171 protein-coding genes, 4 tRNA genes, 1 other RNA gene and 3 pseudogenes (1 of these 179 only partly in view) are annotated in these 219106 nt (G+C 69.9%); 79 read left to right on the plus strand and 100 right to left on the minus strand.

Annotated features, from left to right (window positions below):
* The 10 genes from HCC61_RS23025 to HCC61_RS23070 form a co-directional block, all read right to left on the minus strand.
* A protein-coding gene (locus HCC61_RS23025) for a type ISP restriction/modification enzyme (RefSeq protein ID WP_169138365.1) crosses the window boundary here: on the minus strand, positions 1-1260 show its 5' portion. 2199 nt of this gene lie to the left of the window's left edge; only the first 1260 of its 3459 coding nucleotides appear in the window; its start codon is at positions 1258-1260; its stop codon lies off the left edge, out of view.
* Between the two features lie 719 nt (positions 1261-1979).
* Entirely contained in the window at positions 1980-2660 is a 681-nt protein-coding gene (locus tag HCC61_RS23030; RefSeq protein WP_169138367.1) for a hypothetical protein, read from the minus strand.
* Positions 2657-3217, minus strand: coding sequence for a hypothetical protein (locus tag HCC61_RS23035; protein ID WP_169138369.1), 561 nt, complete (start codon positions 3215-3217; stop codon positions 2657-2659). The genes HCC61_RS23030 and HCC61_RS23035 overlap by 4 nt, the downstream gene beginning before the upstream one ends.
* A gap of 325 nt (positions 3218-3542) precedes the next feature.
* Entirely contained in the window at positions 3543-5846 is a 2304-nt protein-coding gene (locus HCC61_RS23040; RefSeq protein ID WP_169138371.1) for a UvrD-helicase domain-containing protein, read from the minus strand.
* Positions 5843-12544 (minus strand): DEAD/DEAH box helicase, encoded by a 6702-nt coding sequence (locus HCC61_RS23045; protein WP_169138373.1) that lies wholly within the window; start codon positions 12542-12544, stop codon positions 5843-5845. The genes HCC61_RS23040 and HCC61_RS23045 overlap by 4 nt, the downstream gene beginning before the upstream one ends.
* Positions 12541-18042: a hypothetical protein gene (locus tag HCC61_RS23050; RefSeq protein WP_169138375.1), complete on the minus strand. Its 5502-nt coding sequence runs from the start codon at positions 18040-18042 to the stop codon at positions 12541-12543. Before HCC61_RS23050 ends, HCC61_RS23045 begins: the two co-directional genes overlap by 4 nt.
* A gap of 12 nt (positions 18043-18054) precedes the next feature.
* Positions 18055-21210 carry a DEAD/DEAH box helicase gene (locus HCC61_RS23055; protein WP_346777343.1) on the minus strand — a complete coding sequence of 1052 codons (3156 nt, stop codon included), beginning with the start codon at positions 21208-21210 and terminating at the stop codon, positions 18055-18057.
* Between the two features lie 110 nt (positions 21211-21320).
* Entirely contained in the window at positions 21321-22544 is a 1224-nt protein-coding gene (locus HCC61_RS23060; protein ID WP_169138377.1) for a protein kinase, read from the minus strand.
* 409 nt (positions 22545-22953) lie between these two features.
* Positions 22954-24126, minus strand: coding sequence for a serine hydrolase domain-containing protein (locus tag HCC61_RS23065; protein WP_169138379.1), 1173 nt, complete (start codon positions 24124-24126; stop codon positions 22954-22956).
* Between the two features lie 1168 nt (positions 24127-25294).
* On the minus strand, positions 25295-26617 hold the full coding sequence (locus tag HCC61_RS23070; RefSeq protein ID WP_206322904.1) for a transcriptional regulator: 1323 nt from the start codon (positions 26615-26617) through the stop codon (positions 25295-25297).
* A gap of 193 nt (positions 26618-26810) precedes the next feature.
* Between HCC61_RS23070 and HCC61_RS23075 the strand changes: the two genes are divergently transcribed.
* The 12 genes from HCC61_RS23075 (at position 26811) to HCC61_RS23125 (ending at position 41630) form a co-directional block, all read left to right on the plus strand.
* Positions 26811-28061, plus strand: a complete 1251-nt coding sequence (locus tag HCC61_RS23075) for a methionine adenosyltransferase (protein ID WP_169138383.1) — start codon at positions 26811-26813, stop codon at positions 28059-28061.
* Positions 28061-28978 (plus strand): aminoglycoside phosphotransferase family protein, encoded by a 918-nt coding sequence (locus HCC61_RS23080; RefSeq protein ID WP_169138385.1) that lies wholly within the window; start codon positions 28061-28063, stop codon positions 28976-28978. Before HCC61_RS23075 ends, HCC61_RS23080 begins: the two co-directional genes overlap by 1 nt.
* A 9-nt stretch (positions 28979-28987) precedes the next feature.
* Positions 28988-29698, plus strand: coding sequence for a histidine phosphatase family protein (locus HCC61_RS23085; protein WP_169138387.1), 711 nt, complete (start codon positions 28988-28990; stop codon positions 29696-29698).
* A complete protein-coding gene (serS, locus tag HCC61_RS23090; RefSeq protein ID WP_169138389.1) occupies positions 29691-30986 on the plus strand; it encodes a serine--tRNA ligase in 1296 nt (431 codons plus the stop codon). Before HCC61_RS23085 ends, serS begins: the two co-directional genes overlap by 8 nt.
* Before the next feature lie 165 nt (positions 30987-31151).
* Positions 31152-32003: a glycosyltransferase gene (locus HCC61_RS23095; protein WP_346777344.1), complete on the plus strand. Its 852-nt coding sequence runs from the start codon at positions 31152-31154 to the stop codon at positions 32001-32003.
* Positions 32003-33070, plus strand: a complete 1068-nt coding sequence (locus HCC61_RS23100) for a hypothetical protein (protein ID WP_169138393.1) — start codon at positions 32003-32005, stop codon at positions 33068-33070. The genes HCC61_RS23095 and HCC61_RS23100 overlap by 1 nt, the downstream gene beginning before the upstream one ends.
* Positions 33061-33252, plus strand: a complete 192-nt coding sequence (locus tag HCC61_RS23105; RefSeq protein WP_169138395.1) for a hypothetical protein — start codon at positions 33061-33063, stop codon at positions 33250-33252. The genes HCC61_RS23100 and HCC61_RS23105 overlap by 10 nt, the downstream gene beginning before the upstream one ends.
* 195 nt (positions 33253-33447) lie before the next feature.
* Complete coding sequence (locus tag HCC61_RS23110) at positions 33448-34998, plus strand: TIGR02677 family protein (RefSeq protein ID WP_169138397.1); 1551 nt, start codon at positions 33448-33450, stop codon at positions 34996-34998.
* Positions 34995-36287, plus strand: a complete 1293-nt coding sequence (locus HCC61_RS23115; RefSeq protein ID WP_169138399.1) for a TIGR02678 family protein — start codon at positions 34995-34997, stop codon at positions 36285-36287. The genes HCC61_RS23110 and HCC61_RS23115 overlap by 4 nt, the downstream gene beginning before the upstream one ends.
* A complete protein-coding gene (locus tag HCC61_RS30900; RefSeq protein WP_240969212.1) occupies positions 36284-36733 on the plus strand; it encodes a hypothetical protein in 450 nt (149 codons plus the stop codon). The genes HCC61_RS23115 and HCC61_RS30900 overlap by 4 nt, the downstream gene beginning before the upstream one ends.
* Before the next feature lie 410 nt (positions 36734-37143).
* On the plus strand, positions 37144-40386 hold the full coding sequence (locus HCC61_RS23120) for a TIGR02680 family protein (RefSeq protein ID WP_346777345.1): 3243 nt from the start codon (positions 37144-37146) through the stop codon (positions 40384-40386).
* The gene (locus HCC61_RS23125) at positions 40383-41630 is read left to right on the plus strand and encodes a TIGR02679 family protein (protein WP_169138401.1); all 1248 of its coding nucleotides are present in this window, start codon (positions 40383-40385) and stop codon (positions 41628-41630) included. Before HCC61_RS23120 ends, HCC61_RS23125 begins: the two co-directional genes overlap by 4 nt.
* Positions 41631-41834: 204 nt before the next feature.
* On the opposite strand, the gene HCC61_RS23130 is transcribed toward HCC61_RS23125, so the two are convergent.
* The 8 genes and pseudogenes from HCC61_RS23130 to HCC61_RS23165 all read right to left on the minus strand — a co-directional run bounded on the left by HCC61_RS23130 (position 41835) and on the right by HCC61_RS23165 (position 49358).
* Complete coding sequence (locus HCC61_RS23130) at positions 41835-42593, minus strand: HEPN domain-containing protein (protein ID WP_169138403.1); 759 nt, start codon at positions 42591-42593, stop codon at positions 41835-41837.
* A 149-nt stretch (positions 42594-42742) separates the two neighbouring features.
* Positions 42743-43168, minus strand: a complete 426-nt coding sequence (locus HCC61_RS23135) for a hypothetical protein (protein WP_169138405.1) — start codon at positions 43166-43168, stop codon at positions 42743-42745.
* 179 nt (positions 43169-43347) lie between these two features.
* Positions 43348-45012: a mobilization protein gene (locus HCC61_RS23140; RefSeq protein ID WP_169138407.1), complete on the minus strand. Its 1665-nt coding sequence runs from the start codon at positions 45010-45012 to the stop codon at positions 43348-43350.
* A complete protein-coding gene (gene mobC / locus HCC61_RS23145) occupies positions 45009-45551 on the minus strand; it encodes a plasmid mobilization relaxosome protein MobC (protein WP_346777346.1) in 543 nt (180 codons plus the stop codon). Before mobC ends, HCC61_RS23140 begins: the two co-directional genes overlap by 4 nt.
* Positions 45552-45974: 423 nt before the next feature.
* Entirely contained in the window at positions 45975-46550 is a 576-nt protein-coding gene (locus tag HCC61_RS23150) for a hypothetical protein (protein ID WP_169138412.1), read from the minus strand.
* A 389-nt stretch (positions 46551-46939) separates the two neighbouring features.
* Positions 46940-47377, minus strand: a pseudogene (locus tag HCC61_RS30905) (DUF2637 domain-containing protein); the annotation flags it as partial.
* A gap of 218 nt (positions 47378-47595) precedes the next feature.
* A pseudogene (locus HCC61_RS23160) lies at positions 47596-48851 on the minus strand (DUF3631 domain-containing protein).
* 270 nt (positions 48852-49121) lie between these two features.
* The gene (locus tag HCC61_RS23165) at positions 49122-49358 is read right to left on the minus strand and encodes a hypothetical protein (protein WP_240969213.1); all 237 of its coding nucleotides are present in this window, start codon (positions 49356-49358) and stop codon (positions 49122-49124) included.
* Positions 49359-49454: 96 nt separating this feature from the next.
* Here HCC61_RS23165 and HCC61_RS23170 point away from each other — a divergent pair, with 96 nt between their 5' ends.
* Both HCC61_RS23170 and HCC61_RS23175 read left to right on the plus strand, forming a co-directional pair.
* Entirely contained in the window at positions 49455-50126 is a 672-nt protein-coding gene (locus HCC61_RS23170; RefSeq protein WP_169138416.1) for a helix-turn-helix transcriptional regulator, read from the plus strand.
* Positions 50123-51748 (plus strand): site-specific integrase, encoded by a 1626-nt coding sequence (locus HCC61_RS23175; RefSeq protein ID WP_169138418.1) that lies wholly within the window; start codon positions 50123-50125, stop codon positions 51746-51748. Before HCC61_RS23170 ends, HCC61_RS23175 begins: the two co-directional genes overlap by 4 nt.
* An 82-nt stretch (positions 51749-51830) precedes the next feature.
* Here HCC61_RS23175 and HCC61_RS23180 read toward each other — a convergent pair.
* The 10 genes from HCC61_RS23180 to bldG all read right to left on the minus strand — a co-directional run bounded on the left by HCC61_RS23180 (position 51831) and on the right by bldG (position 68807).
* A tRNA-Thr gene (locus HCC61_RS23180) sits at positions 51831-51904 on the minus strand.
* Positions 51905-52048: 144 nt separating this feature from the next.
* Complete coding sequence (locus HCC61_RS23185) at positions 52049-53659, minus strand: alpha/beta hydrolase (RefSeq protein WP_169138420.1); 1611 nt, start codon at positions 53657-53659, stop codon at positions 52049-52051.
* 381 nt (positions 53660-54040) lie between these two features.
* Positions 54041-55258: a DNA polymerase III subunit delta' gene (locus tag HCC61_RS23190; protein WP_169138422.1), complete on the minus strand. Its 1218-nt coding sequence runs from the start codon at positions 55256-55258 to the stop codon at positions 54041-54043.
* Positions 55259-55671: 413 nt separating this feature from the next.
* The gene (gene tmk, locus HCC61_RS23195; protein ID WP_169138424.1) at positions 55672-58818 is read right to left on the minus strand and encodes a dTMP kinase; all 3147 of its coding nucleotides are present in this window, start codon (positions 58816-58818) and stop codon (positions 55672-55674) included.
* A 165-nt stretch (positions 58819-58983) separates the two neighbouring features.
* Positions 58984-61890, minus strand: a complete 2907-nt coding sequence (topA, locus tag HCC61_RS23200; protein WP_169138426.1) for a type I DNA topoisomerase — start codon at positions 61888-61890, stop codon at positions 58984-58986.
* Positions 61891-62299: 409 nt separating this feature from the next.
* The gene (locus HCC61_RS23205; protein WP_169138678.1) at positions 62300-63904 is read right to left on the minus strand and encodes a methyltransferase; all 1605 of its coding nucleotides are present in this window, start codon (positions 63902-63904) and stop codon (positions 62300-62302) included.
* A gap of 125 nt (positions 63905-64029) precedes the next feature.
* Positions 64030-64590: a small secreted protein gene (locus HCC61_RS23210; RefSeq protein ID WP_206322905.1), complete on the minus strand. Its 561-nt coding sequence runs from the start codon at positions 64588-64590 to the stop codon at positions 64030-64032.
* A 251-nt stretch (positions 64591-64841) separates the two neighbouring features.
* The gene (locus HCC61_RS23215; RefSeq protein ID WP_169138430.1) at positions 64842-67286 is read right to left on the minus strand and encodes a sodium-translocating pyrophosphatase; all 2445 of its coding nucleotides are present in this window, start codon (positions 67284-67286) and stop codon (positions 64842-64844) included.
* A gap of 620 nt (positions 67287-67906) precedes the next feature.
* Positions 67907-68362 (minus strand): ATP-binding protein, encoded by a 456-nt coding sequence (locus HCC61_RS23220; protein ID WP_169138432.1) that lies wholly within the window; start codon positions 68360-68362, stop codon positions 67907-67909.
* 103 nt (positions 68363-68465) lie between these two features.
* Positions 68466-68807, minus strand: coding sequence for an anti-sigma factor antagonist BldG (gene bldG, locus HCC61_RS23225; protein ID WP_019547857.1), 342 nt, complete (start codon positions 68805-68807; stop codon positions 68466-68468).
* Positions 68808-68936: 129 nt separating this feature from the next.
* On the opposite strand from bldG, the gene HCC61_RS23230 reads away from it, so the two are divergent.
* Complete coding sequence (locus tag HCC61_RS23230; RefSeq protein WP_169138434.1) at positions 68937-71447, plus strand: DEAD/DEAH box helicase; 2511 nt, start codon at positions 68937-68939, stop codon at positions 71445-71447.
* 288 nt (positions 71448-71735) lie between these two features.
* Here the strand turns inward: HCC61_RS23230 and HCC61_RS23235 are convergent.
* The 7 genes and pseudogenes from HCC61_RS23235 to ssd form a co-directional block, all read right to left on the minus strand.
* Positions 71736-71999, minus strand: a pseudogene (locus HCC61_RS23235) (Rv3654c family TadE-like protein); the annotation flags it as partial.
* Positions 71986-72351 carry a TadE family type IV pilus minor pilin gene (locus HCC61_RS23240; protein ID WP_169138436.1) on the minus strand — a complete coding sequence of 122 codons (366 nt, stop codon included), beginning with the start codon at positions 72349-72351 and terminating at the stop codon, positions 71986-71988. The gene HCC61_RS23240 and the pseudogene HCC61_RS23235, both read right to left, overlap by 14 nt.
* On the minus strand, positions 72338-72583 hold the full coding sequence (locus tag HCC61_RS23245) for a DUF4244 domain-containing protein (RefSeq protein ID WP_169138438.1): 246 nt from the start codon (positions 72581-72583) through the stop codon (positions 72338-72340). The genes HCC61_RS23240 and HCC61_RS23245 overlap by 14 nt, the downstream gene beginning before the upstream one ends.
* A 199-nt stretch (positions 72584-72782) precedes the next feature.
* Positions 72783-73709 (minus strand): type II secretion system F family protein, encoded by a 927-nt coding sequence (locus HCC61_RS23250; RefSeq protein ID WP_240969214.1) that lies wholly within the window; start codon positions 73707-73709, stop codon positions 72783-72785.
* The gene (locus HCC61_RS23255) at positions 73706-74653 is read right to left on the minus strand and encodes a type II secretion system F family protein (RefSeq protein WP_169138440.1); all 948 of its coding nucleotides are present in this window, start codon (positions 74651-74653) and stop codon (positions 73706-73708) included. Before HCC61_RS23255 ends, HCC61_RS23250 begins: the two co-directional genes overlap by 4 nt.
* Positions 74650-75996: a TadA family conjugal transfer-associated ATPase gene (locus HCC61_RS23260; RefSeq protein WP_240969215.1), complete on the minus strand. Its 1347-nt coding sequence runs from the start codon at positions 75994-75996 to the stop codon at positions 74650-74652. Before HCC61_RS23260 ends, HCC61_RS23255 begins: the two co-directional genes overlap by 4 nt.
* Before the next feature lie 95 nt (positions 75997-76091).
* Complete coding sequence (gene ssd / locus HCC61_RS23265; RefSeq protein WP_169138442.1) at positions 76092-77246, minus strand: septum site-determining protein Ssd; 1155 nt, start codon at positions 77244-77246, stop codon at positions 76092-76094.
* A 452-nt stretch (positions 77247-77698) separates the two neighbouring features.
* Here ssd and HCC61_RS23270 point away from each other — a divergent pair, with 452 nt between their 5' ends.
* Positions 77699-78541 (plus strand): HAD family hydrolase, encoded by an 843-nt coding sequence (locus HCC61_RS23270; RefSeq protein WP_169138444.1) that lies wholly within the window; start codon positions 77699-77701, stop codon positions 78539-78541.
* Between the two features lie 354 nt (positions 78542-78895).
* Here HCC61_RS23270 and HCC61_RS23275 read toward each other — a convergent pair whose 3' ends face one another.
* Positions 78896-79750: a Fic family protein gene (locus HCC61_RS23275; protein WP_169138446.1), complete on the minus strand. Its 855-nt coding sequence runs from the start codon at positions 79748-79750 to the stop codon at positions 78896-78898.
* Between the two features lie 108 nt (positions 79751-79858).
* On the opposite strand from HCC61_RS23275, the gene HCC61_RS23280 reads away from it, so the two are divergent.
* The gene (locus tag HCC61_RS23280) at positions 79859-80842 is read left to right on the plus strand and encodes an ATP-binding protein (RefSeq protein WP_169138448.1); all 984 of its coding nucleotides are present in this window, start codon (positions 79859-79861) and stop codon (positions 80840-80842) included.
* Between the two features lie 114 nt (positions 80843-80956).
* Here the strand turns inward: HCC61_RS23280 and HCC61_RS23285 are convergent, their stop codons facing one another.
* Positions 80957-82225, minus strand: a complete 1269-nt coding sequence (locus tag HCC61_RS23285) for a hypothetical protein (RefSeq protein WP_206322907.1) — start codon at positions 82223-82225, stop codon at positions 80957-80959.
* Between the two features lie 319 nt (positions 82226-82544).
* Between HCC61_RS23285 and acs the strand changes: the two genes are divergently transcribed.
* The 4 genes from acs (at position 82545) to HCC61_RS23305 (ending at position 86888) form a co-directional block, all read left to right on the plus strand.
* Positions 82545-84509 carry an acetate--CoA ligase gene (gene acs, locus HCC61_RS23290; protein WP_169138450.1) on the plus strand — a complete coding sequence of 655 codons (1965 nt, stop codon included), beginning with the start codon at positions 82545-82547 and terminating at the stop codon, positions 84507-84509.
* A 289-nt stretch (positions 84510-84798) separates the two neighbouring features.
* The gene (locus tag HCC61_RS23295) at positions 84799-85296 is read left to right on the plus strand and encodes a phage holin family protein (protein ID WP_169138452.1); all 498 of its coding nucleotides are present in this window, start codon (positions 84799-84801) and stop codon (positions 85294-85296) included.
* 220 nt (positions 85297-85516) lie between these two features.
* Positions 85517-86455 carry an alpha/beta hydrolase gene (locus HCC61_RS23300; RefSeq protein ID WP_169138454.1) on the plus strand — a complete coding sequence of 313 codons (939 nt, stop codon included), beginning with the start codon at positions 85517-85519 and terminating at the stop codon, positions 86453-86455.
* A gap of 244 nt (positions 86456-86699) precedes the next feature.
* Positions 86700-86888, plus strand: coding sequence for a hypothetical protein (locus HCC61_RS23305; protein WP_169138456.1), 189 nt, complete (start codon positions 86700-86702; stop codon positions 86886-86888).
* Between the two features lie 229 nt (positions 86889-87117).
* Here HCC61_RS23305 and HCC61_RS23310 read toward each other — a convergent pair whose 3' ends face one another.
* The 3 genes from HCC61_RS23310 to nth all read right to left on the minus strand — a co-directional run bounded on the left by HCC61_RS23310 (position 87118) and on the right by nth (position 90411).
* A complete protein-coding gene (locus tag HCC61_RS23310; RefSeq protein ID WP_169138465.1) occupies positions 87118-88317 on the minus strand; it encodes a MarP family serine protease in 1200 nt (399 codons plus the stop codon).
* A gap of 193 nt (positions 88318-88510) precedes the next feature.
* Positions 88511-89191, minus strand: a complete 681-nt coding sequence (locus HCC61_RS23315; protein WP_346777359.1) for a CoA pyrophosphatase — start codon at positions 89189-89191, stop codon at positions 88511-88513.
* A 128-nt stretch (positions 89192-89319) separates the two neighbouring features.
* Positions 89320-90411 (minus strand): endonuclease III, encoded by a 1092-nt coding sequence (gene nth / locus HCC61_RS23320; protein WP_346777347.1) that lies wholly within the window; start codon positions 90409-90411, stop codon positions 89320-89322.
* Positions 90412-90808: 397 nt separating this feature from the next.
* Between nth and HCC61_RS23325 the strand changes: the two genes are divergently transcribed.
* Entirely contained in the window at positions 90809-91483 is a 675-nt protein-coding gene (locus tag HCC61_RS23325) for a Crp/Fnr family transcriptional regulator (protein ID WP_028438501.1), read from the plus strand.
* Between the two features lie 137 nt (positions 91484-91620).
* On the opposite strand, the gene HCC61_RS23330 is transcribed toward HCC61_RS23325, so the two are convergent.
* The 4 genes from HCC61_RS23330 to HCC61_RS23345 all read right to left on the minus strand — a co-directional run bounded on the left by HCC61_RS23330 (position 91621) and on the right by HCC61_RS23345 (position 94353).
* Complete coding sequence (locus HCC61_RS23330) at positions 91621-92451, minus strand: MBL fold metallo-hydrolase (RefSeq protein ID WP_169138467.1); 831 nt, start codon at positions 92449-92451, stop codon at positions 91621-91623.
* A complete protein-coding gene (locus tag HCC61_RS23335; protein WP_240969216.1) occupies positions 92448-93497 on the minus strand; it encodes an NUDIX hydrolase in 1050 nt (349 codons plus the stop codon). The genes HCC61_RS23330 and HCC61_RS23335 overlap by 4 nt, the downstream gene beginning before the upstream one ends.
* 227 nt (positions 93498-93724) lie before the next feature.
* On the minus strand, positions 93725-94198 hold the full coding sequence (locus HCC61_RS23340) for a RidA family protein (RefSeq protein ID WP_169138469.1): 474 nt from the start codon (positions 94196-94198) through the stop codon (positions 93725-93727).
* Positions 94195-94353, minus strand: a complete 159-nt coding sequence (locus HCC61_RS23345; protein WP_107374329.1) for a DUF4177 domain-containing protein — start codon at positions 94351-94353, stop codon at positions 94195-94197. Before HCC61_RS23345 ends, HCC61_RS23340 begins: the two co-directional genes overlap by 4 nt.
* A 44-nt stretch (positions 94354-94397) precedes the next feature.
* On the opposite strand from HCC61_RS23345, the gene HCC61_RS23350 reads away from it, so the two are divergent.
* Positions 94398-95372, plus strand: a complete 975-nt coding sequence (locus HCC61_RS23350; protein WP_169138471.1) for an ArsA-related P-loop ATPase — start codon at positions 94398-94400, stop codon at positions 95370-95372.
* Positions 95369-96892, plus strand: coding sequence for an ArsA family ATPase (locus HCC61_RS23355; protein WP_169138473.1), 1524 nt, complete (start codon positions 95369-95371; stop codon positions 96890-96892). Before HCC61_RS23350 ends, HCC61_RS23355 begins: the two co-directional genes overlap by 4 nt.
* A 498-nt stretch (positions 96893-97390) precedes the next feature.
* On the opposite strand, the gene HCC61_RS23360 is transcribed toward HCC61_RS23355, so the two are convergent.
* Entirely contained in the window at positions 97391-97753 is a 363-nt protein-coding gene (locus tag HCC61_RS23360; RefSeq protein WP_169138475.1) for a WhiB family transcriptional regulator, read from the minus strand.
* A gap of 422 nt (positions 97754-98175) precedes the next feature.
* On the opposite strand from HCC61_RS23360, the gene HCC61_RS23370 reads away from it, so the two are divergent.
* Entirely contained in the window at positions 98176-100455 is a 2280-nt protein-coding gene (locus HCC61_RS23370; RefSeq protein ID WP_169138477.1) for a transglycosylase domain-containing protein, read from the plus strand.
* A 205-nt stretch (positions 100456-100660) separates the two neighbouring features.
* On the opposite strand, the gene HCC61_RS23375 is transcribed toward HCC61_RS23370, so the two are convergent.
* Positions 100661-101128 carry a GatB/YqeY domain-containing protein gene (locus HCC61_RS23375; RefSeq protein WP_169138479.1) on the minus strand — a complete coding sequence of 156 codons (468 nt, stop codon included), beginning with the start codon at positions 101126-101128 and terminating at the stop codon, positions 100661-100663.
* Positions 101129-101360: 232 nt separating this feature from the next.
* Between HCC61_RS23375 and HCC61_RS23380 the strand changes: the two genes are divergently transcribed.
* On the plus strand, positions 101361-102290 hold the full coding sequence (locus HCC61_RS23380) for a metallophosphoesterase (protein ID WP_169138481.1): 930 nt from the start codon (positions 101361-101363) through the stop codon (positions 102288-102290).
* Between the two features lie 206 nt (positions 102291-102496).
* Positions 102497-102570: transfer RNA gene (locus HCC61_RS23385), tRNA-Pro, on the plus strand.
* Positions 102571-102875: 305 nt separating this feature from the next.
* Here HCC61_RS23385 and HCC61_RS23390 read toward each other — a convergent pair.
* Both HCC61_RS23390 and HCC61_RS23395 read right to left on the minus strand, forming a co-directional pair.
* Complete coding sequence (locus HCC61_RS23390) at positions 102876-103694, minus strand: alpha/beta hydrolase (protein ID WP_169138483.1); 819 nt, start codon at positions 103692-103694, stop codon at positions 102876-102878.
* A gap of 292 nt (positions 103695-103986) precedes the next feature.
* Positions 103987-105060, minus strand: coding sequence for a zinc-binding dehydrogenase (locus tag HCC61_RS23395; RefSeq protein ID WP_169138485.1), 1074 nt, complete (start codon positions 105058-105060; stop codon positions 103987-103989).
* 292 nt (positions 105061-105352) lie between these two features.
* Here HCC61_RS23395 and HCC61_RS23400 point away from each other — a divergent pair, with 292 nt between their 5' ends.
* From HCC61_RS23400 to HCC61_RS23410, 3 genes are all read left to right on the plus strand, one after another.
* Complete coding sequence (locus tag HCC61_RS23400) at positions 105353-105754, plus strand: GNAT family protein (RefSeq protein ID WP_169138690.1); 402 nt, start codon at positions 105353-105355, stop codon at positions 105752-105754.
* Between the two features lie 73 nt (positions 105755-105827).
* On the plus strand, positions 105828-106388 hold the full coding sequence (locus HCC61_RS23405) for a GrpB family protein (RefSeq protein ID WP_169138487.1): 561 nt from the start codon (positions 105828-105830) through the stop codon (positions 106386-106388).
* Positions 106389-106698: 310 nt separating this feature from the next.
* Positions 106699-107514, plus strand: coding sequence for a hypothetical protein (locus tag HCC61_RS23410; RefSeq protein ID WP_169138489.1), 816 nt, complete (start codon positions 106699-106701; stop codon positions 107512-107514).
* Between the two features lie 314 nt (positions 107515-107828).
* Here the strand turns inward: HCC61_RS23410 and HCC61_RS23415 are convergent, their stop codons facing one another.
* Positions 107829-108467 carry a response regulator gene (locus tag HCC61_RS23415; RefSeq protein ID WP_169138491.1) on the minus strand — a complete coding sequence of 213 codons (639 nt, stop codon included), beginning with the start codon at positions 108465-108467 and terminating at the stop codon, positions 107829-107831.
* 136 nt (positions 108468-108603) lie between these two features.
* Between HCC61_RS23415 and HCC61_RS23420 the strand changes: the two genes are divergently transcribed.
* Positions 108604-108861, plus strand: a complete 258-nt coding sequence (locus tag HCC61_RS23420; RefSeq protein ID WP_169138692.1) for a GrpB family protein — start codon at positions 108604-108606, stop codon at positions 108859-108861.
* A 115-nt stretch (positions 108862-108976) separates the two neighbouring features.
* On the opposite strand, the gene HCC61_RS23425 is transcribed toward HCC61_RS23420, so the two are convergent.
* The 7 genes from HCC61_RS23425 to HCC61_RS23460 form a co-directional block, all read right to left on the minus strand.
* Positions 108977-109801, minus strand: a complete 825-nt coding sequence (locus HCC61_RS23425; protein ID WP_169138494.1) for a maleylpyruvate isomerase family mycothiol-dependent enzyme — start codon at positions 109799-109801, stop codon at positions 108977-108979.
* A 226-nt stretch (positions 109802-110027) separates the two neighbouring features.
* Positions 110028-111908, minus strand: a complete 1881-nt coding sequence (locus tag HCC61_RS31560; RefSeq protein WP_206322909.1) for an ABC transporter permease — start codon at positions 111906-111908, stop codon at positions 110028-110030.
* A 316-nt stretch (positions 111909-112224) separates the two neighbouring features.
* Positions 112225-112791, minus strand: coding sequence for a peroxiredoxin (locus HCC61_RS23440; RefSeq protein WP_169138496.1), 567 nt, complete (start codon positions 112789-112791; stop codon positions 112225-112227).
* Between the two features lie 339 nt (positions 112792-113130).
* On the minus strand, positions 113131-114729 hold the full coding sequence (locus tag HCC61_RS23445) for an MATE family efflux transporter (RefSeq protein ID WP_169138498.1): 1599 nt from the start codon (positions 114727-114729) through the stop codon (positions 113131-113133).
* Complete coding sequence (locus HCC61_RS23450; RefSeq protein ID WP_169138500.1) at positions 114726-115847, minus strand: cysteine synthase family protein; 1122 nt, start codon at positions 115845-115847, stop codon at positions 114726-114728. The genes HCC61_RS23445 and HCC61_RS23450 overlap by 4 nt, the downstream gene beginning before the upstream one ends.
* A gap of 53 nt (positions 115848-115900) precedes the next feature.
* Entirely contained in the window at positions 115901-117310 is a 1410-nt protein-coding gene (locus tag HCC61_RS23455) for an alanine racemase (protein WP_346777348.1), read from the minus strand.
* Positions 117301-118281 (minus strand): ornithine cyclodeaminase, encoded by a 981-nt coding sequence (locus HCC61_RS23460; RefSeq protein ID WP_169138502.1) that lies wholly within the window; start codon positions 118279-118281, stop codon positions 117301-117303. The genes HCC61_RS23455 and HCC61_RS23460 overlap by 10 nt, the downstream gene beginning before the upstream one ends.
* A gap of 502 nt (positions 118282-118783) precedes the next feature.
* On the opposite strand from HCC61_RS23460, the gene HCC61_RS23465 reads away from it, so the two are divergent.
* Genes HCC61_RS23465 through HCC61_RS23480 form a run of 4 tightly spaced genes read left to right on the plus strand, consistent with a single transcriptional unit; the run spans position 118784 to position 124021 of the window.
* Positions 118784-120316 carry an ABC transporter substrate-binding protein gene (locus HCC61_RS23465; protein ID WP_169138504.1) on the plus strand — a complete coding sequence of 511 codons (1533 nt, stop codon included), beginning with the start codon at positions 118784-118786 and terminating at the stop codon, positions 120314-120316.
* Positions 120298-121293 (plus strand): ABC transporter permease, encoded by a 996-nt coding sequence (locus HCC61_RS23470; protein ID WP_169138506.1) that lies wholly within the window; start codon positions 120298-120300, stop codon positions 121291-121293. The genes HCC61_RS23465 and HCC61_RS23470 overlap by 19 nt, the downstream gene beginning before the upstream one ends.
* Positions 121290-122213, plus strand: coding sequence for an ABC transporter permease subunit (locus HCC61_RS23475; RefSeq protein WP_169138508.1), 924 nt, complete (start codon positions 121290-121292; stop codon positions 122211-122213). Before HCC61_RS23470 ends, HCC61_RS23475 begins: the two co-directional genes overlap by 4 nt.
* A 26-nt stretch (positions 122214-122239) precedes the next feature.
* On the plus strand, positions 122240-124021 hold the full coding sequence (locus HCC61_RS23480) for an ATP-binding cassette domain-containing protein (RefSeq protein WP_169138510.1): 1782 nt from the start codon (positions 122240-122242) through the stop codon (positions 124019-124021).
* A 128-nt stretch (positions 124022-124149) separates the two neighbouring features.
* Here the strand turns inward: HCC61_RS23480 and HCC61_RS23485 are convergent, their stop codons facing one another.
* The 6 genes from HCC61_RS23485 to HCC61_RS23510 form a co-directional block, all read right to left on the minus strand.
* Positions 124150-125049 (minus strand): aldo/keto reductase, encoded by a 900-nt coding sequence (locus HCC61_RS23485; RefSeq protein WP_169138698.1) that lies wholly within the window; start codon positions 125047-125049, stop codon positions 124150-124152.
* 250 nt (positions 125050-125299) lie between these two features.
* On the minus strand, positions 125300-126091 hold the full coding sequence (locus HCC61_RS23490) for a class I SAM-dependent methyltransferase (protein WP_169138512.1): 792 nt from the start codon (positions 126089-126091) through the stop codon (positions 125300-125302).
* A gap of 180 nt (positions 126092-126271) precedes the next feature.
* A complete protein-coding gene (locus HCC61_RS23495) occupies positions 126272-127981 on the minus strand; it encodes an ATP-binding cassette domain-containing protein (RefSeq protein ID WP_169138514.1) in 1710 nt (569 codons plus the stop codon).
* Complete coding sequence (locus tag HCC61_RS23500) at positions 127978-128913, minus strand: ABC transporter permease subunit (protein ID WP_240969217.1); 936 nt, start codon at positions 128911-128913, stop codon at positions 127978-127980. The genes HCC61_RS23495 and HCC61_RS23500 overlap by 4 nt, the downstream gene beginning before the upstream one ends.
* The gene (locus HCC61_RS23505) at positions 128910-129857 is read right to left on the minus strand and encodes an ABC transporter permease (RefSeq protein ID WP_169138516.1); all 948 of its coding nucleotides are present in this window, start codon (positions 129855-129857) and stop codon (positions 128910-128912) included. The genes HCC61_RS23500 and HCC61_RS23505 overlap by 4 nt, the downstream gene beginning before the upstream one ends.
* A 1-nt stretch (position 129858) precedes the next feature.
* The gene (locus HCC61_RS23510; protein ID WP_346777349.1) at positions 129859-131373 is read right to left on the minus strand and encodes an ABC transporter substrate-binding protein; all 1515 of its coding nucleotides are present in this window, start codon (positions 131371-131373) and stop codon (positions 129859-129861) included.
* A 308-nt stretch (positions 131374-131681) separates the two neighbouring features.
* On the opposite strand from HCC61_RS23510, the gene HCC61_RS31565 reads away from it, so the two are divergent.
* Positions 131682-132662: a glycoside hydrolase family 64 protein gene (locus tag HCC61_RS31565; RefSeq protein WP_346777350.1), complete on the plus strand. Its 981-nt coding sequence runs from the start codon at positions 131682-131684 to the stop codon at positions 132660-132662.
* Between the two features lie 208 nt (positions 132663-132870).
* Here HCC61_RS31565 and HCC61_RS23520 read toward each other — a convergent pair whose 3' ends face one another.
* The 3 genes from HCC61_RS23520 to HCC61_RS23530 all read right to left on the minus strand — a co-directional run bounded on the left by HCC61_RS23520 (position 132871) and on the right by HCC61_RS23530 (position 136167).
* Complete coding sequence (locus tag HCC61_RS23520; RefSeq protein ID WP_169138520.1) at positions 132871-133995, minus strand: M20/M25/M40 family metallo-hydrolase; 1125 nt, start codon at positions 133993-133995, stop codon at positions 132871-132873.
* On the minus strand, positions 133992-135305 hold the full coding sequence (locus HCC61_RS23525) for an MFS transporter (RefSeq protein ID WP_169138522.1): 1314 nt from the start codon (positions 135303-135305) through the stop codon (positions 133992-133994). The genes HCC61_RS23520 and HCC61_RS23525 overlap by 4 nt, the downstream gene beginning before the upstream one ends.
* 157 nt (positions 135306-135462) lie before the next feature.
* Entirely contained in the window at positions 135463-136167 is a 705-nt protein-coding gene (locus HCC61_RS23530; protein WP_169138524.1) for a hypothetical protein, read from the minus strand.
* A 192-nt stretch (positions 136168-136359) separates the two neighbouring features.
* On the opposite strand from HCC61_RS23530, the gene HCC61_RS23535 reads away from it, so the two are divergent.
* From HCC61_RS23535 to HCC61_RS30290, 3 genes are all read left to right on the plus strand, one after another.
* A complete protein-coding gene (locus tag HCC61_RS23535; RefSeq protein ID WP_169138526.1) occupies positions 136360-136974 on the plus strand; it encodes a dihydrofolate reductase family protein in 615 nt (204 codons plus the stop codon).
* 165 nt (positions 136975-137139) lie between these two features.
* Positions 137140-137673, plus strand: coding sequence for a chloramphenicol phosphotransferase CPT (gene cpt, locus HCC61_RS23540; RefSeq protein ID WP_169138528.1), 534 nt, complete (start codon positions 137140-137142; stop codon positions 137671-137673).
* Between the two features lie 158 nt (positions 137674-137831).
* Positions 137832-139358 (plus strand): hypothetical protein, encoded by a 1527-nt coding sequence (locus HCC61_RS30290; RefSeq protein ID WP_206322910.1) that lies wholly within the window; start codon positions 137832-137834, stop codon positions 139356-139358.
* Positions 139359-139452: 94 nt separating this feature from the next.
* Here the strand turns inward: HCC61_RS30290 and HCC61_RS23550 are convergent, their stop codons facing one another.
* Positions 139453-140241, minus strand: coding sequence for a haloacid dehalogenase type II (locus HCC61_RS23550; protein WP_169138530.1), 789 nt, complete (start codon positions 140239-140241; stop codon positions 139453-139455).
* A 95-nt stretch (positions 140242-140336) separates the two neighbouring features.
* Between HCC61_RS23550 and HCC61_RS23555 the strand changes: the two genes are divergently transcribed.
* Entirely contained in the window at positions 140337-140876 is a 540-nt protein-coding gene (locus tag HCC61_RS23555) for an ABATE domain-containing protein (protein ID WP_169138532.1), read from the plus strand.
* Positions 140877-141084: 208 nt separating this feature from the next.
* On the opposite strand, the gene HCC61_RS23560 is transcribed toward HCC61_RS23555, so the two are convergent.
* On the minus strand, positions 141085-142638 hold the full coding sequence (locus HCC61_RS23560; RefSeq protein ID WP_169138534.1) for an FG-GAP repeat protein: 1554 nt from the start codon (positions 142636-142638) through the stop codon (positions 141085-141087).
* An 812-nt stretch (positions 142639-143450) separates the two neighbouring features.
* Between HCC61_RS23560 and HCC61_RS23565 the strand changes: the two genes are divergently transcribed.
* The 7 genes from HCC61_RS23565 to HCC61_RS23595 all read left to right on the plus strand — a co-directional run bounded on the left by HCC61_RS23565 (position 143451) and on the right by HCC61_RS23595 (position 151117).
* The gene (locus tag HCC61_RS23565; RefSeq protein ID WP_169138536.1) at positions 143451-145127 is read left to right on the plus strand and encodes an ATP-binding protein; all 1677 of its coding nucleotides are present in this window, start codon (positions 143451-143453) and stop codon (positions 145125-145127) included.
* 3 nt (positions 145128-145130) lie between these two features.
* Positions 145131-145535, plus strand: a complete 405-nt coding sequence (locus HCC61_RS23570; protein WP_169138538.1) for a roadblock/LC7 domain-containing protein — start codon at positions 145131-145133, stop codon at positions 145533-145535.
* Positions 145532-145885 (plus strand): DUF742 domain-containing protein, encoded by a 354-nt coding sequence (locus tag HCC61_RS23575; RefSeq protein WP_169138540.1) that lies wholly within the window; start codon positions 145532-145534, stop codon positions 145883-145885. Before HCC61_RS23570 ends, HCC61_RS23575 begins: the two co-directional genes overlap by 4 nt.
* The gene (locus tag HCC61_RS23580; RefSeq protein WP_169138542.1) at positions 145866-146486 is read left to right on the plus strand and encodes an ATP/GTP-binding protein; all 621 of its coding nucleotides are present in this window, start codon (positions 145866-145868) and stop codon (positions 146484-146486) included. The genes HCC61_RS23575 and HCC61_RS23580 overlap by 20 nt, the downstream gene beginning before the upstream one ends.
* Positions 146487-146608: 122 nt before the next feature.
* Positions 146609-147952: a cytochrome P450 gene (locus tag HCC61_RS23585; RefSeq protein WP_240969239.1), complete on the plus strand. Its 1344-nt coding sequence runs from the start codon at positions 146609-146611 to the stop codon at positions 147950-147952.
* Positions 147953-148387: 435 nt separating this feature from the next.
* Complete coding sequence (locus HCC61_RS23590) at positions 148388-149491, plus strand: selina-4(15),7(11)-diene synthase (protein ID WP_169138544.1); 1104 nt, start codon at positions 148388-148390, stop codon at positions 149489-149491.
* A gap of 273 nt (positions 149492-149764) precedes the next feature.
* On the plus strand, positions 149765-151117 hold the full coding sequence (locus HCC61_RS23595) for a cytochrome P450 (protein WP_346777351.1): 1353 nt from the start codon (positions 149765-149767) through the stop codon (positions 151115-151117).
* A gap of 146 nt (positions 151118-151263) precedes the next feature.
* Here HCC61_RS23595 and HCC61_RS23600 read toward each other — a convergent pair whose 3' ends face one another.
* A complete protein-coding gene (locus tag HCC61_RS23600; RefSeq protein ID WP_169138546.1) occupies positions 151264-151839 on the minus strand; it encodes a class I SAM-dependent methyltransferase in 576 nt (191 codons plus the stop codon).
* 99 nt (positions 151840-151938) lie between these two features.
* The gene (locus HCC61_RS23605) at positions 151939-153138 is read right to left on the minus strand and encodes a hypothetical protein (protein ID WP_346777352.1); all 1200 of its coding nucleotides are present in this window, start codon (positions 153136-153138) and stop codon (positions 151939-151941) included.
* A 231-nt stretch (positions 153139-153369) separates the two neighbouring features.
* Between HCC61_RS23605 and HCC61_RS23610 the strand changes: the two genes are divergently transcribed.
* Entirely contained in the window at positions 153370-155223 is a 1854-nt protein-coding gene (locus HCC61_RS23610) for a prolyl oligopeptidase family serine peptidase (protein WP_240969218.1), read from the plus strand.
* Here the strand turns inward: HCC61_RS23610 and HCC61_RS23615 are convergent.
* The 6 genes from HCC61_RS23615 to HCC61_RS23640 all read right to left on the minus strand — a co-directional run bounded on the left by HCC61_RS23615 (position 155156) and on the right by HCC61_RS23640 (position 165059).
* Positions 155156-156103: an SURF1 family protein gene (locus HCC61_RS23615; protein WP_169138548.1), complete on the minus strand. Its 948-nt coding sequence runs from the start codon at positions 156101-156103 to the stop codon at positions 155156-155158. The genes HCC61_RS23610 and HCC61_RS23615 overlap by 68 nt on opposite strands.
* Positions 156104-156255: 152 nt before the next feature.
* Positions 156256-158535, minus strand: coding sequence for a hypothetical protein (locus tag HCC61_RS23620; RefSeq protein WP_169138181.1), 2280 nt, complete (start codon positions 158533-158535; stop codon positions 156256-156258).
* Positions 158532-159107: a SigE family RNA polymerase sigma factor gene (locus tag HCC61_RS23625; protein ID WP_169138710.1), complete on the minus strand. Its 576-nt coding sequence runs from the start codon at positions 159105-159107 to the stop codon at positions 158532-158534. The genes HCC61_RS23620 and HCC61_RS23625 overlap by 4 nt, the downstream gene beginning before the upstream one ends.
* Positions 159108-159517: 410 nt before the next feature.
* Complete coding sequence (locus HCC61_RS23630) at positions 159518-160678, minus strand: aspartate-semialdehyde dehydrogenase (protein ID WP_169138557.1); 1161 nt, start codon at positions 160676-160678, stop codon at positions 159518-159520.
* Complete coding sequence (locus HCC61_RS23635) at positions 160675-162030, minus strand: aspartate kinase (RefSeq protein ID WP_169138559.1); 1356 nt, start codon at positions 162028-162030, stop codon at positions 160675-160677. The genes HCC61_RS23630 and HCC61_RS23635 overlap by 4 nt, the downstream gene beginning before the upstream one ends.
* A gap of 338 nt (positions 162031-162368) precedes the next feature.
* Positions 162369-165059: an NACHT domain-containing protein gene (locus HCC61_RS23640; RefSeq protein ID WP_169138561.1), complete on the minus strand. Its 2691-nt coding sequence runs from the start codon at positions 165057-165059 to the stop codon at positions 162369-162371.
* Between the two features lie 223 nt (positions 165060-165282).
* On the opposite strand from HCC61_RS23640, the gene HCC61_RS23645 reads away from it, so the two are divergent.
* From HCC61_RS23645 to HCC61_RS23660, 4 genes are all read left to right on the plus strand, one after another.
* A complete protein-coding gene (locus HCC61_RS23645) occupies positions 165283-165651 on the plus strand; it encodes a metalloregulator ArsR/SmtB family transcription factor (RefSeq protein WP_169138563.1) in 369 nt (122 codons plus the stop codon).
* Complete coding sequence (locus tag HCC61_RS23650; RefSeq protein WP_169138565.1) at positions 165651-166295, plus strand: SRPBCC family protein; 645 nt, start codon at positions 165651-165653, stop codon at positions 166293-166295. Before HCC61_RS23645 ends, HCC61_RS23650 begins: the two co-directional genes overlap by 1 nt.
* Positions 166296-166445: 150 nt before the next feature.
* Complete coding sequence (locus tag HCC61_RS23655; protein ID WP_169138567.1) at positions 166446-167132, plus strand: SRPBCC domain-containing protein; 687 nt, start codon at positions 166446-166448, stop codon at positions 167130-167132.
* A 400-nt stretch (positions 167133-167532) separates the two neighbouring features.
* The gene (locus tag HCC61_RS23660; RefSeq protein WP_169138569.1) at positions 167533-168000 is read left to right on the plus strand and encodes an SRPBCC family protein; all 468 of its coding nucleotides are present in this window, start codon (positions 167533-167535) and stop codon (positions 167998-168000) included.
* A gap of 143 nt (positions 168001-168143) precedes the next feature.
* Here HCC61_RS23660 and HCC61_RS23665 read toward each other — a convergent pair whose 3' ends face one another.
* From HCC61_RS23665 to ffs, 9 genes are all read right to left on the minus strand, one after another.
* Positions 168144-170489 carry a tetratricopeptide repeat protein gene (locus tag HCC61_RS23665; protein WP_346777353.1) on the minus strand — a complete coding sequence of 782 codons (2346 nt, stop codon included), beginning with the start codon at positions 170487-170489 and terminating at the stop codon, positions 168144-168146.
* Between the two features lie 67 nt (positions 170490-170556).
* On the minus strand, positions 170557-171201 hold the full coding sequence (locus HCC61_RS23670; protein ID WP_169138573.1) for a DUF6879 family protein: 645 nt from the start codon (positions 171199-171201) through the stop codon (positions 170557-170559).
* Positions 171194-171463, minus strand: a complete 270-nt coding sequence (locus HCC61_RS23675) for a hypothetical protein (RefSeq protein ID WP_169138575.1) — start codon at positions 171461-171463, stop codon at positions 171194-171196. The genes HCC61_RS23670 and HCC61_RS23675 overlap by 8 nt, the downstream gene beginning before the upstream one ends.
* 131 nt (positions 171464-171594) lie before the next feature.
* Positions 171595-171870, minus strand: a complete 276-nt coding sequence (locus tag HCC61_RS23680) for a DUF1905 domain-containing protein (RefSeq protein ID WP_169138577.1) — start codon at positions 171868-171870, stop codon at positions 171595-171597.
* A 236-nt stretch (positions 171871-172106) separates the two neighbouring features.
* Complete coding sequence (locus tag HCC61_RS23685; protein ID WP_169138579.1) at positions 172107-172781, minus strand: DUF5063 domain-containing protein; 675 nt, start codon at positions 172779-172781, stop codon at positions 172107-172109.
* On the minus strand, positions 172774-173373 hold the full coding sequence (gene recR / locus HCC61_RS23690) for a recombination mediator RecR (protein ID WP_169138581.1): 600 nt from the start codon (positions 173371-173373) through the stop codon (positions 172774-172776). Before recR ends, HCC61_RS23685 begins: the two co-directional genes overlap by 8 nt.
* A 418-nt stretch (positions 173374-173791) precedes the next feature.
* A complete protein-coding gene (locus tag HCC61_RS23695) occupies positions 173792-174142 on the minus strand; it encodes a YbaB/EbfC family nucleoid-associated protein (RefSeq protein ID WP_169138583.1) in 351 nt (116 codons plus the stop codon).
* A 193-nt stretch (positions 174143-174335) separates the two neighbouring features.
* Positions 174336-177035: a DNA polymerase III subunit gamma and tau gene (locus HCC61_RS23700; RefSeq protein WP_169138585.1), complete on the minus strand. Its 2700-nt coding sequence runs from the start codon at positions 177033-177035 to the stop codon at positions 174336-174338.
* 153 nt (positions 177036-177188) lie between these two features.
* Positions 177189-177287, minus strand: an RNA gene (gene ffs / locus HCC61_RS23705) — signal recognition particle sRNA small type.
* A gap of 72 nt (positions 177288-177359) precedes the next feature.
* On the opposite strand from ffs, the gene HCC61_RS23710 reads away from it, so the two are divergent.
* A tRNA-Ser gene (locus HCC61_RS23710) sits at positions 177360-177444 on the plus strand.
* A gap of 391 nt (positions 177445-177835) precedes the next feature.
* On the opposite strand, the gene HCC61_RS23715 is transcribed toward HCC61_RS23710, so the two are convergent.
* Complete coding sequence (locus HCC61_RS23715) at positions 177836-178492, minus strand: hypothetical protein (RefSeq protein WP_169138587.1); 657 nt, start codon at positions 178490-178492, stop codon at positions 177836-177838.
* Between the two features lie 446 nt (positions 178493-178938).
* Between HCC61_RS23715 and HCC61_RS23720 the strand changes: the two genes are divergently transcribed.
* From HCC61_RS23720 to HCC61_RS23730, 3 genes are all read left to right on the plus strand, one after another.
* Positions 178939-179730: a hypothetical protein gene (locus tag HCC61_RS23720; protein ID WP_169138589.1), complete on the plus strand. Its 792-nt coding sequence runs from the start codon at positions 178939-178941 to the stop codon at positions 179728-179730.
* Between the two features lie 11 nt (positions 179731-179741).
* Entirely contained in the window at positions 179742-180413 is a 672-nt protein-coding gene (locus HCC61_RS23725) for a class F sortase (RefSeq protein ID WP_169138591.1), read from the plus strand.
* Between the two features lie 197 nt (positions 180414-180610).
* On the plus strand, positions 180611-180997 hold the full coding sequence (locus HCC61_RS23730) for a hypothetical protein (protein WP_169138593.1): 387 nt from the start codon (positions 180611-180613) through the stop codon (positions 180995-180997).
* A 484-nt stretch (positions 180998-181481) separates the two neighbouring features.
* On the opposite strand, the gene HCC61_RS23735 is transcribed toward HCC61_RS23730, so the two are convergent.
* From HCC61_RS23735 to HCC61_RS23745, 3 genes are all read right to left on the minus strand, one after another.
* Positions 181482-182501, minus strand: a complete 1020-nt coding sequence (locus HCC61_RS23735; protein ID WP_169138595.1) for a DUF4331 family protein — start codon at positions 182499-182501, stop codon at positions 181482-181484.
* 238 nt (positions 182502-182739) lie between these two features.
* A complete protein-coding gene (locus HCC61_RS23740) occupies positions 182740-183561 on the minus strand; it encodes a peptidoglycan-binding protein (RefSeq protein ID WP_169138597.1) in 822 nt (273 codons plus the stop codon).
* Between the two features lie 190 nt (positions 183562-183751).
* Complete coding sequence (locus tag HCC61_RS23745; protein WP_169138599.1) at positions 183752-184483, minus strand: DinB family protein; 732 nt, start codon at positions 184481-184483, stop codon at positions 183752-183754.
* A gap of 525 nt (positions 184484-185008) precedes the next feature.
* Here HCC61_RS23745 and HCC61_RS23750 point away from each other — a divergent pair.
* The 7 genes from HCC61_RS23750 to HCC61_RS23780 all read left to right on the plus strand — a co-directional run bounded on the left by HCC61_RS23750 (position 185009) and on the right by HCC61_RS23780 (position 189758).
* The gene (locus HCC61_RS23750) at positions 185009-186034 is read left to right on the plus strand and encodes a permease (protein WP_169138601.1); all 1026 of its coding nucleotides are present in this window, start codon (positions 185009-185011) and stop codon (positions 186032-186034) included.
* Complete coding sequence (locus HCC61_RS23755) at positions 186031-186834, plus strand: TIGR03943 family protein (RefSeq protein ID WP_169138603.1); 804 nt, start codon at positions 186031-186033, stop codon at positions 186832-186834. Before HCC61_RS23750 ends, HCC61_RS23755 begins: the two co-directional genes overlap by 4 nt.
* A 280-nt stretch (positions 186835-187114) precedes the next feature.
* Complete coding sequence (locus HCC61_RS23760) at positions 187115-187444, plus strand: hypothetical protein (RefSeq protein ID WP_169138605.1); 330 nt, start codon at positions 187115-187117, stop codon at positions 187442-187444.
* Positions 187445-187725: 281 nt separating this feature from the next.
* The gene (locus tag HCC61_RS23765) at positions 187726-188040 is read left to right on the plus strand and encodes a hypothetical protein (protein ID WP_169138607.1); all 315 of its coding nucleotides are present in this window, start codon (positions 187726-187728) and stop codon (positions 188038-188040) included.
* 295 nt (positions 188041-188335) lie between these two features.
* Positions 188336-188689 carry a hypothetical protein gene (locus HCC61_RS23770; RefSeq protein WP_169138609.1) on the plus strand — a complete coding sequence of 118 codons (354 nt, stop codon included), beginning with the start codon at positions 188336-188338 and terminating at the stop codon, positions 188687-188689.
* 204 nt (positions 188690-188893) lie between these two features.
* On the plus strand, positions 188894-189220 hold the full coding sequence (locus tag HCC61_RS23775) for a hypothetical protein (protein ID WP_169138611.1): 327 nt from the start codon (positions 188894-188896) through the stop codon (positions 189218-189220).
* A gap of 214 nt (positions 189221-189434) precedes the next feature.
* Entirely contained in the window at positions 189435-189758 is a 324-nt protein-coding gene (locus HCC61_RS23780; RefSeq protein WP_169138613.1) for a hypothetical protein, read from the plus strand.
* 147 nt (positions 189759-189905) lie between these two features.
* Here the strand turns inward: HCC61_RS23780 and fdhA are convergent, their stop codons facing one another.
* From fdhA to glgC, 6 genes are all read right to left on the minus strand, one after another.
* On the minus strand, positions 189906-191135 hold the full coding sequence (gene fdhA / locus HCC61_RS23785; protein ID WP_169138614.1) for a formaldehyde dehydrogenase, glutathione-independent: 1230 nt from the start codon (positions 191133-191135) through the stop codon (positions 189906-189908).
* A 162-nt stretch (positions 191136-191297) separates the two neighbouring features.
* Positions 191298-192083 carry a DNA-formamidopyrimidine glycosylase family protein gene (locus tag HCC61_RS23790; protein ID WP_169138712.1) on the minus strand — a complete coding sequence of 262 codons (786 nt, stop codon included), beginning with the start codon at positions 192081-192083 and terminating at the stop codon, positions 191298-191300.
* 282 nt (positions 192084-192365) lie between these two features.
* The gene (locus tag HCC61_RS30295; protein ID WP_346777354.1) at positions 192366-193871 is read right to left on the minus strand and encodes an FAD-binding oxidoreductase; all 1506 of its coding nucleotides are present in this window, start codon (positions 193869-193871) and stop codon (positions 192366-192368) included.
* 212 nt (positions 193872-194083) lie between these two features.
* Positions 194084-195748: a cation acetate symporter gene (locus HCC61_RS23800; RefSeq protein WP_169138616.1), complete on the minus strand. Its 1665-nt coding sequence runs from the start codon at positions 195746-195748 to the stop codon at positions 194084-194086.
* Positions 195745-196278, minus strand: coding sequence for a DUF485 domain-containing protein (locus HCC61_RS23805; RefSeq protein ID WP_169138618.1), 534 nt, complete (start codon positions 196276-196278; stop codon positions 195745-195747). Before HCC61_RS23805 ends, HCC61_RS23800 begins: the two co-directional genes overlap by 4 nt.
* A gap of 403 nt (positions 196279-196681) precedes the next feature.
* Positions 196682-197902 carry a glucose-1-phosphate adenylyltransferase gene (gene glgC / locus HCC61_RS23810; RefSeq protein WP_169138620.1) on the minus strand — a complete coding sequence of 407 codons (1221 nt, stop codon included), beginning with the start codon at positions 197900-197902 and terminating at the stop codon, positions 196682-196684.
* A 594-nt stretch (positions 197903-198496) separates the two neighbouring features.
* Here glgC and HCC61_RS30300 point away from each other — a divergent pair.
* The 8 genes from HCC61_RS30300 to HCC61_RS23855 all read left to right on the plus strand — a co-directional run bounded on the left by HCC61_RS30300 (position 198497) and on the right by HCC61_RS23855 (position 208533).
* Positions 198497-199327, plus strand: a complete 831-nt coding sequence (locus HCC61_RS30300; protein ID WP_346777360.1) for a response regulator transcription factor — start codon at positions 198497-198499, stop codon at positions 199325-199327.
* 9 nt (positions 199328-199336) lie between these two features.
* On the plus strand, positions 199337-201232 hold the full coding sequence (locus tag HCC61_RS23825; RefSeq protein WP_169138714.1) for a HAMP domain-containing sensor histidine kinase: 1896 nt from the start codon (positions 199337-199339) through the stop codon (positions 201230-201232).
* Positions 201233-201290: 58 nt separating this feature from the next.
* Positions 201291-201890, plus strand: a complete 600-nt coding sequence (locus HCC61_RS23830; RefSeq protein ID WP_169138622.1) for a hypothetical protein — start codon at positions 201291-201293, stop codon at positions 201888-201890.
* A gap of 653 nt (positions 201891-202543) precedes the next feature.
* Positions 202544-203584 (plus strand): tetratricopeptide repeat protein, encoded by a 1041-nt coding sequence (locus tag HCC61_RS23835; RefSeq protein ID WP_169138624.1) that lies wholly within the window; start codon positions 202544-202546, stop codon positions 203582-203584.
* Positions 203585-203942: 358 nt separating this feature from the next.
* Positions 203943-205211, plus strand: a complete 1269-nt coding sequence (locus tag HCC61_RS23840; RefSeq protein ID WP_346777355.1) for an acyltransferase family protein — start codon at positions 203943-203945, stop codon at positions 205209-205211.
* Between the two features lie 295 nt (positions 205212-205506).
* Entirely contained in the window at positions 205507-207144 is a 1638-nt protein-coding gene (locus tag HCC61_RS23845) for a M28 family peptidase (protein WP_346777356.1), read from the plus strand.
* A gap of 316 nt (positions 207145-207460) precedes the next feature.
* Complete coding sequence (locus HCC61_RS23850) at positions 207461-207757, plus strand: type II toxin-antitoxin system VapB family antitoxin (RefSeq protein WP_031508611.1); 297 nt, start codon at positions 207461-207463, stop codon at positions 207755-207757.
* 95 nt (positions 207758-207852) lie between these two features.
* Entirely contained in the window at positions 207853-208533 is a 681-nt protein-coding gene (locus tag HCC61_RS23855) for a LytR C-terminal domain-containing protein (RefSeq protein ID WP_169138626.1), read from the plus strand.
* A gap of 103 nt (positions 208534-208636) precedes the next feature.
* Here the strand turns inward: HCC61_RS23855 and upp are convergent, their stop codons facing one another.
* On the minus strand, positions 208637-209272 hold the full coding sequence (upp, locus tag HCC61_RS23860; RefSeq protein ID WP_169138628.1) for a uracil phosphoribosyltransferase: 636 nt from the start codon (positions 209270-209272) through the stop codon (positions 208637-208639).
* 92 nt (positions 209273-209364) lie between these two features.
* Between upp and HCC61_RS23865 the strand changes: the two genes are divergently transcribed.
* The 7 genes from HCC61_RS23865 to HCC61_RS23900 all read left to right on the plus strand — a co-directional run bounded on the left by HCC61_RS23865 (position 209365) and on the right by HCC61_RS23900 (position 214826).
* Entirely contained in the window at positions 209365-209679 is a 315-nt protein-coding gene (locus HCC61_RS23865) for a hypothetical protein (RefSeq protein ID WP_169138190.1), read from the plus strand.
* Between the two features lie 247 nt (positions 209680-209926).
* A complete protein-coding gene (locus HCC61_RS23870; protein WP_169138630.1) occupies positions 209927-210475 on the plus strand; it encodes a hypothetical protein in 549 nt (182 codons plus the stop codon).
* Between the two features lie 231 nt (positions 210476-210706).
* Positions 210707-211150: a tRNA adenosine(34) deaminase TadA gene (gene tadA, locus HCC61_RS23875; protein WP_240969249.1), complete on the plus strand. Its 444-nt coding sequence runs from the start codon at positions 210707-210709 to the stop codon at positions 211148-211150.
* A gap of 142 nt (positions 211151-211292) precedes the next feature.
* Positions 211293-211377: transfer RNA gene (locus HCC61_RS23880), tRNA-Ser, on the plus strand.
* A gap of 468 nt (positions 211378-211845) precedes the next feature.
* Positions 211846-212565, plus strand: coding sequence for a glycosyltransferase (locus tag HCC61_RS23890; protein ID WP_169138722.1), 720 nt, complete (start codon positions 211846-211848; stop codon positions 212563-212565).
* A 633-nt stretch (positions 212566-213198) separates the two neighbouring features.
* Positions 213199-214020 (plus strand): WD40 repeat domain-containing protein, encoded by an 822-nt coding sequence (locus HCC61_RS23895; RefSeq protein ID WP_169138634.1) that lies wholly within the window; start codon positions 213199-213201, stop codon positions 214018-214020.
* Positions 214017-214826 carry a hypothetical protein gene (locus tag HCC61_RS23900; protein ID WP_169138636.1) on the plus strand — a complete coding sequence of 270 codons (810 nt, stop codon included), beginning with the start codon at positions 214017-214019 and terminating at the stop codon, positions 214824-214826. Before HCC61_RS23895 ends, HCC61_RS23900 begins: the two co-directional genes overlap by 4 nt.
* A gap of 254 nt (positions 214827-215080) precedes the next feature.
* On the opposite strand, the gene HCC61_RS23905 is transcribed toward HCC61_RS23900, so the two are convergent.
* The 3 genes from HCC61_RS23905 to HCC61_RS23915 all read right to left on the minus strand — a co-directional run bounded on the left by HCC61_RS23905 (position 215081) and on the right by HCC61_RS23915 (position 217105).
* On the minus strand, positions 215081-215425 hold the full coding sequence (locus HCC61_RS23905; protein ID WP_169138638.1) for a hypothetical protein: 345 nt from the start codon (positions 215423-215425) through the stop codon (positions 215081-215083).
* Positions 215422-215676: a hypothetical protein gene (locus HCC61_RS23910; protein ID WP_169138640.1), complete on the minus strand. Its 255-nt coding sequence runs from the start codon at positions 215674-215676 to the stop codon at positions 215422-215424. Before HCC61_RS23910 ends, HCC61_RS23905 begins: the two co-directional genes overlap by 4 nt.
* A 244-nt stretch (positions 215677-215920) precedes the next feature.
* Positions 215921-217105, minus strand: coding sequence for a helix-turn-helix transcriptional regulator (locus HCC61_RS23915; protein WP_169138642.1), 1185 nt, complete (start codon positions 217103-217105; stop codon positions 215921-215923).
* Positions 217106-217226: 121 nt separating this feature from the next.
* Here HCC61_RS23915 and HCC61_RS23920 point away from each other — a divergent pair, with 121 nt between their 5' ends.
* Entirely contained in the window at positions 217227-217766 is a 540-nt protein-coding gene (locus tag HCC61_RS23920; RefSeq protein WP_169138644.1) for a flavoprotein, read from the plus strand.
* Between the two features lie 212 nt (positions 217767-217978).
* Here the strand turns inward: HCC61_RS23920 and HCC61_RS23925 are convergent, their stop codons facing one another.
* Both HCC61_RS23925 and HCC61_RS23930 read right to left on the minus strand, forming a co-directional pair.
* The gene (locus HCC61_RS23925; RefSeq protein ID WP_169138646.1) at positions 217979-218434 is read right to left on the minus strand and encodes a hypothetical protein; all 456 of its coding nucleotides are present in this window, start codon (positions 218432-218434) and stop codon (positions 217979-217981) included.
* A gap of 63 nt (positions 218435-218497) precedes the next feature.
* Positions 218498-218737, minus strand: a complete 240-nt coding sequence (locus HCC61_RS23930) for a hypothetical protein (RefSeq protein WP_169138192.1) — start codon at positions 218735-218737, stop codon at positions 218498-218500.
* Between the last annotated feature and the right edge of the window lie 369 nt (positions 218738-219106).

Raw genomic sequence — 219106 nt, forward strand, 5'->3', positions numbered from 1 at the left:
TCGCCCAGCAAGTTCTTGAACAGACTCGGAACGGAAACCTTCGTTGCCACCCTCGGTTTGCTTGCGGGCAACGAGGTCGATGATGCCCGTGAGGAACGTGCCTGTGCCCATGGCCGGGTCGATGATGGAAACACCCGGATCGGCAAAGCCGTCAGGGCAGTCCAGCCTGGTAGTCAGCACCTCGTCGACAAGACGAATCATCTCGGTCATCAGTGGAGCAGGGGTGTAGTAGGTGCCGGAGTCCTTGCGTAGTTCGGCGTCGTACTCCTGCAGAAAGTGCTCGTAGAGATGGATGTGGAAGCCAGGTTCCCCGGCCAAGGCCTTCTTCCAGTCGATCGCGTCGATGACACGGGCCAGCATGTCGAGGCTGTCGCGGAATTCTCCCTCCACCTGGTCAGTGAGGATCTGCAACGCACGGCCCATGACGGAGTGCTCTGCCCCCAAACGCCGCCCTACCTCGTGCAGGCTCATCCCGGTCAAGGCGTTATCGCTGTCAGCACTGTTGGAGCCAGCGAGTAGGAGAGCAAACGTAACGGACTGGGCGTAGCGGTCAGCGAAGGCCGCTCGCTTGTCCCGGTCGTCCGTAGTCGGGAAAAGGTCGACCTCGAGCGTGGAAGCCAGGTCTGTGAAGGGGCGTTGGTGGCGAGGCAGGCCATCTTCGCCGTCTAGGCGGTCGTGGACTGCATCCCGCAGGAGAGTACACAAGGGAGCCACCTTGGCAACCACCTCGCGCATCGAGGTCAGTGGACGCGGTTGCCAACCGAAGAATGCGTCCAGCATCGCTGCGAAGGCGGCTTCACTGGCCACTGGCACCCGCAGGCGGGAGCCGGCCGTCCGCAGATCACCCTCGAGGTGGATCGTGTCGCCGTACTGCCGGCCCGAGCGATACATGATCCATGTCTGACCGTTGGTGTAGATGAGGTTCGGCAGCTTCGCCATGCCCTCCCATTGGCGGCGATCGCGCTGGTTCAGGCCGCCGGGATGGATCACACTCTTGTCTGGGCTTTTCAGCTCGACATAGCCGACGATGTTGCGGGGTAGCTTCCCGATCCGTACTGCCAGGTCGGGTCGTATCCGGTGGGCGGAGATGGCTACTTCGGCATGTAAGACGGCCTGTAGCCCAAACGCTGCTGCCGCATCGGCGAGAAGAGTTTCCACCGCCCGACGGATGGCAACCTCCTGCTGCCCGTGCTGCAACGCTTGCTTACAGGTCGCACCAAATTCACTGACGATGCGCCGGAACCTGTCCTTGCGTTGCATTCCCGCCCCCAAGGGTCAACACGCCCCGCATCCACCTAAAAACCTACGGTAAGCACAACATCACACTTCGTCGAGAGGACGTCACTCATCGGGCCCGCCCTCAACGCCCCGACTCGACGCGCTGCGGCCCATGTCGAAGCGATCGCCACCGACCTCATCAGCGCCCTCCACCGGCACCAGCCAGGGAAATGGCGGACCTGCGCGCCGAGTTCGCCTACCAGCTGCCGACCCGACTCACCTGCGACCTCTTCGGGGTCCCAGCCGATCAGCAGCCGGAGTTGCTCCGCATCATCGACGCCGTCCAGGACACCAACGCCACCCCAAACAGGCCGGTGCCACCGGCCGTGACCTGTACGCCGCGATGGCCCCGAACACTTCAACCTGGACCGGGCCGCCGAGCAGCGCCTGGCCTTCGACCACAGCATCCACGACTGCCTCGGCGCCGCCCGTGCCCGCTCAACGCCCGCATCGCCCTACCCGCGCTCTTCGACGCCTTCCCCTCGACGCGTGCCTCGTCGCGAAGCCGCGACCTTGCTCATCGCGCACGACGGGCCCGCACGATCCTGACGGGACGTGGACGGTGAGGAACAATGCTGTTTGTACTGCTCAGAGTTCTACAGGTGGGTATCGAGGGACAACCGTTCCAGATGGCGTCCGCACCGTTCGCTCAATCATTGCTCACACGGAATCCTGGGCAGCACCCTGCCTGATCAGTTTCCTCAGATCACGGTCGAGGGTGCGTGCTTGCTCAGGTAGCTCTTGAAGGTCTTCCTGATCTCAGCCTGGAGATAGCCCGCCTGAGGAGAATTGGGCACCACGTCCCGCTCGTAGCCTCGCTTCCGGGCATCGAGGTACCGAACGATGCTGGAGGACCCGGTGTTGGATACGAACAGCTCGTTCTGCGTGCGAATGTCGGCACGCAACCCTTCGAAGTTCCGAGCCAGCCCGATATCGAGATTAGTTACGTAGTACTTACACTCCACGATGAGTACGCACTGACTGCCGCGCGGCGCAATACCTTGGGCACGACTAAGGGCAGCTTCTTCAGCAGGAAGCACCAATACGTCGCACTCGTGCAAGACACCGGAAGCGCCCGTCACGAAGACACCGAGGTGGACTTCAAGGGCTGGAGCACCGTCGAACTCGATGACGGCATGGGTAAATGCTTGGCTATCACCGTACAGTTGGCCGGGCCCGGTCCGGAACACCAGGCTGCTTGCCTTTCCCCCGAAGACGTCCTCATAGGTGACAGTCGCACCATGCCGACTCGCCGTAGCCGCTATCAGCGCGAAGACAAATCCCTCGTAGACGTCCGAGGTCTTCGACGCTGAGTCGTACGAGACTGTTCCGGCCGCCAGAAGGCTCTTGATCTCACTGACCAGATCATTGACTGCGCTCAACTGCGTGCTTCCCTCTCCACCTCGGCCAGCAGGTCACTTACCCGGTCACGTCGCTCCGTTGACAGCCTGTCTGCCGAGAGTTCCGTTCGACTCCGCCGGGCACTGGTACTCTCGTCCGGTTCGAACATGACTCCCTCGGCCATACCTCGGGTGCCGAGATCTCCCTCAGGTTCGGTCTGAAGCATCTTCAGCGTCTCCAGCTCGATCTGCGGCAGCTCGACGAACACCCGCTGAACGGAGTCGAGGATGAGCTGGACGCGTTCGTGATCCGTCATGGCTCGAGTAGCGATCACCAGCGTCCCTCGCTTGCGTGACGCCTCGTACTCGACGAAGCCAAGCGCGCTCCGGTCTACGACCTCGTAGCGGGCCGCCGCAAGGGCTGGAGTGGCGTCGCGGAGGTCATCCCCGCGGCGCTGAGGGCGGCGCCGAAGGATCTTCTCCTCCGGTACTCCTGCTGCGATTGCAGCGTCCACATCATCGAGCACCCACGCCAGGACGGTGCCCTGCAACGCTTCTCGGAGTTCCTGCTCCACACGGCTCAGTTCGGCCTGGTCCATATCCCTCCCCCTGCAACGAGAACCGCCAGCATCTGTAGTGCCATGGTCATCGTGGCAGAACGCACTGACACTCGGGCCTAAGCCAAAGACTTCCCGGCCAGGGATGTGCCGCCTGCTGTGTGACGACGTCCAGCCCGTCCGGTCCCGACGCCGGCTGGGCACCATCACCGACGGCGCCCTCACTCAGCAATGCGACACCGCCGACTCCGGTCGGCATCCGTGGAATCCCTGCTCCTGCTCCAGATCCCCCGGTGAGGGGCACTTCTCCTCGGCCACGAGACGAACCTGTGGCGGTACCCTCAACCGTGACGGAGCCTTCCTGGGCCTACACAGGCAGGAACGGACTCGGACGACCGTGCCAGGAAATGCGCAGGGCATCCCGGGCACGAGTGGCCGCAACGAACAACTGGTTGCGGCTCTTCTTCAGTTCGCGTTCGTAGCGCTTGGGGTCGCTCGCCGCGTAACTCTCAATCAGGGCGGTGCGTGGGAGGACGCCTTCACTGGCGCCGACGACAGCGAGCTTCTGGTATTCGAGGCCCTTGAAGCGGTGCATAGTGCCGATGTGGACCTCGCCGCCGCCCTGCGGGCCGTCCTTGGTGAGAGTCGCTGTGGTGATGCCGTGCTTGCTCTCCAGGTCGGCGGCCACCCGGCTGGCCATGTCGCCGTCGGCGACGCATACGGCCATCGTGCCGCTAGGGTCGCGCACGGTGCCGTCCTCAGCGGGCTGCGTGATCTCGGCTCGCCACTGCTTCAGGACGTCGGCGAGCTGAATGATCTCATCGGTCCAGTCTGTGCAGGCGACAAGTTCAGGGGCGGGGCCGCGCAGGAGAGAGTGGTAGCCGTCGAGGGTGTCGGTGCCGTCGTCGAGATCGTCGTAGGTGGCCGAGCCGACGACCTTCGCAGCCTGGTCGAGGATCTCCTGGGTCGTGCGGTAGCTGAGGGTCAGTTTCGAGGAGCGGCCGCGAATACTGATGCCCACGGTGGAGAGGGTCACCTGACGGTCGTAGATCCGCTGGTGGGTATCGGCAGCGATGAACAGGTCCCCGGAGCCGGGCACGACCATGGCGCGCAGCATCTTCCAGTGGGCGGGGCTGAGGTCCTGCGCCTCGTCGACGACGATGTGCTGGTAGCGGTGGCGGAGATAGCGCTGGGCTGAGCTGTTGTCGTCGAGATGGATCAGGTCGCCGCCGCCGATGTCCTCCTTGTGCTCGGCCCGGTTCTGGATCTTGCGGGCACGGTCCATCTCGTAGCGGGCCGCACGTTCTGCCGCCTGTGCCCACGTTTCGCGTCCCAGACTGTTGAGGCGCAGAGTGAACTGCTCGAGCAGCTTCCAAATGACGGCGCGCTCGGGGCGGCTGAGGCCGCGGCCCATGCCAGCGCGGCGGGCCTTGAAGTAGTCCTGGCGCGTCGCGAGAGACTGGCCAAGGATGATCTGTTCCCATTCGTCGAACAGGAACTCAGCGTCCCAGCGCTGCTCGTCGTGTTCGAAGAGGACTTCGCGCAGGACGTCCAAGGCCTGCACCTCATCCATCAGACGGCGCCGCGAGCCGGGCGCAGAGTTTTCGTTGAGGACGCTTTGCGCGAGCTGATCGATGTGTTTGATGTCTATGCGGCTGAGCAGCGCCGGTTCCAGGAGTGAGGTGAGCCGGGAACGCAAATCGGAGGTCAGGTTCTTGGTGTACGTGGTCAGCAGGATCGGCTTGCCGTGGCCTGGGGGGAGTTCAGAGGCGAGGCGGGCGACGCGATGGAGCGCCACGATGGTCTTGCCGGTGCCGGGTCCGCCGCTGACGCGGGCGGGGCCGTTGAAGTTCCCTTCGACGATCTTGCGTTGGGTGGGATGCAGGTAGACCTTCCAGGCACGGAAGTCTCCCTCGGCAAGGACGTTGCGGATGTCGTCGTCGACGGTGGTGACCGCGGTACGGGTGAGAGCCGCTGCCAAGTCGTCCTCGAAGCCCGGTTCGAGTTCAGCGGAGGCGGGTTGGGTGATTTCGCGTTCGACCTCGTCGATGGGCATTCCGGAGCCGAGGCCGGTGAGGACCTCGGCGGTCAGACGCGGCGCGCCGGCGACGAGCTGGTCCAGCTCGTCATCAGTGGTGACGGTGAGGGCGAGATCGATAAGGGCGTCGGCCACGCCCAGCCGGCGCAGATCCTCGGACGTGCAGCCGGCGAGGAGGGGTTCGGCGGGCGCGGGTGGAGTCACGGCGGGGGCGGGAGTGGGCTCCGCTGGTGCGGCCTGCTCTTCGGGGGCGGGGGTGAGCTGGAGTCCTGCGCGCTGCAGGACGCTCTGTCCGACGACGCCGAGGTCAACGAACTCGATCTCGCCGGTGATCCGATTGATGGCGACGCTGAGCTCTTCGTATACGTCCTTGCGGTGCCGGACAGCGACGATGAGCCACTGCTGGACACCGTCGGCACCCACTCCGGCGCGGGCCAGGAGCGCCCGGTGCGAGCGGTCGATCTTGGCGCGGAAGATCCGGCCGTCGCCCTTGAGGGGCTTGAGGTCGAGGCTGGGGTGGTCCGGGTCGGCGCGGAAGTGGTGGCAGAAGTCGTAGAACTTCGTCTTGACTGACGAGTCCATCTTGTAGAGCTCGTTTTCGGCCTTCTGGTAAAGGCTGAGGCGTGCGGTCATCGTGCGGCACTCTGTTCTTCGGCGTCGGGGCGGGAGGCGGCGTCGGGCAGCGCGGCGAGGAGCGTGTCGAGGTCGGTGAGCCATTCGTCAGCGGAGCGGATGGTGAAGCCTGCGTCGCGGTAGGCGCGCCAGGTCTTGTCGCCTTCCTCATCGTCGTGGTCGTACGCCTCGGCCATGACGGCGATCCGCAGGCCGGGATCGGCCAGGTCCCAAGCGAAGTCGGCGAGCCAGCCGCGTTCGCCCAGCTCGTAGCCATAGGCCGGTGCCTTCTTGCCGTGGTCGGCGAGGGTGTGAGCGAGGCGGGTGAGGGGAGCGTCGGGTTCGTCCTCGTCGAGAATTTCGAGGATCTCCCGGTCCCAGAGCAGGTCCCGCAGCGCCGCTTCGACGAGTGTGTCGGCCCCGTCCTGGACGCTTCGTGGCCGAGGTACGGGTGCGTCCCTGCTGTGCTGGACGACGAGGGATTCCAGCTCGCCGATGCCGCCGAGAGCCTTGAGGACGGACAGGTCGAAGTCGGCCGCGGCCGACGTGGTCAGCTGTACGCCGTCACCCCCGTCGTGGGCGAGGAACTGGAGGACGTTGGACCACTGGAGCCAGGCGCGCCAGCGTGCCTTGTGTTCCGGTGTGCCGAGTTGGTCGGGGTCGGTGTCGTCGAGGCAGGCCAGTGCAGACCAGTGGCTGGTGGCGCTGTCGACGAGGAATGCGACAGGGAGGTCGGACTGGTCACAGGCCTGGAACAGGTTGAGCGCGCCGGAACCCTGGATGGGTGCGGGATCGATGCCGTCGGTGCGGCTCCAGGCGTCGAGGAGGCGGTCAAGCGTCTGGCGGACCTGGTCGGGGGTGCCATTGCCGACGAGGGTCTCCTGGCCGGTGCCGAGAAGTCCACCGACAACTGCCGATGCCCGCTTGCCCCAGGCCGCGTCATCGGGACTGCGCAGGTACGCGAGAAGCATGGTCATCGGATCGGTGAAGGCGGTGGCCGCGAGGTCGTCGCCCCCGCTCTCTGCGTAGAGCTGCTTGGCGATGTCCTGGGCGGTGTGCGGGTACGGGGGCCACACCGGCTCGGGGGCTTCCCGTCCTGCAAAGGTCTCTCCCGCCGTCCTTCTCTCGAAGGTGTCGAGGTCATCCCAGGTGAGCTGGAAGACGATACGTCCGTCGGCACGGAGGCGGTTGCGCTTGTCGGCGTCTCCGGCGAGGCGGTTGTGGTGGCGGGTGGCGTGGTAGCGGTGTCCATCGAGGTAGACGGTGATCTTCTGCTTGGGGCCGTCGGTGCGTTCGAAGGTGAAGTCCGTACGTGTGAAGCCCTCGTTGCGCTGGGCGGTCAGCCGCCAACCATGAACGGTGCCGGCCTCGTCGAGACGCAGGTAGCCGCTGTTATCACCGCTCTCTTCCAGGTCGGCGTCTCCTCGCTGTCCGGCCCAGCCACGCAAGGCCCTGAGAAAGCGGGTTTCCAGATCGGATTCGACCTGACCATCGAGGCCGATCTGATCGGTGTTGCCGACCGGCTTGGTGGACCAGGCGTCAGAGTCGGTGCCGAGGAGTTCGTCAAGGATCTCTAGTGCGGCCTGCCGGGAGACGCTCTCGATATGCCGTTCGTCGGTGTAGCGGTACAGGCAACGGTGGCAGGCCTGCACGCCCTCTTCGTTGCAGGGGCATTCCACGAGGAGTCGACGCCCGCCCTCAAGCACCTGTCGGAACGCGGCCGGGTCGGCGAGTCGGTCAAGGTAGCCGGTGCCGTGCGGCAGGCGGTCGTAGAGGACCAGGAACTGGCGCTTCTCCGCGGTATCGCGGTCGGGCATGGTGGCCAGCGTCGTGTCGAGGTGCTGAGGGTCGCCCCCGAAGGTCTCGTCGACGCCCAGGCGCAGTGCGGCCTGGAAGGAGTGGACCTTCTCCTCGACGAGGACCGTCGCGGCGGGCAGCAGGATCCGCAGGGCCTCGGTCTCCAGTTCGTGGGCGAGCAGCACGGGTTGCGGCTGAGGGGCATCCTTCTTGCCACGCCGCAGCGGGCACCAGGGGGTGTGGTGCTTGAGCGCGCGCTGACGGTTGGCGGAGTTGTCGAGGGAATCACGGTCGTCGTCGAAGACCGGCCGCCCATCGGCGCTCGCGGCCCCGCAAGCGGTGCACACGTAGAAGGGGGCGATACGGACGGACTGGCCCGCGAGTTGGTCGTTCTCTTGAGCGCCGATGCTCAGCGGTCCTGCGTTGATACGGCGGATGACGGCACGCCGGGTGTAGTCGACGCCGAAGATCTGGCTGTTGTGCCGCCATGACTTCCCCACTGCGAAGTCATCGGGACTGATGTCGACGATGTCGATGACCGTGTAGAAGCAGCGGTCCCGGTCGTCGCTCTCGTCACCGATCCTGGCGTCCTCGCGCTTGTCGCGGGAGGTGACCGCAGTGGGCTGGACAATCTGCCACAGGCTGCCGGAGTCGGCGATGCTTTCTTCTCCACAGCGCTGGCAGGGCCTGATGTCGGCCTCGGCATTCTCAGTGCGGACATAGCCGCAAGAGGGACAGAAGCGCCAGTGGCGCCAGTCCCGGTCCTTGCCGGTGACGATGTCGATGCCCGTGATGCGGTGCTTGTAGCCCTCAGCGTAAAAGGTGTTGCCAGGGGCGAGTTCGGACAGAGCGAAGCCGCGTGGCCGCTGATAGGTATACGACTTCGACTCGTAGTGGTCTCGACCTTCCGCTGTGGTGCCTTCAGGCCAGAAGACAGTGGCGTTGAGGGTTGTCGTGGCGTCGATGAGGGCGTAATTGGGCAGTAGACCGAGATCACACAGCACGGTCTGGGCAGGCTGGCGCTGACGCGCGGCGCCCTGCTTGGAGGTGACACGCAGTTCGGCCTCCAGCTCGGCCTTGATATCCGCCTGTTCCTCGTCCCCGTCCTTGAGCTCATCGATCGCAGACCGCATCGTGCGGACACGGGTGCGCAGCTTCTGGTTCTCGCGTTCCCACTCGCGCTCGGCCCTCTCCACCTTGCTGCGGATGCCCCGGACCGCGTACTGCTCCAGTTCCAGCTGGGCCGTCTCGCTCACTCCGGCTGGAAAGAGCGCGAGGAAGCCTGCGACGAGCTCCTCGCCGTGAGCGAGGGCGGCGTCTATGAAGTCGGCCAGATAGCCGGAGGGGCCGAAGAGTTCGTCCGCACGGCGGGACAGCGAGGCCAGCGGCTTGCCGTCCTCGCGCAGTAGCCGACCGCGCGCTGCCATGTCGAGGAGGTGGGCGGTGTACTGGCGTCGCAGGATCTCGACGGCCGACAGGTACGAGCCCGGCGGCACGATCCGTCCGTCGATCATGTCGCGTGGCCGGTCGAGAAAGTAGAGGTCACGACGCGAACGGTCGGGGATTGTCAGCAAGAAGGCGTTGCCCGTGCGGCGTCCGGCCCTGCCAGCCTGCTGCGCGTAGTTGGCCGGACGACGCGGTAGAGCGCCGAGGACAACAGCGGACAGGTCACCGATGTCGATGCCCATCTCCAGAGTGGGCGTGCAGGAGAGCACGTTGGGGTCGTTGAAGCCCTTGCCCTTGCGGAATGCCTCCTCGACGCGTTCACGCTTGGCGCGGGAAAGCAGTCCGGTGTGTTCAGCGGTGATGATCTGGTAGGTGCCGGCTCGCCGATAGAGGCTCCGGTAGTAGTCGTCGCGGTAGTCGCGGTTCCGGTCGTGCCTGTCCACGCTGTCCAGCCAGCGGTCGCCTGCGACCAGTCGCCCGTTCGTACAGCGATACGCCGGGCAGGGCTGTTCATGGTATTGCGCCAGCAGCGATGGGTGGACGGTCTGCTCCCAGAAGCATTTTGGACAGCGCACATACGCCTCGTTGACCCGTAGGTCCGTCAGCAACTGCAGTCGCACGGCTCCTGGTTGAAGACCATAAAGGCGTGCCGAAGTGTCCTGCGGAGTGCGCGCCGCGAGCAGTCCGGCATCGGCGAGGCGGGGCAGAAGCCGTACCCAGAAATCGTCGGCCTGCTCGCGAGTCATGTCGAGGCAGCGTTGGGCCCAGGTCTGATACCAGGACAGGCGGCCGGCGGCGAAGTCGAACTCGCTGCGCGGCTTGGGCCGCGCGAGCAGAAAGCTCGGCGCGGATACGCCTCTGGGGAAGGCCTTCATGCCGCGTGGGCGGCCGCCCCAGATGAAGTAGCGGCTGGTACCTGCCTCGTCGAGATACTTCTCCAGCCACCGGTGTCCGACCGCTCCACGCGTTCGCAACCGATCCAACGTGCCGCGCAGGAAGGCGAGATAGCGGGCGTCGTCGTGCTCGGTGAGCGGCAGCCCTCGTTGGACGGACTCCTCGTGCGCGGTACGTACTAGCGCCACAGCGGCCGGCTCGTCAGGGATGTCCACCCAGGCTGCCGTGGTGCGGGTCAGTTCGAGCGTGCGGCCGTTGCGTGAACGGCGCCCGAACTCCATCACGGCCTCGAAGGCGAACCGTTCACCGATCAGGTCCCAGGTCTTCTTGTCCCCGCCACGCCCCATGCCCGACAGCAGCCGCGCCACGCCCGCATCGTCATGCAGGTCCGGCGGGACGACGGCGGCGAGCGTCTCACGGTCGGTGGTGGCTTCGACGACATCGGCGACAAGGTCGTTGAGTGCGCTGGGTCGTTGCTCGCTCAGGTGCTTGGCGAACAGGGCCCGCAAGGAGAAGGTGTACGAGCGGGAGGCGACGAACCCGGCCCGGTGCGCGGCGTCCTGTACCGAGTCGTTGAACATCAACGTCTTCGTCTCACGCTGCTTCTTGTCCATCTCCCCGCCGGTGAACAGCTGAGTGACGGAGGCGGCTGCGAGCGCCGCAGAACCCGTACCGAGGAAGCGGATCGCGTTGTGGGTGCCGCAGGCCGGGCACCAGTCGTCCTTGGCGGCCCGTTCCGCGGTGTCGCCGAGCTGGACGAGGACGAAGGCCGAATCTGGGTCTGCGGGCTGCGGGTCGCATTCGTTGTCGTAGTCGTTCTGTGGGTCGGGCAGGCGCAGGCGGCAGGTCGACCCGTCAAGCACCATGAGGACCCCTGCGCCGCCGGTGGTCAGCGATCTCCGCGCCGCCGGGTTCATCGGGGTGCGGCCGTTGCCTTCGCGAGCCTCCTTGTCAGTGGCCGCGACCAGGGTGCGTACCTTGACCTTGTCGGCTGTGACACTGGCCCGGCGAATCTTGTGGGCCTCGAAACTAAGCTCTTCCAGGTCCGACTCTGGGGCGAGCACCGACCAGCCAGAGCGGCCGCACTCACGGCAGTACACCGCCGGTAGAAACAAATTGGTGTCACGCGAAGTCGTCGTGTCGGGCGTCGTACGCAGCTGATTCTGGGCCCCGACCGCGTCCCATGCGAACTCGGCCTTCGGCCAGGGCAGCACGCCTCGCAGCATGCGGGTGACGGACCTCGCCCACTGGTGCACCTCGACCTGGACCAGAGGGCGGCTCTTCCCTGCTGGCGCATCGGGGTCGCGGGCCACGGACAGCAGAGCGACGAAGCGGGCCAGCGCCAGCGCAGAGAGCTCGGGCCGGGTAGTGATCGCCTCGTCCCAGCTCTTGGCGCCGCTACGGCGCATCACGTCAAGGACCTCGTCATAGGTGCGCACCGTGCCGTCGAAAGCCTTCAGGACCGCACACGTGAGCCGGTTGCGCTTGAGCGCGGAGCCCAGCGCGACCGGATCGGTGGACCGGCTTCCTGTGACGACCTCGGCGAGGTCCGCGAGAGCCTGCTTGCCGGCAGCGGGGTCCGGCAGGACGGTGAGCGCCTCGGGTGCCGGGACCTGACCGGGCAGGAACTTCGCGTCCGGGATGAACTCATCGACCGTCAACCGGTCTTCGCCGACGATCGCGTCCTCGGTGAACTCGGCGCCGAAGACATTGGTCGCCACGGACAGGAGCTGGCGCACCCCGTCATCGTCCGTGCCCGAGGCGAGGGTTGCGGAGGTGGCGACAGGAGTGATCGTGCCAAGCGGCTTACCGGGCTGGGCAGCGCCGACGGCGGCGGCAAGGCGGCGCAGCAGCATCGCCACGTCCGTGCCCTGCGCGCCGTCGTAACTGTGGAACTCGTCGACGACCACGTAGCGAATGTCGCTGCCATCCCACAGCGGCGCGTCAGCAGCGCGCTGTAAAAGCAGGTCCAGCATCTTGTAGTTGGTGATCAGGATGTCCGGCGGAGACAGCTGCATGTCCTGGCGGCGGGTGTAGACCCTGTCATAGTGCGTGGCCGCCTTGTCCCCGATGTACAGTCCGGCGCGCACGCCATTCAGCGCGTCGTCGTAGTCAGTGAGCAGGTCGTTGATGCGGGCCGCCTGGTCGGTGGCCAAGGCGTTCATCGGGTAGAGGAAGACTGCCTTGACGCCGTTGTTTCCGGCGGCACGTTCGCGGGCGCAGTGATCGAGGATCGGGTAGAGGAACGACTCCGTCTTGCCGGAGCCCGTGCCCGTGGTGACCAGGGTCGGCTGAGGTTCGTGGCCGTCCTTCGTTGTGAGGCGTGCGAAGGCGCGTGCCTGGTGCGCGTACGGCGACCAGTCGTCGGTACGTCGCCAGTCCAGATGTTGCTGCCAGCCGTCCTCAGCGCTCGTGAACGGCATACGCAGACGCAGGAAAGGGCCTCGGAACATGCCGGTCGTCTCGTTCCCGAGGAAGGCATGCAAGGCCTTGCGGACCCCCTCGTCCGCGAGACCGTAGGTCGTGGACAGGTACTGGAGCAGGCTCTCCTTGAGCCCCTGGGCTTCGAGCGTCGGCCTCACTTGCCCGGCACCTCCATCTTCTCCGGATCCCACAGCCCATTGGCCACAGCCTCGTCGAGGCGCTTCTGGAAGACGGCGTGGGCGTCGCGCATCTCGCGCTCGCGGTCCGCCTTGTAGAAGGGGGCGGTGTAGCCGTCTGGAGCCGGAAAGTTCTCGGGGTCCCTTCTGTGGGCTTCGAACTGAGTCCAGTGCTCCTTGGTTTGGTCGAAGCCGTACGTGTACCGGTCCCCCGCGATCTTCCGCTCGTTGGCGTCGAACCAGGTCACCCGGTCGAAGTCCTGCATGATCGGAAAACGGGCCCGGTACATGGCGATGAGCGTGTCAGCGTCGATACCGAGCCATACGGCAACGAGCGCGTCGATCTCGACGAGCGCGGCGCGACGGGCGTACTCGGTACGGAGGGGGGTGTCACGCTGCCAGGTGGGGGTCACGTTGTGCAGCTTCGTCTTCAGGTTGGGCCAGTCGATCGCCCAGGGCTCGTAGCCTCGCCACTTGGGATCGAAGAGCTCCGCCCAGAGGTCGGCGTAAGCAGAAGTCAGTGCATTGAGGCGGAGAGTTCGGAGAAGGAGGGCGGAATCTAGAGGGTGATTGGACTGGGGGGCGGGGAACCTGGAGACCTGGGCAACGTCGAAGTTGGCGATTCCAACAGTTCGCAGCATGTAGTCGATCGGGAGTGCTGCAAAAAAACCGCTCAGCAATGCGGTGTCACGCGCACTCGTCAAAGCCGCTGAGCGCACGCTGTCTACGTGCGCAGGGCCTGCGGGCAACATAGCCGCGTAGAGCGCTCGTTCGGTGTCGGGGGCGATCATCTTTCGCCACGCGACCCGATAGCTCGCGCTAAATGGATAGCTGGCCTTGCCAAGCAGCACCTCCTCGATCTGCTCGTGCTTGACTTCCTCCGGCTGTACCGCGCTCTTCTCAGCGAGCCGCTGCCGAGCCTGCAAGCACTCGACTTCTGACGCTAGAAGTGCTTCGTACCCCTTCCAGTCGGGCCACATGGCCTGCTCGCCGAGGAACACCTCGTGCGGAGCCACGCACCGGTACTCCGACTCGGGCACTGCGTCGTCCGCGAGAGCCTTTGGGTCGAGACCGCGCGTCTCGCCGCTGCCCTGGCTGGGCTGTTTGAACAAGGGGTTAGCCACACCGATCTGCAGACCCTTGAGGATGACGTCGCTCCACGATGCCGCGTGGTAGTCGTCTTGACCTTCGACTCCGGTGTTGTAGTCGATGAGCTGCTGGTCCTTGCCGCCGCCGAACCGCGCCTTCTTGGAGGCGCTTTCGTGGTAACCGGACGTGATGGCCGGGTGCAACGCACCGAGACGCAGGGGATAGGTACCCAGCGCGTCGATCGCCGGGTCTTCCGCCGTGCTTACCGGGGTGAGCAGGCGGGTGTGCTGCAACGGCCCTTCACCACCCGCCAGTCGCCGCCACCGCTTGAGCGTGTCGGGAGTGACACGAACGACACGCTTCGGGTGCGGACGTTCGTCCCAACCGCCTTCATACCTGACGCCGGGATCAGCGTCAGTGTTCTCCGCGGAGGCAGACAGCCGAAGCGAGTCGACGGTGAAGAGCCACGACAGGGAGTCGAAGCAGATATCGCCGACTCCGCCGTAGATGTGCACGCCGAAGTGGCTGGATCGCCCCACTGGCGGCGGGAAGAAGCGGTTGCCCGCGTTGACGAAGTCACCGTGTATCCGTAGGCGTTGATATGCGGCCGACCGCAATGCCGCCTCCTTGTCCCCCGCAAAATGGGTGTCGGGGTGCACCATCCCGGCCGTCCCGTTGCGCCCAGAGTGGTCCCAGACCTCGCACATGAACGCCCGGTACAGATCCGGCTGACTCTTCGAGATCAACGGGTAGACAGGCACAGCCGACAGGTAGCTTGCCATCGTTGCTGTGTTCGTCACCTCGCCGAGCAGGTACTGTTGCACCTTCTCGCGGGCAAGTTCTGCCTCTCGCCGCTCGTGCTTCTCCTTCGCCTTGGGCTTCTCCGTGAGCATGAACCAGGGCTCGTACTCCGCGATGACCGGATCCTCCTTCCACTCCGGCCGCACCCACGGAGGATTGCCAACTTGAAGGTCGAAGCCTCCAGCCTCGCCGGCAAAGATGCCCGCGAAGTCCAACTCCCAGTGCCGGAAGCCCTGTTCCTCAGCGATGTCGCGGACGACTCGCATCCATGGGTAGCGGGTCTCGACTGCCTTGCGGGCGTCGTCCATGCCCATCTCGGCCTGGATGAGGCCTTCGAGCTTCTTCAGCTTCTCCAGGGAGTTGACGGTCGTGCCGAGGGTGTTCTCCGGTACCGGTCCCGTGCCGAGCATGGACTCCAAGAAAGAAAGCCAGTCGTCGAGGGAGGTGAGCGGGATGATGTCGCGGCGGCGTCCCGGGCGGCCGACTGCCTTCTTCCTTGAAGTGGAGGTGGAACGAGCCTTCTTGACCTTCTTCTGCTCTACCTTCTGCTCTTCCGACACGTTCTCGTCCTCGTCGTCACCGAAGGCCATCTGATCGCCTTCCATGGCAAACAGCGGCACGTTCTCGGCGACTTGAGGCGCGGGCGAAGGCATGCGTGCAGGCGGCTTGGCCGCCACGGCCTGACCGGCCACGGATGACAGCAGCCCGTCCAAGTCAGTACCCGTCGCCGCCGACACGACCGGGGCCGTCTGGTACTCCGCGTCCGTACCGTCCAGCAGCCCCACCTTGGTCAGCGGCCAGAACCACAGCGCGCACCATGCGTCCATAACCTGCTTGAGCCGCCAGTAGGGGGAGCCTTCTGCCTCGAAGAGGTCCTTGAAGACCTGTTCCTTGGTCATGGGGAGCGTCTGGTCGGCGTTCTCCTTGTCGCGGCGGAGAAAGGCGTACTCTGCGGCGTCGTCCTCCCGGTCGGTACCCCAGACGTCGATGGTGCGGGCGATCTCGCGCTCGCTGAGTTCCATGCGCTTGGCGACGAGCTCCCACAGGAACTCGACGCGGCGGGCGGCAGCTTGGAACCGGGCAAGCTGACTTCCCTTGCCGCCCGTCGCCTTCGGTTTCCGCTGGACACTTCCCTTCCATTTCCTCAGCTGCTCCGCCTGTGACCCAGCGAGCTGCTCAACGAGCTTCTGGGCGTCGCCACTCGCGCTGGCAACCGCACCCCAGCCGGGAGTGGGCAGGAGGAACTGGTGTACGGCCCCCTCTGGCAGCGGCTGCTTCGTCCCGCCCTCAGGTGCCCGGAACGGCAGCTTGCTCGGTGTCTGGGCGCCGATGGTCCGCTCGCTCTTGAGGCGGTCCGCTTCGTACACCCAACGCCGGGCTCCGATGAGCGAGTTGCCGCGGCGCAGATGCAAGCCGAACCATGGTGCGCGCATGCCGGGGTGCATGGTGTTAAGCCAGAGTGAGACCTCGGCGAGTTCAACGCCGGTGGAGTTGAGGTCGATGCCGTAGGCATTGTGGAGGGCGATGTACGCCTTGACCTTCTGCTTGGCCTCCAGGGCCTTCGACGTGTCGAGGTTGACGCCGAGTTCCTCCTGACGCCGCTTGAGGTACTCATCGGCGACCTGGTTAATGGCCTCGTTGAGGAACGCTCCGGAGCCGAGGGCGGGCTCGCAGATCGTGTAGCGCAGCAGCTCGCTCGCGCGGGTGCGGATCGGGTTGCCATCGGCGTCTCGCGCCTGGTCGAGACGGTGCTTGAGCGCGAGCTCGACCGTGACCTTGGTGAGGGATTCGGGGGTGTAGTACGAGGCGGATGTTTCCCGGTCGCGTCCGGCCAGGCGGTAGACGAAACTACCCGGGGCGTACTTCTTGGGGCCGCGCAGGCCGTGTTGTTCGGCCTCCTGGGAGGAGTAGACGACCCAGGTGTTCTCCGGGTAGTCGCCCAGCCGGTCTGCGGGAACCAGCCACGAGCCCTTCTCCGGATCGCCGTACTGCTTGCCGCCCCGCTTTTCGCCCGGCTTGGCGACCTCGGCGAACTCCTTGTCGGCGAGGATGCCGGTGTAGGACATCAGGCCCTCGTAGACGGCGCCGAGCTGGTTGATGCCGAGGTTGCGGTAGGAGATGAAACCGCCTTGCCGCCCCTTCTGGCCAGCTTCCTTCATGGTGAGCAGGCGCAGCACCTCATGCAGGGCTTCGTTGCGCAGGCGCAGGTCCAGCCACTTGGGAGGCTCCTCACCGACCTCGTCGTAGCGGGGGTCGGGGACGCGGCTGCCGATGAGGGTGATGGCTTTCGGATCGAACAGTTCGCTGCGCAGGGGCTCGAATCTCAGGCCACGCTTCTCACTGCGCTCGTCCGCGGGTTTGAGGTCCTCCGGTTCGGTGCCGTGCGGGCGGTGGCCGAAGTTGACCTTGTTGAAGAGGACATCGAGGGAGGCGTAGAGGTGGAAGCCGTTGCGGCTGTCTTCATCGACCAGCTTCCGCTCCCGTGCCACCAACTCGCGTAGCCGGGCGACCGAGTAGCCGGCCTCGTACGTTGAGTCGTCCGCGGGCAGGATGCCGAGCTCGGGGCGGGCCTCCGCATAGAGGAGGAAGAGGATTCTGTAAAGGTAGCGCAGGGATTCGCGGGTGAGCTGCTGGGCGAACGAGCCTTTCTTGGGGTCCTCGATCTCGCGCGGCTCCACCTCCGCGCAGCGCAGACGCGCGAGAACCTCGTTGGCGATGATCTCGACGGATCGCTGAAGTCCCTTGCGTAGTTCGGAGTTGACGCCGACGGCGTTGTCGCGGGAGTTCTTGATCAGGTCGTCGATGCGTCGGCCCTTGCCGTCCGGGCGGGGCGCGAGCATGTCGTGGGAGAAGAGGGCTGCGAGCAGGGCGAGTTCGCCGGTCTTCGTCGTGTCGTTGCGGGCGAGTGCCGCGTCCACGCTGGCAGCGAGGTATCGGCCTTCGGCCCAGGCGTTGCGGTCTGCGAGAACGATCACGCCGCCGCAGAGCAGCAAGATGAAGCGGGGCGCGTCGCCGTCGGGCTCGTGCAGTTCGCTCTGGAAGAGCCAGCGGGCCAGCTTTTCGGCGGATTCGAGGAGGCCCTCGGCGGTCTTCAGGGGGTGCAGGACGCGTCCGGCCTTTTCGGGGTCGAGTGCCTTGTCGAGGGTGTCGGTCCAGCCGCAATGGAGGGCGACGACGCCGTCGCCGTGCCAGGCGACCTGAAGTTCGTACTCCTTGCCGGCGTTGTGCACTGCAAGTGACGTGGACGCTTTGCCGTAGCCGAGGGCGGAGAGAACTGCGGCATGCCAAGCGGTGAGGCGCTCAGCCCACTCGCCGGTCGGGTCGTCGTACGTGCTGCCAAGCTCCTTCTGCTGTGCGCGTGAGGCGAGGAAGGGCCGGACGTTAGTTGTGTACTCGCCACGGAGCTGGGGGACACGTTCGCGCGCGGTGAGCTGCGGGTCGTGCGGGTCGGTCTCGCGGTTGGTCCACAGAGTGAACAGGCCCTCTTCGCCCGTCTTGTTCTTCTTGAGGGTGTTCTCCAGCTCCTCGCTGAAGTAGTGGGCAGAGAGATATTCGCCCCGGTTGGCGAAGGAGTCGAAGGTGTAGCTCATGTTGCGGACTCCTCAGCGTGCGCGGTGGGCGTGTGTGGCGGGGCGGAGCGGCTCGAGGACGGCGAGAATCCGCAACATGGGGTCGCCCGCTGTGCGCAGGCGGCGGACGAGTTTGCGGCAGTCGTCGGCGGTGTCGTGTACCTGCTGGCGGCGGCGCTGTTGGTTGCCGACGGTGCTGAGGGCGACCTGCTCCCAGACCTGCACCTTGTCCTCGTACGGGGTCAGATACACGTCGACTTCCTTGTCGTAGTCGACGCGGCGCTCACGCAGATGGTTCTCGGCCGCGTTGACGGCCATGGGGACGAGCCCCTGGAGAACATCAGGGGCGAGGGGCTGGCTGCGGCCGGGCATGTCGGGCCCTACTCCACAGGCGGCGAGGAAGGCCGAGTTCATGCGCCACACGCGGGCGTCAGCGTCGGCGAGACCAGTGACGGCCATCCATTCCACGACCGTCGGTTTGCCCTCCGCGTTGGAGTAGACGCCCTGGAGGAGGTAGACCGGTCCTGCGAGCGCTGCGGGCAGATCCGGGTCGATACGAGCGGCCTTGGCGCCATCGGGCTGGTAGGCGAGGACGAACGCTTCGTCGTGCTGGAGCTTGGCGAGGACCTTGTCCGTCACCCAGTCGAGCACAGGGTGAATGTCGGAGACGTAGGAAACGTTGGGCCACTGCGAAGTGAGCTGATCAGTCTTGCCCTGCCTGGCGTTGCGGGCTGCCTCAAGCCGTTCGGCGGCATACTGCTTGTCGAAGGTGATGCGTAGCGTGCCGTCGTACTTGGGCGTCGTAAGGATCTTCTCCTGCGCCAGGTACGACGTCGGCAATTGCCGGAAGCGGTACTGCAGGTCGTCCGGCGGCGTGAACTCGATGCGGCCGTTACTGGTTTCACTCCGCCAGTTGAGGGCGTCGCGGTCGGCCTGCGGATAGATGAGGTCCATCGCCGCGTGGAAGTAGGCCTTGGTGTCTGCGAACACAAGTGGTACGTCGGCCTCGGGCACCGGGGACGCGCCGAGGGTGACGGGGGCAGCCGTCGGATCGGCGAGCCGGGCGTTGGCACTGGCGAGAAGTCCGGCGAGGACACCGCCGGCTTCCTGCTGGGACTGCTTGATGGAGCGTTCGACGGTGCTGCCCTTGATGAGGTCGCGGGTAAGGCGATCCTCTTCCTTCTTGTCGCTGTAGAGACCAGTGATGGCGTCCGCGCTGCCCTCGCCTGACTCGATCTCGTGTGCCTGGGCCTCGCGACGCAGCAGGCGGGTGCCGACGAGCCGGTCGTCGAGAGTGAGCATCTCGCCGCTTTCCTCGTCGCGCCGCCAGGGCACATCGGCGGTGAGGGTTACCGCTCGGAACTCGGGGCTCACCGCCTGACCGTAGCGGTCGACGCGGCCGTTGCGTTGCTCGATCCGGATGAGCGACCAGGGCAGGTCGTAGTGGATGAGGTCGTGGCACTGGTGGTGCAGGTTGACCCCCTCGGAGGCCATGTCTCCGGTGAACAGCAGCCGTACCGGCTCATCCCGTCGGCCGAAGCGGTCGACGATCTCCTGCTGCTGCTGGTCGTTGGTGGTGTCACCGTGCATGACCTCGACGGCACCGGCGTACACGTCCCACGGGCGCGTCTCGTCGGTCTTGGCGGGCTTCGTTTTGAAGCCGAGCCGGGCCGGGACCACTTGGGCCAACCAGTTCAGGGTAGCCACCCGCTCCGAGAAGATCACGACGCGACGCTCAGAGCGCGGTCCGACCTCGAGGTCCTTCAGGGTGCGCACGAGTGCATCGAGTTTGGCGGAGTCCTGATCGGTGAAGTCCTCGAGCATCGCTTCGAGTTCGGCGAGTGCAGGTCCTTCGGCGGCCAGAGCAGCGCGCCGCTCGGGATCGTCAGGTGAGGACTTGGAGCTCTTCTTCGCCTTACGGCTTTGCGGGTTCTCCAGGTAACTGCGGCGACTCGCCAAGGACTTGTGCAGGGCGACGTGGGAGGAGAGAAACGCCTTGAGGAAGCTGTAGGCGACCAGAGGGTCGGCGCAGACCGACGAACGCCCCGGTTCACCCGGAACCCACTCGTTCGCGAGTTTCTCCAGTACGGCGATTTCCTTCGGTGTCGCTGGCGCTTCGACCGGTAGGGAAGGGCCGCGTTCGGCCCATGGCTTGCCCTTGAGACCGTCGCGCACCTCACGGTCGGTCTTGGTGCGCCGGATGTAGAGGTGATCGAGGTCGGCAACTTTGTAGTTCTTCGAGTCGGCGATGGCCGCAGGATCGAGCATCCGGATCAGCTCGGCGAAGGATTCGGCGTCGCCGTTGTGTGGAGTGGCAGAGGCCAGAAGCAGCGCGTCGGTGCTGTCGGCGAGACGGCGAGCAAGGCGGTTGTTGCGGGTGCCCTTGTTCACCAGGTTGTGGGACTCGTCGATGACCACGGCGTCCCAGGTGATGTTCTCCAAGTGGTGGGCGTACGTTGCCGACTTGAGCGTGTCGACGGACACGATGACGCGCTTGAAGTGGGCGAACGGATTCCGCCCCGCGGGGATCTCCTGCTGGATGCGCTGGATGCCGGACGAGTCCAGGCGCACCAGCGGCAAGGAGAAACGCGTCCACAGTTCACGCTGAAATTGCTCCAGTACGTGGGCGGGCGTGACCACGAGGATTCGTTCCCCGCGCCCGCGTCGGATCAGCTCGGCGAGGATAATGCCGATCTCCAACGTCTTACCCAGACCGACCACATCGGCGATCAGCAATCGCGGCTGCGGGTTACGCATGGACAGCGCCAACTCGGCTGGGCGCAACTGGTGTTCCTGCCGGTCCATGAGGAAGGAATCTGTGAGCGCGAGGCCGTGATCGGTCTGCGGCAGCGCTGTCTTGCGGATGACCGCTTCCAGGTAGAGACGGGCCTTGGCATGCTTGGATGTTTCATCGGGTACGAGCCGGGTCTTACGTGGATCGAGCACCTCGATCTGATCAAGCCCGGAGTAGAAGACCGCGTCCGTGCCGCGGACGAACGGCGACACCCCGCTGACCTCGGCCATGAGCCCATCACAAGTCTCCGCGACGGACTTCACGAGCCACTGCTCGTCGCGGACGCGCACCTGAGCGCCTGGGGCGAAGGTCGGCCTGCCACCGGCCGGGCGTGTCTGCTGTTCCGACTCGGCTTCCCGTGCCTCAGGCACCTCGGGCTGGATCGCCGCGGTCACGTGGTGCTCCTTCTCCGGACTGTGAACTATGGACTCATGATTACTCTGCGGAAGGGCGAGCCTGTGGCAGGCATGACCGGGAAGGCAACGCTACGGGAGACGGCAACACGTCAACGCTTCGACCAGGCGAGCTCCGGTCCCGTCGCGTAGCGAGTGCGCAGCTCCTCGGCGACCCGGCGGGAAGCGGGAGGGCGACCCGGTTTCGCCGGCTGAGCCTTCGAGGTATCTGCGGGCTTTTCCGATACCGGTGCTGCCTGCCCTCCACGTTCTGGCTTGGGAACGAGCGGGAGTGGGGTGTCAGCGTCTGTTTCGGGCGCCGGTTCCATTCCGGGTTGGCCATTCGCAGGCGGGGCAGAGGCATTCGACTCCGACAGCTCCTCCTCGCGCAGCACCCTCTCAAGCGAGTCGAGGCGGTCCAGCATCGGCGCGTCAGGCTGAGGAAACACCATCGTGGGATCGTCCTTCGACGTCGTCTCCTGGATCAGAGCGCGTCGTGCCCGGGCGGGACTTGTACCCAGCAACCGCATGAGATCGGCACACTGCCGGGTTACCTCGTCCAAGGAAGGGCGATCGTCGGCCTTGTGGGCCAACATTGACCCCAGGATGGGGGCGAGTTCGCTGGGCAGCCCGGAAAGGTCGGGGCCGACCTCGGAGTTGACCACCTGTGCAGCGACGGCCTCCCACCGGACACCGTCGTAGGGGTAATGCCCGGTGGCCGCGTACAGAAGCACCGTGCCCAGGCCGTACACATCGGCCGCGTACGTCACGTCCACATCGCCGAGGGCCTGCTCAGGGGGCATGCACCGCACCGTGCCGATGACGGTGCCAGCTTGGGTGAGCGAGCCCTTGGAGGCTCCGAGGAAGGCACCGAGACCGAAGTCGATAATCACTGGACCGAAGTCGCCCAGGATGACGTTCTGGGCTTTTAGGTCACGGTGCACCAAGCCCACTGCGTGCACGGCGGCCAGGCCCTCGGCCAGCAACGCGCCCAGGCTCGCCACGAGCGACGTGGCGAGCGGACCTTGACCCTGCACGACGTCGGAGAGCGGGCGGCCGGGAACGTAGTCCATGGCCAGCCAGGGCTGCTCTGCGAACGGGTCCCCGTCGATGAATCGGGCCACACGGCCGGTGCCCGAGATCGTGCGCGCGATAGCCGCCTCGCGTTCGAAGCGTGCCCGGCTGTGAGGGTCCGTGCGGTCGGGCCGGATGACCTTCACCGCGAGCGGTTCACCGGCAACGGAGTAGGCCAGGTACACCTCCCCCATACCGCCAGAACCGAGCTGCCGCTCGACGAGGTACGGACCGATACGCGGCGGCGGAGTTCTACTGCTCACCGCACCCCCCTGACTCCCCCAACGACAGCACGACGTCGCTGGCACGTGCGTCCATGGCACCGCAGAGAAACGCTAAGCGGCATGGGTACTGACGAATCACTGCCACAGCGTACTGATCGACATCCTGTGGCAGGAAGCGATCGCATCAGTTTGAACTCGCAAACGCCAAGTCCGGTGTCAGGTCGACCGATATGTTCGCTGAGGTTGGTCTGGTGGCGAGAAAGTCGGCCGCCCGCCGCATGGTCGAGTAGGGCGGCGCAGACGTGAACAAACGTGAAGGTGACCGCGGAGGACGGGGTCGGCCACAGCCGACGAGTTGCTGCACGGATGCGGGCCGGTACTGCGTAGAGGCAGAAGGAACCTGGCCTCGGTCGAGGTCGCCGTCGACGGCTTCGGCCGGGGAAGGTAGTTACGCCAGTGACTCTCGGACCGCGTTCACCAGCGCCGTTGCCCGCTCGTCGTCGGCGCCGCTGATGATGTGGTTCATCGCGTAGCCGAAGGCGATGCCGTGTTCTGGGTCGGCGAAGCCGAGTGAGCCGCCTCGGCCGGTGTGGCCGAAGGAGTTCGGGCCCATCATGGGATTGGCCTCGGTGGGCAGCATGTACCCGGAGCTGAACCGGCTCGGAATCACCATCACCTGATCCATCCCGGTGGCCTGCTCCTTGGTCGCCGCTGCCAGGGTGTCCGGCGCGAGGAGGCGTTTGCCGTCCACCTCGCCGACCAGAGCGGCGTACATGCGGGCCAGGCTGCGTGCGGTGCCGATGCCGTTGGAGGAAGGGAGTTCCGCAGCCTGTACTTCTGGTGAGTTGAAGTCCATCTCGGCCGGGTTCGTGACCTGGAATGCCCTGTTGCTGAAGGAGTTGGGGTCGCGCCAGGCAGCGACCTGTTCGCGGAGTTCAGTGGGTACCGACTCCGTGGGCACGGTGGTGAGGTCGACCTCGGGCGGCCGATACACCATGCGGCTGACCCGGTCGCGTTCGCGCCCCGGCAGACCGATGAAGAAGTCGAGCCCCAGTGGGGCGGCGATCTCGTCGGCGAAGAAGCGGCCCGGTGTGCGGCCGGACACCCGGCGGATGACCTCGCCGACCAACCAGCCCCAGGTCCGGCCGTGATACCCGTGGGCGGTGCCTGGGGCCCACAGGGGACGTTGAGCGGCCAGTGCGGCTGCCATCGGCTGCCAGGCAAGTGCCTCGTCCACCGGCACCGGTTGGTCGAGTGCGACCAAGCCGGCTTGGTGGGACAGCAGCCAGCGCACCGGGATTTCTGCCTTGCCGTTCGCGGCGAAATCCGGCCAGTACGTGGCCACTGGGGCGTCCAAGTCGAGGGCGCCTCGCTGGGCGAGCAAGTGCGCGGCGGTGGCCGTCGCTCCCTTGGTCGCCGAGTAGACCAGTTGCAGCGTGTCCCGCTCCCAGAGACGACCGGTGTCGGGGTCGGCTACTCCACCCCACAAGTCCACCACCTGGCGCCCGTGTTGGTACACGCACACTGCCGCGCCGATGTCCCCGTGCTGATCGAAGTTCGCTGCGAACGCCTCGCGTACGGGCTCGAATCCGGATGCAACCTCACCGTTGATCGTCGTCATGCCGCCATCCTGACACTTCGGCCGCTGACTCCCAGAAGCTATCTCGCAGCCGCGCAGTGCGGTGTGCTCGCTGCAAGAAGGTCCGGACGCACGACCGGATGCGGTGACAGCGTGCCCAACGAAGCCGTGATCCCGTATGCTATGGCCAGGTTCGATGTGGGTTTTGAATTAGGAGAGGGGCGGTGCGAGCGGTTATATGAATCGGCTGAGGGGCTTTATTAGCGTTCTTTTTGTTATTCACCTCGTGTAGAGGACCCTGCCCAAAAAGCCGAGAGAGACCTCTAGCACAAGGCCCAACAACCCCATCACGTGAACCAGGCTCTGGGACTGACGGAACCGCTCCCAGGCTGTATGGGAAGCATGCTCTAACACATCACCGACCCGCCGTTCGGCGGCGTCGGCCCTTGGCATGCCCAGACACCTCGGCACTCCAGTGCCGCCTCTTTACCGCTCAGCCGTCGGCTCTGGCCGACCTGTTCAGGCATGAGGCGGCGCAGCCGCTGGGTGCCGGAAGGGCATCCACTCGATGAACGCGACCTCCCTTGGCCCTGTGACCGGCGTGCTCGCTGCCTTCGGTGGTGCTCTCGGGGGTGCCCCTTGGTGGGCTGTCGCGGCGATTCTCGTCGGGGTTTCCCTGACTACCCCTCTCACTGGCCTGATCCTCGACCATATCCGAAAGCGAAGGGGAGACATTATCGACGAGAAATTTTCAGCAGCACTTGATTCGATAGACGACCCAGAAAAGAGAATCCGAGCAATCATCGATTACCGGCAAGCCACTCCGGTGCAGCCACCACCGGAACCGCCACCAGGACCCCCACCAGCAGACCCTGGGCAGGGTGCCAACGGGTCGGCGAGCGCATAGGACAAGCCGCGGTAACCAGATCTGTTGTCGCGATCGGTTCGGTGGGGCACGGCGCATGGTCGCCCTTGGGATTCAAACCATGGCCCGCTCATCGCGGACCTTGTGCGTTGGCCGTCCCTTGGTCGTCACGCATGTTGGCGGGTTTGTCGCAGTAGCGGCAGGGCGCCTGATGGGACGACCAGTGGCGAGGTGGTTCCAGTTGGGCCCGGCGCGGGAACAGTTTCCAACGGGCTCTGTCCGTGGTCATGTTGCGGTCGGCAGGTGGGGGTGTGGGTTGGCACCGGGCCCGCCACTCCGTATTGATCAGGCTGCGTCGGACAGTGCCTGGAGGCGCTCGCGGAACTCGCGGACAGCAGGGACTGCCTTGTGTGGGCGGAGTTGGTCGGAGAACTCCTTGAGGCGGTCCAGGGCCCGTACGGAGCTGACCTTGTCTTCGAGGAGCTCGGCGCCGTAGTTGGCGGCGTCGAGGGCTCCGTCCAGGTCGTTGCCGGCGAGGTGGGCCTCGGCCAGGCGGGCGGACCGTACGGCCTTGTCACGCGGCGTGGCCTTCTTGACGGAGGTCACCAGTGAGCTCGTCGCGCGCTCCAACTGGCCCGAGCGCAACAGGACTTTGCCCTCGGTCGACCTCAGTTGCGCCTCGCCGAACCAGTCGAGCCAGTCCGGGTTTTCCTCCACCGTGTGGCGCTCCCAGAGAGAAGCGGCACGGTTGAGCGCCGTGCCGCCGCTTTGGTGATCGCCGTCGCGGGAGAGGGCTTCGGCTTTGTGCAGGTAGAGGAAGGACTGCGTGTAGGGCGACAGGGTTCGAGGGGCGTTGTCGATGGCGGTCGAGATGAGGGCGACTCGCTCGGCGGTGCGTCCGGCTTCGGAGACGTGGACGCCCATCTCTGCCAGGACGAAGGCGCCGAAGGCGTCGTCGCCGGCGGTGCGGGCGCTGCGCAGGGCTCCGACGTAGTACCGCTGTCCCGCGGAGCGCAGTCCTGCGTCATAGGCCATCCAACCGGTCAGATGCGATACCCGGGCCGCCAGTGCATACAGGCGGATGCGGATCTTGTCTGTGTATCGGCCGGCGCTCAAGAGGTTGGTGATCAGGGCGAGATCGCCGCGTGCCTGCTCCAGGAGTCGGGCGCCCCCGAGTTGGTCGTCGAGCGTACGGAGCGTGCTGATGCGCTCCTCGATTGTCGAGACCATGGTGTCGGTGACTCGATCTCCGTTGAGGGCGGATGCGAATGCAGAGGGTGCGTCGGCCCAGCTCGCTGCAAGCCCCGTCAGGGCGACGCCGGTGATGGTGAGAAACCCCCGACGGTCCATGCGGCCGCTCCCCACCAGATCAGCCAGCGCCTCGACGGTGCCGGCCTCTGTCCAGGGGGCAGTGAGCCAAGTGACTTCCCATACCGGGAGCCACCGCGGCCATCCCTCCGCCTGAACCTGTTCGTACGGCACGCATAGCAGGTCGGCGAGGACGCGCTGCGCATCGGCGTCCGGCTCCTGGCCCTGCTCCCATTTCCACATGGTGGTGCGGTTGGTCGCCAGGGGGATGCCCATTTCCTTCCCACGTGCCTGCATGAGTCGGGCCAGCTCGGCCTTTCCCCATCCGCTCGACTGCCGGACGAAGGTCAGTGGATGCATTGCTAACGACTCACCAGTCACGTCGTCCCTCCTGTCAACGCCGTTCTGTGATGGGGAGGTTACCCACGCTGACGTGCATATGAGAGCCCTCGATGCAGAGAGGAACCCCCTAGAAACGTTCCCGACCGGTCGTCGGATGGCTTCACTGATCATCAGCCCCCCCAGCAGTCGACTTTGAGATGGGAGCACATCCATGCCCCGCACGAGCACGACTTTCGGGAACAGTCACTTGGTGATCGAGACCGGTGCGTCCCGGCCCGACGCGACCACGATCGTGGAGCGCAAGGGCCTCGGCCACCCGGACACCCTCGCCGACCACTTGGCCGAGCGGCTGTCCCGGGCCTACAGCCGGTACACCGTGCGGCACTTCGGCGCTGTCCTCCACCACAACTTCGACAAGCTCGCCCTGCTCGGCGGTGCCAGCGAGGTCCGGTACGGCGGCGGGACCATGACCGCCCCAGTGCGGGTCCTGGTCAACGGCAGAGCAGCGCACATGTGCGCCGGTGAGCGCATCCCGGTCGCCGAGATCGTTCAGGCTGAGATCCGCGCGTTCTTCGCCGAGCGGCTCCCCGAGATTTCGGACCACCTCGACATCGTCTTCAACATCACCCGGAACTCAAGTCCCGGAGCTGTGCTCACCGGTGACGGTGTTCCGGACCGTACGCGGTGGTTCAACCCGCGCTCGATCGAGGACCTGCGTGAGCGGCGGATTCGGCTGTCGAACGACACGTCGCTGGGCACGGGTTGGGCGCCGGAGAACGTCTTCGAGTCGTTCGTGCGGGAGCTCGTGGATCACTTCTCCGGCGACAGCGACTTCACCCGTGCCCATTCCTGGTGCGGCTCCGACGTCAAGCTCATGGGCTACTGGGACGGGGAGCAGGCCGACGTCGTGCTGTGCGTGCCCCAGAAGTCCCGGCACGTCGCGAGCCGGGCTGAGTACATCCGCAACACCGAGACCGTGCTCGCCGAGTGCCACCGCATGGCCGCGCTCCGAATTCCTGGTGCCACGGCCACCTTCCGGCTCAACGCCCGCGACGTCCCCGAGAAGGACGAGCTGTACCTCACCTACACCGGCAGCTCCATCGAGTCCGGGGACGAGGGCGTCGTCGGCCGGGGTAACCGCGTCAACGGGCTCATCACGCCGCTGCGGCCCATGAACCTGGAGGGTGCCAACGGCAAGAACCCCGTCTACCACGTCGGCAAGCTCTACAACATCGCGGCGCAGCGGCTGGCGCACCGCCTGCACGAAGCCACGGGCGAGCACGCCGAGGTCCATCTCGTGAGCACGACCGGGCAGCGACTCGACCAGCCCTGGCGCATTCTGGTGCGGCTTTCGTCCATAGACGTGGAGGTCGACAAGGTTCAGGCCCTCGTCGACGAGGCCATGGACGAGTTCCCGGCCCTGACGGACGAACTCGTCTCGGACGGGATGGTGTTGAGCTGATGACGGCGCGGTCGCTCGGTGGGGTCCTACCGGGTGCACGGGACCGGCTCCTCGTTCACTATGGACCTGCTGCCGGCAAATGGCTCGATGCCGCCCCGCAGCTCCTGGAGGAGGCTGCCGAGCGGTGGAAGCTGACTCTGCAGAGCTACCACGACGCAGGGCACTCATCCGTCGTCGCCGTCGCCAGGGACATCCATGGCGTCCCTCTCCTGCTCAAAGCCTGGTACGAACTCGCCCGCTATTGCGACGAGATCACAGCACTCCGGCTGTGGGCCCGTGGCCCGACGGTCGACGTCATCGAGACTGCGGACGATCTGTCAGTGGCGTCGCTGGAACTGGTGGGTGGCCGACCCGGAGGTCTGGCCAGGCCCGTGCAGGAAGTTCAGATGGTGGCTGCGGTGATCCAGAGTCTCCACGCGGTCGGTGCGCAGCGAGGCCGACCGGCGCTCCCGCGACTGGGAGATCATCTCCAGCACACGGTGCTGCCGCGCGTCGCACGACGGGCGACCGCTCTCGGCCTCGGGCGGCGTGCATGGCTCGTACGCGAGGCGATCCCGCATCTCCAGGCGCTGAGGGAGTCGCCCGCCCGTACGACGGTGCTCCACGCCGATCTCTACCGGGAGAACGTGATCTTCGACGGACGGGGAAACGCCAGGCTCATCGACCCGCATCCGATGGTCGGTGATGCAGCATACGACTGGGCGTTCTGGACCGTCCACTACGACCTCGGCCAAGCGACCTTCCAACGCATGGCCATCGCGTCACGAATATCGCAGATCCCGGTTCCAGAGATCTCCGCTTGGTGTCGAGCCATCGCCCTGGACTCACTCCTCTATTACACGGAGATCGGTGATCCGGCTGAGGACGCGGCCGCAGACGTCCTGGCCGCGCTCATGGCGTCGGGCTTGGAGGGGTGAGGGGGAGAAATGACGACACACATCCTGCGCCACGGGGAGACCGACCACAGCCGGCACTACCTCGTGAACGGAGACCCGAAGCGCCCGATCCACCTCAGCGAGGACGGCATCCAGTCCTGCGGTCTGCTCTGGCACACGCTGCCCTTGCGGCAGGTGTCCACATGGCTCTCCAGCGAATTTCCCCGAGCCCATCAGACGGCGTCGAGGCTGATGGGTGTGCCGGAACCAGGCCCGGTCGTCGACCCGCAGCTCAATGAGCTGGACTACGGCGACTTCGAAGGAGGCCCGTTTCTGGAGTACGCCGCCTGGTTGGACCGGAACGGCGGACTGCGTCGCCCTCCGGGAGCGCGCGAGTCCCAACGGGAGGGCATCAAGCGCATGTTCGAGGGACTCCAGGCGGCCTTGGAGCGCCCCAGCCCGCGGGTGGTCGTCTGCCACGGTCTCCTTGTCTCGGTGCTGCACTGGTGTCGGGAGCGATCCGACAGCGAGCTCATGCCGCTGTTCTTCCCGGAGGCGTCGTACGTCCAGCCGATCTCGTTCGACGACGAGGAATTGCGGAGCTGCGTGAAGAGCCTCTTCTCCGACCTTGCTGCCGAGTCGGAAACGGCTCCGGGACCACAGGGGGTTGCGCCGAATTCCCGGCCGGAGGCGGAAGTGGATGTTGCTACCTTCGACCGGGTAAACCAACCGCACGCACAGAGGGACCTTCCCGATGCATGATGCTCGCGTTCTGATCGACATGGGCGAGGACGCCGTCCGCCGCCTGGCCCGCCGCGGCTACACGCTGGACCTCTCCTCCCTGGAGAGTCTCCAGTCTCGTCGGAACAAGAGCATCCAGTCCGGCGACGAGCTGCGCTCGGAGTCGAAGCGCGTCGCGCAGGAGGTCCAGCGGACGGCGAAGTCGGGCGGCGACATCTCCGCTCTCAAGGAGACCGCGCGGAAGCTGAAGGAGCAGATCCGGGAGACCGAGGCGGAACAGGAGCGTGTCCAGCAGGAGTTGACGGAGCTGCTGCTCACCATCCCCAACCTGCCCGCCGACGAGGCACCTGACGGTGACTCTGAGGAGTTTGCGGTCGAGCAGCGCCGCGTCGGCACCCCGCCGGCCTTCTCCTTCGACACCAAGGACCACGTCGACCTCGGCGAGGCCATGGGCATCCTGGATTTCGGCCGGGCGACCAAGCTGTCCGGGCCGCGCTTCAGCGTCCTGCGAGGCGTCGGTGCGGCCTTGGAACGCGCGCTGGTGGCGCTCTTCCTGGACCTGCATACCCGCCGCCACGGCTACACCGAGCACTCGGTGCCGTTCCTGGTCAGTCGTCAAACGATGACCGGGACAGGGCAGTTGCCGAAGTTCGAGGAGGACCTGTTCAGGACGGGTGTCGCGGACCGGGACCTGTTCCTGATCCCCACGGCCGAGGTTCCGCTCACCAACCTGTATGCGGACGAGATCATCCCGCCGGCCGAGCTGCCGATCGCCTTGACCGCGCACACGCCGTGCTTCCGCTCGGAGGCCGGTTCGTACGGCAAGGACACCCGCGGCCTGATCCGCCAACACCAGTTCGCCAAGGTCGAGATGGTGCGCATCGCTACTGCGGAGCAGGCTCGTGGCGAGATGGAGAAGATGGTCGGCCACGCCGAGGCGTGTCTGAAGGAGCTGGACCTGGCCTATCGCGTCGTCACGCTCGCTGCTGGCGACACCGGTTTCTCCGCCCAGCTCACGTACGACCTGGAGGTCTGGTTGCCCAGCCAGTCCACCTACCGCGAGGTCTCCTCTGTCTCCGACTTCGGCACCTTCCAGGGCCGTCGCGCGGGCATCCGCACCCGCGACGAGAGGGGCAAGCCCACCCCGGCAGCCACAATCAACGGCTCCGGACTGCCGATCGGCCGCACCCTCGCAGCCCTCCTTGAGCAGCACCAGCAGGCTGACGGCTCGGTCCTGCTGCCTGAATCCCTTGTGAAGTACCTCGGCTTCCGCCGGATCAAGGCGGACGGAAACCCCTCGGAGGAATAGGTGCTTGTCGGCGTCTGCGACTTCCCTGGTAGTTACGCATTCCCCCCGGCCGGATACGGCGGGATCGAACGATGGCTCTGGGCAGTCGCCGTAGGAGCCCGCACCGCTGGCGCCGACGTCCACCTCATCGGGACGGGCTGGCTTGCGGACCTCGAAGACCAATGGGTGCGCAAGCCGGTCCGCCTTGAGGACGTCACCGCAGGCTCTCTCGCCGAGCGCGACTTGAAGTCCGCCGGCTACGACCTCCTCGTGGTCGGCCACGAATACCCGTCCCGGCCGTCCTGGGTCAGAACCTGGCGCGAACTGGACTGCGACGTCGCCACGTTCCAGCACTCGCCGACCTTCCAGCACGCGCCCACCGCCTTCGACGGCGAGCGATCGCGGCTTTACTGCTATTCGCCGGAGATGGTCCAGCGGTACGCCTCCCACACGCCGACAGTCGAACTCGCCGTCCACCTGGGCCTCGACGAAGAAGAGCCGCCAGCCGTGAAGGGCCGAGACCTTGTGTGGCTCGGACGAATCGACGAGGAGAAGGCACCCCATCTCGCCGTACGGGCTGCCCAGATCCTCGGACGCCGCATCCGCATCGTCGGCCCGGTTTTCGACAAGGACTACGTCCGCCGTTACGAGACGACCTTCGCCGCAGACCATGTCGAATGGGTCGGAGAACTGGGCGGAGCGGCCAAGACCGCTGCCATCGCAGAAGGCTCGGTCTTCGTCTACACCTACGCACGAACCTACGTGGAGGCCGGCGCAGCCGTCTTCGGGGAGTCGCTACGGGCCGGAACCCCCTTCGCCGCCTTGACCTGGCGAGACGGCACCTGCGCCCAAGCGGCGCTCTGCGACCGCACCGGGGCCACCGTCATCACCGACCCTGCCGCCGACGACGAGAGCGCAGCCCATGCGCTCGCCGAAGCCATCGAACGTGCCTCGGTGCTCGATCCGTCCGATGTCCAGGACACCGGATTGGCACGCTTCGATCCGGCGAGCCACTTCACGGCCCTGGCAGCGCGCTGATGGAGAGCCACTCGCGCGCCCATCAGGCAGTTGCCGCCTTGCGCCAAGTGCTCGGTCCTCAGTGGGAGTTCTCTTTCGCCGACCACGATGGCCACACATTCAAGATCCGTCACCGCGACCGCGGTACCCCGTACATCCCGCCGCGCTCAACTCCCTCGTGGACTGAGCTGCTGACCACCCTCTCCATGGCCTTCGCCGACCGAGGCGTCACACGGGACAAGTGCCTGCCTCTGCGCTGGGACCGCGAAACCGAGCTGACGATCTCCGCCGTGCAGGCCCTCGACCCCCTCCTCAAAGAAGGTCGTGCCCTGACGTACCGCAAGGGCTTCCTCCCCCAGCCCGTGGTCCGCTTCACCGGAGACCGCGACGAACACGGAGACCTGCTCGACGGATTCCTGACGGCCTTCGTCAACATCTCCCGAGTCCAGCCCATCGCCAGCATCGACGACTACGCCGAGGCACTCGACGACTCGCTCTTCGTCCTCTCCCAACTCGGCTTCCACGCACGGCACATGGAAATCCACGGACGCGTCGAGGTGTGGCGTCGCAGACAGGTCGCCGGGGTGACACTGATGTTCAACCATGTGGACCTCACGATCGGTGACCTCGTCCTCCTGTGGAACACGGAGCACCCGGCCCGCATGGCTCTGGACCTCGGCACGGGACTCGAACGCCTCACCTGGGCACTGACCCGTCACGACTGGAAGGAGCTGGTGTTCGGCCCGTTCGCCGACGCCGCGCCCGTCGCCGTCCTGGACGCCATCCGGACGGCGACACTGCTCCTGGGCAGCGGCATCACACCCTCAGCGAGGGGCGCCGGCGGTGTCGCCCGGCGAGTGATTGCCGCGGTCCCGCCCGGCCTTGTACGGCTGGGGACCAGCGCCATCGTCCGAGCGTTCCACCAGCAGTGGGCGGCCAGCACGGATCTTCAGGTCCCATGGCCTGGGATCTGCAGCGCGATGGAGGAGGAGGTCGCCGGCCGATCCGTCCGTACGCCACATCGGCGCTGGGCTGGCAGAGAGTGCGTGGCACCGGACAGGAAAGAAGCGAGCTGCCAATGGAGTTGAACATCTCCGCGGTGCTGCTGCTGGGAGTGGTCCTGGTCGTGATGATCCGAGGGAAGTCGCTGAAGCCCGGACCGGCAGTCGTAGCCGTGCTCTTCGGCTTCTTCTTGGCGGACACCGATACAGCACCCTCCATCAACCAGTTCATGACGAGCGTGGCAGACATGATCTCCGGGATCGAGTGACTTCAAGCTGGGCCTTCTCGTGGGTCACTCCTCGTGTGTCCCTGTGCCCGTTCGGCCCCGGAGTCGATGTCGACGTCGGTCAACGCGGTCGTGGCATCGGGGAGTCCGTTATTCCCAGCTTCGTTGTCGGTGGCCGCATCTACGGTTGTTTGAAGGCTTCGGAGCCGGCCGTGGCCGCGAGGGGGAGGGAGCTACATGCGCAGGGTTCCACCGGACATGTTCCGGTTCACCACAGGTGATCGAGCCGACCTGTACGGGGCGATCCTGCATGCCTTCGGTGCGGCCAACGAGCGTCTGGAGACGGCTCTCGGGCTGGATGAAGTCCGCGGGCGCTTACGTACGGTCGGCTGGCTCAATGCGATTGCTGACGACGATCTTCACGACGCGCTGAAGAAGCTCAAGAGCTGGGGTCTGCTGGATGTCATCCAGAACCACGCGGAGAACTATCGGACGGCGGAGGAATACGAGCGGCGCAACCTCCAGTACTCCCTGACGCGGCGCGGTGAAGCTGCATTCGCCGGTGTGCAGCACGCACTGTCGGTGCTCGCTACGACGGGAGCGTTGCAGACCGCGGTGCTGGAGGCGATCACGGACAGGCTGGACGAGTTGTACGTCCTGACCGGTGATCCTGCGTCTTCGGATCGCCGGATCTTCAGCACCTTGCAGGAGTTGGAAGGCCATCTTGAGGCTCTGCTGGACAACACCAAGGCGTTCAACGGGGAGCTTCAGCGGTTGTTGCGTGCCGAAGGAGCCGATCTGACCGTCTTCCGGGAGGTGAAGGCTGCGACGGTGGCCTACCTCCGGGAGTTCCTGGTCAACCTGGATCAGCGTGGGCACGGGGTGGCAGCAGCTGTGGCCCGTGTGGAGGAGCGAGGCGTCTCGGTCCTCCACGAACGGGCATTGCGCGGGGCGGAGTTGCCGCCGGTGGCCGGGGAGGATCCGGGCGCTGCCTGGCTGGAGCGTCGGCGGGCACGATGGGCGGGTCTGCAGGCATGGTTTCTCCCTCCTGACGGGGGCCGGCCGCGGGTTGACCAGTTGCACGACGTTGCTCGTCGGGCCATCGTCTCACTGCTTCAAGTCCTTGATCGGATCAACGAGTCACGTCGCCGGTCGTCGAGCGCGGTACAGGATTTCCGGGAGCTGGCCCGCTGGTTCGCGGCAGCCCCGGGGGACGAGGATCTCCACCGCCTGTGGACGGTGGCCTTCGGGCTGGGATCAGCCCGTCACGCCCATCTCGCCCACCCAGACCCGGAATTGGTCACGTCCTCGCAGGTGTGGGCGGAGGCGCCGCCGGTCGAGGTGTCTGCGCTGCTGCGCACGAGCGGTCGTACGGAGCGCTTCGCTCGAACCGGCAAAGTACGGGACGTCGCCGCCATCAAAGCGGCGCGGGCGGAACGGGCCCGTCAGGAACGTGCGCAGCTCCAAGAGGCGTGGCGTGCTCTGAGGACCGAGGGCCCACTGAGGCTTTCCGACTTCGGCGAGCTGGACGACGGAGCGTTCGACCGGCTGCTCGATCTGCTCGGCAGGGCACTCTCGACCCGACCGGACGGTTCGGGCGTCCGGCGGGCCACCACTGGCGACGGCAGGGTGGAGATCGCCTTGAGTCCAGCTGCCGACGGCAGGACCGCAGTCCTGCGAACGCCGAAAGGTGTCCTGAGAGGGCCGGACTTCATCGTGCATATCGAAACCGGGGCTGGGGCTGGACTGGCCGCGACGTGGGCGGGCCGGAAGGAGGTCGCGGGATGAGCAGCTTGGCCAATCAACTGGTCGCCGCGGAGCGGGAGGAAGTCGCTCGGGGAATCCGTCTTCTCCTCGCCCGGCCGCTGATCACCGAGCGGGCAGACCGCGTTGCTTTCGACGTCATTCGACGGCGGAAGGAATCCCTGACCAAGTGGTTCGACTACACCTGCGGCTGGAGCCTGGTGGTCGAGCCCAGGCGTGGGTACGCCCGGTTGTCGAAGGTTCGATCCACCACGGACGCCTCTCGACCGGCTCGCAGACTGCGCTCCGGCAAGGCTCCCTTCGACCGACGGCGCTACGTGCTGCTGTGCGTTGTGGCGGCCGAGTTGCTGTCCGTGCCGGTGACCACCGTTGGGTTGCTTGCCGAGCGCGCCGTACAGGCGACCGCCTCGGACCCGGCCCTGCCGTCGTTCGACACGATGAGCAGGCAGGAGCGCATGGCGTTCGTCGACGTGCTGAAGCTCCTGGAATCTTTCGGGGCGCTGCTGGCCGTGGACGGAACCACGGAGTCCTTCGTCGACTCGGCGGACGCGAAGGTGCTGTACCGGGTCGACGCCACACTGCTGATGCGACTGCCGGCAGCACCTATCGGAGCCTCCAGGCTGTCAGTGCCACCGGAAGAGGTCTCCCTGCGCTTCGAGGAATTGCTCACAGGGCTGGCCCGGGAACGGCGTTACGGCGGCATGGCCGACGACGCTGGGAGCAGCGATTCCGTCGCCGTGTCTGAGACTCAGCGGAACCTGTGGCTGCGCCACTCCGTGCTGCGGCGACTCTTCGACGATCCCGTCCTCTACCGCGAAGACCTCACCGAGGACGAGCTGGCGTATCTGACGTCCCCGACGGGCCGCCAGATTCTGCGCCGTTCCGTTGAACAAGCCGGCTTCGTATTGGAGGAACGCGCAGAGGGGTTCATGCTCATCGACCCGGACGCAGTCGCCACTGATGCCCGATTCCCCGACGAATCGTCCACCGCAAGGGTGGCCGCGCTGCTCTTGCTTGAGCGGATTCACGACGTGCCCGGCGGGGCGACTCCAGAACAACTCAGCGCGATCGGTTCCGAGTTGCTGCGGCAGTTTCCTCGGTGGGCCAAGGCGTACCAGTCGGCAGAGGGGGCTCAGAGGCTGGCCGACGATGCGGTGGCGGTCCTGTGCGACTTCGGGCTGGCCCAACGTATCGGTGACCGCACCATCGTGAGGCCGGCCGCCCATCGGTACCGCCTCGTGGAAGCCACGACAGCAGCCGCCGCGGACAGCACCGACGTTGAAGGTCAATCGATCGAAGGGGGCCTGTGGTGAGCGTTACGAACCTTCCGGTGAGCCGCGGGAACACACAGGACGAGCATGAAATTCCGCAGCAACGGCAGCGCTGGCAGCCCTGCCGGGCCGGCATCTTCAACGTCTGGCGGTACTACGACGAGACCTTCACCTTCCACGAGGGTTGCTTGTTGCTGCGTGGCCAGAACGGCACGGGCAAATCCAAGGCCTTGGAGCTGCTGCTGCCCTTCCTCTTCGACGCGAGTCTGAGGCCCAACAGACTGTCCACGTTCGGCGGTTCCGAACGGACGATGCACTGGAACCTGATGGGCGAGGGCACGTCTGGCAAGACACGCGTGGGCTACGTGTGGATGGAGTTCGGCCGCTCGTCGGAGAGCGGTGAAGAGGAGTGGTTCTCCTGCGGAGCAAGGCTGCAGGCCAGCGTCCACACCACCGCAGTACACGCTGACTACTTCACGACTACATAGCGAATCGCCCAGCCCGGCGGACTCTCCCTGGTCAACGACACAGACCAGCCGCTCACAAGGGCAGCACTCGCGGAAGCCTTGCAGGGGCACGGCGAGATCTATTCCTCAGCCACCGGCTACCGGACCACGGTCCGGCGCACCCTCTTCGCAGGAATGGGAGAGCAGCGCTACGAGGCATTGATCACGGCTCTACGCAGCTGCGCCAGCCGAAGCTCTCCGAACGTCTGGACCCGTCTCTGCTCTCCTCCCTGCTCTCTCGGGCTCTGCCACCGCTCGGTGAGGGAGAGATCACCGAACTCGCCGAGGGTTTCGAGCGGTTGGACCGGCAGCGTGAACAACTGCGGCAGTTGGACGAAGAGGTCTCAGCCGCCGAATCCGTCGCCTCTCGGCAACGCAGCTATGCCTAGCGGGTGCTTCGCTCCGGCGCCGCGAAGCTGATCTCGGCAACGACCGACATGGACAACCTCACCCGCGTGGCCCGGGAGAGCACGGAACAGCACGAACAGGCCCAGCGAGACCAACACGCAACGGAACTGCAGAGAGACGAGCTTCAGCAGCGCGCGGACGAACTGGAAGCCGGTATCGAGGGCCTCAAAGAGAGCGACATCTACAAGCAGGGTGAAGAACTGGACCAGCTTCGCCGAAGCTTCGAACATTCGGCACGGCGGGCGAAACGGCTTCGCGAAACAGCAGATGCCAAGCAGCTACAAGCAGGCGAGGACGAGCAGCACGCCGCGGAAGCCGCAGCACGCGCCCGGGAGTGTGCCGATCGCGCACGCGAGGCATCGGAAGACGCCCATCGAGCGGCACGCACAGCGGGTCTGGAGTCCATCTATCAAGAAGCGAAGACGATGATCGGCACACCGTCTGAGACCTCCGAGTCCGTCGGGGACGATCAGGTGGCACGGTCTCGCCATCTAGCGCGTGGCGCGGCCGAGGCACGGCGTGGCCAGATTGTCGAAGTAGGCACTGCCATCGGAGCGCACGACCGCGCGTTGAGCGACCGAGCAGCTGCCGAAGCGTCGCTGGATGAGGCTCGCGATCGGCTTGCGGATGCTGTACACCGACGGGACGAGGCAATCCGCGTATACGAAGAGGCGCTGACGAAGCAGGCGCAGTTGCTGCGCGAGTGGGCCGCAGGGTGTGTGGAGCTTCGCTTCGACGACGTCGAGGCGTTGGTCTCGCTCACGGCGGTCGAAGACGATGTCGCGTCACTGGTGGACTCGGCGATGCGGAGCGTGGTTGGGGAGATCGCCGACCGCGAGGCACGTACCGATACAGCCCGCGGTGCGGCATTGGACGAGCGAGGAACGCTCACCGAAACCATTGAAGCCCTGCGGCGGGAAGCCGACCTGCCCCCCGCTGCCCCGCCTACCCGTACCACGGACCGATCGACGATGGCAGGCGCTCCGCTTTGGCGGCTGGTGGCCTTCCACGACGACGTACCGGTCGACGTGCAAGCAGGCGTCGAAGCGGCATTGGAAGCATCAGGACTGCTGGATGCCTGGGTCAAACCGGACGACGAAGTGGTGCTCCCAGGGCATGACACCTGGGCCGAGGCCGCCTGGGCAGTTCCGGCTCCAGGAGCCTCCCTTCTGGACGTATTGCGTCCAGAGGCCGACATCCCCGTCGCCGCCGACTCGATCTCGCGGCTACTCGGCAGCATCTCCTACGGCCCGCGGCTACCAAACGAGCACCTGGCCGCAGTCGGCGCAGACGGCAGCTGGCGGCTTGCCTCCGCTACAGGCACCTGGGTCAAGGAGGAGCCGGCCCACATCGGCTCCCTCGCCCGAGAACGGACCAGGAGGCGCCGTATCGACCAACTCACCGAGCGTCTTACCGAGGTGAACAGCACCATCGCCACCTGCGACGCGCAGATGCGCGAATGCCGCGAGCGTCGCAACCGTCTGGACGCTGACCTCTCAGCGCGTCCCCGGTACCGGGACCTCAACGAGAAACGGCGGCTCTGGGACCGGGCAGAGGAAGGAATCGGCGTCCGGGACGACGCCCTGCGAGCCGCTGCGAAGCTCCTTGAGGAGCGGGAAGCTGACGTTACGAAGTCCCTCCGCCAGCTCAGCCGCTTGTCCACGGAGTATGGGCTGCCCACGGACCGCGGCCTTCTCAAGGACCTATCGTCCGCCGTCGATACGTTCCGCGACATGGCCGACGCTTGGGCAGACGCCTGCATGCGCTGGTCAGCCGCCATGGAGCGATCAACATCAGCCGGCAGCCAAGCTGCTCGCTCACTCGCCGCCGCACAGGAGCATACTGAGGAGGCTGAAACTGCCGATTCCGAGTCATCGGGGCTCAGGGCCAAGCTGGAAGCAGTAGAGAGCACCGTCGGCGAGGACTTCCGCCAAGTGGCCGCCCGCATCCATGAGATGAGGGAGGAGCACCACCGCAGCCGCGACAACATGCGGCTTAGGAACGAGGATCTCCGGGCACTGGATCAGCGCATCGGACAGCTGCAGGCCACGATGACCCAAGACGCCGAGGAGCGCGACAAGGCCGTCAGCGCCAGGGACGCGGCAGCGCAGAGGTTCCGGCACCTGTCCCTTCTTGGCCTCCCCGAAGACGCGGGTGTCTCAGGAGAACTCACCGCACAAGACGGCACACGAGCCACCCTTGCGTCCGCCCGCAGCGTCGCTGCGAAGTGGCCCAACATCCCTCACGAACCGCGCAACGTCAGCGACGCCGCCACCCGACTCCTCGAAACCGTCTACGAAGCTCGTCCCCTGCTCGGCCAACGCACCGACCTGGACCTGGAACCCGATGAGGACGTACAGGTCTTCGCCGCCACGATGGACGGCGTGCGGGTCGGGGCCACGGGACTCCTCCGAATCCTCACCGCCGAGCGCGACAGCAGCCGCGACGACATCACCACCGCCGAGCGCCGCCTCTTCGACCAAACCCTGACCGGAGACACCCGGCGCCACCTGGCGGCGCGCATCCGCCAGGCCAACGAACTCGTCGACCGGATGAACGGTCACCTGGAGCGTGTCCGCACAGCCTCGAACGTCGCGGTTCAGCTGGTGTGGCAGATCCATCCGGATCTGCCCCCAGGCACCCGCACCGCCCGTGAGTTGCTTCTCAAGGACCCCGGGCGAGTCACGGACGCTGACCGGGAAGCCCTGCACGCGTTCTTCCGCAGCCGCATCGAGGAGGCCAAGGCCAGGAACACAGCGGCCACTTGGGAAGAGCAACTGTCCGAGGTACTCGACTACACGGCTTGGCACCAGCTCGTTGTCAAGCTCGACCGGGCCAATGGCCATGGCTGGCAGCTGCTCACCAAGAAGATGCACGGCGCCTTGTCCGGAGGTGAGAAGGCGATCGCCCTGCACCTGCCGCTCTTCGCTGCTGTGGCCGCCCACTACGAGGCGGTGCCGGAGGCCCCCCGGCCGATCCTGCTGGACGAGGTCTTCGTCGGTGTCGACACCGTCAACCGCGGACAGGTCTTCGCTCTACTCAGCGCACTCGACCTCGACCTCATGCTCACCTCCGACCACGAGTGGGCCACGTACCGCGAACTCGCTGGCATCGCAGTCCACCAACTGATCACCGGTGCCGACCGCGACGACGCCGTCACCAGCGCACGCTTCATCTGGGACGGGAACGGACTGGAGCCGGACGAGACGGAGGAAGTCCCGGCATGAGCGACCGCTCTCTGCGACGACCCGAACTGCACCCCGTCTGGCTAGCGTTCCACGACCGCCTGTCATCCGGCCGGCCCGTCAGCCGAGTTCGCATCGGACCGTTGAACGACGCTGAACGAGAAGCCCTGGCCGACCTGCTGGGACTGGACCGGCTGCCGGACGCCAAACCCTTCATCGCACTCACCCGACTGGAAGCTGCCCTCGCCGAAACCGACGGCCGTACGGTTCGCGAGGTCGTCGCCGACATCGTCGGCCCCATCGACGACCGCGCAGCCGACCGACGCCGCACCAACGACGAGCGAGCCGCGCTGTGGGCCTGGCTGGAAAATCACAACACTGTGCGGTCCCAACCGGCGCTCGCCGACTGGGCAACGCACTGTCGCGGCGCAGGCCCCATCCACGGCTCGGTAACCCGAACCCGAGAGCTGCTCTCCGCGGCCCTGACCGTACTCGCCGCCCTGCCCGCCGGCGGGGAACCCCTGCCGGTGTTCGCAGCACACACGCTGGACGGGGACTCGCACGCGCTGGACGACGGAACTCGCCTGTCCTCCCTTGTTCTTCGAGCCCTCTCGACCGTCTACGGCGTTGAGCCACCAGACGGCGCACAGCAACGACGCGCACTATGGGCGCGGGCCGGCATCGCCGACGACGAACTCTCCACGACCGTCCTCACCGCAGGACTATGTCCTGATGGCCACGGCACGCTGAGCCGAGTAACAAACGCCTGCACCGAAGCCGGACAAGCCGCATCTCTCACCCTCGCCCAGCTCCGAACACCGGGCGAGTTCCGCTTCCCCGCAGTGCCCGTGCACATCACCGAGAATCCCAGCATCATGGCGCTCGCCCTTCGCCGCTTCGGCCCTTACTGCCCGCCCCTGGTCTGCACGTCAGGATGGCCAAACAGCGCGTCTATCCACCTCCTCCGCATGCTGGCCGCTGAGGGAGCCGAGCTGCGCTACCACGGCGACTTCGACGGGGAAGGCATACGCATCGCCGCCTACGTCCTGGACAAAACCTCCGCCGCCCCCTGGCGCATGACGGCCGCGGACTATCGCTACTCGGTCGCCGAACGCCCTCAGGGGCCTCCTGCGGGACGGCTCACGGAGGCGCCTTGGGACCAGGCTCTTACTCCGGCGATCGCAGAACACGGCGTAGCCGTGCTGGAGGAGATGGTGGCCGACTTACTCGTGTCTGATCTCACGTCCGGCAAGGGCAGCGGTTCAACTTCCGCCCACGGAGCTTGAGCCACGTATCGCGACGACCCGAGCAGTGGACCGGGTGTCTGGATCGCCCACCTGCAAAGATGAGCCTGAATATTTCTGGTCCCTTGCTATTGGTCAAGTCGAGAACGAACCGGCCGAGATTCTCCCAGACGGCATAGCGCGCCACTGCGCGGCGTGATCTCCAGGGAGACCCGGGGAGTTCACGCCGCGCGGGATTCGCCATTGTCAGCGTTCGGGCCTTGTCTCCTGATCTAGCGCATCGATGATCGACACGATGACCGCAAGATCATCCTCCACTTCGTCGACTGAAATCGTGGCTCTTCCCCTGCCGAGACGATCGCCGGTATGGGCGATCAAATTGCGTCGCATCACGATTCGATCAAGCTCTGTCGTCGAGTCGCCGACATTAACCTTGCGACGTCTGTCAACCCTACTCAGGAGCTTCTTCTCACCGACCAGGCTGAAGAGTTGTCCTATCTGCGCGGGGGCAGGGCTGGCGCGCTGCCGCAGTTCGAGTTCAACGACCTGTCGGAGCCCCCACCCCTTCTTTTGGTACTCCTCGATGGCGAGATAGTCCCCGACGGTCATAGAGAGTTCCAGCAAGCCGCCCGGAGGCGGGTTTGCGGCGATCGCCGCTGCGTAGCGTTCCATGACTCGGTCCGCGCAGAATGTCTCGACTGCAGCGCATGCGGCCACGAGGGCCTGCCTGAGAAGAGGCCGAAGATTGACCTCGTCTAACTTGGCGCGCAACGATGCGTGTCCTGGCTTGAAGGTCACGAACACTCGGTCATTTTCAAGGCATTCGAGCTCGGTCCAGTGCTTCCGCGCAAGCGAAAGCGCTTCGCCGAGCCTCTCCCGAAGTTCGCGCCGCATCCTGCGCTGACGCTGGTTGACCAGTAGCTTTGCAAGTTCAACAAGTATCTCGGCGTCCTCGATGTTGAGGTCGAACGCCTCTCGTGCGGTCATCTTGGGTGGTGCGCCCATGCACTCTCCTGATGTGTCGTCCCTATGGAAATCAAACTTCGTACCTGGATTACCGTCATCTACGTCATATGGATGCACGGTCATCTCGCTCGTAGCCATGCGTCCTGGCGGCGCCGACAGATTGGGCCCCCAGGCCCCCGGCGGTGATGTCAAATCCGCTTGAATGCATCCCGGAAGGCTGGCAGCAACTCCTCAGGCATCGTGAAACCCGCGGTCCGCTGGTAGGAGGGGTTGTTCGGGTCGTAGCTGGCGATCACTGGAGTCGGCAGCCCCTCGGGGAGTCGCCCTGTCTTGACACCCCGCTTGATGGCTTTGGTAATAGCTCCGGTTCGCCCCTTCAGCGAAGCACCGTCTTCGCCACGGAGGTTGCTGGCATCTCCCCAGCCGTTGCCATCCACCGTCACCCGAATGATTTCGAGCGCTGCGTCTGGGATGTCTCGCAGCAAGGATTCGGCACGCCCGGCCGTCCACTGGAGCGACTCGGGCTCAACGGCGACAACGAGTCCGTTGGTGGCTGCGAGTTCCACAAGCTGCCGAGCGAACGCCTCGGACACGTCTTCGATCACGATCTTCACAATGCAACCCCATAAGCCTAAGTAGTACCGATCTAAAGCCAAGGTAGAGACTAGAGGTTGCCGGTGCGGCATGTCCAGGCTTTATTGAGGTTCTATATCTGGTCAATCATCAGCGGAGTGTCGGTTCGACAGCCTGTGGAGTCTGGCGATGGACGCCGCCTCGGCGTGAGACTGGGAGGTCAGCGACGTCGCCTTGTTGTTGCTGTGCGGTCGCGCAGTGGCGATTGTTGTGCGGCTGCTGCCACGGGTCGGGCACTCGGCATGGGGCTCAGGGCAAGGCGGTGCACGCGCCATGTGAGGACCTGGGCGGGAGAGCGGGCATCACTGAGTGCCCGCTGGTCGGCGGCCTGCTGGATGAGCCGCTCGGGGTCGTGGCCAGACATCTCTGCATTCGTCAGGGCTGCGGCGAGTGCTTCCCATGCGGGGTCGCCGAGTATCCGTTCGGCGTAGTCGGGTAGGCAGGCGTGGATCTGCCGGATGTGCTGTCGCACTGCGCGTGCTGGAGGTTTCCTCTTCACGAGCGCTTCCAGTTGCACGGGGGCTGCGCGATCGTAAGCGGCCTGCAGGTGAACAACAGCTCTGCGCGCGGCAGTGACCTGTTGGTCGTGCTGGCGTAGTTGATGCCAGCGGGTGGCGGCAATGACGGCGAGGACTGCGGCGTCGAGGAGCATGGCGAGGCCGGTTCCGTCGCCCGCAGGGGCGGGATCACGTAGGACGGCCCGCATGGCACTGCGTAGTGCGCGTGCGTGGTGGTGTTCGGAGCGGATGCGGGAGCGGGTTGCCCGTTCGAACGCGGCAGCGGCTTGGCGGAGTTGGGCCCGGAGCGGTGTTGGGGCGACGAGAGGCAGGGCGTCGAGGGCTTCGCCGAGAGCGGCCAAGTGGGCTTGGGCCGCTGCGTCGTCGCCTTGGTCGAGACGCTCGGGGATCTCCTCGGTGGCTGCCGTGGCGTCGTGCCAGGGATTCCGGTTGCTTCGCCCCCTGTGGTCGTTGGTGCTCGTGTCGTTGCCGGCGGCGAGGCGTTCGTGAATCTTGGGGAGGGAGAGGTCGGGGGCGAGTTTGGAGCCGGAGAACCAGATGGGCTGTCCGGCGGCGTTGGTGTCGCCGTCGAGGGCGACTTTGTAGCCGCGGATGTCGCCGGAGGGGAAGTGCTGGATTTCGATCAGGATGCCGTCGGTGTCGGTGAGGATGCCGATGAACTTCTCGGTGCTGGTGGCGGCCGAGAGGGCTGTCCGGACGATGGTGCGGAGGCGTTCGCGGGCGGTGAGCTGATGGCCGCTGCGGAGGGATTTCTCTTTCTCGGCGCGGGTGGGGCGCTTCGCGGCGGTGCGGTCGCCGCGGGCGACCCGGCGCAGGCCGTAGTCGGCTTCGACGGCGGCGAGTTCGCGGTCGGCGGTGAGGTAGTCGTTCCAGTGACGGGCCGGTCGTAGGTCGCCTCGAACGGTGGTGGCGGCGATGTGGATGTGATCGTCGGCGTGGCGAACGGCGGCCCAACGGCACTCACCCGGATCGCCGTTGGGGGCGATACCTGTGGCGTGGACGATGCGGCGGGCGATGTCCGCCCAGTCTTCGTCGCTGAGGATGCGGTCTTCGGGTGCGGCCCGTATTGAGCAGTGCCACACATGCTGGTCGGGTGCGCGGTCGCCAGCCTGGTGCACGCGCAGGTTCAGGGCGTTGACGAGTTGCTTCTTGGTGGCGGTGAAGTCCGCACTGCGGCCGGGGTCGGGGGCGAAGCCGTCCCAGGAGGCGACCAGGTGGGGGTCGGTGTGTTCGTTGGCGCGGCCGGGGCCGTAGAGGTAGCCGAGCAGGGAGGCGGTGTTCTTGCCGCGTGTGATCTTGGCGATCACGCGGCGGTCTGCCGCATCTGCGTGGCTGCCCGGTGCGCGGCGTCGTCGATGCTCGTGGTCGCGCTGCCGACAGCGTTCAGGGTGCGCTCGGTCCGTTCGAGGACGGTGGCGTCCACAGGATGGGGATGGCCTCCGGAGTTGAGCCGTTTGGCGATCTGGTTGACGTTCCAGCCGATCCTCGCGACTTGTTTGCGCAGGGCGGCCAGTTCGTCGATGTAGTCGTCAACGGCGGTGCGCTGGCCGGGCAGTGTCAGGTCGCCGTCTATGTAGGCCATGACCGCGGCGCCGACGAGGTGCGCGCCGGTGATGCCCAATGCGCGGGCCTTGGCGAGGATCTTGGCTTTCTCGTCCGTGCTGTAGCGGGCATCGACGCGCTGGGTGCGCTGTCCCTTGCCGTACGGGCGGCGGCGCGCGACGCGGTAGAGGGCAGCCTCCTCGGCCGCACGCTGCACTGCGGCCGGTCCGGCGTCGACGAGCCGGTCCTTTTCGGGCACCCCCCGGTGCCCGCAGGTCTCCGCCACCCCCGGGGCGGAGACCATCCCGTTGGACCGGCCCTTGGACGGTCCAACGGGATACCTTGCTGCGCTTCGGCTGGGGTGGTCTGCCATCTGCTGCTGGTCGGGCGGGGTTTCGTGGTGTGTTTCGTGCATGTCGGCGTTCTCCGTGGCGTGTTGGGGGTAGCGAGGCGTTTCGGAGGTGGCTGGGTCTTGGCCAGCTGCGGACCGGTCCGGGCTGAGAGGAGCGGTCCGCTGGGGTGGCCCGATGCTCGACCGAACTGCCGTAGCTGTTGCGTGAGGCGGTCCGCTGGAGCTGCGGACCGTGGACCGTCCTCGGGCGTATCGGGTTTGGCCTGCGGGGAGTTCCGGTCAATGCACGGTCCGGCAAAGAAGATCGACGTCGATGCCTTGATCGAGTGCACGGGCCTTGTCGTGCGCGCTCAGTATTCCGAGCGCTCGGGCGTCTCATGCTTGCTGCTGATCTGTAGCGGCGCGTTTCGGCCGTCCGAGAGGCCATAGCCCCGCGAGGGGCCCGACAAGGAAAGCGATCATGATCGAGAGGGAGCCTCGCTTGAGAGCTTTGCGCCAACCCTTGTGGCGTATGAGGAGTGCGACGACGGCGGCAAAGGCGAAGTACATCAACGCCATGGCCAGGTATTTGGCTTCCATAGCGAGGGCAAAGCCGAGCACGGCGGTCGAAGCAGCTCGGCTCTCACCGAGGACCTCCTCCTGCAGCGCGCACGTCAACGTACCGACAAGGACGGTGAAGGCAGCTACCTTGCCGAGATCCTCTCTCCGCTGTGCTATCCAGTGCTGGGCAGCCTCAGCCCAGTTCGCTGGGGCTCCCAGCCATTGCGCAACATCATGTGCCAGCACGAGTGGCGAATGAGCATCAGTCATCAGGCAGAACAGCGCAAGGCAACCCGCGAGCGAAGCGCACCAGCGGTACAGGAGGTCGATGGGGGTCAGGTCCCGCAAGTCCTTGATCAGGCCGAGCTTGGCGCTCCTTGGAATCGAGTGGACTGGCTCGTTTGTCGGCAATGTGCCGCTCCGCGCTGACAAGCCAGACCTGGCCAGCGCTCCTTCCGTGCGCCGTCCTTGGGGCGGGCTCAGTCCCCGGTCTGGCCAGACGATGCGCTGCGGAGGGTGGTCATGATCTGGGTGAGGCGGTCTTCGCTGATGCTGTGTCCGGCGGTGCGGATGGTGTGGCGGACCGTCTCGCGGGTGGGGGTTTCGTGCGCTGCGAACAGCGGTCGTGCCAGGTCGAGGAGTTCGGGGAGTTCTGCGCCGGGTGGGCGGCCGATGCGCCGCATCCGCCGAGGCGTGTCCTCGGCCGTCTGCACGGAAGCGGGCGACTCTGCTTCTTCCGTGGCTTCGAGCGCCAGCGCGCGTTCGCTGCCGTCCCCTTGCCCAGCGCCGGTGTCGGTTTGGCGGGCGATGAGGATGTAGAGGTGGACGGCGCCTGCGAGGGCGAGGGGTGCGAGTGCGGAGAGCAGGCCGACGGTGATGTCTCCGAGCCGCAGGCCGCCTGATTCGGCGAGGTTGTTGAGGCGGATGGCGTGGAGGGCGTTGGCCCAGAGGCTTGCGGCGGTAGCGGTGCCGAAGAGCGTCCACACATACAGCCGTGCCCGGAAGGGCGCAGTGTTCAGGACGAGGAGTGCGCGGACGCCGTAGGCGATGAACCCGTCGATGACGAGGGGGAAGAGGTAGGTCAGCGGGCCGCGTATGTGGATGGCGATGGCCATCTGCTGCAGCGCGTCGTACGACAGTGCGCAGGCGGCGGCGCCGAGGGCGAGGATCGCGGCGCGGTCCCAGCCGCTCACCCGTCGGGCAAGCGGCGTCGTGGGGTCGTGCGTGGGGTTGGTCATGCGGCGGTGTCTCCAGGGGGTGGAGGGTGTCGGCAGGTGTGGCCGGAACGCTGCGCACGCCTGCTGCAGGGGCGGTTGGCGTTGCACTCGTCCCACTGGTTGCGTGGCTGGTCAGCACAGGGACGGGTGGAGGGGGTGTGACGGGTCGACTCGTTGCGGGCCCGGTACTCGTCCCGGCGGTGAGCTGCGCGGGGACGGGTGGGACCAGTCGAGGCGGGTCAGCCCCCAGGCGGCGCTGGGGCCTGGGTGGGGCAGTAGCGGGCCCAGGCGTCGAGGAACTTGTTGCGGGCGAAGCCCTTGGCCTGGATGCCGTCGGGGAAGCGGATGTTGGCCGAGGTGATGCCGTAGTCCCTCAGCAGTAGCTGCAGCCCGCGCGGGGTCAGTCCGCTGGTGCCGTACTCGGCCCAGGGGGCTTCCGCATCCTCCTTCAGAATCCCCAGCAGCCGTGTGGTGGCCAGCGCTTCGGGATCGCCGCAGGAGGCGAAGGCGGTGCGGATGTCGGCCAGGATGCGGATCCTCAGCCCGCCCTCCTCGTCCTGCCCGGCCTCGAAGGCGGACATCGCCGCACAGGCCGACCGCGCCAGGCCGGGCCAGGGCCCTCCAGCAAGGTCGGCGACCACTACGAGGGGTTCCCAGGTGTCGGCGGCGCGGTCCTCGACCGGCATTTGCGGCTCCCGCTCCACCGCAAGTTCGGCGACCTCACCGGCCCAGCCGGCGAGGCGGTCGCGCAGCAGATGCAGGTGCGGGATGTCGCGGCGGGAGCGGAAGGTGGCCACTCTCTCGCCCGGTGCGCGGCGGCGCATCCGCACCACCACCGCACGGTCCATGATCGTGTCGGGCAGGTCACCGATCCCCGCCAGCGCGGCCATGGCGAAGGTGGGGAAGGAGACCGGCTGGTGCTCGGGCCCGGCGATGCGCAGAGCGGGACGGTTGCGCTGGTGACCAGCGTTCAGCAGCCCGCGCAGGTCCTCGTTCTTCTCCGCCTCTTCGGGCTGCCGAAGAGGGTGTCGGCCTCATCCACCAGCAGCGTCGGCGGATTCGCGGTCACCGACCGGAAGATCGCCGCTGTGCTGGCGTTCACGGTGATCACCGGCTTGTGGACGGTCTCGGTGACCACATCCAGCAGCCTCGACTTGCCGCAACGCTTGGCCGGACCGACCACCGCCAGCCTCGGCGCATGCTGGAAGACCTGCTGCAGATGCGTCGCAGCCACCCACAACGTCACCGCATGCAACGCCTCCGTACTCGGCAGAATCACATACCGGCTCAGAGCTGAGCGGAGTTCGTCCAGCAACTCTGCGCCGGTGTCTTCACCACTGGCAGGGCAGTCCGGCGGCTCGAATTCGGCACCGGCCCCTGCCAGTTCGTCGCCGCGGGCGTCGGCGTTCCGGTCGTGCGCTTCCGGGTTGCCGGCTCCGCTCGCGGACGGGCCGCTCTCGGGCTGTGGCTGCTCCCCGTCGTGCGACGGCGGCATAGTTGTGGGGGGTGTGGCGGGATCGGGCTGGGTCGTAGGGTTGTCCATAGGCGTTCCTCACCCGGCGGTGCGGGGCCGGCAGGCCCCGCACCGCCGATTCGTCATCACACGCGATCAGTTGGGGCGTCCTCGGCCCTTGGGGTGGCAGCCCCGAGGGCCTTTCTCATGCACCGCCTCTCGGCAGGCGAGCAGCAACCTACGACCGGCCGCTGGCAACAGTCCAGCGATTCTGTGTCTCTGGGACATACAGTTGGTGTGTAGCATCCGGCGCTAGACGGCCAGGCCGAGCAGAGAGCGCAGGTCGGCGGTCACCACCCGGTAAGCGTTACCCAGCCGCAGAACCCGGCAGGGATAGTGGCCCCGGCGGGCGAGTTCGTAGCCCTTGCTCCGCCCCAACCCCAGGGCACGGTTGGCGGTCTCCAGGTCAACCGTGGCAGGAAGTTCCAGCACCTCGCCCTGGCTCATACCCCTCCGCCGACCGGCGGGCTTCTCGGGTTCGTCGTTCATGTGCAGTGCTCCCTCTCGTCGTTGCCTTCGGCGGACACGGTGGTCGCGACCGGCTCCCGGCGGTACAACAAGGCTAGACAGAGCTACTGTGTCTTCATGACACACGACGATGAGGATGATGTTCCGGAGTGGCCGGTGCAGGTCGCCGCCACCGTGGCCGCAGCAGTACGCCGCCGACGCAAGGAGCTGGGCATGAGCGCCGAACAACTGGCCAGAGCGTGCAGCGAGATCGGCCACCCCATCCCACGCAACGTCATCGCCAACATGGAGTCCGGACGCCGCAGCACACTTCCCCTGGTCGACGTCATCGTGCTGGCCAAAGCCCTGCGCGCCAGTCCGATCAGCCTCATCGTCCCGGTCGGGCACATCGACGCCTACCAGCAACTCCCCCTGCAATCAGCCAGGGACCCCTGGGATGCGCTGGCCTGGTTCACAGGCGAGGACAACAGCTTCCCCTCCGACTGGAGCCTGCGCCTGCACCGCTACCACCACGCCGCTCTGACCTCCGCGGAAGAAGCCAGGGCATACGCCAAGTCCCGGCGTCAGCAGGCCAGCATGGCGAACGACCCCGATACGCGCAGCAGCGCCCTCCGCAGCGCCGAGCACCACGAAGAGCGCCTCGCCGACGACTACACCGCGCTCCGCCGTGTTCGCGCCCAGATGCGCATTGCCGACCTCCGTCCCCCCACCCTCCCCCCATGGTTCGCCTTCCTCGACGAACACCCCCACGCCCCCGACCCCAACTCCCCCGAGGAGGACGACGCTTGAAAGGCTCCACCTACCGCCGCTGCTACTGCCGCGACCCCGAGACCGGCAAACCACTCGGCACGGCCTGTCCGAAACGCAGCAGGCGCAAGCACGGCACCTACTCCATCCGCCAGGAACTCCCATCCCGCCATGACGGCACCCGCCGCTCCTTCAACCGCGCCGGCTACGACACCCTCAAGGCCGCACAAGCCGACCTCGACCACATACGCGCCCTCCTCAACATCCCCGACAGCGACGACCCCGAAGGCACCGAGCTCATAAGCGAGATGCTGGAGGAGATAGCTGACTCCAAGGCCCCCCTGCCAGAGGTGGAAGAGACTCGCCGTCGGTTGGGCTCAGGTCAGGAGCTGATCGGACGCCTCACCGTCGGTGAATGGCTCGATCTGTGGCTGGAATCGAAGCGCATACGCAAGTCCGGCGTCACGCGGTACGAGACCGACATCCGCGTGCACCTGAAGCCGCACCTCGGTAGTCGTCGTCTCGACAGACTGCGGGTCAGCCACCTCGCGGAGATGTTCACCTCCATCTCGGAAGCCAACGCTGAGATTCTGGAACAGAACGCACAACGCCGCGCCGCCGTGGACGAGTTGGCGAAGGTCCCGTGGAAGGGCGCTAAAAATCGGGCCCGCCGCAAGGCCATGAGAGCAGCCATTGACGCCATGCCGCCCTTCCGTCGTACCACTGGAGCTGCCACCCGCCAGCGGATTCGCGGGACGCTCCGCGCAGCACTCAACGACGCGATGGCGCAGCAGATCATCACGTTCAACCCCGCCGCGCACGTCGAGATGGATCCCGTGCGCAAGCCAAAGGCCCTCGTGTGGACAGACGAGCGAGTGGCCAAGTGGGAAGCCACCGGCGAGAAACCCTCCCCCGTGATGGTGTGGACGCCGGAACAGCCGGGCGCCTTTCTCGATCATGTGGCAGAGGACCGTCTCTACGCCATGTGGCACCTCATCGCCCTTCGCGGGCTCCGTCGAGGCGAAGCGTGCGGGCAGATGTGGTCGGAAACCGACCTGGCACGTCACTCCCTGACGGTGACCGCACAACTCGTCCAGGACGGCTGGGACATCGAGGAATCCGACCCGAAGACCGACAGCGGCTTCCGCGTCGTCGCACTCGACGACGACACGATCCGCGTCCTCAAGCGGCACCGGAAGCGACAGCGAGCGGCCCGCGAGGCCTGGGCGTCGGGCTGGGTGGACACAGGGCTGGTCTTCACCCAGGAGGACGGCTCGTGGCTGCATCCCGGAAAGATCACAGACCGCTTCGAGCGACTCGTGGCCTCTTCCGGGCTCCCGCCTGTCCGACTACACGACCTGCGCCACGGTGCGGCCACACTGATGCTCGCTGCCGGAGTGGACGTGAAGGTCGTCTCCGAGACCTTGGGCCACAGCGACACCCGGATCACGCGCGACATCTACCAGAGCGTCTTCCCCGAGGTCGCGAAGGACGCAGCCGAAGCCGCCGCCGGCCTGGTCCCGCTCCAGCGGAAGACCAAGGCGAAAGAGGCCGAGAAGCGCCGCAAGAAGAAGGCGAAGAAGGCCAAGTCCCCGAACGCCAAGAAGACCAGAAGCAAGATCAAGAACGCCACCGCTCACGCATCGCTCACGCACGAGCCCTGATGGAGACGCACCCAAAACGGCTTGAGCGCCACGAGACAGAAGAAAGCCCAGGTCACTGGGTATGTGACCTGGGCTTCAGGTGAGCCGCCTGGGGGAGTCGAACCCCCGACCTACGCATTACGAGTGCGTCGCTCTGGCCGACTGAGCTAAGGCGGCAGGCTGCCCGCGCCGTACAGCGAGCGCAGCGCGGACAAGTCTACACAGTTCCCGGGGGTGCTCCGTACGGGGTAAACCGCCGGTCCCCGGGCCGGGGTGAGCCCTCTGTCCGGGGTGCGGCAGGCCGGCTGCCGGGCGGTCCGTCTACGGGCACTTCTTGTCGTTCTTCGGTGCCTCGCCCTTGAGCAGATACGTGTCGACGGTGTCGTTGATGCAGGCGCCGCCCCGCAGGTATGCGGTGTGCCCGTCGCCCTCGTACGTCAGCAGCCGGGCCGGTTCGAGCTGGCCCGCGAGGGCCTGCGCCCAGGCGTACGGGGTGGCCGGGTCCCTCGTCGTACCGACGACCAGGATGGGGTCGGCGCCCTTGGCGTCGATGCGGTGGGGGCGGCCCGTGGGCTTGTCGGGCCAGTAGCCGCAGTTGAGGGCGGCCCACGCGAAGCCGCGGCCGAAGACCGGGGAGGCCTTCTCGAAGGAGGGCAGGGCCTTCTTCACATCCTCGGGGGAGGAGAAGGCGGGCGGGAGATCGAGGCAGTTGACGGCCGGGTTGGCGTACATGATGTTGCCGTAGTGGCCGTCGGGGTCGCGCTCGTAGTACTCGTCGGCGAGGGTGAGCAGGTCGGCGCCGTCGCCGTCCATCGCGCTCGTCAGGGCGTCGCGCAGCTGCGGCCAGGAGCTCTCGTCGTACATGGCGCGGATGACGCCCGTCGTGGCCAGGGACTCGGTGAGCTTGCGCGGGTCGCCGGTGCGCAGGGGCTTCTTGTCGGTCTTCTCGAAGAAGGCGCTGAGCCGGCGGGCCGCGTCCTTGGTGCTCTTGCGCCCGAGCGGACAGTCGCTCCTGGATACGCAGTCCTTGGCGAACTCCCTGAACGCGGTGTCGAATCCGCCCGTCTGGTCGCGGTTGATGCGCAGCATCGACAGCGAGGGGTCCATCGCGCCGTCCAGCACGAGCCTGCCGGAGCGCTGCGGGAAGAGTCCGGCGTAGTACGCGCCGAGGTAGGTGCCGTACGAGGCGCCGACGTAGTTGAGCTTCTTGTCGCCGAGCAGGGCCCGAAGCATGTCCATGTCGCGGGCCGCGTCGACGGTCGAGAGGTGTCCGAGGACGTCGCCCGAGCGCTTGTCGCAGCCCGCCGCGAACTTCTTGTACGCGCTGACGAGCCGGTTCGTCTCCCGCGCGTTGTCGGGTGTCTGGTCGGTCTGCGTGAAGGTGTCCATCTGCTTGTCGGTCAGACAGCGCACCGGCTCGCTGCGTGCCACCCCGCGCGGGTCGAGCCCCACGAGGTCGTAACTGCGGCGCACCGGCGGCGGATAGCCGACGGCCGCCGCCTGCTGCACGTAGTCGACGGCGGAGCCGCCGGGGCCGCCCGGATTGACCAGCAGGGAGCCGAGGGTCTTGCCCTTACCGGAGGCCTTCTTGCGGGCGACGGCGAGGTGGAGGTCCTTGTCCGGGTCCGGGTGCTCGTAGTCGAGCGGCGTCTTCATCCGGGCGCACTGGAAACCGTCGTCGCCGCAGTCCCGCCAGGAGAGCTTCTGCTTGTAGTACGGCTTCAGGCCGGCCGGTACGGAGGCGGGCAGCGGCTTGAGCGGCTGGGCGTCGGTGTGGCCCGCCGCCCGGTCGCTGCTGGCGGAGGAAGGGGCGCCCTGGGGGGCGCCCGACTCCCCCGAACTGCCCGAACAGCCGCTGATCGTCAGCAGCACTGCCGTCGCGATGACGGCGAGCGCGGTGCGGGGCAGGCGGCTGGTGTGCCTCGTGTGCATGGACCATCCCTCGGTTCGCGTCGGACCGTCAGCCCTCGGGGGCGGCACGGCAATCGAGGTGGAGCGTATCCGCCCCGGATATCACAGAGGTCTCCCCGACGGGGGCGGCTCCTCATACGGGTGAGGGGGCGGGGCAGTCGGCCCACGGGGCGTGGGCCTCGGCCTTTGCGCCCCTCTCACCCCTCGCGTCCGGCCCGCGCTTCGCCCGGTCGTCCGGCCGGCCGCGCCCGGTGCCGGCGTCCCCGGATCCGGTCGGTCCCGACGAGCCGGCCGCTGCCGTCGGCCTGCCGTTCGGCTCTCAACAGACGTCCGCTGGGCCCTTGTTGAGCTCCCGTCGGACCCTCGGTCCGCCCCGTCGTGGGCGGGGCGCCCACGCCTCCGTCAGCCCGCCCGCAGAGTCATCGTCATCGCCTCGACCGCCAGCAGCGGCGCGACGTTGCGGTCGAGGGCCTCACGGCACGCCAGTACGGCCTCTATCCGGCGCAGCGTCTGCTCCGGGCCCGATGCGGCGGCGAGCCCGGCGACCGCGTCCGCGGACTCCTCGTTCGCCAGGGCCGCTCCGGAGCCCAACTGCCGTGCCAGCACGTCACGGTAGAGCCCGGTGAGATCGCTCAGCGCCAGGTCCAGGGAGTCGCGCTGGGTGCGTGTGGCGCGCCGCTTCTGCTTGTCCTGGAGCTCCTTCATCGCGCCGGCGGTGCCCCGCGGCAGCCGGCTGCCCTTGCCCTCGGAGGCGCCGAGCGCGGCCCGAAGCTCCTCGGTCTCCCGCTCGTCGTGCTCCTCGGCGACCTCCTTGGCGTCCTCGGCCGCCGCGTCGATCAACTCCTGTGCCGCGCGCAGCGCCCCGCCAACGTCCGAGACCCGCTGCGGCAGCGTGAGGACCGCGGCCCTGCGCCTGCGCGCCCGCTCGTCGGTGGCCAGCCGGCGGGCCCGTCCGATGTGGCCCTGGGTGGCGCGCGCCGCGTACGCGGCCATGTCCGGCTCGATGCCGTCGCGCCGCGTCAGCAGGTCCGCGACGGCGTCCACCGGAGGCGTGCGCAGCGCGAGATGGCGGCAGCGGGAGCGGATCGTGGGCAGCACGTCCTCCGTGGAGGGTGCGCAGAGCAGCCACACCGTGCGCGGGGCGGGTTCCTCGACGGCCTTGAGCAGTACGTTGCCCGCGCCCTCGGTCAGCCGGTCGGCGTCCTCCATGACGATCACCTGCCAGCGGCCGCCCGCCGGGGACATCTGCGCCCTGCGCACCTGCTCACGCGTCTCCTTGACGCCGATGGTCAGCAGGTCGGTACGGATCACCTCGACGTCCGCATGGGTGCCGACCATGGCCGTATGGCAGCCGTCGCAGAAGCCGCAGCCCGGCGCGCCGCCGAGCGCACGGTCCGGGCTGACGCACTGGAGGGCCGCGGCGAAGGCGCGCGCGGCGGTGGAGCGGCCGGAACCGGGCGGGCCGGTGAAGAGCCAGGCGTGGGTCATGGCCGAGCCGGACAGCGCGGCCGTACCCCGACCCTCGGCCTCCGCGGCGACATAGGCGTCGGCGTCACGGGCGGCAGCGCTCAGCTGGGCCGTCACCTTCTCCTGGCCGACCACGTCGTCCCATACCGCCATCGCTGCCCGCCCCCTTTCTCACCGCACGGGTTTCTCACCGCACGGGCGTCGGCCCGCACGCGCATGGATGCACTGCGGACGCACACGCCGACCCGACGCGAACGCTCACCGCCGGCTGCGCCACGCACAACCGCCGTACACCGCACCGCTCGTAATGCACCGCACGGAATGCACCGCACTGCACGGCACGCACCGCTCGCCGCGTACGCACGACGTCCGTTCACCGACCATTGTGGTCCACGGCACTGACAGTCAGCGCACGCGCGCTGCCTCACGCACGCGCACCGGCGCACCGGCCGGAACCACACCCCGCACCACGCCCGGCACCTCAGCCGGAGGGTCGTGCGGAGCGCCCGGAAGGCAGTGCGGAAGGCAGTGCGGAAGGCAGTGCGGAAGTCGGGCGCGTACCGCGTTCACTTGCCGCGGCGGCGTCTGCGTCCGCCCTGCTCCTCCGCGTCGTCCTCGCCGCCTCCCAGCAACTCGTCCGCGAGGGAGGGCACGTCGTCCAGCGGCGTCTCCTCAGCCCAGTCGGGACGGGGCCGTTCGCCGCGGCCGCTGCCGGGGTCGACCTGCGGCATCTCGCGCGTACGGTCCTGCTGCCGGTCCTGCCCACGGCCCTGGTCCCGGCCCTGTTCGCGACCCTGCCCACGGCCCTGTTCCCGGCGCTGCTCGCGGTCCTGTTCCCGGCCCTGCTCCTCCGCGGGTACGCGCGGCAGCAGCGTCGTGTCCTCGTCCTGCTGCGCCTGCGGCATGACGTGCGTCCGCTCCGCGTCGTACTCGCCGTATCCACCGGAGGCGCCGGAGCCACCGGAGCCGCGGTCGCCGCCTTGCTCGTCTTCCGGCTGCGGCAGCTTGGCGGTGTCGCCGTCGGAGCCGTCCGGGTTGACGCCCCTGGGACCGTCCTCGCCGTTCCCGCGGTTACGTGCCTGCTCGGCCCGCTGAAGCGCCTCCTCGGCACGGCGCTGCTTCTCCAGCCGCCGCTCCTCGGCCTGCGCCCGCAGCCGCGCCTCCTCTTCGGCGAGGCGGCGCTGGCGCGCGATCTCCTCCTCGCGGGCGCGCTCCTCCGCGTCCCGCCGCTGCCGCTCCTCCTCGGCGATCCGCCGCGCCTCCTCGGCCCGGCGGCGGGCCTCCTCCGCGCGCCGTGCCTCGGCCTGCTGCCGCTCCAGCTCCTCCGCACGCCGCTTGCGGTCCTGCTCCTCGGCCCGCAACCGGTCCATCTTTTCCTGCCGTTCGCGCTCCCGGCGCTCCTCCTCCGCCTTGCGCGCGGCCTCTTCCTCGGCCTTGCGGCGGGCCTCCTCCTCGGCGGCCCTGCGTGCGTCCTCGCGCGCCTGGATCTCGGCGTCCGACAGCGGCAGCACCTGGTCGAGCCGGTGCCGTACGGCCGTGGTGACCGCCTCCGGCTCCTGGCCCGCGTCGACGACCAGGTAGCGGGCCGGATCCGCGGCGGCCAGCGTCAGGAAGCCGGCACGCACCTTGTCGTGGAACTCGGCGGGCTCCGACTCCAGCCGGTCCGGCGCCTCCGTGAACCGCTCGCGCGCCGTCTCGGGCGCGATGTCGAGCAGCACGGTCAGATGCGGTACGAGCCCGGCGGTCGCCCAGCGCGAGATGCGGGCGATCTCCGTGGGCGAAAGGTCGCGGCCGGCGCCCTGGTAGGCGACGGACGAGTCGATGTAGCGGTCGGAGAGGACGATGGCACCGCGCTCCAGCGCGGGGCGGATGACCGTGTCCACGTGCTCGGCGCGGTCCGCCGCGTACAGCAGCGCCTCCGAGCGGTGCGAGAGTCCCGCCGAGGACACGTCGAGCAGTATCGAACGCAGCCGCTTCCCCACGGGCGTTGCACCCGGCTCCTTGGTGACGACGACCTCGTGTCCCTTGGCCCTGATCCACTCGGCCAGGGTCTCGACCTGGGTGGTCTTGCCGGATCCGTCGCCGCCCTCCAGGGCCATGAAGAAGCCGTTCGCGGCCGGTGCCTCCTTGGGGTCGCGGCCGCCGCCGAGCGCGTCGAGCAGGTCCCGGCGGAGGGTGACGCCCTGGCGGTCGTCCGTACGTCCCAGCACGAGGGCCGCGACGGGCAGCAGCAGCGCGCCGACGAGCATCAGCGTGAAGGCCGCGCCCCCGTGGTCGAAGACGAAGTCTCCGGCGACGACGCGGTGCGGCCCGATGAAGCCGGCCGCCACGGGCGCGACCAGGGCACCGAGCCCGACCGCGATGCGCACGACCGCCTGGAGGTGCTCCGTCATGCGGGCCCGGTGGGCGTCCTCGGTCTCCAGGTCGAGGAGTACGTGGCCCGCCTGCGCGGCGACGCCCGAGGACAGGCCCGCGACCGCCATGAGTACGAGGCCCGTCGTCGCGTCGGTCACCAGACCGGCGACCAGCAGGGCGAGACCGGCGAGGCCTATGGCGAGGGCGAGCAGCCGCCGCCGCGAGAGCAGCGGGAGGGTACGGGGCGCGAGGCGGATGCCCGCGGCCGTGCCGCCCGCGAGCGCGAAGACCTGCAACCCGAAGCTGATGGGCCCGCCGCCGAGGTCCGCGGCGTGCAGCGCGGCGATCGCGACGGCGGAGGCGATGGCCCACGCGGTCGCGGAACCGGCGAGCACCAGCAGCGGCACCGCGCCCGTACGACCCTTGCCGTCACCGGTGTTGGTGCCGGAGCCCGAACCGGACGCCGCGCCCTGCCCGGACCCGGAGCCCGAACCGGTCCTCGGCCGGCGCAGCCCCTCAAGTGGCGAGCGGGGACGGGGAGTTCCGCCGTCGGGCAGCTCCAGGAAGTACACGACGGAGAACGCGGCGGCGAACAGCCCGGCCGCCACGTACGAGCCCAGCGCCGCCTGGTGCGAGTGGAACCAGGCGAAGGCCGAGCTGAGCGCGTTGCTGACGAGCGTGACCGCGACTAGGCCGATGGCGGCGACCGGCAGCGCCAGGAAGGTGCTGCGCAGCCACAGCCGCCGCAGCGCCTCCTGACGGTCCGGCAGCGGACGGACGGCGGCGCCCTCGGGCGGCGGGGCGGGCAGCAGCGCGGGAGCGGCGCTGTCCTTGGCGACGGTCCAGAAGCGTTCGGCGACGCCGAGCACGAAGACCGTGACCAGTACGAGCGCGAAGGCGTTGCCCGGCATCCAGTCGATCCACATCGGAGCGACGATCATCGCGAGGGCGCGCAGCGCGTCGGACGCGAACATGGTCCAGCGCCGGTCGAGTACGCCCTTGCCGGGGGCGAGCAGCGCCGACAGCGGCCCGAGCAGCACCGCCCCGAAGAGAAGCGTGGCCAGCAGGCGCGCCCCGAAGACCGCCGTGATGACCAGTGCCATGCCTCGGTAGCCGCCGCCGAAGACGGCGTCGGCGCCGGCCGCCCGTACCGTCGCCGCCTGTAGGGCCAGCAGCAACAGCACCAGCAGGGCCAGTGCGTCACCGATGCCGCTGGTCAGATGGGCGCTCCAGAGGCGCCGCAGCGGGCCGAAGCGCAACAGCGCGCCCACGGCGCGCTCGCGGGACTCCGCGGCGAGTGCGTCGTCGGGGGCGTCAGGTGCGGGGGGTACGCCCATTGGCTGGTCTGCTCGCGTCATGGCGGTCAGGGTATAGGGAGCCGTGGAGGCCGTGTGTCCCAGCCCGAACAAACGGGCGGGACCAGGGCTTTGCACTTGCGCTGACCTCCGGGTCTCCGGCCCACGGCCTCCGGGGTTCCCAGGGCCTTAGGCTCCGGGGGCGCACGGCCTCCGCGGAGCCGGGCCCTACTTCTCGGCGGCGTCCTTCTTCGCCGATCCCGACGCCGACTTCGCCGCCGTCGCCTTCGCCGCCGTCTTCTTGGCCGCGGTCTTCTTGGCCGCGGTCTTCTTCGCGGCCGTCTTCTTCGCCGTCCCGGCGGAGGTGGACTTGGCCGTCGTCGTCTTCTCCGCGGCCTTCTTGGCCGTCGACTTCTTCGTCGCCTTCTTCTTGGTGGCCTTCTTGGCGGGGCCCTTCGCCCGCTTCTCGGCGAGCAGTTCGAACCCGCGCTCCGCCGTGATGGTCTCCGGGTCGTCGTCCCGCCGCAGCGTCGCGTTCGTCTCGCCGTCCGTCACGTACGGACCGAAGCGGCCGTCCTTCACCACCACCGGACGCTCGCTCTGCGGGTCGTTGCCCAGCTCCTTGAGCGGCGGCTTGGCGGCGGCACGGCCGCGTTGCTTCGGCTGTGCGTAGATCGCGAGGGCCTGGTCGAGGGTGATCGTGAAGATCTGCTCCTCGGTCTCCAGCGAACGCGAATCCGTGCCGCGCCTCATGTACGGCCCGTACCGGCCGTTCTGCGCGGTGATCTCCTCGCCCGTGCCCGGGTCGGTGCCGACCACACGGGGCAGCGACAGCAGCTTGAGCGCGTCGGCGAGCGTGATCGTGTCCAGCGACATCGACTTCAGCAGCGAAGCGGTGCGCGGCTTGACGGCGTTCTTGCCGGTCTTCGGGGTGCCCTCGGGCAGCACCTCCGTGACATACGGGCCGTACCTGCCGTCCCTCGCCACGATCGGGCGGCCCGTCTCCGGGTCGGTGCCCAGCTCGAAGTCGCCGCTCGGCTTGGCCAGCAGCTCCTTGGCCAGCTCGACGGTCAGCTCGTCCGGCGGCAGGTCGTCGGGGACGTCGGCACGCTGGCCGGGCTCGTCCGGGGAGGGCGGCGGGCCTTCGACGTACGGTCCGTAGCGCCCGACGCGCAGCGTGATGCCCTCACCGACGGGGAAGGACGAGACGCCCTTGGCGTCGATCGCGCCCAGGTCCGAGACGAGTTCCTTGAGCCCGCCCAGGTGGTCGCCGTCGCCGTTGCCCGAGTCGGCGGCGGAGCCCGGCGCACCGTCCGAGCTGCCGTCCTCGCCGAAGTAGAAGCGGCGAAGCCACGGCACGGAGGCGGCGCTGCCCGCGGCGATGCGGTCGAGGTCGTCCTCCATCTTGGCCGTGAAGTCGTAGTCGACGAGCCGGCCGAAGTGCTTCTCCAGCAGCCCCACCACGGCGAAGCTCAGGAAGGAGGGCACCAGGGCCGTCCCCTTCTTGAAGACGTAACGCCGGTCCAGGATGGTGCTGATGATCGAGGCGTACGTCGAGGGGCGGCCGATCTCCCGCTCCTCCAGCTCCTTCACGAGCGTGGCCTCGGTGTAGCGCGCCGGCGGCTTGGTGGCGTGGCCGTCGACGGACAGCTCGTCGGCGGTGAGCGGGTCGCCCTCGGTGACGTGTGGCAGGCGCCGCTCGCGGTCGTCCAGCTCGGCGTCGGGGTCGTCGGAGCCCTCGACGTACGCCTTGAGGAAGCCGTGGAAGGTGATGACCTTGCCGGTCGCGGTGAACTCGGCGTCCCGGCCGTCGCTCGCCTGCCCGCCGACCCGTACGGTCACCGACTGGCCCGTGGCGTCCTTCATCTGGGAGGCGACGGTCCGCTTCCAGATCAGCTCGTAGAGCCTGAACTGCTCGCCCGTCAGGCCCGTTTCGGCCGGCGTGCGGAAGCGGTCGCCGGAGGGGCGGATCGCCTCGTGCGCCTCCTGCGCGTTCTTGACCTTGCCCGTGTAGACGCGGGGACGCTCCGGCAGGTACTCGCCGCCGTAGAGCTGCGTGACCTGCGTGCGTGCGGCGTTCACCGCGGTGTCCGAAAGCGTCGTGGAGTCCGTACGCATATACGTGATGAAGCCGTTCTCGTACAGCTTCTGCGCCACCTGCATCGTCAGCTTCGCGCCGAAGCCGAGCTTGCGGCTGGCCTCCTGCTGGAGCGTGGTCGTACGGAACGGGGCGTACGGCGAGCGCCGGTACGGCTTGGACTCGACGGAGCGCACCGAGAACCGCGTCTCGGCGAGGGCCGTGGCGAGCGCCCTCGCGTTCTCCTCGTCGAGGTGCAGCACCTGGTCCGGGTTCTTCAGCCGGCCGTCGGCGCCGAAGTCGCGACCCTGCGCGACGCGCCTGCCGTCGACGGTGTTGAGCCTCGCCCCGAAGGTGCCCGGATCGCCGGCACCGGCGCGGGCACCGCCCTGCCCGGTCGCGAAGGTGGCCGTCAAATCCCAGTACTCGGCGGAGCGGAACGCCATGCGCTCCCGCTCCCGCTCGACCACGAGTCGCGTCGCCACGGACTGCACGCGGCCGGCCGAGAGCCGCGGCATGACCTTCTTCCACAGGACAGGCGAGACCTCGTAGCCGTAGAGCCGGTCGAGGATGCGGCGGGTCTCCTGGGCGTCGACGAGACGCTGGTTCAGATCCCGCGGATTGCGCACGGCGTCCTGGATGGCGTCCTGCGTGATCTCGTGGAAGACCATGCGGCGCACCGGCACCTTCGGCTTGAGGACCTCTCGGAGGTGCCAGGCGATGGCCTCGCCCTCGCGGTCCTGATCGGTGGCGAGTAGGAGTTCGTCGGATTCGGCGAGAAGCTGCTTGAGCTTCTTCACCTGCTCCTTCTTGTCCGTGTTCACCACGTACAGCGGCTCGAAGTCGTGATTGACGTTCACACCGAGCCGCGCCCACGACTCGCCCTTGTACTTCGCGGGCACCTCGGCGGCGCCGTTGGGAAGGTCGCGGACATGCCCCACGCTCGCCTCGACCACGTAGCCGGGGCCGAGGTACCCCTTGATCGTTTTGGCCTTGGCGGGCGACTCGACGATCACGAGTCGGCGCCCGCCGTTTGCGGGCTCGCGGGTCGGGGACAACTTCTCGCTCTTCTCTCCGGTCGGCGTACGGCGTCGGTGTCGCTGCGGAGTGTGACGGTACATCCCGGCTGTGTGTCAAACGGGAAAACTCCGCAACGCAACTCGAACGGTAACCCGACATCCGCCGGTCCTGCCGCCCGATACCGCCCGATCCTCATGCCGGGGAGGGCGGGCGACCACCCGTGATGAGCGAAATCACGCCGAAAATACGATCACCGCCGAGTGTGTGTGAGTACCCGATTCCGCGCCTTCGCCGAGGCCCGTCGCCTTCGCCGGCCGGCCCCGGCGGGCTCCGGGGGGCTCTGCCGCGGACGGTCCATGACGCTCCGCCGCGGACGGTCCGGTCCCGCCGCGGGCAGCGAACCCCCGCCGTCCGTCGCCCCGCCGCCCCGCGCGCACGCGCTCCCGGCTACGCGGCGCCCTCGACCGGCAGCAGGAAGCCCTGCTCCACCAGCAGCCGGATCGCCTCCGGCGTACGGTCCCGCAGCACCACCGGGTCCTCCCCCACCAGCTGCGCGATCGCGTCCAGAATCCGCCACGCGGGCAGCGACCCGTCGCACACCCCCGCGAAGCCCGCGCCCACGGTGTCCACCTTCGTGGCCCGCCGCATCCCCCGCTGCTGCCGCAGCACCACGTGCTCCGGATCCTCCGCGCCGGGCATCCCGACCTGCTCCTGCACGACGCCCTCGGCCAGCCGGAAGTGGCAGTCGAGCAGCGCGGCGTCGTCGGTCGCGCGCAGGAAGTCCTGACGCTCGAAATGCTGAACCACCTCGTCGCCCAGCGGCTGTTCGACGGGGTGCGGCCACTCCTCGATCACGATCCCCGGCTCCTCCGCGCCGCTCTTGCGCAGCGTGATCCAGCCGAAGCCGATCCCGGTCGTGCCCCTGCGTTCGAACTCGTCGAGCCACTCGCCGTACCGGGCCGCGTACTCGGCCTCTCCACCGCGGTGGTCGCCCGCGTCCCGCAGCCACAACTCCGCGTACTGCGTGACGTCCTGGACCTCGCGCTGCACGATCCACGCGTCGCAGCCGGGCGGCACCCAGGAGCGCAGCCGGTCCCGCCAGCCCTCGTCCTGCGAGTGCTCCCAGTTGGCGAGCAGTTGGCAGTGGCCGCCGGCGGCCAGCAGGCCGGCGGACTGCTCGACGAGAGTGCGGCAGAGGTCGTCGCCGCTCATCCCGCCGTCCCGGTACGTCAGCCGGGCGCCCGGCGAGATCACGAAGGGCGGGTTGGAGACGATCAGGTCGTACGGCTCGTCGCCCGCGACCGGTTCGTAGAGCGCGCCCTCGCGCAGCTCCACGCCGTCGGCCGCGCCGGAGAGCGCGAGCGTGAGCCTCGCGACGGCGAGCGCCCGGGGGTTGAGGTCGGTCGCCGTGACGTGGGAGGCGTGCTCGGCGGCGTGCAGGGCCTGGATGCCGGAGCCCGTTCCGATGTCGAGGGCACGGGCGACGGGCGTACGCACGGTGATACCGGCCAGCGTCGTCGAGGCGCCGCCCACGCCGAGCACGACGTCCTTGCCGTGGCCTCCCGGTCCCCCGGCACCGGCACCGGAGGCGCCGCCGACCGCGCAGCCGAGGTCGGCGACGATCCACCAGTCCTGGCCGCCGGGCCCGGAGTAGGGCCGTACGTCGACGGTCGCGCGCACCGGCTGCCGCGCTTCCCCGTGCTCGGTCCCGGCCTCGGTCTCTCCCTCGGTCCCGCCCCCGGTCTGCGGCGCGGGCACCAGCCAGCCGTCGGCCAGCGCGTCATCGAGCGGAAGGGCGTCCCGTGCACGGTCGCGAGGTACGCCCTGCTGAAGCAGGAACAGCCGGACCAGGGTCTCCAGCGGGCTCGGACCGCGGGTCGCGCGCAGGGCGGGAACGGTCTCGCTGCGTGCGAGGGCGGCGTACGCGGGACCGCCCAGCAGATCGAGCAGGCCGTCGGCGGTGAAGTTCGCGGCGCGCAACGCCTCCCTCAGCCGTGCGGTGCGACCGGGGTCTGCTTCGGGAAGGCGCTCGCTCGTACTCACGCAGCCCATTGTGACGTCCGGGGTGCAGGGGTGCGCCGCCCAGGTCGCCGCGGAGTCGCGCCCCGCTCGGGGCACGGGCGTACGGGACGGGGCCGTACGGTTCCCCAGCTTTCCCGGCCGCCCCCGCCCACTGCCTACGTCGCCGGCGCGCCCCCGGTGCGCTTGCACCCCTTCTGGTTGGCCATCGCCTTGCCGATGTCCCCGGACTGGAGCTTGTTCAGTGCCTTGTCACCGCTCTTGCCGAGCGCGTCGAGCTGAGTGGCCACGCCCTGAAGGCCCTCGGCGAACTTCGCCTGGTCCTTGGTGTTCAGGCCGTCCACGGTCTTGCGCAGCTGGCCGTACTTGGTCGAGATGCCGCGCAGTTCCTTCACGGCGTCGGTGTGCAGCTTCTCGCCGTCGTCGACAGGGGGCGGGCCCGCCTTGTCGACCGCGTCGCCCAGGGACTTGTAGGCGCCGGAGATCTTCTCGAAGGCGGCGGCGTCCGTCTTCTTCACGTCGGCCGAGGAGTTCTTCTCCTTCGACGCGTCGTTGATGGAGGCGTTGGCCTCCTGGATCTTCTTCACCTGTGGCTGCACCTGGTCGCAGACCTTCTTGGCCCACTCGTCGGCCTGCGCGCTGTTGTCCCCGCTGCAACCGGTCAGCGTGAGTGCGATAGCCGCACCCCCGGAGAGTGCAGCCGCAAGTTTTTTCTTCACCGGATCGGTCCCTTCCGTGGCTGTTCGGCCCGGAACATACACGCACTTGGGTCGGCGGCGACGAGTCGGGCGAGAAGAACGTGCCGCATTCTAGCCATTTGCACCACGCGTCGATCTTGTGTGGTGCCCCACAGGACAGTAAGGCGGGCAGGGCGCCAACGTGCCCTGCCCGCCTGTCTGTTGATGCAATGTGACCCTTCGGGTCCGTCCTGCCCTTCAGGCCCTTCGGACCTGTCGGACCCGCCGGACCGTCAGGAGGCCGCGACCGGATCGCTCGGCTTCGCCGTGCGCTCCGCGTCGTTGCCGGCGTCGCCGCCGCTCTCGTTGTCCGATCCGGTGTCGCCGTCGCCGCCGGTGTCGCTCATGGCGATCCCGCGGCGCTTGGAGATGTAGACGGCACCGATGACGACCGCCGCCGCGACCAGCGCGACGACGGCGCGTACGCCGACGCTCGCGTCGTCACCGTAGGAGAACTGGATCACGGCGGGCCCGATGAGCAGCGCCACCAGGTTCATCACCTTCAGCAACGGGTTGATGGCCGGGCCCGCGGTGTCCTTGAACGGGTCGCCGACCGTGTCGCCGATGATGGTGGCCTCGTGGGCCTCGCTGCCCTTGCCGCCGTGGTTCCCGTCCTCGACGAGCTTCTTGGCGTTGTCCCACGCGCCGCCGGAGTTGGCCAGGAAGACGGCCATCAGCGTGCCCGCACCGATCGCGCCGGCGAGGAACGCCGCCAGGGCACCGGCACCGAAGGTGAAGCCCACCAGGATCGGCGACAGCACGGCCAGCAGACCGGGCGTCGTCAGCTCCCGCAGGGCGTCCTTGGTGCAGATGTCGACGACGCGCCCGTACTCCGGCTGCTCGGTGTGGTCCATGATCCCGGGCTTCTCCCGGAACTGCCGGCGGACCTCGTAGACCACCGCGCCCGCGGAACGCGACACCGCGTTGATCGCCAGCCCCGAGAAGAGGAAGACGACCGCGGCACCGAGCATCAGCCCGACAAGCGTGCTGGGCTGCGCGATGTCGAGCAGCTGCATCATCTTGTCGCTGCTCTCGCCGGCCTCGCTCAGCGCGCTGACGAGCTCCGTACGGTACGAGCCGAACAGCGCCGCCGCGGCCAGGACGGCCGTCGCGATGGCGATGCCCTTGGTGATGGCCTTCGTGGTGTTGCCCACGGCGTCGAGGTCGGTGAGGACCTGGGCGCCGTCGCCCTCGACGTCGCCGGACATCTCAGCGATGCCCTGCGCGTTGTCGGAGACCGGACCGAAGGTGTCCATGGCGACGATGACGCCGACCGTGGTCAGCAGACCGGTGCCCGCGAGGGCCACGGCGAACAGCGCCAGCATCACGGTGCCGCCTCCGAGGAGGAAGGCGCCGTACACGCTCAGGCCGATCAGCAGCGCCGTGTAGACGGCCGACTCCAGACCGATGGACATGCCCGACAGGATGACGGTGGCCGGGCCGGTCAGCGACGTACGGCCGATGTCCCTCACGGGCTTGCGGTTGGTCTCGGTGAAGTAGCCCGTCAGCTGCTGGATCACCGCTGCGAGCACGATGCCGATGGCGACCGCGACGATGGCCAGCACCCGCGGGTCGCCGCTGTGGCCGAGGATCTCCTGCGCGTCGCCTCCGACGCCCTTCAAGTCGGAGTACTTGGAGGGGAGGTAGGTGAACGCCGCGATGGCGACCAGCACGAGGGAGATCAGCGCGGAGATGAAGAAACCGCGGTTGATCGCCGTCATGCCGCTGCGGTCGTTGGTGCGCGGAGCCACGACGAACACACCGATCACTGCCGTGATCACGCCGATCGCCGGAACCAGGAGCGGGAACGTCAGGCCGTCGTTGCCGAATACGGCCGTGCCCAGGATGAGCGCGGCGACCAGCGTCACGGCGTAGGACTCGAAGAGGTCCGCGGCCATGCCCGCGCAGTCGCCGACGTTGTCGCCGACGTTGTCCGCGATGGTCGCGGCGTTACGCGGGTCGTCCTCCGGGATGCCCTGCTCGACCTTGCCGACGAGGTCGGCGCCGACGTCGGCGGCCTTGGTGAAGATGCCGCCGCCGACACGCATGAACATCGCGATCAGCGCGGCGCCGAGGCCGAAGCCCTCCAGCACCTTGGGGGCGTCCGCGGCGTAGACGAGCACGACGCAGGCCGCACCCAGCAGGCCGAGCCCGACCGTGAACATGCCGACGACGCCGCCCGTACGGAAGGCGATCTTCATGGCCTTGTGCGAGACCTTGGTGAGGTCCGCGGCAGGCTCACCCTCTTCGGGGGTGGCCTCACGGGCGGCCGCGGCGACTCGTACGTTGCTGCGCACCGCGAGCCACATGCCGATATAGCCGGTGGCTGCGGAGAAAGCCGCGCCGACCAGGAAGAACAGCGATCGTCCTACACGCTGGCTCATGTCATCGGCAGGCAAGAGGAACAACAAGAAGAAGACCACGACGGCGAAAATGCCGAGCGTGCGCAACTGACGCGCAAGATAGGCGTTGGCGCCTTCCTGCACGGCGGCAGCGATCTTCTTCATGCTGTCGGTGCCCTCGCTCGCGGCGAGTACTTGACGGACCAGCACGACGGCGACGCCGAGAGCTGCCAGGGCGACCAGCGCGATCACGATGACGAGACCGCGATTGCCAGTGGTCAGCATGGCATCAGCGAGGTGCAGGTTGTTCTGAGATGGGCTGAGGTGCCCCGCCATTCGTCCTCCTTGACGCTTGGCGCAGGGGCGCGCGGTTCGGTGGCCGGCTCCTGCTTGCAAAGATGTGGACGGATTGTAGGGATCAGCTCCAGAACAAAACAGTGCACCGTTTCGGCGATCCGCCTGCAACAGCGGAGATCAAATGGAGTTCGTGTGGGGAATTCGCTCGCACGAGGTAGCTTTACAAAAAAGTTGACGCTGTAAAAAATGATCGCTTCGCCGGCCCGGCAGGCCCCATTTTTCACACCAAATCAGTTCAGGGATTCACTTCCCGGGGCGGGGTGGCTGTGGAGAGGGGCCCTGCGCGGACATGGGACAGATGAGACGCATGTGGCGTCTGAGGCGGTCCGCGCTCACTTGATGAAGATCCCGCAACATCTTGCTACCGCTTCGGCACTGGCCCTCTGGCGACGCCTTGCACACCTGGTCAGAGCGCTGAAGGCGGGGAATCGACGGAGCCGGGCGGATCCGGTGGCGAGGGTTCGTTCGGAGCCCCCGAGCCACCGCTCCGTACCGCGATCTGAAGCAGCTGCGTTCCGTGAGTCGACCGACGTGAGCCGGCGAACCGGCAGGCAACCCGACCGGTGAGGGGAAGCCGATGGGCCGCCGGCTTCAGGGCTTCAGGGAAGCACCGGCTCCGGGGCGACCGGCCAGCTCATGCGGATCAGGCCCCCGTCGTCGTCCGCGGTCACCTCGACGTCGTCGACGAGACCGCTGATGACCGCGAGGCCCATGTCGCTCTCGGCCTCGTCGTCGTCCGGCGAAGTCGCGGGCGCCCGGGAAGCGGAGTCGGCCCCGGAGGCGCCGTGGGAGGAAGCGGCTGCTGTCGAAGTCCCGTCACCGACCTCGATCGAGAACTTCTTCTCCTCCTCGATCAGCGCCACGCGCACGGGGCTCTCGACACCGTGGAGCACATGCAGCCCGACCGCTCGCGAACACGCCTCGCCGACCGCCAGCCGGACCTCGTCGAGCACGGCCTCGTCCACCCCGGCACGCCGCGCGACCGCGGCAGCCACCAGCCTCGCCGTACGCACATGCTCCGGCAGCGCGCTGAATCGGAGTTCCACGATGGCCATGCCATCCCCCTTGAACTTGCCTTGAACACATTCCCGGGTACCGGGCTCCAAGAGCCCGGCACCTCCAACGTCGTTCCGGTATCCGGTCCGCTTCGAGCGGACGTCAGTCGGTCGCCGCGACGGCCTCGTCCACGGAGCCGTGGATCGGGAAGACCTTGGTCAGACCGGTGATACGGAAGATCTTGAGAATGCGCTCCTGGTTGCACACCAGGCGCAGCGAGCCCTCGTGGGCACGCACCCGCTTGAGCCCGCCGACGAGCACACCCAGCCCGGTGGAGTCCAGGAAGTCCACGCCTTCCATGTCCACGACGAGGTGGTAGCTCCCGTCGTTCACAAGCTCGACCAGCTGCTCGCGCAGCTTGGGCGCGGTGTATACATCAATCTCGCCACCGACCTCGACGATCGTCCGATCGCCTACGGTCCGGGTCGACAGGGACAGGTCCACGGATCCTCCAGCACCTTGCAATCGAGTCGTCCACCAACTGAGACATCCCGGCCGGGAAAGGCCGGGACAGCAGGCGGATCGGCAGCCGCAGAAGCATTCAATCACTTACCGGCCTGCACGCACGACGCCTTGCTGTCATTGTGCGTCGCACCGGTGACACCGCCGGTGGCCACGGCCGGCCGACCGCATCTGGTCGGCACGAGCGTACGCTCACCTGCTGTGCCATCCCGCAAGGTCCCGGACAGCGATCCCCGCGCGGTGCTCGCCCAACTCACCGCCGGGGCGGGCAGGGCTGCGCGTATCACTCATACGGAGCACTTGCCCCCACGGGTCGGTCGCCATGCCGACTGGCCCGGGCAGATACGGCCCGAAGTGGTCGACGCCGTAAGGGAATCCGGCATCGAACGGCTCTGGGAGCATCAGGCGCGCGCGGCCGGTCACGCACTCCGCGGGGAGTCCGTGATCATCGCCACAGGCACCGCCTCGGGCAAGTCCCTCTCCTATCTCATGCCGGTGCTGAGCACGCTCGTCGACGGGGCGGCCGGTACGGACCGTACGGAAGGCGCAAGCGGGCCGGGCGATCAGGAAGTTCAGGGAGGCAAGGGCGATGCGGGCGGGGTGGGGCACAGGGGGGCGCGCGGAAGCACCGCTCTGTATCTGGCGCCGACCAAAGCGCTCGCGGCCGACCAGCGCCGGGCGGTCTCCGAACTGGCCGCGCCGCTGGGCACCGCCGTGCGACCCGCGGTATTCGACGGGGACACGCCTGTCGAAGAGCGCGAGTGGGTGCGGGTGTTCGCCAACTACGTGCTCACCAACCCGGACATGCTGCACCGCGGGATACTCCCGGCCCACGCCCGCTGGGCCTCCTTTCTGCGCTCGCTGCGCTACGTCGTCATCGACGAATGCCACACCTATCGCGGGGTGTTCGGCTCACACGTCGCCCAGGTCATACGCAGGCTGCGCCGCGTGTGCGCCCGTTACGGCTCGGACCCTGTCTTCCTCCTCGCCTCCGCTACGGCAGCCGACCCGGGCGAGGCCGCCGCACGGCTGACCGGGGTGCCCGTGGAGGAGGTCACGGAGGACACCTCTCCTCGGGGCGAAGTGGTCTTCGCGCTGTGGGAGCCGCCGCTGACCGAGCTGGAGGGCGAACGCGGCGCCCCCGTCAGACGCACCGCCACAGCCGAGTCCGCGGAACTGCTCACGGACCTGGCCGTGCAGGGTGTGCGAACCGTCGCCTTCGTACGTTCACGTCGGGGCGCCGAACTCATCTCGCTCATCGCGCAGGATCGTCTCGCCGCGGTGGACCGTTCGCTGAGCGGACGGGTCGCGGCCTACCGCGGCGGCTATCTGCCGGAGGAGCGGCGCGCGCTCGAACACAGCCTGCACACCGGCGAACTCCTCGGGCTCGCCGCGACCAACGCCCTCGAACTGGGCGTCGACGTCTCCGGTCTCGACGCCGTGCTGATCACCGGCTATCCGGGCACGCGTGCCTCCGTATGGCAGCAGGCCGGTCGCGCGGGACGTACGGGAGAAGGAGCACTCGCCGTGCTCGTGGCCCGCGACGATCCACTCGACACCTATCTCGTCCATCACCCCGATTCGCTGTTCCGGGCACCCGTCGAGTCGACCGTGCTCGACCCGGACAACCCGTATGTGCTGGCGCCCCATCTGTGTGCCGCCGCGTCGGAGATCCCGCTCACCGAGAACGACTCCGCGCTCTTCGGCGACGGCTTCCCCGATCTGCTGCGTCAGCTGGAGGAGCGCAGGCTTCTGCGCCGGCGGGGAGCCTCCTGGTACTGGACGCTGAAGGAACGGGCCTGCGACCTCGCCGACATCCGCGGCTCCGGCGGCGCTCCCGTACAGGTGGTGGAGGACGGGACGGGACGTCTCCTCGGCACCGTCGACGCGGGAGCGGCGCACTCGACTGTCCACGAGGGGGCCGTGCATCTGCATCAGGGCCGTACCTATGTGGTCCGGCACCTCGATCTCGAGGACTCGGCCGCCTTGGTGGAGGAGGCCTCGCCGCCCTGGACCACGATGGCCAGGGACACCACCAGCGTCTCGGTGCTGGAGACGGACGAGCAAGTGCCGTGGGGCGACGCGCGGTTGTGCTACGGCACCGTGGAGGTGACCAATCAGGTCGTCTCCTATCTGCGACGCCGCCTCATCACCGGCGAGGTCATGGGCGAGACGAAGCTCGACCTGCCTCCGCGCACCCTTCGCACCCGGGCCGTCTGGTGGACGCTCACGGAGGACCAGTTGGAGGCCGCCGGCGTCGAGCACGCAGTGCTCCCCGGTGCGCTCCACGCCGCCGAGCACGCGGCCATCGGCCTGCTGCCGCTCTTCGCCACATGCGACCGCTGGGACATCGGCGGCGTCTCGATCGCCCTGCACCCCGACACCCTGCTGCCCACCGTCTTCGTGTACGACGGGCAGCCGGGCGGCGCCGGCTTCGCAGAACGGGCCTTCCGAACCGCACGCAGCTGGCTCACCGCCACCCGGGACGCCATCGCCGCGTGCGAGTGCGAGGCCGGATGCCCCTCGTGCATCCAGTCGCCCAAGTGCGGCAACGGCAACGAACCGCTGCACAAACGCGGCGCCGTGCGTCTCCTCACCGAACTGCTGGCCTCCGCGGTCTGATGCGGGGCGAGGCCCTGCGCGTACATGTGCAGCACCGGAGTCCGCGGCATAGACGATGCCGGCGAGGCGGATGGCACCGAAGGCACAAGGAAGATCGGCAGCACAGGCCGCACCGGAGGCACCGTCTGCGCACGCAGCCTCTGCGGCTCCGGCAGCCGAGGCGCCCACCCGCGATGCGGCGCCCTTGCCCGCTGGAGGGCCCGTGCCGGGTGGGGCCGGGGCGTCCTGCGGTCCCGCACGGGCACGCACCGTCGGCGCATACGGACCGAACCGGACCCGTGCCGAGACGTCCGCGACCTCTCCGGTGACGACGCACCTGACGAGCCGGGCTTCCTGTGCGCCGGCGACCTCCCTCGCCGCGGCACACGCCCGTGCCCGGCCTTCCAGGGCGTGGTCGGCGGCGGCGAGCGCCGACAGGTCCGCCGCCCCTCCCGCACGGTGGCGCGCGGCGACGGCCTGTCCCAGGCCCAGTACCACCGCCACCACGCCGCACAGCAGCACGCCGCAGAGAGCAGCCCACACAGTTGCCGACCCACGGTCATCTGCTCGCATGCGCCGCCGCCCCCGTTCCCTCCTCGGCCATTGCCACCGCCTCGGCGTTGAGCCCGAGGGCCAGCGGACCCGGGCCGACGGTGCGGGCCCGCACGTGGACCCGCACCAGTCGACCATCCCTCACCGTCTTCGCCGTGGCACCATGCGGTGCCGCCGACCGCACCGCGGAACGCACCCCCTGCTCCTTCTCCCCTCGGGCCGCCGCACGGGCCCCCGCCCGTGCGGCGTCGACGCACTGGATGTGGGCCGCCGCGGCCATGACGCCCCACAGCAGCATTCCGAAGAGGAGCACGAGGGCGGGAATGACCACCGCGGTCTCCGCCGTCACATAGCCGTCGTCAGAACCGGGCATGGAGCGCCCTCTCGATGAGCTGCTGCATCTCACCGCTGACGGCGCCGCTCGTGACGACCTTGTAGAGCACCGCGGCGAATCCGCACGCCGCGATGGTCCCCACCGCGTACTCCGCCGTGCTCATCCCCGCGTCAGACGTCAACTGCCCGCCGATCTCGCGCACTCGGCGACGTACGGCACTTGTCGTGCGGCCGTACGAAGTGCGCACGGCGCGACGGATCTTCCCGGCCATGGTTGGTTCCCCCTCTGGTGCTTGGTCGTTCGGTCTTGTTCTGTTGTCGGTGCGGTCTTCGGTCACTACTGCCTTTGTCCGTTGCTCCCTTTAATCGCTGCCGCTCGCTGACGTCGCCAGCCGCTGCCGTGTCTGCAACTGCCAACTGCCGCTTCCCTTCGACAGATCGGGGTGCCTTCGCCGGCCGCGGCTGCCGCGCTCACAGCAGGGATCCCGCCAGGCCCATCACCACAGGGGCGACTCCGATGGTGAGGAAGGCGGGCAGGAAGCACAGCCCCAACGGTCCGGTCACGAGCACCGCCGCTCGCCGCGCCCGTGCAGATGCCTCACGTACGCGTCGCGCGCGGAGCTCTCCGGTGAGCCGTGCCACCTGCTCGACGGCCGGTGCACCTGCCGTACCCGCCCGTTCCATGCTGCGGACGAAGCCGTCGCCGCCCGGCAACGATGCGAAGTGCGCCCACGCCGCCGCCGGTTCGGCTCCGAGCCGCAACTCGGAGGCCGTACGGATCAGCAGCGCACCCAGTGGGCCGCCGAGCGAGCGTCCGACGGCGTCTGCGGCCTGCGCCGGGCCGGATCCCGCTGCGAGGCATGCGCCCATCAACTCGGCTGCCAGCGGCAGCTGTTCGGCTGCGGCACGGGCCGCCGCGCGCGCCTCGGCCGACTCCCCCGGCCCGGCATCGTCCTCACCGGCCTGTCTTCGGCGCATCCACCACACGACGCCGTACCCGCCCGCGCAACCGAGGAGCCACCCCGAGGCGCCGCCGACCACGACCACGGCGAACGCGGCCACGCCCAGCGCCGCCCCCAGCTCACGCAAGCCCCGCGACCGACCGCGGCCCCCGGTGCTCCCGGTCTTCGACCGGACCTTCCTGCGGATGCGTCCCACCCGGCGGCCGAGATGGCCGACACCTCTCCCGGCGTCCCCGCGGCCCACCGAGCGCCCGGAAGACGACCCCGATTCACCTGTGTCGGCGTGCTCGGCCCGCGCGAGCAGGCCCCGCGTCCTATGCCGCACCCTGCGACCGCGCCAGCCCTCCCGCAGGCAAGCCGTCGCCCATGCGGCACTGCCGAGCAGCACCATCCAGAGCACGACCTCGGTGAGGGCGACGGAGGCGGCGCCATTCATTTCCGCTGCTCCTCAGCTGCCGCCACCGGCCTTTCCGCGCTCCGTACGAGCCGGGACACCCAGGCGATGCCCGCCCACTCCAGCAGTCCACCGGCGGCGAGACAGGCCAGCCCGGGCGGACTGTGCAACAGCACCTGCGTGGGAGCCGCTCCCATCGCCGTACCGAGTAGCAGGCCGAATCCGGGGAGCAGCGCAAGTACGACCGCTGTGGAGCGCGGGCCCGCCAACAGCGCCCGCAATTCCTCGTGTTGATCCCGCTCCGCACGCAGCGCGTCGGAGACCTTGTCGAGACCGGCCGCCAGGCTCGCGCCGCCCTCGACTGCCACCTGCCAGCAGGCCCCCACACCACGCAGGCCCTCCGCTCCGGGAATCCGCGCCGCCTCCCGCAACGCCCCCGGCACATCGCCGCCGAAGCGTGCCGCCGCGAGAACGGCGGCACCGCTCTCCCCCAACTCCCGCAGCACCATGCCTCCGGCCGAGAGCAGAGCACGGTCGGGCTGGCGTCCGGCGCGCAGTTCGCCCGACACGGCGCCGCACAGCTCCACCACCGCTGCTGCCCTGCGCTCCTTCGCCTTCTCACGCTCTCGCCCGCGCAGCACCCTCCGTACGCACGGCACCGCCACGGCACCCGCGACCGGTGGAAGCCAGGACTCGCTCAGCAGCCCGAGCACCGCCCCGCCCAGCACGCACCACCACGCATGAGCGGCGGATCCTCCGAGACGGCCGCGTAAGAAGGCGGCCAACTCGACGACCGCCGACGGCAGTCGAGGCGGAGGCGTCACTGCCCGGCCCGACCCGGCCAGCAGGAGTCGCGCGCGCCGGCCGCGGTCGTCACTGCCGCCCATCAGCCAGGCAGCAGCCCCCGCACACACCATTGCCGCGTACACGGGCGCCGCCTCCACGGCCGCCGCTCCGTGCCCCACGGAAGCCGTCGCCCCCGTCATCTCCGTCCCCCCTCTTGTGCGATACCGAGATCCGCCGCGCGGCCCGACGAGGGCGATCCGGGACCCGAACCTGCTTGCGCATCGCTCGGCCGCTCTGCCGGACCTCCGCCGAGACGTCCGCGCCCCCGCCCGCACATCCCCCACAACTGCCTCGCGCCGCGCTCTTCGACGAAGCCGCCCTCGCCCCACACCACGGCCGGAACGGTTGTGACGAGGCCGTCCCCGTCCCGTGCCAGCACATGGATCTCCGCGATACGCCGCCGCCCCGAGGCGTCGCGCACCAGATGCACCAGCACATCGAGTGCCGCGGCCAACTGACTGTGCAGAGCGGCCCGTTCGAGCCCGGCCGTCGTGCCCAACGCCTCCAGCCGCGCCGGCACGTCCCCGGCCGCGTTGGCATGCAAGGTGCCGCAGCCGCCCTCGTGTCCCGTGTTCAACGCAGCCAGCAGGTCGGTCACTTCGGCTCCGCGGACCTCGCCGACGACCAGCCTGTCGGGCCGCATGCGCAGCGCCTGCCGCACCAGGTCCACCAACGCGACGCGTCCGGCGCCCTCCTGGTTCGCAGGGCGCGCCTCCAGCCGTACGACATGGGGGTGGTCGGGGCGCAGCTCGGCCGAGTCCTCTGCCAGCACGATCCGCTCCTCCGGGCTCACCAGGCCCAGCAGCGAACTCAGCAAAGTCGTCTTCCCCGATCCGGTGCCGCCGCTGATGAGGAACGACAGCCTCGCGTCGAGCACGGCGCGCAGCAGCCGCTCGCCGCCCGGCGGAACCGTGCCCGCGGCCACCAACTCGCCCAGGCTGAAAGCCTTGTGCCGCACCACGCGCAGCGAGAGGCACGTCGACCCGACGGCCACCGGCGGAAGCACCGCATGGAGCCGCGTGCCGTCCGGCAGCCGCGCGTCCACCCACGGCCTCGCGTCGTCGAGCCGCCGCCCCGCCGACGTGGCCAGGCGCTGCGCCAGCCGCCGTACGGACGCGGCATCGGGGAAGCGCACATCGGTGCGCTCCAGTCCGCCGCCGCGGTCGACCCACACCTCGTCGGGACGGGTGACCAGCACGTCCGTCACATCCGGGTCGGCAAGCAGCGGCTCCAGCGGACCGGTGCCCACCATCTCCGAGCGCAGTGCCTCCACCACGCCGAGCACCGCGCTGTCGCCCAGCAGCCGTCCATGCGCGCGCAGTGCCGCCGCCACACGCGCCGGGGTCGGCTCGGCTCCCGACTCGGCGAGCCTTCGGCGTACGGCATCGAGCAGCGTGCGCTCCCCCGGACCGTCGGACGAGGCTCCTGCGACCGCCTTCCCGGTGGATACGGCCCCGGCAGCCGCCGCCCCCGGAGGAACCATCCCCTGAGCCGCCGCACCCCGTCCGGGCCCGGCGGCCTCAACTTCCCTGCGCCGCCCCGCCGTTCCCCGTCCGGCCTGCCTCATCTGCCTCGCACTCATACGGACACACCCCCACCGCTCACTCCGCCGCTCAACGCCCGCGCCCAGAAGTCACGGCAGAACCGGGCGAGCACCCCGCTCGCACGCACCCCCGGCGGTACGCCGCGCTCGGCCGCCTCCGACAGCCCCGGCTCCCATGGGAGTTCACCCGCGAGCGGCAGCCTCAGCAGCCTCGCGACCTCGCCCTCGTCGAGCCCCGGCCCGTACCCTCGCGGACCGCCCGGACCGCCCGGTGTGCGCACGACCGCCCGCAGGTCACGCAGCACCATCTGCGTACGCGAGGCGACACGGTGGGCCGCGGCGACGGCGCGCAACTCGGCCGGCACCAGGAGCAGTCCGAGATCCGTCTGGGCCAGGGCCTCCGCCACGGTCTCGTCCACCCGCCGCGGCAGATCGACCACGACCACGCCACCGCGCCGCCGTGCGGCGGAGAGCACGGACTTCATCGCGTCCGCCGGGATCAGCACGGAGTCCCCCCGGTCCCAGCTGAGCACGCTCAAGTCGTGCAGTCTCGGCAAGGATTCCTCGAGCGCACCGCCGGCGACCCGGCCCCGCGACTCCGCGAACGCCGGCCATCGCAGCCCCTCCGTCCGTTCCCCGCCGAGCAGCACGTCCAGGCCGCCGCCCAGCGCGTCGCCGTCGACGAGCATCGTGCGGTGCCCCTCCCGCGCGGCCGTGACCGCCAGGGCGCAGGCGAGCGTCGAAGCCCCGGCTCCGCCTCGCCCGCCGAGGACCCCGACCGTCATTGCCGGTCTGCCCACGCACTCCGACGCGTCCGCGATACGACCGGCCAGCCAGCTCTCGGCGTCGGGCAGCATCACCACGCCCTCGGCGCCGATACGCGCTCCCCGCTCCCACACCCCCGGATCGTCCAGGTCCTTGCCGACGAGGAGGACTCCCGGCCTGCGCAAGATTCCGGATGGCTCTCCCCCGGTGGCGCCGCCCAGCCCCTGCGCGCCCGAGCAGTCGTCTCCTACGAGCACCAAAGGCGCCTTGTCCCAGGCCTTCGCACCGCCCCACCCCGCCCACGACATCCGGTCGGGAGGCGCTCCGTGCACAACTTCCGCTTCAGCCCCGGCAGCCGCACACAGCCTCAGGAGATCGTCAAGGAGTTCTTCGTCCTCGGTGACAATCAGAATGGTTTCGGCCACGTTCCAGACCCCCTTCGCGGTTCACAGGCTCACTCCCGCAAACACCTGCGGGCCCTGTCGGGAATCACTGTGCGGGGAACGCGAAAAGCGCGGTGATCATGGTCCAAAACTGTGGACATGCCTGAGGTTGTGAATAACTTCGTCACCCATCCCGGCGGCTCCCGGAGAGCAGTCCGTCGATTACACTCAGTGACGAAATCGAGGAGCCGCAGAACGGGCCGCTGAAGATCGCGAAGGGCGGCGTGAACGATCACCGCGAGACCGAAAGGGCCTTGGACATGCGACGACCCCCGCCGGGGGGGAGAGCGGGGGTCGTCCCCAGGGCCGACTCGGGGGGGGAGGAGTCGGGCCGGGTTAGCACGGTCGCGAACGATCCGTGACTTCCATGGTGTACCCGAGGGCCTTCTCAGGCAAACCCACGCGCCCCACCTTACGCCGAATGGTTGGCGCCTATGCTCGGCTTCGTGGAAAACCTAGCGATGCGCCGCACAGCCGCGTTCTTCGATCTGGACAAGACGGTCATTGCGAAGTCGAGCACGCTCGCCTTCGGCAGATCCTTCTACCAGGGTGGCCTGATCAATCGCCGTGCCGTACTCCGCACTGCGTACGCCCAGTTCGTATATCTCCTCGGGGGCGCGGACCACGATCAGATGGAGCGGATGCGCGAGTATCTCTCGGCGCTGTGCCGCGGCTGGAACGTCGAGCAGGTGAAGGAGATCGTGGCCGAGACGATCCACGACCTCATCGACCCGATCATCTACGACGAGGCGGCCTCCCTCATCGAGGAGCACCACCTCGCCGGCCGGGACGTGGTCATCGTCTCCACCTCGGGGGCCGAAGTCGTCGAGCCGATCGGGGAGTTGATCGGCGCCGACCGGGTCGTGGCGACCCGCATGGTCGTCGAGGACGGCTGCTACTCCGGCGAGATCGAGTACTACGCCTACGGTCCGGCCAAGGCGGAGGCCATCGCCTCGCTCGCGGAGTCCGAGGGGTACGACCTGAGCCAGTGCTACGCCTACAGCGACTCGGTCACCGACGTCCCGATGCTGGAGGCCGTCGGTCATCCCTGCGCGGTCAATCCGGACCGGGCACTGCGGAAGGAGGCGGTCGGCCGCGACTGGCCCGTGCTCAGCTTCTCCCGGCCCGTCAGGCTCAAGGAGCGCGTCCCGGGGCTCTCGATGCCGTCGCGGCCGGCACTGGCCATCGCCGCGGCGGCGGTGGGAGCGGCGGTCGCCACCGCGGGTCTGGTCTGGTACACGAGCCAGCGCAGGGGTGCCCGTTTCGAGCGGCTTTGAGGCGAAGGTAAAGACCGGAGGCCAGGGGTTCCACATCATGGCGGCGCGCAGTACAAAGGAATTGACGGCCCGCGAGACCAGCGGCGATACAGAGTTCGCCGGTACGCACAAGGCCCCACGGACCGCCTTGCATGAATACCGGGCACCCACGCGACGCTGAGCCCACGTATCGGGCGAACCCGCCAGGAGACGGGCGGAATCCCGGCCTGACGGGCCCTATGAGAGCACGCACTGGTAACCCGGTATCCGTGCCAGCGGCGGCACCGTCGACGGCGGTGCCGCCGCATTCGTGCGTACGGGAGCGTCACACGGCCACGACCACGGGCGCGTGAGCGCCCCTCGTTGCCCGTCGTGCTATGCCGCTCCGCGTTGCAGCGCCTCGCACACCGCCGTGGTCTCGCGTGCGCCCAGTTCGAGGGCCCTTCCGCACCGGCCGATCCATGCGGCCATGCCCTCCGGCGTCCCCGAGGCGTAGTCGTCCAGGGCCGACTCGTAGGAGCCGACGCCCTGTTCCACCTGGCCGACCTCGGCCGGGCAGATGGACTTGGGGTCGAGTCCGCTGCCCACCAGGACGATGCGTTCGGCGGCCCGAGCGACGAGGCCGTTGTACGAGACGAAGGGGCGCAGCGTGGCCAGTTCGCCGTGCACGATCGCCGCGAGCACCAGTGCCGGCACCTCCGTACCGTCCACCACGATCCGGGCCAGCGCGTCCAGCCGGGCCGCCACCTCGTCCGCGTCCGGCGGCTCCTTCGCCCACGCGGTACCGGCCCCCGTCGCGTCCCCGGTCCCGGTGGCCGTGACCGGCTCGCCCGCGAGGCGGGGCCGGCCCACCGACTCGTCCGAACCCGCGCCTCCTGCCGCGACGAGATGCAGCCGCGCCAGCACCCGCATCGGCGACTGCCGCCACACGTCGAGGAGTTGGCCCGCCTCGGCGGTCACCCGCAGCGCCGCCCCGACCGCGCGTGGCTCGCCCTCGGCTCCGAAGTCGGTGCGGCGGCGCATCTCCTCCAGGGCCCAGTCGGCGCCTTCGAGCGCCGCGGAGGCACGGGCGCCGCGCAGGGCCGCCTCCGCGCTCACCTCGCTGCTGCGGCGGCGCATCACGCGGTGCCCGTAGATCCGGTCGACCGACTGCCGTACGGAGTCGACGGCGTCCTGGACGCCGGGCAGCGCCCCCAGGGGCGCCAGGGGGTCAGGGGTGCTGCTGCTCATGCGTACGACCCTACGCGCAGGCCACGGCGCCACCGGCGTCCCACGTACGAGTGGTCCTTCTCATCCGGGCTTCGCAAGGGCGGCCTCCGCACCAATACGCTCGTGTTCATGAAAATCGCTTTCGTTGGGAAGGGCGGCAGCGGAAAGACCACGCTGTCCTCGCTGTTCATCCGTCAACTGGCCGCTTCGCGAGCCCCGTTGGTCGCGGTGGACGCGGACATCAATCAGCACCTGGGCGCCGCGCTGGGGATGGACGAGGCCGAAGCCTCGGCGCTCCCGTCGATGGGGGCGCAGCTTCCGCTCATCAAGGAGTGGCTGCGCGGTTCGAATCCGCGCATCGCGTCGGCCGAGACGATGATCAAGACGACGCCGCCCGGCGCGGGTTCGCGGCTGCTGCGGATCACCGAGGACAACCCTGTCTACGAGGCGTGCGCCCGTACGCTCCCGCTCGAGGGCGGCGAGGTGCGGCTGCTGGCCACCGGGCCCTTCACCGAGGCCGATCTGGGCGTCGCCTGCTACCACTCCAAGACCGGCGCGGTGGAACTCTTCCTGAACCATCTCGTCGACGGACGCGACGAGTTCGTGGTCGTCGACATGACAGCGGGCAGCGACTCGTTCGCCTCCGGGATGTTCACGCGCTTCGACATGACGTTCCTCGTCGCGGAGCCGACCCGCAAGGGCGTCTCGGTCTACCGCCAGTACAAGGAGTACGCACGGGACTTCGGCGTGCCGCTGCGCGTGGTGGGCAACAAGGTGCACGGCAGCGACGACGTGGACTTCCTGCGCGAGGAGACCGGCGACGATCTGCTGGTCTCCTTCGGGCACTCCGACTGGGTACGCGCCATGGAGAAGGGCCGCCCGCGTCCGCTCGGGGAGCTGGAGGACGCCAACCGCCGGGCGCTGCAAGCGCTTCGGGACGCCGCGGACGGGGCGTACGAGCGGCGTGACTGGCGGCGCTACACGCAGCAGATGGTCCACTTCCATCTGCGCAACGCCGAGAGCTGGGGCAACGAGAAGACCGGCGCCGACCTGGCCGCCCAGGTCGACCCCGGCTTCGTGCTCGGGGAGTACGAGGCGCCGCAGCCCGTGTGAGCGGACGGGCCGAGCCCGTACTGCCGCCGCCTGCCGTACATACGAGCAGGCTGCGGGCCGGGAGCGGAGGACCGATCGGCCTCCGCCCCGGGCGCCCGCCGCACATGGGCCGCGTCAGTCGCGTCGGGCCTGTGAGCCGGAGGCCAGTCTCGTCGTCCCCTCGCCCCCCTTCTTCTTCAGGAACGACTTCCATCCGCGCTGGGGCCGTTCACCGACCTGGAGCGTGCGGAGCTTGGAGAGCACCTTCGGGTCCTGTGCGTCGAGCCAGTCGACCAGCTGCCTGAACGAGACGCAGCGGACCTCGCGCTTGTGGCAGACCGACTTCATGACGTGCTCGACGGCGTCCATGTACACGCCGCCGTTCCAGTCCTCGAAGTGGTTGCCGACGATCAGGGGCGCGCGGTTGCCCTTGTAGGCGCGCTGGAAGCCCTTCATCAGGCCCTCGCGCATCTGGCGCCCGTACGACGCGTGCTTCGCGTCCCCGCCCGCGCCGGTCTGGACCGTCCCCGACTGGTTCGCCAGGAAGTTGTAGTCCATGGAGAGCGTCTGGAACGCGCGCCCCGGCATGGGGACCTCCTGGAGCGATACGTCCCACAGGCCGCTCTTCTTCTTGGGCCAGACCTGGGTCCCGTTGCCGCTGGAGTCGTAGCGGAAGCCCATCTCCTTGGCCGCGCGGAGCAGATTCTCCTGGCCCTGGAGGCAGGGAGCGCGTCCCCCTATGAGTTCCTTGTCGTAGTCGAAGGGAAGAGGGTCCTCACGCTTGAAGCCGGTGGTCGTCTTCCAGTGCTCCACGAACCACTTGGCCTGGCGTATCTCGCTCTTCCACTGGTCCGCCGACCAGCTGCCGCCACCCGTGGGGCCGCAGAAGTGGCCGTTGAAGTGGGTGCCTATCTCGTTCCCCTGGAGCCATGCCTTGCGCACCTCGCGGAGGGTGGCCCGTATGTTCTTGTCCTTGAGGTAGCCGATGTCGGAGGCGCCGCGCGCGTGGCCCGGGGGCGAGTAGCGGTGCGACTTGGCCTCGGGGAGGGCGTATATGCCGCTCAGGAAGAACGACTGGGACGCCCCGTAGCGCTTGCCCGCCTTGCGGAAGCGGGAGAAGAGCTTGTTTCCGTCCTCGCCCGCTCCGTCCCAGGAGAAGACCACGAACTGCGGCGGCTTCTCGCCCTTGCGGAGCTTCCTGGTGACGGGCTGGTTGGGCTGGCGGCCGGTTATGGAGGTCGAACCGTCCCCGATGACGCGGGCCTGCTGCTCGGGCTTCTCCTCCGGGGCCGAGCGTCCCTGGCCTTCCGGGCTTGCCGTGGTCTCGCCGGCGCAGCCGCTCATCACCACGCTGAGCGCCACTCCCGCCGATATGCCCACTAGCCACCGTCGCGTGGCTGTCATCGGATCACCTCGCCTTGTCGATGTCGCTCCGTAGCGGATCAACTCCGGTACGTGACTCCAAAGTGACATCTCAGACGGAACGGGCAACTCGGGCGGGCCTCTGGAGTGACTTCCAGGTGATTTGCTCACCCCTCGGGCCCATGGACGGGCCGGACCCGGAGCCGGAGCGAGCGCGCGCATGACAGGTCTAAACCATTTGCGTCTACAGCTCTTGTCACATGGGCGCAAGGGCTGATGTGCTGGGCCGGAGCCCAAGCCCCGGCTCAGTACGGGACCTTGGGACCGGGACACAGCGGACACCCTGGGAAAGGGAGATGTCGTGAGCAACGAAAGCCTGGCCAATCTGCTCAAGGAAGAGCGGAGGTTCGCTCCGCCCGCCGATCTGGCTGCCGAAGCCAACGTCACCGTTGCGGCGTACGAGCAGGCGAAGGCGGATCGGCTGGGCTTCTGGGCCGAGCAGGCACGCCGCCTGAGCTGGGGCAAGGAGCCGACCGAGACCCTCGACTGGTCCGACCCGCCGTTCGCCAAGTGGTTCAAGGACGGCAAGCTCAACGTCGCGTACAACTGCGTCGACCGGCACGTCGAGGCGGGGAACGGCGACCGGGTCGCGCTGCACTTCGAGGGCGAGCCCGGCGACTCCCGCAGCCTCACCTACGCCGACCTACAGCGCGAGGTCTCCAAGGCCGCGAACGCGCTGACCGAGCTGGGCGTGCAGGCCGGCGACCGCGTCGCCGTCTACCTGCCGATGATCCCGGAGACCGTCGTCGCGATGCTGGCGTGCGCGCGCATCGGCGCCCCGCACTCCGTGGTCTTCGGCGGCTTCTCCGCGGACGCGCTGGCCACCCGCATCCAGGACGCCGACGCCCGCGTCGTCATCACCGCCGACGGCGGCTACCGCAAGGGCGGCGCCAGCGCGCTCAAGCCCGCCGTCGACGAGGCGCTGACCAGGCCCGGCACCGAGAACGTCCGCAACGTACTGGTGGTCAGGCGCACCGGCCAGGACGACATCGACTGGACCGAGGGCCGCGACGTGTGGTGGCACGACGTCGTCGACCGGCAGAGCGAGCAGCACACGCCGCAGGACTTCGACGCCGAGCACCCGCTCTTCATCCTCTACACCTCCGGCACCACCGGTAAGCCGAAGGGCATCCTGCACACCACCGGCGGCTATCTGACGCAGGTCGCCTGGACCCACCACGCCGTCTTCGACCTCAAGCCCGAGAAGGACGTCTACTGGTGTACGGCGGACGTCGGCTGGGTCACCGGCCACTCGTACATCGTCTACGGGCCGCTCGCGAACGGCGCCACCGAAGTGCTGTACGAGGGCACCCCGGACACTCCGCACAAGGGCCGCTGGTGGGAGATCGTCGAGAAGTACAAGGTCTCCCTGCTCTACACCGCGCCCACCGCGATCCGCGCCTGCATGAAGTGGGGCGACGACATCCCGGCGAAGTTCGACCTGTCGTCGCTGCGGATCCTCGGCTCCGTCGGCGAGCCGATCAACCCGGAGGCCTGGATCTGGTATCGCCACCACATCGGCGGTGACCGTACGCCCATCGTCGACACCTGGTGGCAGACGGAGACCGGCGGCGTCATGGTCAGCCCGCTGCCCGGCGTCACCGAGACCAAGCCCGGCTCGGCGCAGCAGCCGCTTCCCGGGATCTCCGCCACCGTCGTCGACGACGAGGCGAACGAGGTGCCCGACGGCGGCGGTGGATACATGGTGCTCACCGAGCCGTGGCCGTCGATGCTTCGCACCATCTGGGGCGACGACCAGCGGTTCCTGGACACCTACTGGGCGCGCTTCGAGGGCAAGTACTTCGCCGGGGACGGCGCGAAGAAGGACGACGACGGCGACGTCTGGCTGCTGGGCCGCGTCGACGACGTCATGCTCGTCTCCGGGCACAACATCTCGACCACCGAGGTCGAGTCGTCCCTCGTATCGCACCCGAAGGTCGCGGAGGCGGCCGTCGTCGGTGCGACGGACCCACAGACCACGCAGGCGATCTGCGCGTTCGTCATCCTGCGCGGATCGGCCGCCGAGGACGAGGGGTTGGTGGAGGAGCTGCGGGCGCACGTGGCGAAGCAGCTCGGCCCGATCGCCAAGCCGAAGAAGATCCTTCCGGTGGCGGAGCTGCCCAAGACGCGCTCCGGCAAGATCATGCGCCGGCTGCTGCGGGACGTCGCGGAGAACCGTGCGCTCGGCGACGTCAGCACGCTGACGGACTCCTCGGTCATGGAGCTCATCCAGGACAAGCTGCCGAGCGCGGCGAGCGAGGACTGAACGCGGGGCGTCCGCGCGCTCCGCTGACGCACCGTTGCGCTGACGCACCGCTCCGCCGACCCGCCGTTCCGCTTCCGCTGACGCGGGCGGCGAAGTCGGCCCGTGTGAAGGGGCATCCGGCACCGCCGGGTGCCCCTCGCCGTGCCCCGGCCTGTCCGTACGGCCGTACGCTTCGTCAACACCGGGGCGGACGAGGGGGCTTGTCGCAGTCGTCTCCCGGGCACACGTGCCGCACGATGGTCCGGCATGATCGGACCGACGAGCAGGGAACAGGAAGAGGGGAACACCGATGAGTTCTGCCGACGACGGCCGCAGTCTCGGCCAGTTGGTGGCGTCGGCCACCGCCGAGTTGTCCGGACTGGTGCACGACGAGATCGCGCTGGCCAAGGCCGAGATCCGGCAGGACGTGAAGCGGGGGATCGTGGGCGGGGGCGCGGCGACGGTCGCGGGTGTGCTGCTGCTCTTCTCGCTGCCGGTGCTGAGCTTCGCCGCCGCGTACGGAATTCACAACCTCGGCCTTGGACTTGCCTGGTCGTTCCTGATCGTGGGCGGCGCGTACATCGTGCTGGCGCTGATCCTGCTGCTGCTGGCGTTGCGCAAGTTCAAGCGGATCAAGCCCCCGGAGAAGTCGATCGCCTCCGCCAAGGAGACCGCCTCGGTGCTGTCGAAGGCCAAGCCGCATCCGCGTACGGACGGGGAAACGGCGGCGGCCGCGGGCGCGAACGGGCACGGACCCGGGCACGGTGCCCGGCTGGCGAAGCAGCCCGAGAGCACGCCGGCCGCCTGAGGAACCGCTCCGGGATCCGGGCGAGATCCTGGTGAGGTCTTGAGCGATCGCTCGACGACCACCGCATGACGGCCTCCCGGCGGCACGGACCGCCGCGGCCCGCACGCCGCCCTCCCGCCCGCCTGTTGTCGCTTCCCGTCGCCTGCCGTCGCCTGCCGTCGCCTGCCGTCGCCGACGAGTACGTGATGGAAGCCGCGCGAAGTGTGACAGGCTCGACGGCATGACCCACCCACCAGGTCCGGCGAATCTCATCCGGCCAGAAGGCCCCTGGACGCACCGGGACGTGGCCGCGAACGGCGCCCGCTTCCACATCGCCGAGACGGGTGACGGACCACTTGTGCTCCTGCTGCACGGATTCCCGCAGTACTGGTGGACGTGGCGGCACCAGTTGACGGCGCTCGCGGACGCCGGTTTCCGCGCCGTCGCCATGGATCTGCGCGGCGTGGGCGGCAGCGACCGTACGCCGCGGGGCTACGACCCGGCGAACCTCGCGCTCGACGTCACCGGGGTCATCCGCTCGCTGGGAGAGCCCGACGCGGCCCTGGTCGGGCACGACTTGGGCGGCTATCTGGCGTGGACCGCCGCCGTGATGCGGCCGAAGCTCATCCGTCGTCTCGCGGTCTCCGCGATGCCGCATCCGAGGCGCTGGCGTGCGGCGATGCTCAAGGACGTACGTCAGACCAAAGCCGGGTCCTATGTCTGGGGCTTCCAGCGGCCGTTCGTGCCCGAGCGTCAACTCACGGCGAACGGCGGTGAACTGGTCGGCAGGCTGGTCAAGGAGTGGGCCGGGCCCAGGCTGCTCGAACAGCCCGGCGCGCGGGAGGCGGTCACGCGTTACGAGCAGGCCATGTGCGTGCCCTCGACGGCGCACTGCTCCGTCGAGCCGTACCGCTGGCTGGTGCGCTCGATGGCGCGGCCCGACGGCTTCCAGTTCAACCGCCGCATGAAGCGGTCCGTGCGGGTGCCGACGATGCAGGTGCACGGCGCGCTTGATCCCGTGCTGCGCACGCGGAGTTCGGCGGGGTCGGGACAGTACGTCGAAGCTCCGTACCGCTGGCGGCTGTTGGAAGGCATCGGCCACTGGCCCCACGAGGAGGACCCGGAAGGCTTCTCCTCGGAGCTGATCGGCTGGCTGAAGGACCCCGAGCCGGACCGCTGACGGTTTGAGCGGTGTCCCTGCGCATGAGTACGGGCGGGCACCGGCCCCGATCGGGGGCCCGGACCGAGGGCTCGGATCGGTGCCTCGGATTGAGGCTCGAACCGGGGCTCGAACCGGGGCTCGGACCGCCGCTCACATACGCGTTCGTCGACACGGACAACACGCGTCAACACCCGCAGCACCACGGGTGGCTTGATGACCCGTCAGACGGTTACGCGCCCGGCTACGGGGCAGAGTGCGCTGTATGGGCTGGACGCACGACTACCGTGACCTGGCACGTGACCGCAGCGGGCGGAGGGGGCCGATCCCCGGACAGCGCATGTGGCGCTTACTGCCCGACAGACTCGGCGACGGAGTCGAGCCCGGAATCCCGGAGTTGCTCAGCAGAAGAGCGCGCTGGTTCGGTGCGCGGCTGCGGCATCCGCGCGGCTGACGCACGGCCGCACGTGCACCTCCCGGACGCGCACGCTCCGGACGCTCACCCGGATTCGGATCCAGATCCGGAATCCCGATTCGGACCGGAATCCTGATCCGGCCCGGAATCCGTTCCCGGACTCGTGCGCCCGCGGGCTCACATCACGGGACCACCACTCGGGCTCATGAACCGGGCGCACGCCCCGGGTTGACGTCCCGGGCGCACGCCACGGGTTGACGTCCCGGGTTCACATGGCGCAGCCCTGGCTGTCCGCCTGCCGTTCCGCGGTGCGGCCGCGCCGGGCGTCGCCGCGCACCTCGTCCGCCGTGAGCGCGTATCCCGTACGGGAGTTGTCGAGCGACTTGGCGAAGACGACGCCGTAGACGCGGCCGTCGGGCGTGAGCAGCGGGCCGCCGGAGTTGCCCTGGCGGATGGTCGTGTAGAGGGAGTAGATGTCGCGGCGCACCCGGTCGCGGTGGTAGATGTCCGGTCCGTCGGCGTCGACCCGGTCGCGTACGCGCGCGGCACGCACGTCGAATCCGCCGTTCTCCGGGAAGCCCGCGACGATGGCGCTGTCTCCACGGCCGGCGTCCTTGGGGGCGAATTCGAGAGCGGGGGCTTCGAGCGTCGGCGCCTCCAGTACGGCGATGTCGCGCCGCGGGTCGTAGAGGACGACGCGCGCGTCATGGATCCGGCCGACGCCGCCGATCTGCACCGTGGGCTTCCTGACGCCGCCGACGACGTGCGCGTTGGTCATCACGCGGTGCCGGCCGAAGACGAAGCCCGTGCCCTCCAGCACCTTTCCGCAGGGCGTCGCGCTGCCGACGACCTTCGCGATGCTGCGCCTCGCCTCGGCGACGGCCGGGCTCCGCGCCAGCTTCGGGTCGGGCGGGCGCACGGCCCTGATGGGCTCGTTGGAGAACGGCGAGAAGACCTGCGGGAGCCCGTTCTGCGCGAGCGTCGACGAGAAGTCGTTGAACCAGCTGTCCGCCTCGGGCGGCAGCACTCGCGAAACCCCCAGCAGCACACGGGAGTCGCGCACCTGCTTGCTGAGCGTCGGCAGCGCCGTACCGGCCAGTGCCGAGCCGATCAGCCATGCCACGAGCAGCATCGCCAGCACGTTGACGAGCGCGCCGCCCGTGGCGTCCACGGCGCGCGCCGGCGACCAAGTGATGTGCTGCCGCAGCTTGTTGCCGAGATGGGTGGTGAACGCCTGGCCGACGGAGGCGCAGACGATGACGATGACGACCGCCGCCACCACGCCGAACGTGCCGGGGGGTGTGCCGTCCGTCACCGCGTTCCACAGCGGGGGGAGGATCCAGATCGCGGCCAGCCCGCCCCCGAGGAAACCGGTCACGGAGAGGATTCCGACCACGAAGCCCTGGCGGTAGCCGATGACGGCGAACCAGATGGCGGCGATGAGGAGCAGGACATCCAGCACGTTCACGAGAGCCACCGTCTCATGGGGTCGTGGGCGACGTCCGCCCAGGTCGGATCGTACGTACGCCCCCTGTGACCACGGCCGCCGCCCCCGCTGCGACCGCCACGCGGACTGCCTCCGACGCGGGAGACGCGACAGTCATGGACGGCGCGGACGGCGCGGTCCCGGCGGGGAATTCGGACGCGCTCCACACCGGTGGTCATGTGGCGCGGTCGATCGTCACGCGCCTCCCGCGGTCCCACGGGCGCTCCCAGCCCGCGTAGTGCAGCAGCCTGTCGATCACGCCCGCCGTGAAGCCCCAGACCAGGGCGTGCTCCAGGGCGAAGGCCGGACCCGTGTATCCCGAGGGGTGTACGGCCATGGCGCGGTTCGCCGGGTCCGTCAGCTCGGAGACCGGCACGGTGAAGACGCGTGCCGTCTCGGCCGGGTCCACGGGCGAGACGGGCGTGGGGCGATGCCACCAGCCGAGCACGGGCGTGACGACGAAGCCGCTGACCGGGATGTAGAGCGTCGGCAGCGTCCCGAAGATCTGAACTCCCGACGGATCGAGGCCGGTCTCCTCCTCGGCCTCGCGCAGGGCGGCGCGCAACGGGCCCTCGCCCTCCGGGTCGCCGTCCTCCGGATCGATGGCGCCGCCCGGGAAGGAGGGCTGGCCGGCGTGCGAGCGGAGGCTGGACGACCGCTCCATCAACAGCAGTTCGGGCCCTTCGGCGCCGTCGCCGAAGAGGACGAGCACGGCCGAGGGACGGCCGGCCCCGTCGGGCGGAGGCAGGAAGCGGCTCAGCTGGCGGGGCTCGACCGTGTCGGCGACATGGCGGACCGGGGCGAGCCAGTCCGGCAGCCCACTGGTGCTGAACTCGATCCGGGGGATCCCGGAGATCCGGGGCGAGGCGGAGGCGGCTTCCCCGGTGCCGCCCGGGGCTCCGCCCCGGACCCGACCACGGCTCCCGGTCTCGTCCTGAGTCGGGCCCGGAGCCGGGTCCGGGCCCGCGTTCGTACGGGGACGGCTCACCGGGCGGCCCCGGCGGCGCCGTTGCCGTCGGCGCCCTGGGCCGCGGCACCGCCGAGCGGAGGCGCCGGGCGGCCCGGATAGTCGGCCGGGGGCTTGAGGCGCTGACCCGGGAGGCCGCCCATCTCGTACTTCAGGAGCTTCCTCGCCTTCTCCGGGTCCAACTCGCCCTCCCCGTACGAGGGGCACAGCTCCGCGATGGGGCAGACGCCGCACGCCGGTTTGCGGGAGTGGCAGATGCGGCGGCCGTGGAAGATCGTCCTGTGCGAGAACATCGTCCACTCGCTCTTCGGGATGATCTCCGCGATCTCGGCCTCGACCTTGTCGGCGTCGGTCTGCTCGGTGAGCTTCCAGCGTCGTACGAGGCGGCCGAAGTGGGTGTCGACGGTCAGGCCCGGGACGCCGAAGGCGTTGCCGAGCACGACGAACGCGGTCTTGCGGCCGACGCCGGGCAGCGACACCAAGTCCTTTATGTTGTCCGGCACTTCGCCGCCGAACCGGTCGCGGATGCCCGCCGAGAGACCCAGCACCGACTTCGCCTTCGCACGGAAGAAGCCCGTGGGACGCAGCATCTCCTCCAGCTTCTCCGGGTCGGCGGCGGCCATGTCCTCCGGGGTGGGGTAGGCGGCGAAGACGGCGGGCGTCGTCTGGTTGACCCGCAGGTCCGTGGTCTGGGCGGACAGGACCGTGGCCACGAGCAGCTGGAACGGGTTCTCGAAGTCCAGCTCGGGGTGGGCGTAGTAGTACACCTCGCCCAGCTCGCGGTTGATGCGGCGGGCGCGGCGGACCATGGCGAGCCGGGACTCCGGCTTCGCCGGCGCGGGCCTGCCCGCGGGCGCGGACTTGCCCTCGGGCGCGGACTTCACGGCGGCCTTCTTCACCGCGGGCTTCTTCGCGGCCGTCTTGTTTGCGGCGGTCTTGTTTGCGGCGGTCTTCGAGCCGGTCTTTGCGGCGCTCCTGTTCGCGGCGGACTTCTTCGCGGACGTCCTGCCGCCCGCCGTCTTCCCCGCCGTCTTCCCGGTCGCGGCCTCCGTCCCGCCGGCGCCGCCGAGGGCGTCGCTCGCCCCCTTCGTCCGGCTTGCCCTCTTCAAGGGCTCCTGTTCGCCCACAGCGGAACCTCCCATCGCGCTCACCCGCCCGGCCCGGCTCCGCGTGCGCTCACCGGGGCATCACGGGGTAACCGGCACCCGGCCAGCGTAGAGGGGCCCGCTGACATCCGCCCCGCACGAAGGCAATTCCCGGCCCAATCGGCCCCCTGCCTTCGGGGGCCCGGGGAGCGTGCGTCAAACTTGTGACTGATCGCACTGTTTCACCGTCCGGCATCATGGGTTGGGGGCCCCTTTCCGGCCCTTCGGGCACGGGGCACCGACCCTCGGCCCTGCGGACCTGAAGCACCCCGGGGCCAGGGGAGACGTCGTACCCCGGCCCATGGGAGCCTTATGAGGCCCCTGGGGACCCCATCGGGCTAGGTCGACAAGGAGAGAACTCGTGGACGACGTTCTGCGGCGCGCACCGCTCTTCGCGGCGCTCGATGAGGAGCAGGCCGCTGAGCTGCGCGCCTCCATGTCGGAGACCACGCTCGCGCGCAGTGAGGCCCTCTTTCACGAGGGCGACCCGGGCGACCGTCTCTATGTAGTCACCGAAGGGAAGGTCAAGCTCCACCGCACCTCCCCTGACGGCCGGGAGAACATGCTGGCCGTGCTCGGCCCCGGCGAGCTCATCGGCGAGCTCTCCCTCTTCGACCCCGGTCCGCGTACGGCGACGGCCTCGGCCCTGACCGAGGTCAAGCTGCTCGGCCTGGGTCACGGCGACCTCCAGCCCTGGCTGAACGTACGCCCCGAAGTGGCCTCGGCCCTGCTGCGCGCCATCGCGCGCAGGCTGCGGCGTACCAACGACTCGATGTCCGACCTCGTCTTCTCCGACGTCCCGGGCCGGGTGGCGAAGCAGCTGCTCGACCTCTCCCGGCGCTTCGGAGTGCAGTCGGAGGAGGGCATCCACGTCGTGCACGACCTGACGCAGGAGGAGCTGGCACAGCTCGTCGGCGCCTCGCGCGAGACCGTCAACAAGGCGCTGGCCGACTTCGCGGGCCGCGGCTGGCTGCGGCTCGAAGCGCGCGCCGTGATCCTGCTCGACATCGAGCGGCTGGCGAAGCGGAGCCGCTGAGCCGCCGGCCCGCCTGACGGATCGGCCTGCCCGTACCTGATCCCGGCACGAGGGGCGCCCTCCCGAGCGGAGGGCGCCCCTCGTGCATTCCGTCGGACCCCCGAGCCGAGGTGACCAGGAGTTCAGCCGGTCCGGCTCTACGCCGCTCCCCGCTCCCGCAGGTATACGAGCTGCGCCCGCACGGACAGCTCCGCGGCGGGCCACAGCGAGCGGTCGACGTCCGCGTAGACGTGCGCGACGACCTCGGGCGCCGTACGGAATCCCTGCTTCACCGCGTGCTCGACCTGCGAGAGCCGGTCCGCCCGGTGTGCCAGATAGAAGTCGACCACGCCCTGGGCGTCCTCCAGCACGGGGCCGTGTCCCGGCAGCACCGTGGAGACCCCGTCGTCCGCCGTCAGCGAACGCAGCCGCCGCAGCGAGTCCAGGTAGTCGCCGAGCCGGCCGTCCGGGTGCGCGACGACGGTGGTGCCGCGGCCGAGGACGGTGTCGCCCGTCAGCACCGCGGCCTCGGCGGGCAGGTGGAAGGAGAGCGAGTCCGCGGTGTGCCCCGGCGTGGGCACCACGCGCAGCTCCAGCCCGCCCGTGCGTACGACGTCCCCGGCGGCCAGGCCCTCGTCGCCGAGGCGCAGCGCAGGGTCGAGCGCCCGTACGTGCGTGCCGGACAACTCCGCGAAGCGCGCGGCGCCCTCGGCGTGATCGGGGTGGCCGTGGGTGAGGAGGGTGAGGGCCACGCGCTTGCCGAGGCGCTCGGCGGTGGCGAGCACCTGGCGCAGATGCCCCTCGTCGAGCGGCCCGGGGTCGATGACGACGGCCCGGTCGGAGTCCGGTTCGGCGACGATCCAGGTGTTGGTGCCGTCCAGCGTCATCGGGGACGGGTTGGGCGCGAGCACGCAGTGGGCACGTGGCGTGGCCTGGCCGGAGAGGGCGCCGCCGCGAGGCCGGCCGGGCATGGAGGCGGCGCCGGTCATGCGGGGCTCCCGCCCGGGGCGCCTCCGGTGCGGCCTCCGCTGCCGCGCGTGCCGCCTCCGGTGCCGCCGTCGCCCTCGTCCGCTCCGTCCGTGGCGTTCACCCCGTCCGTGACGTCCGCGCCGTCCCCGCCGTTCGTCAGCACCCGCTTGGTGAATTCGTCGTGCCCCGGCCAGCTGAGCACGACCTGCCCGTCCTCCAGGCGCGCCTCGGCCAGCACCGCCGTCAGGTCCCGCTCCGTGCTCGCCGCCAGCACCTCTGCCGCCGTGCGGTACGGCGCCAGCTGACGCAGCATCGCGATCGTCGGGGGCATCATCAGCAGCTCTCCGCTGTCGTATCCGGCGGCGGCCTCGCCGGGCCGCGTCCAGACCGTACGGTCCGCCTCGGTGGAGGCGTTGCGCGTGCGCTGGCCCTCGGGCAGAGCGGCGACGAAGAACCAGGTGTCGTAGCGGCGCTTCTCGAACTCCGGAGTGATCCAGTGCGCCCAGGCGCCGAGCAGGTCGCTGCGGAGCACCAGTCCGCGGCGGTCGAGGAAGTCGGCGAAGGAGAGCTCGTGCGCGGCGAGCGCGGCCCGGTCGCGCTCCCAGTCCTCGCCGGTCGTGTCGTCCACGACGCTCGCCGCGCCGGGGCCCGCGAGCAGTACGCCCGCCTCCTCGAAGGTCTCGCGCACCGCGGCGCACACGATGGCCTGTGCGGTCGCCTCGTCCGTGCCGAACCGGTCGGCCCACTCCTTGCGGCTCGGTCCCGCCCAGCCGTCGTCCGGCCTGGAGCCGCCGCCGTCTCCCCGGCCGCCCCCGGCGCCCCAGTGCTCGTCGCGCGGGTCGACGCCGCCGCCGGGATAGGCGTACGCGCCGCCCGCGAAGGCCATCGACGTACGCCTGCGCAGCATGTGCACCTCGGGGCCCGCCCCCGCTTCGCCGCCGTCACGCAGCAGCATGACCGTGGCGGCCAAGCGCGGGGTCACGGGCGTCAGTTCACCCGCGGCCAGGGCGCGGATGCGCTCCGGCCATTCCGGCGGATACCACTGACCGTTCGTGGAGGACGACATGGTCGGATGCTACGGGCCGTCCGCCGCCCGCGTCGCCGGGTGGGGTCCGCGAAGATCCGGCAGGTACGGGCGGCCGCGAAGCGGCGGCTCCGCGCATGGAGAGGCGGCTCCGCGCATGGAGAGTCATCGCGCTCCCCAGGGCGGGCCGCCCGCGCGGCAGTTCGCGAAGGTTCGGGACGGTTCGGGACTGTTCGCGGGACTCGCCGTACACCCACACGCCCCCGGCGTCACTCCGCCCAGTCGGCCAGCTCGACCTGGATCTCGACCTCGACCGGCGCGTCCATCGGCAGCACCGCCACGCCCACTGCGCTGCGCGCGTGCACACCCGCGTCGCCGAAGACCTCGCCCAGCAGCTCGCTGGCGCCGTTGATCACAGCGGGCTGAGCCGTGAAGTCCGGGGCGGAGGCGACGAATCCGGTGACCTTCACCACTCTTACTACGCGTTCGAGGCCGCCGGCCGCGGAGGCGACCGCCGCCAGGGCGTTCAGCGCACACGTACGCGCCAGGTCCTTGGCCTCCTCGGGGGTGACCTCACCGCCCACCTTCCCGGTGAGCGGCAGCCTGCCCTCGACGAGCGGGACCTGGCCCGCGGTGTAGACGTACCGTCCGCTGCGCACCGCCGGTACGTAAGCCCCTGCGGGGGTGGCGACTTCGGGCAGCGTGATGCCGAGTTCGGCGAGCCGGGCGGCGACGCCGCTCACTGCTTCTCCCGCTTGAGGTAGGCGACCAGCTGCTCGGAACCGGTCGGGCCGGGCACGACCTGGACGAGCTCCCAGCCGTCCTCGCCCCAGGTGTCCAGAATCTGCTTGGTCGCGTGTACGAGCAGCGGCACTGTCGCGTATTCCCACTTCGTCATGGGGGCGAGCGTAGCCCGTCGCCTTGCTGGTTAGGCTGCCGGGAGTGAGCAGGCTGCATGTTGTGACGGGCAAGGGCGGCACCGGCAAGACGACGGTCGCCGCTGCACTCGCGTTGGCCCTGGCCAGCGGGGGGCGGCGCACGCTGCTCGTCGAGGTCGAGGGGCGGCAGGGCATCGCCCAGCTCTTCGAGACGGAGCCGCTGCCGTACGAGGAGCGCAAGATCGCCGTCGCGCACGACGGCGGCGAGGTGTACGCGCTCGCCATAGATCCCGAACGGGCGCTGCTGGACTACCTCCAGATGTTCTACAAGCTGGGGAGCGCGGGCCGCGCGCTGAAGAAGCTCGGCGCGATCGACTTCGCGACGACCATCGCGCCCGGCCTGCGGGACGTGCTGCTGACGGGCAAGGCGTGCGAGGCGGTGCGGCGCCGGGACTCCCGCGAACGGCGCGTGTACGACGCGGTGGTGATGGACGCGCCGCCCACCGGGCGCATCACCCGCTTCCTCGGCGTCAACGAGGAGGTCGCGGGGCTCGCCAGGGTCGGCCCGGTGCACAACCAGGCACAGGCCGTGATGCGGGTCCTCAAGTCGCCCGAGACGGCAGTGCACTTGGTGACCCTCCTGGAGGAGATGCCCGTACAGGAGACGGTCGACGGCGTGGCCGAACTGCGCGAGGCGGGACTGCCCGTGGGCGCCGCCCTCGTGAACATGGTGCGGCCGCGCCTGCTCGACGAGGACCTGCTGCACCACGCCGACCGCCGGCCCGGCGGGGAGCTGGCCGAGGTGCTGAAGGGGGCGGGCCTCCCCCGTCCCGGCAGGCTCGTCGGACCGCTGCTGGAGCAGGCGCACGAGCACGCGGCACGCGTCGCGCTGGAGCAGGAGCAGCGCTCGGCGCTGGCGAAGCTGGACATGCCCGTGTACGAGCTCGACCTGCTCTCCGAGGGGGTCGAGCTCGCCGGGCTGTACCAGCTCGCGGCCGATCTGCGCGACCAGTTGCCACCACGCCAGGAGACGGCATGACGAACCGCGGGAAGAGCGGCGGGAAGAACGGAGGCGGGAGGCGTACGGACTCCGGCAAGCCCACGGACCGCGGCTCGCAACCGGCAGAGGCACAGGCACAGGCAGCGCAAGCACCGCACACCGCGCACGGCGGCCCCGGGAACCCGCTCGACTCCGGACCGCCCCTGCACATCGACCCGTTGATCGAGGACCCGGAGACCCGGATCATCGTCTGCTGCGGTGCGGGCGGCGTCGGCAAGACCACGACGGCAGCGGCCATCGGGCTGCGCGCCGCGGAGCGCGGACGGAAGACCGTCGTGCTCACCATCGACCCCGCACGGCGCCTCGCCCAGTCGATGGGCCTCACCGAGCTGGACAACACCCCGCGCCCCGTACCCGGCGTCGACGGAGCCGCCGGCGGCGAACTGCACGCCATGATGCTCGACATGAAGCGCACCTTCGACGAGATCGTCGAGGCGCACGCCGACCCCGAGCGCGCCCGCGCCATCATGTCCAACCCCTTCTACGAGTCGCTGTCGGCGGGCTTCGCGGGGACGCAGGAGTACATGGCGATGGAGAAGCTGGGCCAGCTCAGCGCACACGGAGCCGGTCCGGACCCGCAGGACGAGGACGGCAGTTGGGATCTGATCGTCGTCGACACCCCTCCGTCGCGCTCGGCGCTCGACTTCCTGGACGCGCCGAAACGGCTGGGCTCCTTCCTGGACGGCCGCTTCATCAAGATGCTCATGGCCCCGGCGAAGGCGGGCGGCCGCGCGGGGATGAAGGTCGTCAACCTCGGGATGGCCGGGCTCTCCATGTTCACCGGCGCCCTCGACAAGCTGCTGGGCAAGGGGCTGTTGCGGGACGTGCAGACGTTCGTGGCCGCGATGGACACCATGTTCGGCGGCTTCCGTACGCGCGCGGACGCCACATACCGGCTGCTCCAGGCGCCGGGCACCGCCTTCCTCGTGGTGGCGGCGCCCGAGCGGGACGCGCTGCGCGAGGCCGCGTACTTCGTGGAACGCCTGGCGGAGGAACGGATGCCGCTGGCCGGGCTCGTGCTCAACCGCGTGCACGGCAGCGGCGCTTCGTCGATAGGCGCGGAGCGGGCCCTGGCGCTCGCCGAAAATCTTGAAGAGGGCGGCATTGTCGATCGAGGGCCCGGGAAGGGAAACAGACACGGCGCCCACTCCCCCGGGCGCGGCTCGCCGGACGACCACGTCACGGACGGGCCACGGGATTCACGAGAGGACGACCACGTCCCCGACCCGGACTCCACCACGCGGCCCGAATCCGCGGCGGAGCCGTCGGGACGTGACGTACATACCGGGCAGACGGAGCAACTCGCCGCCGCGCTGCTGCGGTTGCATGCCGAGCGCATGCGGCTGCTCACGCGCGAGCGGCGCACACGCGACCGCTTCGCCGCCCTGCACCCGGAGGTGCCGGTGGCAGAGGTGGGGGCGCTGCCCGGCGACGTGCACGACCTGGCGGGGCTGCGCACGATCGGCGAACTGCTCGCGGCGGAACAGCCCGCGGCATGACACCCGCCCCTGAACGCTGGACCCCTGCGTACTGGGTCTCTGAACGCTGAGCCCCTGCGCACTGACCCTCTGAGCACTGGGCCTCCGAGCGCTGGACGGACGCCTGCTGGCGTCCACCCGCCGGAACCCATGTCCCCCGGTCCCGTCCCCGGCCGGCCGCATGCGCGAGCACCGGACCGGCGAGAGCACTCAACCCGCCCTGCACGTCAGGCCGTTGGAGAAGAGCCGTCCACAGCGGAGGAGAGCCGCACACAACCGCGCCCGGCAGCGCATGCCGGTGAGAATCCCTCCGGACACCCGCGAGAACCCCGCCGCACAGCCGCCGCACAGCCGCGCGCCGCACCTCCCGCCCGGAGTCTGCCGACCCGAGCGGTGCGAGCGGTGCGGTCGCGGCATGTCGTGCTGTCGTGCGTCGTACATGTCGCACGCCTCAACAGGCGCACGCCATACGTGTCGTGCGGGAGTGGGAGTCGCGGGGAGCGGAGCGAGAGGTCTGGCTCAGCCCGCGGCCGCGTAGTCCTTCACCGCGTTGACGGCGTAGTCCTTGGCCTCCTCGAGGTCCAGCGGCAGCACTCCGCCCGTACCACGCTCGTACTCCATGCGTGCCGTCTCGAGCAGGCGGCGCCATGAAGTGACCGTGGGACGACGGCGCAGAAGCGCTCTGCGCTCCCGCTCGGTCATACCGCCCCAGACACCGAACTCCACTCGGTTGTCCAAGGCGTCGGCCAGACACTCGGTGCGCACGGGGCACCCGGTGCAAACGGCCTTGGCGCGGTTCTGTGCCGCGCCTTGCACGAACAGTTCATCCGGATCGGTAGTGCGGCAGGCTGCCTGCGCACTCCAGTCGGTTACCCAGCCCATAGCCGGCGCCGTCCTCTCCCGAATCGAGGCTCCCCCACGGCGGCGAACGGCATATTCGCCGTTGCCAGTTGGTGACGTTACGGAAGGCGGGCAGGGCGCAACACCCCCTGCGGGCCCAATATTGGATGGCCCGAACGGACTATGCGTGCGCGACAAATAACCCACCGGAGTGAGCTGGTGACAACCTGGGCCCTTACGGGAAAACAGGAGTTCACGGCGGTGCGGTGGGGAAGAACTTGCCGGACACATCACGACACTTGGGGCACTCGGCGCTGAACCGGACAAGCCTCATCACTCACATGAGTGAGCGGAAAGGCCGCAGTGAAGCGAGGCCGCAGTGGTGGTGTGAGGTTCGATGCGTACGCCAGCCTAGGCGAACTGAGGCTCCCCTGTCCGGCGATTGAGAACGTAGGCTGACGGACATGGTGAAGAAGCGTTCGGGCGGCGGCGATACGGCCTTCCAGCAAGGCGCCAAGTTCCTCGGCGTCAGCGCGCTGGCCGGTGCCGTGCTCGCCGGTCTGGCACTCCCCGCGGCCGGTGGCCTGGGCCTCGTCACGAAGAACACCGTCCAGGGCTTCGACGAGCTGCCCGCCAACCTCAAGCGTCCGCCGCTGAGTCAGCGCACCACCATCCTCGACGCCGAGGGCGGCGAGATAGCCAAGGTCTACTCGCGCGACCGCACGGTCGTCGACCTCGACGACATATCGCCGTCCATGCGCAAGGCGATCGTCGCGATCGAGGACGCCCGCTTCTACAGACACGGCGCCGTCGACCTCAAGGGCATCCTCCGCGCGGTCAACCGCAACGCGCAGAACGGCCAGGTCGAGGAGGGCGCTTCGTCGCTCACCCAGCAGTACGTGAAGAACGTGTTCGTCGAGGAGGCCGGCGACGACCCCGACAAGGTCGCCCAGGCCACACAGCAGACCGTCGGCCGGAAGATCAAGGAACTCAAGTACGCGATCCAGGTCGAGGAGAGCCTCGGCAAGAAGAAGATCCTCGAGAACTACCTGAACATCACCTTCTTCGGGCAGCAGGCCTACGGCGTCGAGGCCGCCGCCCAGCGCTACTTCTCCAAGCCCGCCAAGGACCTCGACACCGAGGAGTCCGCACTGCTCGCGGGCATCGTGCAGTCACCGGCCCAGTACGACCCCGTGCAGCACGAGGACGCCGCCAAGGAGCGCCGCGACACCGTGCTCTCGCGCATGGAGGCCCTGGGCCAGCTCTCCGCGAAGGAAGCGCAGGCCGCCCGCGACAAGCCCCTCGGCCTGGACATGAGCAAGCCCCAGAACGGCTGCATCACCGCTTCGCACGGCGCGGGCTTCTTCTGCGACTACGTGCGCGAAGTCTTCCTCAACGACCCGGAGTTCGGCGAGACGCCCAAGGCCCGCGCCAAGCGCTGGAACCGCGGCGGCCTGACGATCAGGACCACGCTGGACCCGAAGGCCCAGAAGTCGGTGGAGGCGTCCGTGGAGCGCCACGTGCGCAAGTCGGACAAGGTCGCGACGGCCTCCTCGATCGTGGAGCCGGGCACCGGACGCATCCTGGGCATGGGCCAGTCGCGCCCGTACGGCTTCGGTGAGAACGAAACGCAGATCAACCTGTCGGTCGACCACGACATGGGCGGCGGCGCCGGCTATCAGCCGGGCTCCACCTTCAAGCCGGTGATCGCGGCGGCGGCGCTGGAGCGCGGCACGAGCGTGTACAAGAAGTACCCGGCGCCGTACAAGATGCGCTATCCGTCGCCCGTGAGCACCTGCGGCGGGCAGTGGAGCGGCAGCGCGCCTGTGGAGAACGAGAACAAGCGCGAGGTCGGCCCGTACGAGATGAAGGAGGCCACCGCGAAGTCGGTGAACACCTACTTCGTCTCCCTCATCGGCGACACCGGGATCTGCCCCGTGACGCAGATGGCGAAGAAGATGGGCATCGAGCGGGCCGACGGCAAGGAGATCGACCAGGTCCCGTCCATCACCCTCGGGACGCAGGAGATGTCGCCGCTGACGATGGCCGAGGGGTACGCCACCTTCGCCGCCCGCGGCATGCACTGCACGCCCGTAGCCGTGGAGTCCATCACGGACGCGCGCGGCAAGAAGCTGCCGGTGCCGAAGACTTCGTGCAAGCGCGCCATGAGCGAGCGCACCGCCGACACGGTCAACACGCTGCTGCGGGGCGTCGTCGAGGACGGTACGGGCAAGAAGGCCGGGCTGGACGGACGGGACAGCGCGGGCAAGACCGGTACGACGGACCAGCGTTACGCGGCATGGTTCGTGGGCTACACCCCGAACATGTCGGGTGCCGTGTGGGTCGGCGACCCCACGCACAAGACGCAGATGACGAACATCTCCATCGGCGGCGTCTACCACGACAAGGTCTTCGGCGGCGAAGTGCCGGGCCCCATCTGGCGCGACGCGATGGCGGGCGCGCTGGACGGCAAGCCGGCCCCGCACTTCAACCTCGTCCCGATCGACGACGACAAGGGCAAGGGCCGCGACAAGCCGAAGCCGCCCGACGACGACGATGACGACCCGTGGCCCGACATCACGCTGCCGCCCGACTTCATCGGCGGCGGAGGCAACGGCGGCGCGGACGCCGGCGCCAACGGCGGCCAGTTCGGCGGCAACGACAACGGGGGCAACACCAACGCCGGCAACGCCAACGGCGGCACCGGGGGCCCTGGCGGGCGCTTCGGCGGGACCGGCTTCTAGAGGCGGATCGTCCGGCGGCTGGAGGCGGGTGGTCCGGGACGGCTTCTGGATGCAGGTCGTCGTCCCGGCCAACTTCTGCACGTGGGCGGTCAGTTGCGTACGGGACGCGTGCCGCGTACAGGCGAGGACGGCGTGCGCCCCCGCACGCGGCACGGGAGCCGTCGGCCCGTCACGTCCGCCCGTCACGTATCGCGACAGGGGGCCATCAGCCCGCGGCGAGCCGCCTCTTGACCGCCGCCGCGACGCGGCCGCCCTCTGCACGGCCCTGCACCTTCGGGTTGACGATCTTCATCACGGCGCCCATCGCACGCGGGCCCTCCGCTCCCCCGGCCTGCGCCTCCGCGACGGCCTCGCCGACCAGCGCGTCCAACTCCTCGTCCGTGAGCTGCGCCGGCAGATAGCCGGAGAGGACCTCGCCCTCGGCACGCTCCCGCTCGGCCTGCGCGGCACGGCCGCCGTCGGCGAACGCCTCCGCCGCCTCCCGGCGCTTCTTCGCCTCCCGCGTGATGACCTTCTGCACCTCGTCGTCCGTCAGTTCGCGGGCGGACTTGCCGGAGACCTCCTCCTTGGAGATCGCGGTGAGCGTCATGCGGAGAGTGGCGGAGCGCAGCTCGTCGCGCCCCTTGATCGCTGCCGTCAGGTCGTCCTGTAGCCGGGACTTGAGCGTAGTCATAGCGTTTCCGTGTCCTCCAGAGATTCCGGTGCACATCATCTCTCATGCGCCGGCCCGGTCTCGCGCGATGTCCCGCTCTTGTCCGATGTCCCGGTCTCATGGGCGGGCGCGGTCTCGTGGGCCGACCCGGAGGCGCTCGCGCGCGGTGCCGACCGTCCGTGGCCGTCCGTGGCGTACGTAGGTGGCCGGGCACGGAGTGCGAGGGAGACGCCCGGTCTGCGACCATGGCGCCATGCGCGCGCGATACGGAATCCCCCTCACCCTGACGGCACTCGGCGCGGCCTGCGTGGGCTATGCGACGCTCGTCGAGCCCCGCTCCTTCCGGTTGCGGCGCGTCACCGTCCCCGTACTGCCGCCGAGCATGCACTCGCTGCGCGTACTGCACCTCTCTGACGTCCACATGGTCGGCGGGCAGCGCAAGAAGCAGCGCTGGCTGCGGTCCCTCGCGGGCCTGCGCCCCGACTTCGTGGTCAACACCGGCGACAACCTCTCCGACCCCGAGGCCGTCCCCGAGGTGCTCGACGCCCTGGGCCCGCTGATGGACTTCCCCGGCGCGTACGTCTTCGGCTCCAACGACTACTACGGCCCGAAGCCGCGCAACCCCGCCCGCTACCTGATGGAGAAGGCCAGCGGCAACCACGGTCTCAACGGCAACGCGCCCGCCGTCGGCGCCGTGCACAACCCGTGGGAGGGCATGCGCGACGCCTTCGACGCGGCGGGCTGGGTCGGCCTCAGCAACACCCGCGGCCGGCTCAAGCTGGACGGCGGCCAGGAGATCGCCCTCACCGGCCTCGACGACCCGCACATCAAGCGGGACCGCTACAGCGAGGTCCTCGGTGGCCCCGAGCGGGACGCGGACTTCTCGCTGGCGCTCGTGCACGCCCCGTACCTGCGCTCCCTGGACGCCTTCACCGCCGACGGCTATCCGCTGATCCTCGCCGGACACACGCACGGTGGGCAGCTGTGCGTCCCGTTCTACGGCGCCCTGGTCACCAACTGCGACCTGGACACGGACCGCGTCAAGGGCCTCTCCACCCACGTCGCCGGCGGCAACCGCTCGTACCTCCACGTCTCCGCCGGCTGCGGCGCGAACCGCTACACCCCGGTCCGCTTCGCCTGCCCACCGGAGGCGACTCTGCTGACGCTCACGGCCCGCGACTGATCCCTTACGGAACGCACGGCAGTTCTTGGCGGCAGCCGGAGCGGGACTCGTACGCGAAGCGGGGGCTCGTACGCTGAGACGGACCCCGAGGGGGGCGGGGTGGGGCCCGCACCATCGCCCCTCGTCACCCCTGCTCGGACGGCCCGTCCCACGTAATCCGGATTTCGCCTCAGCGTCCGCCTGGGCTAGAGTGGTGCGCGTTGCTTCGGGGTGTGGCGCAGCTTGGCAGCGCGCTTCGTTCGGGACGAAGAGGTCGTGGGTTCAAATCCCGCCACCCCGACAGAGGAAGTAGCAGTTCAGGGCCACCTACGAACGTTCGTAGGTGGCCCTGACGCATATTCAGGGTGCTCCCGGAGATCGTTTGGCGAAATCCTGGCGAAGATCGCAAATCCTGCGCTAGGCGCAGGGTCCCTCTCTCCGCGTTGGCATGCGCCACGTCACGAAAGCCATGTGGCCGCAGGTGGACGAGCCGGTCCGCGCGCGGACGTGAACCCGAAGAGGAGAAGGCGCCGACGGGGTCGGTCAAATTTCACCTATCGTCACCCAGCAACCACGTGTTGGCTGTCATTCGTGATGTCGGTGATGTCAGGACTGGACGAAGGCGAGCAGGTCGGGGTTGAGGACGTCCGCGTGGATGGTGAGCATGCCGTGCGGGTAGCCCGGATAGGTCTGCTGGGTGCCGTTCTCGAGCAGGTCCACCGCGTGCGGCACGGAGCTGGCGAACGGGACGACTTGGTCGTCGTCTCCGTGCATGACCAGGACCGGGACGGTGATCTTCCGCAGGTCCTCGGTGTAGTCCTCCAGCCATGTATTGGGTGTCTCGTAGTGGGCTTGGATGCTGCCGGCCATGGCCTGCCGCCACCAGTTTGCGATCACCCCTTCAGACCGCTCGGCTCCGGGCCGATTGAAGCCGTAGAAAGGCCCTTCCGCGACGTCGCGGAAGAAGTCAGCCCGGTTGGTCAGAGTCCCGGTCTTGATCGCCTCGAACCATTCCAGGGGCTGACCCTCCGGGTTGTCCTCTGACTGATACATCTTCGGCGTCAGAGAGGCGACCAGCACCGCCTTAGCGACGCGATCCGGGTAGCGGGCCACGTAGCGCGCAACCTCGCCGCCACCCGTCGAGTGTCCAATGTGGACGGCGTCCCGCAGGTCCAGGTGCTCGGTCAGCGCCGCAAGATCCTTGACCCAGTGCTCCATGTCATTGCCCGTGCTGACCTGTTCCGACCGGCCATGTCCGCGCCGATCGTGTGCGATCACCCGGTAGCCGTTCTGCAGGAAGAACATCATCTGAGCGTCCCAGTCGTCAGCCGACAGCGGCCAACCATGGCTGAAGACGATCGGCTGACCGGAACCCCAGTCCTTGTAGAAGATGTCCACACCGTCGGGAGTAGTGATCGTAGGCATCGACTTGTTCCTCTCTGGTGGTCGGACATATGTAGACAAAAGTGCCGTCACACTCAGCGTAGCTCGCTACATAACGACGTATTTTCTGAGGCGACCTTCGACGCTGAGCAAAGCCCTCGGTGCATGCAGTCCCGGTACTCGACGGTTTCGGGTGAAAAGAGCCACGCCGCTCCGCTCGCCGCGCGGTCCGGCTCACCCCGCCGGGCCGACCCTTCTGTCTCCGCCCGCTCCGGCCCCGGCGCCGGTCCGCGGACGCGAGCCACAAGACAAGGGCCGCTTGGGATTCTCCGTGTCAGGTTGCGGGGAGTAGCACCGTGTAGTCCAGGCCGCTCAGTGAGGCGGCTGTGTCCAGCGCATCGTCGAAGTGCTCCAAGTCGAAGGCGCGGGCGTTCACCTGGGTCAGATCGACCGTCCCGGCGCGTACGAGCTGCCAGACTTCCAGTGCGGTGGCGGAGTCGAACATGAACGAGCCGGTCACTGTGAGCTGTTGGCGCTGGATGCGCTGGTAGGGCAGGGCGAGCTCGTGGCGGACGCCCCCGACCAGGACCGCGGTGCCTCGCAGGCGCAGAGCGTCCAGGCAAGCCAGAGTGGGATCGGTGGTCGGGGTGTGGGCGACGACGTCCAGCAGCAGGTCGGCCCCCGCGTCCGTCTCCCCTCGGATGACCTCACCGTCCCGCGCGCGGTCGCCGGTCAGCACCACCGGCCTCACTCGTGAGTCCAGTCCTTCAAGCACGGCCAGGGACTCCCGCCTGCGTCCGGTGGCGATCACCTGGGTCGCGCCCCGTGCGAGAGCCGCCAATACAGCCGCTCCCCCGAGATTCCCGGTGGCACCGTTCACGATGACGCTCTGACCGCCGCGCAGGCCCCCGCGACGCAGGCCGCCGTCCGCGATGGCCAGCGATGCGAGAAAGGGCAGAAGTTCCGGTCGCGTCCACCGGTCCGCCCCGGGAAGGACCGTCACGCAGGAGGCGGGATAGCACGCCCGCTGGGCGAAGCTGCCGTGCCGCCACCGGTGTTGCATGCGCGCCGACCGTGCGCTGCCGGTGCCGGTCCACCCGATGAGGATCTCGTCCGCCGAACCGGCCATCTCCCCCGAGGAATACAGCGAGTTGCACAACACCACCTCGCCCACGCCGACGCCGAACACGTCGTCCGCCACAGCCCGTACCCGTCCGATGCACGTCGGTCCCGGCACGAGAGGGACCGGCAGGTCGTAACGCAGTTCACCGGTGAGCACCTGGCGGGTGTAGGACGGCACGCGCACAGCCACGACGTCGACCAGAACACCGCCCGGCTGCACCTCCCGGTCATCCACATCCTGAACTGCCCACCGTCCACCGACCTGTTCGAGCCATACCCCGCGCATGCCGTCAGCCTACGAACACCTGACTTCACATGCATTCGATAAAGCCCCGAGGCTCAGAGTGCCGAATTCGCCCGTCAGTTGAGAGTTCGGAGCGCTCCTCCCGGTTAAGGGACCCCCTGCGGCGTCGCTGCGCGATGAGCCCCCGATCCCTCGCTCCGAGCCAGCTCCACAGCTCCACCCCAAACCCGCTGCACCGACCTCAGCGCCCAACCCTCCGCATGCCGCGGACGCCGACACGAAAACCCACTGTGCTCGATGGCGATGTAGTCCCCAGCGTCCCCAACTCCCTTCCCTGGGGGTACGCAAGCGTGTTGAGGAACGAGGGCCGAACACGTATCGGGACACGCCGTACGGGATCGAGGTGCGGGACGACGGGACGCTCGTCGGCTTGGTGCGGCTACGGGACGCTGAGCCGGAGACGGGCTGTGCCGAGCTGGACATCTATCTGGGTGAGGCGGATCGCTGGGGCCGCGGGTACGCCACCGACGCGCTGCGCACCATGTGCCGGTACGGGTTCGACAGCATGCGGCTGCACAAGATCTCCCTGACGGTGGTCACGGAGAACCACGCTGCGCACCACATCTACCGGAAGGTCGGCTTCGTCGAGGAGGGTCGACTGCGGCAGGGGTTCCGCCGGGACGGCCACTGGTACGACCAGTACGCGATGGGGATGCTGAAGGGGGAGCTGCGCTGACCATCCCCAGGCCGTGCCACACGCGTGCCAGAACGGCCGGCGGACGTTGGGACGATCGGCGCGATGACAGAGGATGGCGAGCAAGTCGATGCCGGAGCCGGACAGCGTGCACATCGTCGACTACCGGCCTGAGTGGCCGGCGCGGGCCGCCGGCACGATCGGTGCTCTGCACAAGGCGGCGCCCGGGCTGTTCGTGGAGATCGAGCGCGTCGGCTCCACCGCGGTACCGGGGCTCGCGGCCAAGCCCGTCATCGACCTGATGGCCGCAGTTCACGACCTGGCGGATGCTCGCTCTCGGCAGGCGGCACTGGCGGCGGTGGACTTCCACCCGCACGACAACGGGATGACCGACCGACTGCTGTACGTACGCACCGAGAGACGCGTCCGCAGCCACATCCTGCACGTGGTGACGCTTGCGAGTTGGCCCACCCGGAACCAGCGGATCCTCCGGGACTACCTGCGTACTCATCCCGACGACGCAGCCCGGTACGCCCGGCTGAAGCAGGCGATCGCCGCCGCCGGCACGGCACCGGGCGAGTACACCCAGGCGAAGACCGCCCTCGTGCAGGAACTCACCGACCGTGCTCGCGCACAACTCGGCCTCCCGCCGGAACCCGTGTGGGAGAAGGGCTGACATACGGCGCCGCGGGATGCGCGCCGAGGCCGAAGCCGAAGACGGCGGCCACCGACAGGTCGGAGACGCTTCCGACTACCTGTGGTTCGACAAACGAACGGAAAGGCCCCTAGCCCCCCATCCAAGATCGAGGCTGGGCAGTGACTTCGCGTGTCACGCTCACATCAGGGGTTGAGTATGGTGCTCGGTCCGCCGATGTCCGCGAGGTGGGGTGACGCTGCCTGCCCCGGCGCAAGCGGGGAATCCTGGATTTGGTGCGCTGTCAAATCGCTTCTGCCAGCGAGGAGTTAACCCGTGATCGGAGAACGTGTTGCCTGAGGTCGACGACGAGAGAGTGCTGGCGGCCGATGCTGACAGCCGAAAGGTGGACGGACGGACCAAGGGCCAGCGGATACGCAACAGCGCACTGGCCGCAGTCGGCCTCGGCGTCGCCGTACCGGTGCTGGTTCTGCTGTCCCGGCACAGCATGCTCGTCATGCTGACCCTCGGCGGCATGCTCATTGGCGCTCTTGCCCCGGAGATCTGGCACCGCGCCAGCGGAGGAGTACGGCTGACCACGGTGAACGTCACCGCGCCTCCGGGCACGAACTGGTCGTTCGCCGTCACCCACGACGCCCGCGTGACCGCCCGCCGGATCTACAACCAGCTGGCCCGGCGCATCACGACGCGACCGCTTCTGGACGGCACCGGCACGGAGAAGGCGGCGATCAAGTCCCTGAAAGCCGCCTTCGACGCCCTCACGGCCCACCTGGACGAGCAGGCCACGGTCCCGCCGTCGGCGAAGACCGACGACGTCGAAGCGCTCGTCCTGGAGATCCTCAACACGCACCTGGGCCCGTTCCTGGCTGTCTGGCACCCGCTGGCGGACAAGCAAGAAGAGTCAGACTCGTGGCCCCTCGCAGGAGAGTTCCGGGCAGAGCTGCGCCGTCTGCAACAGGAACTACGGCCCTATATCGTCGCGCTCGGTGACGTCGGCCTGGTGCGCGACCCGGAGCGCGTCTACAGCCACCAGCCCCGCTTCCTGCCACCGCGCCTCACCGAAGACGGCCGCCTCGTCGTCACGCTCCCCGCCGACTTGCCCGGCCCGACCGCCACATCGGAGAACCAGAGCAATGAGGAGCAGTAAATACGCACTTCCATGTCACGGGGCATGCCGGTGATCTGGCGCAGGGATCAGGTTTACGTGCTCCCAAACCGGTGCCTCTACCAGGGACGGCCCGATCACCGTTCAGCTGCGTGTCACCTGCCACGGCGAGCACAGGAAGCCATGGACCCTCACACCGGAGATACGGCCGCCGCCTCAACCGCAGTTCGCTTGGATCTGACAACGGAACGTGCCACGTGTCAGCACGGCACAAGTCCTGACGACCGCGCATCACTTCTTCGACTTCTGATCACATTGCTGCCGGCCTTGGCTCGCCCATGGAGATTCCGCCGGCCTCACACTTGCGGTGCACCGAATCTGGCCCGCTCCATGAGGTCGATCACGTAGTGCACGATCTCCACCGGCTTGGTGGTTGCAGCGAAAATACGGTGGTCGACGCCGAGTTCGGGATTGAAGTTCACTGAGTGGATCAGGACGGGAAGGCCGATGACCATGCTCTCCAATTCGCGCAACATGCTGATGCCCGCCTGAGGATCTCCATGCCGATCTATGTCGCTGATGATGAGGTCGTAGGAGCCATGGCCGAGTGCCAGTTTTGCCTCATTGGTCGAGTGCACTGTGTCCACGCGCATTTCCATGGACCGGAAGAGCCTGATCAGGGCGCCGTTTTTCTCCGGGTGGTCGTCGACCCAGAGGATTTTCCCGCCGCTCAGTGTGTCGGCCGCATGCTCCAGCCTGCCGAGGACTCCACGCCTGGCAGCCGACGTCACAGTGATATCGCTCTCCTCGGCAACTTGGTCGATCAGTCGCCCTGCGATCTCGATCTCAACTCCGAGGGTCCGGAGCGCGGTAACCCGAGGAACCAGGCTTTGGACGATCGTCCCCCGCAACGACAGGTAGACGACGGTGGCGAAGGCTACCCATAAGAGGCTGGGCAACGTGTCAATCAACTTGACCCATATCCCTTCCGGCACTCGACCATGATCAGGCCTACGGAGTGAAGCTGTACAGCTTCGCCGGCAGAACAACGGACGTCGGGACGATCGCCGCGATGACAGAGGACGGCGATCATGTCGATGCCGGACAGCGTGCACATCGTCGACTACCGACCTGAGCGGGCTTGCGAGTTGGCCCACCCGGAACCAGCGGATCCTCCGGGACTACCTGCTTGCTCATCCCGACGACGCGGCCCGGTACGCGCGACTGAAGCGGGCGATCGCCGCCGCCGGCACGGCACCGGGCGAGTACACCCAGGCGAAGACCGCCCTGGTGCAGGAACTCACCGATCGTGCTCGCGCACAACTCGGTCTCCCGCTGGAACCCGTGTGGGAGAAGGGCCACATGTGGACGCGCAGCCATGGGAGTTGACCGCTGCCGGTTCGGTAGGGCGGCGCGGGGTGCGGCAACGGCCGTGACTGTCGCTCGCTGAGACCGGCCTCCGGCTACCTTGCGGAGACCCCGGGCCGTACGCGGCGACCAGCGCTCACGGTGCCGTGAAGAGGTTCGGGAAGCGGGGGGCGAGCCAGGGCTTGCGGCCCCATGTGAGGACGTGGCCCCTTGCCATGGCGGCCCAGGGGCCGCGGCGGCCGAGTGCCATGAGGAGGAAGTCGACCGGCTCGGTGAGGATGGTGCAGTCCGGGCGGCTCGGCGGGCGGGGGCTCGCGTCCATCGCGCCGTCGGTGAGGGTGACGCCGAAGCGGGCGCCGCCCCACAGACGGATGGTGTAGCGGGCGGTCATCCCGGTGGTGACGGCGGGGTTCGTGACACGGGGCATGGCCGCGATCAGGAACGGCAGTGTCAGCTCGACCCGGGCGCGGTTGATCATGTGCGGACGGCCCAGTGCGCGGGCCAGGTCGTAGCCGTGGCCGAGCATGTGCGTGAGCAGATACGGGCCCAGTTCGGGCCGGCCCATCGGCCCCAGCGGGGTGAACAACGGGGCGTCCTCGCCCGCGGGTTGTGCCACCGCGTCGAGGAACGCGTCGGCCTGTTCCACGATCATCCCGGCCAGCGGTACCGCTCCGCGCTCCTCGAATTCGGCGAGAGCGCGTTCGTTGGCCGCGGCCAGGCTCTGCGCCGTGCCGTCTCCGTGGACGGGCTTCTGCCCCGCCGCGATGTCGGCGATCAGCTTGTTCGCCTGTGCCAGGTGCGCTGCCGCCTCCCCGACGGTCCACTCGGACGCCGGCACCGGGATGCTGGTGTCGTCGGTGCCGCGCAGCAGTGCGGCGATCTCCTCGGCCGTATCGCGTATGGCATCGCCGAGCCCCTCGGGCAGAGCGCCCCGTGCCTCCTGACCCGCCACTGAATCCATGCCGCTCGCTCCTCGGCTGCGTATCCGCAGCACATCGTGCGGTCTGCCTGCGGACCGCCTCTTGATCGCTCGTGTACGGAACCAGGCGGCGTCTGCTGGGACAAGGGGTTGAGCACCGTGGATCGGGCGGTCGTGTCGGACGAGGCGTGTCCGACGGGTCGTACGGGCCGCCGTCCGCACGCGGTGCCGGTTCCGGTGCCGGTGCCGGAAGGCCACGCATCACGCGTCAGGTCATGTGCCGGTAGCGCCATACCGAGAGCGGGACGAATACGGCGAGGATGCCCGCGATCCATGCGGCCGCGCCGCCGAGGGTGGGAGGCACGCCGGGGACGAGCGCCAGCGAGCGCGCCGCGTCGGCGGTCAGGGTCACCGGGCTCACGTTCGCGAACGCTTCCAGCCAGTTCGGCATGCTCGACACCGGGACGAACACCGAGCTGGCGAACACGAGCGGGAAGAGGATCACGAAGCCGGCCGACTGGGCCGCCTCGGCGCTCCGTACCATCAGCGCGACGAAGGCGAAGATCCAGCTCAGCGCGAGGCCGAAGGCGCTGACGAGAACGATGGAGCCGAGGGCCGGTACGACACCGGCCTGGAAGCGGAAGCCGATGATGTAGCCGACGAGGATCATCAGCCCGACGATCAGGACGTTGCGGAGCAGGTCGGCGGAGGTACGCCCGACGAGCACCGCGGACCGGGCGATCGGCATGGTGCGGAACCGGTCGATCACGCCGAGCTTCAGGTCGTCGGACAGGCCGAGTGCCGTCATGCTCGCCCGGAATGTCACCGACTGAACGAGGATTCCGGGCAGCAGGTAGTCGATGTACGTGACGCCGCGGGGCAGCGACGGGCTGATCGCGCCGCCGAACACGAACGCGAACAGCAGCACGAAGCTGATCGGCTGGATCGTCGAGAAGACCAGCAGATCCGGCTGGCGGATGAAGTGGCGCAGGTTGCGCGTACTGACCACCCGTGCGTCGGCGACGGCGGCACGGACCTTCGCCGGCGTGAGCCGCCTCCACCGGGGTGGCCGCGTCTCGGCCGTGGCCCGGGCCGCCCGGGTGCCGGCGGCCGGGGCCTCGATGCCCGGTCCCTCGTGCGTAGTGGTTTCCGCGGCGGCTTCCGACGCGGCTTCGGGAGCGGCTTCCGACGCGGCTTCGTCCTCGCTCGGCGGCGCGCCCGTCAGCTGGAGAAAGGCGTCTTCGAGGGTCGGGCGGCGGAGGCTGAGGTCGCTCACCGCGACCTCAGCCCTGCGCAGGGCCGAAGCCGCCCTCTCGATCATCTCGAGGCCGTCATGGGGCGCGGGAAGTGTCAGCCGGCCGGGCTGATCTCCCGGTTCGGGCTCGCCGCAGCCGATGCCGACCAGCGCGGACCGTGCTCTGTCGCGTTCCCCGACGGCGACGAGTTCGACCTCCAGGAGCTTGCCGCCGATCCGGTCCTTGAGCTCGTCCCCGGTGCCCTGTGCGATCACGCGCCCGTTGTCGATCACGGCGATCCGGTCGGCGAGCTGGTCCGCCTCCTCCAGGTACTGGGTGGTGAGCAGGAGCGTCGTCCCCTCGCCCGCCAGCTCGCGCACGACCGACCAGATCTCGTTGCGGCTGCGCGGGTCGAGTCCGGTCGTCGGCTCGTCGAGGAACAGCACGCGCGGGCGGGTCAGCAGGCTCGACGCGAGGTCGAGACGTCGCCGCATGCCGCCCGAGTATGTGCCGACCAGGCGGTCGCCGGAGTCGGCCAGGTCGAAGCGCTCCAGCAGCTCGCCCGCCCGGCGGCGGGCGGCCACGGCCGGGAGGTCGAAGAGACGCCCGAACATCTGGAGGTTCTCCCGGCCGGTGAGCATCTCGTCGACGGCCGCGAACTGGCCGGTCAGCCCGAGGAGTTCGCGTACGCCTGCGGGATCGCCGACGACGTCGCGGCCGAAGATCCTCACGCTTCCGGCGTCCGGAGCGAGCAGGGTGGCGAGCACCCGTACCAGGGTCGTCTTGCCGGCGCCGTTCGGCCCGAGCAGTCCGAAGACGCCGGCCTCCTCGACGTTCAGATCGACGCCGGCGAGCGCCGTGGTCGTTCGGAAGCGCTTGACGAGGCCCTCGACATGGATGGCGGAACCAGGCATCGCTCACTCTCCGAAAGGCGCGCTCTATGAGACCGATTGCGTCGTCCGCACGCGCTCAAGTGCTTCGTCGGGAGACTTACGCGCCTGTCGGCGGATCCCATCGAGCGCTTGGTTCAGCTTGCCCTTTCGTTTCCGGGGTGGCCGGTTACGCGGCGGCGTGCCGCGGTGAGCGGGGAGGCGTGCCCCGGTGAGCGGGGAGGCGCTGCGGCCGGTGAGCATGACGAGCCGGCAGCGGCCGTACGTGCGATGGGCGCGGGCGGGTGCGGGCGGGTGCGGGCGGGGACGCCGCGCTACCGGACCGCGCTACCGGGCCGCGCTATCGGGGGTTGTCCCGCAGCCAGGTCAGCACCTGCCCGGCGTGTTCGTCCGGCGGGAAGACCGGATAGAAGGCGTGCTCGATCCGGGCGTCGCGGATGATCAGCGTCAGCCGCGTGTAGAGCGTCGTTCCCTCCACCTCGAAGGTGGGCAGGTCCAACTCCTGGGCCAGGCTCCGTTCCGGGTCGGAGAGCATCCGGAACGGCAGGCGGAGCCGGTCGACGACCTCGCGCTGGTAGCCGGTGTCCTGGCTGGAGAGGCCGAACACCCGCGCCGCTCCGGCGGAGAGCAGCTCCTGGTGGTGGTCGCGGAAGCCGCACGCCTCGGGTGTGCAGCCGCGCGCTCCGGGGATCGCGTCCCACCCCCGGGGCAGGTCGGTGCCCGGGCGGCCGGTGAGCGGATAGACGTAGAGCACGGTCCGGCCGGTGCCCAGCGCGTCCAGGCGGACCGTCTTCCCGTCGGTGGTCTCCAGTGCCAGCGGCGGCACGGCCGTTCCCGGCAGGTGATCGGCGGCGCCGTCGTCCTCGGGTACGGGCAGGTCGGGCGGCAGGCTCATGTAGTCGCTCATCGCGTCCTCTGCTTCGTCGGCCGGTGGGATGCGGCTGCCCGCGACGGGCGGCCTGATGCCGGTGTGCGATCAGAGCCGTCCTGCCGCCGGTGAGCCGGGCCGGTGAGCCCGGGGCACCCGGTTCACCGGGCCGGTTCGCCCGGCCGGTTCGCCCGGCCAGTTGGCCCGGCGGCCGGTCCGCGGACCGCATCGGCTCGCCCCGAAGAAGCTAAGCCCTGCCCCCGAGGGCGACAATCCGAAGTCGCCGTCCGGTGTTCCGCCGGTCCCCGCCGAACCGCACCCCGGCCTCACGGCTGAGTGAGGCCGAGGTGCGGGCACCGGAATCGAGCGATGGCGGAATCAGGTCTTCCGGCCTTCGGCGCCGACCCCCGCCTCCGCCTTCCCCTCGGCCGGGGAGGCAGATGCCGTGGCGGGATCCGGGCGTCCGGCGGGGTCCGCGCGCCCGGCGGGATCCGCCCGTCCGGCCACCGCCGCGGACAGCGCAGAGGACTCCCCGCCCTGGAGACGCAGATCCCTTCGGAACCGCCGCAGCAGGAGCACCGCGGTCGCGGCGAAGCCGGCGCACAGACCGGCCCACACGCCGGCCGCGTCCATCTCCAGCACGTAGGCGCACAGCAGCATCGCCGGGGTGCCCACCGCCCAGTAGCCGATGAGCGTGTAGTGGAACCCGCTCTTGGTGTTGCCTAGTCCCCGCAGCAGCCCGACGCCGATGTTCTGCGCTCCCTTGAAGAACTGGTGGGCGATCGCGAAGAACAGCAGCGTATGGGCGACGGACAGCGCGCTCTGGCTCGTGCCGTCGTCCAGGAACAGGCCCAGCACCGGGTCCGGCGCGGCCACGTAGACCAGTCCCACCGCGACCATCAGCACGGCGCTGAGCGTCAGGGCCCGGTGGCCGGTACGGGCGGGCTCGCCGGTGTCCTTCTGTCCGACGGCCCGGCTCACCCAGATCGAAGACCCCTGCGACAGGCCGATGTTGGACTGGTACACGATGTACGCGCACTGGTTGACCACGTTGTGCGCCGCCAGCGCCCCCGGTCCGAAGCCGCCCATCAGCAGCGTCGCGACGGAGGTGATGCCGGCCTCGGAACCGTAGGTCAGCGAGATCGGCAGCCCCAGCCGCAGCAGGGTGCGGGCGATCGACAGATCGGCCTTCCAGCCCCGTACGGACAGCAGGGGCGCCAGGTGGGAATCGCGCCGCACGATCATCAGGAACCCCAGGAACGTGAGGACCTGGACCGAAGTGGTGGCCAGTCCGACGCCGGTGAGCCCCAGCCGGGGGAAGCCCGCCCAGCCGTAGATGAACGCCCCGTTGAGGCCGGCGTTGACGGCGACGGAGGCGATGGTGATGCCCAGCAGCGAACCGGGCCGCCGCATGCCCACCGCGAACTGCCGCAGCACGTTGAGCCACAGCATCGGGATCAGTCCCGGTGCCAGAACGATCATCATCGGGCGGGCCAGGGCCAGTACCCCGGCGTCCTCGCCGAAGAGGGTCAGGGCGTAGCTGAGGACCACCAGGGCGAGGGCGCCCAGCACGCCGACGGCCGTGGCCACCAGGAAGGACGCCTGTAGGGACTCCCGTACCTCGCCGCGGGCGACGTCGTCGATCTCCCGTTCCCCCGGATCGTCCGCCGCTTTCCCGCCGCCCCGGCCGTCGCCGCCCGGGTCGTCGCCGCCCGGGCCTCGCGCCCGTGCGTGACTGCGCCCGGCGGCGGCGGCCACCAGATTGCCCACCGGGGTGACGGCGCCGACGCACATCGTCCGGAGCTGGTTGTACATGGTGATCGCGAGGCCGCCGGCGGCGACGGCCTTGACGCTCATCAGGCCCATCATGGCGAGGTCGGTGGTGGTCAGTGCCACCTGGGCCAGCTGGATGCCCGCGATGGGTGCGGAGACGGCCACCAGGGGCCGGTACTCGCGCACCGTGCGCTGGAAACTCATGCGCGTGATCCTGCCTTCACGGTCTCGCGTATCTCTTCTCCGGGCTCGCGCATCTCTTTGCCCGGCTCGCGCATCTCTTTGCCCGGAAAGGTCGGCACGGGCCCGGCGTAGCCGTCGTAGAGCCGGTTCAACTCCTCGTCGACCGCCGGGTCCAACAGGCCCCGCTCACTCATCCATTCGTCGTCGAAGACGGTGTCGAGGTACTTCTCGCCCGCGTCGCAGATCAGCGTCACCGCGGTGCTGCCTGCGGGCATCGCGGCGAGGCGCTTGAGCGCCGTGAGCACCGCCGCTCCGGCCGAGCCGCCGATCAGCAGGCCGGTGCGCCGGGCGATCATGCGGGCGGTGGCGAAGGCCTCCTTGTCGCCGACCTTCACGCCGTCGTCGATCGCGGAGTAGTCGACGTTGCTGCCGACGGGGAAGCCCTGCGGGCTGCCGCTTCCGCTCTGCCAGTACTTGCTCCCTGGGCCGCCGAAGATGATCGAGCCGTGCGGCTCCACGCCGATCGTCGTGACGTCGGAGCCGAGCCTGCGCAGCTCCTTGGCGGTGCCGCACAGTGAACCTCCGGTGCCGACGGCTCCGATGAGGTAGTCCACGTCGCCGTGGAGATCGGATAGGAGTTCGTGGGCCAGTCCGCGGTAACCCTCGGTGTTTCCGGGGTTGTTGTGCTGGTCCGGCCAGTGGGCGTTCTCCTCGGCGTCGGCCAGTTCGCCGGCGCGCTCCCGCCGGGCCATGGTCTGCGGTCCGCCGGTACCCTCCTCGCCGATGTAGACGAGGTCGGTGCCGAGGGCCGCCAGGTTGCGCATCTTGTCCTTGGCGGCGTGGTGATCGACGACCGCGGTGAACCGGTAGCCGCGCTCGATCGCCATGAGCGCCAGGCCGAGTCCGGTGTTCCCGGAGGTGGGTTCGATGATGTGGCCGCCGGGCCGCAGCCGGCCGGACAGCTCCGCGTCGCGGACCATCTGCGCGGCCATGCGCACCTTCGCGGAGCCGGTGGGGTTGAACTGTTCCAGCTTGAGCAGGAGCCGACTGCCGTTGCCTGAGCAGCACAGTTCGAACAAGGGGGTACGGCCCACCAGTTCGGATACGCCGTACACGATGTTCTCGGATCGGTTGTGCATCGGCTGCCTTCCTCGCGATGCGGGTGGTGCTTCGGGGGGCTTGGGTGAGCGGTTCAGCGGTCGAGCTGCCACCGGAAGCGCTCCTTCTCACGGGAGAGGACGACCCTGGAGGGAAGCGGAAGCTGGTGGAACTCCGTCTCGTTCTTGTCCATCTGGTATCCGGCCGTGTTGGGGTAGACGAGCAGGTCGCCGTACTCGGGGGGCCGCGGGAGCCGCACCTTGCGCCACGTGAGCATGTCGTATTCCATGCAGCTCGCGCCGCCGACGCAGGCGAGCACGGGTCCGCCGCTCCCGTCCCCGTTCCCGAGCCCGTTCCCGTCCCCGTTCCCGGCCCCGTGGCCGTCGGCGGTCGAGGGCCACAGCACGGGGTCGGGAAGGTACTCGCTGCCCTTCCACTGCTCGGAGACGCTCATGCTCAGCCCGTTGACGGTGACGAACCCGTGGTCCGGGCGCGGCTTGTAGCCCTGCACCGGGAAGCAGGAGAAGCCGGCGCCGTCCAGCAGCGCCCTTCCCGGTTCGAGCAGCAGCCGGGTGCCGGTGGCCGCGAACTTCGCGCCCACCGTGGCGTGTTCGCCGCCGGCCGGGCTGTCGAGTACGGCCGTCAGCATCGAGGCACCCACCGGGGACTGGTGGTACGGGTAGAAGTGGGTGAACGTCTTGCCGTTGTGGAACCAGGAGTCGGTGTAGTTCTCGTTGAACTCCCGCCAGGCGTACGGGTCGACGTAGCTGACCGCGAATCCGCCGCCGATCGAGACCGAGTCGGCCGGCAGGCCGCGCTCCCGCGCCGCGAGGCAGCGGTCGACCAGGTCGGCGGCGAGCCGCGCCCGCGGTTCGACGGCGTATCCGCCCAGATGGAACGAGAAGCCCTCGCAGACCAGCCGTTCACGTTCCGCGGCACACACGTCGAGGGCCTCTTCCAGCTCGGCGGGGGCCAGGCCGAACCGGCTGTGCGCGTCGGCCTCGGGCAGTACCCGCAGCAGCAGGCGGACCCTTCCGGTCCCGGCTGCGATACCGCGCAGCCGCTCCAGTTCGTCGAGGGCGTCGACCGCGACGAGAGCGCCGTGGCGGGCGGCGAGCCGGAGCAGCTCGTTGCTCTTCGCGGCTCCCGTCACCACGATCTCCTCGCCCGGCACCCCGTACCGGAGTGAGTCGGCCAGTTCGGGAACGCTCGCGACGTCGGTCCCGGAGCCGGTCTCGGAACAGACGGGCAGCCAGCAGGCGGACTTGTTGGCCTTCTTGCCGAAGTAGACCTGCCCCTCGACACCGGCGCCGCGCAACGACTCCTTGAACGCCCGCGCGTTGTCGGCGAAGCGCTGCGGATACAGCACGTGGAACGGGCCGTTCACCGCATACGCGATGTCCCCGAGCAGCCACGGATCCGCCCGCGCCTCCTCCGCCCACGCCGGTTCGACGGCGGGGAGGGACACGGTCCTGGGGGCGGCGGCGACATCGGTCAGCTCCACAGCGCCACCTGCTTCCCGCGGCCGTCCGCGATCGCCTTGTGCGCCAGCGCGTGCGCCACCGGAATGTCGGTGATGACCATGCCGCTGCTGAACGCGAAGACCCGGTCGCTCTCGTCACGGCGTGCGAGGGCGCGCCCGGCGACGACGTCGGGGAACTCGGCGTCGATACGGGCCGAGCCGTCCTCGGCCGCGAACCGCGAGCCGGTGATGCCCAGTTGGCCCTCGTTGGTGGCCAGCGCGTAGTCCGCCTGGCTCAGGGCCGCGGAGTCGACTCCCTTGCTGGAGACCGAGATCAGCAGTCCCCCCGGCTTCATCCAGCCGGTCTGCACCTTGGGGTGTGCGGCGCGGCCGGAGGCGGCGATGGCGATATCCGCCTCGGCCACGGCCTTCGGCACGTCCTCGACCAGCTCCAGCTCCCGGTCGGGGAAGTAGTGGCGGAGCCGTTCGAAGGTGGCGGGGATGCCGACCTCGTGGGTGCCGAACAGCATCAGCCGCTCCAGGTTCGGCAGCACGGTCAGCAGGTAGGGCAGGGTGTTGAGCGCCTGCGCACCGGTGCCGATCATCAGCGCGGACCGGGCGTCGGACTTGGCGCACTCCTCCGCGATGAGGGCTGTGGTCGCCGGGGTACGAGAGGCGCCCACGCGGTGGCAGTCCATCAGCGCGAACGGCATCCCCGTGGTGTCGTCGTAGAGGCTGATGGCCGTGTAGTACTTCTCGGGGTTGTCGTTGCCCTGGCGGTAGGAGGTCTTGAAGCCGACCTGCTCGACGTTGCCGTCGTATCCGAGCATCGAGTACGACACCGCGTCCCGGTCGGCGTCGGGCAGCGGCATCATCAGTTTGGTCGGGCAGCGTGACGCACCCCGGGCGTAGGCCAGATACGCCTGGCGTACCGCGGAGATGACTTCCTGCGGGCTGATCTCCAGGTCGGCGAGGTCGCTTCGGGTGAAGAGATGCAGTTCCGGTTCGGGCATGCTGGGCCAACCTCTCGGTCGGATCGTCTGTTTGCTCAAGTTCGCGTCGTCTGGGCCGACTTCGCGGCGCGCTCGTGCGAGCGGACGGCGTCGGACGTCGTGATGGCGGCCCGGCCGTTACATCGAACGGCGCGTCGGGTACGGGCAGTGGGCGCGACTTCGGGCCCACCCCGAGCCCGGGACCGCCGGAAGCCGATGCGACGCACCGGACGGGAAGATCCTGCGGCGGCGGCAACTCCCGCCGTATGCAGGCCGTTTCCCGACGGCATGACGCCCACGCTAGGGAACCGAACCAAGTTAGGCAAGCCTTACCTAATAGCGGTGGAATAGATCACTCCGGTTTCCGCCTCCGCCGTCCCGGGTATCGCGTCCGGCCATCAACGGCCTTGTCTCCCAAGGGTGTTGAGCCGCACACACCTGGCCGCCCGCCCGGCGGGACAGGTTTGCCGATCCGATCCAAGTTAGGTAAGGCTGGCCTTGCTTCCTCGGAAAGGTTCTCTTCGTGACCATCAGCCGACGCAATCTGTTGCTGGCCGGTGCCGCGACGGGCGGTGCGCTGCTCTCGTCCGGGTGCGAGTCATCCACGTCGTCGAAGCCCGCCGGTCCGCCCCGCCGGGGTGGCACACTGCGGGTCGGAGCGATCGGCCGGGCCTCCGCGATCGTCCGCGATCCGCACGGAGTGCAGGCCAACGACAGCGACTACCTCATCCTCAGCCTCCTCTACGACACGCTCACGATCCCGGCCAAGTCCCCTTTGACGGCGCCCCGGTTGGCCACTCGCTGGTCCCACGACGGCAGCCTGCGCCGATGGCGCTTCGAGCTGGACCGGCATGCGCGCTTCCACGACGGCAGCCCCGTCACGTCCGAGGACGTGGTGTGGTCGCTGCGCCGGCTGCGCGAATCGGAGTCCGGTGCGTCCCGGCTGCCGGGCATCGAGGCGAAGGACATCACCGCCGACGGGCCGCACACGGTGGTGGTCGACTCCGGCTACCCCGACAGCCAGGTGCCGCTGCTGATGCGCCTGACGACGTTCGTCATGAAGAAGGGCACGAAGAAGCCCGAAGACGCCCCGGGCACCGGCCCGTTCAAGCTGGACTGGTTCCACGACGGCAATGCGCGGCTGGTGCGCAACGAGCACTGGTACGGCGGCAAGGTCTGGCTCGACGCCGTCGAGGTCACGATGTTCGAGTCGCCGGCCTCCATGGTCAACGCCGCGCTCAGCGGCCAGCTGGACCTCGCGTCGAACGTCGGCACGGTCGCCGCCCGCAGCGGGCAGGGCCGGTCCGGGTTCAAGATCGTACGGCGGCCCGACGACATGGCACTCCCGCTCGTGATGCGCACCTCCGACGGGCCGTTCGCCGACAGCCGGGTCCGCGAAGCCCTGCGCCTCGCCGTCGACCGCAAGGAGATGGTCTCCCACGCCCTCGGCGGTTACGGCACGGTCGCCAACGACGTGCTCGGCACCGGAGACCCGGAGTACGACCACCACATACCGCAGCGCACCAGGAACCTGGCGAAGGCCCGATCGCTGCTGAAGCAGGCCGACTTCGACCTGTCGAAGTCCCACAAGCTGCTCACCAGCGAGGACGTGCCCGGGCTCGCCGAGTCGGCGACGCTGCTCGCCCGGCAGATCAAGGAGGCCGGGGTCGAGCTGGACGTCGTCAAGCAGGACTCCGGCACCTTCCTCGGCGAGAGCCGCGGCAAGGCCCCGCTGTACACCTCCTATTGGGGCACCAACGACTCGGTGATCTTCTGCGCCGGGAAGCTTCTCGTCTCCGACTCGACGATGAACGAGGCCAATTGGCAGGACGAGAAGTTCGACGACGCGTACCGCAAGGCCGTCGGCACCGCCGGCAGCGGCCGGCACGAGGACCACGTCCGCGAGGTCCAGCGGATGCAGCACGACAGCTCCGGCTACCTGCTGTGGGGCATGGCCGACGGCGTGGACCTCGCCAAGGACAAGGTCAACGGCCTTCCGAGGCTGCCCGGTTACGGTCGCGTACAGCTTGAGAACACATGGCTGAGCTCGTCCTGAGGGGGTCCCTGAGCGGGTTCCTGGGCGGGTTCCTGAAACGCAGCCGGACCGTCGCGATCGCGGGCATGCTGCTGCGCCGCGTCGCCCTGCTCGTGGTCCTCCTCGCGCTGAGCTTCCTGGCCGTGGACGCCATGCCCGGCGACGCGGCCCGCAGCACCCTGGACCCCGGTGCCTCCGACGCCGAAGTGGCCGCCCGCCGGGGCCGGTTGGAGCTCGGTGAGCCGGTGGCCGTCCGGTTCTGGCACTGGCTGACCGGACTCGTGCACGGTGACCTGGGCGTCACCGCGCGCGGCCGGCCGGCAGGCGAGGTGATCGGGCATGCGTTCCCCGACACCCTGCTCCTGGGCCTCCTCGCCCTGGTGCTGACCCTGATCGTCGCGCTCGCCCTCGGCTGTGCGAGCGTCCTGCGGCCCGGTGGCACGCTGGACCGGGCGGTGTCCTCCGCGTCGACCGTGCTGCTGGCGCTGCCTCAATTCGTCGTCGCCACCGCGCTGATCGTGGTCTTCGCCCTGTGGCTGCCCGTGCTGCCGGCCGTCTCGACCACCGCGGGGCACGGACTGTCCGCGTCACCGCAGACGCTCGTACTGCCCGTTCTCGCGCTGACGCTCCCCCAGATCGGCTGGAACACCCGCATCGTGCGGGCGGCGCTGACCGACCAGCTGGACGCGCCCCACGTCGACGCCGCCCTCCTCGACGGACTGCCCCGGCGGCGGGTGCTGCTCCACTACGTGCTGCCGGGCGCCCTGCCCACCGTCGCCGGCGGCGCGGCCACCTCGGTCGGCACGCTGCTGGGAGGCGCGATCGCCATCGAGGTCATCTTCAACATCCCGGGAATGGGCTCCGTGCTGACCGAAGCCGTGCACGACCGCGACGCCACGCTCGTCGCCGGAGTGGTCGCCCCGACCGCCCTGACCATCACCGTGGTGCTCGTACTCGCGGACCTGCTCAGGGCCTTCGCCGTCGGGAGGAACCGATGAACGCCCTACGGCCCGAGGCCGCCGGGAAGGCCTCTTCGCGGCGCTCCGCGGAGGGCCGGTCCGCGGAGGGCGGCCCCGCGGGGCGCCGGTCGCGGTCCCGGTCCCGGTCCTGGTCCCGGCTGCGCGTCCTCGTCTGGCTGCTGCCCGCCCTGCTGCTTGCGGCCCTCGCGCTGTCCGGCCCGCTGCTGTCACAGCACGCCGCCACCGACCCGGTCGCAGCGCCCTATTCGCCGCCCGCGCCCGGTCTTCCGCTGGGCGGCGACCAGCTCGGGCGGGACGTGCTCAGCAGACTCCTCGTGGGGGGACGCGGTCTGCTGCTGTCGTCGGCCGTCGTGGCCGTGGCGGTCACCGGGGTCGCGGCCGTGCTCGGGGCCCTCTGCGCCCTGCACCCGAGGGCCGGCGCCGTCGTCGAACGCTGCGCGGACATGCTGATCCTGCTGCCGGCCGTGCTCGGCATCATGGTCGTGGGAGTCTGCGCCCCGGGGTCGGGCCGCAACGCCGTCGTGGCGGCCGCCGTCGTGCTGGGTACGCCCTTCGCCTTCCGCGTGGCCGCCGCTGCCGCCGAGCCCGTGGCCCGCTCCGGCTTCGTGGAGGCGGCGCGTTCAGCCGGGGAGCGGTCGTACGTCGTGGCGTTCCGGGACATCCTGCCCAATCTGCGAAGCACCCTGCTGTCGCTGCTGGGGCTGCGGTTCGTGGAGGCCGTGGGCGTCGTCGCGACGGCGAACTTCCTGGAGGTCGGCGCACAACCGCCCACGGCGGACTGGGCGTTGATGATCCGGGAGAACTCGGCCGGAGTGCTGCTCAACCCATGGGCGGTCCTCGTGCCGGCTCTCGCCATCGCGCTGCTGGCGGTCAGCGTGAACCTGGCTCTCGACGCCCTCGCGCAGAGAGGCAGGAGCCGGACGGTGACGCGGCTGTGACCCAACCGCACGAGACGGAGGCGGACATGGAGCATCCACGAGGCGAGCCCGGCCCCGGTACGGGACCGGACGAGGCGCCGCTTCCCGGTTCCGCGCATCCCGGTTCCCCGTATGCCGGTTCCGCGCATGCTGAATCCCCGCATGCCGGTTCCGCGCAGCGTGGGGAGCGGGCTCCCGCCGTGGCCGTCCGCGGCTTCTCGGTCGCCACCGGGGACGGCTGCCGGCTCGCCGCGTGCGACGGCCTCACCGCCGAACCGGGCTCCATCACCGGCCTCATCGGCCCCTCCGGCTCGGGGAAGACCACGCTGCTGCGCGCCATGGTTGGCGCGCTGCCCGGCGAAGGCTGCACGGTCCGCGGAGATCTGACCGTCCTCGGGCAGCGGCCGCTGCGACTCGCCCCCGGGGAGCTGCGGCGTTTCCGGCGCCACCGTGTCGCCTTCGTCGGTCAGGATCCCGCCTCCCGCCTCAACCCCCGTACCGCCATCGGCCGGTTGCTGACCGAGACGGCCGCCGCGGACTCGCCCTCGGACGTACGGGAGGCCGTACGGGAAGCCCTGGCCCAGGTCGGTCTGCCCGCCGACGGCGAACTGCTGCGCCGCAGGCCCGGAGAGCTGTCCGGTGGACAGCAGCGCAGGGTGGCGATCGCCCGTGCGCTGACCGGGCGTCCCGAGCTGCTGCTGCTGGACGAGCCGACGGCGGGCCTCGACCCGGCTCTGCGGGACCGGCTCGCCGAGCTGCTGCACACGCTGGCCGACGACCACGGCACCGCCGTCGTCTTCTCCTCCCACGATCCCGAACTGGCCGGAGGGCACGCGGACCGAGTCGTCCGCATGGCACCGTCCATGCCCGCGGACGCACGGGCCGACGCTCCGGCAGAGGAGGCGGAGAAGGCAGCCGAGGCCGGGGAGGCGGAGAAGGCGGAGGAGATAAAGAAGGCGGAGGAGACCGAGCCCGTCAGGCCGGACGGCGCCACCCCTGCGGTCATACGGTCCCCCGCTGCTGCCGGCGCCGAACGGGAGGCCGAACTGCCCGCGAGCGAAAGGGAGTTCCTGCGCGTCGAGGTGCAGGCCGCGAGGATGGGCACCCGGCACACCGTGTCCGTGCTGCGGAACGTCAGCCTGGGGCTCGCCAGGGGCTCCGCGCTCGCGGTGGCCGGTGAGTCGGGGGCCGGGAAGACCACGCTCGGCCGGGTGATCACCGGCCTTCACCGGTACGCCGAAGGCGAGATCCGGCTCGGGGACCGGCAACTGCCGTTGCGGGCCCGGCGGAACCGGAGACTGCTGGGCCAAGTCCAGCTCGTACCGCAGGATCCGCTCGGCACCCTCAACCCCGCCCGCACCGTGGCCGCCACGCTCGCCCGCCCGCTGCGGACGCTGCGGCGGCTGCCCCGGGCCGAACTCACCGACGAGATCGCTGCGTTGCTCGCATCCGTACGGCTTCCCGCCGAATTCGCCGGCAGGTACCCGCACGAGCTCTCCGGGGGGCAGCGGCAGCGGGTCGCCATCGCGCGCGCACTGGCCGCCGGCCCGAAAGTGCTGGTCTGCGACGAGATCACCTCGTCGCTCGACCCGCGGACCGCGGCCGAGGTGATGGACCTGCTCGACGAGACGCGCCGTACGCACGGCCTCAGCCTCGTGGTCATCAGCCACCAACTCCCTTTGGCGGCCCGCTACTGCGAGAGGACACTGGTGCTGCACGAGGGCGCGGTCGTCGAGCACGGGAGTACGGAGGACGTGCTGCGCAGTCCGTCCCACCCGGCCGCATCCGCCCTGGTGCTTCCGGCGCCCGCCGCGCAGCCCACCGCCTGACCCACCGCCGGGCCCACCCCCATGTCCGGGTCCCTGGCTCCCGGGCAAGCGCGGTCCAGGTCTACGGAGTTCGCTCATTCACGACTGGTGCGGCCGGCATCAGGACGGGGGCATCAGGACGGGCGGCGTCAGGACGGGCGGCGGCCGATCGAATCGAGCAGCCGGTGTTCCTCCGCCGTGAGCCGGAGTGCGCCCGCCGCCACGTTGTCGACCAGGTGGTCCGGGTCGCCCGTGCCCGGGATGGCCAGCACGTGGGCGCCTTGCCCCAGGATCCACGCCAGGCGGACCTGCGCGGGTGAGACGCCGTGCGCGCGGGCCACGGCGTGGACCTGGTCGTGCTCGGCCCGGACGGCTCCGGCCTCACGTCCCTCGCCGGCGATGGAGAAGAAGGGCACGAACGCGATGCCGCGCTCGGCGCACGCCCGGAGCATCTCGTCCCCTTCGCGCGCGTCGATGCCGTAGCGGTTCTGGACGCAGACCACCGGGGCGATCTCCAAGACCTGGGCCAGGTGTTCGGGACGGGCGGCGGAGATGCCCAGGTGGCGGACCAGTCCGGCGTCGCGCAGCTCCGCGAGGGCCCCGAAGTGCTCGCTTACTGAGTCCTGGCCCATGAGGCGCAGGTTGACCAAGTCGAGGTGGTCGCGGCCGAGTTGGCGCAGGTTCTCCTCGACCTGGCCGCGCAGTTGGCCGGGCCGCGCCGGGCTGTCCCACTCGCCGTCGGCGTCCCTGGCAGGGCCGACCTTGGTGGCGATGACGAGGTCGTCTCCGTACGGCGCCAGGGCCGAGTTGATCAGTTCGTTGGCGGACCGGAGCCGGGAGAAGTAGAAGGCGGCGGTGTCGATGTGGTTGACGCCGAGTTCGACCGCGCGGCGGAGCGTGCCGATCGCCCGGCCGCGGTCGCTTCGGGTGCCCTGGTGGAAGGCGGCGCTGCCGGTCAGGCGCATGGCGCCGAAACCGATCCGGTTGACCGTTAGGTCACCGAGCGTCCATGTGCCGGCGGCTGCGGCGGAGACCGGTTGCGACGTCATCTGTTCCATCAGCTCCATCCGGCAGCTCCATCCGGTCGGCCGTCGGTCGCCGCCGACGGTTCGCGGCGCGGCCGTCCTGGAGTATGCGCGGGCGAACGGCGCGGCGGGAAGGCGCGGGGCGCCGGGGCAATGTCACAGCGGAACCGGGAATCGTGAACGAGCACACCGAGTTGATAGTGACAGTCCGTGAGCTACTTGAACTCCGCCCGTACCGCGTCGAGTTGCCCGCGCTCGGGGGGGGCGTCGGCGGTCAGCGCACGGCGGCCACGAGCGCGTCGCTGTGGGAGCACCAGACCTGCCGTGCCTCGGCGAAGCCCGCCCGCAGGAGCGTCCGGATGTGCCAGTCGGTGCTGGTGGGCCGGTCGTCGGGCGGCTTGACGCCGGACGGGTTCCGGGGGTCTCCGAGGAGGGAGAAGCGGCGGCGTGCCGGTTCGGCCAGAGCCGGGTCGTCGGCGACGGCGCTCCACCACGCGACCCAGTCCTGTGCGCCCGCGGCGAGTTCCGCCTCCTTGCGTGCTTCGGTGTGGGCACGGGCCGCCGCGTTGATGCGCGGTGCGGACTCGTCCGTCATGTGGTCGGCGTTGAGGAAGACGCCGTCCTCCCTGACGACGTCGCCCAGCCGTCCGTAGAGGTCGGTGAGCGGTCCGGCCGCCAGCCAGTGCAGGGCGGTGGCGGTGAGCACCGCGTCGTAGGACCGGTACGGCAGGAGGGCGGGCCAGTCCGGGTCGGTGATGTCCGCGTTCACGAACCGCACCCGCTCGTCGCCGTCGAAGTGGCCGCGTGCGATGGCGAGGAGGGCCGGGTCCAGGTCGACGCCCACGCTGCGGGCTCCCGGCAGACGGCGCAGCAGCCGGTCGGTGATGGTGCCCGTGCCGCAGGCGAGGTCGAGGACCAGCGGCTCGGTTCCGACGAGGGCTTCCGTCATGTCCAGCATCACGCGGAACCGCTCCTCGCGGTCGGGCATGTACCACTCCTGCTGGCGGTCCCAACTGGTCTGCCAGACCTGCCAGTCGGTTGCGGCTGCGGTTGCTGTATCGGTCACGGTGTCTTGCCCCTCTGCTCGGTCGGTTTGCCCGCTCGGCTTGCCCACTCGGCTTGCCCGCTCGGCTTGCTCGGCTCGGCTCGGTTCAGTTCAAATCGTTCAACTCGGTTCAGTTCGCGGCCGGTTCGGGTCCGGTCCCTGGAGGGAGGCCGCGGGGGCGGCTGCCGGTCGGCGGCGGCGTCAGAGCACCGGCGTGACCTCGGCCAGACGTCGCGTCACTTCGGCGTGCGGGCCGCCCAATATCTCCCGGACGCCGCCCTGTTCGGCGATGCCGCCCTCGTCCAGCACCAGGAGCCGGTCGGCGGCGGAGCTGAGTGTCCGCAGGTCGTGGGCGATCCACAGCACGGCGGTCCCTTCCTCCCGGCGCAGCCGGTCCACCTCTGCGATGACGCGGGCCGCGGAGTCCTCGTCCAGCGCACTGGTGATCTCGTCGCACAGCAGCACGTCGGGGAGTGCCAGGGCGGCGCGGGCGAAGGCCGCGCGTTGCAGTTCGCCGCCGGAGAGCGCCGCGGGCGGCCGGTTCGCCGTCCCGGGGTGTACGCCGAGCCGTTCGAGGAGCTCCGTCGCTTCCCGTGAGGCCTGCTCGGGCGCGATGCCGCGAAGCCGTGTCGCGGTACGGGCGACCTGCCGCAGCACGGGACGGCGTTCGTCGAACGAGCCCCGGGTCTCCTGCCACACGTACTGCACCCGGCGCTTCTGTTCCCGCGTACGGCGTCGCAGCACAGGGAGCGGGTCCCCGTCGAGGACGAGCCGTCCGTCGTGACGCTCATGGAGGCCGGCCAGGCAGCGAGCGAGCGTCGTCTTGCCGCTGCCGGAGCGGCCCGTGACGCCGAGGCACTCTCCGGACCGGACGGCGAGGTCGATCCCGTGCAGCACCTCGTCCCGTCGGCCGGGCCTCAGCCAGGCCGTGAGGCCGGACACCTGGAGGACAACTGCCCGTCCCCCTCCGGCGGTTGGGGCCGGACTGCCGTGCCGTTGCGGCGACGGCGCACGGGACGACGGCGCACGCGACGACGGCGCCGTCCTCGTTCCGGGCCTCGTCCCGGGCAGCACCCGAGAGGCCGGGCCCTCGTCGACGACCCGGCCGCCCGCGAGGCGCACGGCACGTGTGGCGAGGGTCCGTACGAGGTCGTGGTCGTGGGTGAGCAGGAGCACGGTGAGCCCCTCGTCGACGAGCCCGGCCAGCTCCCGTGCCATGTCCCGGCGGGTGACGGCGTCGAGCCCGGTGCCCGGCTCGTCGAGGATCAGCGCCCTCGGCCCGCAGACGAGCGTCTGGGCCAGGGCGACGCGCTGCCGCTGCCCGCCGGAGAACTGGTGCGGGAAACGCCTCATCACCCCGCGTTCCGGCGGCAGTTGGGCCTGCCGCAGCGCGTCGGACGCGTGGCCGCGGGCCGCCGCCCGTGCCGCCCGCCTCTCCCGGGTGCCGGGGTCCGTGCGGTGCAGCCGGGCAAGTTCGGCCAGGACGGAGCCGATTCGGCGCGGCGGGTTGAGAGTCGAGGCCGGATGCTGAGGCATGTAGGCCACCGTGCTGCCGCGCACCCGCGGCGCTTCGGCGGTCGCTCCGGCCTCGTCGACGACGCGGACGCCGTCCACCCGTACGTCGCCCGACAGCCGCACTCCGCCTTCCGCCTCGCCGAGCAGCGCCAGGGCCGTGGTGGTCTTTCCGCTGCCGGACGGGCCGACCAGGGCGGTCACTTGACCCGCCGGCACGCACATGTCGACGCCGTCCAGCAGCACCGCGTCACCGGAGTGCGCCGTCAGACCCCGCACCGCGTCACCGGAGTGCGCCGTCAGGCCCCGCACCGCGTCGCCGGAGTGCGCCGTCAGGCCCCGCACCGCGTCGCCGGAGCGCGCCGTCAGGCCCCGCACCGTGATCAAAGGGTCCGTCATCGCACGCCTCCCTCGGGGCGGTCGTCGTCCGCCCGCACGGACCGCGGCGTCCCGGGCATCCCGGGCCTCCCGGGCTTCCGGGGACCGTTCCGCCGCACCAACCGGTCGGCTGTCAGGTTCAGTCCGACGGTGAACATCACGAGCATCGCCGCGGGTGCGCACACGGCCAGCGGCTGTACGAGCAGCGCCTCACGGCCCGCGGCGACGGTGACGGCCCAGTCCGGCGCCGTCGGTTCCAGGCCGAGGCCGAGGAAGTTGGCGGCGGCGACGGTGAACACGGCGGTGGCGACGCGCGTACCGGCGTCGGCCGCGGCGACGGGCGCCACGACGCGGCCCACGTACCCGCCCAGGATCCGGAACCGGGACTCGCCCTGCTGCCGCATCGCCTCGACGACGGGTCCGCTCGCCGCGTCCAGCGCCGCCGCCCGCACCAGCCTCGCGACGGCGGGCACGTTGATCAGCGCGACCGTCAGCGCGATCGCGAGCGGCTGGCCCCGCCACCACACCGCCGTCACGCTGATGACGAGCAGCGAGGGGATGGGCAGCAGCAACTCCACGGGGCGCAGCAGGAGTTCGTCCAGCCATCGGTGCCGCGTCACCGCGGCGGCCAGCCCCAGGGGCCCGCCGACGAGACAGGCGGTCGCCACGGCGCCGAGTGCCGCCCCCAGCGCGCTGCGCCCGCCGCGCAGCAGCAGTGCGAGGACGTCGCGGCCCATGCCGTCGGTGCCGAGCGGATGCCCGTCCCCGAGTGCGTACGGTGCGCCGTCGGGAGGGGTGAGCCACCCTGCCGCGAAGGGGCCGAGGAACGCCACGGCGAGGGGTACGGCCACCAGGACCGGCCCGGCGGCGCGCCCCGCGCCGCGTATGAACTCCCTTGTGCGGGTGGCGCGTTGAGCGTCGGCGGTGGGCGGGCCGGCGGTCAGCGGTGTCAACGCAGCACCTCCGTACGGGGGGCGAGCCGGCGGCAGGCCACGTCCGCGAGCAGGTTGAAAAGCAGCGCCGCGGCGGCGAGCAGCAGGGTCAGGGCCTGGACGGTGGGGACGTCGCGGCTGCGGACGGCCTCGATGAGGGCCGTCGCGACGCCGGGTACGGCGAACACGGCCTCGACGACCAGCACGCCGCCGAGGAGGTGGTCTCCCGTGCGGGCCAGTTCCTGGATGCCGGGAACGGCGGCGTTCGGCAGCACGTGCCGCAGCACCACCGTGCGGCGGGGCACTCCGAGGCGGCGCGCCTGCACGGCGTAACCGGCGTGCGACGCCGTGATCGTGCCCGCCCGGACCTGGCGCGAGAGCAGGCACACGGTGCGGGCGAGCAGTACGGCGACGGGCAGCACCAGCAGCTCCGGACGGGTCAGCAGGCCCGCTCCGTCCACGCCGATCCAGGTCACCGGCAGCCAGCCCAGGTGCAGTCCGAATACGGACACGAGGGCGAGGGCGAGCACGAAGTCGGGCACCGAACTGAGCGCCAGGGTCAGCGACGACAGGCCCCGGTCGAGGCGGCCGCCTTCGCGCAGCCCCGTGATCAGGCCGAGCACCAGGGCGAGCGGCACGACGACCGCGAGGGTCACCAGCGCGAGGACCGCGGTGGCCCCCACGGAGTCGGCGAAGATCTGGGACACGGGCCGGCCGCTGGTCAGGGACGTGCCGAGGTTCCCGTGGAGCAGGTCCGCCGCCCAGGCCGCGAAGCGTTCCGTCAGCGGACGGTCCAGGCCCAGCCGGGTGCGGAGTTCGCCGATCTGTGCCAGGCCCGCCTGCTCGTTGAAGCGGACCGTGGCGGCGTCGCCGGGGAGCATCGAGGTCAGCAGGAAGACCAGCACGGTCAGCAGGGCGAGTTGGACGGCGGTCAGCGACAGCCGGCGCAGCAGGTACGCGCCCATGTCAGTCGAGCCGCACGGTGTCGAACCGGGCCCAGTCGCGGGTGTTCGGCGGTGCGGCGCGTACTCCGTGCAACCGCCGGGAGACGGCGTTGAGCCAGTCCGGGTGGCCCCACAGCAGCAGGCCCCCTTCGTCACGGAGGGTGCGCTGTACGGCGGAGTAGCGGCGGGCTCGCTTGCCGGTCTCCTTCGTGCTCTGGGCCTCGCGGAAGTCGGCGTCGAAGTCCTCGTGTTGCCAGGCGGTCGCGTTCTGCGGCGCGTCCGAGAGCAGCCGCTCGGATATGTAGGTGGGGATCGGCATGGCGCCGCTGCGGTGGCTGGTGATGGTGCCGGTGTGGAGGATGTCGGTGAAGTAACTCTCCGCCGGGCCCGTGGTGACGTCGATGCGCAGGCCGGCTTCGGAGGCCTGGTGGGCGAAGAGGTGCGCCGCCTGTACGAAGGTGTCGGTGGCCGTGGAGGTGTAGAAGGTGAGCTTCTCGTTCAACGCGCCCGAGCGGCGCAGCAGCCGCCTGGCCTCCGCCACGTCCCGTTCCCGCTGCGGCAGTTCGGGGTAGTAGACGAAGCCCTTGCCGTACATGTCGTTGCCGACGGTGCCGCGTCCGCCGAGGACGACCTCGACGAGCCTGCCGCGGTCCGCCAGCAGCTTCATCGCCATCGCGGCGTCGGGGTCGTCGAAGGGAGGGCGGTCGGTCTTGAGGAGGATTCCCTCCACGCCGCAGGCCGGGGCGGCGACGATCCGCACGGCGGAGCCCTTCCCGACCGTACGGGCGAAGGCCGGGCTCATCTCATGCGCGTACTCGATCTCCCCGGCGCGTACCGCGTTCGACCGGGCCTCGCTTTCCGCCGAGAGGATGCTCAACTCGTCGATGTGGGCGGGGCCGGCCCAGTAGTCGTCGAAGCGGCTCCCCGTGAACTGGCGCCCCGGTGAGAACGAGCCGAACCTGAACGGCCCGGTGCCCACCGGCTTTTCGGGATCCCGGTAGCGGCGGCTGACCACGAAGGTGCCGGTGAAGGCCAGCAGGGACGGGAGTTCGGCGTTGGGCCGCTTGAGGCGCAGCTCGACGCCGCGCTTGCCGAGAGCACGCGAGTGCTTGAGGTCGATGAGCGAGAGGGAGCTCTTGGCGAGCCGCTCGGCGCTCTTGGGGTCGAGGATGCGTGCCAGCGTGAACAGCACGTCCTCGGCGTCGAGTTGGTGCCCGTCGTGGAAGCGGGCCGAACGCAGGTGAAGGCGCCAGACGGTGAGGTCGTCGCTGGACTCCCAGCGCCGCGCCAGCCCGGGCACCGGCTTGAGCTGCGAGTCGAGCTCGATGAGCTTGTCGAATACGGCCTTGTGCCGTGCCTGGTCCACGAACTGGCGCCCCACGTGGGGGTCCATCGTCTCCTTCGCGCCGAAGCCGGGGAACGCGGCGCGCACCGTGCCTCCCTTGCCCGGAGAGGACGTCCCGCCGCCGCAGGCACCCAGCAGCACAGGTGCGGTGGCGGCGCCTGCGTAGCCGAGGAATCCGCGACGACTGCTCACGCCGGGAACCTCTCGGCACTTGTTGCAATCAATGTGCAGCTACGGGACATATGCAAGACGACATCACAGCACCGCACGGCACGTCAATCGACGGACGGGGAGGCCGAGTCGGGGACGCCGAGCCGGGGCCCGGGACGACTCCGCAGGAGCCCGGCGGAAGCCCGGCACCTCAAGCGGCCCTTAAGTCTTCCTTAGGGGACTCTGAGGGTTACCCGGTCGGCCCGTCCATCTCGGTTTCCCGCTGGTCTGGGCCTGGGTTGCGCGCTAGCGTTCAGCCGTCTTCACGCCCCCCACTAATTGGAATCGACGTGTCCTCTCGGATTTCAGCACGCAAACGGCTCGCCATAGGACTCGCCCTCGGGGCGGTCGCGGTCGGCGGAATCGCAGTGACCGCGCAGGCGAACCCCGGCACGACGAAGAAGGCCGAGCACACCGCGGCCGCCGGAAAGACCGACGCGGGGGACCCGCCGCCGGACGACTTCTGGGGCGACACCGGCAGCATCCCGCCCGCGAAGAACGTGCTGACGCTGAAGGTCCTCAACAAGACCAACGGCAAGTACCCCGACGACAAGGTCTACTGGACCTTCAACGACGAGACGCACTCCATCGCCGATCAGTCCACCGTGGACATGGCGGCCAACAGCGCGGGCCGGATGACCTTCCATCTCGGCTCGCCCGACAGCAAGTTGACCGACTTCATCGAGTTCACCGTCGGCGACGACGTGTTCAACGGCAACACCACGCGCGTCGACGGCTTCGGCCTGAAGCTGGCCATGCGGCTCCACTCGCACGACGGCGACGACGTGCAGGTCGGCGAGGACTACCAGACGTTCCAGCAGAGCAGGGAAGAGACCTTCGCGCAGTACAAGGACGAGGTGCCGGAGGAGTTCGACGGCCTCGCCGACGCCGACGGGAACAGCATCCTCGCGCCCCGCAGCTCCTCCGACTTCAAGGAGGGCGGCAAGTACGCGGACTACTTCGCGGACTACGCCAAGTCGGTCGGCGTCGACGCGTCCACCGCCGAGATCATGGGCTGCTCCGGGGCGCTGGCGGAGGAGGCCGGCAAGTGCTCCGCCGTCAACCGGCACGTGGCACAGCTCCCCGAGTCGGACTGGTCCGACCCCAGCAAGTACTACAAGGACGGCCCGGCCAACTACTACGCCAAGTTCTGGCACGACCACGGCATCAAGAACCTGGCGTACGGCTTCCCCTACGACGACTTCGCGGGCCAGTCCTCGTTCGTCTCGCACAACGACCCGGAGTGGCTGGCGGTCGCCGTCGGCTACTGACGGCGCGCATACCGCAGGCCCTCACGGCCGTGCACCGCGTGAGCGGGCCCGGCACCCCCGCAACGGCCGGGGGTGCCGGGCCCGCGGCGTATCCGGACGCCGGGACGCGACCAGGACGGGCCGGGGCGAGCCAGGCCGGGCCAGGACGCGGGAACCCAGCCGGTCACACCCGCGGTACGGCGCGCACGCATCGGCGCGGCACGGCACGTCAACTGCCGCCGCACCACCGGTCGAACAGGTGGCGGTAGATCTCCACGGCCGCCTCGGACCTGGACGCCGAGCACCACTCGTCGACGACATGGCACTGGTCGGGCTCGCCCGGCCCGAGCACGACGGTCGGCACCGGGGCGCCGCCCTCGGACGGCGAAAGCAGCCACGCCAGCACCGAGGCGTCGGTGAAGTACCGGGCGGGCGGCTGAACTTCGCCGTCCTCGCCGGCGGCGGCCAGCGCCTCGCGCACGAGACCGACGAACGGATCGCGGGTGTCCGTGTCGACGGCGGGCAGGACCACGTGGTCCTCGACCCGGACGCCGTCACCGCTCAGCCCGGCGACGACGGAGCGCACGGTGTCGCCGTCCACACCCGGGACGGTGCGTACGTCGAGGAGCAGCTCCGCGAAGTCCGGCACGACGTTGGGCTGCACGCCGCCGCGCAGCAGGCCCACGTTCCCGGTCACCGGGCCGAACGCCGCATGGGACGGCCAGGAGTCGTGATCGTGCAGGGCGACGGCGGCACGGGCCAGCCGGACGACGGCGTTGTCGCCGAGCTGTGGCGCCGAGCCGTGGGCGGCGCGGCCCGCGGCGGTCAGACGCATCCAGTGCGCGCCCTTGTGACCGGGCACGAGGCGGTTGGCCGTCGGCTCGGCCACGAGCAGCGGACCGCCCGGCGCGAGCGACGACCGCCGCAGACGGCGGGCGCCGGTGCAGCCGGTCTCCTCCCCCGCGGTGAGCACCAGTTGCAGGCCGCAGCAGTGGTGCGGCCGCGAGGCGTGGCCGACGGCCGCGACGACGGAGGCGGCCACCCCCGCCTTCATGTCGCTGGTGCCGCGCCCGGTCACGCGGTCGCCGTCCCGTTCCGCGGACCACGGGTCGACGGTCCACTGGGCGGGGTCGGCGGGCACAGTGTCCAGGTGGCCGGTGACGGTGAGCGGGGCGGAGCCCGAGCCGGTGCGGGCGACGAGCTGCTCGCGCCCCTCCTCCCAGCCGGGCGTGGACACTTCGAAGCCCTCGTCGTGCAACAGGTCCGCGCACAGCGCTGCCGGCACGCCCTCACCGGAGGCCACCGTCCGCCGCCGTACCAGCTCCGTGAGGACGTCGAGGACGGCGGCGGTCACGGAAGTTCCTCGTGTGCGGTCTCGCGCAGCGTCAGGATCGTCAGGAACGCGATGGCCGCGCCGGCGGTGACGTAGACGAAGAACAGGTCGGGGTGTCCCGCCTCGGACAGGGAGGTGATCACCAGCGGCGCCGTACCGCCGAACGTCGCGACCGTGATGTTGTACCAGGCGCCGATGCCCACTCCGCGCAGCTCGGTCGGGAACAGCTCGCTCATGATGGCCGGTGCGATGGAGGACTGGAGGGCGTACAGGCCGAGGCCCGTGCAGAAGACCACCAGCAGCTGCGGCAGCCCGGCCCCGGGGCTGATGAGCTTGGACAGCGGGATCACGAGGCAGGTCAGCGCCCCGGACCAGAGCAGCAGCTGCCGCTTGCGCCCGAACCTGTCCGACAGCACGCCGAAGGGGTACTGGAGCGCGACGAAGAGCGCCGTTCCGACCGAGAGCGCGATGAACACGTCGTTGTCGTCCGCCCCTTGGGACTTCACGGCGTACGGCGTGAGCGCGCTGAAGAACACGTAGTAGTTGAGCGTGGCCAGCAGCGTGATGCCGACCAGCTGTCCCACGGCCTTGGGGTGCTGCGTGATCGTGGTGAGCAGGGGCCGCTTCGTGCGCACGGCCTTGCCCTTGTTCTGCTCGAACTGCTCGGTCTCCGAGATGGTGCGCCGCAGATACAGGCCGGCGATCGCGAGGAGGCCGCCCACGACGAACGGGATGCGCCATCCGTAAGTGCGCAGCTGGTCGTCGGTGAGCACGGCCGAGAGGAAGACCCCCAGCAGCGAGGCGAGCAGCAGCGAGCAGCCGGTCGATATGTAGAAGAAGGACGAGTAGCGGCCCCGGCGGCCCAGGGGAGCGATCTCGGCCAGGTACGCGGAGGCGTTGGAGACCTCGCCGCCGAGCGACATGCCCTGGGCGATACGGGCCAGCAGGAGCAGGACGGGAGCCAGCCAGCCGACCTGCTCGTAGGTGGGCAGCACGCCTATCGCCAGCGAGCCGCCCGCCATCATCAGGATGGTGATGATCATGGCCGCCTTGCGGCCGCGGACGTCGGCCAGCCGTCCCAGCAGCCACCCGCCGACCGGTCGGAAGAAGAAGGCGACCGCATACGTCGCCGTCGTGTTCACCAGGGCGAGCTCGGGATTGTCGCCGGGAAAGAACTGCGTCGCGAAGTAGATGAGGAACGTCGCGTAGACGGTCCAGTCGTACCACTCGATGGCGTTGCCGATGCTGGCCGCGACAAGGGTCCTGACCGGCAGCCTGTGCGGGCCCGTACCGGCGGTGGTCGCCGCCGCGTCCTTCCTGATGTCACTCATTGGCGCTCCGTATGTGTGAGAGCCCCCGATAAATTGGTCGAATGGCCGAGCCAAAGTAGCAGCGCCGGTACTTTCCGGCCAGAGTCGATTCCGACCGGCCTGTTTTCCGTCATGACGCCGCCGGAGACGGGACTCACTTCAGTCCCTGCTTCAGTCCCTACTTCAGCCCCTGCGCCTTTGCGTTGGCGATCAGCTGCTTGATGCCGTTCACGTCGTAGGCGAGGAGCTTGCCCTTGTTGGCGGTCGTGCCGTAGCCGCCGTTGGGCGAGCACATGACCGGCTTGTTGCCGTAGCTCGTGGCGACGCACTCCCCGGGCTCGACGGTGCCGTCCTTGTCGATGTCGCGGTTCGGGTGGTCGAGGCCGAGGGCATGCAGCATCTCGTGCACGACGGTGTTCCTGAGCACGTGGTCCTTGACGGGCCAAGTCCCGTCCCAGTATTCGGAGTCGATGGCCACGAGACCGCCGCGGCCGAGGCCGCCGGGCTGATTGGGACAGGGCATGGCCTGGGACCAGCCGGGGGTGCCGAGCGGCCGGTACATCTCCATGAACTGGATGTGGTAGGCCGGGCCGCAGGCCGACGGGTCGTTGGCTTCGACGCCGCCGGTCCTGAGGTGCAGTCCCGCGGCGTTGACCTGGGAGACGGCTGCCGTCAGATACGGCGTGTAGCGCTTCCGCATCGCCTCCGTCCCGAACGTGATCGTGTACGTCTTCGAGGGGGACGCGGAGGTGACGCCGAGCTCGGAGGTGAGCTTCCAGCCGGTGCCCTTGGTGGCGACGCTCGCGGCGCTGACGGGGGTGGCGGTGCAGGCCGCGACCGCGATCAGGGCGCCGGCGACGACGATGCAGGAGCGCTTGAGCATGAGCTTCCTTATGTAGTTGTGGTGGACTGCCGCGACCGCGGTGCCTTCACAGATGCTTCACAAAATGATTGCATGCTCAACTACACGAATGTGTAACGGAGTTGTCCGCGAACCGCCCCGAGCGGCCCGGCGCCTGGTCGCTGCTTCAGGCACGCACGATGAGTCCGGGCGGTGGGGCGGGTCTGTCCCGGCATGACTCGAATCATCGGCGACATCTCCGTATCCCTGGACGGCTTCGTCACCGGGCCCGGGCCCGGCCCGGAGAGCGGGCTGGGCACCGCCGGCGATGCCCTGCACACCTGGGCGTTCTCCGACGACCCCGACGACCGCCGGGTACTGCGCGAGGCGACCGCACGCTCGGGGGCCGTCGTGCTCGGCCGGCGGCTCTTCGACGTGGTGGACGGGCCGAACGGCTGGGACGACACGACCGGTTACGGCGCCGGTGAGGTCGGGAAGCCCGCGTTCGTCGTGGTGACGAGTTCGCCGCCGGAGTCGGTGCGGCTCACCGAGCTTGACTGGACGTTCGTCACCACCGGTCTGGCGGACGCCGTCACCGCCGCGCGCGAGCGCGCCGAGGCGGCGTCGGCCGACAGCGGCAAGGACCTCGACGTCGTCCTCATGGGCGGCGGCGCCACGGTCGGTTCGGCGCTCGGCGAGGGGCTCGTCGACGGGTTGGCGCTGCACCTCGCGCCCGTCGTACTGGGCGCGGGGACACCGCTGTTCACCGGTGGAGCACAGCGCAGGCTGGTCCAGCGGAGCGTGACCCCGACATCCACCGCCACGCACCTGATCTACGACGTCCTGTGACGCGTCCTCCGCGGTACGACCTCCTCCCGCCGTCCGGCCGTCTCCCACCGCTTCCCGCCTCATCCGGCTCGCGACGTCGCGCGAAGTCACTTCGGACCGTCAACTCCCGGCAGGCTTACGGGAAATCCGTTCCGGGTCTCGCCGCGGGCCCTCTACCGTGGCGAGGTGACAACCGAAGTGATCGTGGTCAACGGCGGGTCCAGCTCGGGGAAGTCCGGGATCATCCGCTGTCTCCAGGCCGTACTGCCGGACCCGTGGCTGGCCCTCGGCACGGACACGCTGATCGAGGCGATGCCGGCGTCCATGAAGGCGTCGGGCGGAGGGATCGAACTGGCCGCGGACGGAGAGGTGTCCGTGGGGCCTGAGTTCCGGACGCTGGAGGCGGCCTGGATCGAGGGGGTCGCGGCGATGGCCCGCGCGGGCGCCCGTGTCGTCGTCGACGAGGTCTTCCTCGGCGGGCCGTACTCGCAGCAGCGATGGCAGAAGGCCCTGGGCGGCCTGCGGGTTCTGTGGGTGGGCGTGAGGTGCGATGCCGCGGTCGCCGCGGACCGTGAGGCCGCACGCGGCGACAGGACCGCCGGAATGGCCGCGTCCCAGGCGGAGTCGGTCCACGAGGGCGTGGTCTACGACCTGGAAGTGGACACCACGCACGCGGAGTCGATGGCGTGCGCGCGGGCCGTCGCGGCGCATGTCACGTGACCGGTGCTCCGGCGACCGGTCCGGGGGGCCGGGGCGAACTCGCCATCCTCCGTTGGAACTTGGGCGTGTCCGCCGACCGGGCCCGCGATCCGGCCGATACGGAACGACCCCGCATGCACCCGTAGTCGTCGGGCGGCGCAGCAAGGCACCATGTGTGCATGCGGCATGACGCAACGTACCGATCAGCTCCTCCGCCGCCGCTGCCCAAGCGGCGGAACGCCGTGCTCAGGCTGTACGACGCACCCCTCTACCGTGACTGGGCGTTCTGGAACACCGTCGGATGGGCCCTGCTGGCCGGGATCTCCATACCGGCCACTCCTCCTACGGAGCCGAGCCCCCTGCCGCGCTGGTTGGACACGCTGCTCGCCATCGTGATGATGGTCGCCACGTTCGGAGTCGTACCTGCCTGGATCCGGCTGCCCGTGAGGCGCTGGCGTTGGCGCCGGCATGAGCGGCAGCTGCGCGAGACGGCTGCATCGCAGGGCGCGAGGGCGGGAGACGCTGCCGCTCCGGATTCCACGGCGGAGTCGCGGACGGAGCGGCAGGCGGAGCGGCCGCAGGCCGAGCCGGAGCCGGAGCCGGGATCGGGACGGGGACCGGGCGCCGAGCGGCCCGAATCGCGGTCGGCCGCTCCGGATTCGCGGCAGTGGTCCGTACCGTCCCAGTCGGCGAGAAGGCCTGTTTGGCGGTCCGAAACGGAGACGGGCACGGAAGGCAGCGACCCCCGTGGGAATCCCCGCGACGGCGCCGAACGGCCCGCGTCGTCCGCCCAGTTGCTGACGCACGCCCGTAATGCCCTGCCCCACCCTGCCGCCCGTGCCGTACGGATGCTCCAGCAGGCCCATACTCCGAAGGACCGGTACGAGGCCCTGCTCGACGCCGCCGAGACGCTCGCCATCACGGTCAGCGTCACTGCGGCGGCACTGCTCCAAGGGCGAGTCGAAAACCTGCCCAAGGGCCGGCGGGAAGGTCACGAGTCAGGCCTTCGGAACCTGTCCGTACTGCGAAACGCCTACTTCGGACGCGGCGCCACGTACGGAACATGGACCACGTTTCTCAGGGACCTCCAGCCGCCGGCCGCCGCACATCCCGACTGGATGGCAAGGCTCCATGACGCCCTGAAGGACGAACCGGGCGGCGCCCAGGGAATCCTCGGGCACCTCGACGCCCTGAGGGACGAGCGCAATCGCGCCGCACACGGCAACAAGCCCAAGAGCCAGCCCGAGTCGGCCGCACGCGTCGCCGAGTGCGCTCCTCACGTCGAAAGCGTTCTGGAGAAGGCCCGGTTCATCGAGGACGTCCCGTGGCTGTACACCATCTCCTGTGTCTACCAGCGCAGATCACGCTCTTTCGACATCGTCGCGGACTACGCGATGGGCGACCACCCGGACTTCGAGCGCCGGACGTTCACATGGGACCGCCCCGTCGGCAATGAGATCTTCTATGCGCTGGGGCCGGACGGCCCCGTACCCCTGTCGCCCTTCGTGGCCGGCCTCTTCTGCCCGCAGTGTCATCAGGTGGAGGTCTGTTACGCGTACAAGGTCGTGCGGGGGAAGGTCGTGCAGGGGAACGTGCGGGGAAAGGGGACGGCGGTGTTCAAGAGCTTCGGACGAGGACACGAGATCGAGGCCCCGGAGATGACCGACGAGCTGCGGTCGCTTCCGGAACTGCGCAAGGCCAGGTGACGTCCGGCAAGAACGGCAGGACCCTCACCACCCTCAAGAGCACTACAGATCCCCTGAGTTCGGTGGGCTCAGTCCCGTCGGCAGGACACCCGGCTCATCGGTGGCGTGGGTCCGCGGCGGTCGTCGTCAGTGCGGTGACCAGTTCGTCGAATGCGTCGAATCGCAGGTCGAACGCGTCGGCGCTCGTCGGCGGATCACCGCCGGGCCGGTGGACGTAGGCGGTTCGCATGCCGTTCGCCCGGGCTCCGCGGAGGTCCCAGGCGTGTGCGGCCACCATGAGCGCGCGTTCCGGCGGGCATCCGGCGGTGTCGAGGGCGAGCCGGTAGACCTCCGGCGCCGGCTTGTACGCCTGGACGGTCTCGGCTGACAGGGTCTGGTGCCAGCGCAGACCCGCGTGTGCGTCGAGCCGCAGGAGCGCGGTGCGGCCGGCGTTGGAGAGGGCGAGCACGGGGAGCCGCCGCGCGAGCCGTTCGAGACCCGCGACGGAGTCGCCGAAGGGCGGCAGGCGCTGGGCCGTTGTGGCCAGGCGGGAGACGGCGGCGGGGTCGTCGATCCCCGCGTGGCCGGCGACCCGTCGGGCGGCCTCCGCGTCGATGACCGCCGTGTCGGCGTACGGGCGCTGCCCCTGCCCGATGCGTTGCTCTTCCAGCTGGACGTGCTGCTGCCATACGCCGAGCAGTTCGTCGGCGTACGCATCGAGGGCCGCGTCACCGGCAGCGGACGCGGCCCCCTCACCACCGGCACCGGCACCGGCACCGGCACCGGCGGACGCGGACAGCGCTTCGCGGATCGCCGTACGCAGCCCGCCCACGTCGTCGACCAGCGTCCCGAGGACGTCGAAGACGACGACCTCGATGTCGCGGATCCAGGCTGTCCCGGCCATGCCTTCTCCCGTCCTCACCGGTCGCCATCCGACCGTCACCACCTTGACCGGTGACGAGCTTGCACGCACACGCCGTCACCGGTCAAGATGGTGACGTGGATTTCGCATTCGTGTCCGGCAACCCGGCCCTGGATCTGGCCGGGACCGTGGGCTTCCGCCGGGACGATCCGGTCGACATGCTGGCCACGCCCGCGGATCTCGAACGGTGGGTGGCCGCGTGTGAGGGGCTCCCCGACCGGGTCTCCGCAGACTCGGCGGCCTTCGAATCCGCAGTGGCTCTTCGGGAGGCGGTCTACCGGCTCGCACTCGACCGCGTGCTCGGCCGGTCCTTCGACCCGGGCAGCCTCAAGGTCGTCAACGACACGGCCGCCGGGCCGGTGCCCGCGGTCGAGCTCAGCGACGCGGGGCTGCGGAGGTCGGGAGATCTCCGCGCGGTGCTGGCCGAAGTGGCCAGAAGCGGCATCGCCGTGCTGGCCGACCCCGACGCCTGTTTCAAGGAGTGCGGTCGCACGCGCTGCACTCGCGTCTATCTCGACCGCTCACGAGGTGCGCGGCGCACCTGGTGCGGGATGGGCGAGTGCGGCAACCGCGTGAAGGCGGCGGCCTATCGGGCCCGCAGACGGGCCTCGGAATAGCCCGAACTCCCGCCAAGAGGGCGGGAATCGGCACCGTCCGACCGGGCCGCCGGGCGCACCCGCCCGCCGAACCGGGCCCGACCCCGTCCCGTCCGCCGAACCGACCGGGCCCCCCGGACGGGACTGCCCCGCCCGACGGGCCCGGCCGAGCCGGTTCGACCGGCTCAACCCATCCAGCCGTCGAACCGACTCCGCCGGCTCCGCCGGCTCAGCGCAACGTGCTGCCGAACAGCGCCTTCTTGTCGGGCGCTTCGACGTCAAGCGGCCCGAACGCCTTCGCACCGTCCGTCGTCACACCCTTCTCGGTGCCGCGCAGCGACCACAACGCACCGGCGGTCTCGTTCTCCTCGGTCGAGGAGACGTTGAGGTCGCGGTGTCCGTCGCCGTCTACGTCGAGCAGGGCGCAGGACGCGCCCAACTCGTCGCCCTCCTCGGCGACTCCGGGCACGCCCTCGGAGTCCTGGTCCACCAGCTGGCTTCCGGCGCCCGTGACACCGGACTTGGAGCCGGGCAGCAGGCCGACGGCGCCCGAGTCGGTCTTGTCGCCGCCGTCCTTCCAGCGGATGCCGAGCGCGACCTCGGCCTTGCCGTCGCCGGTGACGTCGGCGACCGAGACGCAGGAGCCGAACAGCTCGCCGTCCTGCGGCTTCTCGCCGGGGAATCCGTCGATGGTCTGGTCGAAGGTCTGCTTGCGGCTCTTGGAGAGGCCGTCCTTCGTGCCGAAGGCGACGTTGATCTCGTCCTCCAGGTCGCTGGACGCGCTCGCCACGAGGTCGTCGAAGCCGTCGCCGTCCACGTCGCCGAGGTCCATGTCGACCCGGTCGCCCTCGGGGCCCTTGGCCACCTTGAAGCCCGAATCACCGCCCAGCAGCACGTCGTTGCCGTACACGCCGTCGCCCTCGTAGCGCCAGACGGCCATGTCCTGCCGGTCGTCGCCGTTGACGTCGCCGACGGCGCGGGTCTCGGAGGGACCGCTGAACGAATCGGGTCCGTCGATGCACGAGTCGTTCTCCGCGCACTTGGCGCCGGGGTGCTGCTCGTCGTAGCCGTTCCACTGGGACTTGTCCAGGAAGTCCGTCTTCTTGGCGGGCTTGCCCTCCCGCGAGACGGGGCCCTTCCACAGAGCGGCGGGCTGTGCCACCGGGTCGTCCCCGCTGCTGCCGGGATCGCCGAGCAGGACCAGGTCGGTCTTGCCGTCGCCGTCGAAGTCGCCGGCCTGCGGCGTCGCCCCGTACGAGGGGACTGCCGTGCCGCCGGTCAGGCCCTCGGACGAGCCCCACAGGATGACGCTGCCCGCCTTGGCGGTCTCCGAGCCGATGACGAGGTCGTCGAAGCCGTCGCCGTCCAGGTCCCCCTTGCTGAACGACGCGCCGAACTGCTGCTTGGCGGCGGCCGATCCGGGCACGCCGCTCGTCGTACGGTCCACGACCGTCTTGTGCGACGGGTCCAGCCCGTCGGCCGAACCGTATGTGACGGTCACATAGCCGGCGCTCGCCTTGCCGGAGACGGTGCCCCCCGGTGCACCGACCACCATGTCCGCGTAGCCGTCGTTGTTGAAGTCGTCGCCCTTGTTCGCCTTCTTCGCGGCCGAACTCGGCTGCTCCGCCGCGGCGTCGGCCGTCTGCGAGGAGAGCGACCAGGCGGTCAGGCCGCCGCCGGCCACGAGCAGCAGGGCGGCTGCCGACGCCGCGGCACGAGTGGCCCGCTCCTTGCGGCTGCGGGGCTCGCCCGGGGCGGCCGGGCTTCGTCGTATGTACGTCATCCGTTGCTTCCTTCGGTCACAAGGTCACATCCGGTTGCATGGACACGCGGCGGGGTCCAACTGGTTGCACCAGCACGGGAGTTGGTTCATACCAGAATGGGAGGCACGTGCCCCGCCGCAGGTGACGAGGGGGTTACGCCGTCACGACGCACCGGCGTCCCGGAGGTGGCCGCAGGTCTCATCCGCGTAGCGGAGGGGATTCCCGGGGCCCGCCGCGCGGTCGACGACGCGGACGCGGCGGTTCGCAGGCCGCCGGGTCCATACGGGCCGACCCTCGCCCGTTCCCTTGCAGGGAGCAAGTGACGCTCCGTCAGTCATCCGCCGGCGCACGCTCAGGGCGAGAAATCTTCACCCGATCTTCACGAACGGCTCTCCGGGTGGCGGCCACGCAACCTCCGGGCGACGGAGATCTCTCCGCGGGCGCCGGGGCCCCGTCCCCAAAGCGTCCGTCCCGGCCGCTTCCCGGCGAGACGGTCCGTACCTCGCATCCACCGCTCCTCACCGCATTCCGCTTATCCTCCGGCCGATCGCCTGCCCGCCTGGAGACGTTTTGTGGCGCTGCGGAGGAAACTGTCCTGACCTGCTCAGTTTCAGCACCGAAATGGAGTGCCAAGAGCATCTGGCCGGGGACTCCGCGTGACGAGTGATCGGTTCCGGCTATGATTTCGTGGGGCTCAGTGGACCGGACCAACTCCCGCTCCCGCACGCCGACTTGAGACCGAATCGTGCGGTTTGCGCCCCTTGGCCGTGCTTTCCGCTGCTGCCCGGGCACGCTCTGCTCCCCCGGCATTTCGATCGATTTGAGGATCCTGATGGTTCGTGCTGGATCGTCACCCGGAAATCAAGGGTCCGGCCCGGTACTCGTCTGGCTGCTGCCGGCCCTCGTGACGGCGGTCGCGGCAGGCGTCGCAGTCCCCCTCGTCCACGAGGGCGCCCGTACGGCCGTCGCGGTGTGCGGCGTGGTCGCGACGCTCGCCGTCGCCGCCGTGGCCGCCGAAGTGGCGCGCCGCGGGCGGGCGTTGGCGACGCTGCGGGCGCAGCACACCCAGCAGCTGTCCGTGCTCCAGGCACGGCTGCACCAACAGGAGCGCGCCACCGTCCAGTTGGCGAAGGAACGCCTGCCGGAGGCGGTGGAGCGCCTTCAGGAGGGCGAGTTCGCCCAGGACGTGCTGCGGTCGATGCCGCAGGCGGAGGGCCTCAGCAGTGAATTCCAGGCCGCGCACCAGGAGTTGCTGCGGTCGGTCGTCGAGGCCGTGCAGGCGGAGGAGACCCTTCGCGACTCGGCGCAGCGCGGCGTCGTCAACATCGCCCGCCGTGTGCAGGCGATCGTCCACCGGCAGGCGACCGACCTGCGGGGCATGGAGGACCGGCACGGCAGCCAGCCCGACTTCTTCGCCGACCTGCTGCGCCTCGACCACGGCACCGCGCTCATCGGCCGCCTCGCGGACAGCATCGCCGTGCTCGGCGGCGCGCGCCCGGGCAGGCAGTGGAGCAAGGCCGTCCCGGTCTACAGCGTGCTGCGCGGCGCGATGTCGCGCGTACTGGACTACCAGCGCGTCGAGTTGCACTCGGTCGCGGACGTCGCCGTCGTCGGCCCCGCGGTGGAGCCGCTGATCCACGCGCTCGCCGAGCTGCTCGACAACGCCACGCGCTACTCGCCGCCCAAGGCCCGGGTCCATCTGACCGCCGGGGAGGTGCACGCGGGCATCGCCATCGAGATCGAGGACGGCGGTGTCGGGCTGAGTGAAGAGGCCCGTTCACGCGCCGAGTTGCGGCTAAAGGAGGCCGGGGCGGGCATCGACCTCAACGACCTGGGCGAGTCGCCGCGCCTCGGCCTTGCGGTGGTCGGCCGGCTGGCGCAGGCGTACGACTTCCAGGTGTCGCTGCCGCCGTCGGCGTACGGGGGCGTGCGTGCCGTCCTCGTCGTACCGAAGAAGCTGATCACGACCGCGCCCGCCACGGGGCGGGCCCACGGCATCGGCGCCGGCCCCGGGCAGGAGACATCCCGCCGGGAAGCCCCCGCGGCACCGGCCCCCGCCCCCGCCCCCGCCGCAGCGCGCTACGCGGACGTACCGCGCACCGCGCCGGCGTCACCAGGCCTACCGGCCGACGGCCACCGGACGCCGCCGCGCCACGAACCCTGGCTTCCGGAAACCGGCCCCGCACGGCAGGAAGACGAAGTGCAGGACGAGAAACCGCCATTGATCGAGCGCAACGCCAACGGGCTCCCCCAGCGCCGCCGCCGTAACCCCAGCCCGGACGCCCGCCCCGGCGGCACGGCCGCCCGCAACTCCGCGGAGCAGCAGCCCTCTTCGGGCCCCGCGGGGGACGAGCCGGCCCCGGGACTGTGGATGGCCGACCTCCAGAGCGGCCTGTCGGGCGGCTCCGGCCCGGCGGAAGCGGAGCAGGACGGCACGGCGGACAGGACGGACGACAGCACCAGGGCGGCGGACCGCGACCAGGGCACGTCGTCGGATGAGGGTGAGTGAACGATGGAACGGCGTGCCGACATGGACTGGATGCTGAAGGACCTCGCGGAGACCGTCCCCCAGACCCGCCATGTGGTGGTGCTCTCCTCGGACGGCCTGTGCATGGCCAAGCACAACACCGACACCGACACCGCCGACCGGCTGGCCGCGATCGGCTCGGGCCTTCAGAGCCTCTCCTCCGCCGTCGCGGCCGAATTCCCGCACAGCGACGGGCGGATGCGCATGGTGGTCATCGAAGTCAACGGCGGATTCATGTACTTGATGGCCGCGGGCGCGGGCGCACACCTCGCCGTGCTGGCGGACGAGGGCGTCGACGCGGGCCTGGTCGGAGGGCGCATGAGGGACCTGGTGGCCCGCATCGGCGAGCACTTGACCAGTCCCCCGCGCGACGGCGGATTGGCCACATGAGCCAGGAGGATCAGGGGTGGGACGAGAACGGGCCCGAGCGGCTCTATGTGATCACCGGCGGCCGGAGCGACCCGGCTGAATTACGGGGCCTCGACCTGGTCACGCTCATCGTGGCCCGGGAGGCCCCGCGGGTGGGGATGCAGCCCGAGCAGGCGTCGATTCTACGCGTGTGCAGCTCCCCGCTCTCCGTCGCGGAGATCTCCGCGTACCTGGGACTTCCCGTGAGCGTGATCACCGTTCTGCTGGCGGACCTGCTGGGCGAGGAACGGGTCGAGGCGCGGTCGCCGGCCTCGACCCTTCCCGACATCGAACTGATTGAGGCGGTGATCCATGGACTCCGGAATCTCTGACACGGCCACGGGGCCTCGGAGCGAAGACAGACTGCCCTCCTCCGCAAGCTCCGCGGTCAAGGTCGTCATCGTCGGCGGTTTCGGTGTCGGCAAGACGACCCTGGTCCGTTCCGTCAGCGAGATCCGTCCGCTGACGACGGAAGAGACCATGACGCAGGCGAGCGAGAACGTCGACGACACGGCGGGCGTGGAGCGCAAGACCGCCACGACCGTCGCGATGGACTTCGGCCGCATCAGCCTCAGCGACGAGCTGGTGCTGTACCTGTTCGGCACGCCGGGCCAGCAGCGCTTCTGGTTCCTGTGGAACGGGCTGTTCGACGGTGCCCTGGGCGCCGTGGTCCTCGTCGACACCCGCCGCCTGGAGGTCAGCTTCGACGTCATCGGACGGCTGGAGGAGTCCGGCGTCCCGTTCGTCGTCGCCGTCAACGCCTTCCCGGAGGCGCCCTCTTACCCCGTGGACGACCTGCGCGCCGCCCTCGACCTGGACCCCGCCGTCCCGATCGTCGTGTGCGACGCGCGCCAGCGCTCCTCCAGCCAGGACGTACTGCTGAAGCTGATGCACTACCTGCGCTCCCTTGCACTGACCCCGGAGGCGAAGTGACCTCTCCACCGAACGGCCCGGACCCCTCCGGCTCATCCCGCGACGCCTCCGCCGACGCCCACACCGCTGCCGCCGCCGCCCCGCCGCCCGGCTGCCCCGCACACGGCCTCGGCCCCGACGGGCTGCGCCGGCTCTACGGTCCGGAGGCCGACGCCGACCCCATCGCCCTCTACGAACGCCTTCGCGGCGAGCACGGCTCCGTCGCGCCCGTACTGCTGCCCGGAGACCGCCCCGCGTGGCTCGTGCTGGGGCACCGGGAGAACCTGGAGGTCGCGCGCACGCCGTCGCTCTTCTCCCGCGACTCCCGGCTGTGGCGCGACATGCAGCAGGGCAAGGTCCCGCCGGACCACCCCCTCGCGCCGCTGACGATGTGGCAGCCGCTGTGCGTCTTCGCCGACGGGGAGGAGCACGCGCGGTTGCGCAAGGCCGTCACCGAGAGCCTGTCGCAGTTCGAGGCGCGCGGCATCCGCCGTTACGTGACGCGCTTCGCGCACCAGCTCATCGACGAGTTCGAACCGGAGGGACGGGCCGACCTCGTCGAGCAGTTCGCCGACCAGCTGCCGCTGCGCGTGATCACGCAGCTGTTCGGCATGCCCGAGCACTACGGGCCGCGGCTGACCGACGCCGCCAAGGACATGATCCGCGGCACCGAGACCGCGGTGGCCAGCAACGACTACATCACCGAAGCGCTCCAGGACCTCGTGGACCGCAAGCGCGTCGACCCCGGCCACGACGTGGCGTCCAAGCTGCTGGAGCACCCGGCCCGGCTGAGCAACGACGAGGTGCGCGAGCATCTGCGCGTCGTCCTCGTCTCGGCCAACGAACCGACCGTCAACCTGATCGCGAACACCCTCCGTCTCGTACTGACCGACCAGCGCTTCCGGGCCACTCTGGCCGGCGGGCACATGACGCTGCCCGACGCCCTGGAACAGGTGCTGTGGGACGAGCCGCCGATGACGACGAATATCGGCCGCTGGGCGACCGGCGACGCACAGCTCGCGGGCCATCCGATCAAGGCCGGAGACATGCTGCTGCTCGGCCTCGCCGCCGGCAACGCCGATCCGCAGATCCGCCCCGACAAGTCGACGCCCATGCACGGCAATCGCTCGCATCTCGCGTTCAGCGGCGGCCCCCACGAGTGCCCGGGACAGGACCTCGGCAGGGCCATCGTCGACACGGGCATCGACACCCTCCTCTCGCGGGTGCCGGATCTCCGGCTCGCGGTGCCCGAGGAGAAGCTGACCTGGGAGACCGCGCTGATGTCGCGCCGACTCGTGTCGCTGCCCGTGACGTTCGCGGCGCGGCGGGGCAAGGGCGGCGGGCGGCAGGGCCCCGGTGTGCCCTCCGTCGAACTCCCGCCGCTCCAGCCGCAGGAGACCGCCTCGGCGCCGATGCCTCCGGCGGCGCCGCCCGTCGTCCGCACGTCGTGGTGGGCGTCGCTGAAGCAGAAGCTGAGGGGTCGGTGAGGCCGGAACACCTGACCGCACATGCCCGGGATGCCGGTAATGCCCCGGACCCATTCAGCCACTGGCGTCAACTCGCCCCGCAACGACGGTAGTTGAACGTGTAATCGTCGGTGACCTGGGGGAAGGCTCCCTGTGGCCGTGCCGGGTCCGCAGCGTGCCACGCCTGCTCCCTGTGGCCGGACTTCCCCTTGCGGAAGAGGGGTCGTCCATGCAGCAGACGGTGACGGCCGGGCTCCCGGCGGTATGGGAGTGCGTCGTCTCCGCTGGCAGTACGTGGTATTGGCCGGTTCTACCCGGTGCAGTGGGCCGAGAACGACGGGCACGACGAGAACGATGAAAACGCGAAGAACGCCGAGAACGTCGAGAACAGGGCCTGCTGCCGAGTGGTCGAGTGGAAGGCGGCGCGAAGCCGCCGGATTACCGAGGTGATCGACAGTGGAGCACGGGTTGACCGTTCCACCCGTTTTCTCTCCCATCCCGCCAGCGATCCATCCCCGTCACGAGGCGATCAACGAGCGCACGACGGCCTGGGCCAACGGCTTCGGCATCGGTTCGCCCGAGCTACGAAAGAAGCTCGTCGCGCATGACATCGGCACCTTCGCCGCCCGGGTACTGCCCGAGGGCCGCGAGGAAGTCGTGTCCATACTCGCCGACTTCGTCATCTGGCTCTTCGGAGTCGACGACGGACTGTGCGAGGAGGGCGAACTGGGCAAGAACCCCGCGGAGTTGGTCGGCGAGCTCTCCCGCATGCTGCGGGTCGCCCAGAACCCGGGAGTGCCCATGCTCTCGGACAACCCCCTCGCCACGGGCCTGAGAGACCTGCGCCACCGGGTGTCCCGCTTTGCGACACCCGGCCAGGAGGCCCGCTGGGTGGACGCGCTGCGCGAGTACTTCCTCTCCGTCGTGTGGGAGGCCTCCCACCGCAGCAGCGAGACCGTCCCCGGTCTCAACGACTACACGCTGATGCGCCTCTACGACGGCGCCACGTCGGTCGTGCTGCCGCTGCTGGAGATGGGCCACGGCTACGAGCTGCACCCCAGCGAGCGGGACAGCACCGCCGTCAGAGCCGTCGCGGAGATGGCGTACTTCATCATCACCTGGGACAACGACCTCTTCTCGTACCACAAGGAGAGCAGGGCGCAGCAGTACTACCTCAACGTGCTGCGCGTGCTGGAGCACGAGCAACGCCTCACCCCCGCCGAGGCGTTGACCGAGGCCGTCGCCCAACGCGACCGCGTCATGTGCCTGTTCCTGCGGCTGCGCGACGAACTCGCCGCCACGGGGAGCCCGCAGCTGCGCCAGTACCTGGAGAACCTCGGGACGTTCATCCGCGGCGCCCAGGACTGGGGCATCAGCTCACTTCGCTATACGACGCCCGACGATCCCGCCGGACTGCCCTCGACCTTCTGCGACACCCCGACCGACGACAGCGATCAGGCGCTGGACATCCCCGCCGTCGCGTGGTGGTGGGACGTGCTCCCCGAGAGGGAAACGTTTCAGCCTGTACGTGGCGAATTCCATCGGTCCGCGGTGGTGTGAAGCCACCCTCCGGGGCCGCGCTGTGATGCCGCGAGGCTCACGGCTCCGCCCCCGGCACAGGCCGCCCTGACAGCGACAGCGCCCCACGACCGACCGGCACGCCACGACCGACCGGCAACGCCCTGCCCGACCGGAACGCCCCGACCGACCGCGCCCGAACCCATGGGCGCCCCCACCAACCCCCCACCGAACAGCACGGCCCACACCGACAAACCCCACATCGGCTGCACCTCCGCCCCGGACCCCCCACTACCGCCGTAAGGAGCTGCGTACGTGAGTGCTGCACTGAAGGCCGTCCCGCGAGCCCCCGGAGGCTCCCCACTGATCGGCCACGCCCTGCCCCTGCTGCGCCGGCCCCTCGACTTCATGAAGTCGCTGCCCGGCAGCGGCGACCTGGTACGCGTCGACGTCGGCACCCTGCCGATCTACTTCGTCACCAGCGTCGACCTCACCCACGAACTACTGGTCACCAAGGCCCGCAACTTCGACAAGGGCCGCTTCTTCATACGGGCACGCTCCCTCGTCGGAGACGCCCTGCCCACCGCGCCCTCCGGCATACACAAGCGGCACCGGCGCCTCATGCAGCCGATGTTCCACCAGGCGCGCATCGCCGGTTACGCGAACGTCATGGCCACGCGCGCGCAGGCGATGGCCGACTCGTGGAAGCCCGGGCAGCGGGTCGAAGTCGACGACGAGCTGGCCCAGTTCTCCGTGGCGACGCTCGCCGAGACGATGTTCTCCGCCGAGATCAGCCGCCCCGCCGCCGAGGCCGTCATCCGCGACGTACCGATCCTGCTGAAGAACGCCCTGGTGCGCACCGTCACACCCCGGCTTCTCGACCGGATCCCGATCCCGGCCAACCGCCGCTTCGACACCGCCGCGAAGCGGCTGCGCACGGTCATCGACGACGTGATCGCCCTCGCGCACCAAGAGGGCGACGCGGACAACGAGGACCTGCTGTCGCTGCTCATCGCCGCACGCGACTCCGACACCGGCGACAGGCTCACCGACCGCGAGGTGCGGGACGAACTCGTCGCCATCATGTTCGCCGGCACCGAGACCACGGCGTCCACGCTCTGCTGGACGTTCCACGAGATCGCCGCGCACCCCGACATCGAGGAGAAGCTGCTCGCCGAGATCGAGTCCGTGGTCGGCGACCGCCCGGTCGGCTTCGAGGACGTACCGAAGCTCGAGTACATGGACCGCGTGCTGCGCGAGATCTCCCGCATGCACTCGGTGCCGCTGCTGATGCGGCAGGCCACCGCGCCCGTCGAACTCGGCGGCGTGGAACTGCCCGTCGGCACCGAACTCGCCTTCAGCCTCTACGCGCTCCACCGCGACGCCCGCCTGTACGACGACCCCGAGCGCTTCGACCCGGACCGCTGGCTGCCGGAGCGGGGCTCGCAGGTGCCGCGTGAGGGTTACATCCCCTTCGGGGCGGGCGCCCGCAAGTGCATCGGCGACGGCTTCGCATGGACGGAGATCGTCATCACCCTGGCGACGGTGCTGCGGCGCTGGAGGTTCGAACGGATCCCGGGCCACACCGTGAACGAGGTCGCCTCCGCCGTGGCGCACCCCGACAGCCTCCCGATGACGGTGGTGCCGAGGGGCTCGGAGGGCGGCTGAACCGACCGCCCCCCCCGAACCGGGGTACGGGGGGCGGCGGTTGTCGTGGTGCGGTGGCGCGGGCGCCGGTGTGGCGTGGGGCGTCCGGCCGCTGGTGCGGCGGTCCGGCGGTCCGGCGGTCCGGCGGTCCGGCGGCCGTACCGCGCTCAGTCGGGGCGGCGGCCCCGGAAGCGCACGCCACCGGACTCGGGGTGCCGGTCGACGGCCACGCCTTCGAAGCCCGCCGCCTCCAGCCGCGCCGGCAGCGTCTGCGGCGGCAGCGTGTTCATCGTGTCGCCGATGTGCAGCAGCCGGAAGCGGAGGCTGGGCTGGCTGTCGCTGCCCGCGAACACCCCGCCGGGCCGCAGCACCCGGAAGGCCTCCCGGAAGATCCGGTCCTGGGTGGGCACTTCGGGCACGTGGTGCAGCATCGTGAAGCACACGACGGACGAGAAGGCGCTGTCCGGCAGCGGCAGATCGGAGGCGTCGCCGTGGATGATGCGCGCCCGTTCGCCCCAGCCGTCCTGGAGGAGGCGCGCGGTATCCCCGTCGATCTCGACCGCGGTGAGGCTGGGCACCTGCTCGACCAGCACGCGGAGATTGGCCCCGTATCCGGGGCCCAGTTCCAGTACGTCGTCGCCCAGTTCGACGTCCTCCAGCGCCCAGGGGAGCAGACGGTCACGGACGCCGCGCGCCCACTTCTCGGAGCTGCACAGCCTGCGGTGTGCTCGGTTCATCGGCATGTGCAGACGCTACGGCCCAGGTGAACGGTTCGCCACGGTCGCGTCGTCTGCAGATCGCAGCTCCCGGCGCGGGCGCGGGCGCGGGCCCGCGCCCGTACGTCACTCGTACATCACGTACTCGGGCTCGGGCCGCAGCTTCAGCACCTCCGAGGGCTTCATCAGTCGCGTTCCCTCGGTGTCCTCCTCGTAGAACAGCTTGAAGCCGGTGTGCAGCCCGTCCGGCAGGTCGTCGACGAGCCGCCCCCACGTGCCGCGCTTGAGCCCCGGGGAGCCTATGCCGTCGGCGCTCTTTATCAGCGAGACGCCGTCGGCCGGGCGCAGCGCCTTCTCGTCGCTGACGACCGAGGCGGCGACCTGGTGGAAGACGAGCGGCTTGTGCGGCAGGTCGTGTTCGCCCACGAGCTTCGACAAGTACTCGGCGACGCCGTTGAGTTCGTCGCCGCTCGTCCGCCCGAAGGTCTGGCCCGGCACCTCGCCGGGGCCCATGTCCCACTCCGGGTCGAGGGCCACGCCGATGTGCGGGTGTTCCAGCCAGTCGCTCAGCGCCTTGACCTCGTCGAGCGCCGCGGCGCGGCCCGGCTGGATGTTGAGCAGGAGCAACGCGTCGCGTTCCTTGGCGAGTTCGTGGAAGCGGCGGATGGTCTTGCCGGGTGTACGGGTGCGGTACGTGCCGTCGGGGCCCGGGGTGGGGTTGGCGACCGTGGCGAGGAGTTCGAGCACGGGCAGCGGTTCGCGGCCCTCGGCGTACTTCCGTGCGGTCTTCTCCATCTCGTCGACCCGCTTGCCGGGATCGCCGCTGCCGAGGCGGCCGAGCGCGGGGGCGCCGGGCAGCCCGCAGTAGCCGACCAGCCGGTACTTGGGAAACAACTCACGTCCGCCGCGCGGAAGTTGGGGCCGCTTCTTCACCCGGGTCCGCCGCGGCGACGGCGAACGGGACTCCTTGCCGCCGCCCTTGCCTCCGCCGCCCTTGCCGCTTCCCGGAGCGCCGCCGGGCTTGGCGTCGTCGGGCCGTGCGCGGGCGGACGTGCCGCAGCCCGTGAGCGCGCCGAGGCCGAGCGCCGCGGACGCGGCGAGCAGCCCGCGCCGGGTGGCGGACGCCCCGGGCGGTTCCCCGGACACCGGCGCCTCCACGGGCGCCTCCCCGGCCGCGGACACCGGCACCGACACCGGCACCTGCCCCGCCTGCGACTCCGGTTCCGGTTCCGGCTCCCGCTCCCGCCCCGGAGGCGACTGGCTCCGCTCTCCGTGATCGTCCTGTCCGTAGCGTCCACTCGGCCTGCCGGTCGTGCCGTCAGCCACGTCGCCTCCGTCCGCCGGTCGGTGCGTCCCGTCGTACGTGTCCCGGTGCGCGTACTGCCCCGCCGCATCGGCGGTGCGCACGCGCGTGCCTCTCGCACGTACGCCCCCGTCCCGTCCGCATGTCCATCCGGCACGCGCCCGAAACGATGTTGCTCGGCCGTCTTCCGGCGGTCCCGGCCCGTACCGCCGCCCCCGCCCCCGACGTCTACGCGCGCGGCGCAGAATGGGCTCATGACGCAGAACACGGATGCAACGCCGGACCGGCCCGCGCCGGACCCGGCCATGCCGGAGTGGGAGAAGCGCTTCCGGGCACCGCGGGTGTCGCTGCCCGACTGGGCCGAGGACGCACCGGACCGCTCGCTGTACATCTCCAATGTCACCGGCACGTTCGAGCTGTACGCGTGGGACCGGGCCACGGGCGAGCACCGCCAGGTGACCGACCGCCCGAACGGTACGACCGACGGCGTGCTGACGCCCGACGGGGAGGAGATCTGGTGGTTCTCGGACACGGACGGCGACGAGTTCGGGATCTGGATGCGGCAGCCCTTCAAGGGCGGCGACGACGAGGCGGTGGCCCCGGGGCTCGACCCGTCCTTCCCGGCGGGGCTGGCCGTCGCGCGTGACGGCACGGCCGTCATCGGCCGCTCCACCGACGAGGACGGCACGACGATCCATCTCTGCCGCCCCGGCCGGGAGCCCGCCGAGATCTACCGGCACCGCGAGTCCGCCGGAGTGGCCGACCTCTCGCACGACGGGACGCTGCTGGTCGTCGAGCACACCGAGCACGGCGACGCGATGCACTCCGCGCTGCGCGTGATGCGGCTCGACGGCACCACCGTCGCCGAGCTGGACGACAGCGAGGGCGGCACGAAGGAACTCGGCCTGTCCGCCCTGGGGTTCGCACCCGTACGGGACGATTCGCGGCTGCTCGTCGCGCACCAGCGCACCGGCCGCTGGGAGCCGATGATCTGGGAGCCGCTCACCGGCGCCACCACCGAGCTCGACATCGATCTGCCCGGCGACGTCAGCGCCGACTGGTATCCCGACGGGACCGCGCTGCTGGTGTCCCACAGCCATCAGGCGCGCAGCGACCTGTGGCGCTACGACATCGCGTCACGCACGCTGACCCGGATCGAGACGCCGCCCGGTTCGGTCGCGGACGCGACGGTGCGGCCCGCGAGGCCCACCGGGACGCAGGACGTCAGCATCGAGTACCTGTGGTCGTCGGCCGCGCAGCCGCCCCGGGTGCGCTCCGCCGAGGGAGCCGTCGTACTCGATCCGCCCGGCATGGCGGCCCCGCCGTCCGTACCCGTGGAGGACGCCTGGGTGGAGGGCCCCGGCGGCACCGTCCACGCCCTCGTGCAGAAGCCGGAGGGCGAGGGCCCCTTCCCCACGGTCTTCGACGTGCACGGCGGCCCGACCTGGCACGACAGCGACGCGTTCGCCGGTCAGCCGGCCGCCTGGATCGACCACGGCTTCGCGGTCGTACGCGTCAACTACCGCGGCTCCACCGGCTACGGGCGCGAGTGGACGGACGCCCTCAAGCACCGCGTGGGCCTCATCGAACTGGAGGACATCGCGGCCGTGCGGGAGTGGGCCGTCTCCTCCGGGCTCGCCGACCCGGAGCGGCTGGTGCTGGGCGGCGGTTCGTGGGGCGGCTATCTGACGCTGCTCGGCCTGGGCACCCAGCCCGGCGCCTGGGCGGTGGGCCTCGCGGCGGTGCCGGTCGCGGACTACGTCACCGCCTACCACGACGAGATGGAGGCCCTGAAGTCGCTGGACCGCACGCTGCTCGGCGGCTCGCCCGAGGAGGTGCCGGAGCGGTACGAGGTCTCGTCGCCGCTCACGTACGTCGACGACGTACGGGCACCGGTCTTCATCTCCGCCGGCGTCAACGACCCGCGCTGCCCCATCCGGCAGGTGGAGAACTATGTGGGGCGGCTGGAGGATCGCGGCGCACCGCACGAGGTGTACCGCTACGACGCCGGGCACGGCTCGCTCGTGGTGGAGGAGCGGATCAAGCAGTTGAGGCTGGAGATCGACTTCGCTCTGCGGCACCTTCCCGGGCCGAAGCCGGTCCCGTGACGCCGGGGCCGCCAGAGGCGCCGGGGTCCTGCGGGCCGTCGGGGCCGTCCCGGCCGTCCGGGCCGGCACCGCCGGGGGCGATGCCGAGCGCGGCGTCCTGGGCCAGCTCCCTGTCCCGGCGGAAGAGCCGATACCACATGAAGACCACGAAGCCCGCGAAGACGAACCACTCGGCGGTGTAGCCGAGGTTCTGGAACGCCTTCATGTCGAGGCCGGTGTTGTCGGGTCGTACCGGCGGCACCGGCTTCAGCTTCGAGCCGTCCGGGACGTGCTGCACCGTGATCCAGGCGTCGTGCACGTCGTACGGGACGACGTTGACGAGCGAGGCGGCGCTGATCATGCCGAGCCGGCCCTTCGGAAGTCCGCCGCCGGCCCGTACTCCCGGACTGCCCTCGGACTCCGAGGCCTGTAGCGCGCCGGTGACCCTCACCTCGCCCCGCGGGGGCGGCGGCACGCGGGACGCGTCGGCGTCGCCCGGAAGCCATCCGCGCACGACGGGCAGCGCCTTGCCGTCACGGTTGTGCTTGCCGTCGCTCCCGCCCTTGCCGTCTCCGGACGTACGCAGCAGGGACAGCACATAGAAGCCGCGCCTGCCGTCGAGTGCCCGGTCGGGCACCAGCAGCGGACGGGAGGTGTCGTAGCGTCCGGTGACCTCCGCCGTGCGGCCGCTGGTCCTCGCGTCGACCGGCAGCAGCCTGGACAGCGGCTCCGGCCGTGCGTGCGCGGCCTCCGAAACGGTGCGCTGCTGCTGCTCGTCACTCTCCACCCGCGCCTCGAAGCGGGAGAGCTGCCAGCTGCCCATGAAGAGACAGACCGGGATCGCCAGCACGGAGAAGAGGTTGATTCCCCACCACCGCGGGGTCAGCAGAAACCGGTACACGACTACACGGTACGGGGCCGCGCGACAGCGGTCATTCGTGGGTGCGCGGCGCACACGGACCACCCGCGCCGGCGTCCGCCGCGGGAACCGCCGTGTGTGCCCGGCGAGATGCGGCCTCGCGCGCCACACCGCCGGTCAGGCCGCACCGCCGGTCAGTGCGCGGCCAGGACTCCCGTGCGGTACAGCGTGCCCGCGCAGGCGCCCTTCAGTTCGGTGCCGGCCGCGGCCGGGTCGCCCACGTCCGGGGTGTGGCTGAGGACCACGCTCGACTTGCCGTCCGTGGTGCCGCCGGAGTTGCCGTTGTCGCCGCCGCCGTTCCCACCGTCGTCGTCGCCGCCGGAGTTGCCGTTGTTCCCGCCGTTCCCGCCGTCCTCGTGACCGCCGGAGCTGCCGTTGTTCCCGCCCTGGCCGCCCTCCGGGCCGTGGCCCTCCTCGGCCTTCGGCTCGGGCTTTCCGGGAGGGCCGCACTTGCTGGGAATCCAGGCCCACTTGACCTCGTACGCGTCACCCGGCTTCAGCACCAGCTCGCTCGCGGCGAGATCGGGGTCGGGAAGCCCGGCCGCCGGGTCGCCCTGGGTGTGGTCCACGACGTTTATCCGCTCGATGTCGGCACGGCCGCGGGCGGAGGCGCCCACGACGCCGTCGCCCTCGACGGTGCAAGCATCCGAGGACGTGTTGACGACGCGGAAACTGCCGTACACCTTGCCGTCGGAGGCGGCCGCGCTCTCCGAGGCGCTGCCGTCGCCGAGCTGCTGGCGCCCGCAGCTGGGGGCGCTCGTGGCGAGCGTGTCGTTCGGGTCGGCGCCGCCCGAGTCGCCGCCCCGCGTGGGAGACGGTGACTTCGAGCCGTGGCCGCCGCCCGACTTGCCGCCGTCGGCGCCGACACCGCCCGAGACGTCGCCCGAGCCCTGGGTGTGGCCGGGGCCGCCACCGCCGACGGTGTCCTGGCCGGGGTCTTGGTTGCCGCCCGCGTTGATGGACGAGTCGCCCGGGAGCCCGGGCACGATGCCGCTGCTCACCAGGCCGGGAACGCCGACTCCCGCGAGCACCACGGCGGCGGCCGCGCCCACGAGTACGCGGCGCCGGTGCGCCCGCCGCGCGGGCACCGCGTGCTGGAGGTAGGCGAGCGACTCGGGGCCCGGCTCGATGTGGCTCACGCTGTGGTGCAGCATCCGGCGGAGGGCGGCCTCGACCTCGCTGTCGTCCTCGCCGTCGCCGTTTCCGGAACCGTCGCCGGCGCCGGGACCTCCCGCGCCGCCGGCACCTCCGCCGTGACCGCCGGAACCGCCTGCGCCGCCGCGTCCGCCGCCGCCCGCACCGGCGGGCCCGCCGCCGGATCCGGACGCAGCGCCGGAACCGCCCGCGACGGGACGGAGCGCGGCCGTGCCTTCGGCCGCGGCACTCTGAGCGCCTTCGGCCGCGGCCCCCTGGGCGCTGCCGCCGCCCGGTGCCGGCCCATCGGCGCCAGGCCGGTCCGCGGACCGGCCGAACTGCCCTGTGCCGTCCGGGAGTTGCAATGTGTCCTGGTGGCTGGAATGCATGGTCGTCATCGCGTCTCGGACCGCGTCCGGCCCACCGGGGGCGGGATGCGGAGTGTCAGGGATGTCCGGCGGGCGCGGCAGATCCGGCGCCTCGGGGGACGCGGGATCGCCGGGCGTGCCCGGGAGTCCGGCGGGCCGGTCGATCTCCGGCAGCACCGGATCGTCGATCTGCGGAGGGTCCGGGATCTCCGGCTCGTCGTAGATGCCGGGGCTCTCGGGGATCTCCGGGGCAGCCGGGATCTCGGGCATGTCGGGGACCGCGGGCGGCGGCGGGATGTCCGGCGTCGGCGGGATCTCCGGGCTCTCCAGGATGTCCGGCGCCTCGGGGATCGCGGGCGTCTCCGCGGGGCCGTGCACATCCGGTACGCCGGGGACGCCGGGCAGGTCGGGCAGGTCCGGCGCCTCGGGCGCACCGTGCTCCGGGAGCTCCGGGCTCTCGACGTCAGGGGCGTCCGGTGCGTGCGGGGTCTCCGGTGCGTGCGGGCCGTCGGGCAGATCGGGCTCCTCGGGGCCCGGGCCCGGGGCCTCGGGTCCGCCGCTCGCGCCGCCCTGCCCGTACGAGGCGACGGGCGCCAGCTCCTCGCCGTCCGTGCCGCCCTCGCCCTCCGGGCCTTCCCGGCGGTGGCGGCCGTGACCGCCCGCGTCCCGGCCGCCGGCGTACCGGTCACCGGTGTACCGGTCACTCACGTCCCGGCCACCCGCGTACCGGTCGTGGCCGTCGTCGGTGTCGCCCTCGGCATCCCGGCCGGCCCGGCCCGTCAGCCGCAGCCCCTGCTCGTACGGACCGCCCGGCTCGCTCTCCACATCGGCCAGCTCGCCCGCGCCGGCCAGCCGCACGAGCTCGCGCAAGCGCTCGCTGAGCACCCTGTCCTGGTCGTCGTACGCGCTCATGAGGCCGCCTCCATCGCGACCCTGAGCGCGGCGATCCCACGCGAGCCGTACGCCTTCACCGAGCCCAGCGAAAGCCCCAGCACCTCGGCGACCTGCGCCTCGGTCATGTCCGCGAAGTAGCGCAGCACCAGCACCTCGCGCTGGCGGCGCTGGAGGCCGCGCATCGCGTGGATCAGCTCGTCGCGCTCCAGCTGCTCGTACGCGCCCTCCTCGGCGCTGGCCATGTCCGGCATCGGCTTCGACAGGAGCTTGAGGCCGACGATCCGCCGGCGCAGCGCGGATCTTGAGAGATTGACGACGGTCTGCCGCAGATACGCGAGGGTCTTCTCCGGCTCGCGGACGCGCTTGCGCGCGGAGTGGACGCGGATGAACGCCTCCTGGACGACGTCCTCGCAGGAAGCGGTGTCGTCCAGGAGCAGAGCGGCGAGCCCGAGCAGCGACTTGTAGTGGACGCGGTAGGTCTCGGTGAGGTGGTCGACTGTCGTGCCCGCTGCCATCGCGTCGTCAGATTCCGCGCCCTGGGCCGGGACGCGTGTGGGGCGGGCCGGGGACCACGGCGAGATCACCGGCATGCCTCCGGCGCTGATGCCGGGGGTGCCGGGCGCTGTCGCGAGTCCGAATGCTTCCACCACGCTTGTTGGACACACACTCCCCCTGGAGGGTTGTACGCGTCAGACGCCGCCGTCGACGACCGTTCGAACGCGCTCATGCGTACCAGCTCTTCCCGGCTGCCCGTACAGTCACTTCGCCTCTCGAATCCGGGAGTGGACACAGAGACGCCCCGCGTCCCGCGGCCGGTTGCAACGGCCGGGGGAGAAATTCTCGTCTCTGCGTCCCGTGCCCGCCAGTGCCAAGACCCTTCCTTGACTGAGAAGTTCGTGTGATCCGGCTGCATACAGAGGACCGTCTGCAATCGGCCCGCCCGGCCCCCGCCCTCCATGAGCCCGCCTCCATGAGCCCGGCGCGGGCCCGGCCCCGGTCCCTACGCCGCGGGCCCCTCCGCCGCGATCCGTTCCGCGATCTGCGCCATGTTGAGCGCCGCGCCCTTGCGCAGGTTGTCCGCGCAGACGAACAACTCCAGCGCGCACGGGTCGTCCAGCGACCGCCGTACGCGGCCCGCCCACGTGGGATCCGTGCCCGCCACGTCCGCCGGCGTCGGGAAGTCGCCCTGTTCCGGATCGTCGCAGAGCACCACCCCCGGGGCGTTCGCCAGGATCTCCCGCGCCCGCCACACGCACACCTCGCTGCCGAACCGCGCGTGCACGGACGCCGAATGAGCGGTCAGCACCGGCACCCGCACACAAGTCGCGGACACCGGCAGGGAGGGCAGCCCCAGCACCTTCCGCGTCTCGTCCCGTACGGTCAGCTCCTCCGACGTCCAGCCGCCCTCGCACATCTCACCGGTGAACGGCACGACGTTGAGCGCGACAGGGGTGCGGTCCGGATCGCCGGGCCCGGCACCGGCGCCCGCGGCGACGGCCGCATGACCGCGGCCCTCGGCCACCGCACGCCGGATGTCCCCCGGATGTCTGCCCAGTTCCGCGCCGGCCGCCTCCGCAGACGTCACGGCCGCCAACTGGCCGCGCAGCGCCTCGACTCCGTAGCGTCCCGCGCCGGACACCGCCTCGTACGAGGAGAGGACCAGCCCGGTCAGCCCCCACTCCCGGTGCAGCGCGCCCGTCGCGACGGCCGTCGTCAGCGTGGTGCAGCCGGGGCTCGCGACGACTCCGCGCGGCCTCTCCCGCACGGCGTCGCCGTTGAGTTCGGGCACCACCAGCGGAACGCCGTGCGCCATGCGGAACGCGCGAGAGCCGTCCACCACGACCGCCCCGAGCCCGGCCGCGACCGGCACCCACCGCGCCGCGACATCCTCCGGCACCGCGAAGACGGCCACGTCGGCACCTGTCAGCGCCTCCTCGGTGAGCGCCCGCACGGCGGTGTCCTCGCCGCGCACCTCCCGCACGCGGCCGGAGGAGCGCGGCGACGCGAGCAGCCGGATCTCGCCCCAGACGTCCGCCCGTTCGGACAGCAGGGACAGCAGCACCGTGCCGACGGCGCCCGTCGCGCCGACGACCGCCAGGGCGGGCCTGCCGGTACGCCCGGTATGCCCGGTACGCCCGCCCGCCCCGGCGGACGGCGTCACCGCCCTGTGCCTCCGTAGACGACTGCCTCGTCGCTCTCGCTGTCGAGACCGAACGCCGAATGCACCGCGCGCACCGACTCGTTGACGTCGTCCTCGCGCGTGACGACGGAGATGCGGATCTCCGAGGTGGAGATCAGCTCGATGTTGACCTCGGCCTGCGACAGCGCCTCGAAGAACGCCGCGGTCACACCCGGGTTGGTCTTCATGCCCGCGCCGACAAGGGAGATCTTCGCGATCTGGTCGTCGTAGCGCAGCGAGTCGAAGCCGATGGCGCCCTGCGCCTTCTCCAGTGCGGCGATCGCCTTGCGCCCCTCGCTCTTGGGGAGCGTGAAGGAGATGTCCGTGAGACCGGTCGAGGCGGCCGACACGTTCTGCACGACCATGTCGATGTTGACCTCGGCGTCCGCGATCGCGCGGAAGATCACCGCAGCCACACCCGGCTTGTCCGGCACTCCGACAACCGTGATCTTCGCCTCGGAAGTGTCATGCGCGACACCCGAGATGATCGCCTGCTCCATCGACTCTTCTTCCCCTTGCCCGTTCCTCTTGCTCTCCCCGCTCTTCAGCGCGGCCTGCGCACCGGGGACGTTCTCTCCGTGCCCCTCGTGCCCGCCCGGAGGCTCACTGCTGACCCAGGTGCCCTGAAGTCCCGAGAAGGACGACCGTACGTGGATCGGGATGTTGTAGCGGCGGGCGTACTCGACGCAGCGGTGCAGCAGCACCTTCGAGCCGGAGCTGGCCAGCTCCAGCATGTCCTCGAAGGAGATCCAGTCGATCTTCCGGGCCTTCTTCACGACCCGCGGGTCGGCGGTGAAGACGCCGTCGACGTCGGTGTAGATCTCACAGACGTCCGCGTCGAGCGCCGCCGCCAGCGCCACGGCGGTGGTGTCGGAGCCGCCGCGGCCCAGCGTGGTGATGTCCTTGCTGTCCTGGGACACGCCCTGGAAGCCCGCGACGATCGCGATGTTGCCCTCGTCGACGGAGGTCTGGATACGGCCCGGGGTGACGTCGATGATCCGCGCCTTGTTGTGCGCGGAGTCGGTGATCAGGCCCGCCTGGCTTCCGGTGAACGACTGTGCCTCGTGTCCGAGGGATTTGATCGCCATCGCCAGCAGTGCCATGGAGATGCGCTCTCCGGCGGTCAGCAGCATGTCGAACTCGCGCCCCGTCTGGACGGGGGAGACTTCCTTGGCGAGATCGATCAGCTCGTCCGTCGTGTCACCCATCGCCGAGACCACGACGACAACCTGGTTGCCGTTCTTCTTGGCCTCGACGATCCGCTTGGCAACGCGCTTGATGCCCTCGGCATCGGCAACGGAGGAGCCGCCGTACTTCTGCACGACAAGGCCCACGTGTGCTCGCTCCTCGATTCTCAAGTCCTAGCGCCCTTCCCCTGCCTGCCCGTGGCGGCCGGGGGGACTCCCGTACGGAATCCGCGGGTCGGCTCATTTTACCGAGAAGGCGTCCCACCCTCTCGTCCAGCGACCAAACCTGCCCGTTCACGGGGCGTCCACACGGGAACGTAAGACAGCTCACACGGCGGGTGCGGGCGCGGGAGCGGGTACGGGGCCGGGGCGGGGCCGTCACCAGGAACGACGGGGGGACGGGGCGACGGGGGCGACGGGGGCGGGGGGGCGAGGCGGGGCCAGCGGTGGCGCGGGGAGGCACCGGGTGCGGGCGCGGGAGCGCTTCACGCCCCCTCGCGGGCTCCTCCGCGCCCCCGCTCCGAGGTGTCCGCGGGGCCGCCCGGCCGGACCGGCGGGCCCGGCGCGGACCACGCGCTTCCGGCGAACCGGCCGAGCGCGTCCCGCAGTTCGGGGGAGATCTCCCCGGTGGCAGCACGTCCACCGAGCGGCCAGAAGGCGATCCACCCCGCGCTGTCCGCGCGCAGACCCGGCCCCGGCGAGGCCCACGGGTGCAGCCGGACGTGCAGCACCGGACGGGAGCGCGTGCCGGAGGCCCCCTCGTAACCGCGTACGGCCACCTCCGCGACGTCGGCCCACGGGACGGACACGGTGCGGCCCCGCGACGTCGTCCCGATCACCTCCGGGTTCAGGCGGAGTTCGGCCCTCCCCCGCACGATCGACGGCTCGCTCAGCTCCAGCACCACGGGCAGCAGGACCAGGAAACCGACGAGCAGCCACACCCCTCCCGCGTCCCAGTCGCGCTCGACGCCCATCTGCGCCACGCGCAGCGCCGCGAGGCCCCACGGCAGCGCGTAGCCGCCCGCTCTCGCCCAGCGCCGCCGGCCCGTGGAGCCTCCCGGGATCCTGACCTCCGCCGGCTCTGCCGGGCGTGCGCCGGAGACCTGCTCGGGGGCGGCGGCCGCCGCGTCCTCCCGGACCTCGCGGACCGGCCCCTCCGCCCGGACCGGGCCCTCCGACCGGACCGGCCCCTCCGCGCCGACCCGCCGCCGTACGGCCATACGCCACCGGCCCCCGGCGGCCGGGGCGGCGAGCCGTTCCTGCAACAGCCCGTGCCGGAACTGCCAGGTCCCCGCCGCCTGACGCAGCACTCCCACCCGGTGCGCCTCCGCCAGGAACGCCGTCAGCCGCCAGGGAAGCGCCCCCACGGCGGCGAGCACGGAACGGGTGAGCAGCCAGTGGCTCCACGGGCTGAGCAGGAGGATCGTGCCCGCGGCGGCGACGCTGCCCACCACCCACGTCGCGACGACGGTCTCCGTCCCCCTGCCCGTGGCGGCGACGGCGCCCACGGCCCCGAGCGCCGGGCTCACCAGCGACAGCGTCAGCAGCGTGCTCCTGCGCTGTTCGTCCAGCAGCTCGCCGGGCCCGAACGCCCTGTCCGGATCCGCGGGAACGCCCAGTACGAGCATCAGCAGGCCCGGCAGCACGATCGCGAGCACCGCCAACGGGCCGTCCTGGAGCAGGAATTGCACCGCCGACGCGAAGGCCAGCACCACGGCCAGAACCGCCGCGAGGTGCGGCCGCCATCTGCGGAGCAGCCCCGCGGGCCGCTGCGGCAGGTCATCTCCCCGCACGGCGAGCAGCACACGGTGCACGATGCCGCCCATGAGCGCCAGGGCGAGCGCACCCGCAGCCCCCTCGGCCACCGCCCCGCGCTGTGCCGCGTCCCGGGTGGACCATGCCGTCAGCCCCGCCATCGCGAACAGCAGCAGGCCCGTGCCGAGGAACAGCGCCGGTACGCCCAGCACCGACGGCAGCCTGGCGCGGTGCAGCCGCCACCACGCGAACTCCCGGGTGCCCAGGCGCGTGAGGTGCCGCGCGAGGAATCCCAGCCAGCGCTCGGCGCGTGCCGCGCCCCGACTCCCCGGGCCCCGACTCCCCGCGCCCCAACTCCCCGCGGACCGCGGCCCGTCGGGCGAGGCGGGACCGGTGGGGAAGGTCGCCGGGACCAGGGAGTCCAGCAGGTGCCGTTCGACCGCTGCCGGGCCGGGGAAGCGGGACCGGTCGAGGAGTTCACCCGGAGCCGCATCCGGACCCGCGTACACGGTGCGCGTCAGCCACAGCATCAGCGGCGAGGAGAGCGCACGCACCACGGGCAGGCCGGCGTCGCCCGCGGTCAGCGCAGCCAGCAACTCCTCCCAGCGTCCGGCACGTCCGGGATGGCTGGTACGCCGCAGGAAGTCGGCCGCTGCGGCCGCGGGCACGGGCTCGGCACGCACGACGGCCGCCGACGCGAGCACGTCCTCCGACTCCGCCGCCTCCGCGTACTCCTCGGTCCGCGACGTGAGGATCAGCGGCGCGTCCCCCGCCAGCGCGCGGTTGAGGCCGGAGAGCGCCTTCGCCCGTGCGGGCGCGGGCAGTTCGTCGAAGCCGTCGAGCACGGGGAGCACCCGCCGGTCCCGCACCAGTTCGCGTACCCGCCGCCGGTCCAGCCGCCGCGTGCCGTGGTCCTGGTGCACCCGGCGGGCGAGCCAGGCGTGCAGATGCTCACGGTCCGGGTCCCAGGACCACACCGGGACGATCACGGGCACGGGCGCGCCCGACGTCCAGTCGCGCAGCAGCTCCAGTGACAGCAGCACCGCGAGCGAGGTCTTGCCCGCACCGGGGCCGCCGAGGATCACCAGCCGCCGCGCGGGCAGCGACCGGTAGGCGGCCGTCAGCGCGGCGAGCCCGTCGCCCTGCACGGGCACCGCCGCGCCCACGTTCACCTCGTGGTCGGCGGAGGCCGGATCGGCGGTCCACCGCACCTCGGGCTGCGCCCGGTCCGCCAGACCGCGGGCCGCCGCCTCGTCCCGCCACCGTGCGTGTACGGCACCTGCCAGCTCACGGGCGGCGGCGTCCTGCGGGGTCTCTGCCGGGGCCCCGTGGAACCGGACGTCGCCGAAGATGTTCCCGGCCTGGATCACGTAAGTGGCGCTGCCGGAGAAGGAGTTGTGAACGCCTCTCTGCTCCGTCACGGCCCGCCCCCGCAGATACATCCGACGCCCGACGCCTTCACGCACACGCCTGCGTACGCAGGTGCTCACGCTACGCGTCATACCCCGGTGCCATCCGGCACTTCGGCGGTCCGCACCCTGGGCGGCCCCCGGTGACCCCTGGCGAACCCTGGCAACCCTCTGGCGGGCGCCGCCCGAGATTCAGCTATTGCTTATATAAGCGACGGCTGTATATCTTCCCCGTGTGCATGCATTGGATGTCCTGGGAGACCCCGTGCGACGGCGGATCCTGGAGCTGCTCGCCGACGGCGAGCAGACCTCCGGAGCCGTATCCGGCGCGATCCAGGCCGAGTTCGGCATCTCCCAGCCCGCCGTCTCCCAGCACCTGCGGGTGCTGCGCGAGGCCGGATTCACCTCCGTACGGGCCGAGGGCACCCGGCGGCTCTACGCCGTCGAGGCCGCTCCCCTGCGCGAGGTCGACACATGGCTGGAGCGCTTCCGCGGCTTCTGGGAGCAGCGGCTCGACGCTCTCGGCACGGAACTGGCGCGCGGCAAGCGCGAACGCCGCAGGAAAGACGCCGGTGCGGACACCGCCGGCAGCGAGGAGCAGTGATGAGCGACATCGTCGACCAGATCAACGCGGTCCACCGGAAGGTCGGCACCCGGGACGTGGAGGGGCAGGAGGCCCACACGGTCCTGCTGCGCCGTACGTACGAGGCCGCCGTCGAGGACGTGTGGGACGCCTGCACCGACCCGGAGCGCATCCGCCGCTGGTTCCTGCCGGTCAGCGGGGATCTGAAGCCCGGCGGGCACTACCAGCTGGAGGGCAACGCGGGCGGCGAGATCCTGCGCTGCGAACCGCCCCGGCTGCTCAAGGTCAGCTGGGTGATGGGCGAGAGCCCCGGCTTCAGCGAGGTCCAGGTGCGGCTGACGCCCGAGGGCGACGACGAGACGGTCTTCGAGCTGGAGCACGTCGCGGTCGTACCGCCGGAGTTCTGGGACCAGTTCGGCCCGGGAGCGGTCGGCGTCGGCTGGGACCTCACGGTGCTCGGCCTCGGAATGCACCTGCGGGGCGAGGTGATCCCCGACCACTCCGAGTTCGAAGCGTCCGACGAGGCAAGGGAGTTCTCGACGCGCAGCAGCGAGGCGTGGGGCGCGGCGTACGAGGCATCGGGAGCACCGGCCGACGTGGTCGCGAAGGCCGTCAGCGGCACGACGGCGTTCTACGTGCCGCCGCGGGAGGACGGCGCCTCCTGAACGGCTCCCGGCACGCGGCGCACGGTGGGCACGGCGGGGGGCAGGATCTCCGTACGGCGCGAACGCCGCCCGCGAGGCGGCGGTAGCGTCAACTGCCGTGCGGTGAACGGGCGGTGGCCGTGCGTCGGCCGGGGCAGTGAGGAGCATCCAATGAGCGACAGCGGCGGGACCGGCCGGATCGACGCCGTCCACCGGGAAGTCGGCAGCCGCCGGGTGGACGGGGCTGAGGCCCGCACGGTCCTGCTGCGGCGCACATACGACGCCCCCGTCGGGGAGGTCTGGGACGCCTGCACCGACCGGGAACGCGTCAGCCGCTGGTTCGTGCCCGTCAGCGGCGAACTGAAGCCCGGCGGGCACTACCTGCTGGAGGGCCACGCACACGGCGAGGTCCTGCGCTGCGAGGCACCCCGACTGCTCAGGCTGAGCTGGCTGTTCGGCGACGACCCGGACTTCGGCGAGGTCGAGCTCCGGCTGACGGCCGAGGGCGGGGCCGACGGGGACGGGGCCGACGGCGAGAGCGACGGCGACGAGCGGACCGTGCTCGAACTGGAGCATGTCTCGGTGGTACCCGACGAGGTATGGGAACACTTCGGGCCCGGAGCGCTCGGCCTCGTCTGGGACCTGACGGCGCTCGGCCTCCACTTCCATCTGCTGGACGGTCCGGCCGACGATCTCGCCGCCTGGCGGGAGTCCGACGAGGCACGGGAGTTGATGACCCGCAGCAGCGAGGCATGGGGCGCGGCGTACGAGGCATCGGGGGCACCGGCCGACGTGGTCGCGGAGGCCGTGAGCAACACGACGGCGTTCTACGTACGGCCGCGGGAGGACGCCGAGTGAGCGCGTGAGCGCGTGACCGCGGGCCGGCGAGCGGCCGGCCCGCGCCCATGCCACCGGCGACCGCGCATGCGGAGCGAAACGATCGTGCGCCGGTGGAGACAAACGAGGGGCACGCCCGGGCCCTCGGCTCTAGCGTGGCAACACGGGCCGCACCAGCGGCTCCCGCCCCTGACCGCCTCGCTCCCGACCGGCCAACTACCCCCTCGACCTGCGCCGTTGAACGAGACGCCGTTCCACGGAGGGTCCGCGGCCCAGCCCCTGCGGCCGCCAATTCCACATACAGCATGCCGAGACTCCGATGTCAGCCTCTCGACGGTTGAGGTCAGTTGTCGGACACTGCTGGTCTGATTCCGGCCACAATCCGGATGAGGACCCTGTCACCCAGCGGAAGGGCACTCGCATGAGCACGTGGCAGCTGACCGTCGAGCACCGGATAGCAGCGCCACCCGTGCGGGTGTGGGAGACCATGACCGACATCGAGGGCTCCCCGAACGTGATCAGCGGCGTAGAACGCGTGGAATTGCTCAGCGACGCGCCCTTCGGCGTCGGCACCCGCTGGCGGGAGACCCGCCTGATGTTCGGCGAGGAGGCGACCGAGGAGATGTGGGTGAGCGCCTGCGAGGCTCCCACCCGCTACGTCGTCGAGGCCGATTCACGCGGCGTCCACTACACCTCGGAGTTCACCCTCGCCCCCGACGGCGACGACGCCACCTCCGTACGCCTCGTCTTCGGCGGCTCCCGCACGGAGAAGAACGCCCTCGGCGGAGTCATCGGCAAACTCTTCGGCGGCATCGGCGCCAGAACGGTCGAGAAGGCCCTGACCAAGGACCTCGAAGACATCGCGGCTTCGGCGGAATCACCGCACTGACGGCGTCTCCGAGAACGCGTCCTCGGGCGCCGGCCCGTACGGCACGGGCTCAATGGACGTACTCCTTCAGCTTCTCCGTCTCCAACGCGATCCCCACCGGCTCCGGAAGCTCCACCACCGAGCCGAAGGGTCCCGCTCACGGGTCAGCCCTCCGCGTCGGCGGCCGGCCGCGCCTCGACGTCCGCGCGCATACGACGCGCACGCGCGTCCTCGTAACCGCCGAGCAGCCGCAGGGACTCCGACCAGTGCCCGGCCGCCGTCTCCGGGTTCTGCTCGTACAGCGTCCGGGCCAGCCCGTCCAGGGCGACGGCTTCGCTCCAGGCGTCGCCGAGTTCGCGGTGCGCCTCCGCCGCACGCCGGTGGAAGCCCGCGGCCTCCTCGTCGCGGCCCATCCGGTGGTACGTCTCGCCCGTCCCCTGCCACGCCAGCGCCTCGCGGCTGCGGTCGCGGAGCCTCCGGTGCAGCGTCGCCGAGCGGTTGTACGCGGTGAGTGCCGCACCGTGGTCGCCCAGCGCCTGCTGCGCGTCGCCGACCGCCAGCAGCCAGCACGCCTCCGCGACATGGTTGCGCAGGTCCAGGGCGAGCTTCAGCGCCTCCTCGGCGAGGTTCAGCGCCTCCTGCGGCTCGCCGAGCTCCAGTCGGATTCCGCTCAGGATCCACAGCGCGTTGCCCGTGCTCCGTGCGTCGTCGCGCTGCCGGTGCGCCGCGAGAGCCCGCTCGATGTCCTCCGCGGCCTGCTCCAGCTCGCCCGCGCGGAAGCGCACCAGGGCGAGGTTGGCGAGGGTCACGGTCTGCCTCCGGGTATCTCCCAGCTCCGCGAAGAGGGCCGCGGCCTCGCCCAGCCTCGCCTCGGCCGGCCCCAACTCCCGTCGACGCAGGTGGACCAGGCCGAGCGCGTTGAGCGAGTCCGCCTCTCCCGCCCGGTCGCCCGTCTCGCGCCGGATGGTCAGCGCCTCCTCATGCGCCTGGCGCGCTTCCTCCGCGCGGCTGAGCTTCGTGTAGCCGAACCCGAAGCTCTCCAGCAGCCTCGCCTGTGCCGCACGGTCGCCGGCCCGGCGGGCGGCCGACAGCCCGGCGTGGCCGATGGGCAGCCAGTCGGCCGTCAGGGACGAGGGCGCCTTGGCGTTCCACAGCACGGCCGCCAACTGCCAGGCGTGCACGTCGAGTCCGGCGTCCGACGCGGCCCGTACGGCGGGGAGGAAGTTGGCGTGTTCCCGCTCGGCCCAGTCGACGGCCTGGTCGTAGTCGGCAAAGGAGAGCGGTGTGACCCCCTCGGCGGGCGGCTGCGACGGCAGGCGCTCCTCGTGGGGTCTGATCCATCCCTGCGCGGAGTCGGCGGTGTGCAGATACCAGTCGAGCACCCTGAGCAGCGCGGCGTTCCGCTCCTCGCCGGGCTCCTCACGCTGGGCCTGGTCGCAGGCGTACGCGCGCAGCAGGTCGTGGAACTCGAAGCGGTCGGGCGCCCTCTGCTCCAGAAGATGCGCGCCGACCAGTACGTCGAGCAGCTGCCGCGCCCTGCGGACGCTGACTCCGGCCAGCGCCGCCACCGCCCCGAGCGGGAACTGCGGTCCGGGATGCAGGCCCAGTAAGCGGAAGAGCCGCGCGGCGTCGGGGGAGAGCGCACGGTAGGACCAGGCGAAGACCGCACGTACGGCTTCGCCGCCCTCCTCGTCGCCCGTGCTGAGGGCGTCCCAGAGGGCCGATTCGTCGCACAGGTCGGTGATCAGCTCGTCGAGGCTCATGTGCGGGTGGGTGGCGGCCCGTTCGGCCGCTATGCGCAGCGCGAGCGGCAAGTGGGCGCACAGACGGGCGAGTTCGGCGAGCTTGGCGGAGTCGTCGTCGGCACGGTGGCCGGCGGTGACGGCACGCAGCAGGGCCACGGCTTCGGGCTCGTCCAGCGTCCCCAGGGTGAGCCGGTCCGCCCCGTCACGCACGGCGAGCGACGAGAGACGGCTGCGGCTGGTGACGATGGTGAGGCAGTGGGCGTTGCCGGGAAGCAGCGGCCGGACCTGGGCGACGGTCGCGGCGTTGTCGAGGAAGACCAGCATCCGGCGCTCGGCCAGCAGCGTCCGGTACAGGGCCGCCGCACTGTCCGGGTCGGAGGGGACCGCCTTCGCCGTCATACCCATCGCCGTGAGGAAGCGCGGCAGCACCTCTTCGGCGGCGACGGGCTCGCCCGGGTCGTAGCCGCGCAGATTCACGTACAGCTGGCCGTCCGGGAAGCGGTCCTTGACCTGGTGCGCCCAGCGCAGGGCGAGCGCGGTCTTGCCCGCACCGGCCGTACCGGCGATCACGCACACCGGCGGGACGAAGGGGTCGCCGCCGGTGGTCAATGTGGCGTCGAGGCTCTGTAGTTCGGCGGTGCGATTGACGAAGTGGCGTAAGTCGCCGGGCAGTTGCTGCGGCGGCGGCTGGTGCCCGGCGCCCGGCCGCGGATCGTGGCCTGCGGCGTGGAAGTGGACGCCGCCGCTGACCCTGCCTGCCTGCACCACGTCACGCGAGGACCCCGACAGGTCCGAGTGGGTGCCGCCGGCCTCCGGTTCGTGGTCGTCGCTGTTACTGATGGTCTGCTGCCTGAATCGTCGTCGGGGCGGGCAAGTGCGACACGTAACGGTCCACGTACGTGACGACCTCCTCGCCTTCCCCGTAGAGCCGCTCGATGAACGCCTGCCAGCGCGCGATCAGATCCGCGTCGGTGTAGCGGACGCCTCCGTGCAGAAGTCCCTCGTCCGTGTAGAGGATCTCGTACAGCACCTGACCGCCCAGCACGACGACTTCGGGCAGGGGGCCGGAGCCCTCCAGCGGGCGCAGCCGCTCACCGCCGACCACCCGCACGGGCATGCCGCTCTCACCCTGGACCCGCAGGGCGTGCAACTCCCACTGCATGTACGGCGTCAGCGGCTCCTCCACGACCCGTACGCGGTGGAAGGCGCCGCCGCGCTCCCGGTCCTCCTCGGCGATGCGCTGCCAGTGGCTGCGCCGCTCGCGGGTCAGGCGCAGCGCCTCCTCCCATTCGCCCCGCCGGAAGGCCTCCCAGCTGGGTGAGGACTGCTCCTGGAAGTGCTGCCGGCGCTCGAACTTCCAGCCCGGGCGGCCGGGCGGAACCGCATCCCGGCGGATGCGGAAGTCGCTTCTGTACGCGGCGAGTTCGAGCCAGACCCCAAGCGAGGGGTCGAGCGCGAGGCCGCCCGTCTCAGCCATCGCCGATGCCCGGCTTGGCCGCACGCAGCGTCACGCCGGGAATGACGACGAGGCGTTCGTCCGCGGCGATCGAGGCGTCGGCGGGAAGGCGGGACTCGTAGTCCGCGGTGAGATCACGGCCGATGACGGCGATGTCGCCGTTGTCCAGCTCCCAGATGTCGGGGCATCCGTCCTGGTCCTCGGTCTGGCCCAGCTCCGCGGCCGATTTCCCCAGCCGCCTCCTGAATAACGCCGACGGATCCGCTTCCCACGCGCGAGCCATCTCCGAACCTCCGCCGCCGATGCGTCCGTTCGTAACGGAGTGTAAGGACGCGGAACACGCACCGCAACGCGACAACAAGCCACGATCCGGCACGCAGCCGTCACGCGCGCGCCCCCTCAGTCCCGCCCGACTCAGTCCCGCCCGTCCACCCGCTCCTCCAGGTGCACGGTCACGCTCTCCCCCGCCTCCTTGCCGATGGCCAGGCGCACTTCGGCCTTGACGGGCAGCTTGTGCGTACCGTCGCCCAGAGCCATGAACGAACTGCGGAACGGATGGCCGTCGATGGTGCCCCGCACCTTCACCAGTCCACGGGTGCCGAAGTGCTCGACGGAGTCCGGCCAGAGGACGTATGTCCAGCCGCCGACGTCGGGACCCTTGCGCAGCGTCGCGGTGAACCGCTTGTCCATGATCGGCGGCCTCCCTCGTCGTCCGTCCCCGTCGTCCGCTTCACCGGTCCTGGCACCAGTGCTTCTGACGCCGGTTCTGGCAAACGCTTCTGGCGAACGGTTCTGGCACCGGTTCCGCCAGTGGGGACCGCGGACGACGGGGAAACTCATCGCGCTCGCGCGGACCGGGCCGGACCGGACCGGGCCGGACCGGACGGGTGCTCCTCCGGCGGCCCCGCCGGATCAGCTCCGGCGGATCAGCCCCGGCGCCCGTCCGTCTGCATGCCCAGCGGAACGCCGATCTCGGCGGCCATCACCGCGCCCGCCTCCTTCTCCAGCGCGCTGTCGTCCTCGTCGGCCTCGCTGTCCGTGTCCAGGCCGTCGAGCGCGCCCAGCGGGCTGTCGAGGCGTACGTGCGCGACGAGCGACTGGAGCGCGCGAAGGGCGGCGGAGGCGGTGGGGCCCCAGTTCGACAGGTACGAGAACTGCCACCACCACAGCGCCTCGCTCACCCGGCCCTCGCTGTAGTGCGCCATGCCGTGCCGCAGGTCGGTGATCACGTCGGCGATGGCGTCGGAGATGCGGCACGTGACCGGGGCGGTGCGCGGCTCGTACGGGTCGAAGACCTCGGAGTAGACGTCGACCGGGTCGAGCAGGGTGGCGAGCTTCAGGCGCATCTCGTCGACGTCGGGCTCGGGGCCGATGTCCGGCTCGTACCTGTCGACGGGCACGAAGTCCTCATGGGCGCCCAACCGGCCGCCAGCGAGGAGGAGTTGGGACAACTCCAGCAGGAGGTACGGGATCGCGCTGTCCGGGTCGTCACCCTTCGCCACCTCGGTCACCGAGACGATGAAGCTCTCGATCTGGTCGGAGATCTGGACGGCGAAGTCGTCCGGACTGTCCTTGATCGCGTTCAGTGTGGCCTCAGACATCCAGCAACCTTCTTCCCTCGAAGGCCCGCCCCAGCGTGACCTCGTCCGCGTACTCCAGGTCTCCCCCGACAGGGAGGCCGCTTGCCAGGCGCGTCACTTTCAGCCCCATGCTTGAGACCATACGCGCGAGGTACGTGGCAGTCGCCTCCCCTTCGAGATTGGGATCAGTGGCGAGGATCAGCTCCGTGACGGCGCCGTCCGCGAGCCGTGCCATCAGCTCGCGGATACGCAGATCGTCCGGGCCGACGCCCTCGATGGGGCTGATGGCGCCGCCCAGCACGTGGTAGCGGCCACGGAACTCCCGCGTCCGCTCGATCGCGACGACGTCCTTGGGCTCCTCGACCACGCAGATGACGCTGCCGTCGCGGCGCGGGTCCGCGCAGACGCGGCACTTCTCCTCCTGCGCGACGTTCCCGCACACCTCGCAGAAGCGGACCTTCTCCTTGACCTCGGTCAGGGCGTGCGCGAGGCGTCGTACGTCGGCGGGCTCGGCCTGGAGGATGTGGAACGCTATCCGCTGCGCGCCCTTGGGACCCACGCCCGGCAGCCTGCCGAGCTCGTCGATGAGGTCCTGAACCACGCCTTCGTACACGGATTCTCCCGTTCTGCCGGCGGCTCGTGCCGCAGGTCTTGCGCCGCGGGGAGGAGCTGCGAGGAGCTGTCCGGGCCCTCTCCCCTCGGAGGTCTTCCGAGGTCCTCCGAGGCTCCGCGATCCTCCGGAACCGTCGAGGCCCGTCGGGTCCGGCGACCCCGGCGGGGCCTGGCAGTGCCTCTTTCCGTCCCTGCTGTCCCTGCCGCCCCTTCTGCGACGGCACTCATGACGTGAACGAGCCCGGCCCCCGCGGCCGTTCCATCCGGGCCCTTCCATCAGAGCCGTTCCGCCGGACCGTTGCACCGGAGCCGTTCCGTCTGCACCGGAGCCGTTCCGTCGGAGCGGCGTCGAGCAGACCGACCCTACGGGGCTGTCGCGGGCCGGGCTACGGGCGCCGGCGACCGGACGGAAGCCGGTGTCAGAACGGCAGTCCGCCCGGCATGCCGCCTCCGCCGCCCAGCCCCTGGGCGAGCGGGCCGAGCTTCTGCTGCTGGACCTCCTCGGCGCTCGCGGTCGCGTCCCGTACGGCGGCGAGTACGAGATCGGCGAGGGTCTCCGTGTCCTCCGGGTCCACCGCCTTGGGGTCGATGACGAGGCCCTCGAGTTCGCCCGTGCCGTTCACGGTCGCCTTGACCAGGCCACCGCCCGAGGAACCCTCGACGGACGTCTCGGCCAGCTCCTGCTGCGCCTCGGCGAGGTCCTGCTGCATCTTCTGGGCCTGCTGCAACAGCTGCTGCATGTCGGGCTGGCCCCCACCACCGGGAATCACGACTTGGCTCCTGGCTCGTCGACGACGTCTGCGTACTGTCTGGTGCGTCCGCGCGTTGCGTCCGTGCGCACTGCTTCGCACGGAGTGCCTCGTGCGTACTTCCACACTCGTAGACGAGCCTACGTGCTACACGGCGGGGCCGCTGAGCCTGTTCTCATCCCGCCCGCGACCCTCGCGGAACGGGCCCGGCACGTCACTGATGATCGATCTCCTCGATCACCGTGGCCCCCAGCTCGCGCATGATCAAGTCGTGGCCGGACAGGGCCGATTCATCGAGATCCGGGTCGTCCTCGGCGGGGATGTCGTCCGCAAGCGCACCGCCGTACGAGGCGGAGTTCCGGGACGCATGGGACGCCTGCGAGGCGTGGGAGGCATGGGAGGCCGACGGGCCTGGGGACGAGGGGCCGGGCACCTGCCCGGATCCGTTCGCGACCGTTGAACGGGCCGCACCGGCCTGATCGGACTGCGCCGTGGCGAGCGCCTGCCGGGCACCCGCGCCGGCGCTCGCGTTCGCGCTCGCCGGGCCGTACGCCTGGGCCTGGGGCGAGGTCCCGCCCCCGGACGGCGAGTAGGAAGCCGCGGACGCGGAGGGAGCCGAGGACGCAGAGGGACCGGCGGGCTGACCGGAGCCGCCGGACGCCGGTCCGCCGCCTCCGAAGCCGCCTCCGCCGAAGCCGCCTCCGCCGAAGCCGCCACCGGAGGTGCCACCGCCGGGCGGCGCCCCTCCCGGCCCCCTCGCGCCGCCGCCCCCGGACGGGTCGACGATCGCCTCGACCTTCCACTGCACGCCCAGCGCGTCGTTCAGCGCACCCAGCAGTACGTCCTCGCTGCCGCCGCCCACGAAGCTGTCGCGCGCACCCGAGTTGGAGAACCCGAGCTGGAGCGTGGAGCCGTCGAACCCCACGATCTGGGCGTTCTGGCTCAGCAGGATCCACGTGAAGCGGCGCCTGTTCTTCACCGCCTCCAGAATCTGCGGCCACATCTGCCGTACCTGCGCGGCACCCTGCGACGGGTCCTGCGCGGCGGGCGCGGGCGCGGACTCCGCATCCGCGTGCTGCGGCGGCACGGACCCGGCTGACGTGGGAGAACCGGCTGACGCAGGGGCCGTGGGAGAAGCGGTGGACTGGCCGGAAGCCGGGGGCCCGGCGGGCCCGCCCTGCTGGGCGGCAGCACCGCCGTCGCTCCGGTCACCGCCACCGGTACCGGCACCGGCACCGGCACCGCTGTCGCTGCCGCCACTGCCGGGCCAGGCACCGGGCCGGCGAGCCGACCCCGCGGACGCCGCGGGCGCTGATCCCGCGGGCGCTGATCCCGCGGACGCCGCCCCGGTGTCACCGCCGCTGTCGCCCTCGCCGCCGTCACCACCGGCGGCACCGGCATCCGGCCCCGCCGACGTCGGCCACGCACCGGGCCTCCGGCCTCCGCCGCCACCGGTCGGCGGCGCCGACGCGGGAGCCCCGGCACCGCCGCTGGACAGCTCGGCCGCTCCCTCGGTCCCGGCGCCCGTCCCCGCGGCGCCCTCCTCAGGCACGGGCGTGGGTGCGGGCGTGGGTGCGGGGCCCGACGCGGGTGGACCCTGCTGAGCCGCGGGCCGCGCGGGAGCCGATGCCTGCGGTTGCGGCTGTGACTGCGGTTGCGGCTGTGACTGCTGCGGCTGCGGCTGCGCGGGTGCCTGCGCCGCAGGCTGCGCCGGCGGAGCCTGCGCGGACACCCCGCCCGCCGCACCCGTGAACGCCGCGCCCCGCTCCAGCCGGTCCAGCCGTGCCTGCACCGAGCGCTCGTCCCCGTACGCCGCAGGCAGCAGCACCCGCGCACAGATCAACTCCAGCTGGAGCCGCGGCGACGTCGCTCCCCGCATCTCGGTGAGCCCGGCGTTGACGACGTCCGCCGCGCGGCTCAGCTCCGCCGGTCCGAACGCGGCGGCCTGCGCCCTCATCCCCTCGACCACATCGACCGGGGCGTCGATCAGCCCCTTCTCCACGGCCTCCGGCACGGCCGCGATGATCACAAGGTCGCGCAGCCGCTCCAGCAGATCCGTGACGAAGCGCCGCGGATCGTGCCCGCCCTCGATGACCCGGTCCACGATCTCGAAGGCCCGCGCCCCGTCCCCGCAGGCGAACGCGTCCACGACCTCGTCCAGCAGCGCCGCGTCGGTGTAGCCCAGCAGGGCCGTGGCCATCGCGTACGTCACGCCGTCCTCGCCGGCGCCCGCGAGCAGCTGGTCCATGACGGACATCGCGTCCCGCACCGACCCGGCACCCGCCCGTACGGCCAGCGGAAGCACCGCCTCCTCGACGGCGATCGACTCCCGCTCACACACCTCGGCCAGATGGTCACGCAGCGTCCCCGGCGGCACGAGCCGGAACGGATAGTGGTGCGTACGCGAGCGGATCGTGCCGATGACCTTCTCCGGCTCGGTCGTCGCGAAGATGAACTTCAGGTGCTCCGGCGGCTCTTCGACCACCTTCAGCAGCGCGTTGAACCCCGCCGACGTGACCATGTGCGCCTCGTCGACGATATAGATCTTGTAACGGCTCGACGCCGGCCCGAAGAACGCCTTCTCCCTCAACTCCCGTGCGTCGTCCACACCTCCGTGCGACGCCGCGTCGATCTCGATCACGTCGATCGAACCCGGTCCGTTACGCGCGAGATCCTGGCACGAGCGGCACTCGCCGCACGGCGAAGGAGTGGGCCCCTGCTCGCAGTTGAGACAGCGGGCGAGGATGCGCGCGCTCGTCGTCTTGCCGCAGCCGCGCGGGCCGCTGAAGAGATAGGCGTGATTGACGCGGTTGTTGCGCAGGGCCTGCTGGAGCGGATCGGTCACGTGCTCTTGCCCGATGACCTCCGCGAAGGTCTCGGGGCGGTACCGGCGGTACAGGGCGAGGGACGACACACCCCCGACGATATCGGTGCGGACCGACAAGCCGCGCCGCCCTCGTACCGCCCGCACGGAGACCCACCGCACGCCCCCCGCAACGATCTTGGGCGATCGCACGACCGTCGCCGCCACAACCGCCCCGGAACCGCCGTCGACCGGCCGCCCGCAAACGCGAACGCCCCTCACGCACCCGCCAGAGCCCTCCTACCCTTGCTGCCTTCCGGCCCTGGGGGAGTTCAGAGAGATAGCGCCACGTGAGGGGCTGCGCCCACAGTACCCGATGCCCGCGGGAGGGATCGAGTTCGCAAGCACTGCCCGGCGTCTTGTAGTGTTTGCGGCGGAGGATTCGCCTAGTGGCCTAGGGCGCACGCTTGGAAAGCGTGTTGGGGGCAACCCCTCACGAGTTCGAATCTCGTATCCTCCGCCCAGCCTCACCGGGCTGTCACGAAGGCCCCGACCTGATCAAGGTCGGGGCCTTCGTCGTTCTCCGTCTCAGTTTCCGTCTCAGTCGGCCTTCGGCGGCTCCCAGAGCGCGTCACCGACCTGCTGAGCCACCTTCCGCAGCATCGACCCGGTGACGTGCATGTACCGGGCGCGCCTCCGGGCCGCTCCACCGGCGTGAGGCCGTATCCCCAACACGCGATCTCTTATACGCGAACAGGCGTGAAGGGGTGTGCGACGGACGGCACTTGTCCCACTGCCACACGGTTTTCGAGGTCAGCGGGACGTGGCAGGGCGTGATCCGCGGCTCTTGCGTGGATCACGCCCTGGGGGAGGGTGTCGTTGGTCGGTCGGGGTTGACCAACGGCTGTGTGTCAGCCGAGCAGTCCGCTGAGGAGTCCCTTCTGGTTGTCCTGGTTGGTGCTGCTGCTGGTGTCGTTGGAGCCGGCGCCGTGCTTCCCCGCCGAGTTCTGGCTCTGGTTGTACGACGAGCCGCCCTCGTCACCACCCTCGGCGGAGGCCTCGGTGCTGCTGGAACCCGCACCATGCTTCCCCGCCGAGTTCTGGCTCTGGTTGTACGACGAGCCGCCCTCGTCACCACCCTCGGCGGAGGCCTCGGTGCTGCTGGAACCCGCACCATGCTTCCCGGCCCAGTTCTCGCTCTGGTTGTACGAGGAGCCGCCCTTGTCACCACCTTCGGCGGAGGCCTCGGTGCTGCTGGAGCCCGCACCGTGCTTCCCGGCCCAGTTCTCGCTCTGGTTGTACGACGAGCCGCCCTCATCACCACCCTCGGCGGAGGCCTCGGTGCTGCCGGAACCCGCACCGTACTTGCCGGCCCAGTTCTGGCCCATCTCGAAGGACGAGACGCCGTCGGTGTTGCCCTGGGAGGAGACGCCGGTGTACCAGGAGGCGGCACCGTGCTGGCCGGCGGCGGAACCGCTTTGCTGGTACGTAGAACCGCCGCTGCTCTGCGCCGAAGCGACGCCGGTGGCCCCGATGATCAGCGGCAGCGCCAAGGCGCCGGCTGCCATTCCACGAGTGAGTTTGCGCATGACTGTTCAGCCCTTCTGTTGGCTGGTCGAATCCCGCACGACCGACGCTGAGTGCCGGGCCGCGGGAAGGTGCAATTCCCTCGCGATGAGGCCCACACCTGAAGTGAACTCTCGTCACATCAGCCGCATCGGCCTCTCGCACCCATGATTCGGGAGCCTCCGCTCGGCGGATTGGCCTCACTTGAGCGCAAGTTGCTCGATCGCACCGAGAGACGGGGACCGGTGTGCCCCGTCCCGGAACCGTTCTGAGTCCGCACCAATCCGCGCGCGGGCCGGCTTCGAATGCCCGGCAAGACACTGTGTTGACCGTGCCACGTCATCCGAGTGCACGCGGCCGCGAGGCAGGCCGACACCAGGTCTGTCCCACCACGCCGTTGACGCCGCCACCCGCACCGGGTTCCGGCCCGCTCGGAAGGACAAGCACCGTGCCAACATCACGTACCGGCCGTCTGGCAGCGCTCGCAGCGCTGCCCGCCGCACTCACCCTCGCCATAGCAGGCCCCGCGTCGGCCACCCCGTCCGAAGAGGACAGCGACGCCTACCAGATCGACATCAAGCAGCTCAACGACTCCGGCGCCACCGGCACCGCACTGGTCAGCGTCCACGGCAGCAAGCTGACGGTGAAGGTGGAGGCAGAAGGGCTGGTGCCCGGCCAGCCCCACGCGCAGCACCTGCACGGCTCGACCGACGGCCACGACTTCCACTGCCCCGACGCCAGTGCCGACAAGAACGGCGACGGCGTGGTCAGCACGGCCGAAGGACTGCCCTCCTACGGCGACATCAACATCTCGCTGACCACCAAGGGCGACACCTCCAAGGACAGCGGTCTGGCAGTGGACCGCATGCCCAAGGCCGACAAGAACGGCAAGCTGACCTACTCGCGGACCATCCCCGTCTCCCACAAGGTCGCGCACCACATCAAGGACCTGCACATCGTGCAGCACGGCATCGACACCAACGACAACGGCAAGTACGACTTCAACAAGGGCAAGAGCGAACTGGACCCGAAGCTTCCCCAGGAAGCCACCGCCCCCGCCGACTGCGGCATGATCAAGGGAGCGGCAGTCGGGTCGATGCCCGTCGGCGGCGTCGAGACCGGCGGCGCGGGAACGCAAGGCATCGAGTCCCCCGTACTGTTCGCGGCCGGCGGTGCCGGACTGCTCGCCGCAGCCGGAGCAGTGGCTCTGGCCCGCAGGCCCGCCCGCCAGCGCAAGTGACCACCGGCGTCATGACACCCTCATGGCGCGCCGGGAGTCGTACGCGGCGGTGGGGACTGCTCACCGCCGCGGCGGCCCTCGCCGTCACCGCAGCCGTGCTGCTGGCGACCGCGTGGCTCCGGCAGCAGCCCTCCCCTCCCCAGGCACCGCAAGCAGCGGCGACACACCGGCACGACGCCGACAGCGCACCGGAGGCCAAGGGCAAACACCCCAAGGCCGCCGCGCTACCGCCTTCAAGTCCCGAGCGCATCCGGATTCCCTCCCTGGGCGTCTCTTCGTCCCTGGAGACCCTCGGCCTTGATCAGAACCAGGCCATGGAAACTCCACGAGATCCCCAACGGGCAGGCTGGTACGAGCCGGGCACGGCCCCCGGCTCGCAGGGTCCCGCGGTCATCGCCGGCCACGTCACCTGGAACGGAACCCCCGCGGTCTTCCACCGCCTGGGCGAGATGAAGCCCGGCAGCCGCATCGAGGTCACACGACAGGACGGACGAACAGCCCTCTTCACCGTGGAGCGGACCGCCCGGTACCCGAAGAAGGACTTCCCGACCATCGAGGTCTACCGCGACACCGACCGGCCGGCACTCCGCCTCATCACCTGCGGCGGCAAGTACTCATCCAAGGACCGCTACTACTCCGACAACGTCGTGATCTTCGCATCACTCACCAGCACCCACAGATAGCCACCGAGGCTCAACTCGCCCTCAGGACAAGCAAGGAGACGCCGGACCCCGTCAAAACGGCGGCCCACAACAAGCGTTCGCGACCGAGCCCCCGGGGGCGGTGCTACTGCGAAAGCCGTTCCCGAGTACTCGGGAACGGCGCGGGTACCGCCGGGGTCCTCAATCGTTGATCGGCGCCCAATAGTTGGGAGCTACCCGTGACCTACCAGTCCTCGCGTCACCCGACGACACCTGCCGTCGACCCAGACGACCGGCCGACGGCGCAGACCGACCCGTCGGCAGAAGAACCATCCGAACAAGAAGGAACGCGCCTCAAGCTTCACTGCCAAGTCAAACGGGTCGGCCCCTCGGAGCTGCATCCTGATCTCGCCGAAGTCGAACTGTCGGTGCCACTTCCCGAGAGCGGAGCATCGGCCCGACGACCAGATCCTCACTCCTTGATCGACCTCGTTTCCCGAGCAGGCTCCAAGACGATCGGAACCAAGGAGGCGACCGGTGCGCGCGACCAACTCGTGGCCCTGCTGGAATGGTTGATCGAAGCACACGGGCACGGGCTGGTGAACGTCACCGACCCACGTCACTGAGCGCAGGACGCAACGACATGGCGACCACGACGCAGTACCCCGCACGCCACAACCCGCAGGGTGCTACGGCTTTTCGGCGAAGCCGACGCAGTAAGAGTCCCAGAAAGGACGGTGACTGCTTCTCGGCATCTCCGTCTCAGTTTCAGTCTCATTCAGTACCGCCCAGAGGCGTTCACTGGCATACGGAGAGCCCGTCCGGCAAAGGTCGAACACGGCCACGCACTCATCTGAACAAGCACGTACGCAGGGCTGACAGACACCAACAGACTCGGAAAGCGTGTTGGGGGCAACCCCTCACGAGTTCGAATCTCGTATCCTCCGCACCCGCCCGCCGGGCAACGACGAAGGCCCCGACCTGATCAAGGTCGGGGCCTTCGTCGTTGCCGGGTTCGTCATCGCCGGTTCGTCATCGCCGGTTCGTCGTGGCCGGGTTCACCGCCGCGCGGTCGCCGAAGGCGGATCCGGAACTTCCCGCCGAGGTCTGTCAGGAGCTGGCCGCCGGGTGCGGATCGCCGAGGTACGGGAAGCGGTCCAGGGTGTCGGTGTGGGGGCTCAGACCGGTGGGCGGCGCCTCGTTCTTGGTGAGGAACGCGACGCGGATGTCGATGACGTCCTCGGTGAACTTCCGGCCGTTGGGATAGACGGCGGCCTTGGAGGGGTCGAAGTGGAGCACGTCCGGCAGGATGCCCTCCTTGTCGAGTGCCGCGATCGCCTCCTCGCGCGAGTAGTCGCCGGTGTGGCCCAGCAGGTGCACGAACTGGTCCGTCCACCTGGCCCGGTCGTCGACCGGCTCGCTGGCGTTGTACTCCTCCTTGGTGTCGTCGGTGTTGAAGAAGCTGCTGACCGAGGGGTGCCCGGCGCGGTCGGCGTGGACGAGTTCGCCGTCGCGGCGGACGCTGCACCGGCCCCAGATGCGCAGCTCGGGGTCGGGGGCCAGCTCCCGGGTCGGCAGTTCGATGGCCATGGAGAAGACGTTGGCCGTGGTGTTTGAGTCGACGCCGGTCCACGGTGACTTCCCGTCCAGGTGCGGGGCGGTGAAGTTCCGCTTGCCACTGGTGTCGAACAGGTTCGTGATGCCGTCGAAGTCGAAGAAGAAGGCGTCGCTGCGACTGCCGGCGGACACCTTGTAGTCGCCGCTGGTGACCACGTTGGCCCGGGGACCGAAGGAGACGGCGGCATCGGACACGATCTCGGTGCCGACCGCCTCGGGCTCACGGGACTGCGCACCGGTCGCCATGAAGACGCTGTAGGTCTGCCCGCCGTCGGCCGCCGCCGGGCTGAAGACCCAGCTGAAGGCGACGTCGGTCAGGTAGTCGCCGTCGTTGTCGATGTTCAGCCGGTACACCGAATCGGGGTGCATGGCATCGGCGTTGGGGTTCGCGTTCAGGATGAGTACGGTCCTGTCCGGATCGGCGGGTGCCTGGAAGGCGTACAGGTCGCACAAGTCGAGCCGCTGGTCGCCGAGCGGCGACCCGAGGCTGAGGCCGGTGAAGTGGTTGGACACGGCGGGCACTTCCTCTCTCACTCCCTGAAGGCCAGAGCGCACGAACGGCCATTCCGCAACTCACACATAGAGGCCTGCACCTCATATAGGGATATAGAGGCCTGCACCCTGGAAGTGCGGACAAGCTAGCCCGCCGCACCAGCCCGGCCCGGGATGAAGAGGTTGCTGCTGTCGATCAACCCCCGAACAGCGCAGCCGTCCGCATTCGCACACTCCCCGCCGCCGGCGTACGTCGTCCTCAGCCGGCCGAGGCGGCCAGCGCCGCCCAGGTGCGGGGCCCCACCACGCCGTCGACGTCGAGGTGCCGCGCCCGCTGAAAGGCCTTCACGGCCTTGGCTGTTGCCGGTCCCGCGACGCCGTCGGCGGCCACCTTGCGGCCGTTGGCGCGGAGGAGCCTCTGTACGGCGGTGACGGCGTGGCCGCGGTCGCCCCTGCGCACGGTGACGATCAGCGCCCGCCAGGTGTCGCCGCCGACCACGCCGTCGACGGCGAGCGAGCGGTCCCGCTGGTACGCGCGTACCCGGGCGGCGGTGTCGCGGCCGAACTCGCCGTCGGGGTCGGTGCGGTGGCCGTGCGCGGTGAGCAGGTACTGCACCGCGCGTACGGTTTCGCCCTCGGCACCGGTCTTCAGCAGCGGCCAGGAACGGGGGCCTCTTCCGGGCGCGGTGGGTTCCGTACCGGGGGCGGGAGCCTTATCGCCCGGAGGCGTCGCACCGGGTGCCGCCTTGCTCGGCGTCGTCCCGTCGGGCACCGACCCGCCGGGGACCGTGTCGCCGGGAGCGGCGCAGCCGGACACCGCCGTGTCGTCCGTATCGCAGCCCGGTTGGGCGGGGGACGGGGCGCCTGAGGGCGGCGATGTCGACGGGCAGTCGTCCCCCGCGCACGTGCCGGCGGCGGCCGGCGGAGCGCTGTCCGCCCGGCCCCGTCCGTCGGCGCACGCGGAGAGGACGGCGGCGAGCAGCGCGATCACGATCACGCCCGAGCGCAGCGTACGCCGCCGGAACCGGTGCCCAACTGCGGCCGGTGCGCGGCCGATCCACGATCCGGGCTCGGTGTTCATGGCAACTCCCAAGGGCCACGTGAGGCATACGGCGCGCGTGACGGCGGGCACGAGTGGACGGGGCGAGAGTGGCAGACGGTAGCGCGTCACGGACAGGGCGCGTACGGCGGACGGCCCCGCAACGGCGGCGGCGCCCCGTCGCCCGGCCCAGGATGAGCGAACGCCCGGGCGGGAGCCCCGGCCGCCCGCCCTACCCGGCGCCCTGACCGGAAGCCGCGAAGCGACCCCGGAACAGATCGCGGAGCAGCGCGATCTCGGCCATGTGATGGATGAATTCGAGGTTCGCGCCCCACAGCACGCCGATGAACGGGTCGTCGGGGTCGGATCCGTACGGATACTGCGAGAACCCGACCGTGTCGAGCTGCTCCTCGGTCACGCCGCCGACGCTCTCCCGCCAGCGGGCGATCAGCTCCCAGAACCGCTCCAGCGCCGCCGCGGCGGAGGGGGTGAAGTCGACCAGCAGCTTCGGCTCGCGCCGCCGCTCACCGAAGGTCCACTCCCATCCGCCCGCGAAGTGGAAGTGCAGGTGCGCCAGCCGCCACGCGATGGTCGTCACCGGCGTCACGTCGGGCTCCCGCGGTCCGGTGTGCGCCAGGACCTGCTCGACCCGCGCCGCGGTCACGCTCCAGTCCTCGGCGATCTTGGCGACGCTCATGCCTCCGGCGGCCTGCCGGGCCACCTCGGCGTACTCGCCGGCCGGAATGTCCGGCGCGCCCTGGTCGAGCACCCACTCGCCCGGCCCGAACGCCCTCGGCGTCACCGCCTCGCCCCGGCGCCGCAGCGACCAGCAGCCGGGCACCGGCTCCCACAGGAACTCCTCGTCGCCGAGCCCCGCCAGCCGCACCTCGGCCATCTCCCTGGCCCGGTCGAACTGGTCGAGCAGCAAGCCCAACCGGTCGGTCCGCGCACCCTGGGTCTCCATGCCCGGCTCCCCTCCACGGCCACGCGTCCCGTACGCCCCGCGCTCAGCCGGAAGCTAGCGGCTCACCGCACGCAGGCGCGACCGGTTTCTCCGCCCACGGAAGCGCTGCGCCACCCTGCCGGCCGGCCTTTCCGCCGCGCCTGTCCGCCTCAAGTCCGCCCCGCGCCAGCCCAGTTGCAACGGCCGGGCCGGTTGAGTCGGTCAAGGAGACCAAGGAGGACAGAAGCAATCCCGGGCGTCTTACGGACAGTTGACAGGCCGGCGGATAGAACTGGGCAAGCCTCCCAAGCCGCTGGTGTCACGTACGAACGACTCCGAGGCTTCCAACGCGTCGGCGGTGCGGCGCAGCACCACCCGCTGTCGCGCTGTCGCCGGGCACAAGGCGCCCGCCTCCCGGATTCATCACATCCGGACAACGATCCTCACCTGCGGCGGAAGGCGGAGCAGACTGACCCGTACCGGCCCTGACCTGGAGAAGAACCACCCCGGAAGGCCCCGCCTTCCGCACCGGAGGTACCGCGCCCTGTGACCACGACGACCAAGGCAGCCTCCCCCGCGTCCGAGCAACGGCACGACGCGGAGGAGGAACAGGAGCCGCGGGGCCGCCGGTTCGACTCGTCCCATCTGCTGATCCTGCTGCTGCTCTCGGTGGTCGCGATGCAGGGGCCGATCCGCCGGGCGGTGTCATCGCCCGAAGTGCAGAGCTGGATGACCGTGTTCGTGGCGGTCGTCGTGCAGGCGCTGCCGTTCCTGGTGCTCGGCGTGCTGCTCTCCGCGGTCATCGCGGTCTTCGTACCGCCCTCGTTCTTCGCCCGCGCACTGCCGCGCAGCCCCGTGCTCGCCGTACCGGTCGCCGGGGCCGCCGGGGCCGCGCTCCCGGGCTGCGAGTGCGCGTCGGTGCCGGTCGCGGGCGCGCTCGTACGCAGGGGTGTCACACCCGCCGCGGCACTGGCGTTCCTGCTGTCCGCCCCCGCCATCAACCCGATCGTGCTGACGGCCACCGCCGTCGCGTTCCCCCGCGATCCGGAGATGGTCCTCGCCCGGTTCGCGGCCAGCCTGGTCGTGGCGTGCGCGATGGGCTGGCTGTGGCACCGCCTCGGCCGTACGGACTGGCTGCGTCCCCCGTCCCGCCCGTCCTCCGAGGATCTCGGCAAGGGGGCGGCCTTCTGGGGTTCCGTACGTCATGACGTCATGCACGCGGGCGGCTTCCTGGTCGTCGGGGCGATGGCCGCGGCCACGCTCAAGTCCGCCGTACCCGCGAACTGGCTGCGCGCCGCCGCCGGCAACCCCGCGGTGTCCGTTCTCGCGCTCGCGGCCCTCGCGGTGCTGCTGTCGATCTGCTCGGAGGCCGATGCGTTCGTGGCCGCGTCGCTGACCCAGTTCTCGCTGACCGCTCGGCTGGCCTTCCTCGTCGTGGGACCGATGATCGATCTGAAGCTCTTCGCCATGCAGGCCGGGACCTTCGGCCGGGGCTTCGCCCTGCGGTTCGCCCCCGCCACCTTCGCGCTCGCCGTCGCCGTGTCGGCGCTCACCGGGGCGGTCCTGCTGTGAACCGGACGGCACAGGCGGTCGTGCTCTTCCTCACCGGCGGCGCCGTGCTGCGCGCGGGCTTCACCGACCTCTATCTCCAGTACGTGAAGGCCGGGTTGCGCCCGCTGCTGCTCGCGGCCGGCTTCGTACTGATCGCCGCGGCGGCCGCCACGGTCTGGTACGAGATGCGCGCCGCCCGCGCGAACCGTACGGCCCGTACAGCCCGTACGCCCGGCACGCCGGATCCCGACCGCAACCACGAGGACGGGGACGACGCGGACGGGGACAGCGAGAACGGGGCGCAGACCCACGCGCACACCCACCGCGAACCCCGTGTCTCCTGGCTCCTGGTGCTCCCCTTCTTCGCCCTCATCCTGGTGGCCCCTCCCGCGCCCGGCTCCTACAGCGCCCTGCGCTCGGGCACCGCCCTCCAGCCGACGTGGGACTTCGCGAAGCTGCCCGCGGACGACCCGCTGCGGCTCGAACTCCTCGACTACGCCAGCCGCGCCGCTTACGACCACGGACGCTCGCTCGACGACCGCCGCATCAAGGTCACCGGGTTCGTCGCCCTCGACCGCGGCGGCACCCCGTATCTGACGCGCATGGTCCTCAACTGCTGCGCCGCCGACGCCCGCCCCGTGAAGATCGGCCTGACCGGACACACGCCGACGACCGCGCTCCCGCCCGACAGCTGGATCGAGATCACCGGCGCATACACCGGAAGGAAGGCGAAGGACCCCGTCAACGGGGGCGTCATCCCTTTCATCAAGGTCGACAAGGTCCACCAGGTACCGGCTCCCCGCGACCCGTACGGAAACTGAGCGACCGTCCGCACTCCGCCTCTCCACACCAGCCCGTTCAACTGCGGGGCGTGCGGCCTTTCTTGACCACCCGTCGCCGTACGTCACCGCAATCGGAACCGGCGGAAGAGGACACGGAATCGGCCGCCGCGTGCCCAAACCGGCGTGTGCTGCATCCGATGCCCGGCACGCCCATCACGGCGTGTTCCGCGGAATGACCGGAGTCCCGCAATACTCTCTGTGATTGCCTACATGCGATCGGTTACTGGTCGTGTCAAGCCCCTCAGAAAGTGGAGATGAAATGCGCAAGCTTCGCGAAGCTGCTGCCGTAGTCGCCGTGCTCGGCACCGTCACCGTCGTCGGCGCCGGAGTAGCGGCCGCTCACGAGGAGCCGCCGGCCTCCGTGAGCATCACCTGCGAGCAGGACACCGGCAACAACACCCTCACCACCCAGGAGGGCGGCCTCGTCAACGCCGCAGACGCCCTCAACGGCGGCGACGCCAACTCCAGCGCCAACCAGCAGCTCTGCGGCCTCTCGAACGAGGACCCGGAGAACACCGCGGGCGACGCCACCGGCGGCGCGGGCGGCGCCATCGGCGGCATCACCGTCGGCGCGGTCGCTGCTCCCTGATCGGGACTGACCAGCGGAGGACTCGGGGACCGGGCGATCGCCCGGTCCCTTAGTCGTGCCCCGCTTTCCCTCTCTTCGTCCCCCTCCCTGATGTGGACCGGCGGGCGCCCGGTACGTGCTCGACGTCGGGCGCAGTCCGAGGAGGAGGCTCACATCAGTGGTAAATCATCCCAATACGGCGTGTTGCACATTGAGTCGGCGTCCACAGCAATACGGTCGGTCACTGTCTACGCACGGTCCCTTACTGATCGTGTTCAAGTCGTTCGGAAAGTGGAGATGAAATGCGCAAGCTTCGCGAAGCTGCTGCCGTAGTCGCCGTGCTCGGCACCGTCACCGTCGTCGGCGCAGGGGTTGCCGCCGCCGGCGAGGAGCCGCCGGCCGCCGTGAGCATCACCTGCGAGCAGGACCTCGGCAACAACACCCTCACCAACCAGGAGGGCGGCACCGTCAACGCCGCCAACCTCCTCAACGGCGGCGACGCCAACTCCAGCGCCAACCAGCAGCTCTGCGGCCTCGAGAACGAAGACCCGGAGAACACCGCGGGCGACGCCACCGGCGGCCTCGGCGGCACCATCGCCGGAATCACCGTCGGCTGATCGCAGAACCGCTTGAAAGAACTTCGGGGACCGGGCAATCGCCCGGTCCCCGAGTCATGTCCACGACTTCCCCGCGTCGCAGCTCACGACTTCCGCCGGAATCCCAATTGTGCGAGCGGCCCTCTCTCCCGGCGAGAAGACCGGCCAGAAGGCCGACGAGAAGAAAAGAATCATCTTCCTCTTCACTGTGTGTTGTTTCGCCATGGAACGCATCGGCCGTGAATACCATCTGTCACTCCTTGCGTGCGCTCGGTTATGGGTCGCAGGCAGAACACTCAATGGAAGTGGAGATGAAATGCGCAAGCTTCGCGCAGCTGCGGCCGTAGTCGCCATGGTCGGCAGCGTCGGCATGATCGGCGCCGGTCTCGCGGCCGCCCAGGCAGACGGCGAGTCGCCGCTCGCCGTCAAGTGCGAGCAGGACCTCGGCGACAACACCCTCACCAACCAGGAGGGCGGCACAGTCAACCTCGCCGACGCCCTCAACGGCGGTGACGCCGACCAGAGCGCCAACCAGCAACTCTGCGGCCTGGAGAACGAGGACGCCGAGAACACCTCGCCCACGCCGACCGCGACCGGCACGACCCCGCCCGCGACGGGCGGCGGCGCGGGCGGTGGCATCGGCACCATCGACGTCGGCGGCGCCGGCTGACAGCCGGAGCAGCCCTTCCTGTTCAGGGGCCGGGCCTCATGCCCGACCCCTGAACTTCGCTACACAGAGCGACCCGACATGCGGTGCGATACGGCGTGTTGCAGGACAAAGAGGGGTTGCGGCAATACCGTCTGTAATCGAGTGCAGTCAATCGATCACTGAACTGATCACATCAACACCCCCCTCATGGAAGTGGAGACGAAAATGCGCAAGCTTCGCGAAGCTGCTGCCGTAGTCGCCATGGTCGGCAGCGTCAGCATGGTCGGCGCCGGTGTCGCGGCAGCGTGTGGCGAGCACGAGGAGTCCACGCCCCCGTCCGTCAGCATCGAGTGCACCCAGGACACGGGCAGCAACACCGCCACCACTCAGACGGGCACGGTGAACATCTCCGACGCCCTCAACGGCGGTGACGCCAACTCCAGCGCCAACCAGCAGCTCTGCGGCCTCTCGAACGAGGACCCGGAGAACACCGCGGGCGACGCCACCGGCGGCGCGGGCGGCGCGATCGGCACCATCGACGTCGGCCTCTGATCCGGGACACCGATCACGGACGCTGACCAATCGAGCAGTTCAGGGACCGAGTTCTCCAACTCGGTCCCTGAACTGCGTCTGCGGCCGCACGACTTCGATAACCGGCTCGATGCGGCGTGTTGCAGGGGCGCGTGACCGTTTCGGCAATACTGTCTGTCACCGTGTACACACGATCAGTAAAGGGTCGTGGCAAGCCCAGGGAAGGGAAAAAGAAATGGCCAAGCTTCGCGAAGCTGCAATCGTCGCGGCCATGGTCGGCAGCGTCGGCATGATCGGTGCCGGCACGGCGTCCGCTCACGGTGACGACGCGCCGCGCGGGCCGATCCACATTCACTGCACTCAGAACGTCAACGACAACTCCAGGGTCGAACAGGTCGGGCTTGTCAACATCAACGGCCCGCTCCTGGGCGGCGGGAACGCGGACGCGACCGCCAACCAGCAGCTGTGCGGCCTGGAGAACGAGGACCCGGAGAACACCGCGGGCACCGGGACCGGCGGCCTCGGCGGGACCCTCGGCGACATCGGCGTCACCCTCTGAGCTGCTGAAGCCGCCCCTGGGCAGCTCCTGGACCGAACCCAAGCTCGGTCCAGGAGCTGCCCTTTGTCATGCCGCCGGAACCTTGCGTACGAGGACGGGCCGGGGGCCGGGCCTCGTACGGAAGCGGACGGGGCGTCAGGACGCGGACTAGGCGGCCGTCTTGAAGCGGTCCAGGGCGCCGTGCGGGTTGAGCACGTACTTGCGGCTGGCGCCCTGGTCGAACTCGGCGTAGCCGCGCGGTGCGTCCTCCAGGGAGATGACCTGCGCGTTGACCGCCTTCGCGATCTGCACGCGGTCGTGGAGGATCGCCATGGCGAGCTGCCGGTGGTACTTCATCACCGGGCACTGGCCCGTGGTGAAGCTGTGGCTCTTCGCCCAGCCGAGGCCGAGGCGCATCTTGAGCGAGCCGGTCTGGGCGTCGGAGTCGATGCCGCCGGGGTCCTCCGTGACGTACAGGCCGGGGATGCCGAGGGAGGCGCCGGCCCTGGCGACGCCCATCAAGGAGTTGAGGACCGTGGCGGGAGCCTCGGCGGCGTCCTTGCCGTGGCCCCTCGCCTCGAAGCCGACGGCGTCGACGGCCGCGTCGACCTCGGGTTCGCCGAGGATGTCCTCGATCTGCTCCTCCGGGGAACCGCGCGTGAGGTCCACGGTCTCGCAGCCGAAGCTGCGGGCCTGGGCGAGGCGCTGGTCGTTGAGGTCGCCGACGATGACGACGGCGGCGCCCAGGAGTTGGGCGGCGGCGGCCGCGGCGAGGCCCACGGGGCCCGCGCCCGCGACGTAGACGGTGCTGCCGGGGCCGACGCCGGCGCTGACGCAGCCGTGGTAGCCCGTGGGGAAGATGTCGGAGAGCATCGTCAGGTCCAGGAGCTTGTCCAGGGCCTGGTCGCGGTCACGGAAGCGGAGCAGGTTGAAGTCCGCGTAGGGGACCATCACGTACTCGGCCTGGCCGCCGACCCAGCCGCCCATGTCCACGTATCCGTAGGCGGATCCGGGGCGGGCGGGATTGACGTTGAGACAGATGCCGGTCTTGCGCTCCTTGCAGTTGCGACAGCGTCCGCAGGCGATGTTGAACGGGACGGAGACGATGTCGCCCTGCTTGATGAACTCGACGTCGGGGCCGGTCTCGATCACCTCGCCGGTGATCTCGTGGCCGAGGACGAGGTCCGCGGGGGCGGTCGTACGGCCGCGGACCATGTGCTGGTCGCTGCCGCAGATGTTGCTTGCCAGGACCTTGACGATCACTCCGTGACGGCAGTGGCGGCCCACGTTGTGCGGGTCCACACCGGGTCCGTCGTGCAGCTCCAGGTCGGGATAGTCGATCGTCTGGACCTCGACGACGCCGGGTTCTATGTAGGCGACGGCCCTGTTTCCACTCATGAACTGTCCCTCCGACCATGCGTATGGGCGCTATTCGTCCCCTTGTGGCAGTCTGGGGCACCTTGCTCGACTCGGCCAGTCTGGCGGCTGAAACGTCCAGTTACCTGCACGGATGTGCCCGGGGTGTGACCGTCCGTCCGCTGGTCGTTCACCTCGGCCCGGTCAGGCCTTCTCCGGCTGGCAGTGCGGGCACCAGACGGTGCTGCGGCCCGACGTACGGCCGTGGCTCAGGCTCGTACCGCAGCGCGGGCAGGTGCCCCGCGGGTCGTCGCGGTGGCCGGTGAGCCAGGAGTCGCGGGGCGGTACGCACTCGGCGCGCATGGAGGAGCGCAGCACGGAGCGCATGTCCCCGTGCAGGCGCGCGCGTTCGCCGTCGGTGAGGCGGTCGGCACGGCGGGACGGGTGGAGGCGGGAGCGCCAGAGGATCTCGTCGGCGAGGAGGTTGCCGATGCCGGCGATGACGGACTGGTCGGTGAGGGCGGCCTTGACGGCGCCGCGGCGGCGGCCGAGCAGTGCGTCGAAGTCCTCGCGGGCGACGGCTGCGGCGTCGGGGCCCTGGAGGTCGAGGGTACGGGCGACTCCGTCGTCGTCCGAGAGCCACAGGCCCTTGAGCTTGCGCTGGTCGCGGTAGCGGAGCTGGCGGTCGCGGCCGACGGTGAAGGCGACGCGGTCGTGTGGGTGCCGCTCGTCGTCGGGGCGGCAGCAGACGAGTCGTCCGGTCATGCCGAAGTGCAGCATCAAGGTGGGGCCGCCGGTCGGTGCGAGGAGCCACTTGCCGTGGCGCTCGGGCCTGGTGAAGCTGCGGCCCTCCAGCTCGCGGCGGAAGCGCCGCTCGCCGACGTCGTGGAGCACGCCCGCGTCGTACACGTCGACCTGCTGGATGCGGCGGTCGCGGGCGCAGGAGTCGAGGACCTTGCGGAAGCCTTCGACATCGGGCAGTTCCGGCATGCCGTCCACCGCCAATCCGCCGTGCGGGGCGGGCCCGTCACGGATCCGCTCCCGGTTCACGAGCGTAACCGCGGACGGGCGCAGGGGCGCGCGGAGATGCGGTGCTCCGGCCCTCCCCCGAACATCCGGAGCACCGCTGCCCGGCATCGACACTGCACCGTCCGGCGGTCCCGGCGCATCTCTTTCGGGCCTGGCCGAAAGAACGGGCGGATGTGGGACAGGACGCAGGCGTCACGGGTATGTACGTGGGGGCCCGGGGGCCGTATGTCAGGGGCCGTACGGTCAGGGGGCGGGGTCGGTGTGGAAGAGACCCGACGGGTCCCACTGCTCGCGCAGCCGCTTCAGCCGTGCCCAGTCGGCAGGCCCGTATGAGCCGCGGAAGCGCGGTTCGCCGGCCGCGAGGTCCGCCTCGGCGATGTAGTGGCCGCCGGTGCCGTCGGGGTCCAGGGCGTCCATGGTCTCGTGCAGCCAGCGGATGTTGGCCGCGTCGGCCTCCGGGTCGTCCCACACGGCGAACGGGGCGACGTATGACTCGCCGAGCACGGAGAAGGCCATGTGCCGAAGCGCGACCGGGTCGGGGGCGACCGGTTCGAAGGCGATCAGCACATGGGACTTCGTCGACGGGGCCTTGGCGATCTGCCGTGCGCTGCGGGCCAGTTGGGTCTCGTACGGCTCGGGGGACCACAGGGTGTCCACGGCGTAGCGGTGCTCGGCCGGCAGCGCGGAGCGCGGACCCGGAGCGGAGTCCGGACCGGAGCCCGGAGCGGCACCTGGACCCGGCCCTGGAGCGGGGTCGGCGCCAGGGCCCGAACCGGCGCCCGGACCCGGAGCGGAGTCCGGATCGGAGTCCGTGGCCCCGTACAGGCTGCGGAACGACGTCGGCCGGGCGGGCCGGTGGTCGACGGCCCGCCCGGTGAACGGGCATGCGTCCACGGGCGCGAGCGCCGCCGCGGCCTCCTCCGGCGTACCGGCGAACACGCTCGACTCCACCTTCAGCCGTGGTCCGGCGGCGACTCCGCCCGCGGCGGGCCCGTGAGGCGTCAGTACGAGGCTGGTCTCGACGTTCGGCGGGGACTCCCGAGCGGTGCGCAGCGCCCAGCCGCCCACGCGTTCCGCGTCCGCGAGCGGGAAGGTGAGCGATGCCGTCATGATCGAGCCGGGCTGCGGCAGCAGCCGCAGCCGGAAGCGGGTGACGACGGCGAAGAAACCGGGTCCGGCTCCGCGCGCCGCCCAGAACAGATCGGGGTTCTCGCGCTCGCTGCACGTCACGGTGCGGCCGTCGGCGGTGACGGCGCGGATCTCCTCCACGTACCGGCAGGCGGGGCCCGACTCGCGGCAGTTCCAGCCCATTCCGCCGCTGAGCAGGTAGCCGCCGAGGGCCACGTCCGGGCAGTGACCGGTCGGGAACGCGAGCCGGTGCGGGGCCAGCCGTGCGGCGAGCCGGCCGCCCGTGACGGCGGGCCCGACCGTGGCCGTGGACGAGCCGGGGTCGACATGGCAGTGCCGTAGCCGGGAGAGGTCGAGCAGCAGCGCGCCGTCCCGCAGCACGGGCCCCGACCAGTGGTGACCGCCGGAGCGGATCGCGACGCGCAGGCCCGACTCCCTTGCGTACGCGAGGAGTTCGGGGATCTCGCGCTCGGAGGCGGGCCGCGCGATCAGCTCGGGGAAGCGGTCGGGTGTGCGGGCGTTGAACACTGCGCCCGTGCGTGCCCGCTCGTAACCGGGATCGCCGCGCCGGGTCGCCGCGACGCCCGCCGGCGGGAGATCACCGCTCGCTTCGGGGCTCACTTCAGGCAGGGTAAGCAGGGGTGATCTTCGGTGCAACTCGTGCACGACCGTACAGAAAGGGGTGGTTGAGGCGTTCCGCCCCTGCCCCGGCTGCCCCGGGGCGGCGTGGGGTGCTCGCCGCGCGGACAGCCACGGAGGCGGTGGCCCGAGTACGGACCGTGGCCACGCGGACCGTGACCTGGATACGGACCGTGGCCACGCCTCCGGCGCCGTCAGGGGCGGCGCGCGCCCGTCGCGGTGAGCAAGTCGTCCCGGCCGGTGGGCCGTTGGGGCTCGTGGGCCTGCTGGTCGGGGACGGGCCGGTGCGGGGCCGAGAGGCGGGTGCCCGCCCAGCCCAGCAGGAACGCCGCCGGGATGCTGATGATGCCCGGGGAGTGCAGTGCGAGGAGGTTGAAGTCCGCGTCCGGCCACAGCGCGTGGGGGTGGCCCGAGACCGCGGGCGTCAGCGCCAGCAGCGTGAGCGTGACGAGGGTTCCTCCGTACACGCACCAGCGCAGCCCGCGGAGGGTGAAGTCGCGCCACAGCAGGCTGTATCCGAGTGCCGGGAGCACGACGGTGGCGGCCTCGGTGTAGGCGAAGGTGAGCCAGAACTGGGCGTGGGCGTAGCGGCCGAAGACCGCCAGTGCGATGCAGACCGCGCCCACGGCCACCAGCGCGAGCCTCGCCCGCAGTGGCCGGTGGGTGATGCTCTGCCCGGAGGGCGAGTGCCGCTTGGGGCCCATGTCGTGGACGATCGCGGCGGAGCCCGCGAGCAGCAGCACCGACGCGGAGGCCAGTACGGCGAGGAAGGCCGCGCAGGAGATGAAGGTCAGCAACGTGCCCGGGTTGTCGGGGCTGTCGGGGTCGCTGCCGGTCATCGCGGCGGCCGCCAGCAGGAGGTTGTCGCTGCCGTCGGGGCTCGCCCTGTGCATGGTCTCGGCGCCGGCGAGCGCCTGCATGCCGTAGCCGACGACCGCGACCGTGACGCACAGCAGGCAGATCGTGCTGACGGCCCAACTGCCGGCGCGGCGCGCGGTCTCGGCCGTACGGCTCGTGGAGAGGCGCATGAGCAGGTGCGGCAGGAAGGCCGCGCCGAGCAGCACCGTGACGGCGAGGCTGAGGGTGTCGAGACGCCCGGTGAAGTCGGCGCCGAAGAGGTGGCCGGGGGCGAGGTAGTCGTGGCCGGAGCCGCTGCCCCGTGCCGCCCGGGCGAGCACGGCGCCGTAGTCCCAGTCGAAGCGGGCGAGCACCAGCACGGCCAGCAGGGGGCCGAGGAGTATGAACGCGGCGGTCTTGACGATCTGGAGCAGCGTCGAGCCGCGTACGCCGCCGATGGCCGCGCAGGAGAGGATCAGCACGCCGACGAGGGCGATGCCCGCCATCTCGCCCTGGTCTCCGGGGAGTCCCATCAGGGCGGCCGTGAGCTGGCCGATGGGGATGAGCTGTGCGACGAGCAGCGGTACGGAGACGACGAGGGTCGCGATTCCGGCGGCGCGGCGCGCGGGGCCGGGGGTCAGGTAGCGGGCGAGCACATCGCCGAGTGACCAGCCGGGGCCGGCGGGCAGCCGTTCGGCCAGCCACACCTTCAGCAGGAGCGGGGAGAGCGCGGTGGCGGCTATGAGGAGGATGCCGTCGTAACTCGCGGTGGCGACAGCCCCGCAGAGGTAGAGCACGCCCGCGGCGGAGAGGAAGTCGCCTGTCAGCGCGATGCCTTGGCGCATCGCGGAGGGCGGCGCGACGCGGTTCCCGGTGCCGGGGAGGCTGCTCTGCCAGGCGTAGAAGTCCTCGGTGCCGTCCTGGAGATCGGGGCTCGTCAGCATCGACAGGAAGAGGCAGCCCGCGAGGAAGACGAGGAAGACGGAGATCGCGATGACGCGTTCGTCGGTGAGGGAACTCACGAGGTCGCCCTCGCGGTACGGGGTGCCGTGGCGGTGCGGGTCGCGGCCGCGCCACGGGGCACCGTCGCGCTGCGGGCGGAGCGATGGGCGAACGCGCGCGAGGAGTCGAAGGCGTTGAACGAGCCGGTGGAGGCGGCGTCGGCGCCGTTCGCGGCGGGTGTCGCGGCCGCGGCGGTGGCGGCGGACTGGTCGCCGTAGCGCGCCGGTTCGCGGGTGGCGACCCGCTGGGCCAGCGGCTCGACGTGCCGGCGTGCGTGGCGGTCGTGGCGGATCACGCCGACGGCGACGGCCAACACCTGTGCGAGGGCGACCAGTTCGCCGACCTGGAGCCGGTCGCCGATACGGACGGCCAGCAGGTCCGGTACGAAGCAGGATGCGAGCGCGTACACCCCGAAGACGCCGAGCACGAGGCCGAGGCCCCGGTTGAGCTGTGTGCGGCGTGCGGCAGACAGGGCCTCGCTCGAGGAGCCCGTGCGGTAGGCCGGCCGCATGGAGTCGCGTCGCAGGAAACCCGAACTCCCTTGGCTCACGGGCTCGTTACGTCGAGTCTGCGGCGCCCGGCGCGGGGAACGCAGGGGCATGCCAAGGCGACGGAGCTCAGTCAAAAGGTTCTCCAGCAAACGAATACGGGCAGCCCGATGAACCGAGACACGGGACGGCTGCAAGAGAACTTCCGGTGTATTACCGGGAGTTACTCGACTGTAAGGCCCATGGAAGTGATCTGGGGAGGGCCGCCCGTGAAGGGGGTCGGTGAAGGTAACGTGCCGGGGCCCTCACAGACGGCAAGCGCGCGGACGCGGGTGCGGACGCGGGCGCGGCGTCGCTGGAGACGGACAAGCGCGCCCGCGGGCGCGAACGCGGCGTCGCTGAAGACGGGGCAAGCGCGCACGGACGCGAACGCACCGTCGCTGACGGCCCGTCGCTGACGGCCCGTCACTGACGGACGTGCTGGCCCTTGCCCAGGGCCACGATGCCCTCCTCCGACACCGTGCAGTACTCCCCGTCCTGCTCGCTGTTGACGCCGACGGTCGCGTTCTCGGGCACCACGACGTTCTTGTCGAGGATCGAGTGCCGCACCACCGCGCCGCGGCCCACCCGTACACCGGGAAGCAGCACCGCGCCCTGCACCACCGCGCCCTCCTCGACCACGACGCCCGGCGCCAGTACCGACCCCGTGACCTGGCCCGCGATGATCGCGCCCGTGCTGACCATGGACTCGCTCGCGATGCCGCCCGCGACGAACTTCGCGGGAGGCAGCTGCGCCTGGTTGGTGAAGATGGGCCACGAGCGGTTGTAGAGGTTGAAGAGCGGCTCGGGCGAGATGAGGTCCATGTGCGCGTCGTAGTACGCGTCGAGGGTTCCCACGTCCCGCCAGTAGCCGTGGTCGCGTTCGCTCTCGCCCGGGACCTCGTTCGCGTCGAAGTCGTAGACCTGCGCCTGGCCGCGCTCGGTGAGCAGCGGCAGGATGCTGCCGCCCATGTCGTGCACGGAGTCCTCGTCGTCGGCGTCGCGGCGCAGGGCGTCGAGGAGCACGTCGGTCGAGAAGATGTAGTTGCCCATGGAGGCGAAGACGCGGTCGGGGTCGCCCGCCAGCACGGGCGGGTCCTCGGGCTTCTCCAGGAACTGGCTGATGCGGTCGCCGTTCGGCTCCGTACTGATGATTCCGAACGAACTCGCCAGCTCCCGCGGCACCTTGATGCCCGCGACCGTCACGCCCGCGCCGCCGGAGATGTGCTGCCGGAGCATCTGGCGGGGGTCCATGCGGTAGACGTGGTCGGCGCCGAAGACCACGACGTAGTCGGGCTGTTCGTCGTGGATGAGGTTGAGCGACTGGTAGATCGCGTCGGCGCTGCCCATGAACCAGCGCGGGCCGAGGCGCTGTTGGGCGGGGACGGGCGTGACGTAGTCGCCCTGGAGGCTCGTCAGCCGCCACGTCGTCGAGATGTGCCGGTCGAGCGAGTGCGACTTGTACTGCGTGAGGACGGCGATGCGTGTGATCCCGCCGTTGACGAGGTTCGACAGTACGAAGTCCACCAGCCGGTAGACGCCGCCGAAGGGCACGGCGGGCTTCGCACGGTCCGCCGTGAGCGGCATCAGCCGCTTGCCCTCACCGCCCGCCAGCACGATGCCCAGTACGCGCGGTCCTGCTGCCATCCCGAAACCTCCGCCGCCTGTCGTCCTCGGCCGCGCCCGCGTACGGCCGCCGCTCATGCGTCATGCCTTATGCCTGATGCCTCGTGCCTCATGCCGTGAGACCGGCACCCCTGCACACCGGCACCCCTGCACACCGGCTCTTCGGCACCCGGGCCACTGCCCGGAGTCCCCCGCCGGGCCGGTGATCCTCCAGTAAACCGGTTGTACGCACGATCGTGGAGCGGCAAACGTCGTTCGGCGTCGATCAGGGGGGAGGGCGGGGCGAAGGGGGCTCACGGGACGAAGGGGGGTCGGGGGACCAAGAGGGTTTGCGGGACCTAGAGGGTTCGCGGAGCGAAGGGGGCTCGCGGGGCGCGACGTACGCGGGCCAGACTGCACGGACGAGCGCCGGGCAGCAGGTGGAGAGCGGCGGGCAGGAGGCGAGGGGCGATGAGGCGGTACGGGGCAGGCGGCGCGAGCGGGGCACCGGGAGCGACGCACGGGGGTACAGCGCACGGCGGTACGGCCGGGGCGGGCGCCGAGGGCGGTGCCCCGGGCCAGGACCGGGGCCAGGGTCAGGACCGGGGCCGGGACGGAGGCCGGGACCGCGGGCGCGTGCTGGTCGTCGACGACGACGCCGCGATCCGGCGCTCCCTGAGCCGCGGTCTGCGGCTCAACGGCTACGCCGTGGAACTGGCCGAGGGCGGACGCCGCGCCCTGTCCCTGATGCGGGAGGACCCCGCCGACGTCGTGGTGCTCGACATCTCGATGCCCGACGTCAACGGCATCCAGGTGTGCCAGGCGCTCCGCGACGACGGCGACGACGTGCCGGTGCTGATGCTCTCCGCGCTCGACGAGACCGCCGACCGGATAGCGGGGCTACAGGCGGGGGGCGACGACTATCTGGTCAAGCCGTTCGCCTTGCAGGAGCTGGTGCTGCGGCTGGACGCGCTGCTGCGCAGGCGGACACCGGCCGCGGCGGTGACGCCGACCGGTACGGGTGCGGACCCGGCGGCGGGAACGGGGGCGGGTGCAGGTACGGGTGCGGGTACGGGCACGGGTCGGGCTCCGGGAGGCGCCCACGCCCACGACGCCGCCGGTCCCGGCGCGGCCGACGCCGTGCGCGTCAGCGGCCTCGTCGTCAACCCCGCGACCCGCGAAGCACACAGGGACGGCGAGCCGCTGCCCCTCACCCGCCGCGAGTTCGAACTCCTCCTCGTGCTCGCCCGCAACGCCGGCATCGTCCTCACCAGGGACCAGCTCCTGGAGCGCGTCTGGGGCTACGACTTCGAGGTGCGTACGGACGCCGTCGACACCTTCATCAGCTACCTCCGCCGCAAGACCGAGAGCGGCGGCCGGCCGCGGCTGCTGCACACCGTGCGCGGCGTCGGCTTCGTACTGCGCGAGGACGCGAGGAGAGGTGAGGGCAGTGAGAGGCAGGTCTGAGCCGTGAAGATGAAGCTCTCCACGCGGATCGCGCTTGCGGTCGGGCTGACCGTGCCCCTGCTCGTACTCGCCGCCGGATGGCTGCTGTTCGCGCTCGTCGCGCGGGACGTGCACGCCGAGCAGGACGCGCATCTGCGCGAGCGCGCCGCCGTGGTGAAGAAGGACGCGCGGCGGCTGCTGCGGGTCACGGCCTCGGACCGGCCGCGGGCCGAACAGGCGCGTGAGCGGCGGCTGTACGCGTCGGCACTCGACGTGGGCATACGGGTCGTCGGCCCGTACGGCACCTTCTCGGGCGGTCCGCAGCCCGACGCCCGTACGCGGCTGCCGGACTCCGCGCCGCGCCCCGTCACGGTCCGCGAACGCGGCAAGGGCACCCCGGAGGGCATGCCGCGCAAGCGCAGGGTGGACAGCTGGCGCGTGCTGTCGGTGCCGGTGCACGGCAAGCGCCCGGGGGTCGAGGGGAAGCTGTGGCTGTTCTCCCCCGACACCACCGGAAGGGCCCAACTCGCCTTCGTACGGCGGCGGGTGACCGCTGTGGCGGTCATCGCGGCGCCCGTCTCGGCGCTGCTCGCGTGGGCGGCTGCCTCGCGAGCGAGCCTTCCGCTGCGGCGGCTTCAGCAGCGTACGAGCGGACTCGATCCGCGCTCGCCCGACGGCAGGACCTCCGGCCCGGGTACGGGCGCGGGCGCGGGGCCCGGCTCGGGTACGGGCGCGAGCCCCGGCTCGGGGTCGGGTTCCGGTCCCGGCGCCTCACAGGTCTCGTCGCGTTTCGAGCACACCCCGACCCGGATCACCGAGGTCGACGATCTCGCCGAGACGCTGCGCACCGTGCTCGCCCGCTACGACGAGCAGGCCGCACGTACGGCACAGGCGCTGGCCACGGCCCGCTCCTTCTCCTCCGCGGCGGCCCACGAACTGCGCACGCCCCTGATGAGCATGCAGACCAATCTGGAGATCCTCTCCGCACACCCGGAACTGGCGGGCGAGGACCGCGACGAGGTGCTGGCGGACCTGCGCCGCGAACACTCGCGCCTGCTGGGGCTGTTGGTCATGCTCCGCGAGCTGGGCCAGGGCGACCTCGTCGAAGCGGACGCCTTCGGGCCGCTGGACCTGGGCGAGATCGTGGAGGCGGCGGTCGCGGACGCGCGACGGCGGGACCGTACGGCGGAGGTACGGATGGCCGCGGCCGAGCCGGGACTGACGGTGCACGGGTGGGAGCCCGGGCTGCGCTCGCTGCTCGACAACATCATCGGCAACGCGCTCGCACACGGGCGGGGGCGCGGTCACGGTGCCGGCGGGCGGGGGCAGCCGGGCGAGGGCGTGCCGCCGGGTTCGCGGGGCGCGCCGGGTTCGCGGGGCGACCGGCCGCCGGCCCCGGTCGAGGTCGCGGTGTTCCCGTACGCCTCGCCCGCCGGGCCCGTCGCGGTACTCACCGTCGACGACGACGGGCCGGGCATCCCGGAGGAGCAGCGCGCCGCCGTCTTCCAGCGCTTCAGGCGCGGCCCGGACAGCAGCGGTTCGGGGCTGGGCCTCACCCTCGTCGCACAGCAGGCGGCGCTGCACCGGGCGACCGTGGAGATACGGGACCGTCCGTACGGCCTGCCCGGCACACGCGTCGAGTTGCGCATACCGCTCGCGCCGCGCGAGGAGGCGGCCCCGGATCCGCGGCTGCCGGCCCAGCGCGACTGGCTGATCGATACGGCCTCGGGCGCCGGAGCCGGGGCCGGGGCAGGCGCCGGTGCCGGTGCCGGTGCCGGTGCCGGTGCCGGTGCGCCGGGCACCGGTAGCAGCGTGGGTCCTGACAGCGGTGGCGCGGGTCATGACGGCGGCGCCGCGGGGACGGCCGCTTACGGCCCCCATGGAACGGCCCCCGGCTCACAAGGAATTCACAAAAAGGGGCTCTAGCGTCCGGGACCGCGCGGGCGATCCGTACTCGTGCCGTCCCGACCAGGAGGAAGACGCAGTGAGGAAAACGAAGAGCACCGTCGTGGCGCTGTCCACCGTCGCCGCGCTGCTCGCCACGGGAGGCGCCGCGGCCGCGGTCGCGACGACGGGCGACGACGCGGCCCCGGCATCGTCCACCCAGGCCTCGCAGGCTCAGACGCAGGCCCAGTCCCAGACGCAGACGGACAAGGCCGAGGGCAAGCGCAAGGGCAAGCGCACGAAGCGGAAGCTGATGCGGCTCGCCAGGCACGCGCCGAAGGGCGACGGTTCGAAGGTGCTGTGCAAGCGCGCCCCGAAGATCGACAAGCGCATCGACCGGCTTCAGCGCCGCCTTGACGCGGGCGTGCGCACCCGCGGGTCGCTCGAACGTCTGGAGAAGCGCGCCGACAACGCGAAGAAGGCCGGCCACGGCGTCATCGCGGACTTCCTCAACGACCGCCTCGACGACCGCCGCGAGCTGAAGGTCCGCCTCAAGGACCGCGAGGAGGACCTGAAGAAGGTCCGCGCGTGGTGCGCGACGCAGGACACGGACAAGAGCGGGCAGAAGAGCGGCGAGGACAGCGGCGACAGCAACGACAGCGGAAGCGGAAGCCAGAGCAGCGCGACCACGGAAGGCTGATCCGGGGCGCTGACCTCCGCGCCTCCCACACACGGCACCCAGGGGGGAGCCGGTCCACCCGCCCGTCCGTTCCATACGGACGGGCGGGCGGACGCGTCCGTGGACCACGGGAACCCCGCTCACGCGGGGGCCGAATGCGGTCGGGGGCCCGGCGACAGCCGTGCCCCCGACCGCGCCCTCGCCTCTAACGGTTCCGGAGCCTTGCTCCTTCGGCACTCGCACACTGAGCGGCGCGCACACGACCCGATGTGCACGCGCACCCACCTGCTCCGCGTGCCCGAAGTCGCCCTGCCGACCGCGTACTTCAGGCGGCCATCCCCGCAGGGCCCGTGCCCGTCGGTATGAGCGCTGTATACGACACGCATACCCCGGCCATACCCGAACCGCGCCCACCGCCCAGCGCCGCCGGAACGAGAAGCCCCAAGCCGCCACCGCACACCGCACACCGCACACCGCACACCGCGGATGACACCCCGGCCGGTGCGCCGGGCCCGCCAGCCCACCCCGCACCGGCGGGCACTCGCCCCCCGAACCAGAATTCCCACCCGCCTCACTCAACCCGTACGCCCCGCGGTGCGTCTATACACACGATGTATACATGCTGTGTATAGACGGCGGTCTCCGGACCGCCGCAGGATCGCGGAAGGAAGGGCATGTACGGCAAGGCATTCGCGCCCGAGTACCAGGGCGCCCTCGGCTCGCTGTCGGTCAACTCCTCGCTCGCCGACGTACTCGTCCACGCCACCGAGCAGTTGCGCGCCGCCGAGCGCGACGGAACTCCGCAGGAGGCGGCCCGCTGCTCGCTCGCCGTCGCCGAGGCGCACCGGCGGCTCGGCAACAACGACGACGCCGACCGCGCGTGGAAGGCGAGCTACCGCACCGCACGCGGTGCCGGCGACCCCGGAACGATGGCCTGGGCCGCGTGGAGCGGAGGCACCCTCGCCCGGCAGCGCGGCGCGATGTCCCTCGCGCGCCGACTCCTCGCGCTCGCCGCCGAGTTGGGCGAACACGACGGCGACATGCTCGCCCGCGGCTACGCCCTCGCCGGCCTCGCTGAGACCGGGCGCATCCAGGGCGACTACGAGGCCGTCGACGCGCTGCACGGACAACTCCTCGCCGAGGCGCGCGAACGCGGCGAGGCGCGCCACATGGTGTGGGCCCTCGAAGGCATCGCGCAGATGCGCCGCAACACGGGCGACCACGACTCCGCTCTGGCGATGTTCGAGGAGGCCGCGGCGATAGCCGAGAAGGCCGAGGACCACCGGGGCCGTGCGTGGGCGCTGCGTGGCGTCGCCGACCTCGTCTCCGTACGCGACGGCGACACGGAGCGGGCGCTCGCCCTGCTCTCCGAGGCGGCCGTGCTCTGCCGCACCATGGACCTCGCGGGCGCGCTCGCCTACAACCACAAGATGCGGGGCAACGTCCTCTACCGGGCCCGCCGTTACACGGAGGCGCGGACGATGTACGAGACGGCGCGCTCGGAGTTCCGCGCGATGGGCGAGCCACGGGGCGAGACCCTCGCACGGCTCGGCCTCGTCAAGTCCCTTGCGCGGCTGGGCCGTGAGCCCTCCCGTACCGCGGCCGACCTCGACGAACTGCACCGCGCGTTCGACGCCATCGGCCTGCGCCACGCCCGGCGCCTCACCGAGGACGCGCGGGAGGAGCTGGGAATCGCGGAGCCCGTGGCCGCCTGAGTCGCGCCGCCCTGCCGGGCCGCCCGGCAGGACCGTCCAACCGGGCCGTCCGACCGGCCGGAGTGTGACGGATCCCGCGAACTTCCGTGCACAGAACGGGCGTTCGCGGGAACCCGTCCTACATGACCCCCAACGGAGTGAGACGAACCTGGAAATACGACTCGAGACGATCCCGGAAGCGCGGAGAAGGCCCGCCCGTTACCGCTGACGTAGCGTCAAGTCACTGCGCGTGGCGTGAATTTGCGAGCTTCGGCGACGCCGTTAAGGTGAGGCCGATGCTCCTCCCCTCCCCCCTCTCACCTCCCCTTTCCGCTGCGGGCACCCGTGTGCCGCCGCCTGGGAAGGAGGCCGCCGTCCCGTGACTCAGGAACTGGGCACACGCGCCACGACCCGCGTCCCCCTCCCCCCGGCCGCCGCGCCCGGTGACGGAACGAGCACCGGCCCGGCGGCGGGATCCACCGCTGCCACGGGACCCGCACGGCCGGGCGCCGAGCCGGCCGGCGGGCGACAGCCCGAACGGAAGCAGCGCGACCCGTACTTCGACAACGCCAAGTACCTGGCGATCGTGCTGGTCGCCCTCGGCCACTCGTGGGAGCCGCTGCGCGACGGCTCGCGCGCCGCCGGCGCGCTGTACGTCTTCGTCTACACCTTCCACATGCCGGCGTTCATGGTGATCTCCGGCTACTTCTCGCGCGGCTTCCAGGGGAAGCCGCACCAGCTCAAGCGGCTGCTGACGGGCGTGGCCGTGCCGTACGTCCTCTTCGAGGTCGCCTACACCCTCTTCAAGCGCTGGGCCGACGACGACCCCGGGTACCCGATCAGCCTGCTCGACCCCTGGTATCTGACCTGGTTCCTGGGCGCGTTGTTCATCTGGCGGCTGACGGCCCCGCTGTGGAAGGCGGTGCGCTGGCCCGTCGCGCTCTCCCTCGCGGTGGCGGTGCTCGCCTCGATCTCACCCGACATCGGCGACGACCTGGATCTCCAACGCGTGCTCCAGTTCCTGCCGTTCTTCGTCATCGGGCTCCATCTCAAGCCGGAGCACTTCGACTTGGTGCGCGGGCGCAGGGCGCGGATGCTGTCGCTGCCGGTGGCCGCGGGCGCCCTCGTGGTGGCGTACTGGGCGGTGGAGCGCATGAACGCCGCGTGGTTCTACCACTACAACAGCGCGCAGGAGATGGGCGCCCCGTGGTGGGTCGGCGTCATCATGACCTTCGCGCTCTTCGGCTGCTCGATGGTGCTCACAGCGTGCTTCCTGGCGTGGGTCCCGGGCCGCCGGATGTGGTTCACCGCGCTGGGCGCCGGCACGCTCTACGGCTATCTGCTGCACGGCTTCGTCGCCAAGGGCTCCCGCTTCTGGGACTGGTACGAAGTGGACTGGGTGCACACGCCGTTGGGCGCGATCGCGGTGACCTGCATCGCGGCCGCACTGATCACGGTGCTGTGCACGCCGCCCGTTCAGCGGCTGTTCCGCTTCGCGATGGAGCCGGAGATGGAGTGGGCGTTCCGTGAGGACCCGTCCCAGTCGGCACGCGAACGCCGTCGCGGGGGCGAGCACCGTCACGGAGACGGAGGCGGAGGCGGAAGCGGAAGCGGGCGCCGCGGCGTCGGCGGGCGCACGGGGCGCTGAGCACCGCCAGGCAGGCGTCCGGGCCCGTCCCGGGCCTGCCTGTCCGGACCGGGAGCCGCCCGGCCGTCACAGGCGGCCGGGCGGCCGGGCGGCCGGGCGGCCGGGCGCCCAACTGCCGCATGTGCGTTCCCTCTTGGGGCCGGGCCCGCTAGCTTTCCTTCCGGTACGACACGTCCGTAACCCGGACATCCGTCATCCGTAACGCGGACACGGGCACACCAGGCCGGATGCCCCGGCACACCCGGGTGTGCCGGCTGCCGCCGTACGCACCGGAAGGACCCCGACAGTGCCGACAGTGCCACCAGCGCCCGTACCCGCGAGACCCGCGTCCGCACCCGGCTCCGCCACCGCCACCGCCACCGCCACCGCCTCAACGTCCGCCTCCGGACCGCGCCGCGCGTCCGCCCGCCGCACCCTCGCCGCCCTGGCCGCCACCGCGCTCGCCACCCCGCTGCTGCTGACCGCCGCCGCCTCACCCGCGGCGGCGCAGCAGCCCCCGGGATCCGGCGCGGCGCGGTCCGCCGCCTCCGCGTCGCGGCACGACTCCGCCGAGAAGTTCGCGAAGCAGCTCGTACGCCGTACGGGAGCCAAGGGCGCCATGCGGCATCTCAAGGCGTTCCAGGCCATCGCGCGCCACAACGACGGGAACCGCGCGGCCGGTTCACGCGGCCACGAGCTCTCCGCGAAGTACGCGGGCACGCTGCTCAAGGCCGCCGGCTACGAAGTCGCGTACCAGGACTTCGACTTCGTCTACCGCGAGACCCTCGCCGAGAAGATGACGGCGGCCTCCCCCGCATCCCCGGACGGACGCGACGTGCCGGTCAAGCTGATGACGTACACCAAGAGCACGCCCGAGGGCGGCACCGAGGCCGCGGTCGCGCCGGTCCCGGAGGACGAGGACGAGACGTCCGGCTGCACCGCCGCCGACTACGAGAAGGGCGACTACGACGGAAGGATCGCGCTGATCCAGCGCGGCGGCTGCACCTTCGCCGAGAAGCAGGCCGCAGCGGCCGACGCGGGCGCCGTCGCCGCGATCGTCTACAACAACACGGAGGGCGAGCTCAGCGGCACCCTGGAGGACCCGTCCAACGGCCGCATCCCCACCGGCGGCATCAGCAAGGAGGACGGCGAGGCACTCGCGGCCGAGGCCGGTTCGGACGAGGTCACGGCGAACGTGGAGCTGCGGGAGTTCCAGGAGAAGCGCAGCACCCCCAACGTCATCGCCGAGACCCCGGGCGGCGACGAGGACCACGTCGCGATGTTCGGCGCCCACCTCGACTCGGTGACCGAGGGGCCCGGGATCAACGACAACGCCTCGGGCTCGGCCGGAATCCTGGAGACGGCGCTCCAGTACGCCGCCGCCGGCGGCACCCGCAAGAACGGCGCGGGCGCCGGGCAGCACAACAAGGTGCGCTTCGCCCTGTGGACGGCGGAGGAGGTGGGCCTCAGGGGCGCCGACCACTACGTCTCCGGGCTCTCCGACGCCGAACGCGACAAGATCTCCCTCTACCTCAACTTCGACATGATCGCCTCGCCGAACTACGGCCTGTTCGTCCACGACGGCGACGACTCCGACGGCGAGGGCTCCGGCCCCGGCCCCGAAGGCTCGGGCCAACTGGAAAGCGACATCGTCGACTTCATCGAGTCGCAGGGCGAGAAGACCCGCGGCGCCGACTTCGACGGGCGCTCCGACTACGGCCCGTTCATCGACGCCGGCATCCCGGCGGGCGGCTCCAAGACCGGCGCCGAGGGCATCAAGTCCGAGGAGGAGCAGAAGCTGTGGGGCGGCGAGGCCGGCGCTGCGTACGACGGCTGCTACCACCAGAAGTGCGACGACCTCCGCAACATCGACAAGAAGGCCTTCGACCTCAACGTCAAGGTCATGGCCGACGCCGTCGGCCACTACTCACGGGACGTCAGTGACCTGCCGTGACGTGAGGGAACGTACGCGGCCCTGACGGAACGTACGGGCACGTGAGGGGGCGCGGGCGGCCGCCGCAGGACTCCGCCCGCGCTCGCCCCACCCGCGCCGTGCCGGACACCACGGCGCGGACACCTGACACGTGCGCCCTTTCACGCTCCGGAGCCGCCGCTCGATCCGGCCCCGTGGCGGCCCCGGGCGGCGCCGTGCGGCGTCCCGTATCCCGCCCGTACGCACCTGCCGTGCACCCCTTGCGGCACCGTGCGGGGGCACCTGTAAGAACCACAGGAAGCTGCGCCCGGCGCGGATGGCCCGGTAGGCTTTCCGTGTGATCTTCAAGCGAATCGGAAACGGGCGGCCCTACCCCGACCACGGCCGGGAAAGCACCCGCCAGTGGGCGGACGTCGCCCCACGCCCGGTGCGTCTTGACCAGCTCGTCACCACGAAGGGCCAGCTCGACCTCGAAACGCTCCTTGCGGAGGACTCGACGTTCTACGGGGACCTCTTCGCCCACGTCGTGAAGTGGAACGGCGATCTCTATCTGGAGGACGGTCTGCATCGCGCCGTGCGTGCGGCTCTTCAGCAGCGACAAGTGCTCCACGCACGCGTGTTGGAGCTTGACTGAAGCGGCGCTCAGCGCGCTAGCCCTTTCAGGGCCACCACGTCACAACCGCTGATCATCTAGTAGGCATCGCCTTCATCCCGCACTACTCTGCGCCCATGAGCATGCTGACTCCCCCCGGCATGGGCGGAAAGTACCGCATCACGGGAAATCGCTACCCCCGCATGCGCCGCCCCCGTAACCGTCGCAGGATCGTGCTCGCCTCAACCGCCGCCGTCGCAGCCCTCTCCGTCGGCGGGTGGGGAACACTTCAACTCATCGACATCTTCTCGGGCGGCAGCTCCGCCAACGCCGCCGGCAGCAGCGCGAAGGGCAAGGGCGGCACCGACTGCGCGACGGACGCCAAGTCCGGCACGCGCGGCGGCGAGAACACGGGCGGCAAGTCCCGCGAGCTGCCCGAGCCCGGCTCGATCAAGGTCAACGTCCTCAACGCGACCGACCGCAGCGGACTCGCCAAGTCCATTGCCGACAAGCTGAAGAAGCGGGGATTCAAGATCGGCGATGTGGCCAACGCGCCCGACGAGTTCGACAAGAAGGTCGAGAACGCCGGTGTGCTGCTGGGCGCCCCCGGCAAGGAGGGCGACACCCGTCTGAAGGTGCTGGGCACTCACTTCACGGACGTCGACACCCGGTTCGACGACCGCAAGGGCGACGACGTGGACTTCATCATCGGCAAGGCCTACGACAAGCTCGCCGACGAGAAGGAAGCCGCCAAGGCCCGTACGGCGCTCGGCAATCCGAAGCCGTCGTCCCACTCCCGCGGCGACTGCGAGAAGTAAGGACACCGGCCGGGGGCATCGACTCCGGTCCGTTCCCGGCCGCCCGCGGCGGCCGCCTCCGGATCCGGCTCCCGGCTCACGGCTCCCGGCTCCCGGCTCCCGGCTAGCCCGCGGTGCCGTACATCCGGTCGCCGGCGTCGCCCAGCCCGGGCACGATGTAGCCGTGTTCGTTGAGCCGTTCGTCGATCGAGGCGGTCACGACGGTCACCGGTGTCCCCGCCAGCTCCCGCTCCATCAGACGTACGCCCTCGGGCGCCGTCAGCAGGCAGATCGCGGTCACGTCGTCGGCGCCGCGCCGGATCAGCTCGTCTATCGCGGCCACGAGCGTGCCGCCCGTGGCGAGCATCGGGTCCAGCACGTACACCTGACGCCCGGACAGATCGTCGGGCATCCGGTTGGCATAGGTCGACGCCTGAAGGGTCTCCTCGTCACGGATCATGCCCAGGAACCCGACCTCCGCGGTGGGCAGCAGCCGCACCATGCCGTCGAGCATGCCCAGCCCCGCACGCAGGATCGGTACGACGAGAGGGCGCGGATGGGACAGGCGCACGCCGGTGGTCGCGGCGACCGGGGTGCGGATCTCCACCGCGTCGATGCGCACGTCCCTCGTCGCCTCGTACGCGAGCAGCGTCACCAACTCGTCGGCGAGACGCCGGAACGTCGGTGAGTCGGTGCGCTCGTCGCGCAGCGTGGACAGCTTGTGCGCCACCAGCGGGTGGTCGACGACGTGGATCCGCATGCGCCCGACACTAGCGGAGGCACGTGTACGGCTCGTACTGGCGTACCCCTGCGCGACGGGGGAAAGCGGTCAGGTATCCCGGAGGTGCACAGATGTCGGACTCCCAGAAGCCGAGCAAGCACAGCAATCCGAGCAGGAGCGGGCAGTCGGGCGGGCCCGGGCGGGCGCGTGAGGCCCGGCAAACCCGGCAGACCCGGAGCGAGAGCCGGAGCCAGGTTCAGGACAAGGGCCGGAGCCAGGTCCGGAGTGAGGCCCGGAGTGAGGGCGACGCGGAGCGGCTGCGCCGCCGGGCCCGCTTCCTGCGCGAGCGCAACGAGGCCAGGGAACTGCGCGATCGCGTACAGCCGCGCCGCAGCCGCACCGAGCGCATGCGCCAGGCGATGCGGATGAGGACCTTCCGCTGGTGACGCGTTTGATGTCCCTCCTGTGAAGGCCACAGCGGACAGAAATCGCCAAATCACAACACCTGGTCAAGAAACGGTCACCCTGTGTTCTCATCACAGTGTCCGCACAAGAGATCTGCGCAAACACCCGCACGACGCACTGCCGAAGACCCTTCGCGCAGCCGCGGTTTCTGCCACGATTCCGATTGGGGCGGGGCGAAGTCCTCGTCAGCAGCCATCGGGCACCTCAGAAACCAGTGGGAGAGTCACGGTGTATTTCGCCGCACTGCTCGCGCGCACCGAAGACGGGTGGGAAGCGAGCGACACGGAGCTCGACGATGTGGAGACCCTGGCCGACCTGGCCGACCTGGCCCGGGAGACAGCGACCGACGACGAACCTGTGCTGGCCTGCATCGAGCAGGAGGGCGAGTGGTTCGGGGTCGTGAGGGTCGAGGGGGAGGACGACCCGCGCGTCTTCGTCTCGGACGCCGCCGCTGCCATGCGCAGCTCGTACGGCGAGATCCTGCTCTCCGACGAGCTCCTGGGCCGCGAGCCGGAGAACCCGGACGAGCTCGACCAGCTCGTGGACCTCGACGGCACCGAGGACGGTGAACCGGAGTCGAAGGAGTCCGACGACGGCGGTGGCGACGACCCCGCCGCGGCGTCGGAGAGCGCGCCCATCGGCCCGCTGGGCGACGCGAGCCTGCTCGCCGACCTCGGAATGGAGGACAAGGCCCTGCTCTCACTCGCTCCCGAGGACGCACTGAGCGAGATCGCGGACGCGCTGGGCTGCACTGACGTACTGGAGGCCGTGCGTTAGCCGGCTGTAGGCCGTGCGTTAGCCGACGGTGCGGGGCGGCGACGGTAGGAGACTGGCTGCATGACCGACGCCGCTCACGCCCCGGGTCCCGGGTCCCGCCCCGGGCCTGATCCCGGGTCTGCCCCCGGACCTGATCCTGTTCCCGGCGCCGGCGCCAGCGCCGTGGACGGTCCGGTGCCGACCCCCGGGCCCGAAGGGCCCGACCCCGTACGCGACCGCTGGCGGGAGCCCATGCGCCGCGCTCTCGACGAGGCGGTACGGGCGCGGGAGACCGGCGACGTACCGGTGGGGGCGCTCGTACTCGATCCGGGCGGCGAGGTGATCGGGAGCGGGCACAACGCACGTGAGGCGTGGGGCGACCCCACGGCCCACGCCGAGATCGTCGCCATCCGCGCGGCGGCCGGCACTCTCCACGGCGAGTGGCGGCTGGAGGGCTGCACGCTCCTGGTCACCCTGGAGCCCTGCACGATGTGCGCGGGCGCGGCGGTCCTCTCCCGTCTGGAACGCGTGGTGTACGGCGCGGTGGACCCGAAGGCCGGCGCGGCGGGCTCCCTTTGGGACGTCGTACGGGACCGGCGACTCAACCACCGCCCCGAGGTGATCCACGGCGTGCTGGCCGACGAATGCGGGGCGCTGCTCACGGACTTCTTCCGCGGCTCCCCGGGTCCCGGCTGAGTCCCGACCGACCGCCGGACCCGTCCCGCACCACCCCGCGCACCGGACGCGCGGCGCTCGTACGGCCCCTGTCTCGTGCTGCCGCATACGGCCTCCCGAACGGATTTCGGCACACGGCACCCCTTGGGCTAGAGTGCCTCTCGGTAGCGTGTCCGAGCGGCCGAAGGAGCTCGCCTCGAAAGCGAGTGAGGGGCAACCCTCCGTGGGTTCAAATCCCACCGCTACCGCTGTGATAGTGCAACGACGGCGGGCCGGGTCCTAGGGATCCGGCCCGCCGTCGTTGTGGGGCTCAGTTTGGGTCTCAGTTCGCGGCCCGGAGAGTGTGAAGTACCGGGCCGGGCGATGGCTTCGTTCACGTCCAGCGGACTGACTGACCAGGGGAACTATTCGTCCGGTTCATCGGCGAGCGCGACTACCTCGTCCCGATGGGCTTGACCTTCTTCATTCCGCCCTAGCGTGGACAAGATGGTTCCGAGGTTGTTCAGCGAGTTGGCGAGGTCGGGGCGGAAGCGCTCCGGAGCCGCCGCGGCCAACTCCCGGTAGAGCCCTACAGCCTCTTGGACGGATGCCAGCGCCTCCTCCACACGCCCCAGCTTCGACAGTCGGTTGCCGAGGTTGTTCAGCGAGTTGGCGAGGTCAGGGCGGAAGCGCTCCGGTGCTGTTGCAGCCAACTCCCGGCGAATAGCTACGGCTTTCTGGGCGGCTGCCTGCCGGACGCGTATCGCTCGCTCCAGGAGCAGGAGCTGCCGGACGGGTGGGAATGGCAGTGGGTCATCCAGGAGGACGGCGAGACGGACCAGGTCGCCGAACTCGTCCCCGACGACCTGCGGGTGAGCTTCGCCCAGGGCCGGCGCGGCGGCCCCGGTGTCGCCCGCACCATGGGACTCGCCCGCGCGCAGGGCGAGTTGGTCAAGGTCCTCGACGCCGACGACATGCTCACCCCAGGCGCTCTCGCCCGCGACATCGCCGTCTTCGAGCGTGAGCCGGACGTCGCGTGGACGACGTCCCGCGTACTCGACGCGATGCCGGACGGGTCCACGGTCGGCTTCGACCGAGATCCCGACGAGGGCCCCATCGAAGGCGGTTCGGTCCACGAGCACTGGAAGTCCCACGACTACCGCGCCCAGGTCCACCCGGCGACCCTCTGCATCCGCCGGGACCTGCTGCTCGCCCTGGGCGGCTGGATGGCCCTGCCTGCATCGGAGGACACGGGGCTGCTGCTCGCGCTGAATGCGGTGAGCAGGGGGTACTTCACACGTGAGGTGGGGCTGATGTACCGCAAGTGGCCTGGCCAGGCCACGAATCAAGCAGCGCACGCGCACAAGGACGAGCGGGAGGCGCGGATGGCAGTGGTCGACGCCCGAGTCCGAGGACTCATCGAGTTGGGTTGGGACTACTCGCCCCGGACGGGATAGGCGCTGCCGTGATGCGCTGCGATCCATAGATGGCCACTGGCTAACGCCTCATCACCGAGGTTCTATCTGCTGCGCCTGGCCGGCAGCGCGTGCCGTGCCAAGGTCACCTGCTGGGACCTTCAGCCCCCTCAGCTAAGGAACTGGCCCCTCACTGAGGTGTCCCCTCGGCCCCCATGCCCCGCCGACCGCCCCCACCCTTGCTTCTCTGGAAGACCGGCCTGCCCTGCCCACGCATGAAGGGGCGTCCTCACCATCATGAGTTCCTCAGCGACCAGCCGTACCCGGCACCTCCAGGTCAGGGGTTCCTTGTTCGCCCTTTCGGTTCGCATCGCTAGTGTCGCGTTGGCATGGAGATACAACAGGAACCGCAAGGGCCCTCACACCGCTGAGCGCGATTTGCGGTCTTGACGCACTTAGCTCGTCGGTGTGTGGTGGTTCTCATCGCGGCTGCGTGAAATTAGGGGGCTGGTGATCATGGTGCGCAGAATTTCAGCTTTCGTTCTGTGCTTACTCTGCTTAGCAGGGTGTACGCATTCATCCGATGAGGATGTCCTAGACGGCAGGGACACGATCAGCGAGACGCCGTCCCATTCAGAGTCGCCTTTGGGCAAACGATTCGAATACGATCGACGGGTGATCGGAAGCGAATACGGAGAGCAGAGCGAAGGGGCACACCCAAGCCCAGACGGTCGGTATCAAGTGCGAGTCAACAAGAGCAATATCTTCATCGAAACCTCTGATGGAAAACGTTTCGACTGGTTCGACAGTGGATCGGACTGGGGGCCTCGTGCGATGGACTTCTCTCCGGACGGTCGCTTTTTCGCGGTAGCCGTTCCCGACTCTGTAATCATCTACAACTTCCACACCAAAAATCCCAGAGCCTTGATCAGCAAACAGCTGATCAATATCAGATTTTCCGACGACGGAAACTACATCGTCGGGGAAGAATTCCTTGAACATCGCAGTGGTAGATTTGTGACCTTTAACGTGCACACGGGGAAGCGAACCACCTCACCCACGCCACCCACTGTTGAGGATCGGAGCGATCCGAAAATATGGCAAAGCGACGAATTAGCGATTGTTAATAAGGGGCGTAGGGTAATCGCCGCCGGCGTTGACGGGTACTTCGTGTGGTCAGTAAGTGATCGGCACCTCACTTGGATGCCCTGCGGTTGTCAACCAACAGGTGCTGCCGTTGACCGTAAGGCTCATAGAGTGGCATACATGCTTCCGGAAGGAAGAATTTCGTTGTGGAGGACATCCGATCGCCGCGAGATATCTCGCTGGAAGCTGCCGAAGGCGGTTGATCATGGCCGCGAGCAAATCTATGCCGGTGCGGCAATGGCATTCGCCGAGGGGCGAGATTATCTACTTACCTATTTCCTCGACAAGGGTGAGGTTTGGGCCCTTCCGAAGGGTGAGTTCGTGGGCTCATGGAAGGGAAGCACAAAGTGACGGAGACCACGGAAGAGGAGGCTGCAACTGCTCGGGAAATGCGGCATGCGTCGGTCCGTAAAGTGTGGCGGTGGCTAGCCAGTGGCATCACTACTGCTGTGATCGGCGCTGCCGCGGGCGTCTACGTGCCTAAGCTGCTAGACCCGCCGGACCAGCGTTCCGTGGCATTGAACGTAGTGAATAACCCCGCCACGGTGAACACCTGGGGAACAGAAGAATTCGGGCTGGTCATGCCCAAGGGGAAAACCCCCACCGGCCAACTACCTACGGACTGCGACCGAGTGATTGACTGGGCCCGAAGGAACAAGGCCGTAGACCAAGAAGTGACTCGGGTTAGGCTTGTCATTCAGGGTATTGCTGATAAGGGCGTACTGATCGAGGGGTTACGTGCCAAAATCCTTAACCGGTCCCCCAAACCTACCCCGGCTGGTGTCGGCCTCCGTTGTGGAGGGGCACAGGGAGAGGCCACTCCCAGACAACTAGAAATAAATCTCGACGCAGAGAACCGAAGCGCCAAATATTCTACGAATACTCCCGGCCAGTTGAAGCCGTTTGGGTTCACCCTGGAGAAGGGGGAGACTGAAGTTTTCGACTTGGCCGCAACGACAAGGGGCACCGCTGAATGGCTAATCCAGTTGGATCTTGTGGTTGGGGGGAAACAGGAGACGGTCGATGTGCAGAATCGCGGCAAGCCATTTGAGACGACCGCTTGGAAAAGTCCGCAGATCTATAAACTTCCAGCAGGATCTGAGGACTGGATGCTATGCACCAACATGCCGCACGGTGCGTGTAAGAATACGCGCTAGGAGGTGCGGCCGAGGGTTCGACGGCAGGACTCCAACATGCCGCTGGTCACATTGCTTTAGAGCCCTGGAACATCCGCTGGGGCCCCGTCGCAGAAGTCCGGGCATGAACCAATTTTCGATGATCGCCTGACTTCTGGATCTCTGGGTCAGATAATGCAGACCACCATGAGGATCTGTTCATGGCGTCTGCCGATCCGGGCGTCGGGGGCCCATCCGGCCGTGCACTCCACAGGGGCTGGGCGCCTTCTCGCCGCTCACCCGAGGGCCTGCCGAAGCGCATCCAGTAACCGCGTCGCCGGCGTGCACCGCCGTGCCGCGATGCGAGTCCAGTGCGGTCCGGGCGGTGTGGTCACCTTGTCGGCGGGGATGAGGACGTGGTCACCACGCAGGTACGGCGTTACCCCCGGCATGTCCAGCTCGTGTCCCTCTCCGGGCCGTACGAAGAACCACATGCTCCGTCCGTCGGCCACCACCGCCCCGCAGGCACCACCGAGCTTCTTCATGACCTGCGTGCCGACCCTCGTCGAGACCCGTACGGCGTCCCACCGGTCCCCGGCCTGAGCCAGAGTGAGACGCATCTGCACCGAGGGAATCGTCACCGCTCCACCCTCGGGCGGATGACCGTGCGCAGTGCGGTGTGCAGCCGCCAAGTGCAGGTCAATACGCGGTCGTTGACGATGGGGCGGGCCCAGTACACGACGGTGGAGCGGTCGCAGCCGACCGGCGGGACCACGACGTAGCTGCCCTTGCCGAGGATGCGCACATGCGCCTCGTCAGGGAACCTCCAGCCGTCCGCGGCGCCGGGCCTGATCAGCCAGTACAGAACATGCGCGTACGGGTCACGAATCACGGCCCCACAGTCGTCCCCGAGTTCGGCCAGGACCCGGTCACCGAGATACGCAGGCAGGCGCACAGCGTCCCAGTACACGCCCGCGTCCCTCGGCTCCGGGAGGGTCCGGCATGCGGCGCCCAAACCGCACGTACATGCTGAGGTGACAGCACAGCTGCTCCCGTTCGTCTCTGATCGTTAGACGACCAGCGTGACGAGACCGGTAGCCGCTAAGTGTCACTCTTCGGTGACACCAGGTGACACCTCAGAGGCCGATCCACGCCGCCATGTTGTCGAGCGTGTTCGGCGTACTGCGGCGTTGGTGAACGAGGCCCTTGATGGTCTCGCGTGCACCTGGGTGGTAGCGGGTCTGCTGCGGCGCCATGCGCCGGGCTTCGACGAGCGAACCGAGAGCGGCGTCCGTACGGCCCGTCTCCATCTCCGATCGGGCGCGGTCGATGTAGACGTGCGCACGGCGCGACAGCGGCCAGTCACGCGGCAACTGCACCTTGCGGGCTTTCTCCAACGCCTTTCCGTAGCGGCGGAGTTCGACGTTCGCGGACACCTCGTGCGCGGCGACGTTGGCGGGTCCGAAGGACAGCCAGTGAACGTGGCCGGCCTCGCCCGTACGTTCCGCATGGCGCCCGGCCTCGGCAAGATGCGTCACCACCGCGTCCATATCGCGGGCGCGTGCGGCGATGACCGTGGTGCCCAGGTGGAGCTGGCCGGCGACCGCCAGCGAAGCTGTGCTCTCCTCCGCCTGCGCCATGACGTCGTGTCCGCGGTTGATCAGGCGCAGGCCGATGGTGTGCTCCCCTTCACGGAAGTACACCAGCGCGCGCATGTACTGGCGTACGGCGGCGAGCAGTGGGTCCGAGGCGCGGTCGGCGGCCCAGGCCATGCGGTCCAGGGCGATCGTCGAGAGGTCGAAGAACCCGAGCTTCGTGGCGATGTCGTGCGCGGTGCGGTACGTCGACCCCAGCGCTCGCCACAGCCCGGAGGACGGCGTCCGGTACGCGGCCGTCGTCAGCTCCGCGATCAGCCCCGGCAGCGCACGGGCCGCGGCGTTGAGCCGCGTTGCGCGCACCCGCCGGCACAACTCGTCCGCATCGGCAGTGAGTTCACCGACCGTCCGCACGGTCAGGTCAGGGTCGTCGCCGAGGTCGTACAGGTCGAGCGATTCACGGATGGGCCGGATCAACTCGGCCAGCCGGTCTTGCTGGAGTTCCGTCACGTAGGGCTGCCCGGTCAGGGCTGTGACGTCGATCCGCAGCGCGCGAGCCACAGCGGAGACCAGGTCGGGGGAGGCGTTCTTGTGTCCGGTCTCCACGTGGCGCAGCAGGCTGTAGGAGTACGGAATCAGGGCGGCGAGCCCGCGCTGCGTGAGTCCCGCGAGCTTCCGCTGGTCTGCGATGCGCGCGCCGGTGTGTTCGTCATCGAGTGCAGCCATGCGTGTCTCCGTTCCATGCAGCAGCCACTCGGAACGGTACTCGCGCAACCACGCACGAGACATCGATCCGCCTCCTACTCCTGCCAGTTCAGGGACGGTCTGCTGTGGTGGGATACGCGACATGGCCTCCCGCGTTCTGCATCTCCTCTCCTGTGCCGCCCCACCCGTACTGGACCTCCCCGACGTCGTCGAGCGCGCGAAGGCCGACGGCTGGACCGTGTGCGTCGGTCTGACCCCGACCGCGGCCGACTGGCTGGCGAACGAACTCCCCGCCCTGCAACAGCAGACCGGGAACCCCGTACGCAGCACCCCACGTAGACCCGAGGACGGCGAAGTGTGGCCCTCCGCGGACGCGGTGCTCCTGGCCCCAGCAACGCTTAACACCATCAACACGGTGGCCCTGGGGCTCACACCCAACTTCGTAGCCGGCTGCGTCACCGAAGCCATCGGCAAGCGCTGGCCACTGATCGTGATGCCCTGCGTCAACTCCGCCTACGCCACGCACCCGCAGTTCGGCCGTAGCGTCGCCACCCTGCGATCCGCCGGCGTCCAAGTCCTGCTCGGCAAGGGCGGCTTCCAACCGAACCCGCCTGGCCAGGGCGACCGAAAGACCTATCCATGGGGGCTTGCGCTCGCTGCGGCCGGATCATGTGCGCAGTAGCGGCTCGGGACGAACGGTTCTGCGCACGACGGTCGATGTAGAAGTTCCAGACCGCCGCCTCTTCCAGCGAGATGCCAACCCCCGGGGACTGCCGAATGGTAAGGACTGGAGAGCGGTTGAGGTGAGGCCGCAGCGCGCGTAGCCCTCATAGGAATGAGGCGATTCCACCCAGTCGATTGCGCATAGATCGCAGACATCCGGTCGCTTGAGGCTCAACGAGGGCCCTTAGGTTCTTCATTTTTGTAATCATTCATTTCTCTTATATTCTCAACAAGCACCTTGATTGCATGTAGTGCAACAAGTGGGCCCACCACAAATCCAGCGGCTGCAAAAACCCCAGGGAGAAAGGGTAAGGAATCATCGTAGGTTACACTATTTCCTAAAATGAACCATGCGATGGAGAACGTGAGACGCAACAGGATCGGTCCACGCTCAGCAATCAGAGATTTCCTATACCTCTCACGTTCTTCTTCCTTGAGTCGCTCTTCCTCATCCAGACGCTCCTGCATTCTTCTGTAGTATGTAGCAACCTCTTCCGGAAATGAAGCACCTACGTTGATATTTCCGAAATCGCGCCCTTGAAATACCGACCCCTGCACGTGCCCACTGACGTCGCTATGGATCTCGTCTCCCACGTCACGCCCGTCATCATTTTTCCCAGCCGCCATTCTTCGAATGTACTCCCGTCGAGATGGAGGCGGCAAGAGCTGTGGTTCTGCGAAGAGCTCGTCTCATTTGGAGGTCCGCGGTAGCAGGAGAGTGCAGGCGATGCCGCTGAAGGCAGGCAAGTGATCGACTTTGCCCTCGTAGCGTCGATGGAGCCGATCAGCACCGACGAACACTTGCTGCCATGGATCGATACCGCCGGTCTGCTTCTGTTCTTTTCCTGCCCGCACCAACGCGATGGCGCGGGCGCGGAACTCAGGGGGATAGGCGCGGGGCATGTCCGGCATGCCTTTCGTGAAGGCCATCAGTTAGCCAGCAGAACTGGAACCTGAGGGGTGGGGCAGGTCAGACTGTCACCAACCCGTGCATCAGTCCCGTTCGTCGCGATCAAGTCCCCATTACCTTTTTCGTGGCCCTGCAACGGGGCTCCCGGTCTCTGGAGCTGGCATGACTGAGTCCCCCTGTCGAGTGCATGGCCTGGGGGGGTGGTGTCACCGGTTCCGGAGGCACTGACAGACCGCTGATGAGGGACATGGCCACCGGCTTCTTCGCGGGTCGGGAGGCTCTTCGTAATGTGGATGTGGCGATCGGTGCCGTGGGCCGGCCGGGCGGGTACGACCGGAGAGTGCACGTGATCGACACCAGTGACATCGGCGTCTTCCTCGGCCTGGATG

The sequence above is a fragment of the Streptomyces sp. HNM0575 genome, from assembly GCF_012726265.1.
GTDB lineage: Bacteria > Actinomycetota > Actinomycetes > Streptomycetales > Streptomycetaceae > Streptomyces.

Bases quoted from the DNA above. Each gene is read 5' to 3' on its own strand.
- HCC61_RS23035 (WP_169138369.1), bottom strand. From the start codon at position 3,217: ATGGACCAGGCCGAACTGAGCCGTGTGGAGCAGGAACTCCGAGAAGCG.
- HCC61_RS23040 (WP_169138371.1), bottom strand. From the start codon at position 5,846: ATGACCGCACGCCTCAGCCTTTACCAGAAGGCCGAAAACGAGCTCTAC.
- HCC61_RS23050 (WP_169138375.1), bottom strand. From the start codon at position 18,042: ATGAGCTACACCTTCGACTCCTTCGCCAACCGGGGCGAATATCTCTCT.
- HCC61_RS23065 (WP_169138379.1), bottom strand. From the start codon at position 24,126: ATGACGACGATCAACGGTGAGGTTGCATCCGGATTCGAGCCCGTACGC.
- HCC61_RS23070 (WP_206322904.1), bottom strand. From the start codon at position 26,617: ATGCATCCACTGACCTTCGTCCGGCAGTCGAGCGGATGGGGAAAGGCC.
- HCC61_RS23075 (WP_169138383.1), top strand. From the start codon at position 26,811: ATGCCCCGCACGAGCACGACTTTCGGGAACAGTCACTTGGTGATCGAG.
- HCC61_RS23080 (WP_169138385.1), top strand. From the start codon at position 28,061: ATGACGGCGCGGTCGCTCGGTGGGGTCCTACCGGGTGCACGGGACCGG.
- HCC61_RS23085 (WP_169138387.1), top strand. From the start codon at position 28,988: ATGACGACACACATCCTGCGCCACGGGGAGACCGACCACAGCCGGCAC.
- serS (WP_169138389.1), top strand. From the start codon at position 29,691: ATGCATGATGCTCGCGTTCTGATCGACATGGGCGAGGACGCCGTCCGC.
- HCC61_RS23100 (WP_169138393.1), top strand. From the start codon at position 32,003: ATGGAGAGCCACTCGCGCGCCCATCAGGCAGTTGCCGCCTTGCGCCAA.
- HCC61_RS23105 (WP_169138395.1), top strand. From the start codon at position 33,061: ATGGAGTTGAACATCTCCGCGGTGCTGCTGCTGGGAGTGGTCCTGGTC.
- HCC61_RS23110 (WP_169138397.1), top strand. From the start codon at position 33,448: ATGCGCAGGGTTCCACCGGACATGTTCCGGTTCACCACAGGTGATCGA.
- HCC61_RS23115 (WP_169138399.1), top strand. From the start codon at position 34,995: ATGAGCAGCTTGGCCAATCAACTGGTCGCCGCGGAGCGGGAGGAAGTC.
- HCC61_RS23125 (WP_169138401.1), top strand. From the start codon at position 40,383: ATGAGCGACCGCTCTCTGCGACGACCCGAACTGCACCCCGTCTGGCTA.
- HCC61_RS23130 (WP_169138403.1), bottom strand. From the start codon at position 42,593: ATGGGCGCACCACCCAAGATGACCGCACGAGAGGCGTTCGACCTCAAC.
- mobC (WP_346777346.1), bottom strand. From the start codon at position 45,551: ATGGTCTCCGCCCCGGGGGTGGCGGAGACCTGCGGGCACCGGGGGGTG.
- HCC61_RS23165 (WP_240969213.1), bottom strand. From the start codon at position 49,358: ATGAACGACGAACCCGAGAAGCCCGCCGGTCGGCGGAGGGGTATGAGC.
- HCC61_RS23170 (WP_169138416.1), top strand. From the start codon at position 49,455: ATGACACACGACGATGAGGATGATGTTCCGGAGTGGCCGGTGCAGGTC.
- HCC61_RS23185 (WP_169138420.1), bottom strand. From the start codon at position 53,659: ATGCACACGAGGCACACCAGCCGCCTGCCCCGCACCGCGCTCGCCGTC.
- HCC61_RS23190 (WP_169138422.1), bottom strand. From the start codon at position 55,258: ATGGCGGTATGGGACGACGTGGTCGGCCAGGAGAAGGTGACGGCCCAG.
- tmk (WP_169138424.1), bottom strand. From the start codon at position 58,818: ATGACGCGAGCAGACCAGCCAATGGGCGTACCCCCCGCACCTGACGCC.
- HCC61_RS23205 (WP_169138678.1), bottom strand. From the start codon at position 63,904: ATGGGCTGCGTGAGTACGAGCGAGCGCCTTCCCGAAGCAGACCCCGGT.
- HCC61_RS23215 (WP_169138430.1), bottom strand. From the start codon at position 67,286: ATGGCGGGGCACCTCAGCCCATCTCAGAACAACCTGCACCTCGCTGAT.
- HCC61_RS23220 (WP_169138432.1), bottom strand. From the start codon at position 68,362: ATGGCCATCGTGGAACTCCGATTCAGCGCGCTGCCGGAGCATGTGCGT.
- HCC61_RS23240 (WP_169138436.1), bottom strand. From the start codon at position 72,351: ATGCCCGGTTCTGACGACGGCTATGTGACGGCGGAGACCGCGGTGGTC.
- HCC61_RS23245 (WP_169138438.1), bottom strand. From the start codon at position 72,583: ATGGCCGGGAAGATCCGTCGCGCCGTGCGCACTTCGTACGGCCGCACG.
- HCC61_RS23250 (WP_240969214.1), bottom strand. From the start codon at position 73,709: ATGAATGGCGCCGCCTCCGTCGCCCTCACCGAGGTCGTGCTCTGGATG.
- HCC61_RS23255 (WP_169138440.1), bottom strand. From the start codon at position 74,653: ATGACGGGGGCGACGGCTTCCGTGGGGCACGGAGCGGCGGCCGTGGAG.
- HCC61_RS23260 (WP_240969215.1), bottom strand. From the start codon at position 75,996: ATGGTTCCTCCGGGGGCGGCGGCTGCCGGGGCCGTATCCACCGGGAAG.
- HCC61_RS23270 (WP_169138444.1), top strand. From the start codon at position 77,699: ATGCTCGGCTTCGTGGAAAACCTAGCGATGCGCCGCACAGCCGCGTTC.
- HCC61_RS23275 (WP_169138446.1), bottom strand. From the start codon at position 79,750: ATGAGCAGCAGCACCCCTGACCCCCTGGCGCCCCTGGGGGCGCTGCCC.
- HCC61_RS23280 (WP_169138448.1), top strand. From the start codon at position 79,859: ATGAAAATCGCTTTCGTTGGGAAGGGCGGCAGCGGAAAGACCACGCTG.
- HCC61_RS23285 (WP_206322907.1), bottom strand. From the start codon at position 82,225: ATGACAGCCACGCGACGGTGGCTAGTGGGCATATCGGCGGGAGTGGCG.
- HCC61_RS23295 (WP_169138452.1), top strand. From the start codon at position 84,799: ATGAGTTCTGCCGACGACGGCCGCAGTCTCGGCCAGTTGGTGGCGTCG.
- HCC61_RS23300 (WP_169138454.1), top strand. From the start codon at position 85,517: ATGACCCACCCACCAGGTCCGGCGAATCTCATCCGGCCAGAAGGCCCC.
- HCC61_RS23305 (WP_169138456.1), top strand. From the start codon at position 86,700: ATGGGCTGGACGCACGACTACCGTGACCTGGCACGTGACCGCAGCGGG.
- HCC61_RS23330 (WP_169138467.1), bottom strand. From the start codon at position 92,451: ATGACCGGCGCCGCCTCCATGCCCGGCCGGCCTCGCGGCGGCGCCCTC.
- HCC61_RS23335 (WP_240969216.1), bottom strand. From the start codon at position 93,497: ATGTCGTCCTCCACGAACGGTCAGTGGTATCCGCCGGAATGGCCGGAG.
- HCC61_RS23345 (WP_107374329.1), bottom strand. From the start codon at position 94,353: ATGACGAAGTGGGAATACGCGACAGTGCCGCTGCTCGTACACGCGACC.
- HCC61_RS23355 (WP_169138473.1), top strand. From the start codon at position 95,369: ATGACGAACCGCGGGAAGAGCGGCGGGAAGAACGGAGGCGGGAGGCGT.
- HCC61_RS23360 (WP_169138475.1), bottom strand. From the start codon at position 97,753: ATGGGCTGGGTAACCGACTGGAGTGCGCAGGCAGCCTGCCGCACTACC.
- HCC61_RS23370 (WP_169138477.1), top strand. From the start codon at position 98,176: ATGGTGAAGAAGCGTTCGGGCGGCGGCGATACGGCCTTCCAGCAAGGC.
- HCC61_RS23375 (WP_169138479.1), bottom strand. From the start codon at position 101,128: ATGACTACGCTCAAGTCCCGGCTACAGGACGACCTGACGGCAGCGATC.
- HCC61_RS23380 (WP_169138481.1), top strand. From the start codon at position 101,361: ATGCGCGCGCGATACGGAATCCCCCTCACCCTGACGGCACTCGGCGCG.
- HCC61_RS23390 (WP_169138483.1), bottom strand. From the start codon at position 103,694: ATGCCTACGATCACTACTCCCGACGGTGTGGACATCTTCTACAAGGAC.
- HCC61_RS23395 (WP_169138485.1), bottom strand. From the start codon at position 105,060: ATGCGCGGGGTATGGCTCGAACAGGTCGGTGGACGGTGGGCAGTTCAG.
- HCC61_RS23405 (WP_169138487.1), top strand. From the start codon at position 105,828: ATGGCGAGCAAGTCGATGCCGGAGCCGGACAGCGTGCACATCGTCGAC.
- HCC61_RS23425 (WP_169138494.1), bottom strand. From the start codon at position 109,801: ATGGATTCAGTGGCGGGTCAGGAGGCACGGGGCGCTCTGCCCGAGGGG.
- HCC61_RS31560 (WP_206322909.1), bottom strand. From the start codon at position 111,908: ATGCCTGGTTCCGCCATCCATGTCGAGGGCCTCGTCAAGCGCTTCCGA.
- HCC61_RS23440 (WP_169138496.1), bottom strand. From the start codon at position 112,791: ATGAGCGACTACATGAGCCTGCCGCCCGACCTGCCCGTACCCGAGGAC.
- HCC61_RS23445 (WP_169138498.1), bottom strand. From the start codon at position 114,729: ATGAGTTTCCAGCGCACGGTGCGCGAGTACCGGCCCCTGGTGGCCGTC.
- HCC61_RS23450 (WP_169138500.1), bottom strand. From the start codon at position 115,847: ATGCACAACCGATCCGAGAACATCGTGTACGGCGTATCCGAACTGGTG.
- HCC61_RS23460 (WP_169138502.1), bottom strand. From the start codon at position 118,281: ATGCCCGAACCGGAACTGCATCTCTTCACCCGAAGCGACCTCGCCGAC.
- HCC61_RS23470 (WP_169138506.1), top strand. From the start codon at position 120,298: ATGGCTGAGCTCGTCCTGAGGGGGTCCCTGAGCGGGTTCCTGGGCGGG.
- HCC61_RS23475 (WP_169138508.1), top strand. From the start codon at position 121,290: ATGAACGCCCTACGGCCCGAGGCCGCCGGGAAGGCCTCTTCGCGGCGC.
- HCC61_RS23480 (WP_169138510.1), top strand. From the start codon at position 122,240: ATGGAGCATCCACGAGGCGAGCCCGGCCCCGGTACGGGACCGGACGAG.
- HCC61_RS23485 (WP_169138698.1), bottom strand. From the start codon at position 125,049: ATGACGTCGCAACCGGTCTCCGCCGCAGCCGCCGGCACATGGACGCTC.
- HCC61_RS23495 (WP_169138514.1), bottom strand. From the start codon at position 127,981: ATGACGGACCCTTTGATCACGGTGCGGGGCCTGACGGCGCGCTCCGGC.
- HCC61_RS23505 (WP_169138516.1), bottom strand. From the start codon at position 129,857: ATGGGCGCGTACCTGCTGCGCCGGCTGTCGCTGACCGCCGTCCAACTC.
- HCC61_RS23525 (WP_169138522.1), bottom strand. From the start codon at position 135,305: ATGAGTGACATCAGGAAGGACGCGGCGGCGACCACCGCCGGTACGGGC.
- HCC61_RS23530 (WP_169138524.1), bottom strand. From the start codon at position 136,167: ATGCTCAAGCGCTCCTGCATCGTCGTCGCCGGCGCCCTGATCGCGGTC.
- HCC61_RS23535 (WP_169138526.1), top strand. From the start codon at position 136,360: ATGACTCGAATCATCGGCGACATCTCCGTATCCCTGGACGGCTTCGTC.
- HCC61_RS30290 (WP_206322910.1), top strand. From the start codon at position 137,832: ATGCGGCATGACGCAACGTACCGATCAGCTCCTCCGCCGCCGCTGCCC.
- HCC61_RS23550 (WP_169138530.1), bottom strand. From the start codon at position 140,241: ATGGCCGGGACAGCCTGGATCCGCGACATCGAGGTCGTCGTCTTCGAC.
- HCC61_RS23560 (WP_169138534.1), bottom strand. From the start codon at position 142,638: ATGACGTACATACGACGAAGCCCGGCCGCCCCGGGCGAGCCCCGCAGC.
- HCC61_RS23565 (WP_169138536.1), top strand. From the start codon at position 143,451: ATGGTTCGTGCTGGATCGTCACCCGGAAATCAAGGGTCCGGCCCGGTA.
- HCC61_RS23570 (WP_169138538.1), top strand. From the start codon at position 145,131: ATGGAACGGCGTGCCGACATGGACTGGATGCTGAAGGACCTCGCGGAG.
- HCC61_RS23575 (WP_169138540.1), top strand. From the start codon at position 145,532: ATGAGCCAGGAGGATCAGGGGTGGGACGAGAACGGGCCCGAGCGGCTC.
- HCC61_RS23580 (WP_169138542.1), top strand. From the start codon at position 145,866: ATGGACTCCGGAATCTCTGACACGGCCACGGGGCCTCGGAGCGAAGAC.
- HCC61_RS23600 (WP_169138546.1), bottom strand. From the start codon at position 151,839: ATGCCGATGAACCGAGCACACCGCAGGCTGTGCAGCTCCGAGAAGTGG.
- HCC61_RS23610 (WP_240969218.1), top strand. From the start codon at position 153,370: ATGACGCAGAACACGGATGCAACGCCGGACCGGCCCGCGCCGGACCCG.
- HCC61_RS23620 (WP_169138181.1), bottom strand. From the start codon at position 158,535: ATGAGCGCGTACGACGACCAGGACAGGGTGCTCAGCGAGCGCTTGCGC.
- HCC61_RS23625 (WP_169138710.1), bottom strand. From the start codon at position 159,107: ATGCCGGTGATCTCGCCGTGGTCCCCGGCCCGCCCCACACGCGTCCCG.
- HCC61_RS23650 (WP_169138565.1), top strand. From the start codon at position 165,651: ATGAGCGACATCGTCGACCAGATCAACGCGGTCCACCGGAAGGTCGGC.
- HCC61_RS23655 (WP_169138567.1), top strand. From the start codon at position 166,446: ATGAGCGACAGCGGCGGGACCGGCCGGATCGACGCCGTCCACCGGGAA.
- HCC61_RS23660 (WP_169138569.1), top strand. From the start codon at position 167,533: ATGAGCACGTGGCAGCTGACCGTCGAGCACCGGATAGCAGCGCCACCC.
- HCC61_RS23670 (WP_169138573.1), bottom strand. From the start codon at position 171,201: ATGGCTGAGACGGGCGGCCTCGCGCTCGACCCCTCGCTTGGGGTCTGG.
- HCC61_RS23675 (WP_169138575.1), bottom strand. From the start codon at position 171,463: ATGGCTCGCGCGTGGGAAGCGGATCCGTCGGCGTTATTCAGGAGGCGG.
- HCC61_RS23680 (WP_169138577.1), bottom strand. From the start codon at position 171,870: ATGGACAAGCGGTTCACCGCGACGCTGCGCAAGGGTCCCGACGTCGGC.
- HCC61_RS23685 (WP_169138579.1), bottom strand. From the start codon at position 172,781: ATGTCTGAGGCCACACTGAACGCGATCAAGGACAGTCCGGACGACTTC.
- HCC61_RS23715 (WP_169138587.1), bottom strand. From the start codon at position 178,492: ATGGCAGCCGGCGCCTTGGCGCTGCCGCTGATCATCGGGGCCACCGGC.
- HCC61_RS23725 (WP_169138591.1), top strand. From the start codon at position 179,742: ATGACACCCTCATGGCGCGCCGGGAGTCGTACGCGGCGGTGGGGACTG.
- HCC61_RS23740 (WP_169138597.1), bottom strand. From the start codon at position 183,561: ATGAACACCGAGCCCGGATCGTGGATCGGCCGCGCACCGGCCGCAGTT.
- HCC61_RS23745 (WP_169138599.1), bottom strand. From the start codon at position 184,483: ATGGAGACCCAGGGTGCGCGGACCGACCGGTTGGGCTTGCTGCTCGAC.
- HCC61_RS23760 (WP_169138605.1), top strand. From the start codon at position 187,115: ATGCGCAAGCTTCGCGAAGCTGCTGCCGTAGTCGCCGTGCTCGGCACC.
- HCC61_RS23765 (WP_169138607.1), top strand. From the start codon at position 187,726: ATGCGCAAGCTTCGCGAAGCTGCTGCCGTAGTCGCCGTGCTCGGCACC.
- HCC61_RS23770 (WP_169138609.1), top strand. From the start codon at position 188,336: ATGCGCAAGCTTCGCGCAGCTGCGGCCGTAGTCGCCATGGTCGGCAGC.
- HCC61_RS23775 (WP_169138611.1), top strand. From the start codon at position 188,894: ATGCGCAAGCTTCGCGAAGCTGCTGCCGTAGTCGCCATGGTCGGCAGC.
- HCC61_RS23780 (WP_169138613.1), top strand. From the start codon at position 189,435: ATGGCCAAGCTTCGCGAAGCTGCAATCGTCGCGGCCATGGTCGGCAGC.
- fdhA (WP_169138614.1), bottom strand. From the start codon at position 191,135: ATGAGTGGAAACAGGGCCGTCGCCTACATAGAACCCGGCGTCGTCGAG.
- HCC61_RS23790 (WP_169138712.1), bottom strand. From the start codon at position 192,083: ATGCCGGAACTGCCCGATGTCGAAGGCTTCCGCAAGGTCCTCGACTCC.
- glgC (WP_169138620.1), bottom strand. From the start codon at position 197,902: ATGGCAGCAGGACCGCGCGTACTGGGCATCGTGCTGGCGGGCGGTGAG.
- HCC61_RS23825 (WP_169138714.1), top strand. From the start codon at position 199,337: ATGAAGCTCTCCACGCGGATCGCGCTTGCGGTCGGGCTGACCGTGCCC.
- HCC61_RS23835 (WP_169138624.1), top strand. From the start codon at position 202,544: ATGTACGGCAAGGCATTCGCGCCCGAGTACCAGGGCGCCCTCGGCTCG.
- HCC61_RS23855 (WP_169138626.1), top strand. From the start codon at position 207,853: ATGAGCATGCTGACTCCCCCCGGCATGGGCGGAAAGTACCGCATCACG.
- upp (WP_169138628.1), bottom strand. From the start codon at position 209,272: ATGCGGATCCACGTCGTCGACCACCCGCTGGTGGCGCACAAGCTGTCC.
- HCC61_RS23865 (WP_169138190.1), top strand. From the start codon at position 209,365: ATGTCGGACTCCCAGAAGCCGAGCAAGCACAGCAATCCGAGCAGGAGC.
- tadA (WP_240969249.1), top strand. From the start codon at position 210,707: ATGCGCCGCGCTCTCGACGAGGCGGTACGGGCGCGGGAGACCGGCGAC.
- HCC61_RS23915 (WP_169138642.1), bottom strand. From the start codon at position 217,105: ATGGCTGCACTCGATGACGAACACACCGGCGCGCGCATCGCAGACCAG.
- HCC61_RS23920 (WP_169138644.1), top strand. From the start codon at position 217,227: ATGGCCTCCCGCGTTCTGCATCTCCTCTCCTGTGCCGCCCCACCCGTA.
- HCC61_RS23925 (WP_169138646.1), bottom strand. From the start codon at position 218,434: ATGGCGGCTGGGAAAAATGATGACGGGCGTGACGTGGGAGACGAGATC.
- HCC61_RS23930 (WP_169138192.1), bottom strand. From the start codon at position 218,737: ATGGCCTTCACGAAAGGCATGCCGGACATGCCCCGCGCCTATCCCCCT.